213 protein-coding genes, 1 tRNA gene and 1 pseudogene (1 of these 215 only partly in view) are annotated in these 205385 nt (G+C 66.1%); 128 read left to right on the top strand and 87 right to left on the bottom strand.

The window, feature by feature from the left end:
• The 28 genes from KAJ83_RS09160 to rplQ form a co-directional block, all read left to right on the top strand.
• Positions 1 to 225, top strand: a 225-nt coding sequence (locus KAJ83_RS09160) for an EF-Tu C-terminal domain-related protein (RefSeq protein WP_485020549.1), incomplete at its 5' end; no start/stop codon positions are given.
• Positions 226 to 360: 135 nt separating this feature from the next.
• Positions 361 to 669 (top strand): 30S ribosomal protein S10, encoded by a 309-nt coding sequence (gene rpsJ, locus KAJ83_RS09155; RefSeq protein ID WP_210681736.1) that lies wholly within the window; start codon positions 361 to 363, stop codon positions 667 to 669.
• Positions 670 to 683: 14 nt separating this feature from the next.
• Positions 684 to 1439, top strand: coding sequence for a 50S ribosomal protein L3 (gene rplC / locus KAJ83_RS09150; RefSeq protein ID WP_210681735.1), 756 nt, complete (start codon positions 684 to 686; stop codon positions 1437 to 1439).
• Between the two features lie 30 nt (positions 1440 to 1469).
• The gene (rplD, locus tag KAJ83_RS09145; RefSeq protein WP_210681734.1) at positions 1470 to 2090 is read left to right on the top strand and encodes a 50S ribosomal protein L4; all 621 of its coding nucleotides are present in this window, start codon (positions 1470 to 1472) and stop codon (positions 2088 to 2090) included.
• Entirely contained in the window at positions 2087 to 2410 is a 324-nt protein-coding gene (locus KAJ83_RS09140; protein ID WP_210681733.1) for a 50S ribosomal protein L23, read from the top strand. Before rplD ends, KAJ83_RS09140 begins: the two co-directional genes overlap by 4 nt.
• 30 nt (positions 2411 to 2440) lie before the next feature.
• Complete coding sequence (gene rplB / locus KAJ83_RS09135) at positions 2441 to 3271, top strand: 50S ribosomal protein L2 (protein WP_210681732.1); 831 nt, start codon at positions 2441 to 2443, stop codon at positions 3269 to 3271.
• Positions 3272 to 3283: 12 nt separating this feature from the next.
• Positions 3284 to 3562 carry a 30S ribosomal protein S19 gene (rpsS, locus tag KAJ83_RS09130; protein ID WP_210681731.1) on the top strand — a complete coding sequence of 93 codons (279 nt, stop codon included), beginning with the start codon at positions 3284 to 3286 and terminating at the stop codon, positions 3560 to 3562.
• Between the two features lie 3 nt (positions 3563 to 3565).
• Positions 3566 to 3946: a 50S ribosomal protein L22 gene (gene rplV, locus KAJ83_RS09125; protein WP_210681730.1), complete on the top strand. Its 381-nt coding sequence runs from the start codon at positions 3566 to 3568 to the stop codon at positions 3944 to 3946.
• Positions 3946 to 4647 (top strand): 30S ribosomal protein S3, encoded by a 702-nt coding sequence (gene rpsC / locus KAJ83_RS09120; RefSeq protein WP_210681729.1) that lies wholly within the window; start codon positions 3946 to 3948, stop codon positions 4645 to 4647. Before rplV ends, rpsC begins: the two co-directional genes overlap by 1 nt.
• Positions 4648 to 4744: 97 nt before the next feature.
• The gene (rplP, locus tag KAJ83_RS09115) at positions 4745 to 5158 is read left to right on the top strand and encodes a 50S ribosomal protein L16 (protein ID WP_210681728.1); all 414 of its coding nucleotides are present in this window, start codon (positions 4745 to 4747) and stop codon (positions 5156 to 5158) included.
• A gap of 12 nt (positions 5159 to 5170) precedes the next feature.
• On the top strand, positions 5171 to 5371 hold the full coding sequence (gene rpmC, locus KAJ83_RS09110) for a 50S ribosomal protein L29 (RefSeq protein ID WP_246484382.1): 201 nt from the start codon (positions 5171 to 5173) through the stop codon (positions 5369 to 5371).
• A gap of 40 nt (positions 5372 to 5411) precedes the next feature.
• The gene (rpsQ, locus tag KAJ83_RS09105; RefSeq protein ID WP_210681726.1) at positions 5412 to 5672 is read left to right on the top strand and encodes a 30S ribosomal protein S17; all 261 of its coding nucleotides are present in this window, start codon (positions 5412 to 5414) and stop codon (positions 5670 to 5672) included.
• 54 nt (positions 5673 to 5726) lie between these two features.
• Entirely contained in the window at positions 5727 to 6095 is a 369-nt protein-coding gene (rplN, locus tag KAJ83_RS09100; protein WP_210681725.1) for a 50S ribosomal protein L14, read from the top strand.
• Complete coding sequence (gene rplX / locus KAJ83_RS09095; RefSeq protein ID WP_417568563.1) at positions 6092 to 6412, top strand: 50S ribosomal protein L24; 321 nt, start codon at positions 6092 to 6094, stop codon at positions 6410 to 6412. Before rplN ends, rplX begins: the two co-directional genes overlap by 4 nt.
• Before the next feature lie 70 nt (positions 6413 to 6482).
• The gene (gene rplE, locus KAJ83_RS09090) at positions 6483 to 7040 is read left to right on the top strand and encodes a 50S ribosomal protein L5 (RefSeq protein WP_210681723.1); all 558 of its coding nucleotides are present in this window, start codon (positions 6483 to 6485) and stop codon (positions 7038 to 7040) included.
• Positions 7041 to 7056: 16 nt separating this feature from the next.
• The gene (gene rpsN, locus KAJ83_RS09085) at positions 7057 to 7362 is read left to right on the top strand and encodes a 30S ribosomal protein S14 (RefSeq protein ID WP_210681722.1); all 306 of its coding nucleotides are present in this window, start codon (positions 7057 to 7059) and stop codon (positions 7360 to 7362) included.
• A 14-nt stretch (positions 7363 to 7376) separates the two neighbouring features.
• Positions 7377 to 7775, top strand: a complete 399-nt coding sequence (rpsH, locus tag KAJ83_RS09080) for a 30S ribosomal protein S8 (RefSeq protein WP_210681721.1) — start codon at positions 7377 to 7379, stop codon at positions 7773 to 7775.
• A 49-nt stretch (positions 7776 to 7824) separates the two neighbouring features.
• Positions 7825 to 8364, top strand: coding sequence for a 50S ribosomal protein L6 (gene rplF / locus KAJ83_RS09075; RefSeq protein WP_210681720.1), 540 nt, complete (start codon positions 7825 to 7827; stop codon positions 8362 to 8364).
• A 12-nt stretch (positions 8365 to 8376) separates the two neighbouring features.
• Positions 8377 to 8739 (top strand): 50S ribosomal protein L18, encoded by a 363-nt coding sequence (rplR, locus tag KAJ83_RS09070; protein WP_210681719.1) that lies wholly within the window; start codon positions 8377 to 8379, stop codon positions 8737 to 8739.
• 16 nt (positions 8740 to 8755) lie between these two features.
• Positions 8756 to 9325, top strand: a complete 570-nt coding sequence (rpsE, locus tag KAJ83_RS09065; RefSeq protein ID WP_210681718.1) for a 30S ribosomal protein S5 — start codon at positions 8756 to 8758, stop codon at positions 9323 to 9325.
• A complete protein-coding gene (gene rpmD / locus KAJ83_RS09060; RefSeq protein ID WP_210681717.1) occupies positions 9318 to 9503 on the top strand; it encodes a 50S ribosomal protein L30 in 186 nt (61 codons plus the stop codon). The genes rpsE and rpmD overlap by 8 nt, the downstream gene beginning before the upstream one ends.
• Positions 9504 to 9625: 122 nt before the next feature.
• The gene (rplO, locus tag KAJ83_RS09055; RefSeq protein WP_210681716.1) at positions 9626 to 10165 is read left to right on the top strand and encodes a 50S ribosomal protein L15; all 540 of its coding nucleotides are present in this window, start codon (positions 9626 to 9628) and stop codon (positions 10163 to 10165) included.
• Between the two features lie 183 nt (positions 10166 to 10348).
• Positions 10349 to 11698 carry a preprotein translocase subunit SecY gene (gene secY, locus KAJ83_RS09050; protein ID WP_210681715.1) on the top strand — a complete coding sequence of 450 codons (1350 nt, stop codon included), beginning with the start codon at positions 10349 to 10351 and terminating at the stop codon, positions 11696 to 11698.
• Positions 11695 to 12351: an adenylate kinase gene (locus KAJ83_RS09045; protein ID WP_210681714.1), complete on the top strand. Its 657-nt coding sequence runs from the start codon at positions 11695 to 11697 to the stop codon at positions 12349 to 12351. Before secY ends, KAJ83_RS09045 begins: the two co-directional genes overlap by 4 nt.
• A 298-nt stretch (positions 12352 to 12649) precedes the next feature.
• Positions 12650 to 13018, top strand: a complete 369-nt coding sequence (rpsM, locus tag KAJ83_RS09040) for a 30S ribosomal protein S13 (RefSeq protein WP_210681713.1) — start codon at positions 12650 to 12652, stop codon at positions 13016 to 13018.
• 21 nt (positions 13019 to 13039) lie between these two features.
• Positions 13040 to 13429 (top strand): 30S ribosomal protein S11, encoded by a 390-nt coding sequence (rpsK, locus tag KAJ83_RS09035; protein WP_210681712.1) that lies wholly within the window; start codon positions 13040 to 13042, stop codon positions 13427 to 13429.
• A gap of 146 nt (positions 13430 to 13575) precedes the next feature.
• Entirely contained in the window at positions 13576 to 14592 is a 1017-nt protein-coding gene (locus tag KAJ83_RS09030) for a DNA-directed RNA polymerase subunit alpha (RefSeq protein WP_417568564.1), read from the top strand.
• A gap of 125 nt (positions 14593 to 14717) precedes the next feature.
• Positions 14718 to 15137 (top strand): 50S ribosomal protein L17, encoded by a 420-nt coding sequence (gene rplQ / locus KAJ83_RS09025; RefSeq protein ID WP_210681710.1) that lies wholly within the window; start codon positions 14718 to 14720, stop codon positions 15135 to 15137.
• Positions 15138 to 15277: 140 nt separating this feature from the next.
• Here rplQ and KAJ83_RS09020 read toward each other — a convergent pair whose 3' ends face one another.
• The 7 genes from KAJ83_RS09020 to KAJ83_RS08990 form a co-directional block, all read right to left on the bottom strand.
• A complete protein-coding gene (locus tag KAJ83_RS09020; RefSeq protein WP_210681709.1) occupies positions 15278 to 16789 on the bottom strand; it encodes a hypothetical protein in 1512 nt (503 codons plus the stop codon).
• Positions 16789 to 17817 (bottom strand): hypothetical protein, encoded by a 1029-nt coding sequence (locus tag KAJ83_RS09015; RefSeq protein ID WP_210681708.1) that lies wholly within the window; start codon positions 17815 to 17817, stop codon positions 16789 to 16791. Before KAJ83_RS09015 ends, KAJ83_RS09020 begins: the two co-directional genes overlap by 1 nt.
• 137 nt (positions 17818 to 17954) lie before the next feature.
• Positions 17955 to 18575, bottom strand: coding sequence for a hypothetical protein (locus KAJ83_RS09010; protein ID WP_210681707.1), 621 nt, complete (start codon positions 18573 to 18575; stop codon positions 17955 to 17957).
• Positions 18576 to 18628: 53 nt separating this feature from the next.
• Entirely contained in the window at positions 18629 to 20239 is a 1611-nt protein-coding gene (locus tag KAJ83_RS19635) for a DUF4384 domain-containing protein (RefSeq protein ID WP_210681706.1), read from the bottom strand.
• 28 nt (positions 20240 to 20267) lie between these two features.
• A complete protein-coding gene (locus KAJ83_RS09000) occupies positions 20268 to 20618 on the bottom strand; it encodes a hypothetical protein (protein WP_210681705.1) in 351 nt (116 codons plus the stop codon).
• 76 nt (positions 20619 to 20694) lie between these two features.
• Positions 20695 to 21033, bottom strand: a complete 339-nt coding sequence (locus KAJ83_RS08995) for a hypothetical protein (RefSeq protein ID WP_210681704.1) — start codon at positions 21031 to 21033, stop codon at positions 20695 to 20697.
• 54 nt (positions 21034 to 21087) lie between these two features.
• Entirely contained in the window at positions 21088 to 21612 is a 525-nt protein-coding gene (locus KAJ83_RS08990; protein WP_210681703.1) for a hypothetical protein, read from the bottom strand.
• A 352-nt stretch (positions 21613 to 21964) separates the two neighbouring features.
• On the opposite strand from KAJ83_RS08990, the gene KAJ83_RS08985 reads away from it, so the two are divergent.
• From KAJ83_RS08985 to KAJ83_RS19520, 12 genes are all read left to right on the top strand, one after another.
• A complete protein-coding gene (locus KAJ83_RS08985) occupies positions 21965 to 23077 on the top strand; it encodes an SH3 domain-containing protein (RefSeq protein ID WP_210681702.1) in 1113 nt (370 codons plus the stop codon).
• A gap of 95 nt (positions 23078 to 23172) precedes the next feature.
• Positions 23173 to 26268, top strand: a complete 3096-nt coding sequence (locus KAJ83_RS08980) for a caspase family protein (RefSeq protein ID WP_210681701.1) — start codon at positions 23173 to 23175, stop codon at positions 26266 to 26268.
• Positions 26269 to 26284: 16 nt separating this feature from the next.
• On the top strand, positions 26285 to 26917 hold the full coding sequence (locus KAJ83_RS08975) for an OmpA family protein (protein ID WP_210681700.1): 633 nt from the start codon (positions 26285 to 26287) through the stop codon (positions 26915 to 26917).
• Positions 26918 to 27112: 195 nt separating this feature from the next.
• Positions 27113 to 27649: a 2,4'-dihydroxyacetophenone dioxygenase family protein gene (locus KAJ83_RS08970; RefSeq protein WP_210681699.1), complete on the top strand. Its 537-nt coding sequence runs from the start codon at positions 27113 to 27115 to the stop codon at positions 27647 to 27649.
• A 25-nt stretch (positions 27650 to 27674) separates the two neighbouring features.
• Positions 27675 to 28565 (top strand): LysR substrate-binding domain-containing protein, encoded by an 891-nt coding sequence (locus KAJ83_RS08965; protein WP_281413110.1) that lies wholly within the window; start codon positions 27675 to 27677, stop codon positions 28563 to 28565.
• A gap of 254 nt (positions 28566 to 28819) precedes the next feature.
• A complete protein-coding gene (locus tag KAJ83_RS08960; protein WP_210681697.1) occupies positions 28820 to 29554 on the top strand; it encodes a succinate dehydrogenase/fumarate reductase iron-sulfur subunit in 735 nt (244 codons plus the stop codon).
• A gap of 3 nt (positions 29555 to 29557) precedes the next feature.
• Positions 29558 to 29893, top strand: coding sequence for a succinate dehydrogenase (locus KAJ83_RS08955; RefSeq protein WP_210681696.1), 336 nt, complete (start codon positions 29558 to 29560; stop codon positions 29891 to 29893).
• Positions 29890 to 30249 (top strand): succinate dehydrogenase/fumarate reductase transmembrane subunit, encoded by a 360-nt coding sequence (locus KAJ83_RS08950; protein ID WP_246484380.1) that lies wholly within the window; start codon positions 29890 to 29892, stop codon positions 30247 to 30249. The genes KAJ83_RS08955 and KAJ83_RS08950 overlap by 4 nt, the downstream gene beginning before the upstream one ends.
• A 15-nt stretch (positions 30250 to 30264) precedes the next feature.
• The gene (locus tag KAJ83_RS08945; RefSeq protein ID WP_210681695.1) at positions 30265 to 31986 is read left to right on the top strand and encodes an L-aspartate oxidase; all 1722 of its coding nucleotides are present in this window, start codon (positions 30265 to 30267) and stop codon (positions 31984 to 31986) included.
• A gap of 45 nt (positions 31987 to 32031) precedes the next feature.
• Positions 32032 to 32997, top strand: coding sequence for a fumarate hydratase (locus tag KAJ83_RS08940; protein WP_210681694.1), 966 nt, complete (start codon positions 32032 to 32034; stop codon positions 32995 to 32997).
• Positions 32958 to 33638 (top strand): fumarate hydratase C-terminal domain-containing protein, encoded by a 681-nt coding sequence (locus KAJ83_RS08935; protein ID WP_210681693.1) that lies wholly within the window; start codon positions 32958 to 32960, stop codon positions 33636 to 33638. The genes KAJ83_RS08940 and KAJ83_RS08935 overlap by 40 nt, the downstream gene beginning before the upstream one ends.
• A 49-nt stretch (positions 33639 to 33687) precedes the next feature.
• The gene (locus KAJ83_RS19520) at positions 33688 to 34677 is read left to right on the top strand and encodes a zinc-dependent alcohol dehydrogenase family protein (protein ID WP_210681692.1); all 990 of its coding nucleotides are present in this window, start codon (positions 33688 to 33690) and stop codon (positions 34675 to 34677) included.
• A 58-nt stretch (positions 34678 to 34735) separates the two neighbouring features.
• Here KAJ83_RS19520 and KAJ83_RS08925 read toward each other — a convergent pair whose 3' ends face one another.
• The 5 genes from KAJ83_RS08925 to KAJ83_RS08905 are packed head-to-tail and all read right to left on the bottom strand — an operon-like array spanning position 34736 to position 39897.
• Positions 34736 to 35809 carry a LacI family DNA-binding transcriptional regulator gene (locus tag KAJ83_RS08925; RefSeq protein WP_210681691.1) on the bottom strand — a complete coding sequence of 358 codons (1074 nt, stop codon included), beginning with the start codon at positions 35807 to 35809 and terminating at the stop codon, positions 34736 to 34738.
• A 59-nt stretch (positions 35810 to 35868) separates the two neighbouring features.
• Positions 35869 to 36606 (bottom strand): SDR family NAD(P)-dependent oxidoreductase, encoded by a 738-nt coding sequence (locus KAJ83_RS08920; RefSeq protein WP_210681690.1) that lies wholly within the window; start codon positions 36604 to 36606, stop codon positions 35869 to 35871.
• Between the two features lie 48 nt (positions 36607 to 36654).
• Positions 36655 to 37422 (bottom strand): SDR family NAD(P)-dependent oxidoreductase, encoded by a 768-nt coding sequence (locus KAJ83_RS08915; RefSeq protein WP_210681689.1) that lies wholly within the window; start codon positions 37420 to 37422, stop codon positions 36655 to 36657.
• Positions 37423 to 37450: 28 nt separating this feature from the next.
• Entirely contained in the window at positions 37451 to 38380 is a 930-nt protein-coding gene (locus KAJ83_RS08910; protein WP_210681688.1) for an alpha/beta fold hydrolase, read from the bottom strand.
• Complete coding sequence (locus KAJ83_RS08905) at positions 38377 to 39897, bottom strand: class I adenylate-forming enzyme family protein (protein ID WP_210681687.1); 1521 nt, start codon at positions 39895 to 39897, stop codon at positions 38377 to 38379. Before KAJ83_RS08905 ends, KAJ83_RS08910 begins: the two co-directional genes overlap by 4 nt.
• Before the next feature lie 246 nt (positions 39898 to 40143).
• On the opposite strand from KAJ83_RS08905, the gene KAJ83_RS08900 reads away from it, so the two are divergent.
• Together KAJ83_RS08900 and KAJ83_RS08895 are read left to right on the top strand one after the other, a co-directional pair.
• A complete protein-coding gene (locus tag KAJ83_RS08900) occupies positions 40144 to 40632 on the top strand; it encodes a VOC family protein (RefSeq protein ID WP_210681686.1) in 489 nt (162 codons plus the stop codon).
• On the top strand, positions 40629 to 41456 hold the full coding sequence (locus KAJ83_RS08895) for an SDR family NAD(P)-dependent oxidoreductase (protein WP_210681685.1): 828 nt from the start codon (positions 40629 to 40631) through the stop codon (positions 41454 to 41456). The genes KAJ83_RS08900 and KAJ83_RS08895 overlap by 4 nt, the downstream gene beginning before the upstream one ends.
• 24 nt (positions 41457 to 41480) lie before the next feature.
• Here KAJ83_RS08895 and KAJ83_RS08890 read toward each other — a convergent pair whose 3' ends face one another.
• The 4 genes from KAJ83_RS08890 to KAJ83_RS08875 all read right to left on the bottom strand — a co-directional run bounded on the left by KAJ83_RS08890 (position 41481) and on the right by KAJ83_RS08875 (position 45839).
• Positions 41481 to 42434 carry a DMT family transporter gene (locus KAJ83_RS08890; RefSeq protein WP_210681684.1) on the bottom strand — a complete coding sequence of 318 codons (954 nt, stop codon included), beginning with the start codon at positions 42432 to 42434 and terminating at the stop codon, positions 41481 to 41483.
• Positions 42435 to 42446: 12 nt separating this feature from the next.
• Positions 42447 to 43757: a TRAP transporter large permease gene (locus KAJ83_RS08885; RefSeq protein WP_210681683.1), complete on the bottom strand. Its 1311-nt coding sequence runs from the start codon at positions 43755 to 43757 to the stop codon at positions 42447 to 42449.
• A 58-nt stretch (positions 43758 to 43815) separates the two neighbouring features.
• The gene (locus KAJ83_RS08880; protein ID WP_210681682.1) at positions 43816 to 44343 is read right to left on the bottom strand and encodes a TRAP transporter small permease; all 528 of its coding nucleotides are present in this window, start codon (positions 44341 to 44343) and stop codon (positions 43816 to 43818) included.
• A gap of 188 nt (positions 44344 to 44531) precedes the next feature.
• A complete protein-coding gene (locus KAJ83_RS08875) occupies positions 44532 to 45839 on the bottom strand; it encodes a TRAP transporter substrate-binding protein (RefSeq protein ID WP_210681681.1) in 1308 nt (435 codons plus the stop codon).
• A 322-nt stretch (positions 45840 to 46161) separates the two neighbouring features.
• Here KAJ83_RS08875 and KAJ83_RS08870 point away from each other — a divergent pair, with 322 nt between their 5' ends.
• The 4 genes from KAJ83_RS08870 to KAJ83_RS08855 are packed head-to-tail and all read left to right on the top strand — an operon-like array spanning position 46162 to position 51397.
• Positions 46162 to 47658, top strand: a complete 1497-nt coding sequence (locus tag KAJ83_RS08870; RefSeq protein WP_210681680.1) for a hypothetical protein — start codon at positions 46162 to 46164, stop codon at positions 47656 to 47658.
• Entirely contained in the window at positions 47655 to 48035 is a 381-nt protein-coding gene (locus tag KAJ83_RS08865; protein WP_210681679.1) for a Zn-ribbon domain-containing OB-fold protein, read from the top strand. Before KAJ83_RS08870 ends, KAJ83_RS08865 begins: the two co-directional genes overlap by 4 nt.
• Positions 48032 to 49180: an acetyl-CoA acetyltransferase gene (locus tag KAJ83_RS08860; RefSeq protein ID WP_210681678.1), complete on the top strand. Its 1149-nt coding sequence runs from the start codon at positions 48032 to 48034 to the stop codon at positions 49178 to 49180. The genes KAJ83_RS08865 and KAJ83_RS08860 overlap by 4 nt, the downstream gene beginning before the upstream one ends.
• Before the next feature lie 30 nt (positions 49181 to 49210).
• Positions 49211 to 51397, top strand: a complete 2187-nt coding sequence (locus KAJ83_RS08855; RefSeq protein ID WP_210681677.1) for an alpha-ketoacid dehydrogenase subunit alpha/beta — start codon at positions 49211 to 49213, stop codon at positions 51395 to 51397.
• Positions 51398 to 51401: 4 nt separating this feature from the next.
• On the opposite strand, the gene KAJ83_RS08850 is transcribed toward KAJ83_RS08855, so the two are convergent.
• Complete coding sequence (locus KAJ83_RS08850; RefSeq protein WP_210681676.1) at positions 51402 to 52319, bottom strand: AraC family transcriptional regulator; 918 nt, start codon at positions 52317 to 52319, stop codon at positions 51402 to 51404.
• Positions 52320 to 52555: 236 nt separating this feature from the next.
• Here KAJ83_RS08850 and KAJ83_RS08845 point away from each other — a divergent pair, with 236 nt between their 5' ends.
• On the top strand, positions 52556 to 53017 hold the full coding sequence (locus KAJ83_RS08845) for a (2Fe-2S)-binding protein (RefSeq protein ID WP_210681675.1): 462 nt from the start codon (positions 52556 to 52558) through the stop codon (positions 53015 to 53017).
• A gap of 4 nt (positions 53018 to 53021) precedes the next feature.
• Positions 53022 to 55250, top strand: a complete 2229-nt coding sequence (locus tag KAJ83_RS08840) for a xanthine dehydrogenase family protein molybdopterin-binding subunit (RefSeq protein ID WP_210681674.1) — start codon at positions 53022 to 53024, stop codon at positions 55248 to 55250.
• A 273-nt stretch (positions 55251 to 55523) separates the two neighbouring features.
• Here the strand turns inward: KAJ83_RS08840 and rplI are convergent.
• The 3 genes and pseudogenes from rplI to rpsF form a co-directional block, all read right to left on the bottom strand.
• Positions 55524 to 56084 (bottom strand): annotated as a pseudogene (rplI, locus tag KAJ83_RS08835) (50S ribosomal protein L9); the annotation flags it as partial.
• 14 nt (positions 56085 to 56098) lie between these two features.
• Positions 56099 to 56341, bottom strand: coding sequence for a 30S ribosomal protein S18 (gene rpsR, locus KAJ83_RS08830; protein ID WP_210681672.1), 243 nt, complete (start codon positions 56339 to 56341; stop codon positions 56099 to 56101).
• A 36-nt stretch (positions 56342 to 56377) separates the two neighbouring features.
• Positions 56378 to 56845, bottom strand: coding sequence for a 30S ribosomal protein S6 (rpsF, locus tag KAJ83_RS08825; RefSeq protein ID WP_210681671.1), 468 nt, complete (start codon positions 56843 to 56845; stop codon positions 56378 to 56380).
• A 528-nt stretch (positions 56846 to 57373) separates the two neighbouring features.
• Between rpsF and KAJ83_RS08820 the strand changes: the two genes are divergently transcribed.
• From KAJ83_RS08820 to KAJ83_RS08785, 8 genes are all read left to right on the top strand, one after another.
• Positions 57374 to 57733, top strand: coding sequence for a hypothetical protein (locus KAJ83_RS08820; RefSeq protein WP_210681670.1), 360 nt, complete (start codon positions 57374 to 57376; stop codon positions 57731 to 57733).
• A 173-nt stretch (positions 57734 to 57906) separates the two neighbouring features.
• Positions 57907 to 58845 carry an ACP S-malonyltransferase gene (gene fabD, locus KAJ83_RS08815; protein WP_210681669.1) on the top strand — a complete coding sequence of 313 codons (939 nt, stop codon included), beginning with the start codon at positions 57907 to 57909 and terminating at the stop codon, positions 58843 to 58845.
• A 34-nt stretch (positions 58846 to 58879) separates the two neighbouring features.
• A complete protein-coding gene (gene fabG, locus KAJ83_RS08810) occupies positions 58880 to 59617 on the top strand; it encodes a 3-oxoacyl-[acyl-carrier-protein] reductase (RefSeq protein WP_210681668.1) in 738 nt (245 codons plus the stop codon).
• Positions 59618 to 60045: 428 nt separating this feature from the next.
• On the top strand, positions 60046 to 60282 hold the full coding sequence (locus tag KAJ83_RS08805; RefSeq protein ID WP_210681667.1) for an acyl carrier protein: 237 nt from the start codon (positions 60046 to 60048) through the stop codon (positions 60280 to 60282).
• Positions 60283 to 60787: 505 nt separating this feature from the next.
• Positions 60788 to 62050 carry a beta-ketoacyl-ACP synthase II gene (fabF, locus tag KAJ83_RS08800; RefSeq protein WP_210681666.1) on the top strand — a complete coding sequence of 421 codons (1263 nt, stop codon included), beginning with the start codon at positions 60788 to 60790 and terminating at the stop codon, positions 62048 to 62050.
• Positions 62051 to 62100: 50 nt separating this feature from the next.
• The gene (mltG, locus tag KAJ83_RS08795) at positions 62101 to 63180 is read left to right on the top strand and encodes an endolytic transglycosylase MltG (protein ID WP_210681665.1); all 1080 of its coding nucleotides are present in this window, start codon (positions 62101 to 62103) and stop codon (positions 63178 to 63180) included.
• 224 nt (positions 63181 to 63404) lie between these two features.
• Positions 63405 to 64703, top strand: a complete 1299-nt coding sequence (locus KAJ83_RS08790) for an SAM-dependent methyltransferase (RefSeq protein WP_210681664.1) — start codon at positions 63405 to 63407, stop codon at positions 64701 to 64703.
• Positions 64704 to 64777: 74 nt separating this feature from the next.
• Entirely contained in the window at positions 64778 to 65878 is a 1101-nt protein-coding gene (locus tag KAJ83_RS08785; protein WP_210681663.1) for a hypothetical protein, read from the top strand.
• An 18-nt stretch (positions 65879 to 65896) separates the two neighbouring features.
• Here the strand turns inward: KAJ83_RS08785 and KAJ83_RS08780 are convergent, their stop codons facing one another.
• Positions 65897 to 66700, bottom strand: coding sequence for an SDR family NAD(P)-dependent oxidoreductase (locus tag KAJ83_RS08780; RefSeq protein WP_246484379.1), 804 nt, complete (start codon positions 66698 to 66700; stop codon positions 65897 to 65899).
• A 115-nt stretch (positions 66701 to 66815) separates the two neighbouring features.
• Here KAJ83_RS08780 and KAJ83_RS08775 point away from each other — a divergent pair, with 115 nt between their 5' ends.
• Both KAJ83_RS08775 and gmk read left to right on the top strand, forming a co-directional pair.
• Positions 66816 to 67703, top strand: a complete 888-nt coding sequence (locus KAJ83_RS08775) for a YicC/YloC family endoribonuclease (protein WP_246484374.1) — start codon at positions 66816 to 66818, stop codon at positions 67701 to 67703.
• 126 nt (positions 67704 to 67829) lie between these two features.
• On the top strand, positions 67830 to 68435 hold the full coding sequence (gene gmk / locus KAJ83_RS08770) for a guanylate kinase (protein ID WP_210681769.1): 606 nt from the start codon (positions 67830 to 67832) through the stop codon (positions 68433 to 68435).
• A gap of 18 nt (positions 68436 to 68453) precedes the next feature.
• On the opposite strand, the gene rsmA is transcribed toward gmk, so the two are convergent.
• Genes rsmA through KAJ83_RS08745 form a run of 5 tightly spaced genes read right to left on the bottom strand, consistent with a single transcriptional unit; the run spans position 68454 to position 73896 of the window.
• Entirely contained in the window at positions 68454 to 69320 is an 867-nt protein-coding gene (gene rsmA / locus KAJ83_RS08765; protein ID WP_210681662.1) for a 16S rRNA (adenine(1518)-N(6)/adenine(1519)-N(6))-dimethyltransferase RsmA, read from the bottom strand.
• Positions 69321 to 69324: 4 nt separating this feature from the next.
• Positions 69325 to 70368, bottom strand: coding sequence for a 4-hydroxythreonine-4-phosphate dehydrogenase PdxA (gene pdxA, locus KAJ83_RS08760; RefSeq protein WP_210681661.1), 1044 nt, complete (start codon positions 70366 to 70368; stop codon positions 69325 to 69327).
• Positions 70355 to 71653 (bottom strand): peptidylprolyl isomerase, encoded by a 1299-nt coding sequence (locus tag KAJ83_RS08755; RefSeq protein WP_210681660.1) that lies wholly within the window; start codon positions 71651 to 71653, stop codon positions 70355 to 70357. Before KAJ83_RS08755 ends, pdxA begins: the two co-directional genes overlap by 14 nt.
• Positions 71650 to 72744: an LPS export ABC transporter permease LptG gene (gene lptG, locus KAJ83_RS08750; RefSeq protein ID WP_210681659.1), complete on the bottom strand. Its 1095-nt coding sequence runs from the start codon at positions 72742 to 72744 to the stop codon at positions 71650 to 71652. The genes KAJ83_RS08755 and lptG overlap by 4 nt, the downstream gene beginning before the upstream one ends.
• 6 nt (positions 72745 to 72750) lie before the next feature.
• Positions 72751 to 73896 carry an LptF/LptG family permease gene (locus KAJ83_RS08745; protein ID WP_210681658.1) on the bottom strand — a complete coding sequence of 382 codons (1146 nt, stop codon included), beginning with the start codon at positions 73894 to 73896 and terminating at the stop codon, positions 72751 to 72753.
• Between the two features lie 388 nt (positions 73897 to 74284).
• Between KAJ83_RS08745 and KAJ83_RS08740 the strand changes: the two genes are divergently transcribed.
• Both KAJ83_RS08740 and KAJ83_RS08735 read left to right on the top strand, forming a co-directional pair.
• Positions 74285 to 75787, top strand: a complete 1503-nt coding sequence (locus tag KAJ83_RS08740; protein ID WP_210681657.1) for a leucyl aminopeptidase — start codon at positions 74285 to 74287, stop codon at positions 75785 to 75787.
• 40 nt (positions 75788 to 75827) lie between these two features.
• On the top strand, positions 75828 to 76298 hold the full coding sequence (locus tag KAJ83_RS08735; RefSeq protein ID WP_210681656.1) for a DNA polymerase III subunit chi: 471 nt from the start codon (positions 75828 to 75830) through the stop codon (positions 76296 to 76298).
• Between the two features lie 28 nt (positions 76299 to 76326).
• Here the strand turns inward: KAJ83_RS08735 and KAJ83_RS08730 are convergent, their stop codons facing one another.
• Both KAJ83_RS08730 and paaG read right to left on the bottom strand, forming a co-directional pair.
• Positions 76327 to 77571 carry a M24 family metallopeptidase gene (locus KAJ83_RS08730; protein WP_210681655.1) on the bottom strand — a complete coding sequence of 415 codons (1245 nt, stop codon included), beginning with the start codon at positions 77569 to 77571 and terminating at the stop codon, positions 76327 to 76329.
• A 143-nt stretch (positions 77572 to 77714) separates the two neighbouring features.
• The gene (gene paaG, locus KAJ83_RS08725; RefSeq protein ID WP_210681654.1) at positions 77715 to 78527 is read right to left on the bottom strand and encodes a 2-(1,2-epoxy-1,2-dihydrophenyl)acetyl-CoA isomerase PaaG; all 813 of its coding nucleotides are present in this window, start codon (positions 78525 to 78527) and stop codon (positions 77715 to 77717) included.
• A gap of 228 nt (positions 78528 to 78755) precedes the next feature.
• Here paaG and KAJ83_RS08720 point away from each other — a divergent pair, with 228 nt between their 5' ends.
• The 7 genes from KAJ83_RS08720 (at position 78756) to ppdK (ending at position 86772) form a co-directional block, all read left to right on the top strand.
• The gene (locus KAJ83_RS08720; protein WP_210681653.1) at positions 78756 to 79373 is read left to right on the top strand and encodes a phenylacetic acid degradation protein PaaY; all 618 of its coding nucleotides are present in this window, start codon (positions 78756 to 78758) and stop codon (positions 79371 to 79373) included.
• 78 nt (positions 79374 to 79451) lie between these two features.
• Positions 79452 to 80306: a S49 family peptidase gene (locus KAJ83_RS08715; protein ID WP_210681652.1), complete on the top strand. Its 855-nt coding sequence runs from the start codon at positions 79452 to 79454 to the stop codon at positions 80304 to 80306.
• A gap of 56 nt (positions 80307 to 80362) precedes the next feature.
• Positions 80363 to 80644: a hypothetical protein gene (locus KAJ83_RS08710; protein WP_210681651.1), complete on the top strand. Its 282-nt coding sequence runs from the start codon at positions 80363 to 80365 to the stop codon at positions 80642 to 80644.
• A gap of 132 nt (positions 80645 to 80776) precedes the next feature.
• On the top strand, positions 80777 to 81703 hold the full coding sequence (locus KAJ83_RS08705; RefSeq protein ID WP_210681650.1) for a glycine--tRNA ligase subunit alpha: 927 nt from the start codon (positions 80777 to 80779) through the stop codon (positions 81701 to 81703).
• A 2-nt stretch (positions 81704 to 81705) separates the two neighbouring features.
• A complete protein-coding gene (locus tag KAJ83_RS08700) occupies positions 81706 to 81906 on the top strand; it encodes a hypothetical protein (RefSeq protein WP_210681649.1) in 201 nt (66 codons plus the stop codon).
• Entirely contained in the window at positions 81899 to 84064 is a 2166-nt protein-coding gene (gene glyS / locus KAJ83_RS08695) for a glycine--tRNA ligase subunit beta (protein ID WP_343221974.1), read from the top strand. The genes KAJ83_RS08700 and glyS overlap by 8 nt, the downstream gene beginning before the upstream one ends.
• Positions 84065 to 84081: 17 nt before the next feature.
• Positions 84082 to 86772 (top strand): pyruvate, phosphate dikinase, encoded by a 2691-nt coding sequence (ppdK, locus tag KAJ83_RS08690; RefSeq protein ID WP_210681647.1) that lies wholly within the window; start codon positions 84082 to 84084, stop codon positions 86770 to 86772.
• A gap of 33 nt (positions 86773 to 86805) precedes the next feature.
• Here the strand turns inward: ppdK and KAJ83_RS08685 are convergent, their stop codons facing one another.
• Entirely contained in the window at positions 86806 to 87285 is a 480-nt protein-coding gene (locus KAJ83_RS08685; RefSeq protein ID WP_210681646.1) for a GNAT family N-acetyltransferase, read from the bottom strand.
• Positions 87286 to 87580: 295 nt separating this feature from the next.
• On the opposite strand from KAJ83_RS08685, the gene KAJ83_RS08680 reads away from it, so the two are divergent.
• Complete coding sequence (locus KAJ83_RS08680) at positions 87581 to 88549, top strand: response regulator (protein WP_210681645.1); 969 nt, start codon at positions 87581 to 87583, stop codon at positions 88547 to 88549.
• Between the two features lie 78 nt (positions 88550 to 88627).
• Here KAJ83_RS08680 and KAJ83_RS19515 read toward each other — a convergent pair whose 3' ends face one another.
• A complete protein-coding gene (locus KAJ83_RS19515) occupies positions 88628 to 88993 on the bottom strand; it encodes a helix-turn-helix domain-containing protein (protein WP_210681644.1) in 366 nt (121 codons plus the stop codon).
• 283 nt (positions 88994 to 89276) lie between these two features.
• Between KAJ83_RS19515 and KAJ83_RS08670 the strand changes: the two genes are divergently transcribed.
• Positions 89277 to 89807, top strand: a complete 531-nt coding sequence (locus KAJ83_RS08670) for a helix-turn-helix domain-containing protein (protein WP_210681643.1) — start codon at positions 89277 to 89279, stop codon at positions 89805 to 89807.
• A gap of 19 nt (positions 89808 to 89826) precedes the next feature.
• On the opposite strand, the gene pyrC is transcribed toward KAJ83_RS08670, so the two are convergent.
• From pyrC to KAJ83_RS08645, 5 genes are read right to left on the bottom strand one after another with little or no spacing between them, the layout of a single operon-like run.
• Positions 89827 to 90864, bottom strand: coding sequence for a dihydroorotase (gene pyrC, locus KAJ83_RS08665; protein WP_210681642.1), 1038 nt, complete (start codon positions 90862 to 90864; stop codon positions 89827 to 89829).
• 6 nt (positions 90865 to 90870) lie between these two features.
• Positions 90871 to 92649, bottom strand: coding sequence for an asparagine synthase (glutamine-hydrolyzing) (gene asnB / locus KAJ83_RS08660; protein ID WP_210681641.1), 1779 nt, complete (start codon positions 92647 to 92649; stop codon positions 90871 to 90873).
• Complete coding sequence (locus tag KAJ83_RS08655; RefSeq protein ID WP_210681640.1) at positions 92649 to 93704, bottom strand: glycosyltransferase; 1056 nt, start codon at positions 93702 to 93704, stop codon at positions 92649 to 92651. Before KAJ83_RS08655 ends, asnB begins: the two co-directional genes overlap by 1 nt.
• A 17-nt stretch (positions 93705 to 93721) precedes the next feature.
• A complete protein-coding gene (locus KAJ83_RS08650) occupies positions 93722 to 94486 on the bottom strand; it encodes a glycosyltransferase family 2 protein (protein WP_210681639.1) in 765 nt (254 codons plus the stop codon).
• Complete coding sequence (locus KAJ83_RS08645; protein ID WP_210681638.1) at positions 94483 to 95469, bottom strand: glycosyltransferase family 9 protein; 987 nt, start codon at positions 95467 to 95469, stop codon at positions 94483 to 94485. The genes KAJ83_RS08650 and KAJ83_RS08645 overlap by 4 nt, the downstream gene beginning before the upstream one ends.
• Before the next feature lie 215 nt (positions 95470 to 95684).
• Here KAJ83_RS08645 and ygfZ point away from each other — a divergent pair, with 215 nt between their 5' ends.
• The gene (gene ygfZ / locus KAJ83_RS08640; protein WP_210681637.1) at positions 95685 to 96641 is read left to right on the top strand and encodes a CAF17-like 4Fe-4S cluster assembly/insertion protein YgfZ; all 957 of its coding nucleotides are present in this window, start codon (positions 95685 to 95687) and stop codon (positions 96639 to 96641) included.
• Here the strand turns inward: ygfZ and KAJ83_RS08635 are convergent.
• Positions 96577 to 96879, bottom strand: coding sequence for a DUF6356 family protein (locus tag KAJ83_RS08635; RefSeq protein WP_210681636.1), 303 nt, complete (start codon positions 96877 to 96879; stop codon positions 96577 to 96579). The two genes, ygfZ and KAJ83_RS08635, sit on opposite strands and share 65 nt — an antisense overlap.
• A gap of 143 nt (positions 96880 to 97022) precedes the next feature.
• Between KAJ83_RS08635 and KAJ83_RS08630 the strand changes: the two genes are divergently transcribed.
• Positions 97023 to 97502 carry an Lrp/AsnC family transcriptional regulator gene (locus KAJ83_RS08630; RefSeq protein ID WP_210681635.1) on the top strand — a complete coding sequence of 160 codons (480 nt, stop codon included), beginning with the start codon at positions 97023 to 97025 and terminating at the stop codon, positions 97500 to 97502.
• Between the two features lie 25 nt (positions 97503 to 97527).
• A complete protein-coding gene (gene mtnA, locus KAJ83_RS08625; RefSeq protein WP_210681634.1) occupies positions 97528 to 98628 on the top strand; it encodes an S-methyl-5-thioribose-1-phosphate isomerase in 1101 nt (366 codons plus the stop codon).
• A 54-nt stretch (positions 98629 to 98682) separates the two neighbouring features.
• Here mtnA and KAJ83_RS08620 read toward each other — a convergent pair whose 3' ends face one another.
• Both KAJ83_RS08620 and KAJ83_RS08615 read right to left on the bottom strand, forming a co-directional pair.
• Positions 98683 to 99294: a DUF1013 domain-containing protein gene (locus KAJ83_RS08620; protein WP_210681633.1), complete on the bottom strand. Its 612-nt coding sequence runs from the start codon at positions 99292 to 99294 to the stop codon at positions 98683 to 98685.
• A gap of 248 nt (positions 99295 to 99542) precedes the next feature.
• Positions 99543 to 100052, bottom strand: coding sequence for a phasin family protein (locus KAJ83_RS08615; protein ID WP_210681632.1), 510 nt, complete (start codon positions 100050 to 100052; stop codon positions 99543 to 99545).
• A gap of 596 nt (positions 100053 to 100648) precedes the next feature.
• Here KAJ83_RS08615 and KAJ83_RS08610 point away from each other — a divergent pair.
• The gene (locus KAJ83_RS08610; RefSeq protein WP_210681631.1) at positions 100649 to 101434 is read left to right on the top strand and encodes a proteasome-type protease; all 786 of its coding nucleotides are present in this window, start codon (positions 100649 to 100651) and stop codon (positions 101432 to 101434) included.
• Between the two features lie 4 nt (positions 101435 to 101438).
• Here KAJ83_RS08610 and KAJ83_RS08605 read toward each other — a convergent pair whose 3' ends face one another.
• The gene (locus KAJ83_RS08605) at positions 101439 to 102221 is read right to left on the bottom strand and encodes a hypothetical protein (RefSeq protein WP_210681630.1); all 783 of its coding nucleotides are present in this window, start codon (positions 102219 to 102221) and stop codon (positions 101439 to 101441) included.
• A gap of 249 nt (positions 102222 to 102470) precedes the next feature.
• On the opposite strand from KAJ83_RS08605, the gene KAJ83_RS08600 reads away from it, so the two are divergent.
• Positions 102471 to 103817 (top strand): D-alanyl-D-alanine carboxypeptidase, encoded by a 1347-nt coding sequence (locus tag KAJ83_RS08600; protein WP_210681629.1) that lies wholly within the window; start codon positions 102471 to 102473, stop codon positions 103815 to 103817.
• 28 nt (positions 103818 to 103845) lie between these two features.
• Here KAJ83_RS08600 and KAJ83_RS08595 read toward each other — a convergent pair whose 3' ends face one another.
• The 11 genes from KAJ83_RS08595 to KAJ83_RS08545 all read right to left on the bottom strand — a co-directional run bounded on the left by KAJ83_RS08595 (position 103846) and on the right by KAJ83_RS08545 (position 118141).
• Positions 103846 to 104514, bottom strand: a complete 669-nt coding sequence (locus KAJ83_RS08595) for a class II aldolase/adducin family protein (RefSeq protein WP_210681628.1) — start codon at positions 104512 to 104514, stop codon at positions 103846 to 103848.
• Between the two features lie 19 nt (positions 104515 to 104533).
• Positions 104534 to 106129 (bottom strand): citramalate synthase, encoded by a 1596-nt coding sequence (gene cimA / locus KAJ83_RS08590; protein ID WP_210681627.1) that lies wholly within the window; start codon positions 106127 to 106129, stop codon positions 104534 to 104536.
• A gap of 116 nt (positions 106130 to 106245) precedes the next feature.
• Positions 106246 to 107601, bottom strand: coding sequence for a cysteine--tRNA ligase (gene cysS, locus KAJ83_RS08585; protein ID WP_210681626.1), 1356 nt, complete (start codon positions 107599 to 107601; stop codon positions 106246 to 106248).
• 87 nt (positions 107602 to 107688) lie between these two features.
• The gene (locus KAJ83_RS08580) at positions 107689 to 109548 is read right to left on the bottom strand and encodes an aminopeptidase P family protein (RefSeq protein WP_246484372.1); all 1860 of its coding nucleotides are present in this window, start codon (positions 109546 to 109548) and stop codon (positions 107689 to 107691) included.
• Between the two features lie 325 nt (positions 109549 to 109873).
• Positions 109874 to 110770: a 50S ribosomal protein L11 methyltransferase gene (locus tag KAJ83_RS08575; protein WP_210681625.1), complete on the bottom strand. Its 897-nt coding sequence runs from the start codon at positions 110768 to 110770 to the stop codon at positions 109874 to 109876.
• Positions 110771 to 110957: 187 nt separating this feature from the next.
• On the bottom strand, positions 110958 to 112853 hold the full coding sequence (locus KAJ83_RS08570; RefSeq protein WP_210681624.1) for a propionyl-CoA synthetase: 1896 nt from the start codon (positions 112851 to 112853) through the stop codon (positions 110958 to 110960).
• 209 nt (positions 112854 to 113062) lie between these two features.
• On the bottom strand, positions 113063 to 113635 hold the full coding sequence (locus KAJ83_RS08565; RefSeq protein ID WP_210681623.1) for a hypothetical protein: 573 nt from the start codon (positions 113633 to 113635) through the stop codon (positions 113063 to 113065).
• Positions 113632 to 115095: a peptidoglycan-binding domain-containing protein gene (locus KAJ83_RS08560; RefSeq protein ID WP_210681622.1), complete on the bottom strand. Its 1464-nt coding sequence runs from the start codon at positions 115093 to 115095 to the stop codon at positions 113632 to 113634. The genes KAJ83_RS08565 and KAJ83_RS08560 overlap by 4 nt, the downstream gene beginning before the upstream one ends.
• Before the next feature lie 159 nt (positions 115096 to 115254).
• Positions 115255 to 115992 (bottom strand): lytic transglycosylase domain-containing protein, encoded by a 738-nt coding sequence (locus KAJ83_RS08555; RefSeq protein ID WP_210681621.1) that lies wholly within the window; start codon positions 115990 to 115992, stop codon positions 115255 to 115257.
• A 109-nt stretch (positions 115993 to 116101) separates the two neighbouring features.
• Entirely contained in the window at positions 116102 to 116590 is a 489-nt protein-coding gene (locus tag KAJ83_RS08550) for a peptidoglycan-binding domain-containing protein (RefSeq protein ID WP_210681620.1), read from the bottom strand.
• A gap of 714 nt (positions 116591 to 117304) precedes the next feature.
• Positions 117305 to 118141 (bottom strand): hypothetical protein, encoded by an 837-nt coding sequence (locus KAJ83_RS08545; protein WP_210681619.1) that lies wholly within the window; start codon positions 118139 to 118141, stop codon positions 117305 to 117307.
• Between the two features lie 374 nt (positions 118142 to 118515).
• On the opposite strand from KAJ83_RS08545, the gene KAJ83_RS08540 reads away from it, so the two are divergent.
• The 5 genes from KAJ83_RS08540 (at position 118516) to gltX (ending at position 123163) form a co-directional block, all read left to right on the top strand.
• A complete protein-coding gene (locus tag KAJ83_RS08540) occupies positions 118516 to 119019 on the top strand; it encodes a hypothetical protein (RefSeq protein ID WP_210681618.1) in 504 nt (167 codons plus the stop codon).
• Between the two features lie 2 nt (positions 119020 to 119021).
• The gene (locus KAJ83_RS08535) at positions 119022 to 119378 is read left to right on the top strand and encodes a hypothetical protein (protein WP_210681617.1); all 357 of its coding nucleotides are present in this window, start codon (positions 119022 to 119024) and stop codon (positions 119376 to 119378) included.
• Positions 119379 to 119381: 3 nt separating this feature from the next.
• Positions 119382 to 119930 carry a hypothetical protein gene (locus KAJ83_RS08530; RefSeq protein ID WP_210681616.1) on the top strand — a complete coding sequence of 183 codons (549 nt, stop codon included), beginning with the start codon at positions 119382 to 119384 and terminating at the stop codon, positions 119928 to 119930.
• Positions 119931 to 120104: 174 nt separating this feature from the next.
• Positions 120105 to 121796, top strand: coding sequence for an NAD+ synthase (locus KAJ83_RS08525; protein ID WP_210681615.1), 1692 nt, complete (start codon positions 120105 to 120107; stop codon positions 121794 to 121796).
• Positions 121797 to 121813: 17 nt separating this feature from the next.
• Positions 121814 to 123163 carry a glutamate--tRNA ligase gene (gene gltX, locus KAJ83_RS08520; RefSeq protein WP_210681614.1) on the top strand — a complete coding sequence of 450 codons (1350 nt, stop codon included), beginning with the start codon at positions 121814 to 121816 and terminating at the stop codon, positions 123161 to 123163.
• Positions 123164 to 123197: 34 nt separating this feature from the next.
• Here the strand turns inward: gltX and KAJ83_RS08515 are convergent, their stop codons facing one another.
• On the bottom strand, positions 123198 to 123644 hold the full coding sequence (locus tag KAJ83_RS08515; RefSeq protein ID WP_210681613.1) for a VOC family protein: 447 nt from the start codon (positions 123642 to 123644) through the stop codon (positions 123198 to 123200).
• A 200-nt stretch (positions 123645 to 123844) separates the two neighbouring features.
• Between KAJ83_RS08515 and KAJ83_RS08510 the strand changes: the two genes are divergently transcribed.
• Positions 123845 to 124840 (top strand): hypothetical protein, encoded by a 996-nt coding sequence (locus tag KAJ83_RS08510; protein ID WP_210681612.1) that lies wholly within the window; start codon positions 123845 to 123847, stop codon positions 124838 to 124840.
• 352 nt (positions 124841 to 125192) lie between these two features.
• Here KAJ83_RS08510 and rpsU read toward each other — a convergent pair whose 3' ends face one another.
• Positions 125193 to 125396 carry a 30S ribosomal protein S21 gene (gene rpsU, locus KAJ83_RS08505; protein WP_210681611.1) on the bottom strand — a complete coding sequence of 68 codons (204 nt, stop codon included), beginning with the start codon at positions 125394 to 125396 and terminating at the stop codon, positions 125193 to 125195.
• Positions 125397 to 125653: 257 nt separating this feature from the next.
• On the opposite strand from rpsU, the gene KAJ83_RS08500 reads away from it, so the two are divergent.
• The 4 genes from KAJ83_RS08500 (at position 125654) to KAJ83_RS08485 (ending at position 127627) form a co-directional block, all read left to right on the top strand.
• Positions 125654 to 125851, top strand: coding sequence for a hypothetical protein (locus KAJ83_RS08500; protein ID WP_210681610.1), 198 nt, complete (start codon positions 125654 to 125656; stop codon positions 125849 to 125851).
• A 63-nt stretch (positions 125852 to 125914) separates the two neighbouring features.
• Positions 125915 to 126535 (top strand): peptide deformylase, encoded by a 621-nt coding sequence (gene def, locus KAJ83_RS08495; protein WP_210681609.1) that lies wholly within the window; start codon positions 125915 to 125917, stop codon positions 126533 to 126535.
• On the top strand, positions 126525 to 127232 hold the full coding sequence (locus KAJ83_RS08490) for a COQ9 family protein (protein ID WP_210681608.1): 708 nt from the start codon (positions 126525 to 126527) through the stop codon (positions 127230 to 127232). The genes def and KAJ83_RS08490 overlap by 11 nt, the downstream gene beginning before the upstream one ends.
• A gap of 50 nt (positions 127233 to 127282) precedes the next feature.
• Complete coding sequence (locus tag KAJ83_RS08485; RefSeq protein ID WP_210681607.1) at positions 127283 to 127627, top strand: hypothetical protein; 345 nt, start codon at positions 127283 to 127285, stop codon at positions 127625 to 127627.
• Positions 127628 to 127645: 18 nt separating this feature from the next.
• On the opposite strand, the gene KAJ83_RS08480 is transcribed toward KAJ83_RS08485, so the two are convergent.
• Complete coding sequence (locus KAJ83_RS08480) at positions 127646 to 128731, bottom strand: 5-(carboxyamino)imidazole ribonucleotide synthase (protein WP_246484365.1); 1086 nt, start codon at positions 128729 to 128731, stop codon at positions 127646 to 127648.
• Positions 128732 to 128765: 34 nt separating this feature from the next.
• Positions 128766 to 129284 (bottom strand): 5-(carboxyamino)imidazole ribonucleotide mutase, encoded by a 519-nt coding sequence (purE, locus tag KAJ83_RS08475; RefSeq protein ID WP_210681606.1) that lies wholly within the window; start codon positions 129282 to 129284, stop codon positions 128766 to 128768.
• 135 nt (positions 129285 to 129419) lie between these two features.
• Between purE and KAJ83_RS08470 the strand changes: the two genes are divergently transcribed.
• Entirely contained in the window at positions 129420 to 130340 is a 921-nt protein-coding gene (locus tag KAJ83_RS08470; RefSeq protein WP_210681605.1) for a GGDEF domain-containing protein, read from the top strand.
• A gap of 50 nt (positions 130341 to 130390) precedes the next feature.
• Here the strand turns inward: KAJ83_RS08470 and KAJ83_RS08465 are convergent, their stop codons facing one another.
• Complete coding sequence (locus KAJ83_RS08465) at positions 130391 to 130597, bottom strand: YdcH family protein (protein ID WP_210681604.1); 207 nt, start codon at positions 130595 to 130597, stop codon at positions 130391 to 130393.
• A gap of 195 nt (positions 130598 to 130792) precedes the next feature.
• Between KAJ83_RS08465 and KAJ83_RS08460 the strand changes: the two genes are divergently transcribed.
• Positions 130793 to 131401 (top strand): TIGR02444 family protein, encoded by a 609-nt coding sequence (locus KAJ83_RS08460; protein ID WP_210681603.1) that lies wholly within the window; start codon positions 130793 to 130795, stop codon positions 131399 to 131401.
• 66 nt (positions 131402 to 131467) lie between these two features.
• Here KAJ83_RS08460 and KAJ83_RS08455 read toward each other — a convergent pair whose 3' ends face one another.
• Both KAJ83_RS08455 and KAJ83_RS08450 read right to left on the bottom strand, forming a co-directional pair.
• Positions 131468 to 132109 (bottom strand): MlaC/ttg2D family ABC transporter substrate-binding protein, encoded by a 642-nt coding sequence (locus KAJ83_RS08455; RefSeq protein WP_210681602.1) that lies wholly within the window; start codon positions 132107 to 132109, stop codon positions 131468 to 131470.
• 32 nt (positions 132110 to 132141) lie between these two features.
• Positions 132142 to 133005 carry an MlaA family lipoprotein gene (locus tag KAJ83_RS08450; protein WP_210681601.1) on the bottom strand — a complete coding sequence of 288 codons (864 nt, stop codon included), beginning with the start codon at positions 133003 to 133005 and terminating at the stop codon, positions 132142 to 132144.
• A gap of 511 nt (positions 133006 to 133516) precedes the next feature.
• Between KAJ83_RS08450 and KAJ83_RS08445 the strand changes: the two genes are divergently transcribed.
• The 4 genes from KAJ83_RS08445 to KAJ83_RS08430 all read left to right on the top strand — a co-directional run bounded on the left by KAJ83_RS08445 (position 133517) and on the right by KAJ83_RS08430 (position 137754).
• The gene (locus KAJ83_RS08445) at positions 133517 to 134020 is read left to right on the top strand and encodes a thioesterase family protein (RefSeq protein ID WP_343221973.1); all 504 of its coding nucleotides are present in this window, start codon (positions 133517 to 133519) and stop codon (positions 134018 to 134020) included.
• Between the two features lie 197 nt (positions 134021 to 134217).
• The gene (locus KAJ83_RS19630; RefSeq protein WP_210681600.1) at positions 134218 to 135267 is read left to right on the top strand and encodes a GGDEF domain-containing protein; all 1050 of its coding nucleotides are present in this window, start codon (positions 134218 to 134220) and stop codon (positions 135265 to 135267) included.
• A 148-nt stretch (positions 135268 to 135415) separates the two neighbouring features.
• Positions 135416 to 137182, top strand: coding sequence for a chloride channel protein (locus KAJ83_RS08435; RefSeq protein WP_343221972.1), 1767 nt, complete (start codon positions 135416 to 135418; stop codon positions 137180 to 137182).
• A 68-nt stretch (positions 137183 to 137250) separates the two neighbouring features.
• Positions 137251 to 137754 (top strand): PAS domain-containing protein, encoded by a 504-nt coding sequence (locus KAJ83_RS08430; RefSeq protein WP_210681599.1) that lies wholly within the window; start codon positions 137251 to 137253, stop codon positions 137752 to 137754.
• A 42-nt stretch (positions 137755 to 137796) separates the two neighbouring features.
• On the opposite strand, the gene KAJ83_RS08425 is transcribed toward KAJ83_RS08430, so the two are convergent.
• Complete coding sequence (locus tag KAJ83_RS08425; protein WP_210681598.1) at positions 137797 to 139407, bottom strand: BCCT family transporter; 1611 nt, start codon at positions 139405 to 139407, stop codon at positions 137797 to 137799.
• Positions 139408 to 139694: 287 nt separating this feature from the next.
• Here KAJ83_RS08425 and KAJ83_RS08420 point away from each other — a divergent pair, with 287 nt between their 5' ends.
• The gene (locus KAJ83_RS08420) at positions 139695 to 142166 is read left to right on the top strand and encodes an ATP-dependent helicase (protein WP_210681597.1); all 2472 of its coding nucleotides are present in this window, start codon (positions 139695 to 139697) and stop codon (positions 142164 to 142166) included.
• A gap of 36 nt (positions 142167 to 142202) precedes the next feature.
• On the opposite strand, the gene tyrS is transcribed toward KAJ83_RS08420, so the two are convergent.
• A complete protein-coding gene (gene tyrS / locus KAJ83_RS08415) occupies positions 142203 to 143462 on the bottom strand; it encodes a tyrosine--tRNA ligase (RefSeq protein ID WP_210681596.1) in 1260 nt (419 codons plus the stop codon).
• A gap of 184 nt (positions 143463 to 143646) precedes the next feature.
• Here tyrS and KAJ83_RS08410 point away from each other — a divergent pair, with 184 nt between their 5' ends.
• On the top strand, positions 143647 to 144771 hold the full coding sequence (locus tag KAJ83_RS08410) for an anhydro-N-acetylmuramic acid kinase (RefSeq protein WP_210681595.1): 1125 nt from the start codon (positions 143647 to 143649) through the stop codon (positions 144769 to 144771).
• Positions 144772 to 145112: 341 nt separating this feature from the next.
• Here KAJ83_RS08410 and KAJ83_RS08405 read toward each other — a convergent pair whose 3' ends face one another.
• Entirely contained in the window at positions 145113 to 145775 is a 663-nt protein-coding gene (locus KAJ83_RS08405) for an alpha/beta hydrolase (RefSeq protein ID WP_210681594.1), read from the bottom strand.
• Between the two features lie 336 nt (positions 145776 to 146111).
• Here KAJ83_RS08405 and cysE point away from each other — a divergent pair, with 336 nt between their 5' ends.
• The 6 genes from cysE (at position 146112) to KAJ83_RS08375 (ending at position 151261) form a co-directional block, all read left to right on the top strand.
• Positions 146112 to 146888 (top strand): serine O-acetyltransferase, encoded by a 777-nt coding sequence (gene cysE, locus KAJ83_RS08400; protein WP_210681593.1) that lies wholly within the window; start codon positions 146112 to 146114, stop codon positions 146886 to 146888.
• Positions 146889 to 147112: 224 nt separating this feature from the next.
• Complete coding sequence (locus tag KAJ83_RS08395) at positions 147113 to 147586, top strand: Rrf2 family transcriptional regulator (protein WP_210681592.1); 474 nt, start codon at positions 147113 to 147115, stop codon at positions 147584 to 147586.
• 173 nt (positions 147587 to 147759) lie between these two features.
• On the top strand, positions 147760 to 148881 hold the full coding sequence (locus KAJ83_RS08390; protein ID WP_210681591.1) for a cysteine desulfurase family protein: 1122 nt from the start codon (positions 147760 to 147762) through the stop codon (positions 148879 to 148881).
• A gap of 9 nt (positions 148882 to 148890) precedes the next feature.
• Positions 148891 to 150096 (top strand): cysteine desulfurase family protein, encoded by a 1206-nt coding sequence (locus tag KAJ83_RS08385; protein WP_246484361.1) that lies wholly within the window; start codon positions 148891 to 148893, stop codon positions 150094 to 150096.
• Positions 150097 to 150201: 105 nt separating this feature from the next.
• On the top strand, positions 150202 to 150816 hold the full coding sequence (locus tag KAJ83_RS08380) for a methyltransferase family protein (protein ID WP_210681590.1): 615 nt from the start codon (positions 150202 to 150204) through the stop codon (positions 150814 to 150816).
• A 127-nt stretch (positions 150817 to 150943) separates the two neighbouring features.
• Positions 150944 to 151261 (top strand): ferredoxin family 2Fe-2S iron-sulfur cluster binding protein, encoded by a 318-nt coding sequence (locus KAJ83_RS08375; protein WP_210681589.1) that lies wholly within the window; start codon positions 150944 to 150946, stop codon positions 151259 to 151261.
• 71 nt (positions 151262 to 151332) lie between these two features.
• On the opposite strand, the gene fliP is transcribed toward KAJ83_RS08375, so the two are convergent.
• Genes fliP through KAJ83_RS08355 form a run of 4 tightly spaced genes read right to left on the bottom strand, consistent with a single transcriptional unit; the run spans position 151333 to position 153422 of the window.
• Complete coding sequence (fliP, locus tag KAJ83_RS08370; RefSeq protein ID WP_210681588.1) at positions 151333 to 152097, bottom strand: flagellar type III secretion system pore protein FliP; 765 nt, start codon at positions 152095 to 152097, stop codon at positions 151333 to 151335.
• Positions 152094 to 152534, bottom strand: coding sequence for a FliO/MopB family protein (locus tag KAJ83_RS08365; protein WP_210681587.1), 441 nt, complete (start codon positions 152532 to 152534; stop codon positions 152094 to 152096). Before KAJ83_RS08365 ends, fliP begins: the two co-directional genes overlap by 4 nt.
• Positions 152535 to 152586: 52 nt before the next feature.
• Positions 152587 to 152964, bottom strand: coding sequence for a hypothetical protein (locus KAJ83_RS08360; protein WP_210681586.1), 378 nt, complete (start codon positions 152962 to 152964; stop codon positions 152587 to 152589).
• A 56-nt stretch (positions 152965 to 153020) separates the two neighbouring features.
• Positions 153021 to 153422, bottom strand: a complete 402-nt coding sequence (locus KAJ83_RS08355) for an EscU/YscU/HrcU family type III secretion system export apparatus switch protein (RefSeq protein ID WP_210681585.1) — start codon at positions 153420 to 153422, stop codon at positions 153021 to 153023.
• A gap of 166 nt (positions 153423 to 153588) precedes the next feature.
• On the opposite strand from KAJ83_RS08355, the gene flgB reads away from it, so the two are divergent.
• The 4 genes from flgB to fliQ all read left to right on the top strand — a co-directional run bounded on the left by flgB (position 153589) and on the right by fliQ (position 155242).
• Entirely contained in the window at positions 153589 to 153999 is a 411-nt protein-coding gene (gene flgB, locus KAJ83_RS08350) for a flagellar basal body rod protein FlgB (RefSeq protein ID WP_210681584.1), read from the top strand.
• 70 nt (positions 154000 to 154069) lie between these two features.
• Positions 154070 to 154483 (top strand): flagellar basal body rod protein FlgC, encoded by a 414-nt coding sequence (gene flgC, locus KAJ83_RS08345; RefSeq protein ID WP_210681763.1) that lies wholly within the window; start codon positions 154070 to 154072, stop codon positions 154481 to 154483.
• A gap of 80 nt (positions 154484 to 154563) precedes the next feature.
• Positions 154564 to 154911, top strand: a complete 348-nt coding sequence (fliE, locus tag KAJ83_RS08340) for a flagellar hook-basal body complex protein FliE (protein ID WP_210681583.1) — start codon at positions 154564 to 154566, stop codon at positions 154909 to 154911.
• 61 nt (positions 154912 to 154972) lie between these two features.
• On the top strand, positions 154973 to 155242 hold the full coding sequence (gene fliQ, locus KAJ83_RS08335) for a flagellar biosynthesis protein FliQ (RefSeq protein ID WP_210681582.1): 270 nt from the start codon (positions 154973 to 154975) through the stop codon (positions 155240 to 155242).
• Between the two features lie 56 nt (positions 155243 to 155298).
• Here the strand turns inward: fliQ and KAJ83_RS08330 are convergent, their stop codons facing one another.
• On the bottom strand, positions 155299 to 156144 hold the full coding sequence (locus KAJ83_RS08330; RefSeq protein WP_210681581.1) for a transglutaminase-like domain-containing protein: 846 nt from the start codon (positions 156142 to 156144) through the stop codon (positions 155299 to 155301).
• Between KAJ83_RS08330 and fliR the strand changes: the two genes are divergently transcribed.
• The 11 genes from fliR to KAJ83_RS08275 all read left to right on the top strand — a co-directional run bounded on the left by fliR (position 156143) and on the right by KAJ83_RS08275 (position 168811).
• A complete protein-coding gene (fliR, locus tag KAJ83_RS08325) occupies positions 156143 to 156907 on the top strand; it encodes a flagellar biosynthetic protein FliR (RefSeq protein WP_210681580.1) in 765 nt (254 codons plus the stop codon). The genes KAJ83_RS08330 and fliR overlap by 2 nt on opposite strands.
• A gap of 73 nt (positions 156908 to 156980) precedes the next feature.
• Entirely contained in the window at positions 156981 to 158057 is a 1077-nt protein-coding gene (gene flhB / locus KAJ83_RS08320) for a flagellar biosynthesis protein FlhB (RefSeq protein WP_210681579.1), read from the top strand.
• Positions 158054 to 160237 (top strand): response regulator, encoded by a 2184-nt coding sequence (locus tag KAJ83_RS08315; protein WP_210681578.1) that lies wholly within the window; start codon positions 158054 to 158056, stop codon positions 160235 to 160237. The genes flhB and KAJ83_RS08315 overlap by 4 nt, the downstream gene beginning before the upstream one ends.
• Positions 160238 to 160462: 225 nt before the next feature.
• Positions 160463 to 161560 carry a recombinase RecA gene (recA, locus tag KAJ83_RS08310; protein WP_210681577.1) on the top strand — a complete coding sequence of 366 codons (1098 nt, stop codon included), beginning with the start codon at positions 160463 to 160465 and terminating at the stop codon, positions 161558 to 161560.
• A gap of 313 nt (positions 161561 to 161873) precedes the next feature.
• Positions 161874 to 162653, top strand: a complete 780-nt coding sequence (locus tag KAJ83_RS08305; RefSeq protein WP_210681576.1) for a GntR family transcriptional regulator — start codon at positions 161874 to 161876, stop codon at positions 162651 to 162653.
• Positions 162654 to 162758: 105 nt separating this feature from the next.
• Positions 162759 to 164324, top strand: coding sequence for a hypothetical protein (locus tag KAJ83_RS08300; RefSeq protein WP_210681575.1), 1566 nt, complete (start codon positions 162759 to 162761; stop codon positions 164322 to 164324).
• Positions 164325 to 164326: 2 nt separating this feature from the next.
• Positions 164327 to 165043 (top strand): class I SAM-dependent methyltransferase, encoded by a 717-nt coding sequence (locus tag KAJ83_RS08295; protein WP_210681574.1) that lies wholly within the window; start codon positions 164327 to 164329, stop codon positions 165041 to 165043.
• A 26-nt stretch (positions 165044 to 165069) separates the two neighbouring features.
• Entirely contained in the window at positions 165070 to 165570 is a 501-nt protein-coding gene (locus KAJ83_RS08290) for a hypothetical protein (RefSeq protein WP_210681573.1), read from the top strand.
• Between the two features lie 50 nt (positions 165571 to 165620).
• Entirely contained in the window at positions 165621 to 166679 is a 1059-nt protein-coding gene (locus KAJ83_RS08285; protein ID WP_210681572.1) for a C4-dicarboxylate TRAP transporter substrate-binding protein, read from the top strand.
• Positions 166667 to 167170 (top strand): TRAP transporter small permease, encoded by a 504-nt coding sequence (locus KAJ83_RS08280; protein WP_210681571.1) that lies wholly within the window; start codon positions 166667 to 166669, stop codon positions 167168 to 167170. Before KAJ83_RS08285 ends, KAJ83_RS08280 begins: the two co-directional genes overlap by 13 nt.
• A 297-nt stretch (positions 167171 to 167467) precedes the next feature.
• Positions 167468 to 168811: a TRAP transporter large permease gene (locus KAJ83_RS08275; RefSeq protein ID WP_246484359.1), complete on the top strand. Its 1344-nt coding sequence runs from the start codon at positions 167468 to 167470 to the stop codon at positions 168809 to 168811.
• A 66-nt stretch (positions 168812 to 168877) separates the two neighbouring features.
• Here the strand turns inward: KAJ83_RS08275 and KAJ83_RS08270 are convergent, their stop codons facing one another.
• From KAJ83_RS08270 to ectA, 6 genes are all read right to left on the bottom strand, one after another.
• Positions 168878 to 169330 carry a globin gene (locus KAJ83_RS08270; RefSeq protein WP_210681570.1) on the bottom strand — a complete coding sequence of 151 codons (453 nt, stop codon included), beginning with the start codon at positions 169328 to 169330 and terminating at the stop codon, positions 168878 to 168880.
• 83 nt (positions 169331 to 169413) lie between these two features.
• The gene (locus tag KAJ83_RS08265) at positions 169414 to 170211 is read right to left on the bottom strand and encodes a substrate-binding periplasmic protein (RefSeq protein WP_210681569.1); all 798 of its coding nucleotides are present in this window, start codon (positions 170209 to 170211) and stop codon (positions 169414 to 169416) included.
• Between the two features lie 213 nt (positions 170212 to 170424).
• On the bottom strand, positions 170425 to 172017 hold the full coding sequence (locus tag KAJ83_RS08260) for an aspartate kinase (protein WP_210681568.1): 1593 nt from the start codon (positions 172015 to 172017) through the stop codon (positions 170425 to 170427).
• A 93-nt stretch (positions 172018 to 172110) separates the two neighbouring features.
• Positions 172111 to 172515: an ectoine synthase gene (locus KAJ83_RS08255; RefSeq protein ID WP_210681567.1), complete on the bottom strand. Its 405-nt coding sequence runs from the start codon at positions 172513 to 172515 to the stop codon at positions 172111 to 172113.
• A 149-nt stretch (positions 172516 to 172664) separates the two neighbouring features.
• On the bottom strand, positions 172665 to 173975 hold the full coding sequence (gene ectB / locus KAJ83_RS08250; RefSeq protein WP_210681566.1) for a diaminobutyrate--2-oxoglutarate transaminase: 1311 nt from the start codon (positions 173973 to 173975) through the stop codon (positions 172665 to 172667).
• 172 nt (positions 173976 to 174147) lie between these two features.
• The gene (gene ectA / locus KAJ83_RS08245; RefSeq protein WP_210681565.1) at positions 174148 to 174777 is read right to left on the bottom strand and encodes a diaminobutyrate acetyltransferase; all 630 of its coding nucleotides are present in this window, start codon (positions 174775 to 174777) and stop codon (positions 174148 to 174150) included.
• Positions 174778 to 175083: 306 nt separating this feature from the next.
• Between ectA and KAJ83_RS08240 the strand changes: the two genes are divergently transcribed.
• The gene (locus KAJ83_RS08240; RefSeq protein WP_246484357.1) at positions 175084 to 175662 is read left to right on the top strand and encodes a MarR family winged helix-turn-helix transcriptional regulator; all 579 of its coding nucleotides are present in this window, start codon (positions 175084 to 175086) and stop codon (positions 175660 to 175662) included.
• Between the two features lie 35 nt (positions 175663 to 175697).
• Here the strand turns inward: KAJ83_RS08240 and KAJ83_RS08235 are convergent, their stop codons facing one another.
• From KAJ83_RS08235 to KAJ83_RS08220, 4 genes are all read right to left on the bottom strand, one after another.
• Entirely contained in the window at positions 175698 to 177056 is a 1359-nt protein-coding gene (locus KAJ83_RS08235) for an ABC transporter permease (protein WP_210681564.1), read from the bottom strand.
• Positions 177053 to 177982, bottom strand: coding sequence for an ABC transporter permease (locus tag KAJ83_RS08230; RefSeq protein WP_246484355.1), 930 nt, complete (start codon positions 177980 to 177982; stop codon positions 177053 to 177055). Before KAJ83_RS08230 ends, KAJ83_RS08235 begins: the two co-directional genes overlap by 4 nt.
• A gap of 35 nt (positions 177983 to 178017) precedes the next feature.
• The gene (locus KAJ83_RS08225; protein ID WP_210681563.1) at positions 178018 to 179121 is read right to left on the bottom strand and encodes an ABC transporter ATP-binding protein; all 1104 of its coding nucleotides are present in this window, start codon (positions 179119 to 179121) and stop codon (positions 178018 to 178020) included.
• Positions 179122 to 179276: 155 nt separating this feature from the next.
• A complete protein-coding gene (locus KAJ83_RS08220) occupies positions 179277 to 180455 on the bottom strand; it encodes an ABC transporter substrate-binding protein (RefSeq protein WP_210681562.1) in 1179 nt (392 codons plus the stop codon).
• A 558-nt stretch (positions 180456 to 181013) separates the two neighbouring features.
• On the opposite strand from KAJ83_RS08220, the gene xsc reads away from it, so the two are divergent.
• Positions 181014 to 182792 carry a sulfoacetaldehyde acetyltransferase gene (gene xsc / locus KAJ83_RS08215; protein WP_210681561.1) on the top strand — a complete coding sequence of 593 codons (1779 nt, stop codon included), beginning with the start codon at positions 181014 to 181016 and terminating at the stop codon, positions 182790 to 182792.
• A gap of 151 nt (positions 182793 to 182943) precedes the next feature.
• Here the strand turns inward: xsc and trmFO are convergent, their stop codons facing one another.
• Positions 182944 to 184311, bottom strand: coding sequence for a methylenetetrahydrofolate--tRNA-(uracil(54)-C(5))-methyltransferase (FADH(2)-oxidizing) TrmFO (gene trmFO / locus KAJ83_RS08210; RefSeq protein WP_210681560.1), 1368 nt, complete (start codon positions 184309 to 184311; stop codon positions 182944 to 182946).
• Between the two features lie 166 nt (positions 184312 to 184477).
• On the opposite strand from trmFO, the gene KAJ83_RS08205 reads away from it, so the two are divergent.
• Entirely contained in the window at positions 184478 to 185245 is a 768-nt protein-coding gene (locus tag KAJ83_RS08205; RefSeq protein WP_210681559.1) for an SDR family oxidoreductase, read from the top strand.
• Here KAJ83_RS08205 and KAJ83_RS08200 read toward each other — a convergent pair.
• The gene (locus tag KAJ83_RS08200) at positions 185242 to 185775 is read right to left on the bottom strand and encodes a GNAT family N-acetyltransferase (protein WP_210681558.1); all 534 of its coding nucleotides are present in this window, start codon (positions 185773 to 185775) and stop codon (positions 185242 to 185244) included. The genes KAJ83_RS08205 and KAJ83_RS08200 overlap by 4 nt on opposite strands.
• Before the next feature lie 69 nt (positions 185776 to 185844).
• On the opposite strand from KAJ83_RS08200, the gene KAJ83_RS08195 reads away from it, so the two are divergent.
• The 5 genes from KAJ83_RS08195 to KAJ83_RS08175 all read left to right on the top strand — a co-directional run bounded on the left by KAJ83_RS08195 (position 185845) and on the right by KAJ83_RS08175 (position 190550).
• Entirely contained in the window at positions 185845 to 187347 is a 1503-nt protein-coding gene (locus tag KAJ83_RS08195) for a M81 family metallopeptidase (RefSeq protein ID WP_210681557.1), read from the top strand.
• 24 nt (positions 187348 to 187371) lie between these two features.
• Entirely contained in the window at positions 187372 to 188145 is a 774-nt protein-coding gene (locus KAJ83_RS08190; protein ID WP_210681556.1) for an SDR family oxidoreductase, read from the top strand.
• Positions 188146 to 188237: 92 nt separating this feature from the next.
• Positions 188238 to 189545, top strand: a complete 1308-nt coding sequence (locus tag KAJ83_RS08185; protein WP_210681555.1) for a DUF2336 domain-containing protein — start codon at positions 188238 to 188240, stop codon at positions 189543 to 189545.
• Positions 189546 to 189611: 66 nt separating this feature from the next.
• Positions 189612 to 190028 carry a DUF6152 family protein gene (locus KAJ83_RS08180; protein ID WP_246484353.1) on the top strand — a complete coding sequence of 139 codons (417 nt, stop codon included), beginning with the start codon at positions 189612 to 189614 and terminating at the stop codon, positions 190026 to 190028.
• Between the two features lie 51 nt (positions 190029 to 190079).
• Complete coding sequence (locus KAJ83_RS08175) at positions 190080 to 190550, top strand: DUF2214 domain-containing protein (RefSeq protein ID WP_210681554.1); 471 nt, start codon at positions 190080 to 190082, stop codon at positions 190548 to 190550.
• A 48-nt stretch (positions 190551 to 190598) separates the two neighbouring features.
• On the opposite strand, the gene KAJ83_RS08170 is transcribed toward KAJ83_RS08175, so the two are convergent.
• Together KAJ83_RS08170 and KAJ83_RS08165 are read right to left on the bottom strand one after the other, a co-directional pair.
• Positions 190599 to 190687 (bottom strand) — tRNA-Ser (locus tag KAJ83_RS08170).
• A gap of 121 nt (positions 190688 to 190808) precedes the next feature.
• Positions 190809 to 191585, bottom strand: coding sequence for a sulfite exporter TauE/SafE family protein (locus KAJ83_RS08165; RefSeq protein WP_210681553.1), 777 nt, complete (start codon positions 191583 to 191585; stop codon positions 190809 to 190811).
• Positions 191586 to 191695: 110 nt separating this feature from the next.
• On the opposite strand from KAJ83_RS08165, the gene KAJ83_RS08160 reads away from it, so the two are divergent.
• The gene (locus tag KAJ83_RS08160) at positions 191696 to 192586 is read left to right on the top strand and encodes a LysR family transcriptional regulator (protein ID WP_210681552.1); all 891 of its coding nucleotides are present in this window, start codon (positions 191696 to 191698) and stop codon (positions 192584 to 192586) included.
• Between the two features lie 15 nt (positions 192587 to 192601).
• Here the strand turns inward: KAJ83_RS08160 and KAJ83_RS08155 are convergent, their stop codons facing one another.
• From KAJ83_RS08155 to KAJ83_RS08130, 6 genes are all read right to left on the bottom strand, one after another.
• A complete protein-coding gene (locus tag KAJ83_RS08155) occupies positions 192602 to 193084 on the bottom strand; it encodes a GFA family protein (protein WP_210681551.1) in 483 nt (160 codons plus the stop codon).
• A gap of 74 nt (positions 193085 to 193158) precedes the next feature.
• Entirely contained in the window at positions 193159 to 194166 is a 1008-nt protein-coding gene (locus tag KAJ83_RS08150) for a Gfo/Idh/MocA family protein (protein ID WP_210681550.1), read from the bottom strand.
• A gap of 22 nt (positions 194167 to 194188) precedes the next feature.
• Complete coding sequence (gene flgK, locus KAJ83_RS08145; protein ID WP_210681549.1) at positions 194189 to 195949, bottom strand: flagellar hook-associated protein FlgK; 1761 nt, start codon at positions 195947 to 195949, stop codon at positions 194189 to 194191.
• 90 nt (positions 195950 to 196039) lie between these two features.
• Complete coding sequence (locus KAJ83_RS08140) at positions 196040 to 196471, bottom strand: hypothetical protein (protein WP_210681548.1); 432 nt, start codon at positions 196469 to 196471, stop codon at positions 196040 to 196042.
• Complete coding sequence (locus KAJ83_RS08135; protein ID WP_210681547.1) at positions 196471 to 196791, bottom strand: rod-binding protein; 321 nt, start codon at positions 196789 to 196791, stop codon at positions 196471 to 196473. Before KAJ83_RS08135 ends, KAJ83_RS08140 begins: the two co-directional genes overlap by 1 nt.
• A gap of 4 nt (positions 196792 to 196795) precedes the next feature.
• Positions 196796 to 198016: a flagellar basal body P-ring protein FlgI gene (locus KAJ83_RS08130; protein WP_246484338.1), complete on the bottom strand. Its 1221-nt coding sequence runs from the start codon at positions 198014 to 198016 to the stop codon at positions 196796 to 196798.
• A gap of 111 nt (positions 198017 to 198127) precedes the next feature.
• Here KAJ83_RS08130 and KAJ83_RS08125 point away from each other — a divergent pair, with 111 nt between their 5' ends.
• A complete protein-coding gene (locus KAJ83_RS08125) occupies positions 198128 to 198655 on the top strand; it encodes a flagellar assembly protein FliX (protein WP_210681546.1) in 528 nt (175 codons plus the stop codon).
• Between the two features lie 249 nt (positions 198656 to 198904).
• Entirely contained in the window at positions 198905 to 199270 is a 366-nt protein-coding gene (dksA, locus tag KAJ83_RS08120; protein WP_246484337.1) for an RNA polymerase-binding protein DksA, read from the top strand.
• A 21-nt stretch (positions 199271 to 199291) separates the two neighbouring features.
• Here the strand turns inward: dksA and KAJ83_RS08115 are convergent, their stop codons facing one another.
• Positions 199292 to 200167 (bottom strand): S-methyl-5'-thioadenosine phosphorylase, encoded by an 876-nt coding sequence (locus tag KAJ83_RS08115; protein ID WP_210681544.1) that lies wholly within the window; start codon positions 200165 to 200167, stop codon positions 199292 to 199294.
• Positions 200168 to 200304: 137 nt separating this feature from the next.
• Between KAJ83_RS08115 and KAJ83_RS08110 the strand changes: the two genes are divergently transcribed.
• On the top strand, positions 200305 to 201129 hold the full coding sequence (locus KAJ83_RS08110; RefSeq protein WP_210681543.1) for an RNA methyltransferase: 825 nt from the start codon (positions 200305 to 200307) through the stop codon (positions 201127 to 201129).
• Between the two features lie 26 nt (positions 201130 to 201155).
• Positions 201156 to 202916 (top strand): monovalent cation:proton antiporter-2 (CPA2) family protein, encoded by a 1761-nt coding sequence (locus KAJ83_RS08105; RefSeq protein ID WP_210681542.1) that lies wholly within the window; start codon positions 201156 to 201158, stop codon positions 202914 to 202916.
• 52 nt (positions 202917 to 202968) lie between these two features.
• Here the strand turns inward: KAJ83_RS08105 and KAJ83_RS08100 are convergent, their stop codons facing one another.
• Positions 202969 to 203916, bottom strand: a complete 948-nt coding sequence (locus tag KAJ83_RS08100; RefSeq protein ID WP_210681541.1) for a DMT family transporter — start codon at positions 203914 to 203916, stop codon at positions 202969 to 202971.
• Between the two features lie 278 nt (positions 203917 to 204194).
• Here KAJ83_RS08100 and rpsD point away from each other — a divergent pair, with 278 nt between their 5' ends.
• Both rpsD and KAJ83_RS08090 read left to right on the top strand, forming a co-directional pair.
• Positions 204195 to 204812 carry a 30S ribosomal protein S4 gene (gene rpsD, locus KAJ83_RS08095; protein ID WP_210681540.1) on the top strand — a complete coding sequence of 206 codons (618 nt, stop codon included), beginning with the start codon at positions 204195 to 204197 and terminating at the stop codon, positions 204810 to 204812.
• Between the two features lie 193 nt (positions 204813 to 205005).
• Positions 205006 to 205385, top strand: partial view of a hemerythrin family protein gene (locus tag KAJ83_RS08090; protein ID WP_210681539.1) — the 5' portion only. 64 nt of this gene lie beyond the right edge of the window; the window shows 380 of its 444 coding nt (coding positions 1-380); it begins with the start codon at positions 205006 to 205008; the stop codon falls past the right edge of the window.

Here is a 205385-nt window from a genome sequence, read left to right as displayed (position 1 = left end):
ACGCCGTTCTTCACGAACTATCGTCCGCAGTTTTATTTCCGGACGACGGACGTGACGGGAACGGTTGCGCTTCCGGAGGGCACGGAGATGGTGATGCCGGGCGACAATGTGACGATGGACGTCACGCTGATCGCGCCGATCGCCATGGACGAGGGCCTGCGCTTCGCGATCCGCGAGGGCGGGCGCACCGTCGGCGCCGGCGTCGTCGCTTCGATCTCGAAGTAAGCAGGGCCGGTAGAGGACGGGGCGGGGTTTCGGCCCCGCCAGAGATTAAGCCGCGGCGCCGCGGGGCACGTACACGCCCCCGGTCGCCGCTTCCTCCCCGCACTAGGCGCGGGGAAGGTTCGAAGGGTGGTTGGCATGGATAGCCAGAACATTCGCATCCGCCTGAAGGCGTTCGATCATCGGATCTTGGACCAGTCCACGAAGGAAATCGTGAGCACGGCCAAGCGGACCGGTGCGGCCGTGCGGGGCCCGATCCCGCTGCCGACTCGGGTGGAGCGATTCACGACGCTGCGCGGCCCGCACGTCGACAAGAAGAGCCGCGAGCAGTTCGAGATTCGCACGCACAAGCGGGTGCTCGACATCGTCGATCCCACGCCGCAGACGGTCGATGCGCTGATGAAGCTCGACCTCGCGGCCGGTGTCGACGTCGAGATCAAGCTGTAAGAAGGACCAGTCCGATGCGAAGCGGCGTGATTGCGAAGAAGCTGGGCATGACCCGGATCTGGACGGAGGACGGCACGAAATTGCCGGTCACCGTGCTGCAGATGGACGAGGTGCAGGTCACCGCGGTCCGGACGATGGAGCGCGACGGCTATACCGCCGTTCAGCTCGGGGCCGGCAAGCGCAAGGTGAAGCACACCACGAAGCCGATGCGTGGGCATTTCGCCAAGGCGCGGGTCGAGCCGAAGCGTAAGCTGGCCGAGTTCCGTGTCAGCGACGAGTGTATGCTGAACCCGGGCGACGAGCTTACGGCGGAACACTTCCTGGCGGGTCAGCGTATCGACGTCACCGGGACGTCGATCGGCAAGGGCTTCCAGGGCGCGATGAAGCGGCACAATTTCGGCGGTCTGCGGGCCAGTCACGGTGTGTCGATCTCGCACCGCGCGCATGGCTCGACCGGTCAGTGTCAGGATCCGGGCAAGGTGTTCAAGGGCAAGAAGATGGCCGGCCACATGGGTGCCGAGCGCGTCACGGTCCTGAACCTCGAGGTCGTCCGCACGGATCTGGAGCGTGGGCTCCTGCTGGTGCGTGGCGCGGTTCCGGGATCGAAGAACGGCTGGGTTCTGGTTCGCGACGCGGTCAAGTCGACCATGCCGGAAGGCCTGCCGATGCCGGCCGCGATCAAGGCGGCGGCTGACGAGGCGGCTCCGGCCGAGGCGACCGAGGCTCCTGCCGAAGCCGAGCAGGCCGGCGACGAGAAGTCCGACTCCTAAGGTCGGCGTTTCGGGTAGAGGATTTGAACGATGAAGACCAAGGTCTTGACGCTCGACAATAAGGCCGCCGGCGACATTGAGCTCGCCGACGAGATCTTCGGGCTCGAGCCGCGCAAGGACATCCTGGCGCGCATGGTCAACTACCAGCTCGCCAAGCGCCGGGCCGGTACGCACCACGCGCAGACCCGGAACGAGGTTGCGGGCACCAGTGCCAAGATGTACCGCCAGAAGGGCACCGGCCGCGCCCGCCAGGGCAACGGCAAGGCGCCGCAGTTCCGTGGCGGCGGCAAGGCGTTCGGCCCGGTCGTGCGCGATCACGCCCATCGGCTGAACAAGAAGGTGCGCAAGCTGGCGATGCGTCACGCGCTCTCGTCGAAGCAGGCGGACGGCTCGCTGATCGTCATCGACGACGCGGCCGTGACCTCGCCGAAGACGAAGGAGTTGAGGGCGAAGCTGGCCGCGCTCGGACTGGAGAACGCGCTGATCGTGGGCGGTGCCGAGGTGGATCAGAACCTCAGCCTCGCCGCGCGTAACATTCCGCTGATCGACGTGCTGCCGACGCAGGGCGCCAACGTTTACGACATTCTTCGCCGCCAGAAGCTGGTGCTGACCAAGGCGGCCGTCGAAGGGCTGGAGGCCCGGTTGAAATGAGCTGGAAATTCTTCACCAAGCCGGCGCTCTCGACCGAGCGCATGTATGACGTGATCGTCGCCCCGGTCATCACCGAGAAGGCGACGAATGTCAGCGAGCATAATCAGGTGGTCTTCAAGGTGGCGAAGGATGCCACCAAGCCGGAGATCAAGGCGGCCGTCGAGAAGCTGTTCGACGTCAAGGTCACCGGCGTGAACACGCTGGTGGTCAAGGGTAAGACCAAGCGCTTCCGTGGCCGTCCGGGCCGGCGTAGCGACTGGAAGAAGGCCGTCGTCAGCCTGGCCGAGGGTTCCTCGATCGACGTCGCGACCGGCGTTTGATCGGCGACGGAAAGTTAAGGATTTCGAGAGATGGCGCTTAAGAGCTACAAGCCGACCACCCCGGGCCAGCGCGGCCTGGTGCTGGTCAACCGCTCCGAGCTGTATAAGGGCGAGCCGGTCAAGAAGCTGACCGAGGGTCTGACGAAGTCGGGCGGTCGCAACAATTCCGGCCGCGTCACCGCGCGTCGCCGGGGCGGCGGCCACAAGCGCAAGTATCGCGTGATTGACTTCAAGCGTCGGAAGTGGGACATGCCGGCCACGGTTCAGCGGCTGGAATATGATCCGAACCGCACCGCCTTCATCGCGCTGATCGAGTATCAGGATGGCGAACAGGCCTATATCCTGGCCCCGCAGCGCCTGAAAGAGGGCGATACGGTCGTCGCCGGCGCGCGTGTCGACGTCAAGCCGGGCAATGCGATGCCGATGGCGCGCATGCCGATCGGCACCATCATCCACAATGTGGAGATGAAGCCGGGCAAGGGCGGTCAGATCGCGCGGTCGGCCGGTGCCTATTGCCAGCTCGTCGGTCGCGATCAGGGCTATGCGCAGTTGAAGCTCACCTCGGGCGAGCTTCGCGTGGTTCGGGCGGAGTGCATGGCGACGGTCGGCGCCGTGTCGAACCCGGATCAGCAGAACACCAATCTCGGCAAGGCCGGCCGTAACCGGTGGCAGGGCAAGCGCCCGTCGGTTCGCGGCGTGGTGATGAACCCGGTCGATCACCCGCATGGCGGCGGCGAGGGCCGCACCTCGGGCGGTCGTCACCCGGTCACCCCGTGGGGCAAGCCGACCAAGGGCAAGCGGACGCGGTCGAACAAGTCGACGGACAAGTACATCATCCGTCGTCGCCGCACCAAGAAGTAAGGAATAGGCGCCATGGCTCGTTCAGTTTGGAAAGGTCCGTTCGTCGACGACTATCTCCTCGGCAAGGCGGAGAAGGCGCGCGATTCGGGTCGCAAGGAGGTCATCCGGACCTGGTCGCGTCGCTCGACCATCCTGCCGCAGTTCGTCGGCCTGACCTTCGGCGTGCATAACGGTCGCAAGCATGTGCCGGTCCTGGTGACCGAGCAGATGATCGGCCACAAGTTCGGCGAGTTCGCGCCGAGCCGCACCTATTATGGCCACGCGGCCGACAAGAAGGCGAAGAGGAGATAAGTCATGGGCAAGGCGGCACGTGAACGCACGCTCGACGATGTCGAGGCCCGGGCGATCTCTCGCACCATACGGATCAGCCCGCAGAAGCTGAACCTCGTCGCGGCGATGATTCGCGGCAAGACGGTTCAGACGGCGCTGGCCGATCTGACCTTCGCGCGGCGCCGGATCGCCGGCGACGTCAAGAAGGTCTTGGAGTCGGCGGTGGCGAACGCGGAGAACAATCATCAGCTCGACGTCGATCGGCTGTTCGTCAAGGAAGCCTATGTCGGCAAGAGCTTCGTGATGAAGCGCTTCCGTCCCCGGGCGCGCGGCCGGGTCGGTCGAATCCAGAAGCCGTTTTCGAACCTGACGATCGTGGTCCGCGAGCGCGAGGAGGCCGAGTAATGGGTCAGAAAATCAATCCGATCGGGCTGCGCGTCGGCATCAACCGCACCTGGGACAGCCGCTGGTTCTCCAGCCGGAACTACGCGAAGCTGCTCCATAAGGATATCGAGCTGCGCAAGTATCTCGAGGAGCGCCTGAAACAGGCCGGTGTCAGCCGTATCGTCATCGAACGTCCGGCGGGCCGCGCACGGGTCACGATCCACACCGCCCGTCCGGGCGTCGTGATCGGCAAGAAGGGCGCGGATATCGAGAAGCTGCGCCAGGATTTGTCGAAGCGCAGCGGCGGTGACGTCGCGCTCAATATCGTAGAGATCCGCAAGCCGGAGCTGGACGCCAAGCTGGTGGCCGACAACATCGCCCAGCAGTTGGAGCGTCGCGTGGCCTTCCGCCGCGCCATGAAGCGCTCGGTGCAGAATGCCATGCGTATGGGTGCCCAGGGTATTCGGATCAACTGCGCCGGCCGTCTCGGTGGCGCGGAGATCGCGCGCACGGAGTGGTATCGCGAAGGCCGCGTGCCGTTGCATACGCTGCGCGCGGATATCGATTTCGGCATGTCCGAGGCGCACACGACTTACGGCGTCTGCGGTGTCAAGGTCTGGATCTTCAAGGGCGAAGTCATGGCCCATGATCCGATGGCGCTGGACAAGCGCCTGGCCGAGGCGCAGGGCAGCGGCTCCGGTGGGGGTGGCGGTCACCGCTGATCCGGCTAGGACCGCGCGGGTTGAGAGAAACATCGGCGGATGCCGGGTCGGGAGGAAGTGACCGGCCGCACCGCACCAGAGAGACGGGTTTGTAGAGATGCTGAGTCCGAAGCGAACCAAATTCCGCAAGGCGCATAAGGGCCGTATTCATGGCCTGGCGAAGGGCGGAGCCACGCTCAACTTCGGCAGCCACGGGCTGAAGGCCATGGAGCCGGGGCGGATTTCCGCGCGTCAGATCGAGGCGGCGCGCCGTGCGATCGTTCGCCGCATCCGCCGTCAGGGCAAGGTGTGGATTCGGGTCTTCCCGGATGTGCCGGTGTCGAAGAAGCCGGCCGAGGTTCGCATGGGCAAGGGCAAGGGCTCGCCCGAGCTGTGGGTCTGCCGCGTGAAGCCGGGCCGCATCATGTTCGAGATGGACGGCGTGCCGGGCGATATCGCCAAGGACGCCTTCGAACTCGCCGCGGCCAAGATGCCGATCAAGTGCAAGGTCGTCAGCCGGATCGGCATGTAAGGGGTGAAGGTGATGAAGATCGAGGATTTGCGGACGAAGTCCGACGACGAGCTGAAGGATCAGCTGGAGTCGCTCAACAAGGAAGCCTTCAACCTGCGCTTCCAGGCGGCGAGCGGCCAGCTCGAGAACACGGCGCGGGTGCGTCAGGTGCGCCGCGACATCGCGCGCATCAAGACCATCGTCGCCCAGCGCCAGGCGGAAAAGGCGGCCTGAGCCCCGGTGGGGTCGGGACCGCACGACGGAGTAGAGAGCAATGCCGAAACGCATTCTGCAGGGCAAGGTGGTCTCGGATAAGACCGACAAGACCATCGTTGTCGAGGTCGAGCGCCGGGTGAGCCATCCGGTGTTCAAGAAGTTCGTGAAGAAGTCGAAGCGCTTCATGGCGCATGACGAGAGCAACGCGGCCAAGATCGGTGACCTTGTGCGCATCCAGGAGTCTCGTCCCCATTCCAAGCGCAAGCGCTGGGAATTGGTGACGGACGGCGCGGATGCGGCGCAGCCGGCCGACGCGTGACGGGCAAGTAAGTAGGGCAATCGACGTAACAGTCGGGATCGGGAGTAGATCGCCATGATCCAGATGCAGAGCAACCTCGACGTCGCCGATAACAGCGGCGCGCGCCGGGTCCAGTGCATCAAGGTGTTGGGCGGCTCGAAGCGTCGGTTCGCTTCGGTCGGTGACATCATCGTCGTCTCCGTCAAGGAGGCGATTCCGCGCGGTCGCGTGAAGAAGGGCGCGGTCCATCGTGCCGTCATCGTGCGCACCGCGAAGGAGATCAAGCGTCCGGACGGGTCGACCATCAAGTTCGACGCCAACGCGGCCGTGCTGATCAACAAGACGGGCGATCCGATCGGAACCCGTATCTTCGGGCCTGTGGTGCGCGAACTGCGCGCCAAGCGGTTCATGAAGATCATCTCTCTTGCGCCGGAGGTCATCTGATGGCGGCGAAGATCAAGAAGGGCGATACGGTGGTTGTCCTGACCGGTCGCGACAAGGGCAAGGAGGGCGAAGTGCTCTCCGTGCGCCCGAAGGATAACAAGGTCGTGGTTCAGGGCGTCGCGATGGCCAAGCGCCATCAGCGCCCGTCCCAGACCAGCCAGGGCGGCATCGTCGAGCAGGAAATGGCGATCGATATCTCGAACGTCGCGCTGCTCGATCCGAAGGACAAGAAGCCGACGCGTGTTGGCTTCAAGGTTCTGAACGACGGTCGGAAGGTTCGTGTCTCGAAGCGTTCCGGCGAGGAAATCGGCGCCTGACGATACGTCCGGTCGGTTCTGTCGAGCCGGTCGGATACGGTCCTCGGGTTTGGTTAAAGGAATTGGGTAGATGGCGGAAGATCGCTACGTCCCGCGGCTGAAGAAGCTCTACGACGACCAGATCAAGGCGGAGTTGAAGAGCGAGTTCGGCTATAAGAACGCGATGGAAGTGCCGCGTCTGGATAAGATCGTGATCAACATGGGCGTCGGCGAGGCTGTCCAGGATCGCAAGAAGCTCCAGAACGCGATGGAGGAGCTCGCGCTCATCACCGGCCAGAAGCCGGTGTCGACCAAGGCGCGCAAGTCGGTCGCCGGGTTCAAGATCCGTGACGGCATGGCGATCGGCTGCAAGGTCACGCTGCGCCGCGATCGGATGTGGGACTTCCTGGACCGGCTTATTACGATCGCGCTGCCGCGCGTGCGCGATTTCCGGGGCGTCAAGGCGAACAGCTTCGACGGCAACGGAAATTACGCGATGGGCCTGCGCGAACAGATCGTGTTCCCGGAGATCGAGTACGACAAGGTCGACGATACCCGCGGCATGGATATCGTGATCTGCACGACGGCAGCGTCGAACGCGGAGGCAAAGACGTTGCTCTCCAAGTTCAATATGCCGTTCCAGAGCTAAGACGGGAGACGTCGAGATGGCAAAGAAAAGCGCCGTCGAAAAGAACAACCGCCGCATCAAGCTCTCGAAGCGCTATGCTGCGAAGCGTGCCACCTTGAAAGCGATCGTCCACGACAAGGACATCGCTCCCGAGGAACGCTTCCAGGCGCAGATGAAGCTGAACGGCCTGCCCCGCAATGCCTCGCCGGTGCGCGTGCGCAACCGCTGCGAGCTGTCGGGCCGTCCGCGGGCGTTCTATCGTAAGTTCCGCATTTCGCGCATCGCGCTTCGCGATCTGGCCTCGACCGGCCAGATCCCGGGCGTGGTGAAGTCGAGCTGGTAAGGAGGGTCGGACCAATGTCGATGAGCGATCCGCTCGGCGATATGCTCGCCCGCATCCGTAACGGCCAGATGGCCCGTAAGGATACGATTCCGGTGCCGGCCTCCAAGCTTCGCACCAATGTGCTGGACGTGCTTCAGCGCGAGGGCTTCATTCGCGGTTATTCCCAGGCCGAGGTGCGTCCGGGCATCAGCGAGATCACGGTCGAGCTGAAGTATCAGGACGGGGAGCCGGCGATCCACGAGATCAGCCGTATCTCCAAGCCGGGACGCCGGGTCTATTCGAAGATCAGGGATCTGTCGCTGCACTATAACGGTCTCGGGATTTCGATCCTATCGACCCCGCGCGGCGTGATGTCCGATCAGGAGGCCCGCGAAGCCAATGTCGGCGGCGAAATCCTGTGCCGGATCTTCTGATCCGGCGGTGGGATACGCGAAGCGAAGGTCTGAAAGGGATTAGGAAGCCATGTCGCGCGTAGGCATCAATCCGGTCACCATCCCGAGCGGCGTCGAGGTTTCGCTCGCCGAGGGACTGCTGACCGCGAAAGGCAAGAACGGTGAGCAGTTCGTGCGCATCCTCGATTTCGTGGATGTGAATATCGCGGACGAAAAGGTCACCGTCACGCCCCAGAACATGACGAAGCGGGCCCGGCAGGCCTGGGGCACCACCCGCGCGTTGATCAACAACGCGATCAAGGGGGCGTCCGAGGGTTTCACACGGCGGCTCGAGGTGAACGGCGTGGGCTATCGCGCGATGGTGCAGGGGACGACCCTGAAGCTGTCGCTCGGCCTCAGCCACGACGTGAACTATCCGATCCCCTCGGACGTGAAGATCGCGATCGAGGGCGATCGTGGCAACGTCATCGCGGTTTCCGGCGCCTCGAAGCAGCGCGTCGGGCAGATCGCGAGCGAGATCCGCGCTTTCCGCCCGCCCGAGCCCTATAAGGGGAAGGGCGTGAAATATGCCGAGGAGCAGATCCTCCGCAAGGAAGGCAAGAAGAAGTAAGGAACGACGGTCATGCAGACTGCGAATCAACTCCAAGAGCGTCGGAAGCGGCGGAGCCGCTATCGGATCGCGCTGCACGCGAACGGCAAGCCGCGGCTGTCCGTCTTCCGCTCGTCGAAGCAGATTTACGCGCAGGTCATCGACGATCGCCAGGGCCGCACGCTGGTCGCTGCCTCCAGCATCGACAAGGAGCTGAAGGGCAAGCTGAAGAGCGGCGCGGACACCGACGCGGCCGTCGAGGTCGGCAAGCTTCTGGCCGCGCGGGCCAAGGACGCCGGGATCGGGGACGTCGTCTTCGATCGTGGTGGCTATCGATATCATGGCCGGGTGAAGGCGCTGGCGGATGCCGCGCGTGAAGCCGGCATGCAGTTCTAATCCGGGAGCCTGAGTGATGGCGAGAGGACCTAAGGAAGACCGTCGTGACGGGCAGGACCCCGATCTGGTGGAGAAGCTGGTCGCGATCAATCGCGTGGCCAAGGTGGTGAAGGGCGGCCGGCGCTTCGGTTTCGCGGCGCTGGTTGTCGTCGGCGACGGCCGTGGCCGGGTCGGCTTCGGCGCGGGCAAGGCCCGCGAGGTGCCGGAGGCGATCCGCAAGGGCACGGAACATGCGCGCAAGAACATGATCCGTGTGCCGCTGCGCGAGGGCCGGACCCTGCATCATGATATCCACGGCCATTTCGGCGCCGGCCGCATGGAGCTCCGCGCGGCCCCTCCGGGCACCGGGATCATCGCCGGCGGTCCGACGCGCGCGGTGTTCGAGGCACTGGGCGTGCAGGACGTGGTGGTCAAGTCGACCGGCACCTCCAACCCCTACAATATGATCAAGGCGGTCTTCGCCGGTTTGCAGCGCTGTCAGTCGCCGCGCATGGTGGCCGCCCGCCGGGGCAAGAAGGTTAGCGACCTGGTCGGCCGTCGCGACGACGGTGTTGATCAGGGCGTGAAGGAGGCGGCAAATGGCTGATAAGAAGACCATTCGGATCCGCCAGATCCGCAGCCCGCTCGGCCGTCCGAAGGATCAGCACGACACGCTGCGCGGTCTCGGCCTGCGGCGCATTCGCCACGAGGTCGAGCGCGAGGATACGCCGGCCGTGCGTGGCATGGTGAACAAGATTCCGCATTTGGTGGAGATCGTCGAGTAATCGGCGACACCGCCGGGCGGGTCGGATCGGACCGGTCGCGGGATACCCGAAGGCGGGGTCCACGCATCACGGTCCGACCGATACGAGGACCCGCGGATACGAGGCATCGAGGATAGACGGTCATGAAACTGAACGAAATCGCCGACAACGAAGGCGCCCATAAGGGCCGCATGCGCGTCGGCCGCGGAATCGGCTCCGGCAAGGGCAAGACCGGCGGTCGTGGCGTGAAGGGCCAGAAGTCGCGGTCCGGCGTGGCGATCAAGGGCTTCGAAGGCGGTCAGATGCCGATCTACCGCCGCCTGCCGAAGCGCGGCTTCAACCAGGGCGCGCTGCGGGCGGACTATGTCGAGGTCAATGTCGGCCGCCTGCAGCAGGCGGTCGATGCGAAGAAGCTCGACGCGTCCAAGCCGGTCGACGGCGAGGCGCTGGTGGCCGCCGGCGTGCTGCGCCGGGTGCGCGACGGCGTCCGGGTCCTGGGTAAAGGTGAACTGACCGCGAAGCTGGATCTGCATGTCGCCGGCGCCACCAAGGGCGCGGTCGAGGCGATCGAGAAGGCGGGCGGCTCCGTAACCCTGCCGGCGCCGGTCGAGCGCAAGGAAGGCAAGCGCGTGGCACGCAAGAAGGCCGCCGCCGAAAAGCGGGCCGCCGCGAAGGCCGAGTAAGGGTGTGAGCGGCCGCCGCCGGAATGGGCGCGCGGCCGCTTGTCACGTTGCGGGAAAGGCGCGGAGGCCCTATAGCTGGGCCCTAGCGCCTTTTCCATTGTGACCGGTTCGATGTCCCCGGGGGACATCCTCGGGCCCGAAGGCCCGGCCGGGTCGATCCAGACTATGGGGTAGTGACAGAGCATGGCCTCACCCGCCGAGCAACTCGCCTCGAACTTCAACTTCGGCGCCATCGGTAAGGCGACGGAATTGAAGAAGCGCATCTGGTTCACGCTGGGTGCGCTGATCGTCTATCGCCTCGGCACCTATATCCCGCTGCCGGGCATCGATCCTCAGGTCATGCAGGACGTGTTCGACCAGCAGCGCGGCGGTGTCCTCGATATTTTCGATACCTTCGCGGGCGGCGCGCTCTCGCGCATGACGATCTTCGCCCTCAACATCATGCCCTATATCTCGGCCGCGATTATCATGCAGTTGATGACCGCGGTCGTGCCCTCGCTGGAGCAGATGAAGAAGGAAGGCGAATCGGGCCGCAAGAAGATCAACCAATATACCCGGTACGGTACCGTGTTCCTGGCGGCGATCCAGGGCTACGGCATCGCGGTCGGCCTGGAAGGCATGCAGGCCGGCGGCGGCGCGACGGCGGTGATCGATCCAGGACTGTTCTTCCGCGCGACGACCGTCATCACGCTGGTCGGAGGAACGATCTTCCTGATGTGGCTGGGCGAGCAGATTACCCAGCGTGGCGTCGGCAATGGTATTTCGCTGATCATCTTCGCGGGCATCGTGGCGCAACTGCCGACGGCGCTGGCCAGCACGCTCGAACTCGGGCGCCAGGGTCGCCTGTCGACCGCCTTCATCCTGTTCCTGTTGGTGATGTGCGTCGTGGTCATCGCCTTCATCGTCTTCATGGAACGGGCGCAGCGTCGTATCCTGGTGCAGTATCCCAAGCGCCAGGTCGGCAATAAGATGTTCGGCGGCGAAAGCTCGCACCTGCCGCTCAAGCTCAACACGGCTGGTGTCATCCCGCCGATTTTCGCCAGCTCGATTCTCCTCATGCCGCTCACCGTCGCGAATTTTTCCGGCGGATCGGGACCGGAATGGCTGACGACGATTTCGGCTTGGCTCGGGCGCGGGCAGCCGCTCTATCTCGCGCTCTATATCTCGGGCATCGTGTTCTTCGCCTTCTTCTACACCGCCGTCGTTTTCAATCCGCAGGACACGGCCGACAATCTTAAGCGCTATGGCGGGTTCATCCCCGGCATCCGTCCGGGCAAGAACACGGCCGATTATCTTGATCACGTGCTGACGCGGTTGACGGTGGTCGGGGCGGCCTATCTGGCGCTCGTGTGCGTCTTGCCGGAACTGCTGATTTCGCGCTATTCGGTTCCCTTCTATTTCGGTGGGACCAGTCTGCTGATCGTGGTCACGGTCACGATGGATACGGTGACCCAGATTCAAAGCCACCTGCTGGCGCATCAGTATGAGGGACTCATCAAGAAGTCCAAGCTGAGGGGGAAACAGAGGCGATGAACATCATTCTGCTGGGCCCTCCGGGGGCCGGAAAGGGCACGCAGGCCAAGCTGCTGGAAAGCAGCCGGGGCATGGTGCAACTCTCCACCGGCGACATGCTGCGCGCCGAGGTGAAGAGCGGTAGCGCGCTCGGCGCGCGCGCGAAGTCCCTGATGGAGGCGGGCGAACTGGTGCCTGACGACTTGGTGATCGGCATCATCGCCAATCGGATCGACGAGCCGGACTGCCGGAACGGCTTCATCCTGGACGGGTTTCCGCGCACGGTCGCGCAGGCCGAGGCGCTCGATCAGATGCTGGCCGAGAAGAAGATGGACCTCGACTCGGTGATCGAGATGAAGGTCGATGACAAGGCTCTGACGGCGCGGATCACCGGTCGTTTCACCTGCGCCGCGTGCGGCGAGGGCTATCACGAGGAATTCAAGCGGCCGGCGAAGGACGGTGTCTGCGACAAGTGCGGCAGCACCGAGTTCTCCCGCCGCAAGGACGACAACGCGGAGACGGTGAAGAGCCGTCTCGCGGCCTATCACGAGCAGACCGCGCCGATCCTGCCCTATTACGAGAAAAAGGGCTTGTTGCGGCAGGTCGATGGCATGGCCTCGATGGAGGAAGTCTCGCGTCAGATCGAGGCGGTATTGGACGAGGCGGCCGGCTGACGGCCGGCGAAGTAGGCTGCCGGTTAAGCGAAAGGGCGGATTTCCCGGGTTGCGCGCGTTGACATGAACGCGCTTTTCCCTATAATCCGCGCGCTTCGCCGGGAGAGGACCTTGAAATCGTTAGGTTTCGGTCGGCCACCGGCGGGCGCATCGCCCGAAGTTGGTGGATCATGGTGGGGCGAGGGAGCCGGCTTACCCGGTTCGCGCCGCCCCGGACGAAAGACGACCGGCCCGTAACGGACGGGAAACCGGGTCGCGCCTTGTCGCGACCCGATCATGGTTTGAAGGAGAAGCTGTCGTGGCGCGTATCGCAGGCGTGAACATCCCGACCAACAAGCGGGTGGTGGTGGCGCTCACCTATATCACCGGCATCGGGAATACGAGCGCGAAGAAGATTCTCGACACCTGCGGCGTGCCGGAGAGCACCCGGGTGAACGAGCTGAGCGAGGACGAACTGACGCGTATCCGCGAGACGATCGACCGCGAGTTCGTGGTCGAGGGCGATCTCCGGCGCGAGGTGGCGATGAACATCAAGCGGCTGATGGATCTCGGCTGCTATCGTGGTTTGCGTCATCGTAAGGGTCTGCCGGTCCGCGGTCAGCGCACTCACACCAATGCTCGCACGCGCAAGGGGCCGGCCAAGGCCATCGCGGGCAAGAAGAAGTAAGGTCGGAAGGAAGATCGGATCATGGCAAAAGCTCCGGCTCGTATGAAGCGCAAAGAGCGGAAGAACATCACCTCCGGCATCGCGCATGTGAACGCGTCGTTCAACAATACGATGATCACCATCACCGATGTGCAGGGGAACGCGATTTCCTGGGCATCGGCTGGCGCGCAGGGCTTCAAGGGAAGCCGCAAGTCGACGCCCTTCGCCGCCCAGATGGCCGCGGAGAACGCCGGCAAGAAGGCGCAGGATCACGGTATGAAGACCCTTGAGGTCTGCGTGAAGGGGCCGGGCTCGGGCCGGGAATCGGCGCTGCGCGCGCTGCAGTCCGTCGGCTTCCAGATCACCGCGATCCGGGACGTCACGCCGATTCCGCACAATGGCTGCCGGCCGCGCAAGCGTCGCCGGGTCTGATCGGCGGGCGCGATATTTCACGAAGGGCGGCGAACGGCCCTTCGTCGCTACGACATGACCTTGTCGGGGGCCGGGCGGCGCTAAGTCGCATCCGGTCTTCCGCTTTCTAGAGAAAGAGGCCGATTTCCATGAGCGAACCCGCAGCGATCGTGCAACGGAACTGGCAGGCTCTCATCAAGCCGAAGCAGTTGAACATCGCGCCCGGCGCGGACAAGAACCGTCAGGCGACCGTGACCGCCGAGCCGCTGGAACGTGGGTTCGGCATGACCCTCGGCAACTCCTTGCGGCGCGTGCTGTTGAGTTCGCTGCAGGGCGCGGCCGTCACCTCGATCCAGATCGACGGCGTGCTGCACGAGTTCTCCTCGATCAATGGCGTGCGCGAGGATGTGACCGACATCGTCCTCAATGTGAAGGCGCTGGCGCTTCGTCTGCATGGCGAGGGGCCGAAGAAGATGCGTCTTTCCGCCGAGGGTCCGTGCGAGGCGACCGCCGGGATGATCACGGCCGGGCATGACATCGAGATCATGAATCCGGATCACGTGATCTGCACGCTCGACAAGGGCACGAAGCTGAATATCGAGTTCACGGTCAATAACGGCAAGGGCTATGTCCCGGCGACGCAAAACCGTCCCGAGGATGCGCCGATCGGCCTGATCCCGGTCGATTCGGTGTTCAGCCCGGTGCGCAAGGTGGCCTACAAGGTCGAGAACACCCGCGTTGGCCAGACCACCGACTATGACAAGCTCGCGCTGCAGATCGAGACCAACGGCGCGGTCTCGCCGGATGACGCCGTGGCGCTCGCCGCGCGCATCCTGCAGGATCAGCTCCAGGTCTTCATCAATTTCGAGGAGCCGGATCAGCGCGGCGAGGAGGAGGCCCCGAGCGAGCTTCCCTTCAACAAGAACCTGCTGCGCAAGGTCGATGAGCTGGAGCTTTCCGTCCGTTCGGCCAATTGCCTGAAGAACGACAACATCGTCTATATCGGCGATCTGGTGCAGAAGACCGAGGGCGAGATGCTGCGCACGCCGAACTTCGGCCGCAAGTCGCTCAACGAGATCAAGGAAGTCCTCAGCCAGATGGGCCTCGCGCTCGGCATGGACATCCCGAACTGGCCGCCCGACAACATCGAGGAACTGGCCAAGAAGCTCGAGGAGCCGTTCTGAGAACGGCCTTGGGCGAACCACAACGCCTGACCATCCACCGTCGGCAGTAGCCGCGGAGCCGGGGCACCGTCCCGGTCCGAAGCGACCGGCGGCAGGCAAGATCGAAAGAAGAGAAGGATCGGACAATGCGTCACGGAAATCAGGGCCGCAGGCTCAACCGCACCAGCTCGCACCGCAAGGCGATGTTCGCCAATATGGCGGCCTCGCTGATCAAGCATGAGCAGATCGTCACCACGCTGCCGAAGGCGAAGGAGCTGAAGCCGGTCGCCGACAAGCTGGTCACGCTCGGCAAGAAGGGCGGGTTGCACCGCCGCCGCCAGGCCTTCGCCAAGCTGCGCGACGACAAGGCCGTGGCGAAGCTCTTCGACACGCTGGCGGAGCGTTACAAGGAGCGCCCGGGCGGCTATGTCCGCGTGCTGAAGGCGGGCTTCCGCCACGGCGACAACGCACCGATGGCGGTGATCGAGTTCGTCGACCGGGACGAGGACGCCAAGGGCCAGGATAGCGGCCCGACGGGCGAGGAGGATCGCGACGGCGAGGAGTAAGGTCTCCCCGACCGGGCGCGGTTAGCGGGCGCGGTTCCAGCCCATCACGGATTACGCAGGGGGCGGCCTTCGGGCCGCCCTTTCGCGTTCGGGGCCGGGCTCGTCGTCATGCCGGGTATGGGCGGGGTACGGCGCATCGCTCAATTGTCGAAGAAGTGGTCATAATCGGGGATGAAGTAGCATCGTCCCTTGGCATGGATGAAGCGCGGCGGGCAGCCATATTTCGATTTCGGCATGATCTTCGTCACGCAACGGTTGCGATAGATGTCCAGGCAGCAGCGGCCGTCACGGGATTTCTCGCACGCGCCGGCACCACCGACACTGACACGACCTTTCTCGTTGATGACATCCCCATTCACGAAGGCGGACCCGTTGGCGCCGATGGAGGTCATGCTATTGCGCCCGCTGTCGGCGGTCGTCGTGATGTCGCCGCCGACATGCGTCGTACCGCTCGACCCGACGCCGATATCGTTCGTCGCCGCGCCGCTGCGCCCGATCGCGGTGACATCGCCATCGACGGTGACGTTGATCCGGCCGTCCTGGGCGACGCCGACGGCGTTCTCCGCCCGCCCCCGGCCGGAGGCGCGCGCGGTGACGTCGCCTTGTAGGGTGACGGTGGCGCTCGACCCATCGCCATGGGCCGCGCCGATTTCGTTGACCGCCTTGCCGGAGCCGGAGGAAAGGGTGGTGATCGTGCCGTCGCTGGTCACGACGACCTCGCTCCTGTCGCCGGCGGCGACGCCTATCCGCGCCCGACTCTCGCCGCGATCCTCGGCCCGGGTGGTGACGGTGCCGTCTATGGCGACATGGGCTTGCGCGTTCTCGCCGCTCCCGATGCCGATCTCGGTGCTGGCCTTGGCCCGGTCCGTGGCGATGGTGGTGACGCTGCCGTCGACATTGACGGTGACGCGGGCGCCTTCGCCGGTGGCGACGCCGATGTCGGTGCGCGCCTCGCCGGGCCCCTCGGCACGGGTCGTGACGGGCCCGCCGGTGGTGACCGTGACGCTGGTGCCGCCGGCATTGGCGATGCCGAGATTGGTCGTCGCCTTCGCCCCCGATCCGGTGGCCGTGGTGGTCACGGGACCCGCCGCGAAGACGGAGATCAGCACATCCCCCTTGATCGTCCCACCGCCGAGCGACCCGGGCGAGGACCCAGTCGGCCGTCCGGTCGGGAAGGGATTTTCCCGCCGGGCGAAGCGACTCCGTTGGATATCCTCCTCCCCCTCGATCCAGTCCCCGACCATATCCGCGAATTTTCGTATGGCGACACTCCCCAGGGCGTGACAGCCGGCATAGCCGAGCACGGCGCCCGGCACCCCCGCGAAACGCCCGCCCACGGCGCCGCATCCGGTGGCGACGAGCCGGACGAGCGGGCGGCCAAGCGCCTTTATCCCCAGTTCCGCGACATCGCCTGCGATATCCCGGGCGCCCTCCACGGCGATATCGAAGAGCGCCTCGCCAACCGCGCCGGCCAAATCTTTCGTGAAGTTGTTCTTCACGCCGCTTTCGGGGGCGGCCGCCTTGAAATCGCCGAGCCCGCCGGCTGCCTGTCCATCGCCGTCCCGCGCCATGGCCGACGGGGCGGCGGCGAGGGTTAGCAGCACGGCGAGAAAAAGGCCGGCAAGGACCGTGGGCAATCCGTGCGCCCGCATCACGCGCCCCCCAGGATGCGGGTATAGAGATCGTGGATCGTGACCGCGTGCACGGGCGCGCGCGCGCCACCCCCGCCCGGCGCCGAGAAAAGCCCCAGGATGGGCCAACGCGCCGTCACCACGGGCGTGGAGAAAACGGCCCAACCGCGTCCAAGGTCATAGGCGGCGATCGGCGCCAGATCCTCGCGCAAGGGCAGGGGGACTTCCGCCAGAAGGTCGATCGTCCCGATCGGCCTGTCCGGCGCGGCCAGATCCGCCAGTCCCTCCGGCCGGTCCTGGCGCAAGGCCTCGTTCACGGCGTCATAGGCGGTGGCGAGTGGGTCGGTCCTGGCGAAATCGACGATGTCGGACAGCAGCACCGAGAGACGGTTGCTGAAAATTCCCGTTACCATGATCGGCGCGATATCGGCATCCGGCAGGCGCGGCGCGTGCTCGGACGCCTCCGGGAAGCGCGCCATGAAGGTGGCGAGCGTCAGGGCGGTCGATTCCTGCAACGCGTCGCGCAGGCCGATGGCGGCACCGCGGTCGACTGCCTGTGCCGCGCCGCTCAACCATTCCGGCGCGGCCGGGATGCGGCCCGCGCGCCGGGTCTTTCCGTCCCGCAGGAAGGCACCGGGGAACAGGTCCGCCGATATCAGTTTCGGCGGGGCGTCCGCCACCGGCCGCCAGCGGGTCATCAGCCAATAATCGACGAAGGGATTGTAGAAGCCGATCAGCGGGGTCTCGCTCAAGCCGCCGCCCATCTGGGCCTGGCTGCCCCGGAAGAAGGTGCGCCAGGCAAGCAGCCGGCTGGACCGGTCCCCGATCCGCACGTTGTCGAGGGCGAGGGGGGCCGTGCCGGCCGCCGCGAAACGCTCGTTCAACGCCTCGGGGGCGTTCACCCCCTGTAGGCGGAAGTCGATCGCCGCCCCGATGAGGCGGGCCACATCCGGGCGGCTCCTCTGCTCCGGCGTCAGGCGATGGATGGAAAGGCCGGTTCGCTCCCCCGGCGCGGGCGGCGGGTCGGCGGCTTCAACCCGCCCCGCCATGAGCGCGCCAGAAAATACAAGAAGGATGAGCGTCGCCAGCCCGCGCCGGTATCGCGTCCTCCAAAGCCTGGGAAAACAGGAGTGTCGTGGTGAGGTCATCGCGATACTTCACTCCCCCTCGCCCCCAAAGGGGCGGCTCAATCCGCGCCGCAATCCCCTTGCGCGGAGCCGACGGCCCCGATCCGAACGCAGGCCTTGTTGCGGTTTTCTCCGCCGCGTCCGGTCGTGACGATCACGTTGTCGACATGGATCATGGTATCGACCGCGCCCTCGGGGGCGCCGCCCTCGACCTTCCGGCCTCCCACGGTATCGCCGCGTTTCTGGGCGTCCTTCGCCATCAGGCGGATGCGCTCGGCGTCGCTCGGCGGCTCGCCGCTGATCGTCACACCCCCGGCGCCCCCTTCCTCAACCGGGACGGCGCGTCCGGGACCATCACCGACATAGAGGATCGTGCGGGCGTCCGGATTGCTTTGCGCAGGGCCGGGGGCGTTGTCCGTCCGCGTGCCGGGACCGTATTCCAACCCCGCCTCGGCGGGACGGACGGCGCCGTCGGGAACGCGGCTATTCTCGGCATCGGGCGCGATGATGATCGTCTGGGTGTCGTTGCGCAGCGGGTCGCCCTGGTCGATTCGGGACGGGGCATCGGTTCCCTGTTCCTGTCCGCTCGCCGTCGTGCCCCAACCCGCCAGCATGAGGAGAAGGAGGGCAAGGGGCGGCCATGAGCGCCGGAATGATCGGCCGAGGTCTCGCGGGGTCATCGGTCTCTCCCTTCCGTTCCTCCGGCGTGGGGGCGCCACCTCGATTCGCCGCCTCAATTCGTCAAGGCGACCGGGCGCACCTGATAGCGCAGATGCTGGATCGAGCTGTTGTCGGGATCGGCTTCCAGATGCTGATTAACCACCCGGAAGAGGCGCTCCGCGCTAAGCGGGGTGAGGTCGCCCTCGGCCAGAACAGCCGGCTCCTTGGCGGGGCCGTAGGGCTCGGCGACCGCGATGCAGGCGATCTGCTCCACCGTCTCGGCATCGGGGATGATGGAGAAGGACCCGTCCGTCGGCGGCACGGTCACCGGCGCGCCGGGATTGACCCGGCCGTCCGACTGGAAGCGCGAGGGAAAGATGCGCGTCGCCGGTTGGCCGTATCCTTCGTAATAGCAATAGACGTCGGCGGGCTTGCGCACGGATATGCGGAAGCTGATCTCGTCACCGACGCGCACGGCGTTCTCCGCCCCGCCGACGGGGCGGACGCTCAGGCCGATCGGATCGACCCCGGCATCCGGCGATCGCGGCATGACCGAGGCCTGGGCCGGCGCCGATGCCGGTTCGACCGTGGCGGCGGATGTGTTGGATAGGGGCTGGAGGTCGGCGCTCTGATCCTTGTCGGATAGCGCCCCTTCCGTTGGCGCGACCGCGACATTCTCGGCCAGCAGGCTCAGATACATGTCGAAATCGATCCGGCCGTCGGCGATCAGATCCTCGCGCGACTTGTATCGGTTGACGGCTTGCTGAAGCGCCGGGGTCATGCGTCCGTCGACGGAGCCGGCATAATCCTTCGTCGCCGCCAGGGCTTGTTGGATCACGCGGACCCGTTCCTCCGGCGTGAATTGGTCGTACCAGTCGCGCGCCTGGACGATGACCGCCGGGTTCGTGGAATCGAGTTGCAGGCAGCGCCAATAGGGCACCTTGGTGAACTTGCCCAGCGTTTCGATCAGGCTGAGTTCGAGGAGCGTGCGAACCGCCTGATGCGTGCCTTGGCTCTGATCCTGGGCGACCTCCAGATAGACGCTGCCCTTGCCGATTAGACCTTCCGCGTCGCCGCTCTGGCCGCTGCGCATGATGGTGATGGTGTTGGAGGTGTGGAGGCCCGGCAGAATCCGGCGGGTCCGCGTGACGCCCATATTGAGGTCCATCGAGACCAGGGCCAGCATCTGGTCCTGCGAATAGCCGAGCGACAGGAAGGGGAGGCCGATGCCGGCCCCCTGGCTGTCCGTCGCGACGCCGGTATCCGCCTGGGTGATGGATCCACGCACATAATAGTCGGGGGTCAGCAAGGAATCGGTGCCGAGCTTGTTGTTCATCCAGAAGATCATGTCGCCCGACTGTTCCACGTCGACGAAGCGGAAGGCGTTGCTCTTGGCCGACATCTTGGAGATCGTCGAGATCATGATCTCCTTGGTGCCGAGTTGGACCTTGCCCGTCTCGTCCGGGATGCCGTCGCTGGTGATCGTGATGTCGCGCTTACCGTAATCCGCGAACAGATCATCCATGCAGCGTAGCGCGCCGGAAAAGCTGGTCATCGTCTTGACCACCGGCGTCGTCGGATTGGCGATGACGCGGGCCTTCTCCGGGTCGGTCATGGTCTGACAGCCGATACCCGCGAACAGGACGGCGGCGAGCATCGACGCATTGAACGATGTGCGGATCACGGTACCTCTCTCCCCCCGGCCGCCGCGCTCAGCGGCAGATATTGATGATATCCCCCGGCACGACGACGACCTGCTCATCCCGCGGCAGGCGGCCATTCTCGGGTATCTGCTGGTTGCCAATCTCGACCGGGCTGCAATCCGTGTTGACGGTGTCGCGGTTCAGACCTTGGCTCTGTTCCGCGGCCTGTTGGCGCGCGCGGGTAAGGACCCGGATTTTCTTGGAGTTGGAGCCGGGGGGCGCGTGTTGGCGCCGGTTGAGGTCCTGCGCCCGGGCGGCCGGTATCGCGGCCCGGGCGGCGAGACCGGTACCCAGCAGGGCGACGAGCCCCGCCAGCATCCGGCGACGCGGATAGGGCGTCGGTGTTTCACGCGCGGACATGGCGTCTCTCCCATGGTCGGTCGAGGGAAGGGGCGGCGCGCGACCCTCCGGCCACGCGCCACCATTGATCAGCGGATCAACAGGCCTTGGCGCCGATCGCCCCGATATTGCTCTTCGCGCAATTGTCGCTGCCGACGGCGGTGGTGGTGACGGTTCCGGCGGAGGCGTTGATCTCGGTGTCGCCCTGGATATTGACGCTGTCGCCGCCGATCGTGCCGATATTGCTCTCGGCGGTATTACCCGTGCCGACCGCCGTCGTGGTGACGGTGTCGGCGGTCGCGTTGATCTCGGTATCGCCTTGGATCTGGACGCCGGCGCCCTGCTGTTCCTGGGCCATGGCGGTACCGGCGAACAGAAGGATGGCGGCGCCGGCCATCGGAATGGCGAGGCCGGTGGCGGTAAGGATCTTTTGCATCTGTGTTCTCCCCTTCTCTGGTCGTTCGGTGACGCATCGCGATGATGCGCGCGGTCAGTCGGCGGGCTGGCTCTCGCAAGCGGCGCCGGGCGAGTCGCACTCGCACTCGTTCGTCGTCCCGGATCGTTTGACGACGAGCTTCCCCGTGATTTGGACGTCCGCGCCCCCCCCCCCGCCGATCGAGCCGACGCAGGTGCGTGCGGTCGATGGCGCGCCATCCGGACCGTTCCGGGCGGTGGTCGTGACCGACCGGCTGCGCGCGTCGATGGTCGCGTTACCGTCGATCCGCACCGTTCCCCCGTCGGGGGCGGTGTCGTTCGAACTGTCGATGCCTGCCTGTTGAAGGGCCTCGCGAACCTGTCGCTTGATCCGGGTTCCCAGATCCTCGGTCGTGCCGTCGTTGGGCGATGTGCTGTCGGGGGCAGGGCCTTGGGATTGCACGCTTTCCGGCGCGTCCCCCGCATGCGTGGGTGCGGGCGGGATGATCGCGGCCACCGCGATCGTGGCGGCCCCCAGCGCCGCCGCCAAGGGATGGCGGATAGGTCGCCCGGACCTTGGGATGGATCGCCTGTCGAACATTGCCGCGCTCCCGATCTCTGAAACCCTTATAAATAGCGATTATTGATCGATGATAATTAAAGAGGGTATTATCTAACCGCGACCCACTGGAGAATATCAACCTTAAAATGTGAAAAATTTCTATTAAAAATTAAGATAGCAGGATGACATTTCCCACGATTACGCCGTAAGGTGGTGTCCCGTAATGCGTAAAGTATCAATTTTAAGCACGCAAAACGGGTTTAATCCGTGTCCGCATGTCCTGGACCTCTTCGCCCGTGGGGTGGCTCCAGGATGGGGTGGCGAATGCGTGGAGAGAGGGGGCAAGACGATGAGGGGGCGGTTTTATCGAGCGACTCGGGGGCGTCGTGCCGTGTCGGCACTGTTGGTCGGGGGCATGGTACTGTCGTCCGGGTGCCAGACGGCGGATAGTCTGACGCGGGAATTGGGATTGCGGCAGATCGCGTCGGACGATCTGTGTGGCCGTCATTCCGAGGAGCTGCGCGGCTCCAAGAGTTACTTCGAACGCAATATCGTGCAGGGCGCCGTGATCGGCGCGGTGGGCGGCGCGTTGATCGGGGCACTGATCACCGGGGATGTCGGGGGTGCGCTGCGGGGCGGCCTCGTCGGCGCGGCGGCCGGGGCCGGCGGCGGCTATCTATCCGCCCGTCAGCGCGAGGCGGAGGACAGGGCGAGCCTGACGCGCACGGTTTATCAGGATTCCGCGCGGGAATCAGCGCAGGTCGTGCGCGCGCTTAACAGCTTCTCCGCGGCGCGGCAGTGCCGCATTCAGACCGCGGAACGGGTCAAGCGCGATTTCAAGGCCGGCCGTCTGACGCGCGAGCAGGCGCAGCAGGCGCTCGATACCGAACGCGCGCGCTATAACGACGACATCACGACGGTCCGTGCGATTGGCGCGCGTGTCGACGAGCGGCACCAGGAGCTGGTCGCGGCCGCCGAGACGCTTTCCTCCGGCGATCCAGAGGCCCGTGAACTGCTGGCCGAGGCCAAGGCGGCCGAGCGCGAGGCTTGGTCGAACCCCAATCTCCAGACATCCGAGTCGGTTTCCGCGCCACCGCCGGGCGCCGACGGCTATCCGGTCCGACGCTATGCTGAAACCAACCTGAATGTTCGTGCCGCCCCGTCCGCCGGGTCCGAACGGCTGACCCTGCTTCAGGGCGGGCAGGGTGTGCTCGTCCTGGCGCCGGCGTCGGACGGCTGGGCCACCGTTCAACTCGATGACGGGCGGCGGGCCTATGTCGCCGCCCAGTTTCTTCGGGACGATTCGGGCACCGTCCAGGTCGCGTCGAATGCATCGGTCGAGCCGACGCTCGCCTCGCTGACCCGCTCGGTGCCGAACGACGCCTCGGTCGAGACGAAGACGGTCGGGGTCATGTTCGAGGGACGGGAGAAGCGCTTGGAGTTGGAGCGCCTGGCGCGCCGGGCCGAGCGTGAGGAGGACACGGTTTTCTCGCTGGATGGATGAGGAAGAACGTGCGCTTCACGACGGCGATATCGATATCGATCCTTTTCGCGGGGATCGCATTCGCGGCGCCCGGGCATGCGCAATCGTTGCCGCCGATGCCGAGCGAACCGATCGTCCGGGTCGCGGTCGGCGCGCATACGGCCGCCGTGAACCGCCTCTATGCCAGCCGGGACGGTGCGCGCGCGATCAGCGTTTCCGATGACCAGACGGTGCGGCTGTGGGATGCGCGCGAGGGAACGCTCCTCCACACCGTGCGGGGGGCGGCCGGGCCACGGGACGAAGGCGCGATCTACGCGGCCGCGCGGAGCGACCAGCATCTGGCGGTCGGTGGACGGCTGGGATGGGACTGGGGCGAGGGGCGCGCCGCGGTGCGGATGTTGAGTGCGGACGGCACACGGCCGCTCGGCGTGCTGCGTGGGCTGCCGGCGCCGGTGCGGGCCTTGGCCTTCTCGCCCGATGGCGGTCGGCTCGCCGTCGGCTTGACCGGCCCGGATCAGGGGGTACGCGTCTTCGATCTCGCCTCGGGTCGGGCCGTCCTGGTCGACCGGGCGTTCGAGGCGGGGATATCCGATCTTCTGTTTCTGAAGGACGGGCGGCTCGTCGTGCTGGATGGCGCCGGCGCGCTCGTCGTCCATGATGGGGCGGCGGGCGGTCGGCTGGGCCGGGCCCGGGTTCCGAACGCGGCGACGGTCTGGCGCCTGGCGCTTTCCGGCGATGGCGGCCTGCTCGCCGTGACCGATCGTGGTCGTCCGGCGGTGGCGGTTGCGCCGGTCGAGGGGGAGGGCGGGTTCCGTCTGTTCGAGGTGCCGGGGCTGCGGCTGGGCGGGCTCGCCGACGCGGCCTGGTCGCGGGACGGCGCCTTCCTGCATGCGGTCGAGGATGCACGGACCACGCGAAACGGTGGGTTCGGGCAACGCCTCCACAGTTGGTCGCGCGATGGCGGTTACATCGGTGCGTATGATCTGGCGGAAACCGGACTGGCATCGCCGATCACGGCATTGACGGGGGACGCCTCCTCGAACGGGACGGAGGCGCGGTCGCGCATCCTGTTCGGCGCCGCGTCCGGGGCGTGGGGCGCGCTCGACATCGCGCCGGACGGGACGCCGTCGACCGCCTTCTTCGTGCGGGGTGGGGCGCCGTCCTTCCGCGGTGCCTATCGCCATCGCCCGGGCAGCGATCGGACCGGGAACGCGGTCTCCTTCACGCTTGATGCGGGTGGGAAAGAACGCATGGTTTTCCGCGCGGACGAAGGAACCCTCGCCCCTTGGACGGCGGCGGAAGAAAACGGTGCTTCCCCCCTAATCGCTTCCCCCAGGACGGCCGGCGGGCGGCCCCTGACGATCGATGCCGAGAGCGGCGAGGTTGCTCTCGATCAACGTATCCTGCCGCTCGACGCGAACGAGCGTGCCTTGGACGCGATCGCCGATTCTGCCGGGGAGCGTCTTTTCCTTGGTACCAATTATTATCTCCGTGCCCGGTCCGTGGATGGGCGCGATCTGTGGCGCCGGGTGGCGGGCGCGCCGGTCTGGGGGCTGGCGCTGTCGGGCGATGGTCGGGTCCTGATCGCGCTTCTGGGGGACGGCACGGTGCAGTGGCGCTCGGCCGAGAACGGGGCGTTGCTGCGCTCGATGTTCGCGACGAGAGACGGCGCGCATTGGGTGGCCTGGACGCCGGCGGGATTCTTCGACCACAGCCCGCGCGACGCGAACGGCCGTTCCGGCGCGGATCTGATCGGGTACCAGATGAACGAGGGCTTCAAGGAAGAAGCCCGCTTCGTGCGCATCGATCAGATGTACCGGCGCTTCTACCGCCCCGATCTGGTGCGCGCGGCGCTGGGCGCGCGGGCCGGCGACGCGGCATTGCTGGCGGCCGCGGCCGAGGCCGAGGGCAGCGCGGCCGATACCTTGAAGGGCGACCTGCCCGCCGCCGTCGCGATCACGGAGGTCTGCGGCGTCACCGATGCCGGCGACTCGGTGGGGTGCGCCGCGCCTAAGGACCAGCCGGGCACGCGTGCCATGCGCGCCGTCCTGGGGCAAGCCGGGGGCACGCGCGATAGGGCGGAAATCCTGCTGGAAATCGATCTGGCGGCGGGTACCGCCGGCGCGGTCGAGGTTCGGCGCAACGGGGTCCGGCTCACCTCCGAGACGACGGGAACGATCGAGGGCGAGCACATGCGCCTGCAACGCGAGCGTATCGCCCTGGTCCCCGGCCGCAACGAGATCGAGGTCCGCGTCCTCAATGATGACGGAACCGTTGCTTCCGGGGCCTCCACCGTGCTGCTCGACGGGCCGGCGCCGGGTTCGGATGGGCAAGGGGTGCTGCGGGTCCTGGCGGCCGGTGTTTCCGACTACGCCATTGATCATTTCGACCTAACCGCCGGAATCGCCGCCAACGACGCGCGCGTGATCGCACGGCGGTTCGCGCGCGCCGCCGGGCAGGGCGGCCTCTTCACCGAAGCCGACGTGACCGTGATGGTCGAGAGCGAGGTGACGGCCGAGCGGCTTCTGGCGGCGCTCGCCGATCTCGCCGGACGCGCGCGTTCGGAGGATACGGTGATCCTTTTCCTATCCGGTCACGGTGACGTGGTGGACGGAGATTACGCCTTCGCGCCGCATGAATTCGGGACCGCGAGCATGGAGTTGATCGGCGAGGTCATGTCCGGCCGCCGTTTCCAGGACGCGGCCCTGCGCGAGATCTATCGCCGCGAAGCCGTCTCCCAGTCCGCGATGATGGACAGCCTGACGCGGATCGGGTCCGACAAGCTCATCATTATCCTGGATACTTGCTTCGCCGGGTCCTTTCAGGTTCTGACCGCCGGCCAGATGGCCGACCGGTCGCAATCGCTGGTGGATCGAGTCGCGCGCGATTCCGGCCGCTTCGTTCTGTCGAGCGCGCGGGGAACCGCCCTCGACAGCGACGGAAGGGACTATCCGGCGGGAATGGGGCACGGGCTGTTTACCTCCGCCGCGATCGACGGGCTCGATGGGGCGGCGGACATGGATTCGGACCGGGCGGTTAGCCTCGCCGAACTTGGCGGGTATGTGAAGCGCGAGGTCATCGCGCGATCCGAGGCCCTCGGCGCGCCGCAGCACCCGGTCGCGAAGTTCTGGGGAGATCCGTTCTTTCCCCTGAGCCGCATGGCGCCCAGCGCCGTGCCAGCCACGAGCCAAGCCGTATCGACGGGAGAGTAGGAAAGGGAGAGGAGCCATGACACCGCATCTCATCCGTCGCGCCGCCACGGGCGCGGCGCTCGTCCTGGGGGCGTGTCTCGCGGTCGGGACGGTCGACGCGCAGGAAATCTACGGCGACGAGGCCGTCTTCGACCGGACCCCGACGGTCGAGGAACTGAACGCCATCTTCGGTGCCACGCCGGCGGCCGGAAAGCCAAAGGTGAGAACGCGTAAGGTCGTGTTCGGCTCGCCGCCGCCCAAGGTGGCACCGAAGACCGCCCCAACCCCCGCATCGACCCCCGCGTCGGCCCCGGCCGCCGGCGGACCGGCTGCGCCGCGCACGGCGAGTCTGCGCATTCAATTCGATCTGGACAGCGCGCGCGTGCGCTCCGAATACGGCGCCGCGCTCGCCAATTTGGCGCAATCGATGCGTGACAACCCAAGCATGATTTTCGAAATTGGGGGGCATGCCGACGCGACCGGTGATGCGGGCTACAACCGCGATCTGTCGGAGCGCCGGGCCCTGGCGGTCCGCGACTATCTGATCAATATTCACGGGGTCGATGGCGGGCGGCTGGGCGTGGCCGGTCATGGTGAAAGCAAGCTTCTGCCTGGGTTGCCGCCGGGAAGTCCGGGACATCGCCGTGTGTCCTTCAGCGGCACGAGATAACGGAGGGACTGGCCGCGCCCCCGTCATACCCCGCCGTGGGGTGATCCTTCCGGCACATGAAGGGGTGCTACTTTAAATTGTCTTGGCTTCGGCGCTGTCTGGGGGCACGATTCCCCACGGCGGCGCTTTCGCAGGATCAAGGGCCGCTCAAGCAAGGATAACCATAACAATCCATCCATTCTTGAGGAGGCCCCAATGCCCGATAGCGTCGAGACCGCGAAGAGCGGCGATAAATGGCAACCCTATCGCCACCCCCAACCGAAGGAATCCGTCCCGGAACTAGTCATCCCGAATGCCGTCGCGGAGGATGAACGTGTCTGGGTGCCGTTGGAGGATCAAGTGTGGTTCCGCCCGCTCTGCCTCTCCGCCTCGACCGGGTTTTGGACCAACCTCCTGCGGGTGCGGCGAGCCGGCGTGTTGTCCCGGCACCGGCATCTGCAGGCCGTGCATGGCTTCGTGCTGAAGGGGTCCTGGCGCTATTTGGAACATGACTGGGTCGCGACCGAAGGCGCCTATGTCTTCGAAGCGCCGGGTGAGACGCATACCCTCGTCGTCGACGAGGATGTGGAGGAGATGATCACCTTCTTCCAGGTCAACGGCTCGATGATCTATGTCGATCCGGATGGCCGGCAGACCGGTTATGACGACGTCTTCACGCGCATCGACAAATGTCGTGCCTGTTATGCGGCGAATGGACTCGGCGCGGACTATGTCGACCAGCTCATCCGCTAAGCGGTCGTAAGCGCGCGCGGCCGCCATGGATGTCCGCCTGCTCCGCACTTTGGTCATGGTGGCGGACCGCGGTAGTTTCGCGGCCGCCGCCGAGGCGCTGGGTCTCTCTCAATCCAGCGTCAGCCAGCACATCAGCCAGATCGAGGAACGCTTCCGGATCGAATTGTTCGATCGCGCGCGTCGCCCGCCGGAGCTTTCGGCGGCCGGCCGCGTGTTCGTGGAACGGGCCAGGGACGTGGTCGTCGGTTACCGCGATCTGGAGGAAAGCTTCGCGCGGGCCAAGCGGGACCCTCCCGTCACATTGCGTATCGGGGTGATCCCGACATTGGTCGGCGGAGCCTTGGCGCGATCCCTGGCACGGCTGCGCGCGGCGCGGCCGGACCTGCGCATCGCGCTTCAGGCCGGTCTCTCGCATGATCTGGAGCCGTTGGTCGGGCGTGGTCGAATCGAATGCGCCATCACGGCCGAGCCGGAAAAGGTGAAGCCCGGCTTCCGTTGGACCGCCGTCGGCCGGGAGCCCCTGGTCGTCATCGGGCCGAGCGATGTCGAGGGCGACACGGATGCCGATCTGCTGGCGGCGCGCCCCTTCATCCGCTTCAAACGCTTCGCCTGGGCGGCGCGGCTGATCGATTCCGAGTTGGAGCGCCGCGGCATCCGTGTCGATAGCGCCATGGAGGTCGATAGCCTGGAGGGGATCGCGGGGCTGGTCGCGCAAGGGCTTGGCGTATCCGTCATACCCTATGGGTCGGCCAGCCGGGCGTTGCCCGACGGCGTGCGAACCCTGCCCTTCGGCCAGCCGCCGGTGACGCGCATGCTGGGACTGCTGGAGAGCAGCAACCGCGTTCGCTCCCCCACGGCGGAAGCACTTTTGCGGGAACTCTCGATCGTATTGCGGGGCGAAACGATGCCGGCCTGACGTGGACGGTCTCCGGAAAGGGGGCTGTTTCCCGGTATCGGTGCGCGTCGCCCGGCCTCTTATCTTTAGATTTTCTGAAGAAGTCCTTTCATAGATCGCCTGGGACTAAAGAAAATGTCGCCGCTATCGTGCGCCCCATGAGCGAACGCGACCCGGATCCGGCCGATCGGACAGAAGATCCGACGGCATGGGCCGCCGTCACACCCGCGTCGGACGCGCGCGTGACGGTGGGAGGAAACATCGGCGGAGGAAACATGGCCGGCGACGATAAGGACGCCACGCTGAGCGTCGGCGTTTGGCGCGGCGATGCGGACGGCGGAGAGTATGTCGAGTATTCGGTGCCCCATCGGGCGAGCCAGACGGTGCTCGACGTCGTAACCTGGATTCAGCGCAATATCGCCCCGGACCTGGCCTATCGGTTCGCCTGCCGGGTCGGGATGTGCGGATCGTGCGCGATGACGGTCAATGGCCGGCCACGCTGGACCTGCCGGACGCATGTGGACAAGGTCGCACGGAACGGGCGGCTGACCATCGCGCCCCTGGATAATTTGCCGGTGGTTCGCGATCTGGCGGCCGACATGGCCCCTTTCTTCGAGAAGTGGAAACGCGCGAACGGTGCCTTCCAGGGCGGCGAGACGCGCGACGATCCGATCGCCGAGGTCCGTCCGGACGAGCCGGAGCGCAAGGAAGCCGACGCCGCGATCGAATGCATCAATTGCGGCATCTGCTACGCGGCCTGCGATTCCGTGCGCTGGAACCCGGATTACCTGGGGCCTGCGGCCCTCAACCGTGTCTGGGCGTTGCACAACGACCGGCGCGACGTCGCGCGCGACGACCGGCTGGCCGCCATCGGCGGGGAGGGCGGTTGCCATCTTTGCCACAGTCAGGCCGGGTGCACCGCCCATTGTCCGCAGGGGCTCGACCCCTCGGGTGGGATCGCGGGATTGAAGCGCGCGCTGTTCCGCGCGGCGCTGAAGGGGACGGTGTAGATCATGAACGCGCGTCGCGAAGCCTATCTCTATGCCGCGCAGCGGTTGACGGCGCTGATCATGGCGCCGCTGGTGATCGGTCATCTGATCACCATCATCATCGCGATCCAGGGAGGCCTCAGCGCCGAGGAGATCCTGAGCCGGACGAGCGGCAATATCTTCTGGGCGGCCTTCTACGGCCTGTTCGTGCTGGCCGCCGGCATCCATGCGGCCCTGGGGTTGCGGATGGTCGCGGCCGAGTGGCTCGGTTTTCGCGGGCCGCTCGCCAATTGGACCGTCGCGGCGGTCGGGCTGTTGTTGATCCTGTTGGGCTTCCGGGCCGTGGGGGCGGTGATATGAGCATGGTCCGCACGGTCGGCGCACCACATCGCCGCCAGGTGCTGTGGTGGGCCTTTCTGATGCATCGCGTCTCCGGCGTGTTGCTGGCATTGTTCCTGCCGTTCCATTTCCTGGTACTCGGCTTCGCGATCAAGGGCGATGCGACGCTCGACGGTTTCCTCGCCTGGACGGAGAATCCGCTGGTGAAGCTGGCGGAGACGGGGCTGTTCCTGTTGTTGGCGGTGCATCTGGCGGGCGGACTTCGCCTGCTCGCGCTCGAACTGCTGGCGTGGCGGTCCTGGCAGAAGAACATGGCCGCGCTGGCGGCGGGCGCGGCCCTGGCCGGTGCCCTGCTGTTCCTCGGCGTGGCGTGGTGAGGGAAGGATAAGGCGATGCATCTCCACCGGTCCGAAACGGACATTCTGATCATCGGCAGCGGCGGCGCCGGGCTGATGGCGGCGCTTCACGCCGCGCAATCCTGCCCGACGCTGGACATCACGGTCGCGGTCAAGGGCTTGCTCGGCAAATGCGGCTGCACCCGCATGGTGCAGGGTGGGTACAATGTCGCGCTCTCCCCCGGGGATTCGGTGGAGCGGCACTTCATGGACACGATCAACGGCGGCAAGTGGATTCCGAATCAGGATCTGGCCTGGACGCTGTGCGAGACGGCGGTGACCCGCGTGCGGGAGTTGGAGAACGAGCTCGGCTGCTTCTTCGACCGCAATCCCGACGGCTCCCTGCATCACAAGGCCTTCGCGGGCCAGACCTTCGACCGCACGGTCCATAAGGGCGATTTGACCGGGATCGAGATCATCAGCCGCCTGATGGAGCAGGCCCTGACGCTGGGGCTGAAAGCGCTGGAGGAGCATCGCGTGCTGGGTCTGATTCCGGCGGCCGACGGCTCCGGCATCTCGGGCGCGTTGATGGTCGATGTACGCACGGGCGACTTCCGCTTCGTCAAGGCGAAGGCGGTGCTGCTGGCCACCGGCGGCGGCCCGACCATGTACCGCTATCACACGCCGTCGGGCGACAAGACGATGGACGGGCTGGCGATGGCGCTGCGTCTCGGCCTCGATCTGCGCGACATGGAGATGGTGCAGTTCCACCCGACGGGCCTGCTGGCCGGGCCGGATACGCGGATGACCGGCACGGTGCTGGAGGAGGGGCTGCGCGGGGCCGGCGGCCATCTGCTGAACGGTGAGGGGGAGCGGTTCATGGAGAACTACGACCCCAAGGCCGAGCGCGCGACGCGCGACGTCGTCAGCCGCTCCATCTTCTCGGAGATGCGCGCCGGACGGACGACACCCAATGGCGGCGTCCATGTCTCGATGAGCCATCTGGGCCCCGAGCATGTGCGCAAGACCTTCAAGGGCATGGTCGAGCGATGCCGCGACTGCGGCTTCGACCTCGCCGGCGGGCTGGTCGAGGTGGTGCCGACCGCGCATTACTTCATGGGCGGCGTGGTGGTCGATACGGATTGCCGCACGGCCATTCCGGGCCTCTTCGTCGCGGGCGAGGATGCGGGCGGCGTGCATGGCGCCAATCGTCTCGGCGGGAACGGGGTCGCTAACTCCACCGTCTATGGCGGTATCGCGGGCGAGCGGATGGCCGCGCTGTGCGAGACCATGCCCTTCGCCGCCGACCCGGACGAAACCGTGATCGAGGCCGAATTGGCCCGCGCGCGGGAACCCTTCGGGCGCAGCGGCGCCAATGTCGGTGATCTGCGCGACCGGCTGATGGATAACATGTGGGACGATGTCGGCGTCATGCGCGATGCCGACCGTCTGGCGCGCGGGGTTGCCTCGCTCGACGCGCTGGGGGAGGAGTTGATGGCCACCGGCGCGGGGCCGGAGAAGCGTGCCTTCAACCTCACCTGGCACGATTGGCTCAATCTGCGCAGCCTGGTCGAGATATCCCAGGTGATCGCGCGGGCCGCCCAGATCCGCGAGGATTCGCGCGGCGCGCATTATCGCGAGGACTTCCCGGAGACGGGAGACCTGGAGACATCGACCTTCACCGTGGTTCGCGAGGTGGATGGCAAGCTTGAAGCCCGGCACGACCCGGTCGTCTTCAGCATCGTCAGCCCCGGCGAAAGCCTGATCGAGGCGGCCTAGTCGCTTGGCGTGGAAATCGCGCCCCGCCGCCGGAAGGGATTTGCAATGATCGCATCGGACAGCATTCAGGAAACCGCCCTCCGCCTGATGGAGAAGGCGGCCATCGAGATTCCCGACGACTATCTCTCGGGATTGCGGCGCGTCGCCGACAAGGAGACCGGCGATCTGTCGGCCTTCGTGTTGGAGGCGATGCTGGAGAACTACGACGCCGCCAAGGAGGATCGCCGCGCCATGTGCGCCGATACCGGCGTACCCCGCTGGTACGTCAAGATGGGCAACGAGGCCCGGATCGAGGGCGGGCCGATCAAGCTGGAGGCGCTGCTGCGCGGCGCGACGGCGGAGGCGACGACGAGCGTGCCGCTGCGCCCCAACCGCGTGCATCCCCTCTGGCGCACGGATCACAACAACAATGTCGGCCTCAACGCACCGGAGATCGAGTACAGCTTCGAGCCGGATGCCGATTGGATCGATATCACCACGGTCCATAAGGGCGGTCTGTTCGGTACCGACTATCGCATGCTGTTTCCGGGCGACGGCATCGACGGCATCAAGCGGTTCTTTCTCGACACCCTGATCTCCTTCGGCAAACGCGGGCTCGCCTGCCAGCCGGCCATCATCGGCGTCGGTCTCGGCGGGTCGAAGGATACGACCATGGTGCTGGGCAAGCAGGCGGCCTGCCTGCGGACCGTCGGCGACCGCAACCCCGACCCCAAGGTGGCGGAGTTGGAGGAGGAGTTGATCGAACTCGGCAACTCCATCGGCATGGGCGCGATGGGCTTCGTCGGGTCCTCCATGGTGGTCGATTGCCATATCGAGTGCGGGTATTGCCACACCGGCGGCATGCCGATGAGCGTGCATGCCTTTTGTCTGAGCTCGCGCCGCGCGACGGCGCGCCTTCATGCCGACGGGCGGGTCGAGTACCGCACCGATCCGGCCTGGTTCACCCCTTATTCGAGACGGGAGAGCGTGGAATGGGCGAACGCGCCGATAAGCTCCGCAAAGTCCGCCTGAAGACACCGCTGAGCGCCGAGGACGTCGCCGGCCTGCGATTGGGCGATGTCGTCTATCTCGACGGGCTGGTCTATACCGGCCGCGAAGGCGTCTACAAGAAGGTGCTGGAACAGGGACACGACCTGCCGGCCCCCTTGTCGGAATTGGGCAATATCAACTTCCATTGCTCGCCCGCCGCCGCGCCGGACGGGGAGGGGGGATATCGCGTCGGCGCGCTGTCGGCGACCGCCTCCTTCCGGTTCGATAAATGGCTGCATCAATGGTTCGAACTGACCGGCGCCAAGGCGATCATCGGCAAGGGCGGCATGAAGGCCAGCAGCTACCGGGACGTCTTCGCGCCGAACGGGGCGATCTATCTGACGACCGTCGGCTACGGCACCGGGGCGCTTCTCGGCCGGGGGATCAAGCGCGTGCGCGCGGCCCATTGGATCGAGGAGCTGGGGCTGGCCCAGGCGATGTGGGTTTTCGAGGTCGAGAAGTTCGGTCCCTTCCTGGTGGAAAGCGATCTGGAAGGCAACAGCCTGTTCGAGCGGACCAACAAGCAGATCGCGGAAGGTCTCCCGAAGCTCTATGAAGGCAGCAAACCGGCGATCCTGCGCCGCTATGGCGAAACCGACGACCGCAGCGACGAAGTCGTGTAGGCTCGGTTGTCGCGCCGCCGGACGGTGCCGATAGTGCTGGAGGGGAACCATGCTGATCGCGGAGTTGGCCCGGATCGGGCCGCCGGAGGATGTCGTCGCGCTGGTCGAACGCCCGGACCCGTCCCCGCCCGGGTCGGGGGAGGCGCTGGTGCGGATGGAGGTCTGCCCGATCAACCCCGCTGATCTGCTGTTGATCGAAGGGCGCTATGCCGCGACGCCGGAGACGCCCTGTCCGCTCGGCATCGAGGGGGTCGGGTGCGTCGAGGCGGTCGGCGCCGGGGTCTCATCCCTGAAGCCGGGCGATCGCGTGATGTGCCTCGGCCGTGCCAATTGGGCCCAGGCCGTTCTGGGACCGGCGGAAAGCTTCGTGCGCCTGCCGGACGACGTGGACCCCGAGCAAGCCGCCATGCTGAAGGTGAACGGCGCCACGGCCGCGCGCCTGCTGCGCGATTTCGTCGATCTCGCGGCTGGCGATTGGGTGATGCAGAACGCCGCCAATAGCGGGGTCGGACATAATGTTATCCGCATGGCGGCGCGGGCGGGCGTGCGCACGGTCAATATCGTTCGGCGCGACGCGCTGGTGGCCCCGCTGAAAAACTTGGGCGCGGATGTCGTTCTGGTGGATGGGCCGGATCTGGCCGACCGGGTTCGCGACGCAGTCGACGGAGAGCCGGTGCGCCTTGCCTTCGATGCGGTGGCGGGCGATCTGGTGGATCGCATGGCGGGCGGTATGGCGGATGGTGGGACGATCGTTAATTACGGGTTGATGTCGGGGGAGCCTTGCCGGATCGCCGCCGGGCGCCTGATCTTCGGCGGCGTCCAGTTGACCGGTTTCTGGCTCGCGCGGTTGCTGGGGCAACTCGCCCCCGCTGAATTGCAGACCTTCTTCGGCGGCCTGATGGGCAATTTACGGGATGGGACGATTCACGCGCCGGTGGAGGCGCGCTATTCCTTCGATCGATTGGGCGAGGCGCTGGCGCATGCCAATCGGGGCGCGCGCGCCGGCAAGGTGCTGATCCATCCCAATCGGGAGGGATAGACCGGCCGCGCCGAGGGGTAGGGCCGGCCGTCCCGTCTCCATCGCCTTCCGGAGGGCGTCAGGCGCTATCGCGGATGATGATCTCGAAGCCGACATCCACGGTACGCTGGACGTAATCGTCCTCCCCGTCGACACCGTCGAGCCGCTGGGCCAGCAGCATGGCGGCGCGCCGGCCGATCTCGTAGCGCGGGACGCGAACGGTGGTCAGGCTCGGGTGGATCACGGCCGCGATATCGGCGTCGTCGAAACCGGCGACGGCGATATCGTCGGGGATCGAAAGCCCCCGTTTCACGCAATGGAAAAGCGCGCCGACGGCCAGCGTGTCGCTCGCCGCGAAGAGCGCGTCGATATCCGGCGCGCGCTCCAGAAGTTCCTGGCAGCCGTCGGCGCCCTCGCGCAGGGCGAGGGGGCGGTAGGCCCGGACCTTTCGGTCATGCGGCAGGCCGGCCTCCTCCATCGCGTCGATATAGCCCCGCTCGCGGTCGCGCGCGCGGTCGTTCCCCTCCGTCGGCGCGCCGAGATAGGCGATTCGCTTGCGCCCCTTGCCGATCAGATAGCGGGTCATGGCCCGCCCGGCCTCGTAATTGGAAAAGCCGACGACGCTGTCGATCGGGTCCTCGGCGAGGTTCCAGGTCTCGACCACCGGGATGCGGCCGTTGCGCAGACGCTCGATCGTCGTCTCGCTATGGGTGCAGCCGGTCAGTACCAGACAATCGACCCGCCGGCTCAGAAAGGCCTCGACCAGCCGTTCCTCGCGTTCCACCGCATGATGGATTTGGCCGATCAGAAGCTCGTATCCTGCTTCCTCCAGGACGTCGGTGATGCCGTGGATCGTGTCGCCGAAGGAGGCGTTGATGAAGGGCACGATCACCGCCGCTACCCGCGTGCGGTTGGAGGCGAGCGAACTCGCCAGCGCGTTCGGGATATAGCCGGTCTCGCGCATCGCCTTCTCGACGCGTTCCCGGATCTTGCGGGAGACGCGCTCAGGGTCGCGGATGGTGCGGGAAACCGACATGACGGAGACGCCGGCGCGTTCCGCCACCTCGGTCATGCGGGCCTGTTCGCCCTGCTTGCGGCGGGAGCGCCGGGTCCGTTCCTCGGACGGCGTCTGATCGGATTCGCTAGGGGCCATTTGTCCTGAATATGCCTTCTTGATGCGTGCCGGATCGGGTGAGGGTGAGGGGCGGACCCTCAACTACTTATCAATCCCCCGTCCACATTGATGATCTGACCGGTAATATAGGTTGAGTCCGGGCCGATCAGAAACAGCGCGACATTCGCCACTTCCTCCGGCTTTCCAAGGCGCTGGAGCGGAATTTCCGCACGCATGGAATCGCCCCGCTCCGCGGCGATCTCCTTGATCATTGGTGTCTCGATCACGCCCGGCGCGATGCCGTTGACGAGCGCGCGAGGTCCGAGATTGCGCGCCAGGCCGCGCACCAGCCCCACGACCCCGCCCTTGGCGGCGGAATAGGCGACGCGTCCGGTGCTGCCGCGGCGGAAGGCCAGCGAACTCGCGAACACCATCCGGATCGGCTCCTCCGTCGGCAAGCGTTCCATCAAGGCCATGGCCAGATCGAATCCGTTCGTCAGGTTGGAGGCGATGGCGCGGTCGTAGATCGGTCGCGCGTCGGGTGTCAATTCATGCCGTTCGAAAAGTCCCGCCATGTGGATCAGCGCGTGAATCGGCCCATCGACGGCGGTGAGCGCCGCCTCGCAGGCCTCCGGGCTCTCCAGGATCGAGGCGACGACCGGATGCGGGCCGCCCGGCAGGCTATCCGACAGTTCGCGCGCTCCCGCCTCGTTCGGATCGATCAGCACCAAGCGGCCCCCTCGATCCGCCACCATTCGGGCGATCACCCGTCCGATGCCGCCGGCCGCGCCGGTCAGCACCACGGTCTTACCTTGCAAGACTCCCGTCTCCACCATTCCGTCCTCTCCTCGCCCAATTTCAAATGATCAAGAACGCGCGGTTCTTCAGATCGCGAAGCCGCCACCGGCGATATCGATCACGGCGCCGGTCACGAAGGACGCCTTCGACGACATCAGGAAGGCGACGGTCTCGCCGATCTCCTCCGGCTTGCCGAAACGCTGCATCGGGATGGTCGCGCGCGCGGCGGCCGCCTTCTCGGGCGTATCGACGGCGGGGCCGATCATGTCGGTCTCCGTCATGCCGGGGCGCACGGAATTGATACGGATGCCGCGTGGCGCCAGTTCCCGCGCGACCCCTTGCGTGAAGATGTCGACCGCCCCCTTGCTCGCGGCATAGAGGCTCTTGCCCGGCCGGCCGCCTGTCCCGCCGGCGAGCGATGAGACATTGACGATCGACCGGTTGCCGGTCTCCGGCATGCGCCGCACGGCCTCGCGCGCGCCGAGGATGAGGGCGGCGCTGTTGAGGGTCAGGACGCGGTGGATTTCGTCCGCCGGCAGGTCTTCCAGCGCATATTTCGGATGATCGGTGCCCGCGCTCAAAATGGCGCCGGTGACATGGCCGAAGCGCTCGGCGGCGCCCTCGAACAGGCCGACGATATCCGCCTCCTCGCGCATGTCGCCGCGCATGGTCCCGGCCTCGGCGCCCGCGGCGCGCAATTCCTCCGCCAGCGCATCGGCGCGGTCGGATCGGTTCGCGTAATGCAGCATGAAGGCGATGCCCGGCCGCGCCATGCACCGCGCGCTGGCCGCGCCGATGCCGCCGGACGCGCCGGTGATGACGACAACCTCGCGCGGGTCGTTGGATGCGCTCATCCCAAACTCCTCCCCTTATCCCTGCCCGTCAGGCGGACAATTTCTCGCCGAAGAAGGCGCGCATCTCGCGGTTCGCCGCCTCGGCCTGTTCGTAATGCACGAAGTGCCCGGCTTCCGGGGCCAGGTCTATTCGGATATCGCTATAAACATCGGCCAGCGCGGCGGCCCAATCCGGCTTGATGATCGGGTCCTCGGCTCCCCAGAAGACCCGCGTCGGCGCCGTGACGGTCGAAAGGTCGCGCGGCGGACCCTCGCGCATCAACCGGCGGCGGCCGGCATCGGCGGCCTTGTACCAGGAGAAGCTGCGCGCCAGCGCGCCGGGCCGGGAGAAGGTCTCGACCCAGAGTTCGAGATCGTCCGCGTCGAAGCAGTTCGGATCATGCGACCAGCCGTTCAGCATCGCGCCCAGATAAATCCGAATCGTATCGCGATTATAACCGACAAGTCGCGTCGCGACGTCCAACTGATGGAAGGTTTGGTACCAGATCGCCGGAATCGTGTCCGGGTCCGCCCAGCGCTTACCGATACCCGGATGCGGGCAGTTGAAGAAGAAGAGCGCCGCGACGCGATCCGGATGGTCCCGCGCCACCGTTTGCATCGCATTGGCGCCGACATCGTGCGCGGCGAAGCCCGCGCGTTCGATGCCGAGGGCATCCATGAACCCCGCGATATCCGCGCTGACCACCGCCGGGGTCAGGGGCGTGTCGTCGCGCGTGTTCAAACAGAGGCTCTCCCCGAAACCACGCAGGTCGATGGCGTAGACCGTGAAATCCTCCGCCAGCGCTTCCAGGTTTCGATGCCAGGTCAGCCAGAATTCGGGCCATCCATGGATCAGGATCAGTGGTGGCCCGCTGTCGCCCAGACGGGCGTAATGCAGACGGGCACCGTTCGTCTCGACGAAGCGGCCGGCGCCGAATCGTTCCTTCAGGGCGGCGAGCCGTCTTGCCGCTTCCGTCATGACGCGCGCTCCAGGATCAATGCCTTGGCATCCCGCCGCATCACCTTGCCGACCGCGTTGCGGGGCAGGTCGTCGAGGAAATGGATACGCTTCGGCGCTTTAACGGAATCGAGGGTTTTCTTGACGAAGGCGATGATCTCCGCCTCTTCGGCGGTGGCGCCGTCGCGCAATTGGACGGCGGCCTGCACGCTCTCCCCCCATTTCGGGTCCTCGATACCGAAGACGGTGCATTCCAAAACGGCCGGATGGCCGCCCAGGGCGTTCTCCACCTCGCCCGGATAGACGTTGAAGCCGCCGGAGATGATGACCTCCTTCTTGCGGCCCTCGATCCACAGGCGCCCGGTCTCGTCGAACCGGCCGAGATCGCCGGTCAGAAGCCAGCCGTCGACGAAGGTCTCGGCCTGTGCCTCGGGATTGCCGATGTAACCGCTGGACAGCAGGTCGCCGCGCACCGCGATCTCGCCGACCTCGCCGGGCATGACTTCCGCGCGGTCGGGACCGAGGATTCCGATCCGGGTCAGGGGGCCGGGTTGTCCGACGCTGCCTTGCGCGGCGGGGTCGGCCATCTCCGCCCCGCGCAGATAAGAGATGATCTGCGGGGCTTCCGCCTGACCGTAACTGGTTTCCAGCGCGCCTGGAAAGACGGCCAGCGTCTCGCGAATCTGCTCGACCCGCATCGGCGCCCCGGAATAGATCAGATGGCGCATCGCTGGATAGGCGCGGTCCGTCGCACCCGGCTCGGCCAGCAGATTGTAGATCATGGTCGGCGTCATGTAGCTGCCGGTCACACCGCGTTCCGCGAAAGCCTCCAGCAAGGGGCCGGGCTTCGGCCGTTCGGGGATGACGATGGCGCCGCCCGCCGACAGGACCGGCAGCAGGAAACAGGACGTGCCGTGCGTGATCGGCGCCGCCGCCAGGAAGCGGTCCTCCGCCGTGAAGCCGAAGGCATGCGCGATCGAAACCGCATGTGTGTTCCAGCAGCGATAGGATTGCAGCACGCCCTTCGGCTTGCCGGAGGACCCGCTGGTGAACTTGACCGCCTGAACCTCGGACAGGTCGGGTAGGGGCCGGGCCGGGCGCCGGCCGTGATGGCTCTTCATCCAGTCGTCGATGCTGGGGCCGGCAGGCCCGTCGGGCACGGCCGAGACACGAATGACCGGGCCTTCGTTCCAATCGGGCAGTCGGTCGCGGCAATCGTCGGCGCACAGGATGGCGTCCGGCCGGGCAAGAGTCAGCACGGCCTCCAACTCACCCTTCCCATTGCGGGGGTTGAGCGGGACCCAGGCCCGGCCGCTTGCGAGGATGGCGAGGAGAGCCAGGACGTGATCGGTGCTGTTGGTGGCGCACAGGCCGATCCGGCCACTGCCCGCGGGGATGCGGTCCTGGATCGCGGCGGCGAGCGCGTCGGTGCGCGCGGCAAGTTCCGAGAAACGCATCGCGGACCCATCCGGGGCTTCGAGGGCGATCCGGTCGGCGAAGCGAACGGCGGCGCGCTGGAATAGGTCGAACGGGATCATCTTACGGGCGTCTCCAGGTCATTATCGTTTCTCGGAAGGGTATGAGTTAGCGTTACCATAGGCAAGTTTGAAATCGCCCCTCACCCGTCGAAGGTTTTATGCTTGGCATTACGTAACCATTGCTCGATCATGCCAAAGGCGGTCAATTTCGACCGTCAAGGAATTATGATAACGCTAACAATAAGACGAGAAGGCGGGGTGGCGACCGGCATGGTCGGACCTTCGCGCCGCCGGGGAGGAACAAGGATGGCCACGATGCCAACGGCCGCGCATCCGCTGGGTGGGATGATCCGCCAAATGCATCATACCGCGGTCAGCGTGCGGGATTTCGACGCGGCACGCGATTTCTTCGTCGATGTCCTGGGCTTCGCGGTCGAGGGCGAGGCGCGGGCGCGCGACGAGCCGGCGCTGGGCGAGGTCGTGGGTTTGCCCGGCGCGGTCGTCGATTGGGCGATGCTGGCGCGCGGAGAGGACCGGATCGAGCTATTCCGCTATCACCAGCCGGAAGGCCGGATGGAGCCGGCAGAGCAATGCGACGTCGGTTATGTCCATATCGCCATGCAGGTGGATGACGTGGACGCGGCCTATGACGCGGCGCTTGCGGCGGGTTTTCGGACGCGGTCCTCGCCCCGGTCGCTGCGTGGTGGGCGCACGCGCGTCTTCTACATGATCGGGCCGGAGGGGTTGGTGGTGGAATTCATCGAGTTTCGCGCCGAGACGGGAGAGTCGAGATGAGCGAGAAGAACGAAGGCGCCGGGGTATCGCGCGACATGGGCGCACCGCGATGCGTGGCCATTCTGGGCGGGGCGAGCGGCATCGGTGCCGCCGTCGCGCGCCGGGCGGCGGCGGGCGGCGCGGCGGTCGCGATCCTGGATCTGAACGGCGCGGCGGCGGAGGCGATGGCCGATGAACTCGGCCCCAAGGCCCGCGCCTTCATCGTGGATGCGACAGACGAGGCGGCGATGGCGGCGGCCGCCGACGCGGTCGCCGAAAGCGGCTTGCCGCCGGTCGACGGTCTTGTCGCTTCCGCCGGGATTCCGGAAGTGGCGACACCGATCGAACGCTACGCGGCCGATGATTTCGACCGCATCCTGACCAGCCATGTGCGCACGGCCTATGTTTTCGCGCGGGCGTTCGGCGCGCGCATGGCGGCGGGCGAGGGGGGGGCGGTGGTGTTCCTCGCCTCCGTTCTCTCCTTCCGGCCGGGGCCGGTGCTGGCCTATGGCGCGGGCAAGGGGGCGCTGGTCAATCTGACGCAATCGCTGGCCGTGCATTGGGCGGCGCGTGGCGTGCGGGTCAACGCGGTGGCGCCCGGATGGACCGACACACCCTTCATCCGGGCCCCGCGTCCGGATGGGAGCCGTCGCGATATCGAGCCGATCCTGCGTCAGACGCCCCAGGGACGCCTGATCCGGCCGGAGGAGATCGCCGAGGTGATCCAGTTCCTGCTCTCGCCCGCGTCGAGCGCGATCACCGGCGTTACCCTGCCGGCGGACGGTGGCGTGATGGCGGGCGCGGGCTGGGCCGCCTATGGTGGCTTCCCCGGACCGGAAGGTTGACGAAGGGTCGATAGGCGCGACGGCTCAGCGCCGTCCCTTGAACAAGCCGGTCGAGAAGGGAAGCGCCACCCCGATCATCACGACCGCGAGGCCGATCAGGTCGGTCGGCCCGACTCGCTCCCCCAGATAGGCGGAGGCGCCGACGGTGCCGAAGGCCGGCACCATGGTCATGAGCAGCCCGACCCGTCCGACGGGCAACTGGCGCAACGCGATATTGTAGAACAGGAACAGCATGAAGGTGGAGAACAAGCCGAGATAGGCGAGTTCGACCAGGGCTGACGCGGACCAGCCGTCAAGCGGCGGGCCGTCCGAAAGCCATGGATAAACCGCGACCGACAGGCCGACGGCCGCCGTCACCTGCACCGCGGCGACACAGAGATTGTCGGCGCGCTGGTTCACCCGGCGGCCGAGAAGCTGTGTCGCGATCGAGGAGAGCACCGCACCGAAGATCAGCGCGTCGCCGAGCAGGCTCCCCGCCTCGCCATGGCGCGTGCCCAGGATCAGCATGACGCCGGAAAAGGCGACGATGCAGCCGACGATCTGGGATAACCGCAAGGCCTCCCCCAGGAAAAGCCGGCCGGCGAATTGCGTCAGGACCGGCATCAACGCCCAGAGGATCACCATGTTGACGGCGCTGGTGTGCTGCATGCCGAGGATGTTCAGGATATTGACGAGCCCCGGCGCGGAAATCCCCATGAGCGCCATGCGCCAGAAAACGCCGCCGAAACGCGGCCGGCCAGGCCGATAGAGAAGATAGCCCCAGAGCAGCAGGGCCCCGATCACGAGTTGGCCGATCAGGATCTCTCCGGGGCTGACCTTCAGGACCAGTGATTTGCTGACGATCAGACCGGAGGCGAAGCTGAAGATCGCGGCCAGCATCGCCGCATGGCTCTTGAAGCCGCCGGTCTGCCCGCCCGGCGTCCCCCCGCCGCCGGGGCTTAGCGGCGGCGGGGGGGTGGAACCCTCCATGGCTGTCATGGTCGATGGCGCTCAGTCGATCGTTAGGCCGCCGCCGCCGAGCCCGGCGAGCCGCACCAGGGTCAACGTCAGCTCCGGGAAGACCGCGATGATGACCCACGCCAGGATAAGCGCTCCCAGATAGGGAAGCACCGAGCGCGCGATCTTCAAATACGGTACGCCCGTGATCGTCGAGGCGACGAAAAGGTTAAGGCCGAAGGGCGGCGTGATGAAGCCGATCGCGCCGCCTACCATGAAGACGATCGCGAAATGGAACGGGTCCGCCCCGACGCTTACCGCGGCCGGCGCCAGGATCGGTGCAAGAATGATGGTGAGCGGCACCGACTCCAGCAGCGCTCCGGCCACCAGAACCGTCGCCATGCAGGCCATCATGACCAGTTCGTAGCTGCCGATCTCGGTCAGCAGACCCGCGACATAGCGCGAGACGCCGATTACCGCGAACATCTGCTGCATCATGATCGAGACGGCGACCAGCGGGATGATGATGCCGATGATGACGGCGGAGCGGAACATCAGGTCCGGGATCGCCTTGATCTTTAGCTCGCGCGTGATGAAAAGGCCGGCGAACAGGCAGTAGGCCACCGTCACGCTGGCGGCCTCCGTTGGCGAGAAGGCGCCGCTATAGATCCCCCAGAGCACCAGCAGGACCGCGGCTAGCGCCAGCGACACGCCGGGTGAGGTGCGGACGACGTTGCGCACCTCGAAGGGGATCAGCACGCCGTATTTCTTGCTCCGGCTGACGGCCCAGCAAGCCACCATCATCGCGAAGACCATCAGCAGGCCCGGCGTGATGCCGGCCAGGAACAACTCCGAGACCGGCACGTCGTTCAGATAGCCATAGATGATGAACAGGATACTCGGCGGGATGATGATCCCGACGCAACCGCCCGCGCTGGCCGTGGCGGCGGCGAAGCCGGATGCGTAGTTCTGCTCGCGCATGGTGGGACAGACGATCGAGCCGATCGTCGCGGTGGTCGCGGAGTTCGAGCCGCTGATCGCGGCGAAGATTCCGCAGGCGGTGAGCGAGGCCATGCCGAGCCCTCCCCGCAACCACCCCAGCAGCGCGAGCGTGAAATCCGTGATCCGCTTGGCAATGCCGCCGCCGGCGATCAAATCGCCGGTCAGGATGAAGAGCGGGGCCGCGAGCAGGGCGAAGCTGTTCAGTCCCTCGAACATGCCGTTGCCGATATTGGCGAGCGGATAACCCTCGATCAGATGCGCGGCCAGAACCCAAAGCCCCATTACCAGGAAGATGGGCGTGCCGAGGACGAAGAGCACCACGGCCAGGACGGTCGCGATGAGAAACAGGAGTCCGATGGTCATGATATGGCTCCAGAAGATATCGACCCGACGGGTCGGATGGGGGCATTCACGATCGGCGCTATTCGTCGAGCGCGCCGCCGAGTTTGAGCTCGCGGCCTTGCGTGAAGTCCCGGAAGTCGATGATGACGCATTGCAGGACGCGGAAGAGCAGCAGGCTCCAGCCTACCGGCGTCGCCAGATAGAACCACCAGACGGGCATGTCGTCGGTGCCGGGCACGAGGCTGAAATTCATCATCTGCAGGCCCAGCAAATCGGTCGAATAGTAGATCACGACGACGCCGAACAGGATGTAGAGCAGGTAGTCGACCTGCATCATGACATATTGCCCGGTGCGGGGCAGGCGGTTGCGGACCTCCCCGAAACGCAGATGGACGCGCGCCTTGACCGCGTAGGAGCAGCCCAACCAGGTCAGCCAAAGGAACATGTAGGCCGGGACGCTCGTGCTCCAGGATGCCTGTTCGCTGAAGACGAACCGTCTCACGACCTCGACGAAGATGATGCCCGCGCATGCCGCGTAGGCGATGATGACAACCCATTTCTCGATATAGGCATCGAGCCACCGGTAGATTTTAAGGAGTGCGTCCATTTCGCCCCCGCCTCGGCTCAGATTAAGATATCACGTTACGCCCCCGAGGGGCCTGCCCACCGTCCGGGGCCGGCGCGACGATGCCCGCTTCCGCCCCGCCCCGGCCGCGGTGGGCCGGGGCGGGGCGGAAGACGGGGCGTCACGTCATGCCGCCCGCGCGATGCGCGGTGGGCCGAGCATTTCCACCGTTAGGCGGAGCGCCACCAACGACGCGGCTCGACGTCGATCGCCTGGGTTTCCTTCGGGAAGGAACGAACCTTGGCCTTGATCGTCTCGTAGACGTCGTAGCCGCCCCATTCGTTGAGGCGCTCGTGCCAATCGGCATACTCCTCCCTCGTGGGGGAGGCCATCTCCTCCGCTTCCGCGATCGCCTCGTCGGAGAGGAAGTTCATCTCGACCTTGTTCTTGCCGAGGATGGTGTTCTCCGGCGGATCCTCCATCAGGCCGGAGAAGATCGCGAGGCCCGCCTCGTTGCTCAGCATCGTGTTGACCTGGGCATAGTAGGCGGACTCCATCACCGCTTCCTGCAGGTCCGGCTCCAGCTTCTCGAAGGTCGCGGAGCTGATCGCCGTATGCTGCGTGCCGGGGATGAAGTTGATCCCGACATATTTCGACACGACCGGGGCCATGTTGAAGGCGGTGCAGGCGGTGGTCCAGGTTTCCATGCCGTCGACCAGGCCGGACTTCATGGCGTCCAGCACCTCCACCCAGGCCACGGGCACGGGGTTCAGTTCCATCAACTGCATCGCGATGCGGCCGAGCTGGGTATTGGTCGCCCGGTTCTTCGTGCCGGCCAGCTGCGTGACGCTGGTGATCGGCTCGCGATCCTGCCACTTCAGGCCCATGAAGAGTTGCCGCAGTTCGCAGAGCGAGAACAGATACTCCATCCCGTGCCGCTCGCGATATTGCTTGCGGAACAACTCCTCCGACTCGGGGCTGAAGAAGAAGTTATACATCTGGCCGCGCGACTGGAACATGAACGGCCAGTCGAGGGCATTCAGCCAGGGCGCGGACGCGGCCGCGTTCTGAGTGGAACTGTTGCCGATGTCGAGGATGCCCTGCATGCTCTGCTGGATGCACTTCTCCTCGGCGCAGACACCGCCCGAATCCAGCATTTCGACGCGGATCGCGCCTTCGGTCCGTTCCTCCAGATCGACCACGAAATCCCAAACGCCCGCGCGCTGGATATTGTGCTGGCGTTGGTTGAAGACGGTGCCGAGCTTGAGAACGTGTTTCGGCTCGGTCTTGAAGCGCTTGTCGTAGGTGGTGTTGGTGGTTTGCGCCAAGGCGTCGGCGGAGAACAGGCCGCCCATGCCGGCCGCGGCCGCCAGGACGCTGGTCAGTCCGAACCGGCTCGCGAGGCGATTGAAGTCCCGACGGGAAACGCCGGCGAGCTTGGTCTGGAACGAGGTGCCGGTATCCAGCGTCTCCTCGTTCATCCGATTGATGATCGCGGCCGATTCCTTATCGCTCGCGAACCTGTCACGTGACGTCATCTGATTTACTCCTCCCTTTTAGGTGGCATTTCCGTGCCAACGGTTGTTATCGTTATATAGTCAACGCCGATTCACCGCCGGCATGTCCTTTTCCTTCCCAGCCTCGACAATCGCCGATGTCTTTTGGAACCCATTGTAGTTTAACATACTTTTTGGCTCCAATCCCATTTTCTCCTGAGTTCGTCGACAATGGGATTGTCGAGTTAGCGCTAACAATCGTAATGTAGGGAGTGCTCGGTGGCAACGGACGCGTTGCCTTCGAGGCGAGAAAACGACAGGAGCCGCGCCGGAAGCGGCCCACCGTGTTGGGAAGGAGCGCCTTATGACGTCGATACGCCTTGTCGATACCACCATGCGTGACGGCCAGCAGTGCCTTTGGGCCACGCGCATGTCGACGGCGATGATGCTGCCGCGAGCCGAGGCCATGGATCGCGCGGGGTTCGAGGCGGTCGAACTCTATGGCGCGGTGCAGTTCGATACCGCTGTCCGCTATCTCAAGGAGGACCCGTGGGAGCGCCTGCGGCTGATTCGCGAACGGGTGGAGCGGACACCGCTTCAGGCCTTGATTCGCAGCGCCTGCGTCCTCGGCTTCGAACCGCAGCCGGACGATTTGAACGAATTGTGGGTCGAGCGCCTGATCGCCAACGGTATCCGCCGGTTCGTGGCGTTCGATGGGCTGCATGACCTCGGCAATCTGAAGGCGGCGATTCGCCGCGCCCGGGACTTGGGCGTGGGCACGGTCGGCTGGCTGACCTTCTCCGACAGCCCGGTCCATACCGATGCGCTCTATGCGGAGAAGGCGCGGGAGTTCATCGAGGATTGCGGCGCCGAATCGGTGATGATCGAGGATGCCTCCGGCGTGCTGACGCCGGAGCGGGCCCGGACCCTCGTCCCCGCCATCAAGGCGGTGATCGGCGACCGTCCCCTCGGCCTGCACAGCCACAGCCTGATCGGCCTGCCGCAGCGAACCTATCTGGCCGCGGCCGAGCTTGGGGTGGAGACGCTTTATACCTGCGTGCCGCCGGTCGCGGACGGCAATGCGCCGCCCAACGTCTTCACCACAGTGCGCAATCTGCGCGCCAGCGGCTATCAGGTCGATCTCGATGACGAGGCGTTGCGCGACGTCGCCGCGCATTTCGAGGCCTGCGCGCGCCGCGCCGGCATGGCGATCGGCCGCCCGCAGGATTTCGACGCGCCCAGCATCCTGCATCAGATCCCGGGCGGGGTGTTGAGCAACCTGCAGGCCCAGCTCGACGCGATCGGCAAGATCGACAAGCTGCCGGAGGTTCTGGAGGAGTGCGGGCGCGTGCGCCGGGAACTCGGCTGGCCGATCCAGGTGACGCCCTTCGCCCAATTGATCGGCGTGCAGGCGACGCTCAACGTGATCGGCGGGGGCGAGCGTTACAGCAAGATCCCGGACGAGGTGAAGAAGTACGCGCTCGGCTATTACGGGGCCTTGCTGTCGCCGGTCGATCCGGACGTGCTGGACCGCATCGTCGCCAACGGCCCGAAGGCGATCGCGGAAACCCCGCCCGCGCGCGAGCCCGTGGTGGATCGCCTGCGCAAGGCGCATCCCGGTGTCGGCGACGACGAGCTTCTGCTGCGCCACGCCTTCAAGGGCGCGGAAGTGGACATGATGAAGGCCAACCGGCCCGACTATGCGGCCTATTCATTGCTGGAGACGCCGCTGGTGCGCCTCGTGCGGAACCTCGCGGACAGGCCGGGCCCCCTTAATGTCTTCGTGCGCAAGGGGTCGTTCGAGATGCGCTACGCCGCACCCGGCTCCGCAGCGGAAACGGAGGCGGGGGCGAAGGGATGACCCGAGGGCCCCGCGCCGCGTTCGAGGCCGGCCTCGCCGCGGGCGAGATCCGGTTGCCCTACTGTCCGCGCTGTTCACGTCATGCCTATCCCCCGGGCAGTCCGGCGGTGGGCTGTCCGCATGACCCGGACGGGTACGAGGAACGGGTTGCCATCGGTCGGGGCCGCGTCTTCGCCGCGACCTGCGCGCGTCGCAAGCCGGAGCGCGGCGGCGATGCGACCATCCTGCTGGTCGATCTGGAGGAGGGCGTGCGCGTGATGGCCGCCGGCACCGGCGATCCCCCGGCGGTTGGAACGCCCGTCCATCTTAGCGTCGATCAGGAAGGGGAAGGCGCGCCCCGCCTGCGGGCCGAACCGATCGCGGAGGGATGCGCATGACGGGCCATCCGAAGCCGGCGGCGATCGCCGGGGTCGCGACCGACGGCATCGGCGAGGCGCACGGCTTCACCGCGGTGGAGATCGCCGCCCGTGCCGCCCGCGCCGCGTTGGACGAGGCCGGCATCGATCATGACGCGGTGGACGGCGTCTTCTGCGCCGATATCCAGAATCTCTATGCCGGGCCGGAGTTGATCGACCAACTCGGCCTCGCGCCGCGCCATGTCGATTTCAGCAATCTGGGCGGGGCGTCCTTCATCCATTATCTGGGCATGGCGGCCGACGCGCTGAATGCGGGGCGATGCGAGGTGGCGTTGATCGCCTATGGCAGTACCCAGCGCACCGGCGCGGGCGGCTTCGCCACGGGTGCCCGGCCCGCCTGGTACGAGGCGCCCTATGCCGTTCGCTATCCGGCCTATGCCTATGCGCTGGCGGCATCGCGCTATCTGGCGCTGCATGGGCTCGACCGCTCGCACCTCGCCGCCGTGGCCCTGGCGGGTCGGCAATGGGCGGGCCTGTGCGAGGAAGCGCAGTTGCGCGAGCCCACGACCCTCGACGCCCTGCTGGCCGAGCGTCTGGTCTGCGATCCGTTCGGCCGGCGCGATTTCTGCCTGGTGACGGATGGGGCGGGGGCGATCGTCATGGTGCGCGGCGAGCGCGCGGCCGATCTGCCCCGTCCGCCCGTGCATCTGCTGGCCCAGGAAACGGTCGTCGCCAACCGGTCGGTCACGACGATGGAGGACCCCTGCCGCACGCCCGCGGTCGAGAGCGGCCGGCGCGCCTTCGCGGCCGCCGGGCTGGGGCCGGAGGCGGTGGACCTCGTGCAGCTCTATGACGCCTTCTCGATCAATCCGCTGCTGGCGCTGGAGGATCTGGGGTTCCTCGGCCGGGGCGAGGCGGGACCGGCGGTCAAGGACGGGCTGACCGCCCCGGGCGGGGAACTGCCGGCCAACACCAACGGCGGCGGGCTCTGCCACTGCCATCCCGGGATGTACGGCATCTTCCTCGCGATCGAGGCGGTCCGCCAACTTCGCGGCGAGGCCGGGGCGCGTCAGGTCGAGGGCGCGGAGATCGCGCTTTGTCATGGAATCGGCGGCCAGTATACGGCGAACGCGACCGCCTTGTTGGGAACACCGGCCGCGCTGTGACGCGTGCCGACATGGAGGGAGGCGAACGCCATGCGCATCAAGGATATCGAGCGTTTCCGTGTGGATGTGCCCTGGGGGCGGTTGAAGACGACGGACAAGGACTGGGCGGCGCTTTCCGGGGAGCGTCATCGCGGCCTCTACGAGCAACTGATGCTGATCCGGCGGTTCGAGGAGAAGCTGCTGGATCTGAAGGCCGAGGATCTGGTCCACGGGCCGGTTCACACGAGTTGCGGTCAGGAGGGCGGCGCGGTCGGCGCGATGGCGGCGCTCGCCACGCAGGATCGGATCAACGGCACCCACCGGATGCATCACCAGTTCCTGGCCAAGGTACTGAACAGCACGACGCCGGCGGATTACGACCCCATCGCCATCAAGGCATTCCCCGACCCGATGCAGCAATCGGTCACCACGACGCTATCGGAGATCATGGGCCTCAATACCGGCTATTGCGGCGGCCGGGGCGGGTCGATGCATCTGCGCTTGCCGGAGGCGGGGGTGCTGGGCTCCAACGCCATCGTCGGCGGCAATATCCCGCACGCGGCCGGCTATGCGCTGGCCGACAAGGTGCTGGGTCGCGACGCCATCTCCGTCGCCTTCTTCGGCGACGGCGCGATGATGATGGGGACGGCCTATGAATCGATCAATCTGGCGGCGATCTACGGCCTGCCGGTAGTCTTCTTCGTCGAGAACAATCTCTATGCCGTCTCCACCCATGTGGATGAGCAGACGCGCGAGGCGCGGCTCAGTTCCCGTGGCGCCTCGCTCGGCGTGCCGTCCTTCGAGGTGGACGGCATGGACCTCGTCGCCGTCAACAAGGCGATGCGCACCGCGCGCGAATGGATCGCGAAGGAGGGCGGCCCCGTCCTGATCGAGGCGAAGACCTATCGCTTCCTGCATCAGCAGGGGCCGCTCAAGGGGTCCAATTTCGGCTATCGCGACAAGGACGAGGAAGCGGCGTGGAACGAGCGCGACCCGGCCTTGCGCTATCCGGAGGCGCTGAAGGAGCGCGGCATTCTGAGCGAGGAGCAGGCGGGCGAGATCGATGCGCGCGTTCGCATCGCCGTCGATCGCGCCGCCGACGCGGTCCTGGAAACCGCGCCGGGCGAGAATCGGCGCCGTATCATCCCCAGCCTCTGGCCCGATACCACGACGGTGGAGAGCGGCATCCGCGGCGATCTTTCCGAATTGAAGGGTCAGCGTACGGCGGAGATCGGCGACTTCGCGCAGGATGCGCTGAAGTCGATGAAGTTCGCCGACGTGATCGCGCAGGCCATGCTGCGCAACATGGAGCGCGACGAGACCATCATCATCATGGGCGAGGATGTGCACCGTCTGCGCGGCGGCACCGCCGGGGCGACGCGCGGTATCGTCGACCGCTTCCCGGAACGGCTCTATGGCACCCCGATCTGCGAGAACGGTTTCACCGGCCTGGGGCTCGGCGCGGCGCTCAACGGTCTGCGCACGGTGGTGGAGATCATGTATCCGGACTTCTGCCTGGTCGCGGCCGATCAACTCTTCAATCAGGTCGCCAAGGTGCGTCACATGTTTAACGGCGGCTTCAGCGCCCCCGTCCTGGTACGCAGCCGCGTTTCGGCCGGGGCGGGCTACGGCTCCCAGCATTCGATGGACGCCAGCGGGCTCTTCGCGCTTTATCCCGGGTGGCGGATCGTCGCGCCGTCGACGCCCTTCGATTATATCGGCCTGTTGAATTCCGCCCTGCGCTGCGACGACCCGGTGCTGGTGGTGGAGCATACCGACCTCTACCAGACCGAAGGGCCGGTGCCGGAGCAGGATTGGGACTATTGCATCCCCTTCGGCAAGGCGGCCGTCCGCCGGGAGGGCGCGGAGGTCACCGTGCTCGCCGCGCTGACCATGGTGGGCGATGCAATCGCCGGGGCGGAAAACGCGGGCATCGACGCGGAGGTGATCGATCTGCGCACCCTCGACCCGCTCGGCCTCGACTGGGAGACGATCGAGGCGAGCGTGCGCAAGACCAACCGCCTCGTGATCGCCGAGCAGACGACCCACGGCACCGGCATCGGCGCGCGCATCGCCCAGGAGGCGCAGGAACGGCTGTTCGACTGGCTCGACCACGAGGTGGTGCGTGTCGCGGGCACGCAATCCTCGCCCGTCGTCTCCAAGGTGCTGGAGCGCGCCGCGCTCGCCGGCCAGACGGAGTTGGAGCACGGCCTGCGCCGCGCGATGGGGCGCGGGTGAAGGATTAACGCGCCGCGCGCTGGCTTTCGCTCGGCGGGCGGCCGAACAGGCGTTTGAACTCCCGGCTGAACTGGGACGGGCTGGCATAGCCGACGCGATAGGCGGCGGCGCGCGCGCTCATCCCTTCCTCCAGCATCAGGACCCGCGCGCGGTGAAGGCGGATCGACTTCACATATTGCAGCGGCGACAGGCCCGTGACCGCCTTGAAACTCTCATGCAGGACGGTCTTGCTCATCCCCGCGACGCCCATCATCTCCGATGTCGTCATGGGGCGGGAGTAGTCGGTATTGATCTCGCGGATCACGTCGCCGATCCGCTTGAACCGGCCGTGGCGGTGCAGCACCGCGCGCAGCCGCGCGCCCTGTTCGCCGCGTAGCGCGCGGAACAGGATTTCCCGCCGGGCAAGATCGCCGAGCACGCGTGCATCCGTCGGATCGTCGAGCGAATGGATCAGCCGCGCGACCGCCGCCCTCATGCCCTGGTCGATGGGGGAGGTGATCACCGCCTCCGGCAGGATGTCGGCTTCCATATCGTCCCAAGCGTCCTCGCCCATTTCATTTTCAGAAGCGAGCGAGAGTTGAAGTTCCGCGATCTCGCCGGGATTGAGCATCAGGGCGACGCCCAGGAACGGACGCTCAGGGCTGGCCGAGAGTACCTCCACCTCCAACGGCATCGGGGCCGTGTAGACGGCATAGGTATCCGGATCGTAGCGGAAGGCATTGCCTTTCAGGAAACCGCGCTTCGAGCCCTGAAGCACGATCACCATGCAGGGATCGTAGAGTGTCGAGGTGCAGGGCGTGCGTTGATCCGCCCGGAACAGCACGGCGCCGGGCACGGGCAACATGTTCTTGCCCTCGACCCGCGCATGGGCGCGGGCCGCGTCGATCAGATGACGGGCATGGGACTGGTCCATCGGCTCCATGGTCGCGACCTCCGGGGGCCGGCCTGTTTCGCCAGCCTATCGAATGAGGATAGATAGGACGCCGCGCCGCCGCCCGACAATGGGAATGACTCGATTGCCGGAGGATTGGGCAAGCTTTTCGGCCCATCTCGCCTTCCCGTGCCCCGTTTCGGGGACCATCTTGATACGTGTTGGGGGCGCCGCTAGGGGGGCGTCCGGACCATCCATTCACCGATCCATCGACGAGGGAGGGCTTCATGGCCTTCGAGATCACGGTCAATGGGGAGAAGCGCACGGTCGATGCCGATGCGGATACTCCCCTTCTTTGGGCACTGCGGGACGAGCTGGGGCTGAAGGGCACCAAGTTCGGCTGCGGCATTGCCGCCTGCGGCGCCTGCACGGTCTATATCGACGGCTATCCGTCGCGTTCCTGCGTGACGCCGATCGACAGTTTGGGCGAGGCCGAGGTGACGACGATCGACGCGCTGTCCGGCAAGGCGGCCGACGCGGTACGCCAAGCCTGGGTCGATCTGCAGGTTCCGCAATGCGGCTATTGCCAGTCGGGCCAGATCATGGCGGCGGCGGCGCTTCTGTCCGAGACGCCCAAGCCGAGCGATGCGGATATCGACGCGGCGATGTCGGGCAATGTCTGCCGCTGCGCCACCTACCACCGCATCCGCCAGGCGATCCACCACGCCGCCGAAACGATGGAGGGCTGATCCGATGCGCGCCATTTTCTCGAATCCGACGCACACCGACGGCTCGGCCGATGGGACCACGGGGGGCTTTCGTCCCTCGCGCCGCCAATTCCTGATCGCGACCGGCGGGGCCGGTCTGGGGCTGATGATCGGCGGGGCTTTACCGGGCCTGGGCCGGGCGGAGGCCGCGGCCGGCGAAGCCGCCGAAAACCTGATCAATCCCTTCGTCATCATCCGTCCCGACGATACGGTCGCGGTGTTGAGCAAGCATCTCGACATGGGGCAGGGCACGGCGCACGGTCTGACCACGCTGGTCGCGGAGGAGCTGGATGCGCGGTGGGAGCAGATGTCTCCCGAATTCGCGCCCGCCGATGCCTCCAAATACAATAACACCGCCTTCGGGCAGGTGCAGGGGACGGGCGGGTCGACCGCGATCGCCAATTCCTTTACTCAGTATCGCGAGGCCGGGGCCATGGCCCGGGCGATGCTGGTCGCCGCCGCCGCAGAGGCCTGGGGCGTTCCGGCCGGCGAAGTGACGGTCGATGACGGGACGATCGCGCATGCCGCGTCCGGCAAGTCCGCCGGTTTCGGCGCGATGGCGGCGGCCGCGGCGGCCATGTCCCCGCCGTCCTCGGTCACGCTCAAGGACCCGTCGCAGTTTCGCTATATCGGCAAGGCCACGACGCGCCTGGACGTGAAGCCGAAGACGGAAGGGGCGCCGATCTTCGCCCTGGACCACGCGCCGGAGGGCGTGCTGGTCGCCGCCATCGCCCGTCCGCCGAAATTCGGCGCGACGGTGCGCGGCTTCGACGCGTCCGAGGCGGAGAAGATCAACGGCGTCGTCCGGGTGCTTCAGATTCCGGCCGGTATCGCCGTGGTGGCGAAATCGACCTGGCCCGCCTTCAAGGGGCGCGACGCGCTCAAGATCGACTGGGATGAGAGCAAGGCCGAGACGCGGGGCACGAAGGAACTGCGCGCCGAATATGCCGCCCTGCTCGACCAGCCGGGCAAGGTCTTCCAGTCCGACGGCGATTCCGAAGGGGCGCTCGCCGGGGCGGCACGGGTGATCGAGGGGACGTTCGAGTTCCCCTTCCTGGCCCACGCGCCGATGGAGCCGCACGACGTCACCATCCATTTCGACGGCGAGATGGCGGAAGTCTGGACCGGCTCGCAGCTTCAGACGGTCGATCAGATGGTGGCGGCCGGGACCCTCGGCATCGAGGCCGCGCAGGTCAGGATAAACACCCTGTGGGCCGGCGGTTCCTTCGGGCGCCGGGCGATCTATGATTCGCATATCGTCGGCGAGGCGGCGCAACTGGCCAAGGCCTGGGGTACGCCCCAACCCCTGAAGATCCAGTGGAGCCGCGAGGACGACATCAAGGGCGGCTATTATCGCCCCGCCTATATGCATAAGGTGCGCGCGGGGCTCGACACCGAGGGCAATATCGTCGGTTGGCACCATCGCATCGTCGGGCAGAGCATCGTCGCCGGCACGGCCTTCGAACCCGGCATGGTGCATGACGGCATCGACCATACCTCCGTCGAGGGCGTGGCCGGCAACAGCTATCGCATCCCCAACTTCCAGGGCGAGTTGCATACGGTGACGGTCGGCGTGCCGCCGCTCTGGTGGCGGTCCGTCGGCAGCACGCACACGGCCTTTGTCATGGAGACCATGCTGGACGATCTGGCGGCGGCGGCCGGGCGCGACCCGGTCGAATTCCGCCTCGCGCTTCTGCCGGAGGGCTCGCGCGAGGCCGGTGTCCTCAAGCTCGCCGCGGAGAAGGCGGGGTGGGGCGATCCGGTGCCGGAGGGCAAGGCGCGCGGCGTCGCCGTGCATAAGAGCTTCGGCAGCTATGTGGCCCAGGTGGCGGACGTCACGCTGGGTGAGGGCGACGCCTATAAGGTCGATCGTATCGTCTGCGCCGTCGATTGCGGCGTGGCGGTCAACCCGGACAATATCGCCGCCCAGATGGAAGGGGGGATCGGCTATGGTCTCGGTCATGCGATCCGCAACAAGATCACGCTGACCGACGGGGCCGTCGACCAGACCAACTTCGACACCTACGAGCCGATGCGGATCGACGACATGCCGTTCGTGGAAACGCATATCGTCCCCTCGGCGGAGGCGCCGACGGGCGTGGGCGAGCCCGGGACGCCGCCGGCCGCGCCGGCCGTCTCCAACGCGATCTTCGCCGGCCGCGGCGTGCGGTGGCGGACGCTTCCCTTCACCGACAACCGGGGTGGGGCGGCCTAACCCCCACCCTTATCCCCCCACCCTTATCGGCACGAATGAAAACGCCCGGGATCGTGAACCGATCCCGGGCGTTCCCGTGTCGACTACCGCGAGGGGGAGAGGAAGGGCTCAGCCCTTGTTCTCGTCCCCCGCCTCGTCCGCCGTCTCGTCGCCGGTTTCGTCCTCGGTGTCCTCGCGGACCTCCTCGACGATTTCCTTGGCTTCCTCGGCGGCGTCCTTGAGTGCCTCGGCCGTGTCGCCGGATGCCATCTCGGCGGCGGCTTCCGCGATCGCGGCGGCCTGGGCCTCGGCTTCCTCGGCGATCTCGCGGGCGGCCTGTTCGGCCTCCGTGATCACCGCGTCCTCGCCGCGCGCCACGCGCTCGGCCTGGGCCTCGGCCTCTTCCTGGCTCTGCGCCACGTTGACCTTGACGGTGACGATCACCTCCGGGTGCAGCTTCACGCGGAAGTCGAAGATGCCGAGCGTCTTGACCGGCTTCTCCATCAGCACCTGGTTGCGCGCGATCGTAACGCCCGCTTCCGTGATCGCGGCGGAAATGTCGCGGGCATTGACCGAGCCGTAGAGCTGGCCGGTCTCGGAGGCCGCGCGGATGATCACGACGCCAAGACCCTCGAGGTCGGTGGCGACGCGGTCGGCTTCCTTCTTCTTCTCCAGGTTCTCGGCCTCGAGCTGTGCGCGCTTGGCCTCGAATTCCTTCAGATTGGCGTCGCTGGCGCGCACGGCCTTGCCCTGCGGCAGGAGGTAGTTGCGGGCGAAGCCGGGCTTCACGGCGACCACGTCGCCCATCTGGCCGAGCTTCTCGATCCGCTCCATCAGGATGACTTGAACGCTCATCGTCTCGCTCCTCCTTACTGGATGCTGTAGGGCAGGAGCCCGATGAACCGCGCGCGCTTGATGGCGCGGGCCAGTGCCCGCTGCTTCTTCGCGCTGACGGCGGTGATGCGCGACGGCACGATCTTGCCGCGCTCGGAGATGAAGCGCTGCAGCGTCTTCACGTCCTTATAGTCGATCGCCGGCGCGTTCGGGCCGGTGAAGGGGCAGGTCTTCTTGCGGCGGAAGAACGGACGCCGCGGTGCGGGACGGGTCGCCATGAGTTGGGTCTCCTTCTCTTAAGTCGGCGTCTTGGATCAGGAACGCTCGGCGCGGTCGCCGCCGCGCTCGAAGCGGTCGCCACGAGGGCCGCGATCGCCCCCACGGTCACCACGATCGCCGCCGCGCGGGCCGCGATCGCCGCGATCGCCGCGGTCACCACGATCGCCTCGGCCGCGCTCCTCGCGCCGCTGCATGACGATGGAAGCGTCCTCGGGCAGATCCTCGGTACGGGTCGTCAGGAAGCGCAGGATGTCGTCATGCAGGCGCATCTTGCGCTCCATCTCGGTGACGACGTCGGGCTTCGCCTCGAAGTTCAGCAGGACGTAGTGGCCCTTGCGGTTCTTCTTGATGCGATAGGATAGATTGCGCAGACCCCAGTATTCGTGGCGGGAAATCGTTCCCTCCGCACCGGTGATCTCGTTCTTGATCTCGTCGGTGATGGTCTCGACCTGGGACGCCGAGACGTCCTGTCGCGCGATGAGCACGAGCTCGTAATTCGGCATATCGCCACTCCCTTCGGCTGTTCCCGGCCCGTCGCGATCGGCCCGCCCCTTAGGAGGCCGGTTCCGTCGCCGCACGGACCTAGCCGACGGGGCGATCCCCCGCCGGCAAGGAGCTATGGAAAATCGTCCGCCCACGCGGACAGCGCGGCTTTTACAGCCCTCCCCCCGGCTTTGCAAGTCTACCGCGCCCGCCCCGGTGCCCGTCCTGGCGCCCGTCCTGGCGGCGGTCCCCGCCGCGCGACCCGGCGAATTCCCGGCCATAGTAGAGGACGGCGAGATTCGGTTCTGATTCGGGTTAGATTCGTGGGGCTGATAATAACAACAATGTAAAATCCTCAAAAAATATGTAAATAATCAGCATGTCGAGCCACATATATACACATGATATTGTGTATTATTATGGATAATTAAATAAAATGAAAAAAATTATTTGAAAAACAAGCGAATCACGGCACAAGGGAAGGAGAGCTTTTCAGCAAGGTGGTGGCAATGAACGACGCGCGGCATTTGCGGACGATGATGGAGGGCATGATCGCGAGGGAGCTGTCCCGGCTCGCCGGGTCGGCGGATCTCGTCGTCTTCGCGCTCTACGATCCCGAGGATCCGGAGGAGCCCAGCGCCTACGAGTTGCTCGACCGGGAGGAGGCTGGCGGCCCGATCGACCTGGATATCGGCTTCGACTTCGAGGGGGTCGGTGTCTGGTACCTCTGCTATCGTGACGGCGAGACCTTCGCGGCGCGCAAGGTGTTGTTGCAGATGCGCGGCGGCCGTTACGTCCATGGCCAGGTTGGCTGGTTCGAGGGCTTTTGGGACGAGTTCCCGCAATATGTCGCCCAGGATAGCTGGGTTCGCGCCGCCGTTCTCAAGGCGCCGGCCAACGCCGGGTGATGTCCGGCCTCCCGCCTTCTTCGCCATGCACGGGGAGGGTCGATTGTTCCTCCCGGCTTGACCCCTGGCGCGGCGGCCCCTAATCACCACCGGCAAATGCCATGGGCGGTGGGGCCGCTTCGCGCGTTGCCGCGCGATCGAGCCGACCCGCCGAAGACAGGGGGTGGTCCGATATGCGCGCATTCGTCTTCCCGGGGCAGGGGTCCCAAGCCGTCGGCATGGGGGTGGAGTTGGCCGAGGCGTTTCCGCGGGCCCGCGAGGTTTTCGAGGAGGTGGACGACGCGCTGGGCCAGGGGCTCGGCCGCCTGATGCGCGAAGGGCCGGAGGACGAACTCACCCTGACCGAGAACGCGCAGCCGGCGCTGATGGCCGTCAGCCTAGCCGCCGTGCGGGTGATCGAGGCCGAGGGAGGCCGGCCGCTCGCCGAACTCGGCGCGTTCGTTGCTGGTCATTCGCTGGGGGAATACTCGGCGCTCTGCGCCGCGCGGGCGCTTCCCTTGTCGGATACCGCGCGTCTTCTCAAGCTGCGCGGTCAGGCCATGCAGAAGGCGGTTCCGGTGGGCGAGGGGGCAATGGCCGCGATCCTGGGGCTGGATCTCGCGGATGCGGAAGCCGTTGCCGAGGCCGCCGCGCAGGGCGAGATTTGCGCCGCCGCGAACGATAACGCGCCGGGGCAGGTCGTCATCTCCGGCGCGCGCGCGGCGGTGGAACGCGCGGTCGATCTCGCCAAGGAAAAGGGGGCGAAGCGCGCCGTGATGTTGCCGGTCTCCGCGCCCTTCCATTGCGATCTGATGGCCCCGGCGGCCGATGCCATGGGCAGGGCGCTCGCCGAGACGGATATCCTGCCGCCGGCGCTGCCGATCGTCGCGAATGTGACGGCGGAGACCGTGACCGACCCCTCGGTGATCCGTAAATTGCTGGTTGAGCAGGTGTGCGGACGCGTGCGCTGGCGCGAATGCGTGTTGACGATGAAGGGGGAGGGCGTCGATACCCTGGTCGAGGTCGGGACGGGCAAGGTCCTGTCCGGTCTCGCGCGGCGCATCGATCGCGATCTTACGGGCGTCGCGGTCAATACGCCGGCCGATGTCGAGGCTTTCCTCAAGAGCCTCTGATTGCCATCCGAATCCATAGGGAGCCGAGAAAGCGATGTTCGACCTTTCGGGAAAATCCGCCCTCGTCACCGGCGCCTCCGGCGGTATCGGCGCGGCGATCGCGCGCGCGCTCCACGAGCGGGGCGCCACTGTCGCGTTGAGCGGCACGCGGACCGACCCCTTGGAGAAGCTCAAGGACGAACTCGGCGATCGCGCCCATGTGACGCCGGCCAATCTTTCCGACGCGGAGGCCGTCGCCGCCCTGCCCAAGCAGGCGGAGGAGGCGATGGGCGGTCTCGACATCCTGGTGAACAATGCCGGGCTGACGCGCGACAACCTCGCCATGCGGATGAAGAACGAGGAGTGGGATCAGGTCATCGCCGTTAATCTGACCGCCGCCTTTCAACTCAGCCGTGCCGTGTTGCGCGGGATGATGAAGCGCAAATGGGGGCGGATCGTCGGCATTACCTCGATCGTCGGTGTCACCGGCAATCCGGGCCAGATGAATTATGCCGCCTCGAAGGCGGGCCTGATCGGCATGTCCAAGTCGCTGGCCCAGGAGGTCGCGAGCCGCAACATCACCGTCAACTGCATCGCGCCGGGCTTCATCTCGACCGCGATGACGGACGCGCTGAGCGAGGATCAGCACGGCAAGCTGATCGCCAATATCCCCGCCGGCCGCATGGGCGCGCCGGAGGATATCGCCGCGGGCGTGGTCTATCTCGCCTCGGAGGAGGCGGGCTATGTGACCGGCCAAACCTTGCACATCAATGGGGGAATGGCGATGATGTGAGCCCGGTTCGCGTCGCCGCGTGGGGCATTGCGCGGGGCGTGTGAATCGGGCGAGAAGCCTCGCATGGGCTGGGGTTTTCCCAGGCATCGCGCGCCGTTCGACGGCGGCGCGCGGAATGATCGAGGAGCATCGGTTTCGTCGGATTGCCGTCTGGCCCTGACAAGGGAAGTATGCTAGAGACGGCGGCCTTTTACGGGGGGCGTTCCCGTTCGTGGGCGGTTTCGTCGGGGGCATTGGCATCGTGGCGCGTCGCGGCGCGTTCGGCCATCTCCCTGGGATGGGGCCGGTCAATCGCGTGACCCGGTTGCGGGTTCATGTCGTCGCGGGGACCGTCCGGGGCATTCCGGCCGGGACCGTGGTAGAGCCAAAGTGAGCCGGCGCCGGTCGCGCCGGAACGGAAACGAGTTGTAGCGAAGGAATTAGAAGAAATGAGCGACGTTGCGGATCGGGTTAAGAAAATCGTCGTCGAGCATCTCGGTGTCGAGGAAGACAAGGTCAAGGATGAGGCGAGCTTCATTGATGATCTGGGCGCCGACAGCCTCGACACGGTCGAGCTCGTGATGGCGTTCGAGGAAGAGTTCGGGTGCGAGATTCCGGACGACGCCGCCGAGAAGATCATGACCGTCAAGGACGCGATCGACTTCATCGAGAAGAACGCGAACTGATCGCCACCGCGGTGCCGCCGTTTTTTCGGTGGTGTCGAAGGGGACGGGCGCGCGTGGCGGTCGCGACGCGGATCCGTCCCGATGGTGGCGGCGGAGCGTTAGGTCGCGAGCCCTTCGCCGGTCGGTTGATGACCGATCATCGAAGCCTCGCCGCAAGGGCGACGGTTCAGGGCGCGGCAGGACATCGGTGAGCGCTCGCGGTGGCCGACGGCGCCGGGGGGATGGGGGCAAGGCCCGTGATAAGACGGGCGCCCGCTCTCGGCTAGTCCGTGTCAGGCGATGACTGGCCGATGAGGTGAGCCACTTCCGGTCGTCGGTCATGAGGTGTTTTCCGATGCCTCGACCCGAAATGCGCCGCGCCGGGTTGCGTGGCGCCGGGGACCGAAAGGGGCGCTGGAGCACGGTTGTCGTCTGTCCCTTCGTCGTGAAAGGGCGCGCGCGATCGTGTTGAACGATAAGGCGTGCGGGGGGCGGCGTTCCACCCGCCGTCGGAGGGTTGGTTGCCATGAGGCGCGTTGTCGTTACGGGGCTCGGGATCGTCTCCCCGCTTGGCGTGGGCGTCGATCATGTCTGGAATCGCCTGGTCGAGGGGCAATCCGGGATCACCGCGATCCAGGGCTTCGATGTCTCGGATCTGCCCGCCAAGATCGCGGGCGTCATCCCGCGCGGGAGCAAGGTCGACGGTGCCTTCGATGTCGACGAATGGGTCGACAAGAAGGAACAGCGCAAGATGGATGTCTTCATCAGCTATGCCATGGCCGCGGCCATGCAGGCGGTGGAGGATTCCGGCTGGATGCCCGACGACGAGGAGGAGCAGAACCGAACCGGCGTCATGATCGGCTCCGGGATCGGCGGCCTGCCCGGCATCTCGGAGGGGACGCTGACTCTGTTGGAGCGCGGTCCCAGGCGCCTCAGCCCCTTCTTCATTCCCGCCAACCTCATCAATCTCGCCAGCGGCTACATCTCGATCAAGTACGGCTATCGCGGCCCGAACCATGCGGTGGTGACGGCCTGCGCGACCGGCACGCACGCGGTCGGCGATGCCGCGCGCCTGATCGCCTTCGGCGATGCCGACGCGATGCTGGCGGGCGGGACGGAAGCGGCCGTGTGCCGTATCGGCCTCGCCGGCTTCGCGGCCGCGCGGGCGTTGTCCACCAACTTCAACGACACCCCCGAAAAGGCGTCGCGCCCTTGGGATAAGGATCGCGACGGCTTCGTGATGGGCGAAGGCGCGGGCGTGCTGATGCTGGAAGAGCTGGAGCACGCCAAGAAACGCGGCGCCAAGATCTATGGCGAGGTGCTGGGTTACGGGCTTTCCGGCGACGCCTACCACATGACGGCACCGTCGGAGGATGGCAGCGGCGGCTATCGCGCCATGCAGGGCGCCTTCCGCAATGCCGGCATTGCGGTGGACAAGATCGACTATGTGAATGCCCACGGTACCTCGACGCCGCTCGGCGACGAGATCGAACTGGGCGCGGTGAAGCGGCTCTTCGGGGATCACGCCTACAAGATCGCCATGTCCTCGACCAAGTCGGCGATCGGCCATCTTCTCGGCGCCGCCGGCGCGGTGGAGGCGATCTTCTCCGTCAAGTCGATCGAGCAGGGGGTGATCCCGCCGACGCTCAATCTCGACAACCCGTCGGACAGTTGCGACCTTAACCTCGTCGCGCACGAGGCGCAGGAGCGCAAGGTCGATTACGCGCTCAGCAATTCCTTCGGCTTTGGCGGTACCAACGCATCTGTTATCTTCGGCCCGCGGCCTTGATCGATAGGGCGGCCGGGGGCTATGCCGCCCCTGGCCGATGCGGATGACGGATGAATAGCGAGAACACCGGGCCGACCGATCCCGCCGAAGAGGCCGGGACGGCGCCCCTCCCGGAAGGAAAACCGCCTCGGCGGGGGCGTGGCGGGCTGGTCCGGCGAATCGGCCGGACCGTCCTTCTCACCCTATTGCTGGTATCGGTGCTTGCCGTGGCTGGCGGCTATTGGGGGTGGGAGCGGTTCACCGAACCCGGCCCCTTGAACGAGGCGCGCAGTGTCGTCGTGCCCAACGGCGCCGGTGTACGCGCGATCGCGGATCGTCTGGCATCGGCCGGGGTGATCGGGCGGCCGGAAATTTTCATCCTGGCGGCGCGCGTGACCGGTATGCATGCCAGCCTGAAGGCGGGGGAGTTCGCCTTCGACCCGGCGATGTCGCAACGCGCCGTTCTGGAAAAGCTGGTTTCCGGTGATACGGTCGACCGGTTCGTCACCGTGCCGGAGGGATTGACCAGCATGGAGATCGTCGCCCTGCTGCGGGCGGAGCCCGGCCTGAGCGGGGCGATCGATGAGGTGCCGCCCGACGGCACCCTGCTTCCCGAGACCTATCACTATGAACTCGATGCCGACCGCGCGGCGATTCTGGAGCGCATGCGCGTCGCGATGGACCAGACGCTGACCGGGCTGTGGGAGACGCGGGCGCCGAACCTGCCTTTCGAGAACCCGCGGCAGGCCGTCACCCTCGCTTCCATCGTGGAGAAGGAAACCGGCGTCGCCGGCGAGCGACCAATGGTCGCGGGCGTCTTCGTCAATCGCCTGCGCCGGGGGATGCGCCTGCAATCCGATCCGACGGTGGTCTATGCGCTGACGGAGGGGGCGGGTGCCCTTGGCCGGATGCTGACACGCCGGGACTGGAAACTCGATCACCCCTACAATACCTATCAGATCGACGGGTTGCCGCCGGGGCCGATCGCCAATCCGGGGCGCGCGGCGCTTGCCGCGGTGCTCGATCCGGCGGAGACCAAGGCGCTCTATTTCGTCGCCGACGGCAGCGGCGGGCACGCCTTCGCCGAGACGCTGAAGGAGCACAATCGCAACGTCGCGAAGTGGCGGCGCGTACGCGATTCCGCCGAATAGACGATCCACCGACGGCCCTGAAACCCTCCTCGACTCGACGATGGCATGCCACGCCCGGTATGCAACTAATTGACCGCGCCCAATGTTCTCGGCTTTACTTTAGAAGCGCTACAATAATTGGGAGGCATTCGGACGGCCGGGTTCTTGGGGAGGTCGCTCGCGAATGCCATGGACAGGGCCGCACGGGGCCGCGGCCGGGACGGTGAGTTAGAGGTCAAGGCACGATGATCATTGAAAAGGTGCTCCGGCGGCTGATCACGAAGGGTCGGCTCGTGTTGATCGATGCGGCCGGGAAACGCTACGAGTTCGGGGAGACGGACTCGGGCGGCGGCGACGCGCTGACGATGACGTTGAAGGATGCGGCGGTCGCCCGGCAGCTTGCGTTCGATCCGGATCCGAAGCTGGGCGAAGCCTATATGGACGGCCGGGTCGAATTCGCGAACGGGCGTATCTGGGACTTCCTCGAACTGGTCGGACGTAATCTGACCGACGGCGGAGAGAAACGCCTGCCCTTCGGGTTGAGCCGGTTGCTCGGTTTCCTGCTGCGTTTCTATCACCAGCTCAACCCGGCCCATCGGTCGCGCCGCAACGTGGCGCATCACTACGATCTCTCGGGCGAGCTTTATGAACTGTTCCTGGATTCGGACAGGCAATATTCCTGCGCCTACTATGCGCGTCCGGATATGAGTCTCGACGAGGCGCAGGCGGCGAAGAAGCGCCATATCGCCCGCAAGCTGATGCTGGCGCCCGGGCACCGGGTGCTCGACATCGGCTGCGGCTGGGGAGGCATGGCGCTCACCATCGCCGAGATGGCGGATGTCGAGGTCCTCGGTGTCACCCTATCTCAGGAGCAACTCACCGTCGCCCGTCAGCGCGCGGAGCGCGCGGGAGTCGCGGACCGGGTCAAGTTCGAGTTGATCGACTACCGCCATGTCGAGGGGCAATTCGACCGGATCGTCTCCGTCGGAATGTTCGAGCATGTGGGCGCCCCACATTATCCGGAATACTTCCGAACGGTGGAGAACCTGCTGACCCATGACGGCGTCGCCTTGATTCACACCATCGGCCGGAACGAGCAGCCGGGAATCACCAGCCCCTTCATCCGAAAGTATATCTTCCCGGGCGGTTATATTCCGGCCCTATCGGAGGTCGCCAGGACGATTGAGCGCACGGGTCTCTTCATGACCGATATCGAGGTGCTGCGCCTCCACTACGCGGAGACGTTGAAGGAGTGGCGGCGCCGGTTCCTCGGCAATTGGGACCGTGCGAAGGAGATTTATGACGAGCGCTTCTGCCGGATGTGGGAATTTTATCTCGCCGGGTCGGAGATGAGCTTCCGCTACGATACGATGGTGAATTTCCAGATTCAGCTGACCCGGCGCAACGACATCCTGCCGATGACCCGGGATTACATCTATGTCGACGAAGCCTTGACGGACGGGCCGAAGAAGGCCGAGCAGCCGTTGGACGGTTCCGGGAGCCCAACGGTCGGCGTTCCGCGCAAGTCGCCCCAGACGGCGTGATGGATTCGGTATTCCGGTCTGCTAGGCTCCCGTCCGGGGAATGTACGCGTACGCTTGTCGCGGAGGAGCCGGATATGAGCCGCCATCGCCCCACCTGTCGGGTTTCGGGGGGACCGTTTGGCCTTCTGGTGCTGGCGGTTTTCGTCCTCGCCGCGTTGTGCGTGCCGGCTGGTACGCCGCCGGCCGCGCAGGAGCCGGCCGCGCAGGAGCCGGCCGCGCAGGAAACGAAGCCGCTTTCCTTCGCCGCGCTGGGCGACATGCCCTATCTTCGATGGGGCGCGGATGGCAAGATATCGGACGATGAACAGGGCCGTGTCCTGGTGCGCCGGGTCATACCGGCGCTGAAGGCGGCGAAGCCCACCTTCGTCCTGCATTACGGCGATATCAAGTCGGGCGGCGGGTCCTGCACCGATACGCTGCTGGAGGATCGGCTGGCGCAGGTCCGCGCCCTATCGCCGGGTCGGGTGATCTATACGCCCGGGGACAATGAATGGACCGATTGCGACCGCCACGGCCTGTTCAAGCCGATGGCGGAATTGGAGCGGCTGCAGACGCTGCGCCGCCTCGCCTATGGGCAGGAGGAGATGGCGGCGGAGTTGAAGCCCGTGCGTCAGCCACTCTATCCGGAGAACGCGCGTTGGGCGCGCGACGGGATTCTGTTCGCCAGTCTGCATGTCGTCGGCACGAATAACGGCCGTGTCCAGATAGAGCGCGACGACAAGCGCATGGCGCTCGCCCAGGTCGATGCGCGCGACGCGGCCAATGCAGCCTGGCTCGATCTTCTGTTCGCCGAGGCCGCCGCCAGCGATGCGCGCGCGGTCGTCATCGTCTTCCAGGCCGATATCTTCGCGCGGCGCGGAATGCGGTGCACCGCCCTCAGCCGGGAGGCGTGCGACGGCCATGCCTGGCTGCGCGATGAACTGGTCGCGAAATCGGTCGATTTCGGGAAGCCCGTGCTGGTCATCCATGGCGATACGGATAGCCACTGCCTCGATCGGCCGCTCGACGGCGCGCCGCGCCTCTGGCGGTTGAACGGTCCCGGCGACCGGTGGGAGGAAGGGCCGGCCAGCGGCGGCCTGCTCGACGCCGCCCTTGTCACCGCGCAACCGGAAGCCTCCGCGCCCTTCGCCGCGCGCTATGTGGTGAGCGGGGAGGACGTGCCGTCCCACTGTTGAGGCATGGGGGGGGGGGGCTCAACCCGCCCCTTTCTTCGGCATGCGCGATAGCAGGCGGGTAACGAGGCCGGAGGGCAGGACACGCAGGAGCCAACCCATCGCGCGCATCGGCCAGGGAAAGGTGATGAGCGCCCGGTCGCTGGATAAACCGCGCCGGATGATGCGCGCGGCCGCGTCCGCCTCCATCAGGAAGGGCATGGGGAAATCATTGACCGCCGTCATCGGCGTTCGCACGAACCCCGGGCAGATCACGGTAACCGCGATCCCCTCCGCCGTCAGATCGCCGCGTAGCGCTTCCCCATAGGCCATGACGGCCGCCTTGGAAGCGGAATAGGCCGGCGCGCCCGGAAACCCGCGATAGCCGGCCAGCGAACTGACGATCGCGATTTGCCCGCCCTTATTCGCTGCCCCCTGCCTTTCCGGGTCGCCGGCGCGCATGCGATCGACCGCCGGGTGGATCGTGTTCAGAACGCCCGTCAGATTGACCGCGAGGATGGCGCGCGCCTGCGCCTCCGTCTCGCCCGTATCGCCGCCGGTTCCGGCCGAAATGCCCGCATTGGCGATGACGAGGTCGAGCGGCGCGGCATCGTCCGCCGCTTCGATCCAAGCGCGGGTCGCGGACGCGTTGGTGACGTCGACGGCCTGGAGGGCGACCGCCGCGCCCGCGGCCTCGCACTCCGAGGCGACTTCCACCAACTTGTCACGGCGGCGGGCACCGAGGGTGAGCCGGATGCCGGGCGCGGCATAGGCACGCGCCAGCGCGGCCCCGAGGCCGCCCGAAGCGCCGGTGATCAGGATATGCCGGGGCGCGCGTCGCATCATGGATAGGCAGATTGGCGGCGCGCGGGCGGCGGCGCAATGGCTTGTTGCCCGGGACCGTCGTCGCTAAACAGACGTCGAGGTGCCGACAGGCGGGCGCCGAGGGGGATGAGGAATCATGTCGACGATCAGCAGCATGACCGGATTCGCGCGCATGGGCGGCGGTGACGATCGTTTCCACTGGGTGTGGGAGGCGCGCAGCGTCAACGGCAAGGGTCATGACCTCCGCCTGCGCCTGCCTAACGGTTGGGAGGCCCTGGACCCAATCGCGCGGGAGAAGGCGAAGGCGTTCTTCGCGCGCGGCAATATCACGGTTGCCCTCGATGTGAAGCCGATCGCGGGCGCCGGCGCCATGCGGATCAACGAGACCTTCCTGGCCCAACTTGTCGCGCGCTGCGAGCAGGCGGGGGAGAGCCCGCGCCTCGACCGGTTGCTCCAGGTTCGCGGCGTGGTCGAAAGCGCGGAGGACGGTACCGCCGAAGCGGAGGAGGAGACGGACGTCGAGGCGCGCCGCGCCGCCGTCGCGGTGACGCTGGAGGAAGCGCTCACCGCGTTGAAGGCGGCGCGGAAGGCCGAAGGCGCGCGAACGGCCGCCGTGTTGAACGAGCGTCTCGACGAGATCGCGACGCTGACGGCCCGCGCCGCCGAAACGGCGGACGCCCAGCCGTCGGCGATCCGTGATCGCCTGGCCCGGCAGATCGAGGAATTGAGCGAGGGGCGTGGTGGTCTGGACCCCGAGCGGATCGCGCAGGAGGCGGCGGCGCTGGCGGTCAAGGCGGATGTGCGCGAGGAGCTGGATCGTCTGACCGGCCATATCGAGGCCGCGCGCGCCCTGCTGGCGGAAGAGGCGGCGATCGGCCGCCGGTTCGATTTTTTGTGCCAGGAATTCAATCGGGAGGCCAATACGCTCGCCTCCAAATCGGCGGCGCTGACGCTTACCCGAATCGGACTAGATCTTAAGGCGGCCATCGATCAGATGCGTGAGCAGGTTCAGAATATCGAGTGACGGCGGCGCGGAGACGGGCCGAGGAGACGGGCGGAGCGAGACGGGGACGAGCGGGTGGCACTTTCCGAGAATACGACGCCGGACGATGGCCGGCACGAACCGTTCAAGATCAAGCGCCGGGGGCTGATGCTGGTGCTGTCCTCGCCGTCAGGCGCCGGAAAATCGACCATATCGCGGGAGATTCTGGCCGCCGATCCGGAAATCGACATGTCGGTTTCCGTTACCACCCGGCCCCGCCGGCCGGGGGAGGTCGATGGGCGCGATTATCACTTCATCGACGCCACCGACTTCAACCTGATGGTCAATCGGGGTGAGTTGCTGGAGCATGCGAAGGTCTTCGGCAATTACTACGGCACGCCCAAGGGGCCGGTGATGGAGGCGTTGCGCCGGGGGCGCGACGTGCTGTTCGACATCGATTGGCAGGGCACCCAGCAGTTGGCGGAACACGCGGCGGACGACCTCGTCCGCGTCTTCATCCTGCCGCCCTCCACGGCGGAGTTGGAGCGGCGCCTGCATACGCGTGCGCAGGATTCGGACGATGTGGTCGCCCAGCGCATGGCGAAGGCGGCCGACGAGATGAGCCACTATTTCGAATATGACTGGGTCATCGTGAACCGTGCGTTGCAGGACAGTCTGGAGCAGGTGCGCGCCATTCTTACCTCCGAACGGTTGCGGCGTCGGCGTCAGACGGGCCTCAGTGATTTCGTGAAGGGGCTGCGCGAGGGTCAGTAGGCGGGCAATCGTTTCCGGCTATCCGCGTCCCATCTCTGCCCGCCACGCCCGGGCCAGGCGGACGAAAGCTTCTATCGGCAGGGTTTCCGCGCGCGTCGTCGGGTCGATATCGGCGGCGGCGAGCAGGCCGGCCGGGTTCTTCGTCAGGCTCTTGAGCGCGCCGCGCAGCATCTTGCGCCGCTGGCCGAAGGCAGCGGCGGTTACCCGTTCCAGGTCCGCGATGTCGCAATCCCCGGGCGGGGGGTGGCGCGGCTCGATCTCCACCACCGCGCTTTCCACCTTCGGCGGGGGCGTGAAGGCGCGTGGTGGCAGGGTCATGGCGATCCGCGCATGCGCGCGCCAGCCGGTCAACACGGCCAGCCGTCCATAGGCCTCCGTCCCCGGCGCGGCGACGATGCGTTCCGCCACCTCGCGCTGGAACATCAGGACAAGGCGGTCGACCGCCTCCGCCCGCTTCAGCCAGCCGATCAGAAGCGGGGTCGCGACGTTATAGGGCAGATTGGCGACGATCCGGCGCGGGGCGGGGCCCAGCGCCTCGATATCCGTCTCCAACGCGTCGGCGGTGATGACGTCGAGACGCCCGCCGGAAGCCTCGATCAGCGGCGCCAGCGCCTCGATGCAGCGCGGGTCCTTCTCGATGGCGACGACGCGGCCCGCCCCTTCGCTCAAGAGGCCGCGCGTCAGGCCGCCGGGGCCGGGGCCGACCTCGATCACCGTGCCGTCGTGGATGGCGCCCGCGATGCGCGCGATCTTGCCGGTGAGGTTGAGGTCGAGCAGGAAGTTCTGGCCGAGCCCTTTCCGCGCGCTCAGGCCGTGCGCCGCGATCACCTCCCGCAAGGGGGGCAGGATGGCGATCCGCTCCGCGATGTCTCCGGGGTTTCCCATCCGGCTAGGCGCCGCCACCGGCGGCGATGCGCGACCGGTTCGCCGCCGCCCGGCCGGCGAGCTTCAGGGCGGCGATCAGGCTGTCCGGCCGGGCCGTGCCCGTTCCGGCGAGACCGAAGGCCGTGCCGTGATCGGGCGAGGTGCGGATGATCGGCAGCCCCAGCGTCATGTTGACCCCGCCGTGAAAGTCGATCGTCTTGACCGGGATCAGCGCCTGATCGTGATACATGGCGAGCGCCGCGTCATAGCCCGCCCGCGCCTCCGCGTGGAACATGGTGTCGCCGGGCAGGGGGCCCGTGGCGTCGATCCCGCGCGCGCGCAGGCGCTCGATCGCGGGCGCGATGATCTCGATCTCCTCCCGGCCGAGGGCGCCGCCCTCCCCGGCATGGGGGTTGAGGCCCGAAAGGGCGAGCCGTGGCCGGGAAATCGCGAAATCATGCGCGAGGGATTCGGCGACGATCGCCGCCGTCTCCACGATCAGGTCCGATGTCAGCATCGCGATGGCGCGGGCGAGCGGGACGTGGATCGTGACCGGCACCGCGCGCAGGCCCGGCGCAACCAGCATCATCACCGCGCGCCGCGCGCCGGTCAGATGGGCAAGGAATTCCGTATGGCCGGGGTGGTCGAAGCCGGCCTCGTAGAGGATGCCCTTATGGATCGGGTTGGTGACGACCGCGCCGGCCGCCCCGCTTTCGGCCAGAAAGACCGCGCGTTCGATCGATTCCAGGGCGGCGGGTGCGGTCTCCGTCGTCGGCGCGCCCGGAACCGCCGCGCGGCTGGAATGGGCGAGGGGGAGGACCGGTAGCGCGTGGCCGAAACGCGCCGCCGCCTCCGACGGACCGTCGATCGCCGTGACCGGCACCGCCCAGCCGAGATGCGCGGCCAGCGCCTCCATCCGCACCGGATCGTCCAGCAGGAAGAACGGGGGCAGCCCCGCTTCCGCGCGCCGCAGCCAGGCGGCAAGCGTGATTTCCCCGCCGATACCGGCGGGCTCCCCCATCGTCAGCGCGATCGGGGCGCGCGCGGCCGGATCATCAGAGTCGGACATCAATGAAGGCGGCCCGGCGCAGGTCGCGCAATTCCCGCCGCGCGCGCCGGTCCATCCGTTCGGCCAGAAGCCGGTCGCCCACTTCCTGACGGGAAGGCAGGCTGCTTTCCGGCTCCTTGCGGTCGCAGACGGAAACCACGACGAAATTATTGCCCCGCTCGATCGGTAGGGTCGATTTGCTCTTCTGAAGCGGCGCCACCGCTTCGCGTACCCCGTCGGGCAGGTCGCCGAGGCGCACGCCCTGCGCCTGCGCGTAGGAACTGTCGGGCCGCGCGTCGCTTAGCGCCTGGAGGTCGCCGCAGCCGCCCAGCGTCCCGACGCTTTGCGAGACCTCCCGGCGGACCAGATCGCGCGCCTCCGCGTCGTCCGTGGGCGCGCGAACGGTCATTTGCGCCAGATCGATCGAGGCGTCCATCGGGTTGATGCCCGGAATCTGCCGGTCCGTCACATAGAGCAGATAATAGCCCGCGACCGTGCGGATCGGGCGGGAGACCATGCCGGGTTCCAGCTGTTGCAGCGCCTCGTCCAGTTGCGGTTCCAACTGGCCGGCCGCCACCCAACCGAGATCGCCGCCGCGCTGTGCCGTTGAACTCTGGGAAAAACTCCGCGCGAGGCTATCGAAGCTGGCGCCGGACCGGATCTGGTTCAGCAGCCGTTCGGCGTTCTGGCGCACCTCGGAATCGCGTTCCACGCTGTCGACGGACAGGAATATCTCGTAGACCCGGCTCTGTGGTTCGTCGGCGACGGAGCGCAGACGCTCCATCTCCGCGTCGATCTGATCCTCGCCGATCCGAACCTCGCGACGCAGCTGGCGCTGGACATATTTGGCCCAGGCGATCTGGGGTTCGATCTGCTGGCGCAACGCCGTCGGATCGATCCGGCGCGAGGCCAGGAATTGCTGTAATTGCTCCGGCTGCATGTTGTTGCGCCCGGCGAGCTCGGCCATCGCGTCCTCGACCTCCCGGTCGGTTACGCGCACGCCGGCCTCCGCCGCCGCCTGCATCTGCAGGCGTTCGTCGATCATGGTCCGCATGACCTGGGGCAACAGGCGTTGCTGCGTCTCCTGATCCAGATCCAGGCCGGAGGAGAGCGCCACGATTCCGAGCCGGTTTTGAAGGTCATAGACCGAGATCACGTCATCATTCACGACCGCCGCGATGCGCAGGATGTTCTCCTGGGCGACAGCGGGCTTGAGCGCGAACGGCGCGGCCGCGACGCACAGCAGCAAGGCGGCGCGAAGCGCATGCGCGGCGGCGTTGATGGGGGCAAACGAGCGGCGCGTCATCCATCCTCCAGATGCAACAAGGCGGTCACGCCCAACATGGTGCTGACGACGGCGGGCATCCATGCCGCCAGTTGGGCCGGGATGCTGGTCGACAGCCCCAGCGCGTGGACCACGTTGGTGAAAAAGTAAAGCACGAAGCCGCTGGTAACGCCGCCGACGACCATCATGCCCGTCTTCGTCCGCCGGCCGCTTCTGATCGTGAAGGTCGCGGCGATCAGTACCATGGCGCAGAGCAGCACCGGTGTCGCCAGAAGCGAATGGAGATAGAGGCGGTGAACATTGGCGTTGAAGCCGGCATCCTCCATCATGCCGATGAATTGCGGCAGTTCCCAGAAGCTGAGGCTGTCCGCGGAGGCGAAACTGTCCTGGATCGTGTTCGTCGTCAGGTCCGTGGCGAGGCGGTATGTATCCTGATGCACCGTCTGCTTCTCCGGTTCGGAGAGGAAGACGTCGGACAATTCCCAATAGCCGTCATGCAGGTCCGCGCGCGCGGCGTCGATCCGGCTCTGGAACAGGTCCTGATTGACGAGGCGATAGACGGTGACACCGATCAGGGTCTGACCGCTCGCCGCGACATCGTCGGCGTGGATCACGTCCTGCCTTTCACGCGTGCCCTGGCGCAGCCAGACGCCGGTTTCGGAGACGGCGAGTTCGTTTCGCTGCTGGCTTAGATATTTCGCCTCCATCTGCTCATATTGCGCGCGCATCGCCGCCGCGAAAGGGTTGAAGGCCGTGATCAGGGCGACGCCGATCATGAGGGTCAGCAGGACGGGCGGCATCAGGAATTGCCAGACGGAAACGCCGGCGGCCCGCGCGACGACCAACTCGTTCGACTTGGCCAGCCGCCAGAAGGTCAGCATCGCCCCGATCAGCACCGCGAAGGGCAGCATGTCCTGGACCAGATGCGGCAGTTTCAGGAGCGACATCTGAACCACGACATCCGTCGTGACGCCCTGCTTGCCCGAAGCGCGCCGCAGCAACTCCACGATGTCGAACATCGCCACGATCGCCATCAGGGTCGTGAAGACGGAGGCGAACCAGAAGAGGAACTGGCGGGCCAGATAGCGGGAAAGAAGGACCGAGACACGCATCGCCCGCTACTCCGCCGGATGGCCCTGAGGGGCCTCGTATCCGCCGTCGACCGCGGGGGGCTTGCGCCGCCTGTGCCGGCGCGGCTTGTAGAGAATCAGCGTCGATACGATGAAAGGCACCAACGCGTTCGCCCAAAGCATGGGGAGCAGTTCCGGCTGGCGTCCGGCCGCGTTCAGCAGCGAGAGGTGGCCGACCAGGATCGCCGTCATGACGCCGACGGCCATCAGGAGGCCGGTCAGATTGCCCCGGCGCGAGAATTGCGCGCGCAGCAGGAAGACGAGCGCGACCGCCGCGTAGCTGAGCGGCAGCAGCGGCAGGATCAGCCGTCCATGCCCTTCCGCGATCAGCTTGTCCCGGTAATAGACGTCGTTGGGGTCTGATGTGCCGGGGTTCAGCAACCGGGGCAGGAAGCGCTCCTCCGGTTGGTCCCAGTAATTCTCCGCCGCTTCCCGATTGCCGCCGAGATCGATGGTGCTGCGGTCGAAGCGGACCAGATGCATCTTGCGATCACTGAAGGATTGCCGCGTGCCGTTGACGACGACGATGCGTGGTCCTTCGTCCGTCTCGACGACGGCGCCGCGCTCGGCGATGACGGTGAAGCTGTCCTGGTCGGGGGCGTCGACATTGTAGAGGATGCCCTGAAGCTCACCGCCGGGCGAGCGTTCGCGCACGAAGATCGTCGCGTTCTCGCCGACGGTCGTGAACTTGCCTTCCTGCAGCAGCGCAGCCCCCCATTGCGATCGCGTATCCTCCAGATGGAAGCGCATCTCCTTCGCCGAAAGCGGCATCAGATAGAGCGTCAGCACGAAGCAGACGAGGCTGGCGCCGAGGCCGACCAGGAAGGCCGGCCGGCTGAGCGCCCAGGTACTCAACCCCGCGGAGCGCAGCACCACCAGCTCGCTGTCGTTGATCATGCGGTTGTAGGTGAAGAGCGTCGCGCCGAACAGGGCGATCGGCATCACCAGGGCGACGAAGCGCGGCACCATCAGGCTGGCCATATAGCCGAACTGCGCGATGCCCAGCCCCCGGTTCACGATCAGATCGACGAGCCGCACCGACTGCACCAGAAGCACGGCGACGCACAGCACGACGGTGGCGAAGAGCGTCACCGTGGCGATCTGGCGGGCCATATAGCTCGTTGCCTGGCGCATCGGGATCGGTCGTCGCTCGGGTCCGGTTTCGGCGCCCCCCGGTCGGCGGGCGGATATTCTCATGAGGGTCGGCTTCGGACCGTATGTCGTCCGGCCAGGATATAATCCAGGCGTCAGTCCCGATCCTCCCTTAGAGAGAGGTAGCAAAAAGCCGGCGCGGGTGCACGCGCTTTCCCTCTCGCCCGAAAATCGCCCAAATGCGCTTGGCGCCGCCTTCCGCCCGGTTCCCGGCCATCTCGGGGCCGGTATCAAGGCGCGGGAGGCGCTTTCAAGCCGTAGGCGGAGGCGCTACAGTCCCGGCAGGATGGTTCCGACGCGGCCCCAAGGCCGCCCAGCCGTTGGGGCAACTTCCTGAAAAACATGAGCGAAATGGATAGAGAGAGCCGCCATGACCAGTTCACTCAAAGTGACATTCTCCGATACGCCGAAGGCCATCGATAAGAAGTCGGGCCTGTCCGGCGCCGTGATCGTCGCGGTCGAGGAGGGTAAGAAGCTCGGCGAGGCGGCGCAGCGGATCGACGCGGAGATGGGCGGCGCGATCACCCGCGCCCTCAAGGTCAGCCGCTTCACGGGCAAGAGCGCCGAATCGCTCACCATCGTGGCGCCGCAGGATGCCGGCTATTCGCGCATCTATCTCTATGGCGTCGGGCGGGGGCTGGAGTTGCTGCAATGGCAGGATACCGGCGGCCGGTTGGTGAAGGCGCTGAACGCGGACGGCGAGAAGGAGGCGATCCTATGTATCGACCTCGGCACCCTCGACCCGGCCGAGGCGGGCGCGAGCGCGGCCTTCGGCGCATTGCTCGCCAATTATCGCTTCGACAAGTACCGCACCCAGGAGAAGGCGGCGGACAAGCCGACCCTGAAGAAACTGACCGTCCAGTCGGATGAGCCCGCGAAGGCACGCAAGATATTCAAGGATCAGGAAGCGGTGGCGGAGGGGGTCTTCTTCACCCGCGATCTGGTCTCGGAGCCGCCGAACGTCCTCTATCCCGAAAGCTTCGCCAAGCAGGTCGAGGCGCTGCGGGACCTCGGCGTCGAGGTCGAGGTGATGGGCGAGAAGAAGCTGGAGAAGCTGGGCATGGGGGCCCTGCTCGCGGTCGGGCGGGGCTCGCGCCGGGAAAGCCAGGTGGTCGTCATGCGTTGGAACGGCGCCGGAAAGTCGACCCGGCCGCTCGCCTTCGTCGGCAAGGGCGTGACCTTCGATACCGGGGGCATCTCGCTCAAACCGGCCGCGGGCATGGAGGAGATGAAGTGGGACATGGGCGGCGCCGGCACCGTCGCCGGGTTGATGAAGGCCCTGGCCGGCCGCAAGGCGAAGGCCAATGTGATCGGCGCGATCGGCCTGGTCGAGAATATGCCCGACGGCGACGCGCAGCGTCCCGGCGATATCGTCACCTCCATGTCCGGCCAGACGATCGAGGTCATCAATACCGACGCGGAGGGTCGGCTCGTCCTGTGCGATGTGCTTCATCATGTGCAGAAGGAGTACAAACCGCAGCTCATCGTCGATCTGGCGACGCTGACGGGGGCGATCATCATCGGCCTCGGGCATGAGCATGCGGGGCTTTTCTCGAACGACGACGAATTGGCGGAGCGTCTGCACGCCGCCGGGCGCGACAGTTCGGAGAAGGTCTGGCGTCTGCCGATGGGCGAGGATTACGACAAGCAGCTCAAATCCGACGTGGCCGACATGAAGAATGTCGGCGGGCGTCCGGCGGGCTCGATCACGGCGGCGCAGTTCCTGGCGCGCTTCATCGACAACACGAAATGGGCGCATCTGGACATCGCCGGCATGGCCTGGTCGTCGAAGGACAAGCCGACCGTGCCGAAAGGCGCGACCGGCTTCGGCGTGCGGCTACTCGACCGCTTCGTCGCCGATCATTACGGCTGAGGGCACCGGGGCCCGAATCCATCGCGGAGGGCCGGAGGGCATGGAGGTCCGCTACTACCATCTCGAACGCGCGCGGCTGGAGACGGCCTTGCCGGTGATGCTGCATCGCTGTCTCTCGCGCGGGTGGCGGGCGATCGTGCGCGCGCGCTCGCCGGAGCGGGTGGAGTGGCTTTCCGAGCAACTGTGGACCCAGGATGATCGAAGCTTCCTGCCGCATGGCACCGACGCCGACGGCCATGCCGCCCAGCAGCCGGTCTGGCTGACGGAGCGGGAGGAGAACCCGAACGGCGCCACCGTCCTGTTCCTGACCGACGGCGCGGAGGCGGAGAGCCTCAGCGGCTTCGATCTGGTCTGCCGGCTCTTCGACGGCCGCGACGAGGAGGCCGTGCAGGCCGCCCGCCAAGCCTGGAAGCGGGAGATGGATGCCGGCCTCCACCTGACCTATTGGCAGCAGGGCGAAGGGGGGTGGAACAAGCGTCAGGAGAAGAACGCACCCGCCTCGACGGAATAGGGGGGCGGCGAGGTGGTGCCGCCCGCTGTCACGCCATCGCGAAGCCGAGCGGCAGGGTCGATAGCCGTTCCACCCCGCTTTCCGTGATCAGCACCTGCTCCTCCAGCTTGACGCCCTCCTTGCCGCCCTCGCGGCCGATATAGCTCTCGACGCAGAGCGTCATGCCGGGGACCAGCACGCCGTCATAGCCCTTGGCGTCGAAGTCCTGGGCATGCTTGATCGACGGCCATTCGTCGGCGAACCCGATGCCGTGGATCAGGCTGGGATAGCGGTTGGACAGGAAGTCCTCGCCGACATCGAACGCCTCCATGGAGACCTCGCGGAACGTCTTGCCGGGTTTCAGGATGGCGATGTTGTGCTCGATCTGAGCCTGGGCGCGGGCCATCAGATCGGCTTGTTCCGCGCTGGGGGCGCCGCCGCCGCACAGCCAGGCGCGGCTGATATCCGCGCAATAGCCATAGGGGCCGATCAGGTCGGTGTCGAAGCTCATCACCTCGCCCTTCTCGATGCGGCGCATGGAGCATTCGCGGAACCAGGGATTGGTGCGCGGTCCGGCGGAGAGCAGGCGCGTCTCGATCCATTCCCCGCCGAGGCGGATATTCGCCTCGTGCAGCTTGGCCCAGAGCGCGTTCTCGGTGATGCCGGGCTCGAAGGCCCGCCACATGTCGGTGCAGGCTTCCTCGCAGGCCGCGATGGCCGCGCGCATCAGGGCGAGCTCCTGGGGGGACTTAACGGCGCGCGCCTGTTCGGCGACGCTCTCGCCCTCGACCACCTCGACCCCCTTGGCGGCGAGCGCGGCGCAGCCGAGCGCGCTCAACCGATCGATCGCGAGGCGCCGGTCGCCGCCCCCATGCCGGGCCATCAGGTCGGCGATCTGATCGGCGAAGAGGGCCGCGCGTTCCTCCGCCCGACTGCCGGCGGTGAAGTAGTAGAAGGTCGGCATCGCGCGATATTCGTCGATCGTCGGCAAATCCTCCGCCAGATGCGGAAGATTGGCGTAATCGAAGAGGATGCAGGGCCCCTCCGCCGCGACGAAGACCGAGCGCGCCTCGTAATGCGAGCACCAAATCTGCATGTTGGTCGCGTCGGTGGCGTAGCGCGTGTTGATCTGGTCGAGGAAGAGGGCCGCGGGCAGTCCCCGGCGCTTCAACTCCGTCCGGATGCGGTCCAGCCGTTCCAACCGCACGGCATCCAGATCGACCGGCGGCTCGCTATATTCCATCGCGCCATGCTGGCGGGCGGGACGCGCCTTGATGTCGGTTTCGAAGGGCATGGTCGGTTTCTCCCCCAATGTCGGAGAGAAGCCTGCGCCCGTTCCCGGGGGGCATACCGTCCGTCCGCGACATGCGCTTGTCCCGATCCGCCACGCGCCGTCGGAGCCCTTTACCCCAGGGTCCCACCCGGGCGTTCCGTGCCCTATCGCCCCTTGAAGGCGGGCTTGCGCTTTTCCATGAAGGCGGCGACGCCCTCGCGGTAATCCTCGGTATGGCTGGCGATTTCCTGGAAGTCGCGCTCCAGGTCGAGTTGGCTGGAAAGGTTGTTGTCCAGGCCGCGCGCCATCGCCTGCTTGATGAGGCCCAGGCCGCGCGTCGGACCGGCCGCGAGGCGGTGGGCGATGGCATCGGCTTCCGTCATCAGATCCGCATCGGCCACCGCGCGCCAGATCAGGCCCCAATCGGCCGCCGTTTGCGCATCGATGGCGTCGCCCAGCAGCGCCAGCCCCTTCGCCCGCGCCATGCCGACGAGACGCGGCAGCGACCAGGTGCCCCCTGAATCCGGGACCAGTCCGATTTTCGAGAAGGATTGTATGAATTTCGCCGACTCGGCCGCGATGACGATATCGCAGGCCAGCGCCAGATTGGCGCCCGCGCCCGCGGCCGCCCCGTTGACGGCGCAGACGACCGGCTTCTCCATGCCCGCGATGCGCCGGATCAGGGGGTTGTAGCGCTCGTCCAGCGAGGCGCGGAGGTCCGGCGGCGTGGCGTTCGGGTCGCTCGCGTCGAACTTCCGGTCGCTCAAATCCTGGCCCGTGCAGAAGCCGCGTCCCGCGCCGGTCAGCAGCAGGCAGCGAATCTCCGCGTCCTCCGCCACGTGATCGAAAACCGCGCGCACTTCCTCGTGCATCTTGTTGGTGAAGCTGTTCAACTTCTCCGGACGGTTCAGGGTCAGGCGCAGAACCCCCTCCGACCGGTCCACCAGGATCGTTTCGTAACTGTCTCGCAGGCCCATCGGGCGGGGCGCTCCTCTTTCCGTCGTCGTCTTAAATTGTCCTGGCCCGGAGGCGGCATGGGGCCTTTCGTCCGTTGGACTTCGCGTCATGCCGCTGCTATCGGAATGAGTCTACCGTGATCGGCACCCGGGACGATACCGGGGATCATGGCAGCCGTCGTCCGGTTCGCCAAGGCTCCCCGCCCGGGGGCCGCGCCCGCATCGCCACCCATGGCAGGAGGTTTTCCCATGTCCCCGACCCGTCCCAAGGTCTATGCGATCGACGGGGTCGTGCCCGTCGTCCATCCCAGCGCCTTCGTGCATCCGACGGCCGTGCTGATCGGCGACGCCGTGGTCGGTCCGGGATGCTATGTCGGCCCCGGCGCCTGCATGCGCGGCGATTTCGGACGGGTCGCCATGAAACGGGGATCGAACCTTCAGGATAATTGCGTCATGCATGCCTTCCCCGGCATGGATTGCGTGATCGAGGAGGACGGCCATATCGGCCATGGCGCGGTGCTGCATGGCTGCATCGTCGGCAGGGACGCGCTGGTCGGCATGAACTCGGTGGTGATGGACGGCGCGGTGCTGGGCGAAAGCTCCATGGTCGCGGCCATGGCCTTCGTGAAGGCGGGGTTCGAACTGCCGGCGCGCACGCTCTGCGCCGGGACGCCGGCCAAGATCATGCGGGAATTGTCGGCGGAGGAAATCGCCTGGAAGCGGGACGGGACGGCGGATTATCAACGCCTCGTCGCGCGTTGCCATGCCACCCTGGCGTTGGTCGACCCCCTGACGGAGGAAGAGGCGGAGCGCCCCGCGCTGGATGCCGGCGAGAGCGTGCCGCTGTTCCAGACGAAGGGGCGATAGCGGCGCGCGACGGCGCCCGCCCCTTGAACCGGCGCGTGGGCTGCGCCATCTCCTCAGTCGATCAATCAAGGAGATTTCATGCGAGTTCCCTTCACGCGTGGCGGACCTACCGTCGCGGTTCTTCGTCTGACGGGTGTGATCGCCGCCGGCGCGGGGCTCGGCCGAAAGGGGCTGAGCCTTGACGGGCTGGCGGCGCCGATCCAGCGGGCCTTCAACGCGCGGGGCGTGAGGGCGGTGGCGCTGGCGGTAAACTCGCCCGGCGGCAGCCCGGTGCAATCCGCGCTGATCGCCGCGCGCATCCGCCAATGGGCGGAGCAGAAGGACCTGCCGGTCTATGCCTTCTGCGAGGACGCGGCCGCCTCCGGCGGCTATTGGCTCGCCTGCGCGGCGGATCATGTCTATGCCATGCCGGGCTCCATCGTCGGGTCGATCGGCGTGGTATCCTCCGGCTTCGGCTTCCAGGAGGCGATCGGTAAGCTCGGCATCGAGCGGCGGGTCCACACGGCCGGGGAGAAGAAGGCCATCCTGGACCCCTTCCGGCCCGAGAAGCCGGAGGAGGTGGAGCGCCTGAAATCGATCCAGCGCGAACTGCACGGCCAATTCATAGACTGGGTGAAGGAACGGCGCGGCGGCCGCCTTCAGGCGTCCGACGAGGAGCTATTCACCGGCGAGTTCTGGACCGGCGCCAAGGGCAAGGACCTCGGCCTCGTGGACGAGATCGGCGAGATGCGGGAGACCTTGCGCAAGATCTTCGGCGACAAGACCCGGTTCCGCCTGATGAATCCACCGAAGGGCCGCTTCGCCCGCATGTTCGGCGGCGAACTCGGCGGTGCGTTGGCGGGATCGTCGGTCGGTGGCTTCGGGCATGATCTCGCCGACGGGCTGGTCACGGCGGCGGAGGAACGGGCGCATTGGTCGCGGCTGGGTCTTTAGGGGTGGGCCGCGTGGCGCGCTTGACCCGGCCGCTCAACGCCCGCTAAATCGCGCGCATGTTCGGATTCTCCTTCACCAAGCTTCTCGTCCTGGCGGCGATCGTCGCGGCGGTCTGGTACGGCTTCAAATATGTCGGCCGTCTGGAACGCATGCAGAAGGGCGAGCGCAAGACGGGCGAGCGCTCCTTCACCGAGCGTCTGCGCAAGGCGACCCGCGCCAAGGACGGCGCGCCGGGCGAGGCGGGCCGTATCGAGGATACCGAGCAGTGTCCGAAATGCAGCGCCTATGTCCTGGTCGAGGGGGTGGAGAATTGCGGCCGGCCGGGCTGTCCATATTGATCGGCGCGGCCGCGCGTCACGGGGTATGTCCACGCGGTTGATTCCCCCCAACATGACCGATATGTTGCGCCGCACCTTGGCAGGCCGACACCGGCGGTTACCCGCCCGTAGAGCAGGACGACGCCTTATCCCATGGCCGAGACCATCCAAAGTCCCGCGCCGCCCGCGCGGCCAGACAGCGTCATCGCGCGTCTCGGCATCCCGCCCGAGGCGACGCTTCAGAACATCATCCTGACCCTCCACCGTTATTGGTCGGATCGGGGCTGCGTCATCCTGCAGCCTTATGACATGGAGGTCGGGGCCGGCACCTTCCATTGGGCGACGACCCTGCGCTCGCTCGGCTCGAAGCCTTGGATGGCGGCCTATGTGCAGCCGTCCCGCCGGCCGACGGACGGGCGCTATGGCGAGAACCCCAACCGGCTGCAGCATTATTACCAGTATCAGGTGCTGATGAAGCCCTCCCCGGCGGACAGCCAGGATCTCTATCTCGGCTCGCTGGAGGCGATCGGCATCGACCCGTCGGTGCACGACATCCGCTTCGTCGAGGATGATTGGGAAAGCCCGACGCTCGGCGCCTGGGGCCTTGGCTGGGAGGTCTGGTGCGACGGGATGGAGGTGAGCCAGTTCACCTATTTCCAGCAGGTCGGCGGCTTCGATTGCAATCCGGTCTCGACGGAACTGACCTATGGGCTCGAACGTCTCGCGATGTATGTGCAGGGGGTCGAGAACGTCTACGACCTCGCCTTCAACGAGACGATGACCTATGGCGATATCTATCATCAGGCGGAGGTCGAGTATTCCCGCCATAATTTCGAACTGGCCGACACCGACATGGTGCTGCGCCATTTCGTGGACGCGGAGGCCGAATGCGCGCGTCTCGTCGACGGGGGGGTGGCACTGCCCGCCTATGATCAATGTCTTAAGGCGAGCCATCTCTTCAATCTTCTGGATGCGCGCGGCGTGATCTCGGTGACCGAGCGGCAGGCCTATATCGGCCGGGTGCGCGCGCTGGCCAAGGCGTGCGCGGAAGCGTGGCTGAAAAGCCAGGGGGAGCTTTAAGCATGTCCGGAACCCGCGCGGCGGCCGAGATGTCGGTCGCGTCGAAACCGTCGCCCATCCCGCCCCGTCCCCGTGAAGAGGCGCGGGCCCCGGGCGGAAAGGCGTCCGGCACCCTGCCGCTGCCCCTGACCGGCGGTGGCCATGGGCGCGGTTGGTACCGTCTGCCCCTGGCGCGGGCGATGGAGAACCGGCGCCGTGGCTGAACTTCTGATCGAGTTGTTCTCGGAGGAAATTCCGGCGCGCATGCAACGTCCGGCGGCGGAGGATTTACGCCGCCTCGTCACCGACGCCTTGAAGGCGGCCAATCTGGAGCATGGCGAGACGCGTTGTTTCTGGACGCCGCGTCGCCTGACGCTCGTCATCGACGGCCTGCCGGAGAAGCAGCCGGACCTGAAGGAAGAGAAGAAGGGTCCCAAGGTCGGCGCGCCGGACAAGGCGGTCGAGGGATTCCTGAAATCCGCCGGCCTCGACAGCCTCGACCAGTGCGAGCAGCGCGAGACCCCGAAGGGCCCCGTCTGGTTCGCCGTGATCGAGAAGACCGGCGGCGCCACGGCCGACGTGCTGCCGGGGATCGTTCGTTCTGCTATACGTGGAGTGTATTGGCCAAAATCTATGCGTTGGGGTGAAGGGCAATTTCGTTGGGTTCGCCCTCTTCACCAAGTGTTGGCGGTATTTCATGGTGAAAAGCTAGAGATTCCAACGATAAACAGGCGAAATCTTTCTGAGATAGAAAGGCTTGATGCTTGGGAAAGACTTGATGACGGTGTTTCCGAGTCTGAGAAAATTCAGATAGTGGCGGAATCGATTGGACATAGGTTTTTGGGCGAGGGAAGTTTTAAGGTTTCCGGCTTTGACGATTACGCGGCGAAACTGCGTGACGCCTACGTTCTGCTCGACCCCGAGGAGCGCAAGCAGTCGATCCAGGATCAGATCCGCACCGCCGCCGACCGCGAAGGGCTGACGGTGAAGGAGGATCCGGCGCTGCTCGACGAGGTGACGAACCTCGTCGAATGGCCGGTGGTGCTGGTCGGGCGGATCGACGACGATTTCATGGACGTCCCGGACGAGGCGCTGACGGCCTCCATGCGCGGGCATCAGAAGTATTTCTCGTTGTTGCGTCCGGACGGCACGCTGGCGCCGCGCTTCGCGGTCGTCGCCAACATGGAGACGGCGGACGAGGGCGCGCGCATCCGTGCCGGGAACGAGCGCGTGCTGCGCGCGCGGCTGGCGGATGCCAAGTTCTTCTGGGACCAGGATCTCTCGACCAAGCTGGAGGACCGGCTGCCGAAGCTCGGCAAGGTGATCTTCCATGCCAAGCTCGGCACCGTCGCGGAGCGGGTGGAGCGTATCGCCTCGCTGGCCGAGGTGATCGCCGGCCATGTCGAGAAGTGTCCGGCGAACGAGGCACGCCGCGCCGCGCGCCTGTCCAAGGCCGACCTCGTCTCCGAGATGGTGGGCGAGTTTCCGGAGCTGCAAGGCATCATGGGCCGCTATTACGCGCTGGCCCAGAACGAGCCGGAGAGCGTGGCCCGCGCCATCGCCGAGCATTATTCGCCCGCCGGCCCGAACGACGCCTGCCCGTCGGCCCCGGTCTCGACCGCCCTGGCACTGGCGGAGAAGATCGACACGCTGGTCGGCTTCTGGCTGATCGACGAGAAGCCGACGGGCTCCAAGGATCCGTTCGCGCTGCGCCGCGCCGCGCTGGGCATCATCCGGATCGTGCTGGAAAACGGGGTGCGCCTGCCCTTGACGCACTTGATCGCGGAGGCGGCGGCGCTCTATGCCGAGCAACCTCATGTCGAAGGCGACGTGCGGGATTTGTCGGAGCTTTCGGCCGATCTTCTCGGCTTCTTCGCCGATCGGATGAAGGCGCATTATCGCAGCCAGGGCTTGCGTCACGATGTGGTCTCCGCCGTCTTCGCGCTGAAGGCGGAGGACGATCTGCTGCGCCTGTCCGCGCGGGTGGCGGCGCTGACCCGCTTCGTGGAGAGCGAGGACGGCGCCAACCTGCTGACCGCCTATCGCCGCGCCGCCAACATCCTGAAGGCGGAGGAGAAGAAGGACGATATCTCCTATGGCGCGCGCGCGGTGGACCGCGACGCCCTTAAGCTGGGGGCGGAAAAGTCGCTGGCGCATGCGCTGGAGGAGACCGGCCGGTTGGTCGCGCGCGCGATCGAGGGCGAGGATTTCGAGGCCGCGATGCGCGCCCTGGCGGCATTGCGCCGTCCGGTGGACGGCTTCTTCGACGATGTGACCGTGAATGCGGAGCAGGCGGATCTGCGCGCCAATCGTCTGGCGCTCCTGGCCCGTATCCGGACGGTGATGGGAAATGTCGCGGATTTCTCCGCGATCGAAGGGTGAAGGTGAAGGGTGAAGCGATGACGAAATGGGTCTACAGCTTCGGGGACGGCGCGGCGGAAGGCCGGGCCGACATGCGCAATCTCCTGGGCGGCAAGGGCGCCAACCTGGCCGAGATGTCGAATATCGGTCTACCGGTCCCGCCCGGTTTCACCATCACGACGGAGGTCTGCACCTATTATTACGCCAATGGCGAATCCTATCCGGAAAGCCTGAAGTCGGAGGTCGAGGCCGGGCTGGCGAAGGTCGAGGCGACCGTCGGGGCCACGTTCGGCGATGCCTCGAATCCGCTCCTGGTTTCCGTCCGCTCGGGCGCGCGGGTTTCCATGCCGGGGATGATGGATACCGTCCTCAATCTTGGCCTCAACGACGAGACGACGGCCGGCCTCGCCCGGCATTCGGGCGACGAACGCTTCGCCTATGACAGCTACCGCCGCTTCATCCAGATGTATTCCGACGTCGTCCTCGGCGTGGAGCATCATCTGTTCGAGGAAGCGCTGGAGGTCGTGAAGGAGGACAAGGGCGCGATTCTCGATACGGAACTCGACGCGCCGGACCTGCAGCGTCTGATCACCGATTATAAGAAAATCGTCGAGGATGAGCTGGGCCGCCCCTTCCCGGAGGACCCGAAGGAACAGCTTTGGGGGGCGATCGGCGCCGTCTTCGGCTCCTGGCAGACGGCGCGCGCGGTGACCTATCGCCGCCTGCACGATATTCCCGAGGCGTGGGGCACGGCGGTGAACGTCCAGGCCATGGTGTTCGGCAATATGGGCGACGATTGCGCGACCGGCGTCGCCTTCACGCGCGACCCCTCCACCGGCGAGAACATCTTCTACGGCGAATATCTGGTGAACGCCCAGGGCGAGGATGTCGTCGCCGGCATCCGCACGCCGCAGCATCTGACCATCGCGGGCCGGGAAAAGCAGGGCAGCGACCTGCCGGCGATGGAGGAGACGATGCCGGACGTCTTCCGTCAGCTCGACGAGGTGCGCGCCAATCTCGAGGCGCATTACCGCGACATGCAGGATATCGAGTTCACGGTCCAGAAGCAGAAGCTCTGGATGTTGCAGACCCGGGCCGGCAAGCGCACCAGCCAGGCCGCCATCAAGATCGCCTGCGACATGGTCGAGGAAGGGCTGATCGACGAGGAGACGGCGGTGATGCGGGTGGAGCCGCAGTCGCTGGACCAGATTCTCCATCCGCGCCTCGACCCCAAGGCGGAGCGCAAGGTGATCGCGAAGGGGCTGCCGGCCTCGCCCGGGGCGGCGGCCGGTGTCGTCGTCTTCACGGCGGACGAGGCGGAGAAGCTCGCCCAGGAAGGCCATCAGGTCATGCTGGTGCGGGTCGAGACCTCGCCGGAGGATATCCATGGCATGCATGCCGCCCAGGGCATTCTTACGACGCGCGGCGGCATGACCAGCCATGCCGCCGTGGTCGCGCGCGGCATGGGGCGGCCTTGCGTCGCGGGCGCGGGCGAAATCCGGGTGGACTACAAGGGCGGCGCCTTTTCCATCGCCGGCGTCACGGTGAAGGCGGGCGATTGGATCACCATCGACGGATCGACCGGCGAGGTGATCGAGGGCCGGGTTCCGACCGTCGATCCGGAGTTGTCGGGTGATTTCGCCCGGGTCATGGGCTGGGCCGACGCGGCGCGGCGCCTGAAGGTGCGCGCCAATGCCGAGACGCCGGAGGATGTCTCCACCGCCGCCAAGTTCGGCGCCGAGGGTATCGGCCTGTGCCGCACGGAGCATATGTTCTTCGAGGCCGACCGCATCGTCGCCATGCGCGAGATGATCCTGGCCAGCGACGAGGCGGGGCGGCGCCACGCCCTCGGCCGCATCCTGCCGATGCAGCGGGCCGATTTCGTCGAGATCTTCAAGCTGATGCGCGGCAAGCCGGTGACGATCCGTCTGCTCGACCCGCCGCTGCACGAGTTCCTGCCGCGCGAGCCGGCGGAATTCGAGGAGGTCGCGCGCGCGACCGGCGTGCCGGTGGAGCGGGTGGAGGCCCGCGCCGCCGCGCTGCACGAGACCAACCCGATGCTGGGCCATCGCGGGTGCCGGTTGCTCAACAGCTACCCGGAAATCTGCGAGATGCAGGCCCGCGCGATCTTCGAGGCCGCGACCGCGGTCGGCGAGGAGACGGGCGCTCCGCCGCTGTGCGAGGTGATGATCCCGCTGGTCGGCATCAAGAAGGAACTCGATCTGCTGAAGGCCGTGGTCGACAAGGTCGCCAAGGCGGTCGAGGCGGAGACGGGCACGGCCCCCAACTATGTCGTCGGCACGATGATCGAACTGCCGCGCGCCGCGCTGACCGCGAACCATATCGCGGAGACAGCGGAGTTCTTCTCCTTCGGCACCAACGATCTGACGCAGACGACCTACGGTCTCAGCCGCGACGACGCTTCCGCCTTCCTCACCAATTACGAGAAGCGCGGCATCGTCGAGCAGGACCCCTTCCAGACGCTGGATCAGGCCGGCGTCGGGGAGTTGATCGAGATCGCCGTGGAGCGCGGGCGTGGGACGCGTCCCGATATCAAGCTCGGCATTTGCGGCGAACATGGCGGCGATCCGTCCTCGGTCGGTTTCTGCGAACGGGTCGGGCTGGATTATGTCTCTTGCTCGCCCTTCCGGGTGCCGATCGCGCGCCTCGCCGCCGCCCAGGCCGCGATCCGCGCGCGGAAGCACGCGGCGGAGAAAGCGACCGCGTAGGCCCGTATCAGAGCCCGAGGTGTCCGTCTTCCGTCAATCGAGTCCCGCGTCGCGATACATCGTGATGCGGCCCGACTCGCTGAATCCCAGCTTACGGTAGAAGCGGGTCAGGCCCTGCGCGCGCTCCGCCTCGGGCGTGATGATCAGGATGATCTCCTCCGCGCCACGCACGCGCGCCCATTCCATGATGTTGACGACGAGGCGCCGGGCCAGCCCGCGTCCGCGATGGGCGGGATCGACATAAAGATCCTCGACCTCCGCCGCCCAGCCGAACTCGATCCCGAAGGTGAGGGTGGCCGATGCCATGCCGATGGGCACGCCCTCATGGGGCGCGACAAGGATGCGGGCTCGGTCGTCCCGCAGCATGGTCGCCAGATTGCGGCGGATGCGCGCCGGATCGGCGGCAATGCCGTCCTCGCGGTAGAACGCGGTGTAGAGGTCCGTAAGCGCCTCGATATCACCGGGCCGGGCCGCGCGTGGTCGCGCCTCGTCCCCGATTTCGCGTGCCGTCATGGTGGTGAGCCTTTCGGAAAAGCCGGTTCTCCAGGGCTGTCTTCAGAGATGTTCCAGGGTATCGGCACGATGGGAGGAGCAAGAATGGCATGGGCGTCCCGTCGCGGAAAGTATTCGCCATTTCGTCATTTTTGTGCGGCGGGGAAGATGCTTCCGGTCGGATTTACGGTTATAGTCGCGGGTGAGGGGGCCGCCCGCCGAGCCGTCGGGTTGGTTATGGGGGTACGGCCCGTCCGGCCGACGCCCCTCGCGGAGGGGCGGGCCATGATGCATGGTTTGAGGGTGTCGGGCGATCATGGCCATTTTCGAGCAACGGCAGAAGAATGGCTTCGCGGCCAGCGCCCGAATTCTCTTCGGAGAGCCGGAGGGTTCCCTACGGCAGGCCCTGCGAACGGCCTTGAGCCGGGAAGGGTTCGAGGGAATCGTCGATTTCGATCGGACCAAGAGCCTGCGGGAGGCAGTCCTGAAGGCCCAGCCGGATCTGCTGATTCTCGATTCGGAAATGGATTCCGGGGCCGCCGACGCGATGATTCAGGAAATCCGGCACGGTAAGTTGGGTGAGAATCCCTTCGTGCCCGTCATCGTGACGATCTGGGAGCCGACCCAATCCGTCGTTCGTCGCGTCGCGTCCAGCGGGACCGACGATATCATGGTGAAACCGTTGAGCCCGGGACAGATACTGGAGCGTATCCGTGTCCTCGTGCGCGCGCGTAAGCCCTTCGTGGTGACCAGCGACTATATCGGTCCCGACCGGCGGAAGGACGAATCCCGGCCAAGCGATATTCCGCGCATCGACGTGCCGAATACGTTGCGCGCGAAGATTCGGGGAGAGCAGATAGACCGCGCCGAACTTGCGCGCGCGATCGAGGAGGCACAGCGGTCGATCAACGACCAGAAGCTGAAACGTAATGCCTTCCAGATCGCCTTCCTGGTCGAGATCGTGCTGCCGGAATTTCGCAAGTCAGGGATTTCCGCGACCCTGCTCAACGGGCTGGAGAGGTTGACCGAGGTCGGCCGCGACACGGCGGAGCGGGTAAAGGATACCAAATGGACCCATGTCTCCGATTTGTGCACCTCCCTCATTCGCGTTACCGCGTCGATACGCGAGACGGTGGAGCAGCCGGAGAAGAAAGAGGTCGATTTGCTAAAACCTCTCTCGGAAGCAATCGTCGTGGCGCTTCACCCGGACGAGAGTTCGGCCGCCATCTCGAACGAGATCGCGAACGCGGTGGCCGGTTATAAGAAGCGCGGCGGCGACCTGTAGGGTCCGACGATATCATATCCCCGGAACCGGGCGCGGTGCGCCGCCGCTATCTTCATGCCGCAGGCGTCGGGGCGCGGGTCATGCCTCCGCGCGGGCCATGCTCTTCACGACCTTGCGCAGCGTGTCGCGCATATTCTGGTCGGGGATCGCGGCCCAATCGCGGGCCACCTTGGAGGCTTCCTTGTCCAGCGGTGCCGTCTCCGGCTCCTCGCCCTGGGGGGAGACGCCGACGAAGAGGTGCGCCAGCGGCACGTTCAAGGCGGTCGCGATCTGGACGAGGCGCGATGCGCCCATGCGGTTGGCCCCGTTCTCATATTTCTGAATTTGCTGAAAGCTCACCCCGAGCGCCTCGCCCAGCTTGGTCTGGGACATGCCGGCCCGGATGCGCAACTCGCGTACTCGTCCCCCGACCGCCACGTCGACGGGATGCTTGCCATTCGCCATTGATGCAACTCCTTCTTGTGGCCCGCATCCGAGAATCCGTAAAGACCCGTCGCGATGCGAAAAAGCGGGAGGAGCGTCTCGCCTTCGATGGTCGCGGCATGAAAATCTCATGCACGCATATGGAGCGGCGACCACCCGCAGATATGCAAAACACCCCCTGTTGGTTGGTGGAGATTATCCGCATATTTGCGTATAATCAATGCATAGATGTTTCGATATAGTCTTATTCGCGCGGATGGCTTGTGTCATAATAGTGAGAAGTGTCGGGGGAGGATTATCGTTGATGGATTTGGATTCCGCTGGGCTTGGCGACCGGTTGCGGCAGGTGTGCGCGCTGATCGGGTCGAAGAAGGCAGCCGCCGACGCCATGGGTGTGTCGGAGGATATGATCTATCGCTATTTGAAAGGGGAGACGAAACCGCCCCTGATGCCGATCGTCGCGTTGTGCGAGCGTGCGGGCGTTCGCGTCGATTGGCTGGCGAGCGGCCGCCATCCTGTCTTCGCGGAGGATGGAGTGGCTGATCCCCCGCCGGCCGAGGATGTGCGCCCGGTAGCGTCGATGGGAGGCGCGTCGTCGCCGGCGAGGCCGCGGGCCGGCCTCATGGAGGATGAAATCGTCCCCGACGCCATGCCGGATCCGGTTCTGCTTGCCGAGGCGGTGACCGTGTTGGAGGAAGAGCTCGGCAAGCTCGGTTTCGTGCTGGATGCGGCGCTGAAGGGCAGGGCCGTCGCGCTGCTTTATCAGTTCCTGCTCGTGGGGCCCCCCGATTCCAATCGCGAACGCTTCGCCCGCGATCTGCTGCGCAGTCTCTGAACGGTCGGATCGGCGCGGATCAGCGCAAGCGCCAGGCCAGGGTTTCGCCCGACCGGAACGGGCGAATGCGCGTGGCCTCGTCGATCGAGATTTCATCGGGGACCACGGTTTCCTCTCGGTACAGCGTGACCGTGGCCTGGTTGACCGGCAGACCGTAGAAGGCCGGACCGTTCAGGCTGGCGAAGGATTCGAGCCGGTCGAGCGCATTGTCCTCCTCGAAGACCTGGGCATAGAGTTCGACCGCCGTCGGGGCGCTGAAGATGCCGGCGCAGCCGCAGGAGCTCTCCTTCGCGCCGATCGGGTGGGGCGCGCTGTCGGTGCCGAGGAACACGCGCGGGTGGCCCGAGGTCGCGAGCGCACGGATCGCCAGCCTATGTATCTCCCGCTTGGCGATCGGCAGGCAATAGAGATGCGGTCGGATACCGCCCCGGAAAATGTCCGTGCGGTTGATCATCAGGTGATGTGGCGTGATCGTCGCGGCCAGCGTCTCGCCGCCTTGGCGCACGGTCTCCGCCGCCTCCGCCGTGGTGATATGCTCCAGCACGATTTTGAGATCCGGCAGGCGGTCCATCAGCGGCTTCAGCGTGCGTTCGATGAAGACGGCCTCGCGGTCGAAGATATCGATCTCCGCGTCGGTCACCTCGCCATGGACGAGAAGCGGCATGCCGATTTCCGCCATGCGCCGCAGCACGGGCATGATCGCCGCGATATCGGTGACACCGCTGTCGGAATTTGTCGTGGCGCCGGCGGGGTAGAGCTTGGCCGCCGTGATGACGCCTGCCTCATGTCCCGCCGCCAGATCGTCCGGATCCGTCTTGTCCGTGAGATAGGCGGTCATCAGAGGGGTGAAATCCGCGCCTGCCGGGATGGCCGCGACGATTCGGTCGCGATAGGCGGTGATCAGTTCCGTCGTCGTCGCGGGCGGCACGAGATTCGGCATGATGATGGCGCGCGCGAATTGTCGCGCCGTGTGCGGTACGACCGCATCCAGGATCGCCCCGTCGCGCACATGCAGGTGCCAGTCGTCGGGCCGGCGGATGGTCAAGCTCCCGGTCAATGTTCTCTACCCTTCCTCCAGCATGGCGAAGACATCGCGGCCGGTCGTCGGCCGCCGTTCGATCACCGCCGCATGCCACAAGGCATAGAAGAGCAGTGTCCAGGCCGCTTGCCCCTCGCGCCGGCCGTCGGCCTTCTCGAACAGGCCGGCGACCGCCTCCGGCTTGGCCACCGCCGCGACGGAGGCCTGGCGCGCCACCAGCGGGCCCAGGCGTCTGCCTTCCCGCGCGATCCATGGGCCGACCGGTACCTTGAAGCCGCGTTTGCGCGCGAAGGGGCGGGCCTCCGGCAGCCGGCGCTCAAGCCACTTGCGCAGCAACCATTTGCCGCGCGATCCCCGGATCTTCAGGCGATCGGGCAGGCGGAAGGCGGCGGCCGCCACCTCCGGATCGAGGAAGGGCGTGCGCCCCTCCAGCCCATGCGCCATCAGGCAACGGTCGAGCTTGGTCAGCAGATCGTTCGATAGCCAGTCGGCGCAATCGATCGCCTGCGCCGTTTGCAGGCGGTTGCGGCCCTCGCCCGCGCCGAGCGCCTCCTGCCCGGCGATCGCGTCGCGCCAGGGGCGCCCCTCCTCGCGCAATATGCCGAGGCCGTCGAACAACCCCCGGTGCCGGATGCCGCGCCCGCCCAGCCACCACGGCCGGCGGAGCGCGCGATAGCGGCCATAGCCGGCGAATAGCTCATCCCCACCCTCGCCGCAGAGCACGACCTTGAGGTCCTGGGCCGCGCGTTCGGCCAGCTTGTAGGTCGGCAGGATCGCATAGTCCGCCGCCGGGTCGTCCATCGCCTCGGCTATACGGGGCAGGGACTGCCAGAAATCCTCCTCGCAGAACTCGATCTCATGATGCTCCGCGCCCACATGGCGGGCCAGCATGCGGGCGTGATCGCGCTCGTCATGGACATGCCCGCCGGCGAAGCCGGCCGTATAGGCGACGACCGGCCGCTCGTTGAGCGCCGCCATCGTCGCCAGAATCGCGCTGGAGTCGACGCCACCGGAAAGAAACAGGCCATAGGGCACGTCGGAGCGCTGATGCATCGAAACGCTGTCGGTCAGCGCGCGGTCCAGGCGGTCGATCGCCGCGTCCTCGTCGATCGTCTCCGGCCCGCCGGGGGGCAGGGCATGGCGCAGGCGGCGTTCGATCACGCGACCGCGTTGGACGACGATGGTCTCGCCCGGCAGCACGCGGCGGATTCCCTGGATCGGCGTCGTCTCGCCGCAACCGAACTTCAGTTGCAGCATGACATGGCGCGCATCGTCGTCGATGCGCGGCCCCCCGGATACGAGCCCGGCGGCGATCAGGGCGCCGGGCTCGCTCGCGAAGGCGAAATGGCTATCGGTCTGCACATAATAGAGCGGCTTGATCCCGAAGGGATCGCGGCTCAACACCAACCGCCCGTCCGCGGACGGGTCGTGAATCGCGATGGCATACATGCCGCGCAGGCGCTCGGCGAAATCCAACCCATCGCGACGATAGAGATGCAGCGGTACCTCGCAATCGGACTGCGTCTTGAAGGGGGCCTGGTCCCCCATCTCGTCGCGAAGTTCGACATAGTTATAGATCTCGCCATTGGCGACGAGGGCGGCGCCGCCGGGCTCGTAAAGCGGTTGGTCGCCCGTCGCCAGATCGATGATGGCGAGACGCGTCTGGAGCAGCGCCACGCCGCCGGAGAGGTAGCGTCCCTCCCCATCCGGGCCGCGATGGGCAAGCGCCGTCAGCAACGCATCGAGCGCGTGTCCGTCCGGCGCGCTGCCGTCGCGCGTCATGATGCCGGCGATTCCACACATCAGCCGGCGCCGCCCATATCCGATGCCGCGCGCGCGGGTGCCTCGGGGCTGCCGGGCCTTACCCGTTCGAAGAAGTCCTGATAAGCGGCGACGACCGTCGCCTCGTCATAGCGGGATTGGAAGACTTCCCGCCCCTGGCTGGCCAAATCGACGCCGAGCGCCGGGTCCGCGATGACCCGTCCCGCCGCCCGGGCGAGCGCGTCCGCATCCTCGTTCGCCGCCAGAAGGCCGGTCCGGCCGTCCACGATCAATTGGCGCGGCCCCTGGGACGCGGCGGCGACGACCGGCACGCCGTGGGCCCAGGCCTCGATCACCATGTTGCCGAGCGGCTCGTGCCGCGAGGAGCAGAGGAAGATATCCGCGCTGGCGAAGAGGGCGGGCACGTCGGCGCGCCAGCCGAGGAACCGTACCCTGCCGGCGACGCCGAGTTCGCCGGCCAGGGCCTTGAGGCGCGCTTCCTCCGGCCCGATCCCGGCGATCCAGAGATAGGCGCCCGGCAATTGGGCAAGCGCGGCGAGCGCCACGTCGAATCCCTTGTTGCGATGCAGGCGCCCGAGGCACAGCAGCAGGGGCGCCTCGTCCGGCGTGTCGAGATCGGCCTTGTTGACGGGCGGCATCGCCTGGGCATCGACGAAATTCGGCAGGTACCAGACGCGGTCCTTGGGCCAGCCCTTGTCGATCAGATAGCGGCGTATATCCTCCGTATTGCCGATCAGATGATCGCACCGCCGATAATGCTTCAGATCGTAATAGCCGCCGAGGCGCGCCGCGAAGGTCCAGGGACCGGCGGGCGCGGCGCGGGTCGCCCGATTCATCCAGGTCAGCACGATATCCGGCCGGTAGCGCCGCGCCGCGCGCTTGAAGAGCCAGGGGCTGATGAAGTCCGGGCGGCCCCGGAAGGGCAGGGCGACCGTCTCCACCCCCGCGTCGCGCAGCAGATGCTCGCGCGGGGCATGGGTGCGGATGACGGCGAGTTGCTGCTGGCCCGCGCGGGCGAGCGCCGGCACGAGGCGGGTGAAGAAGGCCTCCGCCCCGCCGACAGGCGCACCCGCCATCGCTTGCAGGATCCGCGTCACTCGTCCTCCAGCGTCGCCTTGAGATAGGACAGGATGGGATAGAGACCGGCGAAGAGCGCGATCAGGAACCCGTACTTCCCTTCCTTATACCCTTTCCGGCCGACGTAACATTTGTAAAACCGCGAGAAGATACGCCGTACATTGCGGGCAAAGCCCACGCCATCCGGATTATCACGCAAGTCGCGGGCCTTCGCCGTGGTGTAGCGGTCGAGCCGCCGGATCATGTCGGAGATGTCGCGGTCCACGTAATGCAGGATGCGGTGCTGCAACCGTCGTTCCGGCCCGGTCAGTTCCAGGCCCGGATGCACCCGTTCCATGCCCCAGCGCTTGCTGTCCTTGCGCGATAGCCGCGCCGCCGCCGAGACGCCCCAGGCCGCGCCCCAGCCATGCCGGACCAGCCGGTCGCCGACATAATTGTCGAAGGGGATGAGGAAATAGCCGTCGTCATGCTGCGAAAGAGCGGCGCGGATTTCCTCCGCCAGGTCGGGCGTCACCCGTTCGTCCGCGTCGAGTTCCAGGATCCAGTCATGGGCGCAAGCCTCGCGTCCGGCGTTGCGGCGCGCGCCTTCGATATCCCAACTGCCCTCGACGATCCGGTCGGCGCGGCTCTCCGCGATCGCCTTGGACCCGTCGGTGCATTTGTCCAGCACGACGACAAGTTCATCCGCGAATGTCAGCGTGTCGAGGCATTGGGCGAGCTGTGCCTCCTCGTTATGCGCGACGACGAGGGCGGAGAGCTTGGCTGGTCCGGTGGCGGTCATCGCGGGCTCCCTTCCTCGCGCGCAGTGCGGGTCAGCAAATCGCGCGCGGCATCCTCCACCGTTTCCAGCGTCAGACCGCCCATCAGGCTGCCCGTCGTGCGGTGGTCGTAATCCGGGCCGCCGGTCAGGTCCCCGAAGCTTTCCGGCGTGCGGACATAGGCGGCATGCGGTCCCCAGGGGGCGTAGAGTTCGGTCTTGGACGGCCCGAACAACCCCAGCGTTGGCGTGCCCATCGCCGCCGCGATATGCATCAGGCCTGAATCATTGCCGACGAACAAGCGCGCCCGCTCCAGCAGCGCGGCGGCCGTCAGCAGGTCGATCCGCCCGACCAGATCGATGCGGCGCTCCGGCGGTATGGCGTCGAGCACGGGCGCGGCCTGCGCGTCTTCCCCCGGCCCGCCGAGGACGGCGACGCGCGCGCCGGGGAGCGGCCCATCCGTTGCGCACAGCCGGCCGGCCAGGGCCGCGAACCGCTCCGCCGGCCAGATCTTGCCGCGCCAATTCGCCGTGGGCGCGAGGGCGAGGATCGGCGGTCCCTCCGGCGCCAGCCGCGCGGCCTCGGCGCGCGCGGCGTCGGTCGGCCAGAGGGTAGGGGCGGGCGGGGCCGCCTCCCGCCCGATCATGCGGGCGAGAAGGTGCACGCGATGCAGCGGTCTGTTCGACTTCGGCACGATCAGGCGTCGGTCGGCGCGCAGGCAATAGGCCAGCGCGGAGCGGCGCAGATCCACGACCACATCCCAGCGCTGCCAGCCGACCCGCGCCAGAAGCCGGAACCAATGCAGCCCCCCCTTGCGCTTGTGCATGGGGATGACGCCCGCGAGGCCCGGCACCCCGGCGAAAAGTGGCGTGGAGGCCGGGCCGGCCGCGACCGTGACTTCCGGCATCCCGCCCTGGTCCCGGGCCTCCGCGATCAGATGCGCGAGCAAGCCGGTGGACAGCACCGCGTCGCCGATTCGATTGGAGGTGATGAAGAGCAGGCGCATGGTCCGAAGCGGCCTCGGTTGCTGGCGTCGGCAAGGCATTAAGGGATGAATCCCACGCCCTATACCGTCGCGAACCGTTCCTGCCAACCGTCGGGCAACCGTTCGGTACGGGAACCGCCGTCTTGTACCCCGCCGATGGCCGCGCCACATTCGACATGGCGAGTCCCAACGCACCCGGCATGACAGCGGGGCGAAGTTGACCGGAAGGGCGGAAGATGAGCGAGCGTTTCTATGTCGAGCGCGCCGACCGCGGTTTGATGACCGTCGCGGGCGCGGACCGTGTCGAATTCCTTCAGGGCCTGATCTCCAACGACGTGGCGCGGGCGTCGGGCGAGCGGGCGATCTGGTCGGCCCTGCTGACGCCGCAGGGCAAATACCGGCATGACTTCTTCCTGCTGGACGATCCGGGCGCGCCGGACGGGGCCTCGCGCTTCCTGATCCTCTGCGAGGCGGGGGATCGGTTGATGGATTTGGGCATGACGCTGCGCCGCTATGTGTTGCGCTCGACCGTGAAGCTGGATATCGCCCGCGACCTCGCGGTCTTCCTGGTGGCGGGGAAGGGGGCGGCGGCCGCCCTGGGCCTGCCTGAAACGGGGGGCGCGGCCCGGGCGGTGCCGGGCGGTGTCGCCTTCGTCGATCCGCGCGATGCGCGCGCCGGCGCGGTGGTGATTGCCCCGGCGGAGGCTGGACGCGCGTTTCTGGAGGAAGCCGGTTTCGCCCCCGGCAATCTGGCCGATTGGGACGCGATCCGCCTGCCGCTCGGCCTGCCGGACGGCAGCCGGGATATCGAGGTGGACAAGGCGATCCTGCTGGAGAACGGCTTCGACGAGCTGGGCGGAATCGATTGGAGGAAAGGCTGCTACATGGGCCAGGAACTGACGGCCCGGACGAAATATCGCGGCTTGGTCAAGAAGCGCCTGATGCCCGTGCGCGTCATGGAAAACGGCGCGTCGATGCCCGCCACCGGGTCCATCGTCACGTTGGGTGGGAAGGAGGCCGGAACCCTCCACAGCGCCGTCGGGGAATGGGGTCTCGCGCTGTTGCGGTTGAAGGCCGTCGCCTCCGCCGAGGAGAGCGGCAAGCCGCTTGAGGCGGACGGCGTCCCCCTTACGCCCGCGCCGCCCGATTGGTTGCATCTTTCCCGGAATGGGACGGCGGACGAGACGGCCTAGCCGCCGGCGTCCGAACCCGGTTCGTCACCATCCGGTCGTGCAGCGCCGTGATGCGCCGGCTGCCCGATTTGACACACAGGAAGGGCAGGAAGGCATGCACCAGGCATGCGCCCGCCGCCACCGCCAGGCTGCCGGCGAAGGACAGCGCGTGGAGCATATGCGCGCCATAGCTCTCCCCCACGCTGGCCGGATGATCGGTGAACGGTGCGGTTAGGTGGGAAACGGCGGGGCGGGGCATGGCGCGCTCCTTTCGGATCGGGGAAATCATGGGGGACTCTATGGCTTCCTGGCGGCAATATGTTTTCGAAGTTCTCTCCGTTTGAGAGAGTTCCCAGAAAAAAAATTCTTCACATTGTCTGTTTATTGGTAAATTTTATCTGAATGAGTTCAGATGCAAGAAAACTTGACGCGATCGACCGGCGGATTTTGGCGGCGCTTCAGGGCGATGCCTCTTTGTCGATGACGGATCTGGCGGCACGGGTGGGGCTTTCCACCACGCCGTGTTGGCGCCGGGTGCGCGCGTTGGAGGAGGCGGGGGTGATCCGGGGGCGCGTCGCGTTGCTGGCACCGGACCGTATCGGGTTGGGAACCACCGTCTTCGTCGCCGTGCGCACGGCACAGCATAACGCGGAATGGCTCGACCGTTTCGCGGCCGCGGTGCGCACCTTCCCGGAGGTGGTGGAGTTCTATCGCATGTCGGGTGAGATCGATTACATGTTGAAGGTGGTCGTGCCGGATATCCCGGCCTTCGATCGGTTCTATAAACGCCTGATCGCGTCCGTCGATATGACGGATGTTTCCTCCTCCTTCGCGATGGAGGAGATCAAGAACACGACGGAACTGCCGTTGGATTATCTCTGACCGGCATTTCAGGGGAAGGGGTCCCATGGAAATCGACGGAACGCCATATCGCACGATTTGGGTGGAGACGCCGGGCCGCGCCGTCGGCATCATCGACCAGACGAAACTACCCCACCGGTTCGAAACCGTGACGCTCTCCACCATGGAGGCGGCGGCGCGCGCGATATCCGACATGCTGGTGCGCGGCGCGCCGCTGATCGGCGCGACGGCGGCCTACGGCATGGCGCTGGCGATGAACGAGGACCCGTCCGACGATGGTGTCCGGCGGGCGCACGACCGCTTGCTGGGCACGCGGCCGACGGCGGTCAATCTGCGCTGGGCGCTCGATATCATGCGCGCCCTGCTCGACAACCGCCCGGTGGGGGAGCGCGCGGCGCTGGCCTGGGCGCGCGCGGCGGAGATCTGCGACGCGGACGTGGAAATCTGCAAGGCCATCGGCCGGCACGGCCTGCCGTTGATCGAGGCCGTCGCGGCGGAAAAACCGGCGGGGGAGCCGGTCAATATCCTGACCCATTGCAATGCCGGGTGGCTCGCCACCGTGGATTGGGGCACGGCGACGGCGCCGATCTATATGGCGCATGAGAAAGGGGTGCCGGTTCATGTCTGGGTGGACGAAACCCGGCCGCGCAATCAGGGCGCCTCGCTCACCGCCTGGGAATTGGGGCGGCACGGCGTGGATCATACCCTGATCGCGGACAATGCCGGTGGCCATCTGATGCAGCACGGGCTGGTCGATCTCTGCATCACGGGCACGGATCGCACGACGGCGCGCGGCGATGTCTGCAATAAGATCGGCACCTATCTGAAGGCGCTGGCGGCGAAGGACAATGGGGTGCCCTTCTATGTCGCACTGCCCTCCACCACCATCGATTGGACGGTGGAGGACGGTATCGCGGATATCCCGATCGAGCAGCGCGGCGGCACGGAACTGACCCGAATCGCCGGCCGGGCGGCCGGAGGAGAGGTGGTGGAGGTCGATATCGCGCCGGAAGGCGTCGCCGTGCGCAACGACGCCTTCGACGTGACGCCCGCGCGCCTCGTCAGTGGCCTGATTACGGAGCGCGGCGTGGCCGACGCGACGGCGGCGGGGTTGAAGGCGCTGTTCGCGGACGCCCGGCCGTCGTGACGTCCATCCGTCGTCCCCCCAGGCATTTCCCGGAGCGGAGGCGGGGCGGGAGCGTTACTCCAGCCCTTCCCAACCGCCGGAGTTGCTGAGGCTTTCCGGGTCGTCCGTCACCGGCTCGTGGATCGGCGTTTCCAGCGGCTTGCGGCCGGCCTTGATGGCGCGGTCGATCTCGATCGACAGATCCGCCTGGCTACACAGGCCGAGTTCCACCGGCGAGCGGGGCCGAAGATTGGCGCTGTTCCAGTGCGTCCGCTCGCGGATCGCCTTGATGGTCGGCTTGGTGGTGCCGATCAGGCGGCCGATCTGCGCGTCGACCAGTTCCGGATGATGCTTCACCAGCCAGGCGATGCCGTCCGGCTTGTCCGCGCGCTTCGAGACGGGGGTATAGCGCGGGCCCTTGTGGCGGACCACCGGCTCCGGCATGTCGCTCTTGAGGAGGGTGAGGCGCGCGGTATCGTCCCCTTCGCAGCGATCGATCTCCGTCTGGGAGAGTTGGCCGGCCTGAACGGGGTCGATGCCTTGCATGCCGCCCGCGACCTCGCCGTCGGCGATCGCCTGAACCTCAAGCTCATGCAGGTCCGTGAAGGCGGCGATCTGCTCGAAGGTGAGCGTCGTGTTGTCGATCAGCCAAACGGCCGTCGCCTTGGGCATCAGAAGCTTCGCCATAGCGCGTTTCTCCATTATGTCGCTTCCGCCTTCATCGAAGCCCGACGCATGGCTCCGCGCGGGCAGGCGAAATCCCGCGCCGTCCGCGGCACGGTGAACACCCTGATATCCATGAAGGGGATAGCGGGCTCTATATCAAGGGGCGCGGGCGGTTGCAAAAGAAAAGCGGCCCCGCGCCGGGATGGCGCGGGGCCGCTCGTTCGTGCCGCCGGGGGCGCCTGGGCGCCGTCCGGGCGGGGTGTCCGCGATTAGGCGGCGACCGGCTTGGTCATCTTCTCGACGACGGCCGTGAACTGCGCCTGGATCGGCTCGAAGGCTTCGTTGGCGACCTTCATCGACAGCTCGGACATCTTGGTCGATTCGGCGACCCAGCTATCGAAGCTGGTGCGCGCGACCTCGGCCTGGATGTCGACGACGTCGTTGATCGTCTTCGCGCCCATCAGCTTCTTCGCGGCCGCGACGTTCGACTCGGCGGTCGACTGCGCGAAGGCGAAATAGGCCTTGCCGAGATCCTCGACACCCTTGGTGACGATGTTCGAGGACTTCACATAGGCGTCCATCGACGCCTTGTTGAGGGTCGCGAACTCGTCATAGCCCTTGAGCGCCGCGGTGGAGGCCTTCTCGACCTGCTCCTTGGTCGCGGCGACGGCCTGCTCGACGGTCTGCTTGCCGACCTGAACGGCCTCGTCCATCTTCTTCGTGTCGATGGTGCCGACGGTCGCGGCCTTCTTGGTGGTGGTCGTGCTCTGCGTGCTCATGATGATACTCCTTTTCCTTGCCCTCGTTGGACCCGCTTGGGCCCGGATGGGATTTGGTTCACGCTCCAACGCGGTCTGTCTCGTCCGTGCGGCCGGCTGCGCTCCGCTGTCCGCGCGCCAGCGCCTTGTCACGCGGACGAGATCGCGATGAGCGGGAGTGGCCTTCGCCTGGGCGAATAGCGTATTGTGCACCGCAGCATCGCTACGTCTCGCTATATGCGTGCGCTATGCGTCAGCGTCAAGAAATTTTTTTGTGCACTGCACAATAAAACGCTGAGGTTGATCTAAAATGCTTTGAAATCAAACACCTGGATTCTTCCTCCTGCGGCGGAGCGGGGCGTGCCGTTAACCGAAGCGTAGGAAATCCGTGTCATTGCTATGGACGCGGAACGGAATCTGTCCCAGCCTCCGACCGGCGGTCGGAGGCTGGGCGTCCGGGCGAGGGGGTTCGTGACCGAATTCCATTCAGTTTCCATGAGGGCGGTGACGGCGCGCGACCGTCGCCGTGACGGTGTGGGGTTGGCGGTCTGATCGTGTGGCCCTTACCGGGGCGACGGCGATCCGCATGATTCACCGCCGGAAGAGGGTTCGAGGGTATGACCTATTGCTTGGCCATAAAGGTGCGCGAGGGGATCGTCTGCCTCGCCGATGGGCGGATCACCGCCGGAACGCAGGTGACCGCCGCGCGCAAGGTGGAGCGTCTGGGAATTCCCGCCTCCGGCCCGGCGGGGGAAATGGTCGTGATGACCTCCGGTCTGCGCTCGGTCCGCGACAAGACGATGGCCTTCTTCCGCCGCGACCTGCAACGCAAGGGGGCCAAACCTTTCGCCTCGATGCTCGACGCGGTCGATGCCTATTGCGGCAAGCTGCGCGAGGTGCGCGACCAGGACGAGGACGACCTCAAGCAGTCGAACCTGAAGTTCAATATCCATACCATCCTGTGCGGCAAGATGGCGGAGGATCGCGAGCCCTCCTGCTTCCTGGTCTATCCGGAGGGCAATTGGATCGAGATCGGCAGCCGCACCCCCTATCTCTCGATCGGGGAGACGAGTTACGGCAAGCCGATCCTGGATCGTACGCTGACGCGCGACACGGACCTCGCGACGGCGCTTAAGCTCGCCTATCTGTCCTTCGATTCCACCCGGATCAGCGCGGCGGATGTCGGCTTCCCCATCGACATGCTGACCTATTCGACAGGGGACGGACTTTGGCGCGAGGCGCATTACGACTATGACGACGTATTGCAGCAGCGCCAATGGTGGAACAAGCACATCACCGAACTCGCCATGCGCATGCCGAAGGGGCCCTGGGCCGATACGCTCGTCCCCGGCGGTAAGACGGCCGGCCGCCTCCATGTCGTCTCCAGCGACGAGGACGGCTGAGCCTCTATAGCCGTGGGGCGTAGCTCCGTCCGGTCCGCACGCCGTCCGGCTCCACGATCAAGTCGTAATGGGTATAACGGCTATAGCCCGTCTGCGCCGCCTGCACGCGTGGAACGATGCTGTTGGTGAGACGCGTTTCCCCGACCGGCGGCGTGTTGAGCGGTATCCCGGTCGGGTCGAGTGCATGCAGGATCTCCGCGAACGCCCTGTCCTTATAGGCCGCATCCGGCCATTCCCAGACCTGGAAGGCGAAACGGCCCCCCTCCAGGCAGGCGGCGACCAGCCAGAAATAGCTGCGCGAAGCAAGGATGCGCCCCTCCGGCGCCGGTTCCTCCAGGCCGCCGGCACGGGCGTCACGGGTGATCGCCGCCGCGCGTTCCGCCGGAATGCCGGTTTCCGCGCCGACGCCCTGCCAGGGACGCAACGGATCCTCCAATACCGGCCACCCCCCGATCCGGATCGGTCCTTCCAGCACATGGACGGAAAGATGCGCGGATATCCCGTCGGACGCCTGGGGGGAGGGGACGGAGGATAGATCGTAGAGCCGAACCTGCTCGGCGCGATTCCGGAATTCGGTGAAGCGATAGGTTCCCGCCGGCACCGTGCCCGCGCGGCAGCCGCGCGCGATGTCGCCGCCTGATATATGGTCGAACCAAGTGGCCCGACGGTCGAAGGGATTATCCAGTCGTCCGTCGCCGGCGCAGGCCCCGAGCGCCAGAAAGACCAGTCCCACGGAAAGCGCACGCCAGCGCGATCCGCTTATTCCAGCCTTATTTGTTCCCGTCATGTTTCTGTTGTCCAGGTTTCCGCCACGGTGTTGACGCATTTTCCCGTCCATCCGGGCACCCATGCTAAACGACTCTACACATTGAATTTTTCGAATCAAACGATGCCTTCCCTTGGCGATCAAGAAAAAAACCTAATTAATCAATGAGTTTCCCATTAGACTTAACGAATCGCTTCGATTATAACTCATTCTAATCTTCGATCATCTTCGACGTACGCACGACCCGGGTAGGGGGAGGATTCGTTCGGCATGACTGGCTCCGGCGCTCCGGTGAGGAGATTCGCGGCAACCTTCCTGGCGCTCGCGATCCTTGCGATTACATTCGTCGCGCAACCCGCGCAGGCGAAATATGCCTCCATCGTTATCGACATGGAAACCGGCCGCGTGCTGCACGAGGCCAATGCGGATACCCGCAATTATCCGGCTTCGCTTACCAAGATGATGACGCTCTTCATGCTTTTCGAGGCGCTGGAGCGCGGCGAGGTGTCGATGGACACCCGTTTCGAGGTCTCCCGGCGCGCGGCCGGGCAGGCGCCTTCGAAGCTCGGCCTGAAGCCGGGGCAGACGATCCGGGTGGAGGATTGCATCCTGGCGCTGGTGACGAAGTCCGCGAACGATGTCGCGACCGTCGTGGCCGAGGGGTTGGGCGAGACCGAATATAAATTCGCCCTCGACATGACGAAGCGTGCCCGCGCGCTTGGCATGCGCCGGACGACGTTCCGTAACGCCAGCGGGCTTCCCAATCGCCGCCAGCTTTCGACCGCGCGCGACATGGCGCTTCTCGGTCAGCGGGTGATGACCGATTTCCCGCAATATTATCATTATTTCAGCCGGAAGAGCTTCTCCTTCAACGGCCGCACCTATGGCAATCATAACAACCTGTTGGGCCATTACACCGGGACGGACGGCATCAAGACCGGCTATACGCGCGCCAGCGGCTTCAATCTCGTCGCCTCGGTGGAGCGTCAGGGGCGCCGCCTGATCGGCGTCGTCTTTGGCGGCCGCACGGCCAAGACGCGTGACGCGCATATGGAAACGCTGCTCGACCAGGGCTTCGTGCGTGTCGCCCAGATCCCGAGCAGGGCAGAGATCGCCGCCACCGCGGCCGAGGCCGCGCGCGTCGCGCAGGAACTCGACGCCCTCAATCCCTTCCGGAATACCGGCAGCGCGCCGGCGATCGCGCAGGGCGATGCCGATCCGACGCAGCAACTGGACCGGCTGGTGATCCAGCAGGGGAACGGCGAGATCGTGGGCGCGCAGGTCGTTTCCGCGCAACTCGCGTCGTCGGAGGCGGTGATCGCGCGGGTTGCCCGCGATTCCCTCGTCCGCACGGGGCCGTGGAAGATTCAGGTCGGTGCCTTCAAGGATCCGGACTCCGCCCGCCGATTGGCGGAGAAGGCGCATGGTTCGCTCTCCGGTCTCGGCGAGGGGCTCAGCATCGTCATCGACCGGGTGACGGGACGGGGGCTTTATCGCGGGCGTCTTGGCGGGATCGAGGATGAAAGCGCCGCGCGCCGCGCTTGCCGTGCCCTGCAGCGCCGGGATTTCGACTGCCTGCCGATTGCGCCCAGCTCGGCCAAGCTGGCCCAGAACTGATCGGGGCAGGGCCGCGGGGCGGTCCTAATCAGTCGCCACCGCCTCGACCCGGTTGCTTGCCGTAGCTTTTGAACTTTTCCAGCACCTCCGCCATTTCGGCGTCGGAGAGGATGGTGGGGTGGCCACCCTGGCAGGCGTGCCAATATTGCCGCGACAGGGTCTCCACCTCCACGGCCAGCGCCAGGGCTTTCGGCGCGTTCGCCTCGAAACAGATCATCCCATGATTGGCGAGCAGGCAGGCCTTCCGCCCGTCGAGCGCCGCGATCATGTGATCCGATAGCGCCTGCGTGCCGAAGGTCGCATAGGGCGCGCAGCGGATGTCGGTACCGCCCGCGACCGCCACCATGTAGTGGAAGGCGGGGATCGATTCCTCTCGGCAGGCCAGCGCGGTGGAGAAGGTGGAGTGGGTGTGCACCACCGCCCCGGCCTCCGGCCGCGCGCGGTAGATGTCGCGATGCATGCGCCACTCGCTCGATGGCAGGAGGGGGCCGCGCGCCTCACCGCTCGCGATATCGACGGGGACGATATCGCCGGGGGTCAGATCGTCATAGGCGACGCCGCTCGGCGTGATCAGCAGGGTCGTGCCGTCGGCGCCCCGGACGGAGACATTCCCCGACTTTCCCTGGTTGATCCCGGACGCATTCATCGCGCGCGCGGTGTCGATGACGGTTTGGGCGCGGGCTGGGTCGTCGGTCATGGCATGATCGTCCGTGTCGTCAGGCCCCTCGCGCGCCCGCGCGGAACAGTCGATAGGCATAGGCGTCGTAGAGCGCCATGACGGAAGCGTCGATGATGTTGGCGGAAACGCCGACGGTGGTCCAGCGCGCGCCGGCTTCGTCCCGGCTCTCGATGGTGACGCGGGTGACGGCGTCGGTTCCGGTGCCGTCGGCCGCGGGCGGCATGATGCGGACCTTGTAGTCGATGAGGTGCATCGCCTCCAAATCCGGATAGCGCCCCTTCAAGGCATCGCGCAGCGCGGTGTCCAAGGCGTTCACGGGCCCGTTGCCGTTGGCCACGCGCATGGCCTGTTCGCCGGCGACCTCGACCATCACGGTGGCCTCGGACTCGGTGACCAGATTGCCGATCGCGTTGCGCCGGCGCTCGTCGATCACGCGGAAGCGGATCAGGTCGAAATAATCCGGCACCTCGCCCAGCGTGCGCCGCGCCAGCAGTTCGAAGGAAGCCTCCGCCCCGTCATAGGCATAGCCCTTGAATTCCTGCTCCTTCACCCGTTCCAGCAGGCGGCGCAGGGCCGGCTCCTCCAGTTCGACGCCGATTTCGTTCAGCATGGCGACGACATTGGAGCGCCCGGCCTGGTCGGAGACGACGATGTGGCGGCGGTTCCCGACCAGCGCGGGGTCGATATGTTCGTAGGTACGTGGGTCCTTCGCGACGGCGGAGACGTGCAGGCCCCCCTTATGCGCGAAGGCCGCGTCGCCGACATAAGCCTGATGCCGGTTCGGCTGGCGGTTGAGGCGTTCGTCCAGCAGGCGCGAAAGGCCGGTCAGATCCTTCAGCCGGTCTTTCGATACGCCGCAATCCATCCCCATCTTGAGGACGAGCGAGGGGATCAGCGCCATTATGTTGGCGTTGCCGCAGCGCTCCCCCAACCCGTTGATGGTGCCCTGCACCTGCCGTACGCCGGCGCGTACGGCGGCGAGGCTGTTGGCGACCGCGTTCTCCGTGTCGTTATGGGCGTGGATGCCGAGGTGGCTTCCCGGCACATGCGCCGTCACCTCGGCGACGATGCGCTCTATCTCGTCGGGCAGGGTACCGCCGTTGGTGTCGCACAGCACGATCCAGCGCGCGCCCGCCTCATAGGCAGCCGTCACGCAATCGAGCGCGAAAGCCTTGTTCGCCTTGAAGCCGTCGAAGAAATGCTCCGCGTCGTACATCGCGAGGCCCTTGCGTTCCTTGGCCAACGCGATGGAGTCGCGGATCATCGCGACATTCTCCTCCCGCTCGATCTCGAGCGCGACATCGACATGGAAATCCCAGCTCTTGCCGACGAGACAGGCCGCCCCCGCCTTGGAAGACAGGATGGGGGCGAGGCCCGGGTCGTTCTCCGCCGAGCGGCCGGGCCGGCGGGTCATGCCGAAGGCGACGAGCGTCGCGCTGGCGAGCCGGGGCGGCTTCTGGAAGAAGGCGTCGTCGGTCGGGTTCGCGCCGGGCCAGCCCCCCTCGATATAGTCGATGCCGATCATGTCCAGGGCACTGGCGATCGCCTCCTTGTCGGCGACCGAGAAATCCACGCCTTGCGTCTGCGCGCCGTCGCGCAGCGTCGTGTCGAACAGGTAGAGACGATCGCTCATCGGACTATTCTCTCGGACTCGTTTTTCCGCCCATGATCATTGCCGGGAAGGGGCGGGGCGGGATGTTGGCCCGTCATCCTTAGGGGTTGGCCGGGCGGTGGGCAACAACGCCCGTACTATCCGCGCCGCCATTCGGTGATGCCGCCGGGCTTGTCCTCCAGCACCACGCCGCGCGCGGCCAGATCGTCGCGAATGCGGTCGGCGGCGGCGAAATCCTTGGATTTCTTCGCCGCCTTGCGCTCCTCGATCAGCCGTTCGACCTCCTCGGCCTCGGGGCCGTCGGTACCGCCCTTGAACCAGCTTTCCGCGTCCTTTTGCAGCAGGCCGAGCAGTGTCGCGCCCGCCGCGAAGGCCGCCGGATCGTCGCATTCATGCAGGGCCGCGATGGCCTTCGGCGTGTTGAGGTCGTCGAGCAGCGCCTCGCGTACTGCCGCTGGAGCTTCGCCCGAACTATCCGGTGTCGCCCTGCCAATCCGACGATAGAAACCGTCCAGTTCCGCCTTCGCCTCCCGGCATTTTTCCTTGGAGAAGTCGAGCGGCGAGCGATAGTGCGTCTTCAGGATGACGAGCCGCAGCACCTCGCCCGGAAACTCGTCCAGCAGCTCGCGCACGGTGTAGAAGTTGCCCAACGACTTGGACATCTTCTCGCCCTCGCTCATCACATAGCCGTTGTGCATCCAGTATTTGGCGAAGCGCCCCTCGCGCTCGCCCTCCGGATGGGCGCAGCAGCTTTGCGCGATCTCGTTCTGGTGATGCGGGAAGACGAGGTCGAGCCCGCCGCCATGGATATCGAAATCCGGACCCAGATGTTTCTCCGACATGGCGGAGCATTCGATGTGCCATCCCGGCCGGCCGCGCGTGCGTCCCGGCGGTCCCCAGGGGCTCTCCCAGCCGGGCTGCGTGTCGTCGGACGGTTTCCACAGGACGAAGTCGGCCGGGTCGCGCTTATAGCTCGCGACATCGACGCGCGCGCCGGCGACCTGCTCCTCCCGGTCCTTGTTGGCGAAGCGGCCGTACCCCTCCCAACTCGGCACATGGAACAGCACATGCCCGTCGTCGAGCGCATAGGCGTGACCGTTCGCGATCAGCCGTTCGATCAGCGCGATGATCTCCGGAATGGTTTCGGTCGCGCGGGATTCGACATCCGGCGGCAGGCAGCCCAGTTCGCCGACATCCTCATGGAATTGCGCGATGGTCTCCGCCGTCAGCGTGCCGATCTCGATCCCGCGCTCGGCCGCGCGGTTGTTGATCTTGTCGTCGATGTCCGTGATGTTCCGGACATAGCGCACGGACGGATAAAGCGTTCGCAACAGGCGATAGAGCACGTCGAAGACGATCAGTGGGCGCGCATTGCCGATGTGAATCCGATCATAGACCGTCGGTCCACAGACATACATCCGCACATCGTTCGGGTCGCGGGGTTCGAACGTCGCCTTGCGGCGGGTGGCTGTATCGTGAATCCGGAGGCTCATGGGGATCGAAACGCCCTCTCATGCGTGGATGAGGGCGTTTCTTGCCCGATCGGGCGAAAGCTTGCAAGGGATCGGGAGGGCGCCCGCTCAGGCGTCGAGCGGCGCGCAGGCCCGTTCCAGCCAATCGCGCACCGGGTCCTCCACCATCGGGCGGATCTCCTCCAGCACGCGGGCGTGATAATCGTCGAGCCATTGGCGCTCGGCCGCGCTCAACAAGGCTGGATCGATCAGGCGCCGGTCGATCGGGGCGAGCGTCAGCGTCTCGAAACCGAGCAGGTCCTTCTCCGCGTCCGCCGGGATATCGATGACGGGGTAGACGACCACCAGATTCTCGATCCGGATGCCGAACCCGTCGGTCTTGTAATAGCCGGGTTCGTTCGAAACGATCATCCCCATCTCCAACGCCGTGGTGCTGTGGCCCTTGGAGATGCGCTGCGGTCCTTCATGGACATTGAGGAAACTGCCGACGCCATGGCCCGTGCCGTGGTCGTAATCGACCCCGTCCGCCCATAGCGCGGCGCGCGCGAAGGGGTCGAGTTGACTGCCCGTTACTCCCGTGGGGAAGCGGGCGGTCGCGATCGCGATATGCCCCTTCAGGACCTGGGTGAAGCGCTTGCTCATCTCGTCGCTCGGCATGCCGATCGCGATGGTGCGGGTGACGTCGGTCGTGCCCTCGTCATATTGGCCGCCGGAATCGACCAGCAGCAGGCTGCCCGGTTCGATCCGCCGGTTTGTTTCCTCGCTCGCCCGGTAGTGGACGATGGCGCCGTTGCCGCCATAGCCCGCGATGGTATCGAAGCTGGGGCCGTGGAATCTTTCTCCCCGCGTGCGCAGGTCATGGAGCTTCTCGATCGCATCGAGTTCGGTGATCGTTCCGCCCGGGGCGGTTTCGTCCAGCCAATGCAGGAAGGCGGCGAGCGCGGCGCCGTCGCGCCGATGGGCGATGCGCGCGCCCTCGACCTCGATTTCGTTCTTCCGGGCCTTCGGCAGGAGGCAGGGGTCGGCCCGTTCGGCGATCTCGGCACCGCCCGCCATCAGGCGGTCGAAGACGGCGACCGGGCTGCCGGTCGGGTCGGCCTGGATGCGCGCGCCGTCCGTGCCGAGCGCCTCCAGCGCGCCGGCGAATTCCGCCAGCGGGCGGATCGCGACGGCGTCGCCGAGCGCCTCCCGCACCGTTTCATCGACCTTCGCGGGATCGATGAACCAATCGACCGTCCCGTCGGAGGCGAGAATGACGTAGCTGAGCGCCAATGGGCAGTTCGGCACGTCCGCGCCCCGGATATTCAGCAGCCAGGCGACGCTGTCGCTCGCCGTGACGACGGCGGCGTCGATGTTTCGGCGGGCGAGGTCCGCGCCCAGGCGCAGCCGCTTATCCTCCGAGCTCTCTCCCGCGAATTCAAGGCCGTGCGCGTGGACCGGCGCATCCGGAAAGGCGGGGCGGTTGGTCCAGACCGCGTCGATCGGATTGTCGTCCAGGGCGATGAGCTCGGCGCCGATCTCCGCCGCCGCGTCGGCAAGGCGTTTCAGGCCCGCGCGGGTGTGCAGCCACGGGTCGTAGCCGATGCGCGCGCCGGCCTCGAAGCTCTCCGCGATCCAGGCGGTCGGCGGTTCGTCGGCGATGGAACGTGGCACGAAGGCCTCGACATCCACCTGGTCGCGAACCTGCAGCGTGTAGCGCCCGTCGACGAAGATCGCGGCGCTTTCCATCGCCACCCCGACAAAGCCGGCGGAGCCCGCGAAGCCGGTCAGCCACTGAACCCGCTCGGCGCAGGCGGGCATGTATTCGCCCATGAAGGCGTCGGTGCGCGGGGCGAGAAAACCGTCGAGGCGCCGTGCGCGCAATTCCTCGCGCAGGTGCGTCAAGCGCTCCGCCGGTGCCGGCATGACGCCAAGGCCGTCCGACATCGCGGACTCTTGCGGAAGGATCGTCGCGTCGGGGCCGGGCATGCCGGTATCACTCCCTCTGATCATGGTGAGAGAGAGTTAAGCGCGCCTTGCGTGCTTGGCAAGGAGAGGCGCGTGGCCATGCGAAATGGACATGGGGGGCATGCAAAAGGTGCCGTCGCAGCCGGGCCATGGCGTGAACATATGGGGTGACAAGGGATCGGCGCCGCCACCTCCCCCTCCTCCCCCGATGGCGGCGGCGATCCGAACGCGATGCGGAGACGCGATTGGAGCGCACGGAGACCGTGCGATCCTCTTTCTCCGCCGCCCGTGACAACGGGCCGGCGGCCGACCCACCCCCCGGGTCGGCCGCTTCGCGTTTTGGGCTCTATCGATCGAGCAGCAGGGTCGACCAGCCGTCGATCCGACGCCTGTCGCGCAGGCTCAGGCCCTGGGCGCGATAGGCGTTCAGCACCATCGGCTCCTGTTCCACCAACAGGCCGGAAAGCATGACCGGTCCGTCCGTCGCCCGCGTGATCGACGGCGCGAGGGTGACCAGCGGCCGCGCCAGGATATTCGCGATGATCAGGTCATAGGGTGCGCGCCGGGAAAGGACCGGATGCCGCAACCCGGGCGCCGTCACCGGACGCAGATAGGCGCCGAGGCGGTTGAGCCGTGCGTTCTCCGCCGCGACGCGCACGGCTTCGGGGTCGATGTCGCTCGCCGCGACGGGGCGTCGGGTAACCCATGCCAAACCCATCGCCAGGATGCCCGTCCCACAGCCGAGGTCGAGGGCGTTCACCGGCCGGGAGCGTTTCAACAACGCATCCAGCATCAGAAGGCATCCGCGCGTGGTCGCATGCGTGCCGGTGCCGAAGGCGGTGCCGGCATTGACGATCAATTCCACCGTGCCCGCCGGCGGTCGGTCGGTGGAGAACTCCTGGCGGACGTGGAAACGCCCGGCACGGATCGGGGGAAAGCTCTTCTGGTTCTCCGCGACCCAATCGACCTCGGGCAGGGGGGCGGCGTGCGGCTTGGGTTCCTTGATGCCGCATTCGGCCGCGGCCAGGGCAATGCGCGGACCCAGGAAACCCCAATCGGGCATACCGTCCGTATAGAACTCCAGGGACCAGCGCTTGGCGCTGCCCGGATTGCCGCCAGGACCGGCGCCGTCCGGTATCTCGAAGGCCGCGTGTCCCAGCACGAGGCCGTCCACGGCCGCCCCGAAGGCTTCGGCCGTCGCCTCGTCCGGCAGGGGCAATTCGGTCTTCCATATCTGGGGCATGGGCGTGTCTTTCCTGGGATGCGGCCGCGCGGTTCCTATTCCGTGGCAAGCCATACACGAGCCGCCCCGGCAAGGACAGGCCACGCGATCGCGCCACCCGCCCGCCATTCATGCCGCCCGCCCGCCAGATCATGCCGCCCGCCCGCCACCCGGCGGAACCATGGAAACGCGTCCCCTTTCGACGCCTCTATTTCCGGACTCCGGACCCCGCCATCACATCCTTGATCTCGTCCAGGATCAGGGGGTCGTCGATCGTCGCCGGCGGCTCGACCGCCTGGCCTTCCGCCAGCCCGGCGATGGAACGGCGGAGGATCTTGCCGGACCGGGTCTTGGGCAGCCGCTTGACCACGATGGCGGTCTTGAAGGCGGCGACGGCGCCGATCTCGTCGCGCACGGCCTTCACGACCTCGGCGGCGATCTCTGCGTCGGGGCGGTCGACGCCGGCCTTCAGCACCAATAGGCCGAGGGGGAGTTGCCCCTTCAACGGGTCGGCCACGCCCACGACGGCGCATTCCGCGACATCCGGATGGGCGGCCAGGATTTCCTCCATGGCGCCGGTCGAAAGCCGGTGACCGGCGACGTTGATGACGTCGTCCGTGCGGCCCATGACATAGATATAGCCGTCCTCGTCCATATAGCCGGCGTCGCCGGTCTTATAATATCCGGGATAGTCGACCAGATAGGAGGAGATGAAGCGGTCGTCCGCCTGCCACAGTGTCGGCAGGCAGGAAGGCGGCATCGGCAGCTTGACGCAGATCGCCCCCATCTCGCCACGTGGCATCTCGTTCAATCGTGAATCGAGGATGCGCACGTCATAGCCCGGCACCGGCCGCGTGGGCGAGCCCGCCTTGACCGGCAGCTTCTCGATACCCAACGGGTTGGCGGCCATCGGCCAGCCGCTTTCCGTCTGCCACCAGTGATCGATCACCGGCACGCCCAGCATGTCCTCCGCCCAATGCAGGGTGTCGGGGTCGCATCGCTCCCCCGCCAGGAACAGCGCGCGCAGGGTGGAGATATCGTATTTCCCGATGAAGTCGCCCTTCGGGTCCTCCTTCTTGATGGCGCGGAAGGCCGTCGGCGCGGTGAAGAGGGTGACGACGCCATGCTCCTCGATCACGCGCCAGAAGACGCCGGCATCGGGCGTGCCGACCGGCTTACCCTCGAACATCAGGCTGGTGGCGCCATGCAGGAGGGGACCGTAGACGGTGTAGCTGTGGCCGACCGCCCAACCGACGTCGGAGGCGGTCCAGAACACCTCCCCCGGTTCGATATCGTAGACCGCCTTCATCGAGAATTTCAGCGCGACCGCGTGCCCGCCATTGTCGCGGACCACGCCCTTCGGCATGCCCGTGGTGCCGGAGGTGTAGAGGATATAGAGCGGGTCCGTCGCCTCGACCGAAACGCATTCGGTGGGTGTCGCGGCCTCCAATGCCTGGGTCCAGTCGACGTCGCGGCCTTCCTTCAACGTCCAGGGGGCCTGATCGCGCGCGACGACGGCGATCGATTTCACCGTGCCCTTGGAGAGGGTCAACGCCTTCTCCACGATCGGCTGGTATTCGATGGTGCGGCCGGGTTCCAGCCCGCAACTCGCGCTCAGGATGGCGACAGCGCCGGAATCGTCGATCCGCTTGGCCAACTCATTGGCCGCGAAGCCGCCGAACACCACCGAATGCACCGCCCCGATGCGCGCGCAGGCCAGCATCGCGATCGCGGCTTCCGGAATGACCGGCATATAGATGATGACGCGGTCGCCCAGGCCGACGCCCATCGCCTTCAGCATGCCGGCGGCGCGTGCCGTGCGGTCCAGCATTTGGGCATAGGTCAGGCTGCGCTTTGTGCCGGTGATCGGGCTATCATGGATGATGGCGGTCTGGTCGCCGCGACCGGCCGCGACATGCCGGTCCAGGCAGTTATGGCAGGTGTTGAGCTTACCGCCCGTGAACCAGCGATAGAAATGGGGGGCGCCGCTATCGTCGCGCACCTTGTCCCATTTGCGGTCCCAATCGATCGCCTCCGCCTGCTCGGCCCAGAATCCGTCCGGATCCTCCATCGAGCGGCGATAGACCTCATCCAATTTGCCCATGACGTCGTTACTCCCTAGGCCCGTGGCGTCGATCACGCCATAAGGCGTTCCGATCGCTTCTTCGACTATCGGCGAGTATGCCGCCGGGGCTTCCACTTGGCAAAGCCAGCCATCGGGGTGGAGCATAGGGCGGGGGCGGTGCCTTGCCGCGCCTTTCATTGGCGATATCGGCTGGGGGCGGAAAGGGACCGTCCGCGTACCCGGCCAAGCTAAGGGCGCGCCAGGGACCCGTCCTTGCGGGCCAGTTCATCCATGAAGCCGCAGACCGGGGCGTACAGCTTGCGCGGTTGATCCTCCTTCTGCCATCTTTCGACGCGTTCCTCGTACTGCTTGTAGGGAGCCATATCGATCCCTTCGGCCAGGCGGCGCTGAAAGATTTGATAGGCGGCGCCGGCGGAAATGCTAAAGCCGCGCTCTTCCATTTCCGGATTGCCGCCGAATTTGGACCAATAGGGATCGACGGGCAGGTAGAAGCCCAACGGCACGGTAAGCGTGCCGTCATCGTCGATGCCGAGGTCGATATCCGGATAGGTCTCGGGCCATTGGGCCACGACTTCCCGGAGGAACTCCCCGGAATAGGGGCCATCGAGGAACTCGAAATCGTTTGGATCGTCGGTTTGATCATATTCGAAGACGCGACAGGTGGCGACGAAATCAACGCGGATCCAGTTCCAGGCGATCCACTTCATGGCGCTCCATGTCGGCTCGTAAAGGACATAGGTCAGCGCGACCAGAATGGCGGCGACCAGGAGGCGTTTCAGGATCAGGACGAGGCGGCTCATGGCCCGGCCTCGCTTTCCAGATCCCTCCATTCGACGGAATTGGGATCGAGCGTCAGCCCGCCGTCGGTGATCTTGAGCCGGACCGTCATCTTCTGCGCCCAGGCGGCCCTGCTGTCGAACTCCGCGGCGCGGCCGCTGTCGCGCAGGCTGTTCATGACCGGATCGGGGGAGGATTCCCCGTCGAAATCATAGCGATCGCTCCACTCATGGTTGACCACCCCGGTAACGGTAATCGTGTCGCCCTTCCTCGTCGCGGTGAAGCCGTCCTGGAGATTGGATGTCAGTTCGTTCGATCCGAAGGCCAGGGCCTCGTCGATATCTCCCCCTAGAACATGCCCCAAGGTCTTTCCTTCGACCTCCCAATAGTCCGCCCGGCGGGAATCATCCTTCAGCTTGTCCGGCAAAATCTGGCGGCTTTCACCGTCTTTCAGGTCCATGATCTGATCCCTATAGTTGTAGTTTATCACCGTGCCACCTTTCAATTTGGTGCTTTTGTTTTTCATAAGGCTATCCACGAACCGTTCCCGGCTCTTCTCCTCGGCCTCCCGGATGAAAGGGCGCTCTCGCGCCTGATCGCGGCTATAGGCGCGGTCCTTGCCGGAGCCGTCGAGGAAATGGTCGAGGCTGTCGGCGGCGTTGTCGAGGCCGTGCGCGCGGCCCGCGTCAGCGCCTTGACGCAAGGCCTCCTCGGCCGCGTCCAGCGCACCGTCTTTCACGGCCTTGCCCGCATTCCCGACGCTGTCCCCGACCTGTTTCCCGGCCTCTCCGAGCGCCCAGGCGGACGGGTTGCCCCATCCGGACGGGCGATGGCCGGTGGCATCGGCAACCTGCACCGCGCCGGGGTCGCTTCCAGCAGCCTTGGAAGGGCCGCTCTTCGCGTCGCCGCCCCCATCGCCGGTTGCCCGGTTCCGCATGGCAAGACCGGCCGCGGCATCGGATCTGACCCGCCCGTCGGCGGCGGCGAGTTGGATCATGGGTTGGACGAGGTCATCGAGCTTCCGCTCCGTCTCGCCGCCGGGCAGGGAGAAGCCGTCGCGGGCGAGGCCGAAGGCGCGTTGGAAATCTTGCAGGCCCCAGAGCAGATCATCGTCCGGCGTGGGGTCGGCTCGCCTTGCCTTGTCGGCGGGATAGTGGCCGAGCCAGGAGAGCGCATTCTTGACCGAGACGACATCCCGTCCCCGGTTCGGCTGGTTCCGGCCGACGCCGGTCGAGAGGGAGAGCAGGTTCTTGCCGGCCGTCTTCCGGTCGCGGTTGGCCGCGTCGTCCGCCGTTGGCCGGTCCCATCTTCCGGGGTGCCGGTCGATCCTCTCGGCGATGGCGCCGACCTCCGCCCTCGGGTCATGCGGCGGTCGGGCGGTGCTGCCGGACGACGTCGCGGTGCAAAAAACTACCTCATGAATCTTCGTATCAGGACGACGATAAGATAGATTACACCACCTAAAAGCAGAACTACGAGGCATGCCGGGATTGCCCAAAGAAAGAATAACTCAATAACGGCGAGCCAGTTATCCGAGTACGATTTTTGTGGGTCATGTTGGAGCGCGATGTAACACATAACCGCTCCCACCAAAGTCCCTATTACAGCACTGCAGGAGAGCAGCGCTGAGAATCGTCTAAGCTTATTCATTTTCCCACGGTCTTTCCCTGTAAAGTCTCTCTACCCTTGCCCCATAATCTGTGACCTTCTCGGCTGCTAGGTTGTTGTACAAGGTAGCTATTTTCCGAACATTGCCGTGTTTCAGACGTTCCGATATGCCTTTTACGATCTTGATCCCAGTCTTGATATTAAACTTAGGGTCTTCGAGTTGCTCGCGACTTACCCCGATACCTTTCCAATATTCCACATTTACATTCATGGGCCGGAGCGTTCCTGGCTCAGAGAATGCGTCCTTTATACGATCGTAGTAACCGTGGGTAGTTTCCATGTATACAATCGCTTTAATGAGATCAGGGTCAACGCTAGCCTCTTCCGCTTCCTGTTCGATCAGGTCTTTGTAGTCTCCAACCGCGCTCATCGCAGGCCATTCGAACCAAGGTTCATCACCGTCCGCATCTGGATTCTCGGAGATGGGAAATGTTGCCGGCACGTCTTTCAGAATCGCGTCACGACGCTCTCGGTTATTCGTAAGTGATGGTGCATTACTATTCGACGGCGGTGGGGCTTTCTTATCCTCTCCATTGAACTCGGAACCCTGATCGGGGTGCGCTTCTGCTTCGTCCACGAAAAGCAAATCATTCCCAGCGCCGCCATTGATGCGATCTGCACGACGCTCTTGGCGAGAAACCTGTACCGGGCCGGTGCTTTGTTGGGCCTGATCACGCGAAACCGATTCACCCGCAATGGCCAATTGGATCATGGGTTGGACGAGGTCATCGAGCTTCCGCTCCGTCTCGCCGCCGGGCAGGGAGAAGCCGTCGCGGGCGAGGCCGAAGGCGCGTTGGAAATCTTGCAGGCCCCAGAGCAGATCATCGTCCGGCGTGGGGTCGGCTCGCCTTGCCTTGTCGGCGGGATAGTGGCCGAGCCAGGAGAGCGCATTCTTGACCGAGACGACATCCCGTCCCCGGTTCGGCTGGTTCCGGCCGACGCCGGTCGATCCTCTCGGCGATGGCGCCGACCTCCGCCCTCGGGTCATGCGGCGGGCGGGCGGTGCTGCCGGAAGAAGCGCTGGCCCCGGAGGCGATCTTGTCGCCGTCCAGGCGGATGCGGGCGAGGCGCGCCTTGACCGTGGCCTCCGTCGGGCCGCCGGGGCGCGCGATGCCGTCGACGGTCAGGCCGTTCTTCTTCTGGAAGCGCTTCATCCCCTCGAACATCGGCGTGTCGGGATAGGGGGTCATGCCATAGGAGGGCAATTCGTACTCTCCCAGGCCGCCGAGCGCGCCCTTCATGGCGAGGACATCGTTGCCGTCCGCGTTGGAGGAGGGGGCGAGGGGCTGGTTCAAGCGAAAATCGAACATGGCGTCCATCCTGTAGGTCGATGACACGTGCCGGCGCGATACGGCGCGCGCTCGCGCCGGGTGCCGCCGCCCTGGTCCGCCCGAATCGGCGGAACACTCATGGCGCGTGTTCGTTGCGTGGTGAGATTTTATGTAGCACCGGAAAACGGAACAAGCAATATGATAAGTGTCTTTATACTGATATATGAGAACATAATAGGATATATAAATCCGTCGGGAGGCTGAGGCCGGGTCTCGAGGGCTGCCCTCCTAGGGTTGGGCGCGGTTTCCCAGAACAGGAATTCATGCCCCCACCCACTGAGCGCTTGCACCCACCGAGAGCTTGGCATCCATCGCTTCCCCGGTGCGTGGACACGCGAGGGTGGAAAGCGAACCGTTCGGTGGAGGCCGGTCAGCAGCTTCGTCTGTTGGGGGGGGGACCTGATTAGGGTGTTACCTGATGCGGTGCCCGAGATAGCGTCCCTGGAGGTGGTGCCTGTCGTGACGCCGTGGCGCATCACAAACGGACAGGCCCGAAATCCACCCGTGCCGGGCGTCTTCCATGCAAGCCGCATAAGCGGCGTCGGATAAGCGGTAGGGCATGCCCAGGGTGCGGCGGCGGCGGGCTTCGCGAACCCGCGCGATGGCCGCGTCGGAACGGCAAGTGATCGACGCCATGGCGGACGATCGTCCCGGCAAGCCGCCGCCGATTTTTCCGAATAGCCGGGGCCGCCTTCAGCGGGCGATGGCGTGCCGGTCCCGGTCGATCGCGGTCAGCACCTCCTCGACCAACCGGACATTCTCGTCGCCATAGCGGCGGACGAGGCGGGCGCGTTGCGCCGGATCCTCCAATTGCAGGGCGAGCGCGCCGAAAAGCCCCCCGATCAGCAGATGGAACTCACGGTCGCCGAAGGCCCAATCGCGCTCGCTATCGTTCTGCGCGGCCGGCAGGCTGCGATCCATGAAATCCACCATCCATTGCCGGCGCTTCGGCACGTCGGTGAAATAACGCGCGATATAGACCAGGATATCACTGACCAGGATTTGCGCCTGGGGGTGGTGATAGAGGCGCGGCCAGGCGCCTTCGTCGCCCTCGATCGTGCGCACCGCCTCGACCAGGTCGCGGGCACGGGCCTCGTATTCCTCGAACAGGTCCGGGCCGATCATCTGATGCAGCGCGCCGATGGTGGCCGGGATGACCCGGCGCGACAGCGTGCGGCCCCGCACGGGGGCGGCGTCGCGCGGGGCCAGCAGTGGCTCGAAGGTCGAGACGATCAGGCGTTCCAGCGGAAATTTGCGCATGCGCGCCCAGAATGCCTGTTCGAAGGTTTGCTGTAACTGGCCCCAGTTGCGCTCGTAGATCATGGCGAGCGCGGGGTCACGGCCCCTCGCGATCCGGTCGGCGATCTGCTGCAGCGCCTCCGGGTCGATGGTGGAGACACCGGTGCGCGCGACCGCGTCGCTGACGCGGTTCATGAAAAGGTCGAGAATTTCCGTCGTCAGGCGGCTCAGCCCTTCATGTCCGGTTGCTGCCTTGTCGGAGCCTTTCGGCTTCGTGTCCCGCGCTTGCATTTCACCCCATGCCCGTTCGCGTGCCCTACTGAATTCACCCGACTTTAGGTCGCGCCTGCCGATCGTGCCAAGGGTGAATGGCGCGAACGAGCGATGGGGAGTCAATGATGCGCCGATGGTGGAGGGGCGCGGATTGACGGTCTCCGTCATGGAATTGCCCATATTTCTCCCAGGGTAATTTACTCATCCGTCTCAATATCTTGCATGTGCCAATGGCGCCCTGGGCACGTGCCGGGACTGGAAAATGACGAACGAACGGTTGTTTCGGGAAGGAACAATACTTAGCTGCCCTAAGCAACAAGGCGGCCGGCCCTGTAGCGAGGAACAAGATGAAGCATGCCGGACGCATTCGGAATCAGTCATGGAGGAATGACATGGACGATTCGAGTAGGGACCGCACCGACAGGACGGCAGAACCGGGCGCGCCGACGCGCGACGGGTTCGAGGCGGTGGCGACCGCGGCGCTGGAAGCCGTGTTCGCGGATCGTCAGCGGGCCCTCGTCTCGGGCATGCTGGACGCGTCCGAGGCCGTCGGCGCCGCCCGGGATAGCCTGTCCCGAGCGAAGCGGGACGAAGCCGCGAAGGCTGCGGAGACCGCCGCGCAATGGCTTCAGGATTATGCCAACGACATGGCGCGCAGCGGGCCCAACCGGCTGCTCGCCACCGCCGAGGACATGGCGCGCCGCAACCCGGCGCTCTTCGTCGGTGGCGCGGCGGCGATCGGCGCGGCCGTGATGTGGCGTCTGCAATCGGGGCAATCGCTGGTCCCTTTCGCCGCGAGGAGCGGGGAGGGGGAGAAAGCCCAAGCCACGGGCGGGCCCTCCGGCGAGGTGAAGACGACGGACCCGAGCGGGAATTCGGGTTCGAAGGCGGCCTGACGGTGGCGGACCAGCAGGAACGGCGTGAGTCGACCTTGGCGGCCATGGCGCGCGGTGCGTCCACGGAGCTACTCCGTGGCGTCGATGCGGGCCTGGACGCGGCGGGGGACCGGTTGTCGGCGCGGTTGGACGCCGCGGCGGACCGGCTTCTGGCTCGCGGGTTCGTGTTGCTTCTGTCGGCTGTCGCCGTCGGATGGATGTCCTTCGCGGTTTTCGCGGCCGTTTCGATGGTCGCGCCGGGCTGGGCGGCGGCGCTTGTCACCGCCGGGGCCCTGGTGCTGGCCGCCGTTCTCTGCCGTGCCGTGTTCCTGACCCGGGCACGGAGCCGCGATCAGGAAAGCAAGAAAGAGAGGAGTTGAATCATGAGCAAGACGATGAACAAGACCACCGATACGACCACCACCGAGGCCAAGGCGAATGCCGCCAACGCGGCGGCCGCGGGCAAGAGCGCGGCCACCGGCGCCCCTGGCGCCAATGGTAGCGCTGGAGCGAGCGCGGATATCCACGACACCGAGGCCAACGGCACCGTGAACGAGCGCGTCATCGCCGTGGCCCGTGAGAGCGGCGATTTCCTGCGCGGTAACGCGGTGCCGATCGCCCTTGTCGCGGCGGGGGTCGGCATGCTGGCCATGCGAACCGTCAATGGCGGTGACAATCGCGCCGCCCATGCGGTCGAACAGGCGCGCGGCAAGGCGGTGGAGACCGCGACGACCGTGCGCGAGGGCGCCGGCATCCGTGCCCGGCAGGTCGGCGAGAAGGTGCGCAACGGCAGCGGCGCGGTGCGCCGCAATGTCGGCAACGGCGTCGCCCAGTCGCAGGAGGTCGTGCGCACCCATCCGGTCGCCACGGGTCTCGCCGCGGCGGCGATCGGCGCGGGCGTCGCGGCGGCGGTGCGCCGCTGGCGCGCGTAAGCCAGAACCTAGAAGAGTTCTTTCCTCCCAACTGGGGCGCGGTGGCGATGGCCATCGCGCCCCTTGTTTTGCGCGGTTCGATACCCGGCGCGCCGATCTCCCCCTTGCACGGGCGCGCGCGGGGGGTAGTCTCGGGCGCCTTACCCTTGGCCGCATGCGAGGACGGAACGCCCGATGACCGACAGCCTGACGATCGCGCTGGCGCAATTGAATCCGACGGTCGGCGACATCGCCGGCAACGCGGACAGGGTGCGTGAGATCCGCGCCCGCGCGGCCGGGGAGGGGGCGGACCTTATCCTTTTCCCGGAGTTGTTCCTGAGCGGTTATCAGCCGGAGGATCTGGTCCTCAAGCCCTTCTTCCACGCCAAGTTGGAGGAGGCGGTGGACGCGCTCGCCGCGGAGACGGCGGATGGCGGTCCGGCCGTCCTGCTGCCCACGCCCCGGCGGACGCCGGACGGCGCGATCCAAAATGCCGTGCTGCTGCTGGACGAAGGGCGCGTGGTGACGGCGCGCGCGAAATACGACCTGCCCAACTATGGCGTCTTCGACGAGAAGCGCGTCTTCCAGGCGGGCCCCATGCCCGGCCCGATCAACTTCCGGGGCGTGCGCATCGGCGTGCCGATCTGCGAGGATGTCTGGACCCCCGACGTCGTCGAGTGCCTGGAGGAAAGCGGGGCCGAGTTCTTCCTGGTGCCGAACGGAAGCCCCTACGAGGCGGAGAAGGAGGATACGCGCCTGCAACTCGTCCTCAACCGGGTGACGGAGAGCGGCTTGCCCATGGCCTATCTCAACCAGGTCGGCGGGCAGGACGAGTTGGTCTATGACGGCGCGTCCTTCGTCGTGAATGGCGATTGCACGCTGGCCCACCGCCTGCCCGCCTTCGAGGAGGCGGTGACGATCACCCGTTGGTCGCGGCAGGATGACGGTTGGGTCTGCGCGGAGGGGGCGAAGGCGCGCCCGCTGGATCGTCATGCCTCGATGTATCACGCGATGGTGCTGGGCCTGCGCGATTATGTCGGTAAGAACGGGTTCCCGGGGGTGGTGCTGGGGCTGTCCGGCGGAATCGATTCCGCGCTTTCCGCCGCCGTGGCGGTCGATGCGCTGGGCGCGGACAGGGTGCATTGCGTGATGATGCCGTCGCCCTATACCAGCCGGGAGAGCCTGGAGGATGCCGCCGACGCGGCCGGTAAGCTGGGCACGCGGCTCGATTCCGTCGATATCGAACCGGCGATGACGGCGTTCGATACAATGTTGGCCCCAATCTTCGACGGCGCCGCCCCGGATATCACGGAGGAGAATATCCAATCCCGCTCGCGCGGGCTGTTGCTGATGGCGATCTCCAACAAGCAGGGGAAGATGCTGCTGACCACCGGCAATAAGTCGGAGATGTCGGTCGGCTACGCCACCCTCTACGGCGACATGTGCGGTGGCTATTCCGTCCTGAAGGATATCTACAAGACCGACGTCTTCGCGATCTGCCGGTTGCGCAATCGTGGCCTGGATGCGCTGGGAGGGGCCGCGCTGGCGGGGGAGGCGCTGCTGGGCCCGGCGGGCGAGGTCATGCCGGAGCGGATCATCACCAAGCCGCCCTCGGCCGAGCTTAAGCCGGATCAGAAGGACGAGGATACGCTGCCGCCCTATGACAAGTTGGACGACATCCTCCATTGCCTGATCGAACGGGAGATGTCGCTGGACGAGATCGTCGCGCGCGGTCACGCGGCCGAGACGGTACAGAAGGTCTGGCGTCAGTTGGACCTTTCGGAATACAAGCGCCGTCAGGCGCCGCCGGGGGTGAAGGTGACGCCGCGTGCCTTCGGCCGCGACCGGCGCTATCCCATCACCAACGCCTTCCGGCGCATCCTCTAGATTTGAAAAAGAGTTCCATGCCCAAGGACGTCAAGGTTCGCTTCGCCCCCAGCCCGACCGGCCGCCTGCATGTCGGCAATGCGCGGGTCGCCGTGCTCAACTGGCTCTTCGCGCGCCGCCAGCGCGGCGAGGTGCTGCTGCGTATGGACGATACCGACCGGGAGCGCTCGACCAAGGAGTTCGAGGCCGCGATCATCGAGGATCTGCGCTGGCTCGGCATCGACTGGGACGATTTCGTGCGGCAGAGCGCGCGCCAGACCCGCTACGACGCGGCGGTGGAGCGGTTGAAGAAGGCGGGGCGTCTCTATCCCTGTTTCGAGACGTCGGAGGAACTGGACCTCAAGCGCAAGATCCAGCTCGGCCGGGGGCGGCCGCCGGTCTATGACCGCGCGGCCCTCGACCTCTCCTCGGAGGAGCAAACCGCCCTGATGGCGGAGGGGCGCACGCCCCATTGGCGCTTCAAGTTGCTGGACCAGCCGATCGAATGGACCGACCTGGGGCGGGGGCCGGTGCGTTTCGAGGCGGGCCACCTCTCCGACCCGGTGCTGGTGCGCGAGGACGGCCGGCCGCTCTATACCTTGAGTTCGGTCGTCGATGACGGGGAATTCTTCATCTCCCACGTCATCCGGGGGGAGGATCATGTCGCCAACACCGCCGTTCAGATCGAGCTGTTCCGGGCGCTCGGCTACGACGTGCCGGATTTCGCGCATCTGCCGCTGATGGTGGGGGCGGACGGCAAGCAGCTTTCCAAGCGGCTGGGCTCCCTCTCCCTCGGCGACCTGAAGGAGAAGGGGGTGGAGCCCCAGGCGCTGACGGCCTATCTGGCGCGTCTCGGCACCGCCACCGCGCCGGAGGGGGACGACACCCTCGACGGGCTGGTGCCGGGCTTCGACCTCGCCGCCTTCGGCCGCGCCGCGCCGCGCTATGACGAGGGGGAGTTGTCGCATCTCAACGCCAAGGTGCTGCACCGGCTGCCCTATTCGGCGGTGGCGGAGCGGCTGGCGGCCATGGGCCTCGACGGCGCGGACGAGGCCTTCTGGCTCGCCGTGCGGGAGAATTGCGAGCGCCTGTGGGATGCCGGCCATTGGTGGCGCGTCTGCCATGGCACGATCGAGCCGGCGGCGGCGCCGGAGGATGCCGACTTCCTGGCGGAGGCCGCGCGCCTTCTGCCGGAAGAGCCCTGGGACGCGGACACCTACGCCGCCTGGATCGAGCGCGTGAAGGCCGGGACCGGGCGCAAGGGCAAGGGGCTTTTCATGCCGCTGCGCCTCGCCTTGACGGCGCGGCCGAAGGGGCCGGAGCTCGGTACGCTGCTGCCGCTGATGGGGCGGAAGCGGGCGCTTGAAAGGCTGGCGCCCGGGGGGTGAGGTTGCCCCCGTCTCCGCTTGCCATCGGCGCGGATCAGTCGAGCGCGCGGCAGGGCACCCACAGATACCAGTCCGGATCGAAGATATAGCATTCGCGCAGGCCGTGCGGCTTGTCGGTGCTGCCGTCCAGCAATTGATAGCCCCATTCCCGCGCGCGTGCCTCGCACCCATCGGGGTCGAGGCCATGGAGCCGGAATTCCGCCCCCACGCCGCGCCCCTGGACGGAGCGGACGAGGCCGCTCATCCGGTTGTCCGAATAGCTGTGATCGGCATGCAGCATCCAGGCGGCGCCGATCGCGGGCAGGGTGAGATAGGCGAAATCCTCGTCGTCATAGGTGCTTTCCGCGCCCAGCACATGGGTGGCGAACCCGACCGAGGCCGCGACATTCCGAACCAACAGATTGATACCCAGACCGTTCGGCAATTGCCGGCCGAATTCGTCCGGCGGCATCCAGGGGGTCTTCGTGCTCTTCGTCGCCATGGGGCGTTCTGCCTTTCGCGAAACGGTGACGCGCGGATGGCAGCAGAGTTGCGCGCGCCCGGCTGTCGCGAAAGCGCCATTTACGATACCGCCGGGGCTTCGGCGCGGTACTTCGAATGAAGTGGGGCCCATTCTTAGACAAGGCATGCTCAAAATGAGTGTATTTTTATATGATGCAACCCTATATAAAGCATCTTATGATGGTGAACTCCCCGGCGGTCATCCTTGTCAGTCCCGCGTGGCCCTATCGCCCAATCAATGAGATGTGGGCTGATTTTGCTGGAGAATTACGGCGGGTCGGTATTCACGCCATGAGCTATACGGCCCGTAATACGGGGCAGGAAATGCTGAAGGACATGCAGGGCGTTCTCCAGGATTTGATCCATTGGCCCGGCCCTAGGCTTATCTTGTCCTGCAACGGTAATTTCCTGCCGCCGGTCGCGCGTGAAGGCGGGCGCACCATCAGTTTCGCCGAACGTTATGGCATTCCGTTATGGACATTGATGATTGACGAGCCGGCGCGGCACGCCGGTCGGTTGCGCGCCGCGCCGGCGAACAGTTTCGTCACGGTTGTCGATTCCCAACATCACGGCTTCATGGAAAAGCAGGGCTTGGCGCGTAAGGGCGTTCGTTTCTTCGCTCACGGCGGCCCGCGATCCGTTCCCGACCTGCCCAAGGCAAGCGAACGATTGATCGGCCCCGTTTTCGTTGGCGACGTCTCGGAACCGCCGCCTTATGAGGAATGGTTAAGGGAAACCGCGGTTGATGCGGGCCTGCGCGACAGTGTCGACCGCGCGATGCGGGCCTGCCTGAAACCGGGTTGCGGGCGTTATTCCTATCAGATCCTGACGGAGCAATGTGCCGAGGATGGGGTCGATATCCCGTCAAAGGCGCTCGAAGGGATCGTGGCACGCATGGAAACCTATATCCATCAGCATCGCCGCCTTGAAATTCTCGAACGGATCACGTCGCATCGCGTGGAAATCTTCGGGACGGTCGACCGGGGGGCGGCCGCCCGCCTGGGGAGGCATCGCATGCATGGCCGTACCTCCTGGGCGCGTGGCGTGGAGGTGATGCGGCGCTATCGTTTCCTGCTGAACCCGGTGGCCGTTTTCAAGACGGGGGGGGCACCCGCGCCTGACCTACGGGCTTGCCAACGGATGTCTTCCCTTCGCGACGCCAACCGATTTCTGTAATCCGATCGGCACGGACGATCCGCCGTTGGCCTTCGACTTGCGGGGCGATGGTGCGGATGACGATCGAATCGCGGAGGCATCGAATCTGCCCGGTCTCGACGACCGGCAAGCGGCTGTCATGGCCAGTTATGAAGGCCGCCATTCTTGGGCGCGGCGCGCGCGGGAAGCCAGGGATTTGATCGATGTCTTTTTCCGGTAGGTCATTTTACGGGCCGGAAGCGTGCCCCGGTTTCGGCGGTGGCAATAGAGACGGCAATAGAGCGTCCTCCAACGAAAAACGCCCCCGACCATCGGTTCGGGAGCGTCCTCGTGACCCGCGCCGGTAGGCGCCGATCGGTATCGTTGGGCGGCTTTAGAAGCCCTCGCGCTCAAGGCGCTTGCGCAGCAGCTTGCGATGCCGGCGCACGGCTTCGGCCCGTTCGCGCGCCTTCTTCTCGGAAGGCTTCTCGAAATGCCGACGGAGCTTCATCTCACGGAAGACGCCCTCACGCTGCATCTTCTTCTTGAGAGCACGCAGCGCCTGATCGACATTGTTGTCACGAACGATGACTTGCACGGTTTTTCACCCGACCTTTCGGTTTGTGTCTACCGGCGAAGGCGAAATACACCTCCACCCGATGGGCCCCTGCCCATCGACTGGCGCGGCTTATAGCACCCGATTCCCCCTTTGTGAAGGGCAATCGCGGCGGTTTTTCCCCGCGCCCCGGCGATCGCGTGGTCTGCCCGCGTCGGTCGGTCGTGGATGACAATTACACGGAAGATCTCGTAGGCTTCGTGTCCGCGCAGCCTTCCCACCCCCGAATTGGCGCCAGGATGTCGGACGATCTCATCTTCTGCGGCCGCAACCGCGTCGATAAGCTGGAGGTGCTGACGGACCAGCATGACACAGTCGCGCGGGCGGCGGCGTCGGCCGGGCCGAAGGCCATTCCGGCGGTGCCTGGCGGCGGCGCGCGACGCGGCCTCTGGCGACGGCACCTCTGGCGACGGCACCTCCGACGGCGGGGCCATTGACGACGCCGGCTTTTGACGGCGCGGGCCTTTGACGACGCCGGGCGCGGGCCGCATTATGCGGCCATGGCCATTCTGAAGATCGCGCGCATGGGGCATCCGGTGTTGCGGCGGGTCGCCGACCCGGTCGCGGACCCGCGCGCGGCCGATATCGCGGCCCTTGTCCGCGACATGGTGGCGACGATGGCGGACGCGGACGGCACCGGCCTCGCCGCGCCGCAGGTGCATGTGCCCTTGCGCGTCGTCGTCTATTTCGTGGAGGCGTCGCGGCGGCGCGGGGTCGTCGACCCGGTGCCGCTGACGGCGTTGATCAATCCGGTGGTGACGCCGCTCGGCGACGATATCGCCTATGATTGGGAGGGGTGCCTTTCCGTTCCCGGGCTGGTCGGGCTGGTGCCGCGCGCGACGTGGGTTCGTCTCGACGCGCAAACGCCGGAGGGGGAGCGGATCGAACGCGAGGTGGCGGGCTTCCACGCCCGCGTGCTGCAACATGAATGCGATCATCTGGACGGTATCCTCTATCCCCAGCGGATGGACGATCTATCCTTGCTGATGTTCGCCGACGAGATGCGCCACGGCCCGCCGGAGAAGGCGCGCCGCCTGATGGGGCTGCCGGAGGCCGCCGCGCCTGGAACGCCGGACGCGGGGACTGAACCGCGAGACGAAGGGGAGACCGATGCCGCCTAGCACCGAGGAGGAGGCCGCCATGGATGCCGGGATGGATATGGACATCGACGCCGCCCGCGACCGGCTGGTCGCGGCGGTGCTGACCCATGTGCCGTTCGACGGCTGGGGCAATGCGGCGCTCGACCGCGCGGCGGCGGATTGCGACATGGCGGCGGAGACGGCGCGTGCCCTGTTCCCCGGCGGCGCGCGCGATCTGATCAACTGGCACAGCCGCTGGGCCGACCGGCGGATGATGGCGCAGCTCGACGCCGACGGCCTGGAGGAGATGCGCATCCGCGACCGGATCGCCCATGCCGTCATGACCCGATTCGAGCAGAATGCCGGCGACCGGGAGGCGGTGCGATCCGCGCTCAGCTTCCTCGCCCTGCCGCGCAACGCGGCGTTGGCGGCGGAACTGCTCTATCGCACGGTGGACGATATCTGGTTCGCCTGCGGCGATCGCTCGACCGACTGGAACTTCTATTCCAAGCGCGGGCTGCTGGCGGGCGTCTATTCCTCGACGCTGATCGTGTGGTTGGACGATCGATCGGAGGGTTTCGAGGAGACGCGCGGCTTCCTCGACCGGCGCATCGGCAATGTGATGGCGATCCCGAAGATCACGAAGCGGGCGCGTAAGGTCGGCGCGGTCGCGACCTTCGTGCCGCGCCGCCTGAAGGCGTTCCGTACCTTCTGGCCGGCGCGCGCGACGCGCGGCTGAGCGGACCCGCACGGGCGGCCGCGCATCGACGGAGGGTGGGGGCGCCCGCGATGTTCAATCACTTCAAGCAAGAGCTTCGCGACGCCCGCAAGGCCGACCCGAGGGTCGAGGAGCAATTGCGCGCGCGCAACGTGATCCTGGTCTGCGCGGCGGCGATCGCGCCGCTGACCGCGTTAATGTGGATCGCGATCCTGCTGCTCTGGGACAATGTGGGCGACCCGCCGTCGATGATGACGGATGCGGGCCTGCTCTATCCGGTGCTGTCGCTGGCGGGGGCGACGCTGGCCATGCCGCTGCATAAGCGCCGGCATTATTTCGGGGCGTCGCTGATCGCGGCGCTGCCGCTGCTGGCGGTCGTCGCCTTCCTGGTGAGCGCCGTGCGCTGGGCGCTCTAAGCCGATGGGCCGCGTGGGTCAGTCTTCCGGCGGCGCGTCGCGGCCGGGCCAGACGCGGGTGACATGGCCCATCTTGCGCCCGGGCCGGGTTTCCGCCTTGCCATAGAGATGCAGGCGCGCACCGGGCTCCGCCAGGAGCGCGGGCCAGTCCTCGACCTCCGCCCCGATCAGGTTCGTCATCTCCGCCGCGCCCAGGCGCCCGGTGTCGCCCAGCGGCTGGCCGCAGATGGCGCGCACCGTCTGCTCGAACTGGCTGGTGGCGGCGCCGTCGATGGTCCAATGGCCGGAATTGTGCGGGCGCGGCGCGATCTCGTTGGCCAGGATGCGGCCGTCGGGCATGACGAACATCTCCACCGCCAGCAGCCCGACATAATCCATGCGCGAGACCGCGCGGCAGGCGACCTCCACCGCGCGCTCGGCCACGTCCGGGGTGATCGGGGCGGGAATGCGCGTCTTGTGCAGGATGCCGTCGCGATGCCGGTTCTCCACCGGCTCGAAACAGGCGATCGCGCCCCCGGCCGTGCGCGCGGCGAGGACGGAGACCTCCACCATGAAATCGACGAAGCCTTCGAGGACGCAGCGCTGTTCCCCCACCGCCGCCCAGGCCGCCGCCGGATCGTCGCCGTCGCGGATCACCGCCTGCCCCTTGCCGTCATAGCCGAAGCGCGCGGTCTTCAACACGGCCGGCCGGCCGAGCCTATCCAGCGCTTCATGCAAATCCTCCAGGCTTTCGACCGTCGCCCAGGGGGCGGTCTCGACGCCCGCGCGGTTGAGGAAATCCTTCTCCACCGCGCGATCCTGCGCGACCTCCAGCGCCCCGGCGCCGGGGCGCACGGGCACGCGGGTCGCCAGGAAGGCGACGGCCGCGACCGGTACGTTCTCGAACTCCAGGGTCACAACATCGACCGCCGCCGCGAAGGCCGCCAGCGCGTCCTCGTCGTCCCAGCCGGCCGAGACATGCGGGGCGACATCGCCCGCCGGACACTGTTCCGCCGGGTCGTAGACACGGCAGCGATAGCCCAGCCGCGCGGCGGCCAGCGCCAGCATGCGGCCGAGTTGTCCGCCGCCCAGGATGCCGATGGTGGCGCCCGGATCGATCGTCATCTCATGTTCCCGTGCATTCATCATCGCGCCGCCTTCAGCCGACGTCGCCTTGATCGACCGGCGTTTCGGCGACCGCGTCGGTCTGGCGGGTGCGCCAATCGTCGAGCGCGTGGGCCACCCGCTTGTCCATCAGCGCGATGACCCCTGCCGCGAGGAGCGCCGCGTTGACCGCGCCCGACCGCCCGATCGCCAATGTGCCGACCGGTACGCCCGCCGGCATCTGCACGATGGAAAGCAGGCTGTCCTGGCCGTTCAGCGCCTTGGACTGGATCGGCACGCCGAAGACCGGCAGCGGTGTCATGGCCGCCACCATGCCCGGCAGGTGCGCGGCCCCGCCGGCGCCCGCGATGATGATCTTGAGGCCGCGGCCGCGCGCCGTCTCCGCATAGTGCACGAGACGGGTCGGTGTGCGATGGGCGGAGACGATGCGCGCCTCGTACGGCACGCCGAGGGCGTCCAGCGTCTCCGTCGCATGGCGCATGGTGGGCCAGTCGGACTGGCTGCCCATGATGACGCCCACCAGTGGGCTGTCGGAGGAGGGAGTGTTGGCCATCGTCCCGTCGATCCTTTTCCTGATCGCTGCGCGCCGCGTGGCCTTCGGGACCGCGCCGACGCCGGAGGAGGGGGGAGTATAGGAATGCGCCATGCCCGTGCAAGCCGCGCGATTCCGGCATAGACTGTCACCGTCATGAAGACCGACGAGACCAATTTCGTGCGCAATCGATCCGTCCCCCGGACGGAGACGGGGCCGGTACGCGTCCAGCCGGCGGCGGCCACCGATACGCGCGCGCCCAATGCCCGTACGCCGGGGGACCGGGAGGCCGATGCCTTCGATCTCTGGCGCGCGCGCATCGACCGCGAGGCGCCCGGCGAGGCGGGGGACGGCCCGGCCGACGCCTATCGCGAGGCGTCGCGCATCGCGCCCAGGACGAGCGACCGGGGCGAGGGCGAGGATACTGATCCCCATGCGGACCTGCATGATGTCGCATCGATCCATGGGCTCGACCCGGAAAGCCTGACACCGGCCGTGGCGCATGCCCTGTGGCAGTTGAGCGAGGAAGTGGCGCATCTGAACGAAGCCTTGCAGGCGGCCGCGCACCGGATCGACCGGCTGGAGCGGGAGGTGGAGACCGATTCCCTCACAGGACTGCGTGACCGGGGTGGCCTCTTGCATGAAATCGCGCATATGCAGAGCATCGACCGGCGCGAGAGGGGACGCAGCACGCTCGCCCTCCTCGATCTGGAGGAGGTGCCGGAGATTCGCCGCCGCGACGGCCGGTTGGCCATGGAAGGGGTGGTGTCCCAGGTGGCCGGCGTCTTGGCGCGGACTGTCGCGGCGGGCGAGGTCCTGGCCTATCTGGGGGAGGGGGAGTTCGCGATCATCCTGCCCGGTCGGCCGCCCGAGGAGGCGGGCGCGCGCGTTCGGGCGATCCTGGCCGAGGCGCTGGGGAAGCCGTTCCGCCATGCCGGCGGGGATCACCGGCTGAGCGCGACCATTGGCCTTGCCGCCGTCATGGGGGTGGCGGGGGCGGATGCCGAGTCCTCCGACCCGGAACCCGAGTCGGTACTGGGCGCGGCGGACCGGGATCTGCGCCGTTCACGGCGTTGAAGGGGCTGCGTGAAGGCCGGTTCCGACGCGGTTCGCCGCGCGCGGGGCGGTCAGGCGATGATGTCGTCGATCAACATGTTCTCTAGCCGCGAGAGTTGATCCTTGATCGAGAGCTTGCGCTTCTTCATCCGCTGCATTTGGAGTTGATCGTAGGGCGCGCGTTCGGAAACACGCGCGATCATGTCGTCCAAATCCCGATGCTCGGACCAAAGCGCTCCGATACGCTCGCGGATCTCGCGTTCCTGCTGTTCGTCCATGATCTATCGCCGTGGGGCGCGCCGTTCGCCGGATGGTGTCCGATAGGAAGACGGCGCGCCGGTGGAATAAAGGTGCCGTCTCGCGGCCCGCTTTATATCAGGCTCGTCTCGCCGGTAGAAGAGACTTTCCCCGGCATCGCGTTCAGATATGCGTTCCGGTTGCCCGGCCCGGTGCGGGCTGCGAGAGTGCGCCGCATGACGGAGGATCAGGGCGAGATGGAGAACGGACCGGCTGCGAGCGAGGCGGAGGCCCTGTGGCGTTTCTCCGTGCGCCTTTATGAGGCCGGGGGTGTCGAGGACGCGGCGCTCGCTCTGCAGGACGAGCATGGGCTCGACGTCAATCTGCTCTTGCTTTGCTGTTTCCTGGGCCTGCATGGCGTGCGGGCCACGCGCGAGACGATCGCGACGTTGGACCAGCATGCGCGTGCTTGGCGGGCGGTGGCCGTGGAGCCTCTGCGGGGCCTTCGGCGCCGGTTGAAGCAGGATGTCGGCACGATCTCCGCCGAGACCGCGGCGCCGTTCCGCGAGCAGGTGAAAGCCTTGGAATTGGAGGCGGAACGCTTGCAGCAGGAAATGCTGTTCCGAACCCTCGAACGGTTGCCCGGACGCGATGGGCGCGAGGCGGAGCGCGCCGGCCTGATGCGCATCAACCTGACGCTCTATCTGACCCATGCCCAGGTGCCGCGCGACGCGGAAACCCGGGAGCGTCTCGAATGTTTGGTCGCGGGCGCGATCGACGGCGTTTTGGCACGCGCGTCGGAGGAGGCGGGACACGACGGGACGGCCCGCGATACCGAGGCATAGAGGTATCGGACGGACGGAACGACGTCCTCCCAGGCCTTGGCTGGCCGGGCTTGGCTGGCCGGGCCTTTAGCCTTCCTGTCGTTTCTCGAGGGCCTGGTTCTGCTTGCGCAAGGCGTCCATCAGCGCGTCGATGCCGCCATTGCTGCGCATATAGCCGACATATTCGTCCCGCTGCGTGACCATCATCGAGATTCCCTCGACCACGATGTCGATGACCTTGAACTGGCCATCGACCTCATGGACCCGCCAATCGACCTGAATCGGCGGCGCGCCGCCGGTCTGGGACAGTTCGGTCGAGACGATGCTGCTGTCGCGGCCGCCGTCGCGGACATTCAATAACTTCAATTCCTCGCCGCTGTAGTTCCGGAAGCGCCGCGCATAGTTCTGGACGATATTGTCCTCGAGCAGGCTCAGGAAATCCTGCATTTGCTGATCGCTGGCGCGCCGCCGGTAGGAGCCGAGGACGAATTCCGCGATATGCCGAAGGTCCAGCCCCTCCTTGAGAAGGTCCCGGAACCGTTCCTGCCGAAGCCCCTGATCGATGCTCTTGTCCGTGAGCGCGCCGACCGCGCGCTCGCCCAGATTGACAATGAAGTCGCCCGCCCCCCCGTCGGCGGCCGCCCGTGCCGGAAGCATCGTGGCATTGACCGTGATCAACGCCAGGACGGCCGCCGCGGCAGCGAGCAGGAAACTAGGGCGATTCGACATGGATACGCCTCCACTCGATCAATTTCAATGAGTCACTCGCCCAGATTGGCCTGGGCTGAAAGTGCGTCTCCGGCTCCGAAATCATCCTCGATCGCCATGGACGGTACCGGTGCGGGCTGGTCGACGCCGTCCCGGTTCTCGATCAAGCTCTTGCGCTGCTGCCGGTAGAGGCTGCGAACCGTGGCGTAGAAATCGAGGGAGGTTTCCTTGAGATCCTCGAGCTGGCGGTAATTGCGCGAGCGGATGTCTATCGCTTCCGTCACGCCCAGTATCAGGCCAGCATATTCGGCCCAATCGCGGCTGGAGTTGTCCCCCCAATAGGTAACCGGATCGATATAGGTATCGACGACGATACCGCCCGTATCCCGGAAGGTCGAGGGGCCGAGGAAAGGCAACATCAGATAGGGCCCGGAGTCGACCCCCCAGACGGCGAGCGTCTGACCGAAATCCTCGTCATGATAGGGGACGCTCGCTTCGCCGGCCAGGTCGAGGAACCCCATGCCGGGGAAGGTGTTGAACATGAAGCGCCCCATGGTCTGCCCGGCACGATCGACCTCTCCTTGCATCAGGTCGTTGGCCAGGATGACCGGCGACTTCAGGTGCCGCAGAAGGTTGCGCACACCGTTCCGCACGAGATCGGGAAGCTGTTCATAGGCCTGCGCGATCGGTTGCAGCAGATAGGCGTCGACGAACATGTTGAAGCCGAAGATGCTCCGGTTCATGGGTTCGAGCGGATCGTTCGTCTGCTCGTAGGCGGCCCGCTCATCCGGGTCCGCGGGGGGCGTCGCGCACGCGCCGAGGGTGAAGACCAGGAAGCCGGCGGCGGCCAGCGCGATCACCCCACGACGAGAACGGCCGATCCATTCCGACATGCTTGCCTCGATACCAAGAAACATCCTGCAGCTCGTCACGTGCGACCCCTTGCCTAAGCCGACCCTCAAACTCACCGTGCGGCACCGATCGTTCCGGCGCCCCGTTCGCCCGGCCGGCGCGCCCCCTCTACCCGCGCTGGACCCGGGCCGCATGGCCGAAGCCTTATCCTAACCAAACGCCCCTAACGACCGATTAACCCGTCCGGTCACCAAGCCGGTGGAGGCGGGACGCGAGCGACGCGCAAGGATGTGGCGACATCCGCGCATCGGCAAGCTCGGAATCCATCAGGGCAACCACGGCCATGCGACGCCAGCCATGGAAGCCCCCTCCCGAGAAGCCCACGCGCTACCAAGCGGTGCTTCATCCATTATCCGTGGATTAGCACAGGCCGCGCGGAGGCGTCATGCCCGCCTCGGAGCATGCTTTGCGTTCCTGGCCGAACTGTTGCATTTATGTCGCGCTCCGCCGAATGGGCGGGCGGGTTTCATATAGCCGCCGCGGGCGGTTCGAAAAGGCTGGGGAGGCTTGATTTCGGTGCGCTTCGACACGCGTTTGATCACCGGGCACAGCGATCGCGTGCGCCCCGAATGGATAGATTATAACGGGCATATGAACGTGGCCTATTACGTCCTGGCCTTTGACGGCGCGACCGATTATTTCGCCGACCGGATCGGCTTGGACGCGGCCTACCGCACCCGGCACGAGGCCTCCTTCTTCGCGGTCGACATGAATGTCGGCTATCGGCGCGAGGTGATCGAGGGCGCGTCACTGGCCTTCACGACCCAACTGATCGATTTCGACGCGAAGAGACTACATTTCTTCCATGCCATGTGGCAGGTCGAGGAGGGCTATCTGGCGGCGACCAACGAGGTGCTGACCACCCATGTGGACATGCGTGCGCGGCGGAGCACGCCGATGGGCGCGGAGGTCCTCGCGGCGGTCAAGGCGCTTTGGGCGCGGCAGGGTGATCTGCCGATGCCGGAGGGCGCCGGCCGGGTACTCGGGATTCGCCGGAAAGGCGCTGGAAACGGCGCGTAGCGGCTTGTTCGGGCCGATCAATTTGCTAGCATGGTGGAATCACGGTTGATATCGTGGAGGCATTGCCCGGCATGCGGTGAACCTGGGGCCGTGAAAGCGGAGCATGGGGCGCGTCGCTTGGAGAAGGGGCATGCCGGACACTGGGGGCGGCCCGAATCGTGCCAGGATCGAGATAAGTTGGATTAGGGGTAGGCTCGGTGGAATTCGGGGACGGGCGAGAACAAGCGGACTCCTACGCGGAGCAAGCGCTCGAGCTGATGCGCAAATACGGCATTCCGCCGACGCCGAATAACTTCACGATTTGGTACGCCTATGCGGGCGAGAAATTTCCGGATCTCCGCAAGGCGCTGGACGCGTTGATCGCGAATGACGAACATTTCGACGCGATGCAGAACGCGGGGCTCTACGACAAGTTCTTTTCCGACGCCGATGACGGCCTCGCGGTGCATGAGACCGGGCGTCGGATCGAAGGCCAAATGGCCCGGGTCCTGGAGATGCTGGGCAATGCGTCGGAAGGCGTCGATAATTTCGAGGCATCGCTCAAGACCGGGCTCGGATCGATCGCCTCTTCCGATGGGCTGACCGGCATCCGTGCCGCGGTTCAGCGGCTGGTCGCCGAAACCCAGCAGATGCAGAGCAGCAACAAGAAGCTTCAGGAGAAGTTGGAGAACTCGTCTAGCGAGATCGCCTCGTTGCGCCAGAATCTGGAGGATGTTCAGCGCGAGGCGATGACGGACGCGCTCACCGGCATAGCGAACCGCAAGATGTTCGATGCCTCCCTGCGCCGCGCGGCCGCCGAGTCCGCGGAGACGGGCGAGCCCATGTGCCTTGCCCTCACGGATATCGATTTCTTCAAGAAGTTCAATGATACCTACGGGCACCAGACCGGTGACCAAGTGCTCAAGCTGGTGGCCCGCATCATGAAGGAGAACGTGAAGGGCCGGGACGTCGCCGCGCGCTATGGTGGGGAGGAATTCGGCGTGATCCTGCCGCGCACCTCGATCGAGGACGCGCACACGGTATGCGAGCAAATCCGGAACACCGTCTCGACCAAACGTATCCGCAACCGACAGACGGGGGAGGAGATGGGGAACATCACGCTTTCCCTTGGGATCGCGCTCTACCGCAAGGGCGAGCCCCTGTCCGAGCTGATCCACCGGGCGGACGAAGGGCTCTATTTCGCCAAACGCAACGGCCGCAATCAGACCGTCCTGGAAGATCAACTCGACACGATCGAGGCGAACTGACCCGGAAGGGGGTGGCTCCGGTCGTCGGAGCCGCGGCAGGGCGTCCTTGTTCGTCGATGCGAATCCGGGCTAGTTTGTCGATCCAACTACCTGACTCTCGCGACCTTTTCGCCGCGTAACGCGGCCATTCCGCGCGCGGAGCGATGACGTGGCGTTCCTCCAGCCTCGAGAGCTGACCGACCGGGCCCGGCGCTTGGCCGGAAACAAGCAGATACTTCTGTCGATGCTCGCCGTCGCGGCCGGCCTGTTGGGCGGGGGCGGGGCGATCGCCTTCCGCGAGGCGATCCAGGCGGTTCAATTCGGTTTCTTCGGTTTCCGGGGGGAGTTGTTCCATTCCCAGGTGGCGGACCATCCCTGGTGGTGGATCCTGCTGGCGCCGGCTGGGGGCGGGCTGATCGTCGGTCTGTTCCTGCGGTTCTTCTCGCCCGAACGGCGGGCGCTCGGCGTCGCCGACGTGATCGAGGCGAGCGCGCTGCGCGGCGGGCGGATGAGCCTGAACAGCGGCCTGCGTGGTTTCTTCATCTCCGTGATCACGATCGGGTCCGGGGGCTCCGCGGGCCGGGAGGGGCCGGTGGTGCATTTCGCCGCCGCCCTGTCCGCCAAGACGGCGCGATTGCTGCACCTCGACCGGTCGCTTGGCCAGACCCTGCTGGGATGCGGTGTCGCGGCCGGCGTGGCCGCTAGCTTCAATGCCCCGATCGCCGGGGTATTCTTCGCGCTGGAGGTGGTGACCGGAAACTACGCGCTGGGTGCGTTCGCGCCGGTGGTGATCGCCTCCGTCACGGGCACGATCGTCAGCCGGGCCTATTTCGGCGACTTCCCGGCCTTCGTCCTGCCGCCGCACGAGATCAGCTCGGTGCTCGAGTTTCCCGCCTTCGCGCTGCTCGGCGCGATGAGCGCCGTGATCGCGATGTCGTTCGTGTGGGCGACCGATGTGGTGCGGCGCACGCAGACGCGCCTCGACCTGCCGGTCTGGCTCAGGCCCTGCGTGGCGGGCCTGTGCGTCGGCGCGATCGGCCTGATGTTTCCGCAAGTCATGGGCGTCGGCTACGAGGCGACGGATCAGGCGCTCAAGGAGGAACTCGCCCTCAATCTGTTGATCGTCCTTATCGTGTTGAAGACGGCGGCGACGGCGATCACGCTCGGCTCGGGATTCGGGGGCGGGGTGTTCTCGCCGTCGCTCTTCCTCGGCGCGATGCTGGGCGGGGCCTTCGGCGTCGTCGCGACGGAGATATTCCCGCATCTGTCCTCCGGTCACGGCGCCTACACGCTGGTCGGCATGGGGGCGGTCGCGGGCGCGGTCCTGGGCGCGCCGATCTCGACCATCCTGATCGTCTTCGAGATGACCGGCGATTATGAGCTGACCATCGCGGTGATGATCGCCACCGTGATCGCGTCCCAGATCATGGCCACGGTCTTTCGCAGCGGCTTCTTCGGCTGGCAGTTGGCCGAACGCGGGGTCAATCTGGCCGGAGGGCGGGAAGGCCGCGTCCTGCGCGAGACCAAGGTACGCGGCGTGATGAAGCAGGATTACGTAACCGTTCAGCCCGCCGCGACACTTCAGGATGTGCGCGTGAAGCTACAGCAGACGACCTATGCGGAGGTCTTCGTGGTCGATGAGGAAGGCATCCTCGTCGGCACCGTAACGCTCATCGATCTCGCCGGCGATGCATTCGACCGTAGCCACGACGCGGAGGTCCGCGTCATCGATGTCTGTCGTCGCGATCCGCCGACGGCCCTTCAGGATGACGATCTTGAGGAGGCGATGTGGTTCCTGGAAGGGTGCGGCGAGGAACATGTCGCGGTGATCGATTCGCCGGATGGCGAAAAACTCGTCGGCGTCCTCCATGAGCGGGACGTGCTGGCTCTGTACCACCATACGGTGTTGGAGACACGTAATCAGGAACGTATTTGACCTCGGGCGCGATGCCGCCAATTATTCCACCAAGGGTGGGGCGCTTCGACCGTGAGGGACTGGTCACGATGGCGCCTGATTTCAGCGAGTCGATCGAGCATCCGGTACTTCGCGGGATGCATGCCTATTGGTGTGACCGAATCCCCGATGGCAGGCTGTTGCCGGGGCGTCAGCATATCGATCCGATTGATTTTCCCGGCGTCTTGTCCCGCATGGCCCTGATCGACGTTCTGCGCGGTGGTGACGGGCTGCATTTCCGCTATCGTTTGACGGGAACCGAAATCGTCGCCCGCGCCGGGCGGGACCCGACCGGAAAGCGGTTCGACGAGCTTTATTCCGGCGATTATCTGGTCCAGGCGCTGAAGACCTATGCCGATCTCACGGCCGTGCCGACGCCCCATTATTCCCGGCGGGTCTATCCGCTGCTCGACGGACGCGAGCATTTGGAATATGCGCGGCTGATCCTGCCGCTCGCCCGCGACGGGCGGGTGGTGGATATGTTCTGGCTCATCACGGCCGATCTCCTACGCGTGGAGCGCGGTCCCTATGCGGAGCTTTCCCGAACGCGCTGACGGCGCGGGGTGGTCGATCCCCGCGCCGCGCCCCCCGGGGCGTTATCCACCGCCCGTGTCGGGAGAGGCCGCCGCGCGTCCGCTGGCCTGGTTCCGGTTCTTGGCCGCGCCGATCGGTGCCGGGACCCGATCCTTCCGCAGGGCACGCACCAAGCCCCAGGCCATCAGCACGAGCACGACCGAGAAAGGCAGGCCAGAGGTGACCGAGGCTGTCTGAAGCGCGCTCAACGGGTCGCCGCCGCCGGCCGCGCCGGCGACCAGCAGGATCGCCGCGATGGCGCCTTCCAGGACCGCCCAGAAGAAACGCTGTTGCCAGATCGGGTGCGGGTCGCCCCCATTGGTCAGCATGTCGACCACCAGCGAGCCCGAATCCGATGATGTCGCGAAGAAGATCGCCACGACGATGACCGCGAGCAACGACAGCAGGGTGATGAACACCTCCGCCATGGGCAGTTGGTTCAGCAGCAGGAACAGCGCGTTCGTCGTGCCCGCGTCGGTAAGCGGCGAGTCGGCGTCGCCCATGATCATCTTGAGCGCGCTGCCGCCGAAGATGGTGAACCAGGCGATCGAGACGCCGGTCGGCGCCAACAGGGCGCCGGCGATGAATTGCCGGATCGTTCGGCCGCGTGAAATTCGCGCGATGAACATGCCGACGAAGGGGGACCAGGCGATCCACCAGCCCCAATAGAACAGCGTCCAACTCGACATCCAATCATTGCCCGCCTCGTCAAGGCTGAAGAGCCGCAAACTGGTCTCCGGCAATGTCTGGATGTAGTGCCCGGCGCTGCCGACCATGAATTCCAGGATGAAGAGCGTTGGCCCGGCGACAAAGACGATCAGCGCCAGTGCCAGCGCCAGATACATGTTGACGACCGATAGGCGTCGCACGCCGCCGTCGAGGCCCAGCATCACGGACGTGACGGCAACGGCCGTGACGGCGGCCACGATAAGGACCTGGGCGGTCGCGTTGACCGGCAGGCCGAAGACCTCGTTCAGGCCGGAATTGATCTGAGAGGCCCCGAGGCCGAGCGATGTCGCCAGCCCGAACAATGTCCCGAATACCGCCAGGATGTCGATCAGATTGCCGGGCCAGCCATAAATGCGCTTGCCGATCAGCGGATAGAGCGCCGAGGCGGGGCGCAGCGGCAGGTCGTGCCGGAAGCAGAAATAGCCCATCGAAAGGCCGACGACGATATAGATCGCCCAGGGATGCATGCCCCAATGGAAGAAAGTGAGCTTCATCGCCTCGAAGGCGGCGGCGTTGGTGCCGGGATCCGCGTCCGGTGGGCTGTTGAAGTGGAAGATCGGCTCCGCGACGCCGAAGAAGACGAGACCGATTCCCATGCCCGCCGTGAATAGCATCGAGAACCAGGCCCAATTACTCCAGGTCGGTTTATCATCGTCCTTGCCGAGCTTGATGCGCCCGAAGGGGCTGACCATCAAGACCGCGACGAACACCAGAAAGCCCGTGACGGCGGCGATATACCACCAGCCGAAATAAGTCGTTATGCCGCCCATGATGCCGTCCGACAGGCCGCTCAGGCTGCCGGGCGCGATGACGCCCCATGCCACGAAGGCCAGGACCAGGGCTGCCGTGACCAGGAAAACCGGCGGGTTGGTGTGGGTGGTTAGATATGACCGGATCGTGCTCATCGCGCCGACGCCTCCTCTCGTCTCGCTGGCGGTTCGGAGGACGGTGGCGATGCGGCCCCCGATTCGGATCGCGCGCGGGGAATGCGCGTATTCATGGATTTAACTTCGGCAAGCGAAATAAATTGTCAAGACCATGTCCCGAATCCGTCGATTTCCCGGCCGAGTGGCGGTATGCGGGAAGGGCGGGGGCCGGCATGGCGACGGGATGGGAGGATCCGTTCGATTCGCGGGCCCCTCTCATGGGCCAATCGGGTGGAATTGGCGCGCGCAATCACTATAGTCGCCTCATGTCCGACCCTTTCGAATATGACGATGACGATGCGTGGCCCGGCGCCCCCAGCGGCCCGGCCCCGGCCTATCCCGGCCCCGGTGGCAATGCCGCGGCCGCGCGTGCCGCTGCCGGGCCGCCGAAATGGCTGGAGACGCTGAACGAGGCCCAGCGAGAGGCGGTGCTGGCGGTGGACGGTCCGGTCCTGGTGCTGGCCGGCGCGGGCACGGGCAAGACGCGGGTACTGACAACTCGTCTTGCCCAGATCCTGCATGAGGGACGCGCGCGCCCCTATCAGATTCTTTGCGTCACCTTCACCAACAAGGCCGCGCGGGAAATGCGCGAGCGGGTGGCCGGCCTGGTCGGCCCGGCGACGGAGGGCATGTGGCTCGGCACCTTCCATGCGCTGGGTACGCGCATCCTGCGGCGGCACGCGGAACTGGTGGGGCTGAAGTCGAACTTCACCATCCTCGATACGGACGACCAGATTCGCCTTCTGAAGCAGATCCTGGAGGCGGAGCGGATCGACGAGAAACGCTGGCCCGCGCGTATGTTGATCCACGTGATCCAGCGCTGGAAGGATAAAGGGCTGACGCCGGGCAAGGTCGATGCCTCCGATGCGGGGGAGGTCGCGAACGGTCGCGCCGTCGCGATCTATGCCCAGTATCAGGAACGGCTCCGGACCCTGAATGCCTGCGATTTCGGCGATCTGCTGCTGCATAACCTGACGCTCTTCACCGAGCATCCGGACGTGCTGCAACAGTACCGCAACCTGTTCCAATACATCCTGGTGGACGAGTATCAGGACACCAACATCTCGCAATATCTCTGGCTGCGCCTGCTCGCCAAGACGGATGATCCGAAGCGCCCGGCCAATATCTGCTGCGTCGGCGACGACGATCAGTCGATCTATGGCTGGCGCGGGGCGGAGGTCGGCAACATCCTGCGCTTCGAGAAGGATTTCCCCGGCGCGCGGGTCATTCGGCTGGAGCGGAACTATCGCTCCACCCCCAATATCCTGGGCGCGGCCTCGGGCCTGATCGCGAAGAACGAGGGACGCCTCGGCAAGACGCTTTGGACCGACCTGCCGGAGGATGGGCAGAAGGTCCGCGTGCGCGGCCTCTGGGATGGGGACGAGGAGGCCCGCGTCGTCGGCGAGGAGGTCGAGGCGCTGCAACTCAAGGGCTATCCGCTCGACGAGATCGCGGTGCTGGTGCGCGCCGGCTTCCAGACCCGCGAGTTCGAGGAACGGATGATCACGCTGGGCGTGCCCTATCGCGTCGTCGGCGGTCCGCGCTTCTATGAGCGCGAGGAGGTGCGCGACGCCATCGCCTATCTGCGGGTGATCGCCCAGCCGGCCGACGATCTGGCCTTCGAGCGGATCGTCAACAAGCCGACCCGGGGCGTCGGCAAGACGACCATGCAGTCGGTCCATCAGGCCGCGCGGCTGGAGCGTCTGCCGCTTTCCATCGCCGCGCGCCGGATGGTGGAGACGGACGAGTTGAAGCCGGCCGCGCGCCGGTCGCTGACGGCGATCCTCGACGATTTCGACCGCTGGCGGCAGCTTTCCCAGGGTGTCGATCATATCGAGCTGACCGAGACCGTGCTGGACGAAAGCGGCTATACCGCGATGTGGAAGGAAAGCAAGAAGCCGGAGGCCGCCGGCAAGCTGGAGAACCTCAAGGAACTTCTCGTCGCGATGGAGGAGTACGAGGATCTGGCGCAGTTCCTGGAGCATGTCAGTCTGGTCATGGACGCTGACGATCGGGGCAAGGGGCCGATGGTCAGCCTGATGACGCTGCATTCGGCCAAGGGGCTGGAGTTCGGCACCGTCTTTCTGCCCGGTTGGGAGGAGGGGCTCTTCCCCCACCAGCGCGCGATGGACGAGAACGGCCTCGCCGGCCTGGAGGAGGAGCGGCGCCTCGCCTATGTCGGCATAACCCGCGCGCGGGAGCGGTGCGAGATCAGCTTCGCCGCCAACCGGCGCATCCACGGTTCCTGGCAGGCGGCCCTTCCCTCACGTTTCATCGACGAGTTGCCGGGCAAGCATGTCGAGATCGAGGCCGATCGCGGCGTCTATGCCGGCTCCGGCGGCGGCGCGGCGGAGGATCGCTATGGGTTCATGTATGGCGGTGGCTCCGGGTTCGGGGGCGGCGGTTATGGCGGAGGTGCGTACGGCGGCAGGAATTCCGGCGGACTGCGCCCCGGCGTCCCGGAACGCGGCCGCGATCAGGGCTTCAGCCAGGGCGGTGGCCCCGGCTTCCAACGGCTCAAGTCCCGGGGGCTCGGCAGTCGCGCTCCGGTGATCGAGGGGCAGGCCGAGTATATCGGCGGCGACAAGCAGGCCGATTGGGGCGAGGGGGAGCGCTGCTTCCACCAGAAGTTCGGCCCCGGCACGGTCATCAAGGTCGCCGGCGACCGGCTGACGATCGAGTTCGACAAGGCCGGCACCAAGACCGTCGTCGCCGCCTTCGTGGAGCGGCCGGAATAGCCGCGCGAGCAGGAGCCGCGTCCGGCCCGGCGGGCGTTACTCGGCCACCAGCAGCGCGTGGCGCTTCTTACCCATGGACAGCTTCACGACGCCGTCGGCGGTGATGTCGCCGGCCTCGATCATGCGCGTGGGCTCCGTCGCCTTCTCGTCATTGAGGCGCACGGCGCCACCCTGGACTTGACGACGCGCCTCGCCGTTGGAGGCGGCCAGCCCCGCCTTCACCAGCGCGGCCAGGAGGCCGAGCGTGCCGCCCTCCAACTCCGCCCGCGCGACCTGCACGCGCGGCAGGTTCTCGCCGATGCCGCCTTCCTCGAAGGTGCGCCGGGCGGTCTCGGCCGCGTCGCGCGCCGCATCCTCGCCATGACACAGCGCGGTCGCGGCGTGCGCCAGGATCTTCTTCGCCTCGTTCAACTCCGCGCCTTGGAGGGTCGACAGCCGGTCGATCTCCTCCATCGGAAGCTCGGTGAAGAGCTTCAGGAAGCGACCGACATCCGCGTCCTCGGTGTTGCGCCAGAACTGCCAATAGGCATAGGGGCTCAGATGGTCGGCATTGAGCCAGACAGCGCCGTCGGCGGTCTTGCCCATCTTCTCGCCGCTGGCCTTCGTCAGGAGGGGGGTCGTCAGGCCGAACAGCTCCGCCTCGTCGACGCGGCGGCCGAGTTCGACCCCGTTGACGATATTGCCCCACTGGTCGGAACCGCCCATCTGAAGCCGTACGCCATGGCGCCGGTTCAACTCCAGGAAGTCGTAGGATTGCAGGATCATGTAGTTGAATTCGAGGAAGCTCATCGGCTGCTCGCGTTCGAGGCGCAGCTTCACCGAATCGAAGCTCAGCATCCGGTTGACCGAGAAGTGCCGGCCGTAATCCCGCAGGAAGGCGAGATAGTTGAGCCCGTCGAGCCAATCGGCATTGTTGACCATCACCGCGTCGGTCGGCCCGTCGCCGAAGGTCAGGTATTTCTGGAAGACCTGCTTGATACCGTCGATGTTGCCCTGGATATCCGCGTCGGACAGCATCTTGCGCGCGCTGTCGCGGCCGGTTGGGTCCCCGACCTTGGTCGTGCCGCCGCCCATCAGGACGATCGGCTTATGGCCGGTCTTCTGAAGCCAGCGCAGCATCATGATCTGCACCAGACTGCCCGCGTGCAGCGAACTGGCCGTCGCGTCGAACCCGATATAGGCCGGAACCGGCGTGCCGGTGGCCATCAGCGCGTCCAGCTCGCCCGGATGGGTCAGATCCTGGATGAAGCCGCGCGCGGCCATCGCCTGGAGGAAATCGGAACGGTAGGTGTCCATGCTTGTCGCGCCTTCTCGGGTGCCGCAAAATCGGGAGAACGCGGCGTTTAGCATGGCTTTCCCGCCTACTCAACGCGGCTCCGCGCGAACGCAAGGCCGGATGACCAGTCGGCCAGTCGGCCAGTCGGCCAGTCGGCCAGTCGGCCAGTCGGCCAGTCGGCCAGTCGGAAGGAACGAACGATCCATGAAGACCCTTAACGCGATCGGCTTGATGAGCGGTACGTCCTTCGACGGCATCGACGTCGCCCTGATCGAGACCGATGGAGATCGTCTCGTCCGTCCACGCGCCGCGATCGCCCGGCCCTATCCGGACGATGCGCGCGCGGCGCTTCGCCATTGCCTCAACGCGACCGAACGCAGCGCCGCCCTCGACGCGGTGGAGCGCACGGTGACCGTCGCGCAATGCGCCGCCGTCGAGGCCTTGCTGGAGGAGGCGGGGGTGAGCGCCGCCGCGATCGATGTCGTGGGCTTTCACGGGCAGACGATTACCCATGTTCCGCCGCGCGACGGTAAGGCGGGCTGGACATGGCAGTTGGGCGACGGGCAGACGATGGCCGATCGCCTGGGCATTCCGACCGTCTTCGACTTCCGCGCCGCCGACATGGCGGGGGGCGGGGAGGGTGCGCCGCTCGCCCCGGTCTATCACCGGGCGCTGGCGGCGGCATGGGCGGAATTTCCGGCCGCCTTCCTCAATATCGGCGGGGTATCGAACCTCACCTATCTCGCGGGGGCGGAGGCCGTGCCGATCGGCTTCGACACCGGGCCCGGCAATGCGCCGATCGACGATCTTGTGGCGGCGCGGCTGCGCCTCGCGATGGATGCGGGCGGCCGGATCGCGGCGGCGGGGCGCGTCGATCCGGCGGCGTTGGATCGCTTGATGGCCGATCCCTATTTCGCGCGGCCCTATCCGAAATCGCTCGACCGAAACGCCTTCGATCTCTCGCCGGTCGAAGCGCTCGGCACGGAGGACGCGGCCGCGACCCTCGTCGCCTTCCTGGTGGAGGGCGTGGCGCGCGGCGCCGATCTGCTGCCGACCCACCCGGCGCGCTGGTTCGTCACCGGCGGCGGGCGGCGCAACCCCGCGATCATGGCGGCGCTGGCCGACCGCCTCGGCGTGCCGGTGGAGCCGGTGGAGGCGACCGGCGCCGACGGCGACGTGCTGGAGGCGGAGGCCTTCGCCTATATGGCGGTGCGTCACCTGAAGGGATGGCCGACCAGCTATCCGGAGATGACGGGAACCGCCGCGCCCTGCGTCGGCGGCCGTCTGGCACGCCCGTCCGCCGCGACGGTGCGCGCGGCGCAAGGGTGATACCAAATCTTGTTGATCATGCCCCATGCGGACATCCCTTCCGGGTTCTCGGCTAGAGCATGATGATATGATGTGGCCCTACCCGAGATCGTTTTTCCGGGTTTCCGGCAAGAAGGGGACGCGCGGGCGATGGGGGGCATCGTCAAGCGGCCTCGACGCGGTCCGGGGGGCGGGACGGGCGCCCTTCGGGTCTCGTTCGGCTTCCGTTGGAGGGCGTCAGCGCGGCTTGACGATGCCCCCCATCGCCCGCGCCATCCTTCCTACCCGACCAAAGCCGAATGCGATCCGCATGGGGCGTGATCAACAAGATTTGGTATGCGCGTCGAGAGCGGGCGCGGCGTTCACCCCGTCTGGCGCTTGCCCGCCGCGCCGGTGCGCTCGTCGACATAGGCGCCGACACGCTCGCCCAGTTCCGACACCCGGTCGGTGAAGAAATGGTTGGCGCCCTCGATCGTCTGGTGCCCGATGGTGATGCCCTTCTGCTGGCGCAGCTTATCGACCAGCTTCTGCGTCTGTTCGGGCGCGTAATGCTGATCGGCGCTGCCGTTGACGATCAAGCCGGAGGAGGGGCAGGGGGCGAGGAAACTGAAATCCTCCTTCCCCGCCGGCGGCGCGACGGATACGAACCCGACGATTTCCGGCCGGCGCATCAGCAATTGCATGGCGATCCAGGCGCCGAAGGAAAACCCGGCGATCCAGCAGCCGGAGGCGTTCTCGTTATAGGTCTGCAACCAGTCGAGCGCGGAGGCCGCGTCCGAAAGCTCCCCCTCTCCGCGCGCATATTCGCCCTGGCTGCGCCCGACGCCGCGGAAGTTGAAGCGCAGGCAGGAGAAGCCGCGCTTGGCGAAAGTATGATAAAGTTCGTAGACGACCTTGTTGTTCATCGTGCCGCCATGCACCGGATGCGGATGCAGGAACAACGCGATCGGGGCGTTCGCGGCCTTGCCGTGGGTATAGCGGCCTTCCAGTCGCCCTTCGGGACCGTTGATGATGACTTCAGGCATGGGACCCTTTCCGCAGTCGACGGAGTCAGACTATAGGACGGTAACACTCAACCTCTTGAGATTCATAGGCTTTTGTGGCGATGTTCTTGACGGTGGACATCGCGTGCGTATATGTAGTGCAGTTGAACGGCATTTGGAACCTTGTCGAAATGGGGGCGTTTCGGCAAGCCGGTCGTGAAGCGCGCCGCGCGTCGTGGAAACACGGGGGTCGGGGCAACTTTTCGGGCGGCGACCCATGAACGCAAGCGCGGACCCGTCCGGGGCGGGCGCCTGGGCCGCGCGCAAACGGATGATCGGCGTGGGGCGGTGCCCGCCGCCGACGAAAGCGAGAGGCCCATGTTCGATAAGGTCCGTGCCGAGATCGACGGCATGATCGCCCGCGACCCCGCCGCCCGCTCGCGGCTTGAGGTCGTGCTGTTCTACCCCGCCTTCCACGCCATCATGGCCTATCGGCTCTCCCATCGGCTTTATAAGGCCGATTGGCTGCTGGCGGCGCGCGCCGTCTCGCAGTTCGCTCGATGGCTGACGGGGATCGAAATTCACCCGGGCGCCACCATCGGCAAGCGCTTCTTCATCGATCACGGCATGGGCGTCGTGATCGGCGAGACGGCGGAGATCGGCGACGACGTCACGCTCTATCACGACGTGACGCTGGGCGGCGTCTCGCCGGCGGAGGATTCGGACGGCCAACGCTGCCAGAAGCGCCACCCGACCCTACGCGACAACGTCATCGTCGGGTCGGGCGCGCAGATCCTGGGGCCGATCACGGTGGAGAAGGGCGCGCGCGTCGGCGCCAATGCCGTGGTGATCAAGGATGTTCCTGAATGCGCCACCGTCGCCGGCATTCCGGCCAAGGTCGTGATCAGCAAGGCCGCCCGGAAGAGCGATGCCTTCGCGCCGTACGGTACGCCCTTGCAGGACTTGCCGGACCCGGCCGCCCGCGCGATCGAGGCGCTGATGGCGCAGGTAAACGGCCTGGAATCGCAGGTGAAAGCCCTGGAGGCCCGGCTTAGGGAGAGCGGCGCGGAGGGCGAGGATGCGACCGATCCCGTCCCGCCCTATCCGGATGCGGGTAAAACCTCGTCACGGCGCGCGGTCGGGGAGCATCGCTGAACGCAGGTCGCGTTCGCCATTCCCTTCCCATATCCGGATCGCGCCGGTTCGGTGATTTTGTCTTTCATTTCGTGCCGCGAAAGTGGTCCGTTCCCGCCGCCCTTGCGTATTGAAGCGCGAAGGGGCGGCGTCGACCCATTATGTCCGCCGTCCAGCCGGTCCAGGCAGCGCCGTTCCGTCAAGGAACAGGACGCGCCACGGGACGCAGCATGAATGGAGGTCGGATGAAACTGACGACGAAAGGCCGATACGCGGTGATGGCGCTCACGGCCCTTGCTTCGCGGAACGCGGTTTCCCCCGTTCCGCTGGCCGATATCGCCGAGCGCCAGGATATTTCCCTATCCTATCTGGAACAGATTTTCGCCCGGCTGAGGCGCGGCGGGCTGGTCACCAGCGTTCGTGGTCCGGGCGGCGGCTATATGATCGCGCGCCGGGCGGACCACATCGTGGTCGCCGATATCGTCCGCGCGGTGGAGGAGGACGGCGGCGAGTCCGCACGCGGGCCCTTGGTGCAAGAGCCGCGTTTGACAAGGAACCGGTTCGGGCGCGAATCGGCGTGCCCGACGAAGGCGCTCTGGCATGCGCTCGACGCGGAGGTGGAAGCATTCCTGGATGGGATCACATTGGCCGACGTGATCGAGGGCCGCCTTCATGTTCCCGGCGGGGCGCGACGGGAAATGACGTCCGTCCCCGAATAAGCACCGATAGCAGCCGAAGATGACCGGCGGGGCCTAATCCGCCCGGGTCACCATGCTTGCAAGCTGGCACGGCTATCCGCACCCTATGAGAATTCTCCGAGAGACCACGGGTCCTGCCCGGCGGGGGCGTCGATGTCACGTTCCCAAGGGATGGGGGCGAAAGGCCAGGAATAATGACGCGCGACGCCGTCTATCTCGATTACAACGCGACCGCGCCCTGCCGGCCCGCCGCGCGGGCGGCGGTCGCGGAGGCATTGGCGATGGGGGGAAACGCCTCCTCCGTCCATGGGGCGGGCCGTGCCGCGCGCGCGGCGATCGAACGGGCGCGGGCGTCCGTCGCGGCGCTGGCCGGCGCGGAGCCCGCCGATCTGATCTTCACCAGCGGCGCGACGGAGGCGGACAATCTCGCCCTTCGCGGAACCGGCGCCGGCCATGTCCTGGTCAGCGCGGTGGAGCATGACGCCGTTACCGCCGCGCGCCCGGATGCCGGCACGATCCCGGTCGACGGGGAGGGCCGCGTCGATCTCGACGCCCTCGACCGGCTGTTAGGCACGGTGGGGACGGGTGGCGACGGGATTCTCGTCTCCGTCATGGCGGTCAATAACGAGACAGGTGCCATCCAGCCCGTGGCGGCCGTGGCGGAGCGCGTGCACGCCGTCGGCGGCCTCCTCCATGTGGATGCGGCGCAGGCGGCGGGGCGGATCGCCTTGGCGCCGATCTGGGATGTGGCCGATCTAATGAGCCTTTCCGCGCATAAGATGGGGGGACCGCCGGGCGTCGGTGCGTTGCTGGCGCGGGCGGCGGTTCCGCTCAGGGCCGACAGCCTCGGCGGAGGTCAGGAACGGCGCCGTCGCGCGGGTACCGAGAACCTGCCGGGTATCGCCGGTTTCGGCGCCACGGCGGATGAACTGGCCGGGGGCTGGCGGGAGGAGTCGGCGCGGATCGCCGCCTTGCGCGACGATATGGAGGCGCGTCTCGCCGCGATCGCCCCGGCCGCGGTGGTGGCCGCCAGGTCCGCGCCGCGCGCCGGCAATGTAAGCTGCATCGCACTGCCGGGTCTCGCGGCGGAGAAGCAGGTGATGGCGCTGGACCTCGCCGGGGTGGCGGTCAGCGCAGGCTCGGCTTGCTCTTCCGGCAAGGTGACGCGCAGCCGGGTGCTGGATGCGATGGGCTGGCCGCCGGCGTTGGCCGGCGCGGCGATCCGTGTCAGCCTGGGCTGGGCGAGTGGGGAAGCGGATGTGGACGCTTTCCTCGCCGCCTATGAAAAGCTGGCGCGGAAGGCCGAGGCCGCCTAGATCGGATCCATGATGAGTGACGAGACGCGATCTCAAGGCAATCGGCACCGGGAGCCGATCTATCTCGATTATCAGGCGACGACGCCGACGGACCCGCGCGTGGTCGATGCCATGCTGCCCTGGTTCACCAAGGATTTCGGCAACCCCCACTCGGCCGAGCATAAATTCGGCTGGGACGCGGCCGAGGCGGTGGACCGCGCGCGCGAGGCGATCGCCGCAGAGATCGGCGCCAAGGGGCGGGAGATCACCTTCACCTCCGGCGCGACGGAGAGCAACAATCTCGCCATCAAGGGCGTCGTCCGCCACCGCCGGGAGGCGGAGGGCCGCGACCGTCTCGTCACCGTGGCGAGCGAACATAAATGCGTGCTGGAAAGCGCGGCGCGCCTGGAGCGTGAAGGGGTGGAGGTCGTGCGTCTGCCGATCGGCGCGGACGGGCTCGTCGATCCGGAGGCGCTCGACGCGGTTCTGGACGAGCGGGTGGCCCTCGTCTCCGTCATGGCGGTCAATAACGAGATCGGCGTGATCCAGCCGCTCGCGGAGATCGCGGCGCGCGCCCATGCCGTCGGGGCCTGGGTCCATACGGACGCGGCGCAGGCCTTCGGCAAGATCCCCCTCGACGTGGAGGCGATGGGAATCGATTTGATGAGCCTTTCCGGCCACAAGATCTACGGGCCGAAGGGGATCGGCGCTCTCTATCTGCGCCGTCGCAAGCCGAAGGTCGCGCTCGACCCGTTGATGGACGGCGGCGGCCAGGAACGCGGTGTGCGCTCCGGCACGGTACCGACGCCGCTCGTCGTCGGCTTCGGCAAGGCGGCGGCGATCGCGACGGCGGAGCGCGCGGCGGAGGCAGGCCGCCTGCTGCCCCTGCGCGATCGCCTGCTTGCCCGGTTGGAGGCGGGAATCGAGGGGCTCTCCCTCAATGGCGCGCGGGAAGCGCGGATCGCCGGAAACCTGAACGTCACGATCCCGGGGCTGGAGGGGCAGGAGTTGATGGCAGCCCTCGACGGGCTGGCGGTCAGTTCGGGCTCCGCCTGTTCGTCCGGCGCGCCGGGGGCGAGCCATGTGCTGCAGGCGCTGGGGCTCGACCCGTCGAAGGTGGCGGCCTCCATCCGTCTCGGCCTCGGCCGTTTCACCACGGAGGAGGAGGTGGAGAGCGCCGCCGAACAGATGGTCGCGGCCGTCAAGCGCCTGCGGGAGCGACGCGGCGCCGCCTGATGAGGGAGCATTTTCCCGGGCATGGGCCTTGCGACGATTCGACACCGTGCGGCCGTCGCGCCGGGGCTGTAGAAGGTGCCATTCCCTCGTCGATTGGAAACGCCTATGGGTGATAATCTTTCGTCCGTTCAGAAGACGCGGAAACGTGTCGCTCTGGTGTTCGCGCTGGCATCCATCCCGATCTTGTTGGTCGCGCAGCCGTTCTGGCTATACGGCACGGTGGCGCATGAGGCGATCGAGTATCTCGGAGTGGCCCTTCTGGCGCTGTGCGTCCTCGGGCGTACATGGTGCACGCTCTATATCGGCGGCAGGAAGAAGGGGGAGGTGGTCGATGTCGGCCCTTATTCCCTATGCCGAAACCCTCTTTATGTCTTCTCGACTCTCGGGCTGCTCGGCATCGGCCTGACGACGGGCAGCCTGCTGATCGGGTTGGGCATGGCTCTCGCTTGCTTTGTCTTGTTCGATGTCGTGGCGCGGCGGGAGGAGGCGGTCCTGATGGATCGGTTCGGGGCAACCTACCGCTCCTATCAAGACCGTACGCCGCGGTGGATTCCGAACCTTTCGTCGTGGCGGGACGAGGCCGAACGTGTCTTCTCTCCGCGTCTGGTACTCATCTCGTTCCGGGATTCCAGCTTGTTCCTGCTTTTCTATCCATTGCTCGAGGTCGTCGAATACGCGCATCTACACGATCTGTTGCCCAGCTTGCTTCTTCTCTTCTAGCGGCCCTGGGGCTCCAGCCGGGCAATTCTCCTTTGACAGCGCGGCGCGCAGCCATCATGTAGTTGCCCGCCTCGGCGGGGCCTGCTTCGGTGCCCGCGCGTGTCCAGTTGGCGGAGGATCATGTCGGATGCCGAAAATCACCTTCATCAATCGCGATGGCAGCGAGACCGAGATCGAGGCGCAGAACGGCCTCTCCGTGATGGAAGTGGCGACGGCGAACGACGTCGACATCGAGGCCGCGTGCGAGGGCTCCCTGGCCTGCGCGACCTGCCATCTGATCGTCGAGGATCAGGATTGGTACGACAAGCTCGACAGCCCCAGCGAGGATGAGGAAGATATGCTCGACCTCGCCTTCGGCCTGACCAAGACCTCGCGGCTTTCCTGTCAGATCCGCGTTACCGACGCGCTGGACGGCATCAAGTTCCGGGTGCCCGAGGATAGCTGATCGCGGCCGCTGCCGGCGGACCACGGGGCCGCCCGCATATCAGGCGCCGGACATCCGCGCGTCCCGGTCGCTCAGATCGGGTTGAAGCTCTGCACCAGCGAGCCGACGACCATGTACCAGCCGTCGACCAGCACGAAGAAGATCAGCTTGAAGGGAAGCGAGATCATCACCGGCGGCAGCATCATCATGCCCATCGACATCAGGACCGACGCGACCACCAGGTCGATCACCAGGAAGGGCAGGAACAGCAGGAAGCCGATCTCGAAGGCGCGCTTCAACTCCGAGATCATGAAGGCCGGAATCAAGGCGCGCATCGGCGTCTCGCTCGGGTCCTGAACCGCCTCGATCCCGCCGATATCCATGAACAGGGTCAGATCCTGCGGGCGTACATGGCGCAGCATGAACTGACGGATCGGCGCGACGGAACGTTCCAGCGCCTGCGCTTCCGTGATCTCCTCCGCGATCAGCGGTTCGACGCCTTGCTCGTAAACGGTCTCCAGGGTCGGCTGCATGATGAAGAAGGTGAGGAACAGCGCCAGCGATATCAGCACCGTGTTGGGCGGCGTCTGTTGCGCGCCCAAAGCCGTGCGAAGGATCGAGAAAACGACGACGAGACGCGTGAAGCTCGTCACCATGACCAGCAGCGACGGCGCCAGGGACAGCACCGTGATCAGCGCGATGAGCTGGACGATGCGGCCGGTCACGGTGCCGCCGCCCTCGCCGATATCGATGTTGATGGATTGGGCGGCCGCCGGATCGGCGGCGAGGAGAAGCGCGATCCCCGCCGGGCCGGCCGCGCCCAGCACCGGGAGCCAACGCCGTGCGGTCGCCATCATGTCCCGTCCCCCTTGCCCGCCGGTCCTGGCGCGCGCCCACGCGACAATCCGCGGACGAGGCGGCCGAAGGCGCTGTCGCTCGCATTCGGATTCCGGCCGGCCGGGGGGGCGACCGTCCCGTTCGCCGGATCATGACTGCCCTTCGGCACGATTTGCCCGGTCATGGGATCGTCCGCCTCGAAATTGCTTTCCACCACGCGGTCGTCGTTAAGTCCCAGCAGCAGAAGGTGCGCCACGCCGTCGCGACGCACCATGACCAGACGCCGCCGCGCGTCGAGCGGCAACACCTCCAACACCTCCAACCGTCGACCGGCACCCGGGCGTCGAACCGCGCGCATGCCCGGCGCCAGTTTGCGCAGCGCCAGCGCGAACAGCCCGATCAGGCCGATCACGAAGATCAGCGCCAAGATGAACTGGAGATAAGCGCCGAAATCCATCGCTCGTGCCTAAACGCCCCGCCTCGTGCCGCCGGATCGTCCGTTCCGCACGCTAGTGCTTGGTCTCGGAGGTGGGGGGCTCGTCCTCCGATCCGGACTTTTCGGCCGCGGCCTCGGCGTTCGCTTCCTCGATCGCCGCGCCGAGCGCATCGGAAAGCTCCTGCAGATCGTCGCGAACCTTGGTCAGGAGGGGTTCCATCTGCCGGGATCCGTCGCCCGGAAGGTTCATCGCGGCGGCGACCAGCCGCTCGATCCGCGGCCCGACATTCTCCAACCCGATCTCGTCATCGCCGCGCGCCAGCGCCGCCTTGGCCTCCGCCACTTCCTTGGCGAGCGCATTCAGCCCCGCCTCAACCTCGCTCTTCCGCATGATCGCACCGTTGTCCGTCTCGGGGGCGGCGGGCACCGTTCGCGCCCGCGTCCCATTCATTGCAATCGCCCCTCACCCGAGGCGGCGACGCTGCCACGATTCGGCGGTGGCGCGAGCTATTTTCGCGACCCGTCGGCGGGGGTGGAGCGGGTCGGGATCGGCGCGGCCTGTCCGTTGGCCTGATAGACGTAACGCAGAACCTCCGCCACGGCGATGAAGGCCTCGACCGGGATTTCGTCCCCGACATCCGTCGCGGCCAGGATCTCGATCAGATCGGCGTCGCGATGGACGGGGACACCCGCCTCGCGCGCCGCCTCCAGGATTCGTTCGGCCAGATGCCCGCGGCCGGAGGCCGTGACGACCGGCGCGCTGTCCGCCGTCTCCGGCTTGTAGCTGAGGGCCACGGCCTTGCGGTCGGCGGTCGCCGGTTCGGCATCGCCGGTATCCTCCCGACGCGTGGAGGCGGCCGGTGTCGGTGTGCCGGCGTGGGGCGTCGTTGTTCTGGAGCGTTCGACCATGGCTGTTCCGCGCGCTTCGGGTCCGGTCGGCAGGATAGCGTCCCGCCGCGCGCGCACCAACCCCGCCTGTTTCCAGAACTGGCACGGGGAATGCATGGCAGTCGGGCGAGGAGAGACGGTCCGGCTTGGAGAGGCCGGGTCGACAGTTAGGAGAGGAGAAAGGTTCATGGCGCTCAGCGATACGCCGATCATGGGCATGTTGACCCACAAGATGGACTGGCTGACCCAGCGTCAGCGGGTCATCGGTCAGAACATCGCCAATGCCGACACGCCGGGCTATCGGGCGCATGATATCGAGGGAATCGATTTCAAGCGCAGCGTCCATCGGCAGCAGGGTCAGCTTCAACTCGCCGTCACGGACCCCGCCCATATGACGAGCCCGAAGGGCGATATGACCTTCCGCGAGGCGCGGGAGCGCACGCCCTACGAGGTCTCGCCGACGGGTAACCGGGTCGTGCTGGAGGAGCAGATGATGAAAATGAGCCAGACGGCCGGCGACTATGAGTTCGCGACCAACCTCTATCGCAAGTATTCGAGCCTCTATCGCATGGCGCTCGGCCGGGGCGGCGGCGGCTGACGCCACGCCCGCCCCAGGACGAGAGACCCATCGAACGGCTGAATAGCGATCGGAAGGAGCAAAGACCATGATGGACGATCTGAAAGCCACCATGTTCATCGCCGGAACCGGTATGCGTGCCCAAGGCACCCGGATCAAGGTCATCTCGGAGAATATCGCCAACGGCGATTCCACGGCCCAGACACCGGGCGGCGACCCCTATCGGCGCAAGACGATCACCTTCGCCAACGAGATGGACCGCGCGCTGCAGGCCGATGTCGTCCGGATCGAGGAAATCGGCGAGGCGCCGGGCGCCTTCGACCTGGAATACGACCCCTCCCACCCGGCGGCCGACCCGGAGACGGGCTATTACAAGCTGCCCAACGTCAATACGTTGATCGAGATGACCGACATGCGCGAGGCCAATCGCAGCTATCGCGCGAACCTGCAGGTCATCGAGACGTCGAAGTCCATGATCTCCCAGACGGTCAACATGCTGCGGTGAGCTTGTCGCCGGTCCCCGAATTGGGGTAGAACAATCGGCGTACCGTTCACCTCGACGATTGGGGAACGCCGGAGCACGCCATGGCCATCGATCCCTCAAATGCCGCCGCCGCCTATCGCAACGCGGCCGCCGGAAACCCGTTCGGCGTCAAGCCGGGCGCGTCGCCGACGGATATCGGCGCCGCCATGGGCGGGGAGGAGACGACGCCCGGCTCCCGTTTCGTCGATCTGGTTCGCACGGCCGCCCAGGATACCATCGATTCCAACCGGGAGGCGGAACGCCTCGGCATGGAGGGCGTGGCGGGACAGGCCAACCTGACGGAGGTCGTGACCGCCGTTGCCGACGCGGAGGCCACGTTGCAGACCGTGGTGGCGGTGCGTGACCGAATCATATCCGCTTACCAGGAAATCCTGCGGATGCCGATCTGATCCGGCTTGAACCGTTGGCGGCCGCTCAAGGGCCGTCGCCACCGCGCCGAGAAGGTCATCGATGAACGCCGAGCAAGCCCTAGATATCGCGCGCGAGACTATCTTCGTCCTGTTGATCGTGGCGAGTCCGATCATGTTGATCGGTCTCGCTGTCGGCCTCACCGTGGCGATCTTTCAGGCGCTGACCCAGATTCAGGAAGTGACACTGACCTTCGTGCCGAAGATCATCGTCGTCTTCCTGTCCATGCTGGTGTTGCTGCCCTTCATGCTGAATCAGTTGGAAGGGCTGATGGAGACCGTGGCCGACCGGATCATCGCCGGCGGGGGATAAACGGCGGGGGATAGCCGGGGGAGAATAGGGGGGCGGCGCGCCGCGCGATGTCCCTATTACCAGGGTGGGTCTTCGATTCCGGCCGGGTCGCCGGTTATCGCCATATCATCGCAGCATGTCCATTCATGGGCGCGGAGAGTGCGCGCGCCATCCGGCGCGTCGCGCCAGCGATCCCAGGCACCGACGATCCGCCCCGCGCGGGATAGAGTGTCGCGCCGCAGATTGACGGCGATGAACCAGGGGCCGCGTGCCTCGCTGCCGTGTCCGAAACTCTCCGGCGGGAGCGCGCCGTTCCGCATGGCGCGCCAGGCGCGATCCGCCGTAAGATATCGATCGCACGGGAGGTCGAGGGCCGGGAAATCGATGCCGAGCGCCACGCGGTGGGCCGCGTCCAATTGCGCATCCGCGCGGCGCCAGGAACCGTCGGGCGCCATGCGATACTCACAGACCCAGTGGTCCTCGTACCAGGGCGAACTTCCCGCTTGCGGCGTCAGGTAGTTCGCGAAGCCGCACCGGACCCGCGCGGCCTTGCCCCCGGCACGCAGGGCTGCCGTCATCAGCAGGGCGAAATCCCGGCAGGTGCCGACCGCGCGCGAAAAGGGGGGACGTGGCGCGACGGTCCCGATCTGGGCCAGACGGCAGGAAACGGGCAGGGTCGCGCGCGATTCCACCTGGAACTTGGACGGTGCGGGGCCGTGCAGCAGGGGACCGAAATAGTCGTGGAGCAGCACACCTTGAATACCCGCCGCGATCCGTTCCGGCGTGTCGCCGAAGGCGGCGAGCAGGTCCGCGTGATCTCCCGGATCGGTCAGGGCGCAGTGTGTTTCGGGGATGGGGGGCTCGTGCCGCATGGCGCAACGATAGACGGCCGGCCGGAATCGCGCGAGTCTTCCGGTCGCCATGTTCAGCGATCTCCTCTCGGCCGAGCTTTTCGCGACCTTCCTGGTTTTCGCCCGGATCGGGGCCGCCTTCATCACATTGCCCTCGATCGGCGAGACCTTTCTCAATCCGCGCGCACGCCTCGCCGTCGCCCTGATGTTGAGCGTGGTGGCGGCGCCGGTGGTCTCGCCGCTATTGCCGGATATGCCGGAGCGTCTCGGCGACCTGGCGCTGCTACTGCTGGGCGAGATCGTTCACGGCATCTTCATCGGCACCGTGACGCGTGTGCTGTTCAACGCGCTGGCCATCGCCGGCGTGATTTGGTCCTTCCTGAGCGGCCTGGCGAGCGCCCTGCTCTTCAACCCTCTGCTGGCGGACCAAGGGGCCTTGCAGTCGATCTTCTTCACGCTGCTCGGTCTGATGCTGATCTTCGCGACCGATATGCATCATCTGCTGATCCGAACGGTGGTGGAGAGCTATGTGATCTTCGAGCCGGGACAGGCGCCGATGCTGGGTGATATGGCCGACGTGGTCGCGCGCACGGTCGCGGACAGCTTCAAGCTCGGCATTCAGCTCGTGGCGCCGTTGATCGTCGTGGCCTTGATGTTTTACACACTTTTGGGATTGTTGGCGCGGTTGATGCCGCAGTTGCAGGTGTTCTTCATCGCGATGCCGTTGCAGATTTTGATCGGAATGGTCGTGATGTTCATCACGATCGGCGGCATGATGCTATGGTTCCTGGAGCAGTATCGCGAGATGTTGGGCATGTTCCTGACCAGCTTCTAGTCCATGCGGGCTCGGCTGGTGGAGAGATGGCCGAGCGTGATCAGTATAATCGGTATAAACGAGATGAGGCGGCATGTCGGAACAAGCCGACGAGAGCCAGAAAACAGAAGAGCCGACCAGTAAAAGGCTGCGCGACGCGCGCCAGAAGGGTCAGGTCGCCGTCAGCCGGGAGATCAATACCTGGTTGCTGCTGTTCGGCTTCGGGGCGTTGATGGCTTTTGGCGGTCCGGCGATCATGTCCGATATCCGTCTGGAACTGACCCCCTTCATCGCCCAGGCGCATATGATCGACACCTCGCCAGGGGGGATCGGTCATGTGCTGTCCGGGCTGTTGTTGGATATCTCGCTGGTGATGGCGATTCCTATGGGGTTGTTCGTGGTGCTGGCGCTGGCTGGATCGGTCGGTCAGAACGGATTGCTCTTCACCTCGGAGCCGATGAAGCCGAAGGCGAGCAAGGTTTCGCTGCTCAAGGGGTTGCAGCGCATGTTCTCGGCCAAGCAGATGGTTGAGTTCGCGAAGGGCCTGTTGAAGATCGGGATCGTCGGCGCTGTCGGTCTGGTGCTGCTTTTGCCGGAGCGCGACCGGCTCGACATCCTGCCGCAACTACCCATTCCGGAACTGCTGGACGAGATCCTGGCGTTGATGCTGCGCCTGCTCGCGGCCGTGCTGGCGATCATGCTGGCGATCGCCATCGCCGACGTGTTCTTCCAACGCTATCAGCACCGCAAGCAGCTCCGCATGACCAAGCAGGAGGTCAAGGAGGAGTACAAGAACACCGAGGGCGATCCGCAGATCAAGGCACGCCTACGTCAAATCCGCAACGAACGCGCGCGTCAACGCATGATGCAGGCGGTTCCCCGCGCCGATGTCGTGGTCACAAACCCGACGCATTTCGCGGTCGCCCTATCCTATAAGCCGGAGGAAATGGAGGCCCCGGTCCTGATCGCCAAGGGCCAGGACGTGCTGGCCCAGCGTATCCGTCAGGTGGCGACGGAGAACGATATCCCGGTGGTCGAGAATCCACCGCTGGCCCGTGCCCTCTATGCCGGCGTCGAGATCGATGAGAGCGTTCCGCCGGAACATTACGAGGCGGTCGCCAAGGTGATATCCTACGTCTTCAACCTTAAGGGCCGGAGCATGCCGTCGTGAGGCTTCTTGGAAACCACGGGGGCTCCGTCCTTGCCCTCTGCCTCGCATCGGTTTGCGCTGTCGGGGCGGGGCTCGCCGTTCTCATCGCGGCAGCGATCCTGGCACCGGCGGAAGGCCGGGAGGCCGCGGCGGGAAGCATGCCCGTCGTCGCGGCGGCCGTGGCCGCGGCCCTGATGGTGACGATTCCAGCGATGATCGCCGGGCTATCCCTGCGCGCGCTGCGACGTCGGGCTGGCCGGGCGGAGGCGCGCCTCGCGGCGCTGGAGGCGATGCTCGCCGCGCGGGATCTGGTGGCCATCGCCGCGAACGCGGATGGCACGGTCCATTACGCCATCGGACTGGAGGGCGTCGACGCGGCCGGTCACTCCGGGGCCTCGGCGGCGCATCTGATCGCGGCCCTGATCGAGCCGGCGGACGATGCCTTGCCCGCCACGCTCGCCGGCATGGCCGCGCGTGCCTTGGGGGGCGAACGTCTCAGCCGGGAGTTCTCCGCCCTCGGCCCGGTGCCTCCAGCCGTCGCGGCGCCGGGAGACGCGACGGAAATGGAAGGGGGGGCGCGCTATCTCCAAGTGACGGTCGGCCCCTTCGCGGACGGTATCTGCTACCTGTTGGAGGATGTAAGCGCGCGACGCACGGAGGCGGAGCGCGCGATGGAGCGGGTCTCCTTGCTGTCGCGTGCTCTCGACCGCGCGCCCTTCGGGATTCTGGTGATAGACGAAGGGGGGATGGTGCAGGAGGCCAACAGCGCCTTCCGCCGGCTGCTCGGCGGCCAGCATGCCAATGGCCGCCTGTTCGTCGAGGTGATCGCGGAGGCCGATCGCGCCCAAGTCGATGCGATGATCGAGCGGGTGAACAACAGCGGCGAGGCTGCCGGGCCGATCGACGTGCGACTCACGGGCGACATGGAACGGACCGTCGCACTCTATGCCAGTCAGGCGGCGCTGCCCCGGGAATCGGGCCGGGGGCTTGTCGTCCATGTCGTGGACGCGACCGAGCGCAAGCGCCTGGAGGCGCAATTCGCGCAATCGCAGAAGATGCAGGCGGTCGGTCAGCTTGCCGGCGGAATCGCGCATGACTTCAACAACATGCTGACCGCGATCATCGGTTTCTGCGATCTGATGCTGCAACGCCACCCCGTGGGCGAGCCCAGCTTCGCCGACGCGATGCAGATCAAGCAGAATGCCAACCGCGCGGCCGGGCTGGTGCGCCAGCTCCTCGCTTTCTCACGCCAGCAGACTCTGGCCCCGCGCGTGATCGACATGACCGAATTGTTGGCGGAACTCTCCAACCTGCTGCGCCGCCTGTTGGGGGAGCGGGTGGAACTGACCGTCGTCCATGGCCGCGATCTCTGGCCCGTCAAGGCCGATCCGGGACAGATCGAGCAAGTGGTCATCAACCTCGCCGTCAATGCCCGCGACGCCATGCCGGAGGGCGGTCGACTCACCATCCAAACCGGCAATTTCACCGCCGACCGCCCCTATGCCATCGCCGAGGAAACCATGGCGCCGGGGGAATATGTCGCGATCACCGTCTCCGATACAGGTGTCGGTATCGACCGGGAAACGTTGACTCGCGTTTTCGAACCCTTCTTCACCACCAAGGAGGTGGGGATGGGCACGGGCCTGGGTTTGGCCATGGTCTATGGCTCGATCCGCCAGTTGGGCGGCATCGTCCACGCCCATTCCGACGGGTTGGGGAAGGGGGCGAGCTTCACGCTCTACCTCCCGCGCTCGTCCGAGAGCGTCCAGCAACCCACCGATCTGGCAGAGCACGAGGGCACGCCCACGGACACGACCGGCGGCGGCCGGGTGCTGCTGGTCGAGGACGAGGATGCCGTGCGGCTCTTCGCGGCCCGCGCCCTGCGCGCCAAGGGCTATGAGGTGACGGAGGCGCGAACCGGCGAGGCCGCGTTGGAGATTCTGGCGGATCGGCCGCGTATCGACCTGCTGGTTACGGACATGGTGATGCCAAAGGTCGACGGCGCGACCCTGATCCGCCAAACGCGCAAGCAGATGCCGGACCTGCCGGTCATCTGCATTTCCGGCTATACCCAGGAGAGCGTCGCCCAGGAGGTGGAGGCGCTGCCGCGCGTCTATTTCCTGCCCAAGCCATTCTCGCTTAAACAATTGGCGACCAAGGTGAAAGCCGCCATCGAATCGGCTGCGTCGGAACGGGCCTAGGGGGCGGCAAGGGCGTTCGGCCGGCCCGTGCGGGCGGGGCAGGTGATTCTACTTTCGTTGGAACGGCTTGGATACAGGTGCGGGCCAAACCCAACCATCTGTTCCAGATCGAAAATAGTTGGCCGGATAAGGAGAACTAAAAAAGAACTTGATGAAGAGAACAAATCCTGTACGATCCCAGCAATTGCATCGCCTCCGGGCCTATGGGAAAAGGATCGACGTGAGATGGCTCAACCCGCGCTTCACCTGGTGGATAAGGATCAGATGGACAAGCAGAAGGCACTCGAGGCCGCGCTGACGCAGATCGAGCGCTCGTTCGGCAAGGGCTCCGTCATGAAGCTCGGCGAGCAGCGGGCCATGGACATTGAATCCATTCCGACCGGCTCGCTCGGGCTTGATATCGCGCTCGGTATCGGCGGCCTGCCCAAGGGGCGGGTGATCGAGATTTTCGGACCGGAAAGCTCGGGCAAGACGACGCTGGCGCTCCATGCCGTGGCGGAAGCCCAGCGTCAGGGCGGCGCCTGCGCCTTCGTCGATGCGGAACATGCGCTGGACCCGGTTTACGCCAAGAAGCTGGGTGTCGATATCGATGAATTGCTGATTTCCCAACCCGACGCCGGGGAGCAGGCGCTGGAAATCGCCGACACGCTGGTCCGCTCCGGCGCGATCGATGTGTTGGTGGTTGATTCGGTCGCCGCGCTCGTACCCCGTGCCGAGCTCGAGGGGGAGATGGGCGACAGCCATGTCGGCTTGCAGGCGCGCCTGATGAGCCAGGCGCTGCGCAAGCTCACCGGATCGATCAAGCGGTCGAACTGCATGGTGATCTTCATCAACCAGATCCGAATGAAGATCGGCGTGATGTTCGGCAGCCCGGAGACGACGACCGGCGGCAATGCGCTGAAATTCTATGCGTCCGTCCGCCTCGATATCCGGCGGATTGGGCAGGTGAAGGACAAGGACGAGGTCGTCGGTAACCAGACCCGGGTCAAGGTGGTGAAGAACAAGGTCGCGCCGCCTTTCCGGATGGTGGAATTCGACATCATGTATGGCGAGGGCGTTTCGAAGACCGGCGAACTGCTGGATTTGGGCGTCAATGCCGGACTGGTGGAGAAATCCGGCGCATGGTTCTCCTATAGCGGGGAGCGGATCGGCCAGGGACGCGAGAACGCCAAGCGCTTCCTGAAGGAGCATCCGGATACCGCGCGTGAGTTGGAGAACAGGATCCGCGAGAATGCCGGCATCGTCGCCAACAAGATGCTGGAAGGACCGGACCCCAAGGAGGCGAAGGAAGCCGATCTCGGCCCCGAGGACGCGCCGGAGTGACCGGGACGCGCCCCTGACCATCGAACAAGTCGACCGCGCGAGGCACGCCGGACCAACCGGCGGCCTCGGTGGTCGCGATCGCCGGGGAGCACCGGCAGCATCGGCCCGCCCGTCTCGCGACGCGGCGGGCCGATTGCTTCCCGGGGGCTGTCTGATGCGTGGCGATGCCCGGTTTCGCGCCACGCGACCCGCTCGTGGCATATGCCTGTTCGTCGAGCATGGCGTTTTTCCAGACATCCCGCTTGTTCTCATACCGTGGTTCGGGCGAGTAAGTCGGGATGATGGCGAATGCCGGAACGGAGGAGACCGGAGCATGGCAAGCAGCACCGAGAACGCGACGCAGGTGGAAAAGGCGACCCAGGCCCTGCGCGAGGCGGTTCTAAGCGGTGTCTATGGCGGCGACGAGAAGCTGCGGGAGGTACCTCTGAGCGAGATGCTGGGCGTCTCGCGCACCGTCGTTCGGTTGGCGTTGAGCGCGCTGGAATTGGAAGGGCTCGTCGTCCATGCCCCGAACCGGGGGTTTCGAACGCGCGCCTTCTCGCTGGAGGAGGTCACGGACGCGATCATCGTGCGCGGCGAGTTGGAGGCGATCGCCGCGCGATATATCTGCGAGAGAGGGCTGTCCGTCGATGACCGGGAGCGGTTCCAGGATATTCTCGCCCGGATGGAGCAGGTTCTGGCCGATGGCTTCGCCGAGGTGGAAGGCCGACTTGCCTGGATGGATCTGGTCGCGGCATTTCACGGCCTCCTCGTGTCCGCGTCCGGCAGCCCCGCGATCGAGGCCACGATCGCGCAGCTTTCCCGCATCCCGCTGGTCGCCCCGAAGAGCGTCGTCTTCGACCTTTCCTCCGCGGATTATAGTCGCGATCGGGTGCTCGACATGTTCGAGACCCGGAAGCAATTGGTTGAGGCCTTGATGAATCGGCAGGGCGGGCGCGCCGCGGCCCTGATGGTCGGCTACGCCTATCAGGCATGCAGCAATAAACGGGCGAGTTTCGAGAGCATGCGCAGCGGCCGTCGCCTTTCGATGGTTCCCGGCATGGGATTGATCAATCGGCGCGACGAGCGGACGGCGCCCGGGCCATGGAAGTGAAAGCCTTCACCTTGCATGCATTATTGGCTTTGCCAGATTGATCTGGCACTTTCGGAGCGTGCATGATAGCTCTTTGCATGCAATATTACGTTCCAGGAGGCGAAAATGCCCGACACCACACTCCCCGCCCGCCCGCCGATGCCCTCTTTCGAGGAGCCGCCCCTGAAGGAGACGCGCCCGCCGCGCTGCCCGCCCTTCGTGGAGGTGACGCATCCGGATCAGCTTCTCCCCTATCTCGAGCATGTGGCGCAGCGGCCCTATAATCACGGCCTCAATGCCTGCTGGGATCTGCAGGAAGGGGAGAAGGTCCGGCTGCGTGTCGATAACTGGCACGACCCGATGGTGATCGAAGCCTGCAAGAAAATATTCGAGAAGTACAAGGTCGATTACGAGATCAAGGAGATCGACCGCGGCCCGGTGAAGGAATGGGTCGGTGCCGACGAGGTCGAGTACTATCTTTTCCGCACCAAGGAACTGGCCGAATGGATGGACGAGTGGGAGAAGATCGCCGCCAGCCAGGAGTTCGACAAGATCCTGATGGGTTATGGCGGGCCGGTGCTCAAGGACAGCGACGTCAAGATTCAGCGCATGCCGTTCATCACGCCGGAAATCCTCGCATCCCCGGCCCATACCATGCCGGCGGAGCTATTGACCGCGATCGACAAATGGACCTGGGACCGCGTCCGCGCCGCCCGCCGGGTCCGGATCACCGATCCGGAAGGCACCGATATCGAATTCACCAATCATGACGGTTATTGGGATTCCAAGCGCGAGGGCTACAACCCGGATATCGTCAATCAGACCTGGGAAGGGAACTCCAAGTTCGGGGCGACCTATCTGCCCGGCCATATCACCGGCCGGCCCTGGATCTATCTGAAAGGCAAGGAGAACGGCAACGGCGTCATCGCCGGGACGACGAATCATATCGCGCCTTGCGACTGGACCCAACTCATCGTCGAGGATTCCAAGATCACTCGAATCAACGAGGGCGGCGAGTTCGGCGATAAGCTGCGCGATGTGATGGAGCGCACCAAGGACATCGAGTATCCGGGCTTCCCCGGCAAGGGTTTGATGTATTGGTGGGAAGCCTCTATCGGCACCAATCCGCATATCCACCGGCCGCGGAAGGGGTTCCCGACGGGCTTCGTCAATTGCCTATATGAGCGCGTGCGCTCCGGTGTGATCCACATGGGCTTCGGCACCATCATCTCCTCGATGGATGAGCGTCGTGCCGCGCGCATGGGGCATTTGGTCGGCCATTGGCATCTGCATCTCTATTTCCCGACATACACCGCCTATTACGATAGCGGCGAGAGCGAGCCGGTGATCGAGAACGGTCGCCTCAAGGCGCTGGACGATCCGCAAATCCGCAAGATCGCGGAGAAGTACGGTGATCCCGACCTGTGGCTGGACGAGAGCTGGAACCCCGCCGTGCCGGGTCTGAACATGGCGGGCGATTATCGCGAGCATTACGCCAAGGACCCGCTTCATTGGGTGAAGTCGGAACTCGACATCTGCCGGGACTTCCATCCGCTGTTCATGAAGATGGTGGAAGCCGACGGTAAGTATTGCCATGGCGCGGGCGCCGAGTTCTGGAAGGGCGGCTGCTGTAATCACAGCGGCATCGAGGCCCCCCAGCTGAAGGGCAATTGCTGCGATCACGGCCACTAAGGATGAAGAATCCGGAATCTGCGGCGGCGTCGCCGGTCGAGCGGCATTTCGCCGAACTGTCCTCGACCGTCGATGTCGCCGGCCGCGATGTTCTCGACGCCGGCTGCGGGCAGGGGGCTTTCGTCTCCCGCCTGCGGCAGGCGGGCGCGCGCGCCCATGGGCTCGAGGTTGATGAGCGCACTTTGGACGCCGCCCGGGAGGCGGGTATCGCGGCCTCCTGGCTGACGCTGGGGGACGGCCATACCCTTCCCTATCCGGACGGCGCCTTCGATTGCGTCTGTTTCATCTTCAGTTTCCATCACGTGCCGGCCGCGGTGCAGCCGGGCATGTTGGAGGAAGTCGCCCGCGTCCTGCGGCCGGGTGGGCATCTGTTCGTCTCCGAACCGGAGCCGTTCGGCGCGATGACGGAGGTCATCAAACCGATCGATGACGAAACGGAGGTTCGCACGCGCTCGCAAGTGCTCCTGGAGGCGCCCGGCGGCCCGTTGCGGCTGCAACGGGAGATAACCTACGCGATCGAGCGCGAGGTCGCCGACGCGGCCGCGCTCATCGAGATGGCGGTCGGTGTCGACCGCACGCGCGCCGAACGGGCCGCCGATCCCGAAATCGCGGGCGAGGTGGTCCGTCGATTCGAACGCCATGCCCGGCCGGTCGGCGCGAACCGATATATGCTCGATCAGCCGTGCCGCGCCTTTTCCTTTTTGCGCGCCGATGGCTAGAGCGCGATGATTCCTGATCGAATCAGATGAGAGTGCCGCGCTTTAAGGCCGCCTGTCCGGTGGGGGCGCGCAACGTGTCCGCCGGACTTCTAAAATGCCTCGCGAGCCCGCCGCATCTCCTGATGGTCGCCGGGCACGGCCTCGACCAATTGCTGATCGTCGATGGCGGGCTTTGCTTGACCGTTACCTCGTTCGATCCGGAGTTGATGCGCCTTGCCGTCGCGTCGTGCCCGTTCATGTATGGCGGCATGATGCTTGGGTCGCTTTTCTGCTTCGAGAGGGACGGCATGCGCGCTTTCCTCGTTCGAATCTCTCTCCAACTCGGCGCGATGGTCTGCGCGATGGCGGTCGCGGCGCATCTTTGGTTCGGCTCATCGACGGCCGCCCTGTTGGCCATGATGGTGGCGATGAGTGCGACAGGGCCCGTGGGACGGGGAATCTTCTCCACCCTGTTTCGCGCGTCGGTGGATATTTGTATGCATAGAATGGAAAATCCGGCAAAACGAAGCGTCGGAAGATTGACCTGATCAGATGATGCATGCAATTTCGGCCTCTCTTACAACGGGAGGAACCCAAGATGAATCCGAGAAAACTCTTCATCGCGGCCGCCGCCGCGCTGCTTGCCGGCACCAGCATGGCCTCGGCCCAAACGGTGTTGCGCTATTCCGACTACGGCCCGAACCGGGGCGCGCGCGCCGAGGTGATGGAATGGTTCGCCGATGAACTGGAGAAGCGCTCCGACGGCGCGCTGTCGATCGAGTTCTTCTGGGGCGGCTCGCTCATCGGCGGCCGTGACACGCTGAACGGTGTCGCCTCCGGTGTCGCCGACATGGGCACCATCGTGGGCTTCTTCACGCCCGCCGAGTTGCAGGCCTACAACATGGCGGATCTGCCCGTGGACAATAGCGACATGTGGATCGGCATGCGCGCTATCTATGATCTCACCAACGAGAACGAGATCATGCGGGAGGAATTCGCCGATGCGGGCGTGCGTTACGTGACGAATTTCACGACCGGTCCGGTTCAGATGATCTGCAACACGGCGGTCGAGAGCATCGAGGATATTTCCGGCAAGAAGGTCCGCGCCTCCGGCCCCTATGGCGATACGCTGACCCTCCTGGGGGCGGAAGTGTCCCGGATGAGCCAGGCGGATGTTTATCAGGCGCTGGATTCCGGCCTTATCGACTGTAACCAGAACTACTACTATGCGATGGAGGCCTATCGCCAGTACGAGGTGGCCCAGAATATCCTCGAAATGGATTGGGGGCAGAACATGTCCTTCGGCATCGTCATCAATCCGGGCAGCTATGATCGGATGAGCGACGAGGAAAAGGCCGTTTTCGACGAAGTCTCCTCCGATTTCATCGATCAGATGGCGAAGGTGATGATGGAGCGGTCCGAGAAGGCTAAGCAGGCGATGGCCGAAGGCGCGGAAGGCCCCGCCGTGACGCTTCATGAGTTGTCGCAGGCGGATCGGGCCAAGCTGAACGAGGCCAGCCGGAAGTCGATCGACTCCTGGGCCGCGAAGGCCGAGGAGAATGGGATCGATAGCGCGCAGTTGCTGTCGGACTACGAGGCGTTGATCGAGAAATACCGTGGGATTCACGAAAGCGAAGGCTATCCGTGGAGCAACTGAACGAAGACCTGCCGCCGGCCCTGCCGAGTGCGGTTGAACGTTTTCTCACCGGGATCGCCGTGGCGGGACTCTTCGCCATGGCGGTCCTGGTGACCACTAACGTCATCAGCCGGTGGATCGGGCGGGCGATCATCCCCGACGATATCCAACTGGTGCAGGAATTGATGGTGCTGGTCATTCTCCTGCCGATCGGCATGGTCACGGCCTTGCGGCAGCATATCAGCGTCGATCTTTTCACCGAGAAGGCGGGGACGGGGGCGAAGTATCTCCTGGCCTTGCTCGGGCATGTGGCCGGGCTCGGCTTTTCCGGTTTTCTTCTGGCGGCGGCCTGGGACGGGCTGAAGCAGGCTTGGCGCACGCAGGAATATTATAACGGCGTTCTCGACATTCCGGTGTGGATCGGTCACTCCGCCTTTCTGTTCGGAATCGCGCTGTTCTTCGTTCGTCTCGTCATGATGGTCGTCATCGACTGTCGTGCGCTGACGCGCTAGAGCGTGATGAAGCGTAATGGAAGCATCTGAGACCGCTTTTCCGGGCGCCCGGCGGAGAGAGGGTGTGTGGGCGATGGCGTCATCGTCACGCGGTCTCCACGCTTGCTTCGGCGCGCGGCCCGTGGGGCCGGAAAGCCGACCGGAGGCGCCCGTTTCGGCGTCTTGCCCGTCGTTGCGTCGTGCTCACGATGTCGGACCCCTCCAAAATCGCCGCGCGCGCCGTTCCTCTCCCGAAAATCGGAACCGGCACTTCGGGTGGCTCCCCATGAAATCATCACGCGCTGGAAGGAGCGTCCCTTGGAACCGGTAACTCTCGCGATCGCGGTCGTGTGCGCCGTGCTTATCCTGCTCGTGCTGCGCGTTCCGATCGCCTATGCGCTCGGCGTGAGCGCGTCCGTGGGGCTGATCCTCTTCTTCGGATGGCGGCCGGGGGGCGACCCCAATCTTCTGGCCGGCTTGCGCCCCACCTTGGCGATGATCGGCTCCAGCGCCTACGGCTTCGTGCATAACTATCCGATGAGCATGATTCCGCTTTTCATCGGGCTGGGGCATGTCGCCTATCATGCGGGGATCACCACGGATTTCTATTATGCGCTGCGCGTGCTGCTGCGGCGCCTGCCCGGCGGGTTGGCGATGGCGTCCGTCAATGGGTGCGCGGGGTTTTCCGCGATCACCGGCTCCAGCGTGGCCTGCGCGGCCGCCATGGGGCGCATCGCCGTTCCCGAGATGCTGCGCTACGGCTATGATCCGCGTCTGGCCGCCGGTTCGGTCGCCGCCGGGGGAACGCTTGGCTCGCTTATCCCGCCCAGCCTGCTTTTCGTGATCTACGCGATCTTCACCGAGCAATCGGTGAAGGGGCTGTTCCTTGCCGGTATCGTTCCGGGCCTTTTGTCGCTGATCGGCTTTCTGGTGACGATCCTGATCTGGTGCCGTCTGCGGCCCCAGCATGCGCCGCAGGATGATACGGCCCCCACCAATGCGGAGCGAATCGCATCGTTGACCGGGCTTTGGCCCGCCGCCATCCTGTTCCTTGTCGTCGTCGGCGGCATCTATCTCGGTATCTTCACCCCGACGGAAGCGGCGGCCGTCAGCCTCGTCGTCGCCATTGTGATCGGTTGCGTTCGCCGCCGGTTAACGCTGTCCCTTCTGGCCGAGGCCGGGCGCGAGACGGTGCGGCAAACGACGATGATCTTTCTGATCGCGCTTGCCGCCAAGGTGTTCACGAGCTTCGTTTCCTTGACGCGCATAACGCCGACGGCGCTGGAATGGCTGCAACAGAGCGACCCTTCCTTCCTGGTCGTGATCCTGGCGGTCGTGCTGTTCTATCTGATCATCGGCATGTTCCTGGATTCCATCGGAATCCTGGTTTTGACCCTGCCTTTCACCGTGCCGCTCATGATGGCCTATGACGTGAACCTGATCTGGTTCGGTGTCATTGTCATCAAGTTGCTGGAGGTGGGACTCATGACGCCGCCGATCGGCTTGAATGTCTTCGTGATTAAGGGCGTCTCGCCGCCGGAGGTCACCTTGCGCAAGGTATTCCAGGGAACGGCCGCGTTCCTGCTGTTGGACGCGGTCGTCCTGATCCTCATCCTGAGCATCCCGGCCCTATCGCTTTGGCTTCCCAATAGCGCATTCTGAGGCGCAGGGAAGGCGTCGCGGGCACGCGCGGAGTGCGCGGGATAGCGAAGGCGCCGATGAAGCGGATCAGTCGTTGGCGTCTGGCGTCAGGGGGGTGTCGAGCATATCGGCGATGAGCCTGTCATAGATCGTGCCAAGGATCTCCGGATCGATTTCCGCATCATCCGCGAAGACGGTCGAAAAGGCTTCGATCAAGGCCGCGCGGCCACCCTTCATGTGGAGGGACAATATCCCCCGTTCATTATGGTGACGGCCGAGATGGCGTAGCGAGGGGCGGAGCTTCTCCCCGCGTTGCCCGAGGTTAAAGGCGATGTCGATCAACGTCCGGAACATCCGGCATTGACGGTGCTCGTCGATGAACAAGCCCTGCGCGCCGGGTATGTCGTGGAACAGGCGATCGTAGAAAATGGTTTGGCATCGCGCGAGCCAGTCCGCGCGCGTCGGATTCCCCGACGATGCGCGGTGATGGGCGACGGGTCGCTGGATGTCGTGGGGCACGGGGCATTGTGTCGGGCGCATGGATGCTTCTCTCGCATGGTGACCGGCGACGCGCTCTTACCGTCACGCCGCGGAACCGATCCATAGCGCCTAAATCTAAAGAACTAATTACCGGCGCCCGTCTGCCGGGTGTAGTAAGCCTTGATCAGGGCGTAGAGTTCGCCGCTGTCCTGTAGCTTCTTGAGAGAGGCGTCGAACGCCCGTACCCAGGCGGCGGCCTGCGGATGGCGTCGGGTGAACATGAGATGGTTGCTGTTGCTGTCGGTGGAGAAACGGCGGCTCTTGATCCAGGGGCGGGCCTCCACATCCTCGGCCAGTTGCTCGCCCACGCGGCGGTCGGCGGAAACGATATCGACGTCGCCGTCATGCAGTTTCTGGAAACAGGCCCGCATCGAGACCGCGCGGATACGATCGATCTGTCCGGACATCACCATGGGCTCTATATAGCCGTCGAGCGCCCATCCTTCGGGGATGCACAGAGTCTTTCCCGTGAGGTCGCCCATCTCGATGATCCGCAGGTTGCGTTCCACGTTCCAGAAGATCGTCGGGCGCACCTCGAACAGGGCCGAGGTGAACAGGAAATCCTTCTTGCGCTCGGCGGAAAGGATATAGGGAAAGGTCGCGATATAGCGGCCTTCCCGGCTGTCGGCATAGCCTTTCTCCCATGCCTCGAACACGAACTTGGCCTCGAAGCCGAGATCGGCGAAGACGCGCTGGACGATCTGGGTCGCCAATCCGCCGCCGGGTAGGGATTCATCCGTATAGGGAAAATAATTGTTTCCGGTGACGATCGTGACCGTCTTTGGCTCGTTTGCCAGCGCCGGATGCCCGGCGAGTGTGAGCAGGAACAGGGCGGGAAGAAGTACATGACGACCGAAGTGAAAATAACGGCCCATGGTCATGGTCCGGTGCTCCCAAAATGCCCCCCCAAATGTCCCCTTAGGTCATGTTATCCATTTCTTTATGGAGCGTAATAGAAAATCGCTGGAACGCCGGTTCACTTTTTCGCGGGCGGAAAAGAACGCCCGACGAATCGGCTGGATTCGTCGGGCGCTCGAGGGGCCCCGCCGAGAGAGCGGGAAGACGACGGGGCCCCCGATCTTGATGGTGTCGGCCTAGGCCGCGACCAAGGTACCATTCTTCGTTGAGGCGTCGGCCTCGACCAGCGTCTTATGCAGGACGCGGACGCCCTCGGCATAGGACCCTTCCGGCAGCACGAACTGCAGATCGACACCGCGTCCTTGGGCGTGCGCGGCCATCAGCTCGATCCCGGCCTCGTCCAGCGCCCGCACCGCGCGTGCCAGGAGCGACTGCTCGCGCAGATTGGCGCCGATCACCGAGACGAAGGCGATCTTGCGCGTGCGCACCGAGGCGTCCGGGTGGTGGCGCTGCAGCGTCTCGACGATGCGGCGTACCGTCTTCATCGGCTGGGCGATGTAGTAGGCCTGGGTGTTCGCGTTCGAGCTCTTGGCGACGATCGGCACCCGGAAGCGTCGGAAGATGCCGCTGACGGCCTCGTCGGACCCGGCCACGCCGACCATGTCCTGATCGACGATTTCGATCTCGGTGGCGGTCTCCAGGCCGGTGACGATCTCGACCTGGGCCTTTTCCGGCTCCCAGTCATCCTCGATCACCGTGCCCGGGTGGTCGGGCTCGAAGGTGTTGACGATGCGCAGCGGAATGCCGTTCTGGCGCAGTCCCTTGGCGGCGCGGGGGTGGATCGCCTCCATGCCCATGTTGGAAAGCTGATCCGCCACGTCGTAATTCGTCTTGCCGATCGGGAACACATTGTCCGCGCCGACGATCTTCGGATCGCCGCTGGAAAGGTGGTATTCCTTGTGGATCAGCGCTTCCTTCGCGCCGGTCAGGCAGGCAATGCGGGAGAAAGTGACTTCCGAATAGCCCCGGCCATAGATGCCCATCAGCCCGTCGCTGCCGCCGTCGCCCACCTGGGCATAGCCGGTAACGATGGGAAGCTGGCGCTCAAGATCGATGTCATCGAAGGCGCTGCGGATGCGCTCGTCGAGCGTCTTGGACTGATCGGCCTCTCGCCAGCCGGAGAGGTCGACGAACACGCCTTCAACGCCCCGGCGGCGCAGCAGCAGGGCGGTATTGTAGGCACTGTGCGACTCGCCGAGGGAACTCAGCATCTCGCGCACCGTCATCAGATGCTGCTCCAGCTTGAAATGGCCGAAGCTGCAGAGCCGGTGCAGATCCATCAGGCAACTGCGCACGCCCTCGATCCGGTCCTGGACGAACTGGTCCGCGGACTTCTGGTCGGCGGTGTCCTCGAAGATCTCCGCGTTGATCTCGACCATCCGCTTGGCGACGTTCGTCAAGGCATCGCCCCAGGCCCAGTCGTTCTCGGAGCCCGCATAGAGCTGATAGACGCCGGGCTCCCCGGTCTTCTTGTTCTCCAGCAGCAGGTCGGTGATACCGCCATAGGCGGAGACGACGAAAATCCGGTTATAGAGCGCGTCCTTCGGCCGGTCGCCGATCAACACATTGTCGAAGACGGCCTCGACCTGGCTCATCGATGTGCCGCCGATCTTGTGGACCGTGTGGCGGCCGCGCTCGGGCGTGCCGGCGCTCTCGTCGCCGTCCGCGCCCGGCTGGCGGCTCACGTCGGTTTCGGAAGCCTGCGCCTGATAGACCGGCGCGCCGCCGTCGCCTTCGGGGGTGATGTCCGGTTCGTTCTCGGGAGACATGGTCGGTTCTCCTGTCGGGGCCGTCTTCGGGACGGTCCCTTGGTCGGCCGTGCCCGCCCCCTTCCGGATCAAGGGAAGGGGACGGCGCACGGTTTACTGGGATTCGAGCGACGCCGCGTCGAGCGCGTAGGCGCCGTCCTTGTCATGCACCTCCCGGCCGTTCAGGGGCGGGTTGAAGGCGCAGGCGAGCTTCATATCCTCGGAGCCGCCGCGCAGCAGGTGCTTGTCGTTCTTGTCGAGGATATAGACCGTGCCCGGCTCGATCTTATAGACCTTGCCGTCCGCGACCGTCTCGATCTCGCCGTCGCCGGAGATGCAGAACACCGTTTCCAGGTGGTTCTTGTAGTGGATCGGCGTTTCCGTGCCGGCGAAGATCGTCGTCAGATGGAAGCTGAAGCCCATCCCGTCATCGGCGAGCGACAGGCGCGCGCTCGTCCAATTGTCGGTCTTCACCATGCGCTCGCTGTTCTCGACGTCCTTGAGCTGACGGACAATCATGTCGGGTCTCCTTGCATATTCTTGATGTTGGGGAGAGAGGGGAGGGGAGGCGCCCGCATGGCGCGGACGGCCTCCACATTCCCCCAGGTTTCGTGGCCCCGGCTTCGATGATGAGGGCGCCGTGGCAAGCGCGCCGGGCCTTGGATCGCTTACTCGGCCGCCTTGGCGGACGCCTTGCCGCCGCGCACGGCCGCGATCGAGTCCTCCAGGATATCCAGGCCGCGGTTCAGATCCTCCTCGGAGATCGTCAGCGCGCACAGCACCTTGACGACCTCGTCATTGCCGCCGCTCGTCTCGATGATGAGACCGCGCTCGAACGCCTCGGCGGTGACCTTATCGGCCTCTTCGCCGTCGGGGAAGACGATACCCTGCATCATGCCCCGGCCGCGCAGGCTCAGATCGCCGTCGCGGGCGAAGCGCTCGACCATCCCCTCGAAGCGCTGGCGGAGAATCTTGCCCTTCGCCTTGACGGATTTCGAGAAGCTGTCGTCCTTCCAGAACTTCTCCAGCGCGACCGCGCCGGTCACGAAGGCGTGGTTATTGCCCCGGAAGGTGCCGTTGTGCTGGGCCGGCTTGAAGATATCCAGCTCGGCCTTCACCAGCGTCAGCGCCATCGGCAGGCCGAAACCGGAGATCGACTTCGCCTGGGTCACCAGGTCCGGCTCGATGCCGGCTTCCTCGAAGGCGAAGTAATCGCCCGAGCGGCCGCAACCCGCCTGGATGTCGTCGGCGATGATCAGCACGCCGTGCTTGCGGCAGACCTTCTCCAGCTTGCGCAGCCATTCGGCGCTCGCCGCGCGCAGGCCACCCTCGCCCTGGATGCATTCGACGATGACGGCGGCCGGCATGTCGACGCCGCTGGACGGATCGCTCAGCATCCGGTCCAGGAACTCGGTCGTATCGACGCCCTCGCCGTAATAGCCGTCGAAGGGCGCGATCGCGTTGTTGCCGAGCGTGACACCACCGGCGCCCGCGCGCTTGCCGCGATTGCAGGTGACGGCCAGCGCCCCCAGCGTCATGCCGTGGAAGCTGTTCGAAAAGTTGACGATCGTCTTCCGGCCGGTCGAAAGCCGGGCCAGCTTCATCGCCGCCTCGACCGCGTTGGCGCCGGTCGGGCCGGTGAACATCACGCGATAGTCGAGGTCGCGCGGCTTCAGGATGTACTGCTCGAAGGCCTTCAGGAAGGCTTCCTTCGCGCCGGTATACATGTCGAGGCCGTGGGCGATGTTGCTTCCGCCGATATAGTCGATCAGCGCGGCCTTCATGTCCGGGTCGTTATGCCCGTAATTCAGGCTGCCGCAGCCGGCCAGGAAATCGAGGTACTTGTTGCCCTCGCGGTCATGGATCCAGGAGCCCTCGGCCTTGGCGAAGGTCACCGGAAAGGAGCGGCAGTAGCTGCGCACGCTCGATTCGCGGCGTTCGAAGATATCGTCGGGTTTCGCGGTCATCTCGTTGGTCATGATCTCGTTCACGCCTTTCCGACAGGTAGCCCGGCGCGGGACGCATGACGCCCTGGGACGCGCATCGGGCACGCGGTTCTTGGGGGCTTGCCGCGCGCGGCCTGTCATCCGCGCGCGAGCCCCTTGGTTCGGAATATCCCCGATTGGGGAGGAGGGGGCGCGCCCCGGCGGATCAGGCCGCCGTCCGCGCGTCCAAATCCAACTCCTCGGCTAGTTCGGGCAGCAGTTCCTGCATGTCGAACGGGCCGATGCGCCAGAGAATCTCGCTCGGCTTGTCGCCGTCGAAATGCTGTTCCTCGCAGAACATCACCTTGCGGCGCACGCCGGTCTCGAGCGTTCGCGCGACGGAGGAGAAAAGCTTCTGGCTCGGGGCGTTGTCCGGAGTGATGGTCGTATGAAGCTCCGTCACACCCGTCAGGCTGTTTCGGCTCAGGATGTCCAGGATCATGCGTTTCGCGAGCGATAGGCCCCGGGCCTCCTCGGCGACGGCCACCTGCCAGACGAAGAAATGCTCCGGCTTTTCCGGAACGACATAGCCGGAAACGAACCCGACGAGCTCGCCGTCCAATTCCGCCACCACGCAGGTGTCGGCGAAGTGCGAGCATTGCAGGAGATTGCAGTAGACGGAGTTCTCGTCCAGCGGCTCGCACTTGGCGATCAGCGCGTTGACGCCCGCCCCATCCTCCGTGCGCGGCTTGCGCAGGGTCAATCGCTCCAGGCGGCGCGCCCGCTCGTCCTGCCTGGACGGCGTCGGCGACGTGCCGGCCTTTGCCTCGTTCGGAAAGTTCAATGTGCCTTCCATGGTTCCCGCTCTTTTCTCTCGGGCGTTTCCTGCCTGCGGACCGCTCTGTCCGGGCGGGCGCGCCCATTTCAATCAACATCCGATGCGTTGACTGGAAAAATATATAGGCAAACGATATATATTCGTCAAGCGAACCAACCTTAATCCAAGGAAATCATGAAAAATCTGGACATTGATGATCATTAATGTAATAAAATTACATCAATATTGATGAGATAAATCTTTTATTCATCTGATGAAAGAAGCGCCCGATTCGGTTCGGGATATGGTGCGCGGACTGGATCGGACCGAAAGGCGGGGGTAGAAATGACGGATACAAGACGGGCGAAACCGTCGGGCGGCGCGAACATGGATGCGGCCCCGGCCAGCACACGGTGGGACACGGGTTTGGACAAGCTGAATGATGCCCTGATCGCGATCCGCCGGGTGTTGCGGGCGACGGACAGCCATGCCAAGGCGTTGGGCCGGGCGACGAATCTGACGACGTCGCAATTGCTGGTCCTCCAGTCGATTGCGGACAGCGGCGAGATGACGGTGGGAGAGATCGCGGCGGAAGTGAAGCTCGCCCAGGCCTCCGTCACCACGATCGTTGATCGCCTGCAACAGGACGGTCTGGTTCGCCGCACACGCGGCGACACCGACAAGCGCAAGGTTTATGTCAGCGTGACGGAGGAGGGGTTCGCTCTGCTCAAGCGCGCGCCCATGGCGCTGCATGATCAGTTCTCGGCACGCTTCGCCACGCTGGAGGATTGGGAGCAGACGATGATCGTCGCCGTCCTGCAACGGGTCGCCAACATGATGGGCGCCGAGAAGATCGATGCCGCGCCGTTGCTCGACGCCGAGTTGATCAATCAGCAAGAGGAGACCGACCGCCGCCGGCATTGACGGTCGTCACCGCCGGCGGGGAAGAAGACCGCTGGTCAGTTTCCTTCTTCCGATTGCAGGTTCCCCGGGTCGAAGATGGATTGGTAATCCTTTCCATCGTTGGAGGACTGGCCGTCGCTGGTGGCGGGGGCCTCCGGAGCCTGCTCGGCGTCGCTGCCTTCCTCTCCGTCGCCCTGCAGATTGCCGGGGTCGAAGATGGACTGGTAGTCGCCGCTGCGCGGGGCTTTCTCGCCCTGTTCCTGCTGCTGACGCTCCTGCATCAATTGACGCTGCTTCTCCAGGAGTTCCTGCTGGCGCTCAAGTTTCTCCTGCCGGATTTCCTCCTTGCAGGCGGTGGCGGCATAGACATCGTCGGTCAGCATCAGCTTCGCGATGCCCGCGACCGCGATGAGCGCCAGCACGATCGCCAGATGATGCGCCTGAAGGGTGAACCCCTTGCCGGAGGCCGCCGGCAGTTCGGCGCGGATTTCCGCGGCGCTCCTCGCCGGGCCGTCCTCGCCGCCCTCGCCTTGCGCGACTTCCTGCATCTCCAGCCGTTCGGCGGCGCGGGCGCGGGCCTCGATCTCCCGCGCCTCCTTCTGCTCGCGGCGGCGCAGCACTTCGTAGACGAAGGCCGCGACCAGCGTCAGCGAGACGATCAGCACCGCCAGCGCGCTGATCGAGGGGTCGATGCCGTAGCGCACCTTGCTCGCCAGCACGGTGGTCAGCGTCTTGTCCTGCAGGATCGTGAAGACGGTGGTGTTGTAGTTCTCGAAGCTGGCCAGGAAGGCCAGCACGGCGGCCGAGCCGATCGCCGGCTTGAGGAAGGGGAGCAGGACCTTCCGGAAGGCCTGAGGCTTGGTCGCGCCGAGGTCGAGGGCCGCTTCCTCCTGCGCCGGATCGAAGCGTTGCAGGCGTGCGACGAAGACCAGCATCGTGAAGGCCGAGATGAAGGTCGACTGGCCGAGGATCGTCATGAAAATTCCCTCATAGAGGAAATTATCCTCCCCCGGCACGCCGATCATCTCGCCCATGCGGCGCCAGAAGATGATGGTCGAGATGCCGAGCACGACCCCCGGCACAAGGATCGGCGAGATCATCAGCGTATAGAAGCCGGAACGCGCCCGCCGCCCGAGCTGCGTCAGCAGCAGCGCGCCCGCCAGGCCGATCGGAACGGCCAACGCGATGACGCCCGCGCCGATCACCAGGCTGTTCTGGAAGCCTTCCACCAGGAAGCGGTCCTGGCGCAGTTCCGGGAACCATTCCAGCGTGAAGCAATCCCATGGGCTGACACGCGGAAAATCGGAACTGTTGAAGGCCGTGATGCTCATGATGATGAGCGGGCCGAACAGATAGCCGAAGAAAAGGACGATATAGAAGCCGATCATCAGCTTCATCATGTGATGGGATTTCATCGGCCGATCTCTCCCACCCGGATCTTGAAGACGCGCATCATGAACAGCACGAAGGCGACGCACGCGATCAGCAACGCGATCGCATAGGCGCTGCCCCGTGGCCAGTTACCGCCGGTGTTGAACCATTGCACGATCAATTGCGTGAACCACAGGCTGGACGGCCCGCCCAGGATCTGGGGCGCCGCCAGCGCGCCGGCCGTCAGCATGAAGACCATGGTGCAGCCGGACGCGATGCCGGGCTTGGCGAAGGGGATGACGATGCGCCAATGGATGCGCAGCCAGCCCGAGCCCATGTCCCGCGCGGCCTCTACCTGATTGCGGTCCAGGCTCTCCACGGCGTTATAGATCGGGAAGATCATCAGCAGGATGTAGGCGTAGCTGAGCCCGGTATAGAGCGCGACATCCTCGCGGATGAAGTCGATCGGCTGATCGATCAGGCCGAGATAGACGAGGAAATTGTTGATCACGCCGCTGGCCCCGAAAATGATTCGGAAGGCGAAGGCGCGCAGGATTTCATTCACCCAATAGGGGATGATGAGCGAGAGGATCAGCAGCCGCCCCGTCGCCCCCTTCGCCGTGTGGGCAAGGTAATAGGCGATCGGATAACACAGCGCGAGGTCGATCAGCGTGACGAAGACCGCCGCGATGATCGTCTGCAGAAAGACCGAAAGGTCGATCCAGTTATAGTCGGCGGCGCTGCCGGCGCTGCCGTAGATCAGGTATTTGTAGTTGGAGAGCGTGTAGACGTCCTTCGGGCCGCCGATTTCCGCCGGGGGCAGATTGTAGCGGAACGAGAAGTCCAGCATGAAAAGCTGGGGCAGGACGATCATCAAGACGATCCAGAGCGTCACCGCGCCCAGGATATAGAGACCCACGAGAAGACCGTTCTTCTCCATGAAGCCTGTCATCCAGCGCTTGAGACTCATGCCATTCTCGCCCCTCTAGACCCTGTGGAGACGGCTTACTCGGTCGCGAGCGGGCCGATCGGCAAGACCACGCCGCGCGCGGGCTCGAACCGGACGCTTTGCTCGGCGCCCTTGAGATTGCTGCTATGGCTGCCGTCATTGGTCAGCGACATGCGCACATAATCATCCTCGCCGGCGGCGAGGATCAGGTGGTGAAAGCTACCCTCGAACTCGTCCTCGCGCACCGTGGCCTTGATCGTGTTGACGGCGTCCGCATTGGCGGCATCGGCGAACTTGAAGCTCTCCGGCCGGACGAAGAGATAGGCTTCGTCCCCCTCGCGCACCGGGTTGTCGGGATTGAACCGGCCCACCAATTGGCCCTGCCGCCCTTCCAGCTTCACTTCATCGCCGGATATTTGCGTGACACGGCCGCGGAAGGCGTTGTTCTCGCCCACGAAGCTGGCCACGAAGGCGCTGTCGGGGCGGTCGTAGATGTCGGCGCCCTTGCCGACCTGTTCGACCACGCCGGCGCTCATGACCGCGATGCGGTCGGACATGGTCAGCGCCTCGCCCTGGTCGTGGGTGATATAGATGAAAGTGATGCCGACGCGCTGCTGGATGGCGCGCAGTTCGGTCCGCATATGTTGGCGCAGCTTGAGGTCGAGGGCCGAGAGCGGCTCGTCGAGCAGTAGCACCTTCGGCTCCACGGCCAGCGCGCGGGCGATCGCCACGCGCTGTCGTTGGCCGCCCGAAAGTTCGCTCACCATCTTGTCGCCTTGGCCGGGCAGCGCGATCAGGTCGAGCAGTTCCTCCGCGCGGTCGCGCCGTTCCCGTTTGCCGACGCCGCGCACCTCGAGCCCGAAGGCGATGTTCTCCCACACCGTCATAAGCGGGAAGAGCGCCAGATTCTGGAAGATCAGCGCGGTGGGGCGCACATTCGGCCCGATACCGGCCATGTCGTTGCCGTGAATGCGCACATGGCCATCCGTCGGCTCCAGGAAGCCGGAGACCGCGCGCAGCAGGGTCGTCTTGCCGCAGCCGGAGGGGCCGAGGAAGCTGAAGAATTCCCCGTCGCCGATATCGATATTCACATCCCGGACGGCGACGAAATCACCGAACTTGATGGTGACGGAATCCAATTCCACCGCGGCTTGGCTCATACGCCGCCTCCGACTATGCAGGGGAAGGGCGCGCGTTTCGCGCGCCGGGATGCCTCCGACCGGGATCCGGACGCCTCCCCCCAGAGGCGTTCGTCCGGATCCCGGCCGTCGGCTATCGAGTAAAGTGCATCAGACGTGTGTTCGGGATCGCCCGGTCACGCGTTGACGAACTTGTTCCGGTACTCGGTACGGACCTCCGCGTACCAGACCGGCTCCTTCGGCCAAGGCCAGAGGTTGTTGAGCGCGTCGCCCGGATAGGCCTCGGCGAAGTTCTTCTTGTAGCTATCGCCGGCATGCTTGTCGGCGCCCAGGACGGCGGAGTTGTAGCCGTGGTGGTCGATCGCCTCGCCGGCCGGCTTCGGCTGGTAGGCGAACTCCAGGAAGGTATAGATCGCATCCACGTTCTGCGCCCCGACCGGCATGGACATGCCGTCGACCCAGGCCAGCGCGCCTTCCTTCGGCGCCTGATAGGTGACCGGCTCGCCCTCGGTCTTCATGGCGAGCGGCGGGCCGTCCCAGGTCTGGCCGACGGTCACGCCTTCGTTGAGAAGCGCGTTCTTCTGCGTGTCGGCGTCGTTCCAGAAGAGCTTGATGTTCTCCTTCCGGTCGATGCAGAACTTGGTGACCTGGTCCCAGATCGGGCGCATGGCCTCCTCGCTCTCATAGGCCTTGCGCATCGAACCCGGGGCAAGCTCGCCCGCGCCTTCGAGGTAAAGGCCGGCACCCAGCATCATCGAGTGCGGGCGGCCCATGGTCTTGCCGGCGTTCGCCGGATCCCAGACCGCGCCGTAGCTCGGAACGCCTTCCGGCGGGGTGTAGAGGTCGATGCGCCAGCCGATCGCCTCGGTGCCCCAGATATGCGGCAGCCAGTGCGAACCCTTGCCGTCGAAGTTCCACTCCGTGTCGCCGACCTTCAGCATGGCCGGGTTGACGTTCTCCAGGTTCGGGATACGGCCGTAGTCGAAAGGTTGCAGCAGTTCCAGCGGCTCCCACTGCAGGGAGCGCATGTTGGTCGGGCTGACGATGTCGAAGCCCTGGCCCTGCGTCGCCTTCATCTTGTTGATGATTTCCTCGTTGGAGCCGATGCCGGTGTAGTTGACCGTGATGCCGGTGGCGTCCGTGAAGGCCTTGATGAAGGGTTCCGGCAGATAGTCCGACCACATCAGGATGTTGATCTCGCCGGAGGAGGAGAAGGCGTCGCGCACGAAGGCGGGCGCGGCCGCGACGGCGATGCCGGTGACCGCCGCGCTCTTCAGCAGTTGCCGGCGGGTGAAGCCGCGCAGCGCTTTTTGCGTGGCGCGCGAGGATTTCTGGCTCGTGGTGTCTTTCTTCATGGTGCTTTCGTCTCCCAAGTGAACCGATGACCCTAGACGTCGCGGCGGGATCCGGCCCTTGGCCGGAGCGCCCCTCCGCGCTTTATATTCGTTCGACGTCCGGCCGAGTGCTTCTGTGAACGGTCGCCGCCGTTCGGGCCCCATGCCGTTGGACGCCGCGTTGCCGTGGCGTCCGGTTTCCTCGACGGTCGGGTTGTCGGAAAGTATCCCGAAGCGCGATGAGCGCTCCCGTCCCCTCTCGACGGCCCGGGCCGTCGTCATGCCGCAGCGCGGTAAGCGCATAACCCGCAACAAAATTTCGAAGCGGGCGAACGCGACAATACGTCTCGAAAGGGTCACCGACAATTGCCGCGCTTGGCTAGGGCCAGATGGTGTCCATGGATGGGGCCAGATGGTGCATGGGGGGGAGGAGCATGGCAACTGGCCCAGACGGTGGACCAGCGGTTCGGGGCGATCTGGCTCTAGTGGCCGCCGGTCCATCTGCCCGATATCCTGTGCCGCCGGAAGACGGCCAATTCGGGCCCACGGCCCCTAATCGCGGAACAGGAGGAACGCACCATGAGGATGACCACCGAGGAGGCCTTCGTTAAGGTGCTTCAGCGCCACGGGATCGAGCATGCCTTCGGCATCATCGGCTCGGCCATGATGCCGATATCCGATCTGTTTCCCCGGGCCGGTATCACCTTCTGGGATTGCGCGCACGAATGTAACGCCGGGATGATCGCCGACGGCTATAGCCGCGCGACCGGCAAGATGGCCATGGCCGTCGCCCAGAACGGTCCCGGCATCACCAATTTCGTCACCCCGGTCAAGACGGCCTACTGGAACCATACGCCGATGCTGTTGGTCACGCCGCAGGCGGCCAACAAGACCATCGGCCAGGGCGGTTTTCAGGAAATCGAGCAGATGGCGCTGTTCGAGGACATGGTCTGCTATCAGGAGGAGGTGCGTGACCCCAGCCGCATCGCGGAGGTGCTGAACCGCGTGATCGAAAAGGCGTGGCGCGGTTCCGCCCCGGCCCAGATCAACGTGCCGCGCGACTTCTGGACCCAGGTGGTGGATATCGATCTGCCGCAGGTGGTGGAGATCGAACGCCCCTCCGGCGGCGAGAAGGCGATCGCGGAGGCGGCGAAGCTGCTGTCCGGGGCTTCGTTCCCCGTGATCCTGAACGGCGCGGGCGTCGTTCTGGCGAACGGCATCGACGCGTCGCGCGCCCTGGCGGAACGGCTGGACGCGCCGGTTTGCTGCGGCTATCAGCACAACGACGCCTTCCCCGGTTCGCATCCGCTCTCGGTCGGGCCGCTCGGCTATAACGGCTCGAAGGCGGCGATGGAACTGATCGCCCAGGCGGATGTGGTGCTCGCGCTCGGCACGCGACTCAATCCCTTCTCGACCTTGCCCTGCTACGGCATCGATTATTGGCCGAAGGACGCGAAGGTCATCCAGGTCGATATCAACGCCGACCGGATCGGTCTGACCAAGAAGGTATCCGTCGCCATCCAGGGCGATGCCCGTCAGGTGGCGGAGCGTCTTCTGGACGGTCTCGACGCCTCCGCCGGGGATAGCGGCCGGCAGGCACGGCGCGATTTGGTGGCGGAGACCCGTTCGCGCTGGCTGCAGGCTCTGTCCTCCATGGATCACGAGGACGACGATCCGGGGACGAGCTGGAACCAGCGCGCCCGCGACCGCGAGCCGGAGCGCATGTCGCCGCGCATGGCCTGGCGCGCGATCCAGGCGGCCCTCCCGCGCGAGGCGATCATCTCCTCCGACATCGGCAACAACTGCGCGATCGGCAATGCCTATCCGGTGTTCGAGGAAGGGCGGAAATATCTGGCCCCCGGCCTGTTCGGTCCCTGCGGCTATGGCTTCCCGGCGATCTGCGGCGCCAAGATCGGCTGTCCCGACGTGCCGGTGGTCGGTTTCGCGGGCGACGGCGCCTTCGGTATTTCCATGAACGAGATGACCGCCGTCGGCCGCGATCCCTGGCCGCCGGTCACCATGGTGATCTTCCGGAACTATCAGTGGGGCGCGGAGAAGCGGAACACCACGCTTTGGTTCGACGATAATTTCGTCGGCACGGAACTCGATCTCGACGTGAGCTATGCCGGGATCGCCGATGCCTGCGGCCATAAGGGCGTGCAGGTCACCACGATGGACGAGCTGACCAAGGCGCTCGATGCCGCGATCAAGGCGCAGATGACCGACAAGGTCACCACCTTCATCGAGGTTATCCTGAACCAGGAATTGGGCGAACCCTTCCGCCGCGACGCGATGAAGAAGCCCAACGTCGTCGCCGGCATCGACCCCGCCGACATGCGTCCGCAGCGGGGCGCGTAGGCGGTCCATCCGGCGCCTGTCTGGCCGGACGGTTGGTATCTATTCATTTCCCGGCGATGGCCGGTCTCCGTGCCGCTCACTATGGCGGCACGGAGACCGGCTTTCGCATATGTGCCCGGGCGATGGTCCGGGCGGCGCGTTACTCCGCCCGTTACTCCGCCGCCGCCGCGGGGCGGCCGAGCCACCGGTCGACGGCCGTCAGCGCGCGCCGGCTCAACAGCAGCTTGCGATCGCGGCCGCGCGGGCGCTTCTTCTTGTCGGTGACGCCGATCTCCTCGGCCAGCGGCGGGAAGAGGCCGAAATTGACGTTCATCGGCTGAAACGTCTCCGCGTCGGCGCCGGTCGTGATGTGGGCGATCAGGGCGCCTAGCGCTGTCTCCTCGGGCGGGGCCGGCTGGTCGAGGCCGAGCCGCTCCGCCGCCGCGTAGCGTCCCGCGATCAGCCCGATCGCCGCGCTTTCGATATAGCCTTCCACGCCCGTCACCTGGCCCGCGAAGCGCAGGCGCGGATCGGCCTTCAGACGCAGCCGGTCGTCGAGCAGGCGCGGGCTGTTGAGGAAGGTATTGCGGTGAATGCCGCCGAGGCGCGCGAACTCCGCCTCCTGTAGCCCCGGGATCATGCGGAAGATGTCCTTCTGGGCACCGTATTTCAGCTTGGTCTGGAAACCGACGAGGTTATAGAGCGTCCCCAGCTTGTTATCCTGGCGAAGCTGCACGACCGCATGGGGGCGCTTGTCCGTATGCGGGTCGGTCAGGCCGACCGGTTTCATCGGCCCGAAGCGCAGGGTCTCGACACCGCGCTCGGCCATCACCTCGATCGGCAAGCACCCTTCGAAATAGGGGGTGTCCTTCTCCCATTCCTTGAATTCGGTCTTGTCGCCGTCGATCAGGGCCTGGATGAAGGCCTCGTACTGCGCCTTGTCCATGGCGCAGTTGATATAGTCCGTGCCGTCGCCCTTGTCGTAGCGGGATTGCCGCCAGGCGCGCGAGAAATCGATACTCTCATGATAGATGATGGGGGCGATCGCATCGAAGAAGGCGAGTTGCGTCTCCCCCGTCAACTCCAGCACCGCCTTGCTCAGCCCGGGCGAGGTGAGGGGGCCGGTGGCCACGATCACGCTTTCCCAATCGGCCGGTGGCAGGCCGGATACTTCCTCCCGGCGGATCTCGATATTGGGGTGCCCCTCGATCGCGGCGGAGACGCGTTCCGCGAAATCGTCCCGGTCGACGGCCAGCGCGCCGCCGGCCGGCACCTTCGCCCGATCGCCGCAGGCCAGGATCAGGGAGTCCGCGCGGCGCATTTCCTCGTGCAGCAGGCCGACGGCGTTGTATTCCGCGTCGTCGGAGCGGAAGGAGTTGGAGCAGACCAACTCCGCCAGCCGGTCCGTGTGATGCGCGTCCGTGCGGCGCACGGGCCGCATTTCGTGCAGCACCACATGCGCGCCCATTCCGGCCGCCTGCCAGGCGGCCTCGGAGCCGGCGAGCCCGCCGCCGACGATATGGATCGTCCGTTCGCTCATCGCCCAATCCTAACCTTCTTCAGCGTCCGTTTCGCGGGAGATATCGTCGTGCCGGGCGATTTGCAATGGCCGGCGGTTTCCACGTACCGTCGTACCGCCTATGGTGATCCCGCGCGAGGGGGGCTTTCCAAGGACAGGCCGCGACGGATAGGCAAGGAGACGGGCCATGAACGAAGGAGAGTTTTCCGGCAAGGTGGCGATCGTTACCGGCGCCAGCCGCGGGATCGGCGAGGCGACGGCGCGCCTTCTGGCCGAACGCGGGGCCTCGGTCGTCCTGCTGGCGCGTCGGACGGAGGAGATCGAACGCATCGCGGAGGAGATCGACGCGGCCGGCGGCACGGCGCTGGCCCGTGCCTGCGACGTCGCCGATTGGGCGGCGGTCGACTCGGCGGTCGCCGCGACGGAGGCTCTGTTCGGCGCCCCCGACATCCTGATCAACAATGCCGGGGTGATCGAGCCCATCGCTCCCCTGTCGGAAAGCGATCCGGCAGGGTGGGGCGCCGCCATTGATATCAATGTGAAGGGTGTCTATCATGGTATCCGCGCGGTGCTGCCGGGTATGATCGCGCGCGGGGCGGGGACGATCGTCAATGTCAGTTCCGGCGCCGCGACCAGCCCGCTGGAAGGGTGGAGCCATTACTGCGCGGGCAAGGCGGCGGTTCTGATGCTGACCCGGTCCGCCCATCTGGAGGTCGCGGAGAAGGGCGTTACCGTGGTCGGTCTCAGCCCCGGGACGGTGCGCACGGAAATGCAGGTCGCGATCAAGGCGTCCGGCATCAATCCGGTCAGTCAACTCGACCCCGATATCCATATCCCGCCGGAGGCCGCGGCGCGCGGTATCCTCCATCTCTGCGGACCGGCGGGCGCGGCCCATGCGGGCGGCGATTTCTCGCTGCGCACGGAGGAGGGCAAGCGCGCGGCCGGTCTGGCCTAAGTCTTCGCCCCCGTGCCCTTTAATCGGCGCCGGGCCCATCGGGCGCGCGGCATCTCGTAGAGGATGCGCACCCCCTCCCGGTCGGGCAGGCGGCCGAATTCGCCGAATCCCAGGTCATAGAGGAACCCGCGCGCGCGGATATTCCGGGCAAGCGGTGCGCCGATCACGGCGCGCACGCGTCCCAAGGCGAAGGCGCGCGCCAGCGCCAGCCGCATCATGCCGCGCCCGAAGCCTTGGCCCAGATCCGCCTCCGGACCGACCCAGAGATCGACCAGCCGCCGCCCGGCCCCGTGCGCGTGCCAGCGTTCCGGATCGGTCCGCATCGGATCGGCCAGGATCGCGGCCCCGATGGGGCGGCCCGACGCCTCGCCGATCAGGAGTTCCCGGGTCGTACGCGGCTCCGCCATCAGGGCGTGCCAGTCGAAGCGGTCGGCCGCCCCGAAGGCGGCGATCACATGCGGGGCATTGTCCCAGGCGCGCAGCAGGGGCAGATCGTCTGGTTTGGCCGGGCGCAGGATCATAACTGCCATTTGCATTGGGTCGGGGCCGGACGCCATAGTCAGCATCGTGTCCGTGGATTTGCAAGGAGAGGCTTCGCGATGCGTATCGCCGTCGGCGGCTTTCAGCACGAGACGAATACCTTCGCCCCGGTCAAGGCGGATTTCGAGAGTTTCGCCCGCGCCGGCGGCTGGCCCGCCCTGGCGCATGGACCCGCCATGCTGGAGGCGGTGGACGGGGTGCATATCCCGATCACCGGCGCGGTCACGGCCCTGACCGGGGCGGGCGCTGAACTCGTCCCGCTATCCTGGGCCGCGGCGACGCCGAGCGCGCATGTGACCGAGAACGCCTATGAGCGCATCGCGACCGCGCTGGTCGAGGGGCTGGAGCGCGCGATCGCGGCGGAGGGGCCGGTCGACGGCCTCTATCTCGACCTGCACGGCGCCATGGTGACGGAGCATCTGGAGGATGGAGAGGGCGAGTTGCTGCGTCGTTTCCGCGATCTGCTGGGGCCGGATGTTCCCATCGCCGTCAGCCTCGACCTCCATGCCAATGTGACGGAGGCGATGGTCGCGCATGCCGATCTGATCGATATCTACCGCACTTATCCGCATGTCGATATGGGGGAGACGGGGGCGCGAACCGCGCTGCATCTCCTGGAAATCGCGCGAACCCATCGCCGGCCGGCCAAGAGCCTGCGCAAGCTCGATTTCCTCATTCCGCTCAATTGGGGCTGCACGGAACTGGCGCCGATGGACCGGCTCTACGGCAAAACCCTGCCGGGGATGCTGGACCGCGATCCGGGCCTGCGCGCGCTCGCCATCGCCTGCGGATTTCCCCAGGCCGACATCCGCGAGGTGGGCCCCGCCATCCTGGCCTATGCGGAGGACCAACGCACGGCCGACGCGGCCGCCGACGCCCTGGCGGACGCGATGATCGCCGCCAAGCCGGAGTTCGGGGAGCCGATCTATCCCCCCGATGCCGCCGTGCGCCGCGCGATGGAGATCGTGGCGGACGGCGCGCGAAAGCCCGTCGTCATCGCCGATACCCAGGACAATCCCGGCGGCGGCGGGCCGGGGGACACGACGGGGATGCTGCGCGCACTGCTCGACGCCGGGGCGCAGGGCGCGGTGCTCGCCATGTTGATCGACCCGGAAAGCGCGGCGCTGGCGCACGCGACCGGGGTGGGGGGCGACGCGCCCTTCGCGCTGGGCGGGCGGCATTTCCCCGGCGATCGTCCGGTGGAGGCGGCGGGGCGCGTGGTCTCCCTCGGCGATGGGCGGTTCACCGCGACCGGGCCGATGTGGGGCGGCGCGCGCATGGAACTCGGCCCCATGGCATTGATCGAGGTGGCGGGCGTGCGCGTCGTGCTGGCCAGCCGCTCGGAACAGGCGGGGGACCAGTCGATGCTGCGCCATCTCGGACTGGAGCCGGCGGACCAGCCGATCCTGGTGCTCAAGAGTTCCGTTCATTTCCGCGCCGATTTCCAGCCGATCGCGAGCGCCGTGCTCACCGCCGCCGCGCCCGGCCCGGTGATCGCCGATCCGGCGACGCTGGACTACAAGCATATCCGCGACGGCGTGCGCCGCCGTCCCGATCTCTGACCGCCATTCGAGAAAGATGACATAATGACCATGACCCGGGAGATAACGGGAAAGCGCGCCCTGGTGACCGCCGGGGGCGGTGGGATCGGCCGCCGCATCGCGGAGCGGTTGGCGGAGGACGGGGCGCATGTCCTTGCCTGCGACGTGGATGGGGATGGGTTGGCGAGCCTGCCGGAGGGGATCGGCCGCATGGTCTGCGACGTCTCCGACGAGGCGGCGGTGGAGCGCCTCTTCGCCGAGGCGGATACGGTCTTCGGCGGCGGCTTGGATATCCTGGTCGCCTGCGCCGGGACGGCCGGGCCCATCGGCCCGATCGAGGAGACGGCGGCCGCCGCGTGGCGCGCCTGCCTGGATGTTAGCCTGATCGGCGGCTATCTCTGCGCCCGGGCGGCGGTGCCGCGTCTGCGGCGCGCGGGTGGGGGGACGATCGTGACCTTCTCCTCCAACGCGGGGCTGGCCGGCTATGCGCATCGCACGGCCTATTGCACGGCCAAGTTCGGGATCATCGGCATGACCAAGGCACTGGCCGCCGAGGTCGGGGTGGATGGAATCCGGGTCAACGCCCTCTGCCCCGGTATCGTCGAGGGCGATCGCATGGACCGTGTCATCGCCGCCGAGGCCCGCGCGCGCGGCGTGCCCGAAAGCGGCGTCCGCGACGGCTATGTCCAGGGCAACAGCCTACGCCAATGGGTGACGGCCGACGATCTGGCGGAGACCGTTCTGTTCCTTGCCGGTCCCGGCGGCGCCCGTATCACCGGCCAGGCGATCCCGGTGGACGGGCATACGGAGGCGCGGTGAGGGCAAGGGGGGCACGGTAACGCGGGGGCATAATCCACGAAACTTGCTGCATCGCCCCCGTCTTCATAGTTTGATAGGGATCGGCACGATGGGTGGGCGATCTGACGGCGATGGCCGGCAGGGCGATGAGTGACGATTTCGATCCGAATGAATTCCTGAACGCGGCGCTGGCCGCCGACGACCGGGCGCGGAGCGACCGGCCCGCGGACGCGCGCGATCCGTTCGAACTCGCGCGCAAGGCCGCGGCCGCGAAGGCGGCGTTGCGCGAGGGCGGGGCGGCCCATGCGCTTGTCGCCGCCGCGCGCGAGCGTTCGCCGGAGGCGCGGGGGCTCCTGGTCCAGGGGCTGAACGAGCTTTGCCTGAAATCCGGCGTCACCCTGAGCGAGAGCGAGCGTGCCCTGGTCTATGAGATCTTCGACACGCTGTTGGAGACGGTGCAGACGAATGTCCGTGCTTCCCTGGCCGATCATGTGGCGGATCGGGAGGACGCGCCCAGGGACCTGCTGATTCGCCTCGCCCGCGATGCGATCGAGGTGGCGGAGCCGGTGCTGGCCCGCTCCCTCGTGCTGGAGGACGAGGATCTCGTCCCCATCGTGTTGGGCGAGGGGGAGGGCCATCAACTCGCGGTCACGCGGCGGCGCAGCCTCTCCGGTTCCTTGACGGAGGCGCTGGCGCGCCGGGACAACGAGACCGTTTTGGTCGCGATGTTGAGCAATCCCGGCGCCGAGGTCGACGAGGAGGTGATGATCCGCATCGCGGAGGGCGCGGCGGACCGTCCGGCGCTGCATGGACCGCTCGCCGGGCGCAAGGATCTGTCGATGCGCGTCGCGCGCCGCCTCTACGGTGTCGTCGGCCCGCGCTTGAAGGAGGCGATCGAGACCCGCCTGAAGGAGCTTGAGGCGACCGGCGGCGGCGCGGAGAAGGACAGCTTGCGCGCCGCCTTGGACGAGGCCAATGAGCGCTTCGCCGCGCGGGAGGCGACCGGCTTCCGGCGCGAGGATGTGACGGAAAGCGCCACCCCGTCCGCCGATCCGGACGATCTGGCCGATCTGCGCGCGATGCCGAGCGATCTGGGCGGTCACCGCCCGCATCCGCGCCTGCTGGTGAAGGCGTTGGTCGAGGGGCGGTACGAGGAGTTCGAATCCCTCTTCGGCGAGTTCGCGAAGCTGAGCCGCTCCGGTGTCGACCGCATCCTGAACCGCGCGGGCCCCGAGGCGCTGGCCATCGCCTGCAAGGCCGGCGGCATGGATAAGCAAGGCTTCGGCGAGGTCCTGGCCCGGGTCATGGATCAGGACAACCCGGCGGAGGCGGCGCGCACCCCGGCCTTCCGCAAGACCATCACCTATTTCGACCGGATCGACGCATCCGGCGCCGCGCGTGTTCTGCAGGCTTGGCGTTGACCCTATTCCTGCCTAAATCAATCGGCAGGATCCGAGCAATCAACGCGCGAGACCAAGGAGGATGCCATGGCACGCGGATGGAACCGATATAGCTTCACCCGTCGGCAATCGATCGGCATGGCCCTGTTCGGGGCCGTCGCGCTGGTTTCGGCCGTGGCGTTCGGACCCTCGCCGGCGGTGGCGCATCACGGCTGGGCCTGGACGACCGGCGGCAATATCGAACTGACCGGCGAGATCGTGGAGACCCGCCTCGGCAACCCCCACGGAATCCTCGTCGTCGATGTCGAGGGAGAGCGCTGGACGGTCGAGGTCGGCCAACCCTGGCGCAACGAGCGCGCGGGCGTGAAGGAGGGCGATCTGGCGCCCGGCGTCGAGATCCGCGCGATCGGCGAGCCCGCCTCGGACGGGGCAGAGAAGCGCTTGAAGGCGGAGCGGTTCTATCTCGGCGATACCGAATATATCCTTTATCCGGGACGCGATTGAGCGCGCGGGCGCAGTTAAGGACCGCTATCATGCTCTAGGGAGGCGCGGGCCATGGAGGCGCTGCTCGCCGCGTTGGAGGGAAATGCGCTGGCCCAGGGGCTGCGCTTCTCGCGCTGGGGCTATGCAGCGGTCAACACGGCCCATGTGCTGGGCATCGCACTGCTCGTCGGTGCCATCTTGCCGTTGGATTTACGGCTGATGGGGCTGTGGCGCCGCGTACCGCTGGCGCCGCTGGCCCGCGTTCTGCGCCCGACGGCGGCGGTCGGATTGCTGATCGCGGCGGCCAGCGGCGCGCTCCTCTTCGCCACCCGGGCCAGCGAGTACGCGGCCCTTCCCCTTCTGCAGGTCAAGGTGCTCCTGATCCTCTCCGGCGCCAGCGCCGCTCTGCTGCTCCACCGCGCGGCCGGGGCCGACCTCGCCGGCGCCGGCGCGGGGCGGCTCAGGCTGCACGGCGCGCTCTCGCTGACATGCTGGCTCGGCGCGCTGGTCTGCGGGCGGCTGCTTGCATTCGTGGGCGAGTAGGAAAGCGGCGCGGCACGAAGCGAACGCCGTGTCGCAGGATTTGGAAAATGGCGGAGGGAGGGGGACTCGAACCCCCGCAACCGTTTAACCGGTTGACGGATTAGCAATCCGCTGCATTACCGCTCTGCCATCCCTCCGCAGGGCACCGGCGTCCATGGGACCGACGGTCCCGAGCGATGCGGACGGTGATGTAGCGGGGCGTCGGTGCGCTGTCAATGCAAGCGAGGGGCGTCCATGCGAACTTGTGGCGCCCGGCCCCTACATCGCCAATCCGGTGATGCCCGAGCCGGCGACGAGCGCCAGCGCCGCGCGTCGGAAGGCGGTTTCCGACAGCAGGCCGAAAGCGCGGCTGCCGCCGACGAGGCCGAGCGCGAAAACCGGCGCCAGCGTCAGCGCGCGCAGGATCGCCGTCTCGGTGATCAGCCCCGCGATCGTCAGGCTGGTAAGGCCCATCAGGGTGCCGGTCGCGAAATAGACCGTCAGATTGGCGCGCACCGCCGCGCCCTCCGCCTGGGAGCCGAGCCAGAACAGCACCACCGGCGGCCCCCCGATGCCGGTCGCCCCGCCGAGCAGCCCGGCCGTCGCGCCCGTGCCGGCGGAGAGCGCCGCGCTGGGCCGGCCGCGATAGCGCCAGCCGGAGGCGAGGCCCGCCGCCATCAGCAGCACCGTCACCGCGATCGCATGGCGCAGGATATCCGGATCGGTCACTTTCAGGATCACGATGCCGAGCGGCATGCCGACCGCCGCCCCGCCGGCCAACAGGAAGACCTGCTTACGCTCGCACCGCTTGAGCGCGCGGGGCACCATGGTCCAGGAGGCCGGGCCGTCCACCAACTGCAACACCGCGACCGCGCCGGCCGGGCCGAAAAGGCCGCTGATCACCGGCATCATGACGAGGGCGGTGCCGAAACCCGTCATCCCCTTCACGAAGCCCGCGACCAGAACCGTCAACGCCGCCAGCCCCCAGACCGGGTCGAGGACGGTCGCGCGAAGCGCCTCGGCAAGGGCGGGGAGGGACGTGAAGCTGTCGAGCATGGCGCGATCTTTCGGGCATGGCGGTAACGATCGGTTCGAATCGGATATAGACCTGCATCAAATCATGGAAAATCAGTGATATTGCCGTCTATATCTGCGAAAATGCAGATATGATGAATTGGGACGATATGCGCGTCGCCTTGGCGGCCGCGCGGGGCGGCACGTTGTCGGAGGCGGCGCGGCGCCTGGACGTCAATCAGACCACGGTCTCGCGCCGTCTCTCCGCGTTGGAGGAGACGCTGGGCGCGCGGCTATTCCATCGGATCGAGGGGCGGTTGGTGCCGACCCATGGCGGGGAGCGCCTGCTGGAGGAGGCGGAGCGGGCGGAGGCCGCCGCGCTGGCCGCGCAGCAGGCGCTGATGGGCCTGGATGCCCGGGCCGAGGGGACGGTGCGCGTCACCTCCGTGCCGACGAACGTGACGCGGCTGCTGATTCCGGCGGTGCCGGCCTTGATCGCGCGTTATCCCAATCTGCGCGTCGAACTTCTCGGGGCGGAGAACCGCACCAACCTTTCCCGGCGCGAGGCCGACATGGCGCTGCGCTTCGACCGGCCGGGCAGCGCGGGCACGACACTGTGCCGGCGGATCGGGCAGCTCGGCTATCACATCTATGCGCCCACCTCGGCGGTGGAGCCGGAGAGCCTGCCCTGGGTCACCTATGAGGAGGCGTCGGCGGACCTGCCCCAGGCGCACTGGATCGCGCGGCGCATCGGGCGCCGTATCGGCGGGCGCGGCGCCGGTGGGGGGGAGGTGCTGGCGCCCGTCCTGGTGAACGACGCGGAAGGGGTGTTGCAGGCGGTGGCCGCCGGGCTCGGCCGGTCGCTGCTGCCGCGTTTCGTGGGCGACGGCGACCCGCGCCTGATCCGCATGGGGGACGAGCCGGCGGTGGTCCGGGACCTCTGGCATCTGAGCCATCCGGATATCCGACACACCAAGCGCGGCGAGGCCGTCACGCAATGGTTGGAGGAGACGGTGGCATCGGTGGCTTCGGTCGCTTCGTGAAGGGGGCGAGGCGCTCTATCGCCCGCGCGCGGCCTTCAGGCGCGCGACCGCGGCCTCCGGCCAATATTGGGAGCGGCGGTAATATTCCGGCACGGCCGGCACCCCGTCCGGCAGCGCGATCCAGCCCGCCTTGCTCTCGGTGAAGATATGGATGTCGGGCGGGCAGAGGTTCGGATCATCCAGGGTGCCGGTTCGCACGAAGGCGACCGTTTCGCCGATGCCGCCGTAGTGGCTCCACAACGCGACGCGGCAGGTCGGGCACCGGTGGATGAGCTGGCCGTTGCCGCTTTCGGACGGGGTATCCACCGCCTCCGTCTCGCCGGCGACGGCGAGTTGCGCGACCTCGATCAAGGCATTGACCGCGAAGGCGCTGCCGCTTTCGCGCTGGCACCAGCGGCAATGGCAGCAATGGACGAATAGCGGCCGGGCCGTCATCCGATAGGAGACCGCGCCACAATCGCAATGGCCTCCAGCCTCGAAACCGTCTGCGTCCGTCATGGTCTCCTCCTGGTTCGGGGCGGCACGGGACGGCATTCTTTCGGGCGGCACCCGGATAGGCAAGGGGGAGGGGGCTATCCGGCGCCGTCCAATCGCACGGCGCGCCCGCTCTCGGCGCTTTCCCAGGCGGCGAGGCAGATGCGCATGACGCGGACCACGTCCTCCCCGGTCACGAGCGGCTCGCGCGCGCCCCTGATGGCGGCGACGAAGTCGGGCAGGAGGTCGCCCTTCTCCATCCCCGGATAGGGCACGTCGAAGACTTCCTCGTCCTCCGGCGCGTCGCCGCGATAAAGGCGCGCGGGACCGTCGGCATTCTCGAAGCTGAGTTTCGTGCCATAGAGGTTGAGGCTATGGAACTTCCGCCGCTGGGGGCCGAACAGCGTGGTGGATTTGGCGAGGCAATCGCTCTCGAAGCGCATTAGGACGCTCATCGTGTCGGGATGGGCGAAGGCGCTGCGGCGGGTAAGTTTCTTGGCCGCCATGGCGGTGACCTCGACCACCTCCTCGCCCGCGATCCACCGCATCAGGTCTATCAGGTGGATGCCGCCGCCATAGGCGACGCAGTAGAAATCCATTCGGCCGCGCCAGCCCTCGGTGATCTTCCAGAGGATCTGGTGGATATAGTCCCCCTCCATGTAGAAGAGGTCGCCGAACTCTCCGCGCGCGACCATCTCCTTCACCGCCCGGAAGCGGGGGGAGCGGCGCAGGATCAGGTTGGAGGAGAGGCGTTTGCCGCTGGCGCGCCAAGCGGCCTCGACGCGCTCGAGCCCGGCACGCTCTAGGGCGATGGGTTTCTCGCAAAAGACATGCTTGCCAGCCTCGAAGGCGGCGACGGCCTGATCCACATGCGCGTCGTCGTAGGAGCAGATGGAAACCGCGTCGATCGCCGGGTCGGCGACAAGGTCGCGCCAGTCGCTATGGGTCTCCGGTACCTGCCGCCGCGCCGCCACGGCGGCCAGATGGTCGGTATCGATATCGCAGACCGCCTTGACCGTGACGCCGGGAATCGCGCGGTAGCCGACCACATGCCGTTCGCCCACGCCGAGGCCGATCACACCGACCCTCAGCGGTGGCTCGTCCACGATGGGGCCGTTTCCCGTCACGTCAGCGCGCCGCCTGCTCGAGCTGCTGAAGCATCTGGTTGACACTCTCGATCACCCGGGCGGACGCGGCATAGGAGTTCTGCAACACGGTGAGGCGCGCCATCTCCTCGTCGATATTGACGCCGACCTCGTCGCGCAGCGCCTGCTTCATGTCGGCGCGCAGCACCTCGCTCTCCTCCGCGCGGGAGTTGGCGTTCTCCGCCCGCTTGGTGAAGTCGGTCAGAATGCCGGCGGCGAGGCCGGTATAATCCTCGCGCGAGAGATTGAGGGCCGACCCGCCCATGGACCGGGTCTGCGCGTTCAGCGCGCCGACCGCGTCGGTGCCGGAAAGCTTCTTCAGCGTCTCCGTGCCGGCGGTCAACGTGTCGTTCACGCGGATGTTGGTGCGGGTCGCGCTGTCGGGCGTGGTGCCGGCCGCCACCTCGAAGAAGTTCGCGGCTTCACCGGCCTCCGTGGTGGTGTTGTTATAGGCGGTGGCGAAGGTCGGCGGGTCGCGTTCCGGGACCGTCGTCGGGCTCGCGCCGATAAGGCCGAGGCTCTGCAAGGGCGTGTTGCCCGTGTCGGCGAGCGTCAGGTCCGTGCCGTTGACGGTCGATATCTCCAACCGGCCATGCGCGGTCAGGCGGGCGCGGACGTTCGGGATGGTGTTCAATTCATCCACCAGGTCCTGGACCGTGTCGGCCGCGTCGATGCCGGCACCCAGCGGGCCGCCACCGCTCGGCACGGTCACGGCGCCACCGCCGACATCGATCGTGAAGCTGTCGCCCGCCGTCAGGCCGAGATCGCCGATCAGCAGGTCGTCCGAGGCCATCGTGGCGGTGCTCTGCGTCGCGCGGGTCGCGTCGTCGACCAGGCTGTAGGACAATTCGTCCAAATGATTGCGCATCTTCTCCAATGCGCCGACGCCGCTGCGGGTGCTGTCCTGGGCGGCTTGGTCCGTGCGGACGAAATCGATCAGCGCCTTCAACTCCCCGTCCGGAAGCTGGCCGCCGGTGATCAGGTCGCTTGATGGCGAGCCGGACTTGGTGAGGGTGCGGCTCGCCTCGTTCCAGGTGAAGGTGCTGGCGTTGCGGTCGGTCAGGTCGAGACCGCTGCTGGTATAGACGGAAATCGAGCCGTCCTCGCGCTCGAAGGTACGCACGTCGATCAGGCCGGAGACGGTCTCCAACTGCTTGTCGCGTAGATTCTCCAACTGCGAGGTAGGGCGGCCGTTCGATTTCTCCCGGACGATCGCGTTGTTGAGCCGGTCCACCTCCGCAAGCGCGGTATTCAGGTCGTTGACCCGGTTGTCGATATCCACAAGCACCTGGTTCTCGATCAGGTCCAACCCGTCGGAAAGACGCTCGATCTCGTTCAGGATCGACTCGCCCGCCAGGATAACCTCGTCGGCGGCGGCATTGGATTCCGGCGCGGCCTCGAAGGCTTTCCAGGCCGTGCGAAAGCGCTCGAACGTATCCGAGAGGGGGGTGTTGTTGCTGATCGTGCCGGTCAGTTGCTCGATCTGTTCATAGAGGCGGTTGCGCACGCCGTTCGCTTGCGCGTCGGCCGTTTGGGAGAAGAGGTCGCGTTGTAGCCCGGTATTGGTGATCCGGCGGATGTCGCCGATCCGAACGCCGCCATATTGCAGCGATTCGAAATTCTCCTCGCGCCGATTGTAGTCCGGGTTGTTCGCATTCGCGACATTTTCCGAGACCGTGCGCACGGCCGTGTTGAGGGCGTTGATCGAGGTAACCGCCGTGCTCAGCGCGTTAAAAAGTGACATGGCTTCTGCCTCCTGGCAGGGCGGTCCGGTTCGCGGCTTTCTGCCGGCATGGACGGCCCGATCTGGTCGCTTGTGGCCCCGGCCTTTCCGTCAGCAGCTCCGGTTGAGCGCGACGGGGGCGGAGCGAACCGGCCGGCCGCGGCTGTCGCCGGTCTTGCCGTATCCTTCGACATGACCGGAGGCGCGCCGCGCCGCGTCCGCGATGACGTCGACGATCTTCTGGCTGGCGTCGGATACCAGCTTCAACTTGCGTTCGTTGACACGGGCCAGGTCCTCGAAACGACTGCCGACATCCTTCATGCGCTCGCGCAGGTCGGGTTCCAGGTCGCTTGCGAAGGTGGCATCCTGGGCGATCGCGTGGACCTGCTCCTCGTAGAGCTTGAAGAGGGCCTGTTTCTCCTCGATCACCGGGCCCAGTTCCGTGCTGCGCGGACGCTCGAGGAGCGCGTTCTCGCGCTGCAGAAGATCGACCAGATCCTCCATAAGCGCGATCAGGTTATGCGCGCGGACATTGGGGTTCATCACTGCATCTCCTGTATTTTCAGGATCTCGGCCATGACCTGATCCGCCAATCCGATGCCGCCGCTCTTGGCGATCTGCTTGCCGTACTCGTCGAGCATCATGGAACGGTTCATTTCCTCCGCGTTGCCGCCGCCGAACAGGCCGTTGGTCTCCAGATCCTCGAACATCGGCTTGAGCATCTGGGCGATGAACACGGCCTCGAACTCGACCGCCGCCTCGCGCGCCTTATCGATATCGTCGGTGGCCTTGGGCGTGGCGGTCTTGCGCGAGGCCGAAGCCAGCGCGAGCGCCGCGTCGATCGGACCGGTGCCGTTCTCCATCGCCCTACATCACCTCTATATCGGCTTGCAGCGCGCCCGCCGTCTTGATCGCCTGAAGGATGGTGATCATGTCGCGCGGCCCGACGCCGAGAGCGTTCAGCCCGTTGACCAGTTCCTGAAGGCTGACGCCGGTCTCCAGCACGCCGAGGCGGCGGTCCGCATTCTCGTCGATCTCGATGTCGGTACGCGGCACGATCGCTGTCTCGCCGGTGTTGGAGAAGGGTTGCGGCTGGGAAACCTGCGGGGTTTCGGTGATCCGGATGGTCAGGTTGCCCTGCGCGATCGCGACCCGGTTGATGCGCACATTCTCCCCCATCACGATGACGCCAGATTTCTCGTCGATGACGACGCGGGCAAGCTGGTCCGGCTCGACGCGAAGCTGTTCGATATCCGTCAGCATCTCGACCAGGCGGCCGTCATAGGATTGCGGCACCTCGACCCGTACCGTGGCGGGGTCCAGGACGCGACTCGTCTCGACGCCGACGAAGGCGTTGATCGCGCGGCTGACGCGGCGCGCGGTGGTGAAGTCAGGGTTGCGGAGGTTGAGTTCGACTTGTTGAAGGCTCTCCAGGGCGAAGGGCACCTCGCGCTCGATGATGGCGCCGTTGGCGATGCGGCCGGCGGTCGGCACGCCACGCACGACGGTCTCCGCCGCGCCCTGCACCTGGAACCCGCCGACGGCCAGCGCCCCCTGGGCGACGGCATAGACCTCGCCGTCCGCACCCAGGAGCGGGGTCACCAGCAGGGTGCCGCCCTGCAGGCTGGAGGAATCGCCGAGCGCCGAGACCTCGACATCGATACGCGAGCCCTGGCGGGAGAAGGGGGGCAGTGTCGCCGTGACCATGACGGCCGCCACATTGTCGGTGCCCAGCGAATCGTCGCGCGCGTTGACGCCGAGACGCTCCAGCATGCCGATCAGGCTTTCCTTGGTGAAGACGGCGCTGTTCAGCGAATCGCCGGTTCCGTTCAGACCGACGACGAGGCCGTAGCCGATCAGCAGGTTGTCGCGCACGCCCTCGAAATTGACGATATCCTTGATCCGCGACTGGGCATGCGCCGTGTCGGACCAGCCCGCGCCGGCGGCCAGGACCGCGGCGCCGATCGCGATGACGGCACCCGCGCGGGCAAGCCGCCGGCCGAGCCCGGTGGCGGCGCGGCGGGCGCGGGGGAGGCGCGTCGCCTTCTTCGGCTTGACCTGATTGTCGGCGGCGAGTGCCATGATCATCTCTCCACAACTCCCTCGGACGGATGGGTCCGGGCGTCTTCATGCGAAGATCGTGCCAATGGGGTGTTCGTTATAATGTGTTGATTTTGTGCGGTTTTGGTGGAATGGCGCATGGGGCGCGGCAAGAAGTTCCGCGTCGACCATCGTCAGACATCGTTTTACGACGGCTGCAAAGCAGGTAGAGTGCGGTCCATGAAGATCGAAGGCCCCGGCAATACCGGCAAGACAGGATCGGCGAAGAAGGCGAAGCGGGCCGGCGGCGCGTCGGGGGCCGGTTTCGCCCAGTCCCTGAAGGGGGGCGCCGACGCCGCGTCGGAGGAGAGCGCGGCTGTCTCCGGCGGTGGGCCGGCCTCCGTTTCCTCGATCGATCTGATCCTGGCAATCCAGGGGGTCGGCGACGCGACCGAGGATGAAGGCGGGCGCCGGCAGCCCGTGGAGTGGGGGCGCGATCTGCTCGACCGCCTGGATGCGATTCGCCTCGGCTTGCTTGCCGGCCGCATTTCGCCGGACCGGCTGGAGGCCCTTGGCGAGGCGCTGGCCCGGGAGCGCGGGAAGACCGACGATCCGGAACTCGGGCGTCTGCTGAAGGATATCGAGTTGCGCGCGCGTGTGGAGCTGGCGAAATTTCGGCAGCGATAGGGTGCGCTATTTGGGACGCAGGCATTCGTTCCGGATTTTCAAGAAATATTCAGCGAAAAATCGGTTGTGTCGCTTGGGGCATGGCCGTATAAGCCTGCGCGCGGTAATAGACCGCCACGTTCGCTTTGTCCGGAGTATGGGATGACAACGAACAAGGTGACTACTTCGACGTCACGTTCCGGGGGCAACGGTACGCCGACCTCCACCCTTCTTCCGCCGGACTACCGGCCAACCGAGGAGGAGGAGTTCATGAACCCCCTCCAGGTCGAGTATTTCCGTCAGAAATTGCTGCGCTGGCGCCAGGAACTGCTGCAGGAATCGAGCGAAACGCTCGAAAGCATGCAGGAGGAGAGCTTGGCCCAGCCCGATCTGACCGATCGCGCCTCGTTGGAGACCGACCGGGCGATCGAGCTGCGCGCCCGGGACCGGGAACGCAAGCTGATCGCGAAGATCGACGCCGCGCTTCAGCGCATCGCGGATGGCAGCTACGGCTATTGCGAGGTGACGGAGGAGCCGATCTCGCTGCGCCGCCTGGAAGCCCGGCCGATAGCGACCCTGAGCCTCGAAGCCCAGGAAGCGCACGAACGCCAGGAACGCCTGCACCGCGACGATTGAGCGAACGGCACGGCGCGTGGGTCACCCCGCCAGGACGCGCCCCGCGACCGCGTCGAGCTTTGCGACGAGCGCGGGGTCGCGTTTCGACGGATGGGTGATGATCGCGTTCTCCAGCGCGTTGTCGCAGCCGTCGGTGGGCAGATCCTTCGCATCGGCCAGATCGCGCGCCACGCGGCGGACCAGGTCGCGGGCCTTGTCCGCGTTTTCCAGCAACGTTTTCACCACCATCGCCACATCCACATGGTCGTGATCCGGATGCCAGCAGTCGTAGTCCGTTACCATGGCGACCGTCGCGTAACGTAGCTCCGCCTCGCGGGCGAGCTTCGCTTCCGGCATGTTGGTCATGCCGATCACGGCGCAGCCCCAGCCGCGATAGAGTTCACTCTCCGCCTGGGTCGAGAATTGCGGCCCCTCCATGACCAGATAGGTGCCACCCCGGCTGTGCGCGATATTCAGATCCCGCAGCGCGGTCTCGCAGCGGTCGCCGAGCCAACTGGAGACCGGGTGCGCCATGGAGACGTGCGCGACGCAACCGGGACCGAAGAAGCTCTTCTCCCGCGCGAAGGTGCGGTCGATGAACTGGTCGACCACGACGAAATGGCCGGGCGGCAATTCCTGCTTCAACGATCCGCAGGCGGAGACGGAGAGGATGTCGGTGCAGCCGAGCCGTTTCAGCGCATCGATATTGGCGCGGTAGTTGATCGTCGTCGGCGTCTCGACATGGCCGCGGCCGTGGCGCGGCAGGAAGCGGATGGGGGTGCCCTCCAGCGTGCCGGTCAGGATTTCGTCGGATGGCGCGCCCCAGGGCGTTTCCACCGCGCGCCACGCGGCCCCTTCCAGCCCCACGATGTCATAGACGCCGCTGCCGCCGATCACGCCCAGGATATAATCGCCCATGCCTTTCCGATCCTCCGTTCGCCGGCCATGGACGGCCGGGAGAGGGATCACGCTAAAAGCATGCCCCGCTGTTGGCAATCGTGGCCGGGCTCGTCTAAAACCGACGGGGTTGCAGTGCGAAAACTTTTGGAAGGCGCATGTCCGAGACACCGCCCGACCGGGAATCGCCCGTCATCGTCCTGGTTTCTCCCCAGTTGGGGGAGAATATCGGGATGGTCGCGCGCGCCATGTTGAATTGTGGCGTGACGGAGCTGCGTCTCGTCAATCCGCGCGACGGCTGGCCGAGCGAGAAGGCACGCGATGCCTCCTCCGGCGCCTTGTCGGTGATCGACGGCGCGCGCGTCTTTACCTCGACGGCGGAAGCGATCGCCGACCTGACCCGCGTCTATGCCACGACCGCGCGCCCCCGCGAGATGGTGGGCCGCGTTCTGACCCCGCGCGCGGCCGGGGTCGAGATGCGGGCGGAGGCGACGGCCGGCGAGCGACGCGCGGGCATTCTTTTCGGGGGGGAACGCTCCGGCCTCGGCAACGAGGATGTCAGCCTGGCGGATACGATCATCACGGTGCCTCTCAACCCGGATTTCACCTCGCTCAACCTTGCCCAGGCGGTGTTGCTGGTGACCTATGAATGGTTCACGGCGGCTGACAGGACGGAGCCGGAGCGCCTTGAGACCAATCTTTCCGGAATCGCCGGGAAGGGGGATCTCGACAATTTCGTGACCCGACTGGGTCATGTGCTGGACCGGGGAGGTTTCTTCCGCTCCCCCGACATGCGGCCCAGCGTCATGCGCAATATCCGCAATCTGTTTCAACGCGCCCGGCCAACGGAGCAGGAAATTCGCACCCTGCATGGTATCGTCGCCGCGGCCCGACGCGCCGGTCCCGAAGGCCGGGCCGGGGCGGTCGACGATGGCCAGCAGGATGAGCGGGCCGCCGGAAGAGGGGCGGCCGGAGAGGTCTAGGCGAATCCGAGGGGGCGAGGGCGGTCATGGCGGGAGGCGCACAGGAGAGCGTGGAACTGGTCGCGAACGCGGCCGTCTTCCTTGGGGCGGCGGTCGTCGCGGTGCCGCTCTTCAAGCGTCTCGGCCTGGGGTCGATCCTGGGCTATCTGGCGGCGGGGGCCGTGATCGGTCCGGTCGGGCTGGCCGTTATCGACGAGGCCGACAATGTGATGCATTTCGCCGAGTTCGGGGTCGTTCTCCTGCTTTTCGTCATCGGGCTCGAGTTGAAGCCGTCGCGGCTATGGGCGCTCAAGCGCGATATCTTCGGGCTCGGCCTCTTGCAGGTGCTGGTCACGGGCGGGCTGTTGGCGGTGGTCGGGACCTATTTGATGGGGGCGGGGATCAATAAGGCGCTGGTCGTCGGTTTCGCGCTGGCGCTTTCCTCCACGGCCTTCGGGGTTCAGATCCTGCGGGAGCGCGGCGATCTCAACGCACCATACGGCACGCGTGCTTTCTCTATTCTATTGTTCCAGGATCTGGCCATCGTACCGCTTCTGGCCCTTGTGCCGCTGCTGGCGGTCGGGGCGGAGGGAGCGGCCCCCGATTGGCGCGCCTCGATCGAGGCGGTGGGCGTGGTCGTCGCCCTGGTGTTGGCCGGTAAGTTCCTGCTGAACCCGGTCTTCCGGGTGATCGCCGCGACCCGGTCCGACGAGATCAGCGTCGCGGCCGCGCTTTTGATCGTGATCGGCGCGGCGCTCCTCATGCATATAGTGGGGATGTCGATGGCGCTCGGTGCCTTCATTGCTGGGGTGATGTTGGCCGAATCCGAATATCGCCATCAATTGGAAGCCGATATCGAACCGTTTCGTGGGTTGCTTCTCGGTCTTTTCTTCATCGCGGTCGGGATGTCGGTCGATTGGCGGCTGGTTCTGGTCAATTGGGCGACGGTTCTGGGGGGCGCCGTCGGGCTGATGGTGGTGAAAGGCGTGGTTCTGTTCGTCCTGGCGCGTCTTTTCGGTTCGGGCCCTAAGGATTCCACGCGCATCGCCGTGACCTTGCCGCAAGGGGGGGAGTTCGGCTTCGTGCTGTTTTCCGTCGCGGCCGGTCACGCCATCCTGACGCCGGTCGAGGCGAACCTGATGACGGCGCTGGTGACCGTGTCGATGGCGCTGACGCCGTTGGTGGGGATCGTGGGGGACCGCCTGATGGGCCGGCTGTTCAGCTCGAACGAATGGGGCGAGATGCCCGATGCCGCCGAGGCGGAGCGCAATCGGGTGATCGTCGTCGGCTATGGCCGGGTGGGTCAGGTGGTGGCCCGGATCTTCAAGCTTCTGGGCCAGGAGGTGACGGCGATCGACGGCGACCCCAGGCGGATCGACGCCGCCAAGCGCTTCGGCCATAAGGTCTATTTCGGCGACGCGACGCGCATCGATGTGCTGGCCGCGGCCGGTGGCGGGGAAGCCGACATGATCTTCGTCACGATCGACAACCAGGAAGCCTGCCTGACCGCGATCCGCGAGATACGCAAGCGTTTCCCCGGCATCAAGATCATGGCCCGCGCGCATGACCGCATCCATGCGATGAAGATGCTGGATTCGGACGCGGACTATTTCGTGCGCGATACCTTCGAGAGTTCGATCGTGCTGGCAGCGGAGGGGTTGCGCCGCCTCGGCCAGAAGGACGAGACGATCGAGCATGTGGTCGAGGAATTCCGGCGCGCGGACGCCGACCTCCTCGCGCGCCAGAAAACCCAGGGGCTCTATGCCGCGAGCGAAGGGGGCGATAATAACAGAATGGACAAGACCTGAGCCCGAGGTGGCCGCGCGGGTGGCCGGGCGGCAAGCGCAATGGGAGCCGCGCTTATCCGTGTGGCGGCGGTTGGGGCCGAACGCGACGCGGGCGCCGCGCAAGACGCCAGAGCGCGTGCAGCGCCACCGCGCCTAGCACGATCGCGCCCCCGATGATCGTGGCGAAGGGCGGCACCTCGTCGATCACCAACCAGACCCAGAAGGGCCCCAGCACCGTTTCCAGAAGCATCAGCAGCGCGACCTCGGGGGCCGGCACCGTTCTCGGCCCCAAGGTGATCAGTCCGAAGGCGATCGGCAGGATCACGAGGCCGAGCAACAACATCATGCCGAGTTGCGCGCCTTCGAGCGACCCGGGATCGGCGAGCGGGATCATCGCGACCGCCGTCAGCAACCCGCCCAGCGCCGTCGCCGGCACCATGTTCCGGGCCTTGGAGTGTCGGAGCACGGTAAAGGTACCCGCCAGCGATACCGCCGTCACCAGGGCGAACAGATCGCCGAGCGACGTTCCGGCGCCGAGCCCGCCGCCGACCACCGTCGCCACCCCGGCGATGCCGGCGCCGATCGCGAGCCAAGTGGCGAGCGGCACGCGCTCGCGCAGGAACAGGACACTCATCAAGCCCGCGAAGAGGGGGGCCGCGGCCAGGATCACCAGCACATTGGCGACCTTGGTATGCTCCACGGCCAGAACGAAACTGATCGCGTTGATGCCATAGATCAGCGCCACCGCCAGCCCCGCGATTCCCAGGGCCCGGATCTCGGTCCAGGCATGGCCGCGCCGCGCGATGAAGAAGGCGGCCATCAGCGCGCTCGGCATCAGCAGGCCACGCCAGAAGGTAAGCGTCCAGGGGTCGGTATCGATCAACCGCATGAGCAGCGTGTCCGGCGTCAGCACCATCACGCCGAGAAGGGTAAGCGCGAAGCCACGCGCATGCGCCCCGCGATCCGCGCCGCCGTCGCTCGGCGCCGCGTTCACAACCATGCCGCTTGGTTCCGATTTCAAGGCGCGCCCCTTTCCCCCCGAGAAATGCCCCGCGACCCCACTTCCTGCCGGGTTTGACAGGGGGGCGTAAATCCCTATAGTCCCGCCGCTTTCCGGGAATGCGGACCGCGAACGGTGCTCAATCCGTTTCGATCCCGCCGCCCGGTCGCACCTATGATGGATGCCGATGCACGGCTTATCAACCATTGGATGCGATCGGGGTCGGACTACCGGAACAAATCCAACCGCCGATTGGCTGCGGATCGATCGTGGCCGTCGGGTAAATCGGGAGCGTAACGATGTCAAAGCGTATTAGTGCCAAGCATAAGATCGACCGCCGGCTCGGCGTCAATCTCTGGGGCCGGCCGAAGAGCCCCTTCAACAAGCGCGAGTACGGACCCGGCCAGCACGGCCAGGGGCGCCGCCGGAAGCCCTCCGACTTCGGCATCCAGCTGATGGCGAAGCAGCGGCTGAAAGGCTATTACGGCAATATCGGCGAGAAGCAGTTCCGCAAATATTACGATGAGGCCGTTCGTCGTCGCGGCGACACGGGCGAGAACCTGATCGGTCTGCTGGAGCATCGTCTCGATGCGATGATCTATCGCGCGAAGTTCGTGCCGACGGTTTTCGCGGCCCGTCAGTTCGTCAACCACGGTCACGTTCTGGTGAATGGCAAGCGCGTCACCGTGCCGTCCTACGTGGTCAAGATCGGCGACGTCGTCGAGGTCCGCCAGAAGTCGAAGGAACTGCCGTTGGTGTTGGAGGCGATCGCTTCCTCGGAGCGCGAGATTCCCGATTATCTCGAAGTGGATCATAAGAAACTCGCGGCTTCCATCACCCGGACGCCGAAGCTCGAGGATGTGCCCTATCCGGCGCAGATGGAACCGAACCTGGTCATCGAGTTCTACTCGCGCTGATCCTCCGTCCATCACGGAATCGGTTTTACGAGATCCACCCCGGGGATGCCCCCCGGGGTGGATTTTATTTTGGTGCCATGTGAAATGGGGGTATCGTTAATTCAACACTAAAGATTTAAGCCTATTTGTCTTTTATTCATGACGCATGTCGCGTTCATGTCGTTCATAAGGCGAAGGGCAGGGGATGGTGAACATGTCCAATGGGTTGATTAAGCCGTTGTCCTTACCCGCGAGTTGGGTAATCGGTTGGCGCGAGATCGACGAGGATCACGAGATCATCCTGCAGGTGATCAATGGCTGCATCGCGGCCTATGACGGCACGACGGTGGTCGGGTTCGAGGACGAGTTCAAGGCGTTGCGCGATCGGGTGCGTGGTCATTTCGATCATGAGGAACGCTTCATGGAGCATCTCAATTATCCCGGATTGCGCTGGCATCACGCTCATCATCGCAAATGGCTGGAACATCTCGACGACTTGCGCGCCACCTGTTCGCGCAAGGGCTACGCGGATTATGACGATATCCTCGTCTGTTACGATCAGGTGCTCTCCGACATCGTGAAGGCCGACCTCGT

The sequence above is a fragment of the Marivibrio halodurans genome, assembly GCF_017963645.1.
In the GTDB taxonomy this organism is placed as follows: Bacteria; Pseudomonadota; Alphaproteobacteria; order UBA8366; family Aestuariispiraceae; genus Marivibrio; species Marivibrio halodurans.
Note: the sequence above shows the minus strand (reverse complement) of the source record. Positions and strands in the feature narration are given on the sequence as shown.

Excerpts from the sequence above, each read along its gene's own strand:
- rpsJ (WP_210681736.1), top strand. The coding sequence starts at position 361 with ATGGATAGCCAGAACATTCGCATCCGCCTGAAGGCGTTCGATCATCGG.
- rplC (WP_210681735.1), top strand. The coding sequence starts at position 684 with ATGCGAAGCGGCGTGATTGCGAAGAAGCTGGGCATGACCCGGATCTGG.
- rplD (WP_210681734.1), top strand. The coding sequence starts at position 1,470 with ATGAAGACCAAGGTCTTGACGCTCGACAATAAGGCCGCCGGCGACATT.
- KAJ83_RS09140 (WP_210681733.1), top strand. The coding sequence starts at position 2,087 with ATGAGCTGGAAATTCTTCACCAAGCCGGCGCTCTCGACCGAGCGCATG.
- rplB (WP_210681732.1), top strand. The coding sequence starts at position 2,441 with ATGGCGCTTAAGAGCTACAAGCCGACCACCCCGGGCCAGCGCGGCCTG.
- rpsS (WP_210681731.1), top strand. The coding sequence starts at position 3,284 with ATGGCTCGTTCAGTTTGGAAAGGTCCGTTCGTCGACGACTATCTCCTC.
- rplV (WP_210681730.1), top strand. The coding sequence starts at position 3,566 with ATGGGCAAGGCGGCACGTGAACGCACGCTCGACGATGTCGAGGCCCGG.
- rpsC (WP_210681729.1), top strand. The coding sequence starts at position 3,946 with ATGGGTCAGAAAATCAATCCGATCGGGCTGCGCGTCGGCATCAACCGC.
- rplP (WP_210681728.1), top strand. The coding sequence starts at position 4,745 with ATGCTGAGTCCGAAGCGAACCAAATTCCGCAAGGCGCATAAGGGCCGT.
- rpmC (WP_246484382.1), top strand. The coding sequence starts at position 5,171 with ATGAAGATCGAGGATTTGCGGACGAAGTCCGACGACGAGCTGAAGGAT.
- rpsQ (WP_210681726.1), top strand. The coding sequence starts at position 5,412 with ATGCCGAAACGCATTCTGCAGGGCAAGGTGGTCTCGGATAAGACCGAC.
- rplN (WP_210681725.1), top strand. The coding sequence starts at position 5,727 with ATGATCCAGATGCAGAGCAACCTCGACGTCGCCGATAACAGCGGCGCG.
- rplE (WP_210681723.1), top strand. The coding sequence starts at position 6,483 with ATGGCGGAAGATCGCTACGTCCCGCGGCTGAAGAAGCTCTACGACGAC.
- rpsN (WP_210681722.1), top strand. The coding sequence starts at position 7,057 with ATGGCAAAGAAAAGCGCCGTCGAAAAGAACAACCGCCGCATCAAGCTC.
- rpsH (WP_210681721.1), top strand. The coding sequence starts at position 7,377 with ATGTCGATGAGCGATCCGCTCGGCGATATGCTCGCCCGCATCCGTAAC.
- rplF (WP_210681720.1), top strand. The coding sequence starts at position 7,825 with ATGTCGCGCGTAGGCATCAATCCGGTCACCATCCCGAGCGGCGTCGAG.
- rplR (WP_210681719.1), top strand. The coding sequence starts at position 8,377 with ATGCAGACTGCGAATCAACTCCAAGAGCGTCGGAAGCGGCGGAGCCGC.
- rpsE (WP_210681718.1), top strand. The coding sequence starts at position 8,756 with ATGGCGAGAGGACCTAAGGAAGACCGTCGTGACGGGCAGGACCCCGAT.
- rpmD (WP_210681717.1), top strand. The coding sequence starts at position 9,318 with ATGGCTGATAAGAAGACCATTCGGATCCGCCAGATCCGCAGCCCGCTC.
- rplO (WP_210681716.1), top strand. The coding sequence starts at position 9,626 with ATGAAACTGAACGAAATCGCCGACAACGAAGGCGCCCATAAGGGCCGC.
- secY (WP_210681715.1), top strand. The coding sequence starts at position 10,349 with ATGGCCTCACCCGCCGAGCAACTCGCCTCGAACTTCAACTTCGGCGCC.
- KAJ83_RS09045 (WP_210681714.1), top strand. The coding sequence starts at position 11,695 with ATGAACATCATTCTGCTGGGCCCTCCGGGGGCCGGAAAGGGCACGCAG.
- rpsK (WP_210681712.1), top strand. The coding sequence starts at position 13,040 with ATGGCAAAAGCTCCGGCTCGTATGAAGCGCAAAGAGCGGAAGAACATC.
- rplQ (WP_210681710.1), top strand. The coding sequence starts at position 14,718 with ATGCGTCACGGAAATCAGGGCCGCAGGCTCAACCGCACCAGCTCGCAC.
- KAJ83_RS09020 (WP_210681709.1), bottom strand. The coding sequence starts at position 16,789 with ATGCGGGCGCACGGATTGCCCACGGTCCTTGCCGGCCTTTTTCTCGCC.
- KAJ83_RS09015 (WP_210681708.1), bottom strand. The coding sequence starts at position 17,817 with ATGGCGGGGCGGGTTGAAGCCGCCGACCCGCCGCCCGCGCCGGGGGAG.
- KAJ83_RS09010 (WP_210681707.1), bottom strand. The coding sequence starts at position 18,575 with ATGACCCCGCGAGACCTCGGCCGATCATTCCGGCGCTCATGGCCGCCC.
- KAJ83_RS09000 (WP_210681705.1), bottom strand. The coding sequence starts at position 20,618 with ATGTCCGCGCGTGAAACACCGACGCCCTATCCGCGTCGCCGGATGCTG.
- KAJ83_RS08995 (WP_210681704.1), bottom strand. The coding sequence starts at position 21,033 with ATGCAAAAGATCCTTACCGCCACCGGCCTCGCCATTCCGATGGCCGGC.
- KAJ83_RS08990 (WP_210681703.1), bottom strand. The coding sequence starts at position 21,612 with ATGTTCGACAGGCGATCCATCCCAAGGTCCGGGCGACCTATCCGCCAT.
- KAJ83_RS08980 (WP_210681701.1), top strand. The coding sequence starts at position 23,173 with ATGCCGAGCGAACCGATCGTCCGGGTCGCGGTCGGCGCGCATACGGCC.
- KAJ83_RS08975 (WP_210681700.1), top strand. The coding sequence starts at position 26,285 with ATGACACCGCATCTCATCCGTCGCGCCGCCACGGGCGCGGCGCTCGTC.
- KAJ83_RS08970 (WP_210681699.1), top strand. The coding sequence starts at position 27,113 with ATGCCCGATAGCGTCGAGACCGCGAAGAGCGGCGATAAATGGCAACCC.
- KAJ83_RS08965 (WP_281413110.1), top strand. The coding sequence starts at position 27,675 with ATGGATGTCCGCCTGCTCCGCACTTTGGTCATGGTGGCGGACCGCGGT.
- KAJ83_RS08960 (WP_210681697.1), top strand. The coding sequence starts at position 28,820 with ATGGCCGGCGACGATAAGGACGCCACGCTGAGCGTCGGCGTTTGGCGC.
- KAJ83_RS08955 (WP_210681696.1), top strand. The coding sequence starts at position 29,558 with ATGAACGCGCGTCGCGAAGCCTATCTCTATGCCGCGCAGCGGTTGACG.
- KAJ83_RS08950 (WP_246484380.1), top strand. The coding sequence starts at position 29,890 with ATGAGCATGGTCCGCACGGTCGGCGCACCACATCGCCGCCAGGTGCTG.
- KAJ83_RS08945 (WP_210681695.1), top strand. The coding sequence starts at position 30,265 with ATGCATCTCCACCGGTCCGAAACGGACATTCTGATCATCGGCAGCGGC.
- KAJ83_RS08940 (WP_210681694.1), top strand. The coding sequence starts at position 32,032 with ATGATCGCATCGGACAGCATTCAGGAAACCGCCCTCCGCCTGATGGAG.
- KAJ83_RS08935 (WP_210681693.1), top strand. The coding sequence starts at position 32,958 with ATGGGCGAACGCGCCGATAAGCTCCGCAAAGTCCGCCTGAAGACACCG.
- KAJ83_RS19520 (WP_210681692.1), top strand. The coding sequence starts at position 33,688 with ATGCTGATCGCGGAGTTGGCCCGGATCGGGCCGCCGGAGGATGTCGTC.
- KAJ83_RS08925 (WP_210681691.1), bottom strand. The coding sequence starts at position 35,809 with ATGGCCCCTAGCGAATCCGATCAGACGCCGTCCGAGGAACGGACCCGG.
- KAJ83_RS08920 (WP_210681690.1), bottom strand. The coding sequence starts at position 36,606 with ATGGTGGAGACGGGAGTCTTGCAAGGTAAGACCGTGGTGCTGACCGGC.
- KAJ83_RS08915 (WP_210681689.1), bottom strand. The coding sequence starts at position 37,422 with ATGAGCGCATCCAACGACCCGCGCGAGGTTGTCGTCATCACCGGCGCG.
- KAJ83_RS08910 (WP_210681688.1), bottom strand. The coding sequence starts at position 38,380 with ATGACGGAAGCGGCAAGACGGCTCGCCGCCCTGAAGGAACGATTCGGC.
- KAJ83_RS08905 (WP_210681687.1), bottom strand. The coding sequence starts at position 39,897 with ATGATCCCGTTCGACCTATTCCAGCGCGCCGCCGTTCGCTTCGCCGAC.
- KAJ83_RS08900 (WP_210681686.1), top strand. The coding sequence starts at position 40,144 with ATGGCCACGATGCCAACGGCCGCGCATCCGCTGGGTGGGATGATCCGC.
- KAJ83_RS08895 (WP_210681685.1), top strand. The coding sequence starts at position 40,629 with ATGAGCGAGAAGAACGAAGGCGCCGGGGTATCGCGCGACATGGGCGCA.
- KAJ83_RS08890 (WP_210681684.1), bottom strand. The coding sequence starts at position 42,434 with ATGACAGCCATGGAGGGTTCCACCCCCCCGCCGCCGCTAAGCCCCGGC.
- KAJ83_RS08885 (WP_210681683.1), bottom strand. The coding sequence starts at position 43,757 with ATGACCATCGGACTCCTGTTTCTCATCGCGACCGTCCTGGCCGTGGTG.
- KAJ83_RS08880 (WP_210681682.1), bottom strand. The coding sequence starts at position 44,343 with ATGGACGCACTCCTTAAAATCTACCGGTGGCTCGATGCCTATATCGAG.
- KAJ83_RS08875 (WP_210681681.1), bottom strand. The coding sequence starts at position 45,839 with ATGACGTCACGTGACAGGTTCGCGAGCGATAAGGAATCGGCCGCGATC.
- KAJ83_RS08870 (WP_210681680.1), top strand. The coding sequence starts at position 46,162 with ATGACGTCGATACGCCTTGTCGATACCACCATGCGTGACGGCCAGCAG.
- KAJ83_RS08865 (WP_210681679.1), top strand. The coding sequence starts at position 47,655 with ATGACCCGAGGGCCCCGCGCCGCGTTCGAGGCCGGCCTCGCCGCGGGC.
- KAJ83_RS08860 (WP_210681678.1), top strand. The coding sequence starts at position 48,032 with ATGACGGGCCATCCGAAGCCGGCGGCGATCGCCGGGGTCGCGACCGAC.
- KAJ83_RS08855 (WP_210681677.1), top strand. The coding sequence starts at position 49,211 with ATGCGCATCAAGGATATCGAGCGTTTCCGTGTGGATGTGCCCTGGGGG.
- KAJ83_RS08850 (WP_210681676.1), bottom strand. The coding sequence starts at position 52,319 with ATGGAGCCGATGGACCAGTCCCATGCCCGTCATCTGATCGACGCGGCC.
- KAJ83_RS08845 (WP_210681675.1), top strand. The coding sequence starts at position 52,556 with ATGGCCTTCGAGATCACGGTCAATGGGGAGAAGCGCACGGTCGATGCC.
- KAJ83_RS08840 (WP_210681674.1), top strand. The coding sequence starts at position 53,022 with ATGCGCGCCATTTTCTCGAATCCGACGCACACCGACGGCTCGGCCGAT.
- rpsR (WP_210681672.1), bottom strand. The coding sequence starts at position 56,341 with ATGGCGACCCGTCCCGCACCGCGGCGTCCGTTCTTCCGCCGCAAGAAG.
- rpsF (WP_210681671.1), bottom strand. The coding sequence starts at position 56,845 with ATGCCGAATTACGAGCTCGTGCTCATCGCGCGACAGGACGTCTCGGCG.
- KAJ83_RS08820 (WP_210681670.1), top strand. The coding sequence starts at position 57,374 with ATGATCGCGAGGGAGCTGTCCCGGCTCGCCGGGTCGGCGGATCTCGTC.
- fabD (WP_210681669.1), top strand. The coding sequence starts at position 57,907 with ATGCGCGCATTCGTCTTCCCGGGGCAGGGGTCCCAAGCCGTCGGCATG.
- fabG (WP_210681668.1), top strand. The coding sequence starts at position 58,880 with ATGTTCGACCTTTCGGGAAAATCCGCCCTCGTCACCGGCGCCTCCGGC.
- KAJ83_RS08805 (WP_210681667.1), top strand. The coding sequence starts at position 60,046 with ATGAGCGACGTTGCGGATCGGGTTAAGAAAATCGTCGTCGAGCATCTC.
- fabF (WP_210681666.1), top strand. The coding sequence starts at position 60,788 with ATGAGGCGCGTTGTCGTTACGGGGCTCGGGATCGTCTCCCCGCTTGGC.
- mltG (WP_210681665.1), top strand. The coding sequence starts at position 62,101 with ATGAATAGCGAGAACACCGGGCCGACCGATCCCGCCGAAGAGGCCGGG.
- KAJ83_RS08790 (WP_210681664.1), top strand. The coding sequence starts at position 63,405 with ATGATCATTGAAAAGGTGCTCCGGCGGCTGATCACGAAGGGTCGGCTC.
- KAJ83_RS08785 (WP_210681663.1), top strand. The coding sequence starts at position 64,778 with ATGAGCCGCCATCGCCCCACCTGTCGGGTTTCGGGGGGACCGTTTGGC.
- KAJ83_RS08780 (WP_246484379.1), bottom strand. The coding sequence starts at position 66,700 with ATGATGCGACGCGCGCCCCGGCATATCCTGATCACCGGCGCTTCGGGC.
- KAJ83_RS08775 (WP_246484374.1), top strand. The coding sequence starts at position 66,816 with ATGTCGACGATCAGCAGCATGACCGGATTCGCGCGCATGGGCGGCGGT.
- gmk (WP_210681769.1), top strand. The coding sequence starts at position 67,830 with ATGCTGGTGCTGTCCTCGCCGTCAGGCGCCGGAAAATCGACCATATCG.
- rsmA (WP_210681662.1), bottom strand. The coding sequence starts at position 69,320 with ATGGGAAACCCCGGAGACATCGCGGAGCGGATCGCCATCCTGCCCCCC.
- pdxA (WP_210681661.1), bottom strand. The coding sequence starts at position 70,368 with ATGTCCGACTCTGATGATCCGGCCGCGCGCGCCCCGATCGCGCTGACG.
- KAJ83_RS08755 (WP_210681660.1), bottom strand. The coding sequence starts at position 71,653 with ATGACGCGCCGCTCGTTTGCCCCCATCAACGCCGCCGCGCATGCGCTT.
- lptG (WP_210681659.1), bottom strand. The coding sequence starts at position 72,744 with ATGCGTGTCTCGGTCCTTCTTTCCCGCTATCTGGCCCGCCAGTTCCTC.
- KAJ83_RS08745 (WP_210681658.1), bottom strand. The coding sequence starts at position 73,896 with ATGCGCCAGGCAACGAGCTATATGGCCCGCCAGATCGCCACGGTGACG.
- KAJ83_RS08740 (WP_210681657.1), top strand. The coding sequence starts at position 74,285 with ATGACCAGTTCACTCAAAGTGACATTCTCCGATACGCCGAAGGCCATC.
- KAJ83_RS08735 (WP_210681656.1), top strand. The coding sequence starts at position 75,828 with ATGGAGGTCCGCTACTACCATCTCGAACGCGCGCGGCTGGAGACGGCC.
- KAJ83_RS08730 (WP_210681655.1), bottom strand. The coding sequence starts at position 77,571 with ATGCCCTTCGAAACCGACATCAAGGCGCGTCCCGCCCGCCAGCATGGC.
- paaG (WP_210681654.1), bottom strand. The coding sequence starts at position 78,527 with ATGGGCCTGCGAGACAGTTACGAAACGATCCTGGTGGACCGGTCGGAG.
- KAJ83_RS08720 (WP_210681653.1), top strand. The coding sequence starts at position 78,756 with ATGTCCCCGACCCGTCCCAAGGTCTATGCGATCGACGGGGTCGTGCCC.
- KAJ83_RS08715 (WP_210681652.1), top strand. The coding sequence starts at position 79,452 with ATGCGAGTTCCCTTCACGCGTGGCGGACCTACCGTCGCGGTTCTTCGT.
- KAJ83_RS08710 (WP_210681651.1), top strand. The coding sequence starts at position 80,363 with ATGTTCGGATTCTCCTTCACCAAGCTTCTCGTCCTGGCGGCGATCGTC.
- KAJ83_RS08705 (WP_210681650.1), top strand. The coding sequence starts at position 80,777 with ATGGCCGAGACCATCCAAAGTCCCGCGCCGCCCGCGCGGCCAGACAGC.
- KAJ83_RS08700 (WP_210681649.1), top strand. The coding sequence starts at position 81,706 with ATGTCCGGAACCCGCGCGGCGGCCGAGATGTCGGTCGCGTCGAAACCG.
- ppdK (WP_210681647.1), top strand. The coding sequence starts at position 84,082 with ATGACGAAATGGGTCTACAGCTTCGGGGACGGCGCGGCGGAAGGCCGG.
- KAJ83_RS08685 (WP_210681646.1), bottom strand. The coding sequence starts at position 87,285 with ATGACGGCACGCGAAATCGGGGACGAGGCGCGACCACGCGCGGCCCGG.
- KAJ83_RS08680 (WP_210681645.1), top strand. The coding sequence starts at position 87,581 with ATGGCCATTTTCGAGCAACGGCAGAAGAATGGCTTCGCGGCCAGCGCC.
- KAJ83_RS19515 (WP_210681644.1), bottom strand. The coding sequence starts at position 88,993 with ATGGCGAATGGCAAGCATCCCGTCGACGTGGCGGTCGGGGGACGAGTA.
- KAJ83_RS08670 (WP_210681643.1), top strand. The coding sequence starts at position 89,277 with ATGGATTTGGATTCCGCTGGGCTTGGCGACCGGTTGCGGCAGGTGTGC.
- asnB (WP_210681641.1), bottom strand. The coding sequence starts at position 92,649 with ATGTGTGGAATCGCCGGCATCATGACGCGCGACGGCAGCGCGCCGGAC.
- KAJ83_RS08655 (WP_210681640.1), bottom strand. The coding sequence starts at position 93,704 with ATGGCGGGTGCGCCTGTCGGCGGGGCGGAGGCCTTCTTCACCCGCCTC.
- KAJ83_RS08650 (WP_210681639.1), bottom strand. The coding sequence starts at position 94,486 with ATGACCGCCACCGGACCAGCCAAGCTCTCCGCCCTCGTCGTCGCGCAT.
- KAJ83_RS08645 (WP_210681638.1), bottom strand. The coding sequence starts at position 95,469 with ATGCGCCTGCTCTTCATCACCTCCAATCGAATCGGCGACGCGGTGCTG.
- ygfZ (WP_210681637.1), top strand. The coding sequence starts at position 95,685 with ATGAGCGAGCGTTTCTATGTCGAGCGCGCCGACCGCGGTTTGATGACC.
- KAJ83_RS08635 (WP_210681636.1), bottom strand. The coding sequence starts at position 96,879 with ATGCCCCGCCCCGCCGTTTCCCACCTAACCGCACCGTTCACCGATCAT.
- KAJ83_RS08630 (WP_210681635.1), top strand. The coding sequence starts at position 97,023 with ATGAGTTCAGATGCAAGAAAACTTGACGCGATCGACCGGCGGATTTTG.
- mtnA (WP_210681634.1), top strand. The coding sequence starts at position 97,528 with ATGGAAATCGACGGAACGCCATATCGCACGATTTGGGTGGAGACGCCG.
- KAJ83_RS08620 (WP_210681633.1), bottom strand. The coding sequence starts at position 99,294 with ATGGCGAAGCTTCTGATGCCCAAGGCGACGGCCGTTTGGCTGATCGAC.
- KAJ83_RS08615 (WP_210681632.1), bottom strand. The coding sequence starts at position 100,052 with ATGAGCACGCAGAGCACGACCACCACCAAGAAGGCCGCGACCGTCGGC.
- KAJ83_RS08610 (WP_210681631.1), top strand. The coding sequence starts at position 100,649 with ATGACCTATTGCTTGGCCATAAAGGTGCGCGAGGGGATCGTCTGCCTC.
- KAJ83_RS08605 (WP_210681630.1), bottom strand. The coding sequence starts at position 102,221 with ATGACGGGAACAAATAAGGCTGGAATAAGCGGATCGCGCTGGCGTGCG.
- KAJ83_RS08600 (WP_210681629.1), top strand. The coding sequence starts at position 102,471 with ATGACTGGCTCCGGCGCTCCGGTGAGGAGATTCGCGGCAACCTTCCTG.
- KAJ83_RS08595 (WP_210681628.1), bottom strand. The coding sequence starts at position 104,514 with ATGACCGACGACCCAGCCCGCGCCCAAACCGTCATCGACACCGCGCGC.
- cimA (WP_210681627.1), bottom strand. The coding sequence starts at position 106,129 with ATGAGCGATCGTCTCTACCTGTTCGACACGACGCTGCGCGACGGCGCG.
- cysS (WP_210681626.1), bottom strand. The coding sequence starts at position 107,601 with ATGAGCCTCCGGATTCACGATACAGCCACCCGCCGCAAGGCGACGTTC.
- KAJ83_RS08580 (WP_246484372.1), bottom strand. The coding sequence starts at position 109,548 with ATGCCCGGCCCCGACGCGACGATCCTTCCGCAAGAGTCCGCGATGTCG.
- KAJ83_RS08575 (WP_210681625.1), bottom strand. The coding sequence starts at position 110,770 with ATGCCCCAGATATGGAAGACCGAATTGCCCCTGCCGGACGAGGCGACG.
- KAJ83_RS08570 (WP_210681624.1), bottom strand. The coding sequence starts at position 112,853 with ATGGGCAAATTGGATGAGGTCTATCGCCGCTCGATGGAGGATCCGGAC.
- KAJ83_RS08565 (WP_210681623.1), bottom strand. The coding sequence starts at position 113,635 with ATGAGCCGCCTCGTCCTGATCCTGAAACGCCTCCTGGTCGCCGCCATT.
- KAJ83_RS08560 (WP_210681622.1), bottom strand. The coding sequence starts at position 115,095 with ATGCCTCGTAGTTCTGCTTTTAGGTGGTGTAATCTATCTTATCGTCGT.
- KAJ83_RS08555 (WP_210681621.1), bottom strand. The coding sequence starts at position 115,992 with ATGATCCAATTGGCCATTGCGGGTGAATCGGTTTCGCGTGATCAGGCC.
- KAJ83_RS08550 (WP_210681620.1), bottom strand. The coding sequence starts at position 116,590 with ATGTTCGATTTTCGCTTGAACCAGCCCCTCGCCCCCTCCTCCAACGCG.
- KAJ83_RS08545 (WP_210681619.1), bottom strand. The coding sequence starts at position 118,141 with ATGCAAGCGCGGGACACGAAGCCGAAAGGCTCCGACAAGGCAGCAACC.
- KAJ83_RS08540 (WP_210681618.1), top strand. The coding sequence starts at position 118,516 with ATGGACGATTCGAGTAGGGACCGCACCGACAGGACGGCAGAACCGGGC.
- KAJ83_RS08530 (WP_210681616.1), top strand. The coding sequence starts at position 119,382 with ATGAGCAAGACGATGAACAAGACCACCGATACGACCACCACCGAGGCC.
- KAJ83_RS08525 (WP_210681615.1), top strand. The coding sequence starts at position 120,105 with ATGACCGACAGCCTGACGATCGCGCTGGCGCAATTGAATCCGACGGTC.
- gltX (WP_210681614.1), top strand. The coding sequence starts at position 121,814 with ATGCCCAAGGACGTCAAGGTTCGCTTCGCCCCCAGCCCGACCGGCCGC.
- KAJ83_RS08515 (WP_210681613.1), bottom strand. The coding sequence starts at position 123,644 with ATGGCGACGAAGAGCACGAAGACCCCCTGGATGCCGCCGGACGAATTC.
- KAJ83_RS08510 (WP_210681612.1), top strand. The coding sequence starts at position 123,845 with ATGGTGAACTCCCCGGCGGTCATCCTTGTCAGTCCCGCGTGGCCCTAT.
- KAJ83_RS08500 (WP_210681610.1), top strand. The coding sequence starts at position 125,654 with ATGTCGGACGATCTCATCTTCTGCGGCCGCAACCGCGTCGATAAGCTG.
- def (WP_210681609.1), top strand. The coding sequence starts at position 125,915 with ATGGCCATTCTGAAGATCGCGCGCATGGGGCATCCGGTGTTGCGGCGG.
- KAJ83_RS08490 (WP_210681608.1), top strand. The coding sequence starts at position 126,525 with ATGCCGCCTAGCACCGAGGAGGAGGCCGCCATGGATGCCGGGATGGAT.
- KAJ83_RS08485 (WP_210681607.1), top strand. The coding sequence starts at position 127,283 with ATGTTCAATCACTTCAAGCAAGAGCTTCGCGACGCCCGCAAGGCCGAC.
- KAJ83_RS08480 (WP_246484365.1), bottom strand. The coding sequence starts at position 128,731 with ATGACGATCGATCCGGGCGCCACCATCGGCATCCTGGGCGGCGGACAA.
- purE (WP_210681606.1), bottom strand. The coding sequence starts at position 129,284 with ATGGCCAACACTCCCTCCTCCGACAGCCCACTGGTGGGCGTCATCATG.
- KAJ83_RS08470 (WP_210681605.1), top strand. The coding sequence starts at position 129,420 with ATGAAGACCGACGAGACCAATTTCGTGCGCAATCGATCCGTCCCCCGG.
- KAJ83_RS08465 (WP_210681604.1), bottom strand. The coding sequence starts at position 130,597 with ATGGACGAACAGCAGGAACGCGAGATCCGCGAGCGTATCGGAGCGCTT.
- KAJ83_RS08460 (WP_210681603.1), top strand. The coding sequence starts at position 130,793 with ATGACGGAGGATCAGGGCGAGATGGAGAACGGACCGGCTGCGAGCGAG.
- KAJ83_RS08455 (WP_210681602.1), bottom strand. The coding sequence starts at position 132,109 with ATGTCGAATCGCCCTAGTTTCCTGCTCGCTGCCGCGGCGGCCGTCCTG.
- KAJ83_RS08450 (WP_210681601.1), bottom strand. The coding sequence starts at position 133,005 with ATGTTTCTTGGTATCGAGGCAAGCATGTCGGAATGGATCGGCCGTTCT.
- KAJ83_RS08430 (WP_210681599.1), top strand. The coding sequence starts at position 137,251 with ATGGCGCCTGATTTCAGCGAGTCGATCGAGCATCCGGTACTTCGCGGG.
- KAJ83_RS08425 (WP_210681598.1), bottom strand. The coding sequence starts at position 139,407 with ATGAGCACGATCCGGTCATATCTAACCACCCACACCAACCCGCCGGTT.
- KAJ83_RS08420 (WP_210681597.1), top strand. The coding sequence starts at position 139,695 with ATGTCCGACCCTTTCGAATATGACGATGACGATGCGTGGCCCGGCGCC.
- tyrS (WP_210681596.1), bottom strand. The coding sequence starts at position 143,462 with ATGGACACCTACCGTTCCGATTTCCTCCAGGCGATGGCCGCGCGCGGC.
- KAJ83_RS08410 (WP_210681595.1), top strand. The coding sequence starts at position 143,647 with ATGAAGACCCTTAACGCGATCGGCTTGATGAGCGGTACGTCCTTCGAC.
- KAJ83_RS08405 (WP_210681594.1), bottom strand. The coding sequence starts at position 145,775 with ATGCCTGAAGTCATCATCAACGGTCCCGAAGGGCGACTGGAAGGCCGC.
- cysE (WP_210681593.1), top strand. The coding sequence starts at position 146,112 with ATGTTCGATAAGGTCCGTGCCGAGATCGACGGCATGATCGCCCGCGAC.
- KAJ83_RS08395 (WP_210681592.1), top strand. The coding sequence starts at position 147,113 with ATGAAACTGACGACGAAAGGCCGATACGCGGTGATGGCGCTCACGGCC.
- KAJ83_RS08390 (WP_210681591.1), top strand. The coding sequence starts at position 147,760 with ATGACGCGCGACGCCGTCTATCTCGATTACAACGCGACCGCGCCCTGC.
- KAJ83_RS08385 (WP_246484361.1), top strand. The coding sequence starts at position 148,891 with ATGATGAGTGACGAGACGCGATCTCAAGGCAATCGGCACCGGGAGCCG.
- KAJ83_RS08380 (WP_210681590.1), top strand. The coding sequence starts at position 150,202 with ATGGGTGATAATCTTTCGTCCGTTCAGAAGACGCGGAAACGTGTCGCT.
- KAJ83_RS08375 (WP_210681589.1), top strand. The coding sequence starts at position 150,944 with ATGCCGAAAATCACCTTCATCAATCGCGATGGCAGCGAGACCGAGATC.
- fliP (WP_210681588.1), bottom strand. The coding sequence starts at position 152,097 with ATGATGGCGACCGCACGGCGTTGGCTCCCGGTGCTGGGCGCGGCCGGC.
- KAJ83_RS08365 (WP_210681587.1), bottom strand. The coding sequence starts at position 152,534 with ATGGATTTCGGCGCTTATCTCCAGTTCATCTTGGCGCTGATCTTCGTG.
- KAJ83_RS08360 (WP_210681586.1), bottom strand. The coding sequence starts at position 152,964 with ATGAATGGGACGCGGGCGCGAACGGTGCCCGCCGCCCCCGAGACGGAC.
- KAJ83_RS08355 (WP_210681585.1), bottom strand. The coding sequence starts at position 153,422 with ATGGTCGAACGCTCCAGAACAACGACGCCCCACGCCGGCACACCGACA.
- flgB (WP_210681584.1), top strand. The coding sequence starts at position 153,589 with ATGGCGCTCAGCGATACGCCGATCATGGGCATGTTGACCCACAAGATG.
- flgC (WP_210681763.1), top strand. The coding sequence starts at position 154,070 with ATGGACGATCTGAAAGCCACCATGTTCATCGCCGGAACCGGTATGCGT.
- fliE (WP_210681583.1), top strand. The coding sequence starts at position 154,564 with ATGGCCATCGATCCCTCAAATGCCGCCGCCGCCTATCGCAACGCGGCC.
- fliQ (WP_210681582.1), top strand. The coding sequence starts at position 154,973 with ATGAACGCCGAGCAAGCCCTAGATATCGCGCGCGAGACTATCTTCGTC.
- fliR (WP_210681580.1), top strand. The coding sequence starts at position 156,143 with ATGTTCAGCGATCTCCTCTCGGCCGAGCTTTTCGCGACCTTCCTGGTT.
- KAJ83_RS08330 (WP_210681581.1), bottom strand. The coding sequence starts at position 156,144 with ATGGCGACCGGAAGACTCGCGCGATTCCGGCCGGCCGTCTATCGTTGC.
- flhB (WP_210681579.1), top strand. The coding sequence starts at position 156,981 with ATGTCGGAACAAGCCGACGAGAGCCAGAAAACAGAAGAGCCGACCAGT.
- recA (WP_210681577.1), top strand. The coding sequence starts at position 160,463 with ATGGCTCAACCCGCGCTTCACCTGGTGGATAAGGATCAGATGGACAAG.
- KAJ83_RS08305 (WP_210681576.1), top strand. The coding sequence starts at position 161,874 with ATGGCAAGCAGCACCGAGAACGCGACGCAGGTGGAAAAGGCGACCCAG.
- KAJ83_RS08300 (WP_210681575.1), top strand. The coding sequence starts at position 162,759 with ATGCCCGACACCACACTCCCCGCCCGCCCGCCGATGCCCTCTTTCGAG.
- KAJ83_RS08295 (WP_210681574.1), top strand. The coding sequence starts at position 164,327 with ATGAAGAATCCGGAATCTGCGGCGGCGTCGCCGGTCGAGCGGCATTTC.
- KAJ83_RS08290 (WP_210681573.1), top strand. The coding sequence starts at position 165,070 with ATGAGAGTGCCGCGCTTTAAGGCCGCCTGTCCGGTGGGGGCGCGCAAC.
- KAJ83_RS08285 (WP_210681572.1), top strand. The coding sequence starts at position 165,621 with ATGAATCCGAGAAAACTCTTCATCGCGGCCGCCGCCGCGCTGCTTGCC.
- KAJ83_RS08270 (WP_210681570.1), bottom strand. The coding sequence starts at position 169,330 with ATGCGCCCGACACAATGCCCCGTGCCCCACGACATCCAGCGACCCGTC.
- KAJ83_RS08265 (WP_210681569.1), bottom strand. The coding sequence starts at position 170,211 with ATGACCATGGGCCGTTATTTTCACTTCGGTCGTCATGTACTTCTTCCC.
- KAJ83_RS08260 (WP_210681568.1), bottom strand. The coding sequence starts at position 172,017 with ATGTCTCCCGAGAACGAACCGGACATCACCCCCGAAGGCGACGGCGGC.
- KAJ83_RS08255 (WP_210681567.1), bottom strand. The coding sequence starts at position 172,515 with ATGATTGTCCGTCAGCTCAAGGACGTCGAGAACAGCGAGCGCATGGTG.
- ectB (WP_210681566.1), bottom strand. The coding sequence starts at position 173,975 with ATGACCAACGAGATGACCGCGAAACCCGACGATATCTTCGAACGCCGC.
- ectA (WP_210681565.1), bottom strand. The coding sequence starts at position 174,777 with ATGGAAGGCACATTGAACTTTCCGAACGAGGCAAAGGCCGGCACGTCG.
- KAJ83_RS08240 (WP_246484357.1), top strand. The coding sequence starts at position 175,084 with ATGACGGATACAAGACGGGCGAAACCGTCGGGCGGCGCGAACATGGAT.
- KAJ83_RS08235 (WP_210681564.1), bottom strand. The coding sequence starts at position 177,056 with ATGAAATCCCATCACATGATGAAGCTGATGATCGGCTTCTATATCGTC.
- KAJ83_RS08230 (WP_246484355.1), bottom strand. The coding sequence starts at position 177,982 with ATGAGTCTCAAGCGCTGGATGACAGGCTTCATGGAGAAGAACGGTCTT.
- KAJ83_RS08225 (WP_210681563.1), bottom strand. The coding sequence starts at position 179,121 with ATGAGCCAAGCCGCGGTGGAATTGGATTCCGTCACCATCAAGTTCGGT.
- KAJ83_RS08220 (WP_210681562.1), bottom strand. The coding sequence starts at position 180,455 with ATGAAGAAAGACACCACGAGCCAGAAATCCTCGCGCGCCACGCAAAAA.
- xsc (WP_210681561.1), top strand. The coding sequence starts at position 181,014 with ATGAGGATGACCACCGAGGAGGCCTTCGTTAAGGTGCTTCAGCGCCAC.
- trmFO (WP_210681560.1), bottom strand. The coding sequence starts at position 184,311 with ATGAGCGAACGGACGATCCATATCGTCGGCGGCGGGCTCGCCGGCTCC.
- KAJ83_RS08205 (WP_210681559.1), top strand. The coding sequence starts at position 184,478 with ATGAACGAAGGAGAGTTTTCCGGCAAGGTGGCGATCGTTACCGGCGCC.
- KAJ83_RS08200 (WP_210681558.1), bottom strand. The coding sequence starts at position 185,775 with ATGGCAGTTATGATCCTGCGCCCGGCCAAACCAGACGATCTGCCCCTG.
- KAJ83_RS08195 (WP_210681557.1), top strand. The coding sequence starts at position 185,845 with ATGCGTATCGCCGTCGGCGGCTTTCAGCACGAGACGAATACCTTCGCC.
- KAJ83_RS08190 (WP_210681556.1), top strand. The coding sequence starts at position 187,372 with ATGACCATGACCCGGGAGATAACGGGAAAGCGCGCCCTGGTGACCGCC.
- KAJ83_RS08180 (WP_246484353.1), top strand. The coding sequence starts at position 189,612 with ATGGCACGCGGATGGAACCGATATAGCTTCACCCGTCGGCAATCGATC.
- KAJ83_RS08175 (WP_210681554.1), top strand. The coding sequence starts at position 190,080 with ATGGAGGCGCTGCTCGCCGCGTTGGAGGGAAATGCGCTGGCCCAGGGG.
- KAJ83_RS08165 (WP_210681553.1), bottom strand. The coding sequence starts at position 191,585 with ATGCTCGACAGCTTCACGTCCCTCCCCGCCCTTGCCGAGGCGCTTCGC.
- KAJ83_RS08160 (WP_210681552.1), top strand. The coding sequence starts at position 191,696 with ATGATGAATTGGGACGATATGCGCGTCGCCTTGGCGGCCGCGCGGGGC.
- KAJ83_RS08155 (WP_210681551.1), bottom strand. The coding sequence starts at position 193,084 with ATGACGGACGCAGACGGTTTCGAGGCTGGAGGCCATTGCGATTGTGGC.
- flgK (WP_210681549.1), bottom strand. The coding sequence starts at position 195,949 with ATGTCACTTTTTAACGCGCTGAGCACGGCGGTTACCTCGATCAACGCC.
- KAJ83_RS08140 (WP_210681548.1), bottom strand. The coding sequence starts at position 196,471 with ATGAACCCCAATGTCCGCGCGCATAACCTGATCGCGCTTATGGAGGAT.
- KAJ83_RS08135 (WP_210681547.1), bottom strand. The coding sequence starts at position 196,791 with ATGGAGAACGGCACCGGTCCGATCGACGCGGCGCTCGCGCTGGCTTCG.
- KAJ83_RS08130 (WP_246484338.1), bottom strand. The coding sequence starts at position 198,016 with ATGATCATGGCACTCGCCGCCGACAATCAGGTCAAGCCGAAGAAGGCG.
- KAJ83_RS08125 (WP_210681546.1), top strand. The coding sequence starts at position 198,128 with ATGGGGCGCGGCAAGAAGTTCCGCGTCGACCATCGTCAGACATCGTTT.
- dksA (WP_246484337.1), top strand. The coding sequence starts at position 198,905 with ATGAACCCCCTCCAGGTCGAGTATTTCCGTCAGAAATTGCTGCGCTGG.
- KAJ83_RS08115 (WP_210681544.1), bottom strand. The coding sequence starts at position 200,167 with ATGGGCGATTATATCCTGGGCGTGATCGGCGGCAGCGGCGTCTATGAC.
- KAJ83_RS08110 (WP_210681543.1), top strand. The coding sequence starts at position 200,305 with ATGTCCGAGACACCGCCCGACCGGGAATCGCCCGTCATCGTCCTGGTT.
- KAJ83_RS08105 (WP_210681542.1), top strand. The coding sequence starts at position 201,156 with ATGGCGGGAGGCGCACAGGAGAGCGTGGAACTGGTCGCGAACGCGGCC.
- rpsD (WP_210681540.1), top strand. The coding sequence starts at position 204,195 with ATGTCAAAGCGTATTAGTGCCAAGCATAAGATCGACCGCCGGCTCGGC.